Genomic DNA, 230686 nt, shown 5'->3' with positions numbered 1-230686 from the left:
TGGTGGCCGGCGCCCGGACCGCCCTCGGGCGTGCCACGGAGGCGAGCGGGGTGCTCGTACACGCCGTCAGGGCCAGGGCGGCCAGCACGGCCAGGACGATGAGGGCGACCGGGCGCGGCGGACCCGGGGTGATCGGGCGGGGAGGGTGGAGCGGCAAAAAGAACTCCCGTCGTCGGGGCCATCATGACGGGTGCGCGGTACCCTCCGGCACCCACCCGGGCCTTCCGCACGGCCGCGGATGAGAGAGAATGAAGGCTCTGCCAGGGTGGGTTGTCCGAGTTGGGCCAGTTTGGCGATCGATGGAGAATCGAGGCCGCCAACTCGGCTGGAATGCAGAGGGGATTCAGTGGGCGACGAGGTCGAGATGGACGGCAAGGAGGGCAGGCTCCTCGCCGGCCGTTACCGGCTCGCCGATGTTCTCGGCCGAGGCGGTATGGGCACCGTCTGGCGGGCCGGCGACGAGGTCCTGGGGCGCACGGTCGCGGTCAAGGAACTGCGCTTTCCCGGCGGGATCGAGGAGGACGAGAAGCGTCGTCTGATCACCCGCACGCTGCGCGAGGCCAAGGCGATCGCCCGGATCCGCAACAACGCCGCGGTGACGGTCTACGACGTGGTCGACGAGGACGACCGGCCGTGGATCGTGATGGAGCTGGTCGAGGGCCGCTCGCTGGCCGAGGTCATCCGCGACGACGGTCCGCTCACCCCGCGCCGCGCCGCCGAGGTCGGCTACGCGGTGCTCGACGTCCTGCGCGCCGCCCACGGCCAGGGCATCCTGCACCGCGACGTGAAGCCGTCGAACGTGCTGATCTCCGACGACGGCCGGGTCGTGCTCACCGACTTCGGCATCGCCCAGGTCGAGGGCGACCCCTCGGTGACGTCGACCGGCATGCTCGTCGGCGCGCCCTCGTACATCTCGCCGGAGCGGGCCCGCGGCCAGAAGCCGGGCCCGCCCGCCGACCTGTGGTCGCTCGGCGGGCTGCTGTACGCCTGTGTCGAGGGCGTGCCCCCGTACGACAAGGGCTCGGCGATCGCCACCCTCACCGCCGTGATGACCGAGCCGGTCGAGCCGCCCAAGAGCGCCGGGCCGCTGGAGGACGTCATCTACGGCCTGTTGGTGAAGGACCCGGAGGGCCGGCTGGACGAGGCGGCGGCGCGGGCGCTGCTGCACGAGGTCATCCACGCCCCGGAGCCCAAGCCGGAGCCCCCGATGGACGCGACGCGGGCGATGGCGCTGCCCACCGCGCCGCCGGAGCGGTCGGGCGGTGCCAGGCCCGCCAGGCCCGCCCAGGACACCGCCAAGCCCCGGACGCCGAAGAAGCCCAAGGCGAAGCCGACGGCCTCCGCGGCCTCCGGGGCGAGCACGGCAGGTGCGGCAGGTGTGGCCACCACGGCCACCGGTACCGGTGCGGCCGCCGGGGCCGACCGGACGGCGCCGGGCGCGTCGAAGGCGGCGCGCACGGACGGCGGTTCGGTGAAGCCGGCGCCGGCGCGGGAGCCCGCCAAGAAGAGCGCCGCGGCGCGACCGGCCGCGAGCAAGGCCGCGGCGGACGGCTCCCCGACCCGCGCCGGGTTCGACGCGGACGCCGCCAAGGATCGGGTGCGCGCGGCCCTGACGTCCGTGCGGAACGCCGCCGCGGCGGCCCGGTCCGACTCCAGACCCGGCGACCGCGACGGCCGTCCCGCCCCGCCGCGCGCCTCGGTGACCGACGTCGTGCCGCGCCGGACGCTGATCATCGCGGCGGCCGTGGTGGTCGTCGTCCTCGGGACGCTGCTGGCACTGCTGTTCAGCAGCGGCGACAACAGCAACTCCGCCTCCGGCAAGGCCGGCAAGGGCACGGACGCGAGCCGGGCCGCGAGCCGGTCGGCCGACGCGAGCCGTGATCCGGCCACGGACGGCGCCGGCACGCCTGGCGGGGCGAAGTCGGGCGGCACCCCGGGCGGCGGCACCCCGGGCGGCGGCAAGGGCGGCACGCAGGGTGCCGGCGGCGCCGGCGGCGGCGAGGGCGGGAAGAAGGGCGGGGCGGCGATCCCGGACGGCTTCGCGCAGGTCACCAACGGCGGGTTCCACTTCGCCATGGTGATGCCCAAGGGGTTCAAGCAGACCGATACGGCCGGGCAGAACTCCGGCGCCATATACAGCGCCGACGGCGGCTTCCCGCGCATCCAGGTCGACTACAACGACTCGCCCGGCAAGGACGCCGCGGCGTCCTGGCGCGGCCTGGAGCCCGACGTGGCCGGCTCCAGCGACGACTACCACCTGCTGGGCATCAAGGCCATCGGCTGGCGCGGCTACCCGACCGTCGCGGACTGGGCGTTCACCCGCCGTCAGGGCGGCGAGGACGTGCGGGTGCTCAACCGCGGCTTCCGCGCCGACGACCACCACGGCTACGCCATCATGATCACCTGCAAGGCGGACGGCTGGGACGACGAGGAGTGCCGCGAACTGCGGGACACCGCCTTCCGGACCTTCGCGATCAAGGACTGACCCGACGCGGGCGGTGGGCCGGCCCGTCGGGGCCGGACCGCCCGCTCCCCGGCGTCCGCGGACGGACACGGCGCGCGTCGCGGTCCGACGGGCTCAACTGTCGGTGCTGCCCCGTATCGTGAGAAGTCCACAGTCGTACGCATCCGCCCCGGGCGGGCGCGGCGCACGCTGAGGGGAGGCGCGTCGTGGACGAGTACGCGGGGAGAGTGCTCGCCGAGCGCTACCGCCTGCCGGCGCGGCCGTTCGGCGACGATCCCGGCCCCGCGGCGGACGCCCCCGGCGCCCCCTACGACGCCTCCTGCCCCGACCAGTTCGGCGAGACCCGGGCCTTCGACACCTACAGCGGGCAGGAAGTGCTGATCCGTCAGGTGCCGCTGCCGGAGGTGGTGGACGCGGAGCTGCTGGCGGCGGACGGATCCGGTATGCCGGCCGGTTCCGGCGCGGACGGACATCCGGCGCACGGGCGTGCGCAGGATGGTTTCGCCAGTGGCGGCCGGACGGCGGCGGTCCGCGGCCGGGCGGCCACCCAGGGCGCCGACCGCAGCCCCCGGGACCCGGTCGTCCAGCACGCCCTCCAGGCCGCGACGGCCGCCGCCCAACTGCCCGACCACCCCCTGCTCGACCAGGTCTTCGACGTCTTCGCGCAGGACGGCAGCCTGTGGATCGTCGGCGAACTCCTCCCCGCCCGCCCGCTGTCCGCGCTGCTCGCCGCGCGGGCGCTGAGCCCGCACCGCGCCGCGGAGATCGCCGTCGATCTGCTCACCGCCCTGCGCGCCCTGCACGCGCACGGCTGGCTGCACCGCAACATCACCGCCCGCACGGTCCTGGTCTGCGACGACGGCCGGGCGATCCTGACGGGGCTGGCGGTGGGCGCGGCCCAGGAGGCGCTGTGCGGGTACGACCCGGTGCCCGAGGAGCCGGCGGACCAGGCGCCCGGTGGCGCGGGGCCGACCGGGCTCGCCGCCGAGCGGGCCCGGCAGGCGCGGCTCCAGGTGGTCGGCGCGGTCACCGAGCGCTGGGCGCCGGAGCAGGCAGGGCCGGCGGACGGGAGCGCGGCGCCGGTGGGTCCGGCGGCGGATCTGTGGGCGGTGGGCGCGCTGCTGTTCCGCGCGGTGCAGGGCCATCCGCCGTATCCGGAGGAGAGCGCCGCGGAGTTGGTGCGGTGGGTGCGGGCGCAGCCGCCGGCCGAGGCCGCGGAGGGCGGGGCGCTGCGGCCCGTCATCGGGGCGCTGCTGTGCCAGGACCCGGCCGGGCGGCCGGCGGCCGAGGAGCTGCGCGACCGGCTGCGGGCGCTGGTGCGGACGGCGCCGGAGCCGGATCTGGGCCGCCGGACGGTGGCCCTGCCTGCGCTGGCGGGGCCGGCCGATCCGCGGCGGCTGCCGATCCTCCGCCGGCGGGGCGAACTGGTCCGCCGGGGGCGGCCGAAGAGGCTCCGCGCCCGTCCGCGGTCCGTGCCCGCGGGCCGGGCGGCGGGCGCGCCTCCGCCGCGCTCGGCCGAGCCCGCGGCGTTCCGGCCGGCCAGGTCCGCGCGCTCCGCCGGGCGTCCGTCCGGTGCCGGGCAGGAGCCGTCGGAGCTGTTGGGGCACGTCGGGGTGGGGCCCGTGCCACCGCGACCGCGGGCCGGTCGGGGGCCGCGCAGCCTGGGCCGGGTGCTGCTCACCGTGATCCTGCTGCTGATGGTGGCCGGGATCGCCTACGCCGTGATGTTCCTGCCGAAGTCCGGGGCGGACGCGGCGGGCGGGCCGTCGGGCGGGGGCCTCACGGGCACCTCGGGCGTGACGCCCGGCAACAGCCCGGCCGTCCCGCCCGGCCGGGACGGCGACGACGGCAGGGGCACCGGCCGCGCGCCGGGCACCGGTGCGCCGCGGACCACCGCCTCCGGGGGCGTCGCCGCCGGCTTCGCCCTGCGCACCGACCCCGCGGGATTCCAGATCGCGGTGCGCGAGGGCTGGCAGCGCGGCGCCGGGGCGGACCGCGGCCAGGTGCGCTACACGGGCGGCGACTACGAGCTGCTGGTGGTGCCCGGCCGCGACACCACCGCGCGGTTCGGCCCCGATCCGATGGCCTACCAGCAGGACAAGGAGCCCGAGTTGGCGGCGTTCCGCGCCTCCGGCTGGTCGTCGGTCTCCGGGCTGCGGCGGATAGACGTCGGGCAGACGGCGATGGCCGAGGGCGCCTTCACCTGGAAGGACGGCAGCGGTCGCCAGGTCTACGCCCGCAACCTCGCGATGATCCGCGACGGCCGCTACCACTGCGTCCTGGTCATCGGCCCGGACACCGGCCGCACCGAGGTGGACCGCCTGTACACCCAGGCCAGCAGCTCGTACCGGCCCGGCTAGCCGCGTCCGCGGGGTGGCCGGCGGGCCGGGAGCCGCCGGGCCCGCCGGACGGGCGCCCCGCCCGGTGCCCGTCCCCGGTCGTGTCACGCACCTCCGCCGTCGCCTCCGAACCGCTCCCGCAGCTCCTGTTTGAGCACCTTGCGCAGGGTCGCCCCGCGCGGCAGGGCGGGCAGCACCTCCAGCCGCTCCGGCAGCTTGTGGCGGGCGAGTCCCTGGGCGAGCAGCCGCGCGGTGACCGCGTCGAGCGTCAACGCGTCCGCGCCCGGCGGCTGTTCGACCACCGCGCAGACCAGCTCCCCGCGCTCGGGGTCCGGCAGTCCGACGACCGCGGCGTCCGCGATGTCCGGATGGCGGTAGAGGAGGTCCTCTATCTCCCGGGCCGAGATGTTCTCGCCCTTGCGGATGATGATGTCCTTGAGGCGGCCGGTGATGACGAGGTGGCCGGTGGGGGTGAGGTGGCCGAGGTCGCCGGTGCGCAGGAAGCCGTCGGCGTCGAACGGAGCCGGTTCGTCCAGGTAGCCGCGGCAGACGGCCGGGCCGCGCAGCAGGATCTCCCCGCTCCCCGGCGCGATCCGGACCTCCATCCCGGCCGGCGGCCGGCCGTCGGTGGTGGCCAGCAGGTCGGCGCTGTCGTGCGGATCGCCCATGGTGACCATCGGGGCCTCGGTGAGCGCGTAGCCGTGGGTGAGTTGGCAGCCCAGTTCGGCCACCACCTCGTGGTACAGCGCGGGCGGTTTGGGCGCGCCGCCCCCGGCGAGCAGCCGCAGCGACGGCAGCAGTCGGCGGCCCGGCGGGAGGGCGCGCTGGGCGGCGAGGAAGAGGGAGTAGAAGGCGGTGGAGCCGCCGGCCAGGGTGACCCGGTGGCGGCGGTAGGGGGCGAGCGCGGCGGGCAGTGCGAAGTGCTCCAGCAGGACGGCGGGGATGCCGTGGACGAGCAGCATGACGGTGTAGTCGGGTCCGGCGACATGGGAGTAGGGGAAGGCCATCGAGCCGACGTCGTCCGGTCCCAGGCGCAGCGCGGCGGCCAGCCAGCCGCCGGCGGTGCGCAGGCTGCGGTCGGTGTGCAGGACGCCGCGAGGGGCGGCCGTGGTGCCCGAGGTCCAGTAGATCCAGCGGGGTTCGTCGGGGTCGGTGGGCGGTGCGGGGAGGGTGGTCGGGTCGCCGTCCGGCAGGGTGTCGTACGCCTCGACGACGGTCGGCGGGGCGGGCAGTTCCGCGGCCAGGCGGCGCGCCATCGCGGTGTGGTCGACGCCGCGCCGGACGCCGGGCACGACGACGAAGGCGGCGCGGGTGCGGCGCAGCACCTGGCCCACCTCGTGCTCGCGGTAGAGCGGCAGGACCGGGCTCTGCACCGCGCCGAGCCGCGCCAGGGCCAGGCTGACCAGCACCGTTTCGATCCGGGTGGGCAGTTGCCAGACCACCCGGCTGCCGGCGCGGACGCCGCGCGCGGACAGCCCGGCGGCGACCCGTTCGGCGCGCTCGCGCAGCTCCCCGAAGCTGATCCGGCGCTCGTCCCGGGGGCTTTCCGCGCCCTGGACGAGGGCGGTGGCGTCGGGCGTCCGGGCGGCTCGCCAGACGACGAGGTCCCACAGGGTGCTGCCGGTCATGCGGATCCCCTCCGCTCCATCTACTGACGATCCGCCAGGAAGGGCTCCGAGGTTAGGGGGCGGAGCCTTGTCGGTCCAGAGTGTCCACGGCTAGCCTGGAATCTGACGGGGTATCAGTTATCTGCGTGCCCGGCGCATCCGGGTGCGATGCGACCGGCACGGGCGAGGGGGAACGATGGCGAACCCGACCGAGCCGCCGCGCGGCACCAGCGTCCAGGACCCCGCGCGCGGGCCCGCCGCCCGCCGCGGGGCCCGCCTCCCGGCGCACCGGGACCGCTGATGGACCTCGCCTACACCGAAGAGGAGGAAGCCTTCCGGGCCCGGCTGCGGAGCTGGCTCGCCGAGGTGCTGCCCAAGCTGCCGCCGCCGCCCGCCGCCACCGACTGGCCCGGCCGACGGGCCCACGACGCGGCCTGGCAGCGGATGCTCCACGACGCCGGGTACGCCGGGCTGCACTGGCCGGCCGACGCCGGCGGCCAGGGCGCCACCCCCACCCAGCACCTGATCTTCCTGGAGGAGGCCGAGCGGGCCGGCGCCCCCTACGTCGGCGCCAACTTCGTCGGGCTGCTGCACGCCGGCCCGACGATCGCCGCGGAGGGCACCGCCGCCCAGCGCGCCCGCTGGCTGCCGCCGATCCTGCGCGGCGAGGAGATCTGGTGCCAGGGCTTCAGCGAACCGGACGCCGGCTCGGATCTGGCCGCGCTGCGTACCCGGGCGGTCCGGGACGGCGACGACTACGTCGTGACCGGCAGCAAGATCTGGACCTCGCACGCCGAGGTCGCCGACTGGTGCGAACTGCTCGTCCGCACCGACCCGGAGGCCCCCCGGCACCGCGGCATCAGCTGGCTGGCGATGCCGATGGACGCCCCCGGGGTGACCGTCCGGCCGCTGCGCACACTGGCCGGCTCCACCGAGTTCGCCGAACTGTTCCTCGACGAGGTCCGGATACCGGTCGGGAACCGCGTCGGGGCCGAGGACGACGGCTGGCGGGTGACGATGGTGACGCTCTCCTACGAGCGCGGCACCGCCTTCGTCGGCGAGGTGGTGGCCTGCCGCCGGCTGCTCGCCGAGCTCGCCCGCACCGCCCGCGCCGACGGCCGCTGGGACGACCCCGTGCTGCGCCGCCGACTGGGCCGGCTGAACGCCGAGTTCGCCGCGCTGTGGCGGCTGACCCAGTGGAACGTCAGCGAGGCGCAGGGGGCCGGCGGCGTCCCCGGCGCCGGCGGCTCGGTCTTCAAGCTGCGCTACTCGCACGCCCGCCAGGAGCTCTACGACGCGGCGGCCGAGGTGCTCGGCGGACGGGCGCTGGACGCCGACCACCCGTGGGTCGCCGGCCGGCTCTCCGCCCTCGCGTACACCATCGCCGCGGGCACCTCGCAGATCCAGCGGAACATCGTCGCCGAGCGGATCCTCGGCCTGCCGAAGGGGCGGTGAGCGGCCGGTGGACTTCCAACTCACCGCGGACCAGCGGGCGTTGCGGGACGGTACCCGGGAACTGCTCGCCCGCCGCTTCGGCCGGGACCGGCTGCGTGCCGCCGTCGACGCCCCGGCGCTGGACCGCGGGCTGTGGCGGGAGCTGGCCGACGCCGGCTTCTTCGCCCTGCGGCTCCCGGAGGCGGACGGCGGCGTCGGGCTGGGGCTGCCGGAGGCCGTCCTGGTCTTCGAGGAGGCCGGCCGGGCGCTGCTGCCGGGCCCGCTGGTGGCGGGGCAGCTGCTGGCCGGGGCGGTGGACGGGGTGGCGACTGGTGAGCGGATCGTCGCGCTGTGTGATGGCGCGACCGATCCGGCGCTGTGGGAGCACCCGGCCGACTGCGACGCGTTGATCTTCCTGGACGGGGATGCGCCGGCGCACGCGGCCCGGGCGTACCGGAGTGCACCCGCCGACGTCGCCCGCGCCCCCTTCGCCTCCGTGGACCCCCTCACCCCGCTCGCCCGCGTCACCGGCCCTGCGTGCACCGTCCCGCAGCCCGGCCTGGACGTGCCCCGGCTGCGCCGCGAGGCGGCCCTGCTGACCGCGGCCCAGCAGCTGGGCAGTGCGGCCCGGACGGTCGAGATGGCGGTCGCGTACGCCCGGCAGCGCACCCAGTTCGGCGCGCCGATCGGCTCCTTCCAGGCCGTCAAGCATCTGTGCGCCGGGATGCTGGTCCGCGCCGAGCTGGCCCGGGCCGCGGTCTACGCGGCGGCGGTGACCGAGGACGCCCTGGACGTCGTGGGCGCCAAGCTGTTGGCGGACGAGGCCGCGGTGCGCAACGCCCGGGACTGCCTCCAGGTGTACGGCGGGATGGGCTTCACCTGGGAGGCCGATGTCCATCTGCACCTCAAACGGGCCTGGCTGCGGGCCGAGTGGTGGGGCGGCGCGCGGGAGGCGGAGGAGCGCCTGGCGGACGCGCTGGCGGGGTGAGGGGGTGCGCCGGCGTCCGCGGACGCGTACGGAGCGTGCTGGCCGCGCCGTCGATGTCAGACTCTGGCAACCCGTGTGCGAAATGTCGGGTCCCTCACGCATAAGTGGTCACGGAGGGTCGATATCGGGTTGTGTCCTAGGCGTGACTCGTCACAGGGGGGAGTCGGCGCTGTGCTCGGGTACGCTCCGTGGGGTGCGAGTGGTTCTGTGGCGCAAATGTCACGGTGCCGTCGGAAGGACGGCTCCGGGGCATCGACTGCGCGCCGCTCGCCTCGGGCGAGGCCCCGATGACCCCCCATGTTCGACTCCCCGCGCTGTGCGTCGCACAGTATGCCGCACGCATACTCCCTTGCGCTGGAATATGCCCGAAGCGGTTGTTGCGGTGACTGAACGTCAACCATGCTGTGCTTCGCCGGAGTCACGCACCGTGACTCCGTGGAGGCGCGAGGCGATGTTTCCGCCGGTTCGGATGGTGTGAGCGGTGCAGGTGCTTCAGGTGCAGTTGGAAGTGCGGCCCGACCCCGCGGAAGTGGGGCGGGCCCGGCGGTGGGCCAGGTCGAGGCTCGCGGGGTCGGGCATAGGGGCGGACGAACCGCTCGCCGAGACGCTGATCCTGCTGATCTCCGAGCTGGTCACCAATGCGGTGGTGCACACCGGTTCGGCGGCCCGGCTACGGATGTGCTTCTCCGGGACGGGCGCCGTGGTGGGCACCGTACGGGTCGAAGTGGTGGACGTCAGCGCCCGCCCGCCGCGCCCCCGGCACGCGGACGGCGAGGACACCAACGGTCGCGGTCTGGAGCTGGTCGACGGCCTCGCGGACCGCTGGGGCTGGCAGCGGGAGGGGGCCGGCAAGCGGATCTGGTGCGAAGTGGACCGCGGGCAGCCGCTGCTGATGGCGGCCGGTGCGGACCTGGGGGCATATGACCCTGCTTGCGCCGTAACGAGCGTCACCACAAACCGGTCGTAAATCGCTGAATCGGTTCGCCTGACGCGGAATTAGTCCAGACCAGGTGTTGACGTGGCGTTCCCTGGTGATCACTCTTGGGGAAGCGATGCGCCGTGAGGGGACGGCAAGGGCGTGCCGGGTCGACGACCCGCGGCCTTGTCGAGTGCGGATCGCGGCCCGGAGCCAGGTGGCGGCCCGCGGTGCCGTGCTCGGGGCGCGCAGCGCGCGCCGCCGCCTGGCCGGTCCGGGGTCGCCCGCGCGCCGGGGGCGCGGCGTCGCACCTCACAGGACGGCCACCGGTGCGACCGGACTGCCGGTGCCGCCGACGAACGGCTCGGCCACCGCGGACAGCAGGAAGGCGGAGCGGCTCTCCTGCGCGCAGGCCGCCGACAGCTCCTCCAGATTCCAGTTCTGGCCCTGGAACATGCCCATCTCCACCAGGTGGAGGGCGTGCACCGGCATCCACAGGCCCTCGATCTCCGGCGGGAAGATCTCGAAGGTCAGGGTGTCGTTGGCGACCGCGGCGACCTCGCGGGCGTGGAACCACTCCGGGGTGCGCACCGAGAGCCCGGGCGAGGGGAACGCGTACGCCTCCCGGTCGCCGGCCAGGTAGTGCCGCAACTGCCCGGTCCGCACCAGGACGATGTCGCCGGACCGGACCGTCGTCCCGGCCAACTCCTCGGCTGCCTCCAGGTCCTCCGGCGTGACCGCGTGCCCGCCCGGCAGGCGGTCGGTGCCGTGGGCCCGGGCCACGTCCAGCAGCACCCCGCGGGAGAGGATCGGGGTGGCCTTCTCGATGCCCAGCGCGGTGGCGCCGCGGTGCGCGGTGACGGTGTCGGCGGGCCGCCCGTTGTAGAGCCGCCCGGAGTGCGAGACATGGGTCAGGCCGTCCCAGTGGGTGGCGGCCTGCAGGCCCATGGTGACGGTGTCGTCGGAGGTGGCGACGCTGCCCGGGCCGAAGATCTCGTGGTTGATCGCGACCATGGTGTGCAGCGGATTGACCCGTCCCGGGATCGCGCCGGTCTGCACGCCGTCCTGGCGGAGCGGCAGCGCCAGCGGGATGCGGCGGCCGGTGCGGACGGTCGCGGCGGCCGCGCGCACCACGTCCGGGGTGATCAGGTTCAGGGTGCCGAGCTCGTCGTCCGGGCCCCAGCGGCCCCAGTTGTTCACGCGCCGGGCGATGTCGTGGAACTCCTGGGGCAGGGGCATGGGCGCTCCTCGGGGCGGGTGGTGGGTGACGGGTGGGGCCGGTGGGGACGGCCGCCCTCGTCCGGGTGCGGGTTCGAGCCGTGCGTCCGGGGTTGTGTCCGGGGTCTTGTGCTCGTACCGCGTCTGCTCAAAAATCTAACGGGCCGTCAGAAACCGTGGGAAGGGGCGCGGCATGGGGAACTTCTTGGCCGGCAAGGTGGTCGCCGTCACGGGGGCCGGCCGCGGCATCGGGCGGGCCGTCGCCCTGGCGGCCGCCGCCGAGGGCGCGAAGGTGGTGGTCAACGACTACGGCGTCTCCATCGAGGGCGGCGAGCCCCGTAGCGAGGTGGCACAGGCGGTGGTCAAGGAGATCGAGGCGGCGGGCGGTACCGCCACGGCCGTCGCCGACGACGTCTCCACGATGGCCGGCGGCCAGCGGATCGTGGACACCGCGCTGGCCGAGTACGGGCGCATCGACGGCGTGGTGTGCGTGGCCGGCATCCTGCGCGAGCGGATGCTCTTCAACATGTCCGAGGAGGAGTGGGACCCGGTCGTCGCCACCCACCTCAAGGGCACCTTCACGGTCTTCCGGGCCGCCGCGGCGGTGATGCGCAGGCAGAAGTCCGGCACGCTGATCGGCTTCACCAGCGGCAACCACCAGGGCAGCGTCGCCCAGGCCAACTACGCCTCGGCCAAGGGCGGGATCATCTCGCTGGTGCGCAGCGCGGCGCTGGGCCTGCACAAGTACGGGGTGACCGCGAACGCGGTGGCACCGGTCGCCCGGACGCGGATGTCGGCCAATGTGCCGATGGAACTGAAGGAGATCGGCGAACCGGAGGACGTGGCGGCGTTCGTCGTCTACCTGCTGAGCGAACGGGCCCGGGCCGACGGGGTCACCGGCCAGGTCTACACCGTGGCCGGGCCGAAGATCGCGGTGTGGGCCCAGCCGACGGAACTGCGTACCGTCCACGCCGAGCAGCGGTGCGCGGACGCCGACGGGGGGCGGTGGTGGACGCCGGAGCGCGTCGCCGAGGCGATCGCCGGGCCGGTCGGCACGGACCCCATGCCGATGCTGGCGCAGCTGACGGAGATGGCGCGGGCCGCGAAGGCCGCGGAGCGGCCGAATGCCTAAGCGGTAACCCTTGGCCCCACGTTGTCGGTCGTCCCGCCGTGGGGTGCGCCTTGTGCGCCTGCGGCGCGGGGCCGCTGCGCGGGGCTGTCGGGTGCGGTGACGGGCCGGAGGGGCAGGGGGTTGGTGGGGGTGCGCCTGGGAGGGCGGGTGTCGGTATGGAGTTCTCGTTGGAGGACGAGTCGTTCCGGATGGCGGTTCGGGAGTGGCTTGCGGCTCATCTCGTCGGGGAGTTCGCCGCGTTGGGGGCGCGGGGCGGGCCCGGGAGCGAGCACGTGGGGGCGGGCGTGCGGCGGGCCTGGGAGCGGGAGTTGGGGGGTGGAGGTTGGATCGGGCTGGGGTGGGACCGGGCGCACGGGGGGTACGGGAACCGGGCCGGGTCGCTGACGCAGCAGGTGGTGTGGGCCGAGGAGTACGCGCGGGCCGGCGCGCCGGGGCGGGTGGGGCACATCGGGGAGAACCTGCTGGCGCCGACGCTGCTCGCGTACGGGGACCAGGTGCAGCGGAGGCGGTTCCTGCCGGCCGTGGCGCGCGGCGAGGAGCTGTGGTGCCAGGGCTACAGCGAGCCGGAGGCCGGGTCGGACCTGGCCGGCCTGCGGACGGTGGCGGTACGGGACGGGGCCGGGTACCGGATCAGCGGGCAGAAGGTGTGGACCTCGCTGGCCGGGGAGGCCGACTGGTGCTTCGTGCTGGCGCGGACGGATCCGGCCGAACGGCGGCACCGGGGGCTGTCGTTCCTGCTGGTGCCGATGGATCAGCCGGGGCGGATCGAGGTGCGGCCGATCCGCCAGATGTCGGGGACCGCGGAGTTCAACGAGGTGTTCTTCGACGGGGCGGTGGCGCGGGCCGACCATGTGGTGGGCGGCGCGGGCGCCGGCTGGCGGGTGGCGATGGGGCTGCTGGCCCTGGAGCGCGGGGTGTCGACGCTCGTCCAGCAGATCGGGTTCGCGCGGGAGCTGGCGGAGGTGGTCGGCGCGGCGGTCCGCGGCGGCGCGGTCCGCGATCCGGTGCTGCGCGAGCACCTCGTGCGCCAGTGGGCGGAGTTGAAGGTCATGCGGTGGAACGCGCTGCGGACCCTGGGCGCCGCCGGAGGCGTCGAGGGAGCGCCGAGCGTGGCGAAACTGCTGTGGGGCGGGTGGCACCAGCGACTCGGGGAGCTGGTGATGCGGGTGCGCGGCGCGGCGGCGACCGTGGGGCCGGTGGACTGGTCCCCGGAGGCGCCGTACGAACTCGACGCGCTGCAAAGACTTTTCCTGTTCACCCGGGCCGACACGATCTACGGCGGCTCGGACGAGATCCAGCGCAACATCATCGCCGAGCGGGTGCTCGGCCTGCCCAGAGTGGAGCGGGGAATGCCCAGTGCGGAGCGGGGAATGCCCGGAGCGGAGCGGGGAATGCCTGGAGCGGAGCGGGAATGAAGGGTGTCATATTCGACGGTGAGCAGGCCCGGGTCGTGGACGATCTCCAGGTGCGGGATCCGGGGCCGGGCGAGGTGCTGGTGGGGATCCGGGCGGCCGGGTTGTGCCACAGCGATCTGTCGGTGATCGACGGGACGATTCCGTTTCCGGTGCCGGTGGTGCTGGGGCACGAGGGCGCGGGGGTGGTCGAGGCCGTCGGGGCGGGAGTGAGCCATGTGGTGCCCGGTGACCACGTGGCGCTGTCGACGCTGGCGAACTGCGGGGCGTGCGCGGAGTGCGACCGGGGGCGGCCGACGATGTGCCGCAAGGCGATCGGGATGCCGGCGAAGCCGTTCCGGCGCGGTGGCACGGAGCTGTTCAACTTCGCCTCGAACTCGGCGTTCGCGGAGCGTACGGTCGTCAAGGCGGTGCAGGCGGTCAAGATCCCGAAGGAGATCCCGCTGACCTCGGCCGCGCTGATCGGGTGCGGGGTGCTGACCGGTGTGGGCGCGGTGCTGAACCGCGCCCGGGTGGACCGCGGCGACTCGGTGGTGGTGATCGGGGCCGGCGGGATCGGCCTCAACGTGCTCCAGGGCGCACGGATCGCGGGGGCGTCGGTGATCGTGGCGGTGGACGCCAATCCCGCGAAGGAGGCGGCGGCGCGGCAGTTCGGGGCCACCCACTTCGTGGACGCGTCGGCGGTGCCGGACACCGTCAAGGCGGTGAAGGAGATCCTGCCGACCGGCGCCGACCACACCTTCGAGTGCGTGGGCAGCACTCGGCTGATCCGGCAGGCGATCGACACGCTTGACCGGCACGGCCAGGCGGTGCTGCTCGGGGTGCCGCCGGCCACCGCCGAGGCGTCCTTCCTCGTCTCCTCGCTGTATCTGGACAAGTCCATCCTCGGTTGCCGCTACGGCTCCTCCCGCCCCCAACGGGACATCGCCCTCTACGCCCGGCTCTACCGCGAAGGGCGGCTGCTGCTGGACGAGTTGGTGACCGCGACGTACGGGGTGGCGGACTTCGCCAAGGCGGCGGACGACGCCCACCACGGGCGGGTGGCGCGGGCGGTCCTGCGCTTCGGGGAGTAGGGCGGCCTGTGGCCCGCCCGAACCGCCCGGGCGGGCGCTCCTTCAGGAGGTGAACCGCCCGAACGCCCCCCGGTGGAAGAGGAGCGGGCCGTGGGCCGCGGCGGTCGGGTCGGTGCCCAGGGCCTCGACGCGGCCGACGACGATGAGGTGGTCGCCGCCGGTGTGGACGGCGTGGATCGTGCAGTCGATCCAGGCGGGCACGTCCGCGAGCCGGGGCGAGCCGGTGACCGGGGCCGGGGTGTGGGGGACGCCGGCGAACTTGTCGGCGCCGCTGACGGCGAACGCGCGGCACAGGTCGCCCTGCGCGGCGCCGAGGACGTTGACGCAGAAGACGCCGGCCCGCGCCAGGCGTGGCCAGGTCGTCGAGGTGCGGCCCACCATGAACGCCACCAGCGGCGGGTCCAGGGAGAGGGAGGCGAAGGACTGGCAGGCGAAGCCCGCCGGGCCCGTCTCGGCGGAGGCCGTGATGATCGTGACGCCGCTGGCGAAGTGGCCCAGGACGGAGCGGAATTCAGTCGGATCCAAGGGGGCGCGTTCGTCTTCGCGTACGGCGCGCAATGGAGGGCGCGCGCCGACGGAGTGGGCGTGCGGGGCCGGCGGCGCGGCGGCGGTAGGGAGCCCGACGGAGCGGAGGTAGCGGATGGCGGTGGCTGCCATTCCGGCGTGTCCCATCATGCTGGTGATTGAATCTGATGGAGCGTCAGATGGGAAGGGGTGGGAGCCACTCACAAGGGTGGTTTGGCGCGGAAGGCCGGGCCGGATCATGGTGGTTGGGGGGAGATTGGGGCCGCGTTCCTGATTGGTCGCCGAGCGCACGGGTACCTTCCACCTCGGCCGCGCCGTAGCCAAGCACGGGGGAGTGTTCCGGTACATGGCCGATGCGACATCGCCGACCTCGTGGTCGGCCGCTGGTTCCCAGGGGGCCCGACCCGGTGGGCCCGGCAGTCCGTCCCCACCCTCGGGCCGGTCCGGTTCCTCCGGGCCACCGGGCCCCGGGGGCACCGCGTCGGCGGCGTTCGACGAGCTCTTCTGCGGGCTGCTGCCGCGGCTCTACCGGCGGGCGGTGATGCTGGCCGGGACCCGGCAGTCGGCGGAGGACGTGGTGCACGAGGCGTATCTCAAGCTCGCCGCCCGCCCCCAGCGCCTCCTGGCGCACCCGGAGCCGTATGCCTACGCCTTCACCGCCGTCCTCAGCGTCGCCCGGGACGCCTACCGCAAGGAGCGGCGGCAGGTGCTGGTGGAGGAAGTGGACGAGTGGGGCGCGGCCGGGGCCGGCACGGGGCCGGGGGCCGGCGGCGGATCCGGCGAGTGGGACGGCGGGATGGCGCGACGGCATGCGGAGCTGGAGGCGGTGCGGCTGCTGGGCCGGCTGTCGCACCGGCAGGCGGGGATCGTGATCCTGGTGGACCTGGACGGGTACACGATCGACCAGGCCGCGAAGATCATGAAGGTGCATCGCGGCACCGCCGCCCGCCATCGGGCCCGGGCCCTGGACAGGCTGCGCGCGTACCTCGTTGAATCGGAGCACGGGCAGGCCGGGAGGTGAGCGGCACGGTGGGCGCGGGGCCACGGGACGGCGCGGGCGGGCACGGCGAGGTCGAGGCGCTGCTGCGGGCGAAGCTGCGGGCGGCCGACGAGGAGATCGAGACGCCCGGCGGCCTGTGGGAGCGGGTCAGGGAGCCCGCGGCGGACGGCCGGGCGACGGCCCCGGCGCCGTGGGGCGGTGCCGCCGTGGCCTGGCTGTCGCGACGGCGCCCGTATGCCGTGGTGCTGGGCGTCGCGGCAGCAGTGGCGGTGGTGGTGCTGGGCGTCTGGTGGGTGCTGCTGCGGCCGGGCGCGGTGGACGTCAGACCGGCCGGGCCGCCGCGGACGGTGCCGCTCACGGTCTACAACAGCGAGGCCGCCTGCCGGGCGCCGCACACCCTGGAGTGCGCGCTGCGGCTGGCCAAGGACCCGCACCGGCCGTACGCGGCGCGCGGGAACACCGCGGGGCGGGTCTGGCACGGGGAGGTGCTGGCGGCCCAATGCGTGGTGACGGACGGGCAACTGATCCGGGACGAAGAGGGGATCACCTCCAGCCGGTGGTACCGGGTGCGCACCGGTGAGGGCGCACAGGGGTGGCTGCCGGGGGTGCGGACCCGTAATACCCGGGAGGTCCCGGAGTGCCCGGCGGAGGGCGGATGAGCCGCCCGTGGTGAACGGGCGGGAGGCGGCGGCACGCGCCTCTGAGGGCGGCGGCCCCCCCGGTCACCTCCCCTGGTACGTGGGACGGCGGCGCGCCACGAAGGACGCGACGCCTTCCCGGGCGTCCGCCGTCGTCATATTGATCTCCTGGGCGGTGGCCTCGGCCGCGAAGGCCGCGCCGCGGTCGCCGTCCAGAGAAGCGTTGACCAGCGCTTTGGTGAGGGCGAGGGCGCGGGTGGGGCCGACGGCGAGGCGCTCGGCCCACTCCCGGGCGACCTTGGCCAACTCCCCGTCCGGGACGACCCGGTTGACCAGCCCCAGCCGCGCGGCCTCGGCGGCCGGCACGGCGTCGCCGAAGAACATCAGCTCCTTGGCGCGCTGCGGGCCGATCAGCCGCGGCAGCAGATAGGCGCCGCCGCCGTCCGGTACCAGGCCGCGGCGCACGAACACCTCGATGAAGCGGGCCGATTCGGCGGCCAGCACCAGGTCGCAGGCGAACGCGAGGTGTGCGCCGATCCCGGCGGCGGTGCCGTTGACGGCGGCGATCACCGGTTTCTCGCAGTCCAGCACGGCGGCGATGAACCGCTGGGCGCCGCCGCGGATCATCCGCGCGACATCGCCCGCGACCCGGTCGCCGACGGTCGGCGCGCCGCGCAGGTCGGCGCCGGAGCAGAATCCCTTGCCGGTCGCGGTGAGCAGCACGGCGCGCACGTCGGGGTCGGCGGAGGCGTCGGCGAGCAGGCCGATGAGGCGTTCGCGCATGTCCCAGGTGAGGGCGTTGAGGGCGTCGGGACGGTTGAGGGTGAGCTGGGCGACGCCGTTGTCAGTGGCGTGCAGTATCAAGGAGTCGACGGGTTCGGTGAGTTCGGTGAGATCGGCGGGTCCGGCGGGTCCGGCCGGTCCGGCGGTTCGAGAGGGGTCGTCGGAGGAGGGGCGGGGGGACGGTGCGGTCGTCATGGCGGAGCGGCTCCAGGGGAGTGGGCGGAGGGGAGAGTCGGCACGGTGGCCGGCGGTCAGTGGCAGATCGCCAGGGCGTCCAGTGCCACCGCGCCCTGCCCGCGCTCCAGGACGATAAGCGGGTTGATGTCCAACTCGGCCAGTTCGCTGTCGAGTTCCAGGGCCATCCGCTGCACCCGCAGTACGGTCTCCACCAGGGCGTCGGTGTCCGCGGGCGGCATTCCGCGGACGCCTTCGAGGAGGGCGTGGCCGCGCAGCTCGCGCAGCATGGCGCGGGCGTGCGCCTCCCCGAAGGGCGGCACGCCCACCGCGATGTCCCGGAGGACCTCCACGAGCACCCCGCCGAGTCCGACGGTGACGGTCGGCCCGAAGAGCGGGTCGGGGGTGACGCCGACGACCATCTCGACGCCCCGTTCGATCATCTGGCAGACGAGGACGCCGTCCAGCGGCAGATCCTCGTAGCGCGCGATCTCGGTCAGCTCCCGATAGGCGTCACGGACCTGGCTGGCCGAGGTCAGTCCGACCTTGACGAGGCCGAGTTCGGTCTTGTGGGCCAGCTCGGGGCCGGAGCCCTTCAGCACCACCGGGTAGCCGACCAGGCTCGCCGCTCGGACGGCCGCCGCCGCGCTGGTCACCAGCTGCTCCCGCGGTACGCGGATGCCGTAGGCGCGCAGCAGCTGCTTCGCCGCGTGCTCGCTGAGCTGCCGTCCGGGGCGCAGCAGGGCCTGGGCCTTGCGGGCCGAGGGCGAGAGCGTGCGGGGGGCGTCGTCGAAGGGGGAGCGGTAGTGGGCGGTGAAGCGGTGGTGGTCCAGATAGGCGCGGACGGCGGTGATGCAGTTGGCGAAGGTGCGGAAGGTCGCCACCCGGGAGGAGCCGAGGAGGGTGTGGCGGTAGGCGTCCTCGGTGCCGACCGGCGAGCCCCAGACGACGCACACCAGCTTGTCCGACTGTTCCGCCGCGTCCACGAGGTCCTGTGCCAGTTTGTCGCTCATGGGCGGGAAGGGGCCGGTGATCGGGCAGATCAGGACGCCGACGGACGGGTCGGCGAGGAGCGCGTCGATGATCTTGCGGCCGCGCCAGTCGCCGACCGGGTGCCCGCCGTTGTCGATCGGGTTGGCGACGTTGAGGTAGCCCGGTATCCACTGGTGGAGCTCGGTCTGTTTGGCGTCGGACAGGGTGGGCAGGGTCAGGCCCGCGGCGGTCGCCAGGTCGGCGAAGTGCGCGCCGGTGCCGCCGGAGATCGAATAGACCGCGACGCCCTCGGCGGTGGGTTTCCTGGCCCGTGCCAGCAGTGCCGCGGTGTCCTGGAGCTCGTCGAGGCCGTCCACCCGGATCACGCCGTACTGCCGCATCGCGGCGTCCACCACCTCGTCCGCGCCGGTGAGCTTGCCGGTGTGCGAGGCGGCGGTCCGGGCGCCGGTCTCGGTGCGGCCGACCTTGACGACGACCACCGGCACCTTGTTGCGGGCGGCGCGGTCGGCGGCGAGCAGGAAGCTGCGGCCGTCCTTGAGCCCTTCCACATACGCGGCGATCGCGCCGACCTCGGGACGGGTGGCGAAGTAGGAGAGGAAGTCGGCGGTCTCCAGGTCGGCCTCGTTGCCGGTCGGGGCCCAGTGCGAGAGGCGGATGCCCAGCTCCTGGAGGGTGAAGACCGGCCGGCCCTGGTGGCCCGACTGGGTGATCAGGGCGATGGCCGGGCCGTCGAGGTCGTCGCGGAACCTCTCGAAGGCGTTGAGGTTGGTGTTGGGCCCGAGCAGCCGCAGGCCGGAGCGGGCGACGGCGTCGGCCAGCCGGGCCTGGGCGGCGGCGCCGTCCTCGCCGGTCTCGGCGAAGCCGGAGGCGAAGGCCACCGCGAACTTCACCTTGGCCTCGGCCAGTTGCCCGATGACCGGCAGCGGGTCGCCGACCAGCAGCACCGCGAGGTCGACGGTCTCCGGCAGCTCGCCGACACCGGCGTGACACGGCAGGCCGAAGACCCGCTCGCGTCCGGGGTTGACCGGGTGGAGCCGGGCGCCGACCCGTTCCGCCCAGGCGATCAGCTGCCGGGTGATGCCGGTGTTGGGCCGGCCCTCGCTGTCCGAGGCGCCGATCACCGCCACCGACTCGGGCCGGAAGAAACGGTCCAGGTCCGGTACGGGCGCGTGCAGCGGGCGACCGCTGACGTCCTGGTCGGCGACGACCGGGCCGGCCGCGGTGCCCGGGCCGCCGGCACCGTCGGCGCCGGGGTCGCTGATGCCGTGGACGGTGTGGGGTGGGTGCTCCCCGCAGGCCACGACGCGGGCCGGCCGGGAGTGCGTGGTGAGGGTGCCGTGAGTCGATCCAAGCATCGCAGACGCCCGCTCCTGTGTGACGGCTCTCGTGGACTGCGCGCCCTACCGCGCTCAGCAGTAGCTGACGCATAGTCAGATTACTGAACTGACGTCATGTCAGGAATGGGTGTGCGCGGTAAAGCTTCACGGCGGCGGGCGGCGGGCGGCGGGCGGCGGGCCGTAGGGGCGGGGCGTCCGCCCTCTTGCGCCCGCGCCGCCGATGAGCTGAACTGACGTACCGTCAGAGAGTGGCGGGGCGTCGATGGGGGTGTCGTACGGATGGCGGTGCGGGAGGCGGCGCAGGCCGGGGGCGCGGAGCGGGGCCGGGGCGCGGCGGGGCGCGCGGCGGTGCGGTTCGATCTGCCGGAGGTGGACGCCTTCACCCGGCCGTACTGGGCGGCGGCGGCCGAAGGGCGGCTGCTGCTGCGCCGGTGCCGGGCCGAGGGGTGCGGCGCGGCGCACCACTATCCGCGCGAGTTCTGCCCGCGCTGCTGGAGCGAGGACGTCGTCTGGGAGCCGGCCACCGGCCGCGCCACCCTCTACACCTGGTCCGTCGTGCACCGCAACGACCTCCCGCCCTTCGGCGACCGCGTCCCCTACGTCGCGGCGGTCGTCGAACTCGCCGAAGGGCCCCGGATGATGACCGAGGTGACGGACTGCGCGGAGTCGGACCTGCGGATCGGGATGTCGCTCGCGGTGCACTTCCGCACCGGGTCGGCGGAGCGGGCCGGCGGTGGTCCGGCGGTGGACGGCGAGGGCGCCGGGTACGCGATAGCGGTGTTCCGGCCGGTCTGAAGGTCCCGGGCGCCGCCGATAAATAGGGTGGCGGCCCGGGGCGTGCGCACGGGAGGCTCTCCCGGTGTTGATCCGAGAAGCGAACGCGGCCGACTGGCCCGCTGTCTGGCCCTTCTTCCGGTCCGTCGTGCGGGCCGGCGAGACCTACTCCTACCCTCTGGACATCGACGAGCCGGCGGCCCGCGCGCTCTGGATGCTCGCACCGCCCGGCCGTACGGTCGTCGCCGTCGACGACTCCGGGACGGTGCTCGGCTCGGCCAAGATGAACCCCAACCAGATGGGCAACGCCGCCCACATCGCCAGTGCCAGCTTCATGGTGGACCCGCGGCACCGCCAGCGCGGCACCGGGCGGGCCCTGGGCGAGCACGCGCTGGCCTGGGCGCGCGCCGAGGGCTATCGCGGGATGCAGTTCAACGCCGTGGTGGAGGGCAACACTGGCGCGGTCGCCCTCTGGCGGTCCCTCGGCTTCCAGATCATGACCACCATCCCCGAGGGCTTCCACCACCCCACCCGGGGATACGTGGGGCTGCACATCATGTACCAGCGGCTGTAGGCATGGCCGGTGGCCGATGGCCGTCCGGCCGTGCGTCCTCCGCCTTTACGGCCAGAGCAGTTCCCGCTCCCAATCACCCTCGGTGCAGCGGTAGTTGAGACGTACGTGCTGGCGTCGGTGCGGGTCGCCCTGGAAGAACTCGACCTCCTCGGCGCGCAGCACGTACAGCGTCCAGCTCGGGACCGGCGCATCCGGTTCGCGCCGGGCGCGCTCCCAGGCGGCGTCCGCGGCGCGCGCCAGTTCGGCGGCCGAGCCGAGCACCTCGCTCTGGTGGCCCACCAGGGCGGCGGCCAGCGCGCCCGTGGAGCGGTGGTGCAGATCGGCCGCGCTCTCCTCCGGGCCCGCGGCGGTCACCGTGCCCCGGACCCGCACCTGACGGCCGACCGCCGCCCAGTAGAAGACCAGCGCGGCCCGCGGTCGGGCGGCCAGCTCGCGGCCCTTGCGGCTGCCGCGGTGCGTGCCGAAGCGCCAGCCGCGTTCGTCCGCGTCGTGCAGCATCACGATGCGCACGGACGGGTCGCCGGCCGCGTCCGCGGTGGCCAGGGACATGGTGTGCGGCTCGGGAACGCCGGCCTCGGCGGCCTCCCGCAGCCACTGCCGGAAGAGCGGCAGCGGCTCGGCGGGTGCCTGCTCAGGGGCGAAGGAGGGCAGTTCGCCCGGCCAGACCCGCAGGCCGCGCAGCACCTTGCGGAAGGCGTGCGCCTCGGCGTCGGCGGGCCCGGCGGCCCCGGCGAGGTCCGCGGCCTCGGCTTCGGTGCCGGCGGCTTCGATGCCGGGTTCCGGGGTGCTTCCGGCGGTGCGGTGATCCGTGTGATCGGGCATGTCGGGCAGCGTACGCGCGGGTCCGGGGCGCGGACCGGAGGTCGCGGCGGGACGGACGGCGGCACCGCGCGCCGCCGGCGCCGGGTAGTCCTTGAGCGTGATCGCCTGCGCCGCCCGCTGCACCTCCTCGGCGATCTTCTTCGCCACGGCGTCCTTCCAGGGCATGTACGGCAGCATCCGGAGCATCAGCATCCGCAGCCGGATCTGCCACCGGGACGTCACGGTCGTCTCCCGGGCGAACTTCTCCGCCAGCGCGTGGTTCGCCGCGACATAGCCCCGCATCTCCGCCTCGTAGCGCGCGAACGCCGCCGTCGGATCGCCGTCGGCCGCCGCCAGCTCCCCGGCCAGGACGTACGCGCCGACCAGTGCCATGCCCGTGCCCTGCCCCGAGGCGGGCGAGGCGCAGTGCGCGGCGTCGCCGAGCAGCACCACCCGGCCGCGGGACCAGCGGTCCATCTCGATCAGCTGCATGCCGTCGAAGGGGAAGTCGTCGGCCTCGGGGGCCGCTTCGAGCAGTCGGGGGATCTGCCACCCGTCGCCCGCGAACGCCCGTTCCAGGAGGGCGCGTTGGTGGCCGGTGTCGCGGTGGTCGTAGGCGAGGCGCGGGGAGCGGAAGGCCGGCATCCCCTTGGTCGTGGGGTCGCCGGCCGAGCGGTAGACGCAGGTCAGCTTCCCGGGCAGCGCGTGGTACAGCTCCTCGCGGTCCAGGCCGAGTGCGTTCGGCACGGAGAACGCCGAGATGTACGCGCCGAGGTGGCGCAGATACCGCTCCTCGGGGCCGAACGCCAGCCGCCGGACCGTCGAGTCGGTGCGGCCGCCGAAGATCTCGGCCGGGAGGGCGGCGATCCGCTTTTCGTCGCCGTCCACGTAGGCGCCGGTCCGCATGCCGGTACCGAGGCGCCGTCGCTTCGAGGCAGTGGCAGTGGCAGTGGCAGCGGCACGGGTGCTGGTGCTCCTGGACCGGTGGCGCCCGCCCGACTGTACAAGCGTCTATGACGAGCGTATGAATCGGTGGGAGAGCGCGACGGCCGCCTCCGGGGCGACCATCGGGAGCAGCGGATCGCCCTCCTCGTCGCCCGCTTCACGTGAGCCGCCCCGACCCTCGCCTGACGGGCCGCGGGTCCGTAGAGCTCCGCTGGTCCGCTACCCCGCCCCCAGCACCACCGTCCCCGACGAGCAGAACCAGCCGCCGGTGCCGGAGGCGATGGCCAGTTGCGGCAGGGCGCCGCCCGGCTTGCGGACCTGGCGGCCCGGGCCGGCCTCGCCGCGGAGTTGGCGGACCGCCTCGACCAGCAGGAACAGTCCCCGCATGCCGGGGTGGCAGGCGGCCAGTCCGCCGCCGTCGGTGTTGACCGGGAGTTCGCCGTCCCGCAGCAGCCGCCCCTGCTCGACGAAGGAGCCGCCCTCCCCCTTGGCGCAGAAGCCCAGGTCCTCCAGCGTCACCAGGGTCATGTAGGTGAAGGCGTCGTAGATCTCGGCGAGGTCGATCTCGGCGGGGCGGACGCCGGCGCGCTGGAAGGCGAGCCGGCCGGAGACGGCGGCGGGGGAGACGGTGAAGTCGTCCCACTCCGACATCGTGGTGTGCGAGACGGCGGTCCCCGAACCGAGCACCCAGACCGGGCGTTTGGCGAGGTCGGGCACGTGGTCCTCGGCGACGAGCAGCACCGCGCAGCCGCCGTCGGAGCGGATGCAGCAGTGCAGCTTGGTGAACGGGTCGGCGATCATCGGCCCGGACAGCACCTCGTCCACGGTGATCGGCTCGCGGTACATGGCGTCCGGGTTGCCGGCCGCGTTGGCGCGCGCCTGGACGGCTACCTGGGCCAGCTGTTCCAGGGTGGTCCCGTACTGGTGCTGATGGCGGCGCGCGGCCATGGCGTACTTGGCGATCAGGCTGTGCCCGTAGGGGACTTCGAACTGGAGCGGGCCGCGGGCGCCGAAGGAGAGGTTGGCGGTGCGGCGCTTGGCCTTGATGTCGGCGCGGGCGGTGGAGCCGTAGACCAGGAGGACGGCGTTCGCGTGCCCGGCCGCGATCGCGTCGGCGGCGTGCGCGGCCATCACCTCCCAGGTGGCTCCGCCGACCGCGGTGGAGTCCACCCAGGTGGGGCGCAGTCCCAGGTATTCCGCGACCTCGACGGGGGCGAGGGTGCCGAGGCCGGCCGAGGCGAAGCCGTCGATCACCGACCGGTCGAGCCCGGAGTCGACGAGGGCCCGGCGGGCGGCCTGGGCGTGCAGGGCGTACGGGGTGGCCTCGTCCACCCGCCCGCAGTCGGAGAGTGCGACTCCGGCGACGGCGACCTTGCGTTGTCCGGCGGGGGTCCCTGACGTCAGCGACATGAAACTGACGGTACATCAGATCCGTTGGGGTGGGCAGGGGGAGTCCCCGGCGCTCCGCACTAGGAAAGTTCGCTCCCCCTCCCTACTATGACGGGCCGTCAGATTCGGACCCCGTCCGGGCGGACGGGTGTCGCCGCACGGCCGGGAGGAGCCCGCCGATGGATGCCGCGTTCACCGAGGAGCAGGACGAGATCCGCCGCACCCTGCGCGCACTGCTGGACAAGCGCTGCGGCCCGGACGAGGTCAGGGCGGCGGTCCGCACCCCGGCGGGCTACGACGAGGCGCTGTGGCGGCAGCTCGCCGAACAGCTCGGACTGCCCGGCCTGGCCCTGCCCGCGGCGTACGGCGGGGCCGGCTGTGACCCCACCGAGCTCGCCCTGGCCTGCGAGGAGACCGGCCGCGCCGTCCTCCCGGCGCCGCTGATCGGCACCGCGGTGCTCGCCGCCCCGCTGATCCTGGCGCTGGGCGGGGAGCGCCGGCGCGCCGAGCTGCTGCCCGCCCTCGCGGCCGGGCGGTCGACCGCCGCGCTCGTCGTGCCGGGCGGGCAACTGGGCACCGCACTGGCGCTGACCGGGCCCAACGACGGCAACTGGGCCGGCGGCGGCCGGGCCGGCGGGATCCAGGCGCGGTGGTCACAGGGGCACGGTGGGGGTGCCCCCGGACGGCGTCCGGGGGAGCTGCCGCCGCAGGGCGCGGGCGAGCCACGGGCCGGCGGCGGCTGGCGCCTCTACGGGGAGGCCGAGCAGGTCCTGGGCGGGCACACCGCGGACGTGCTGGTGGTCGCCGCGCACGCCGGCGGCTTCGCGCGCAGCCGCACCCTGCTCTTCACCGTGCGGGCCAAGGGGCCGGACGGCGCCGAGGCGCCCGGGCTGCTGCGCACCCGGCAGACCGCGATGGACGAGACCCGGCCGCAGGCCCGCATCGAACTCCGGGACGTGGATGCGGAGTTGCTGGGCGAGGACCCCTCGGGGGGCGACGGCGCGACGGACGCGGTGGCCGCGGCGCTGGCCGCCACCGGGGCGACGGCCGCCGCGTGCCTGGCGGCCGAGGCGGTCGGCGCGGCCGACGCGGCGCTGTCCCGTACGGTCGGCTACGTCAAGGAGCGCACCCAGTTCGGCCGGCCGATCGGCTCCTTCCAGGCCGTGCAGCACCGGCTCGCCGACCTGTACGTGGCGGTGCAGGCGGCGTACTACGCGGCCTGGGCGGCGGGCGGCGGGCGCGCCGTCCCCGAGCCCGGGGCGGGCGCGCTGGCGCTGGCGCAGGCGCTGGAGGCGCTGCGCGCGGTGGCCGCCGAGGCGGTGCAGCTGCACGGCGGCATCGGCTTCACCTGGGAGCACGCGGCGCACCTCTACTTCAAACGGGCGGCCTGTGACGAGCTGCTGCTGGGGCCGGTGCACCGGCTGCGGGCCCGGGCGGCCGAGCAGGCCGGGCTGTTCGCGTCCGGGGGCGGGGGCGGGGCCGATGCGGGCGCCCTCGTCGGCCCGGCGGTGCGTGCGGCGGTCGGCGCCTGATGGACGGTCGCGCACGACTGGTGCAGAAGATCTCCTCGACACGGGCGTTCGCACGGGTCGCGCCGCACGTCATCCCCGCGCTGGACCGTGCCGTGCACCGGCTGTCCGGCGGAAGGACGCTGCTCAGCGCCCGGATGCTGCCCGGTGTCGTGCTGACCGCGACCGGTGCCCGCAGCGGGCTGCCGCGGCGCACCCCGCTGGCCTGCATGCCGCAGGACGACGGCGGCTGGCTGCTGATCGGCAGCAACTTCGGCCGCCCCGGGCATCCGGCCTGGACCGGGAACCTGATGAAGAACCCGGAGGCGGAGGTGAGTTGGCGGGGTCGGGACATTCCGGTGCGGGCCCGGTTGTTGACCGGGGAGGAGCGCGAACGGGCCTGGCGGGCGGCGGTTGCGTTCTGGCCGCCGTACGCGGCCTATCAGGCCCGGGTGGAACGGGAGATCCGGCTGTTCCGGTTGGACCGGAGGGACCGATAGGACCGGCACTGACGGTGCGGTGGCCGGCGGTTGCGCACGCGCAGCGGGTGCCGTCGCGGCCCCTGGGGGCGGTCGGCACCCGCTGTGTGTGCGGTACAGCTATGGCAGGACGGACACAGGACGGAGGGCGAACTGTCCCGGAGACGGCGGGACATCGGGGAAGCTCCGGCTTCCCCGGCGGCAGAGTGGAGGCCGAGGCGCGACGCTGCGGCTCAGCGCTCCCGGCTCGGCGGCACCGGCGATGCGGCCGTAGGGCGTACGGCGTTCCCGGTGGCGCGGCGGCCCGACGCGGACTCGTGGGCCGGACGCGGGGAGGCCCGCTACTTGGTGGGCTTCTTGCCGGTGATGCCGAAGTGCACCAGCAGCGCCAGGTTGGGCTTGAGCTCGGCCTGCTTGACGCCCCAGCTCTGGAAGCCCTTCTGGTGGCCGGCGACCGCCGCCAGCATCGCGACGATGGAGCCGGCCATGGCCGCCGCGCTCACGTCCTTGTCGACCTTGTTCTTGGTCTGGAGCTCCTGGATCGACTCCGTAAGGGAGTTGGTGACCGCGTTGAGGATCTTCATGCGGATCTTGTAGAACCGCTTGTCGCCCTCGGCGGCGCCCAGGTCGACGACGCGCAGGATCGCGTCGTGCTTGCGCCAGAAGGAGAGGAAGCCGTCGACCAGTTCCTCGGCGGCCTGCCATCCGGACTTGCCCACCCAGGAACGCTCGGCGACCAGATCGGTCAGGCTTGCGCCCTCTTTCGCCATCTCTTCGGCGATTTCGAGGACCGCGCCTTCCACATCCGGGAAGTACTGATAGAACGTCGCGGGTGAAGTGCCCGCTTTTCGGGCCACATCGATGACTTTGACGTCCCGATAGGGGGACGAACTGAGCATTTCACTGAGGCAGTCGAGAAGCTTTTGCCGCGTCGCCTGTCCGCGGCGGCCGGCAACTCTGCCGTCGACGGTTCGAACTTGTCCTGTCATGCCGTCAGCTTACCGAGGGGTGATCGGAGCGCGATTTGGCTGCCTGCAAATGGGGATCGGGGAGTTCGGGCTGTCAGGCGCCCGTTGCCGCCCTGGTTGCGGGTCGGATCGCGGCCGGAGTCGGGTGCGCGGTCATTGGTCCGATCCAGTGAATGTTGTTATCAACAGCCTGTGGACAACTTTGGTGGACAACGGGTGGGGACGGGGGCTGCGGGCGCCCGTCGGGGACGAGGCGGGAATCCGTCCGCCACGCGCGGTGTCCTGGCCGCGAAATGGCCGTGGGCGGCGCAGAATTGATCCATTGACGCACAGCGGGCCGCGGGGGAAGGCATGCGTACGGATATGGGCGGGGAAATGGAACGATTTCGGCCACGGCGGACCGGTCGTGGGTCCGGGTGCCCACCGGGCGTCGACGGGCCGGCGGAGGCCCCGTCGTCGACCTCTGCGCACGGAATCCGTCCGTCCGGATGGGGCGATGAGCGGCGGAAATTCCGCGCAGGCTGCTCTTAGGCGGCCCGCAACCAGCCGGTAACCCGTCGGCAATCGCCCGTCCCCGGACGTATCGACGCACGTCAGGGCGGGGTGGAATACGCCGGGTAATGGCCTTGTTGCGTATCGCAGGGGGTGAGTCGTGACACGGCCGACAGGCCCCGGGTTCGCAACCGCCGGCCCGGCCAGGAAGAATCAGGGTGCGTACGGCCGTTTCGACAGTCCTTGCCGCAGGCGGGGAGACGCTGCCCGGGGCAGTGGCTCTCGGCGGCTGGTGGCTATTTGAGAGTCTCGTTTTATGCCCCACGGGGAGGTGGCAGGCAAGTGGTGGAGCAGCTGACGCAGCACGATCCCCGGCGGATCGGCCCGTTCGAGGTGCTCGGCCGTCTCGGGGCCGGCGGCATGGGCCTGGTCTATCTGGCGCGGTCGGCGTCCGGCCGGCGCGTGGCGATCAAGACGGTCCGTTCCGAACTCGCCGAGGACCAGCTGTTCCGGGTCCGGTTCACCCGCGAGGTGGAGGCGGCCCGCGCGGTCAGCGGCTTCTACACCGCGGCCGTGGTCGACGCCGACCCGAGGGCCGCGGTGCCCTGGCTGGCGACGGCGTACGTCCCCGCGCCCTCCCTGGAGGAGATAGTCAATGAGTGCGGTCCGCTGCCGGTCCAGGCGGTGCGCTGGCTGGCCGCCGGGATCGCCGAGGCGCTGCAGTCCATCCACGGCGCCGGGCTCGTCCACCGCGACCTGAAGCCGTCGAACGTCCTGGTGGTCGAGGACGGCCCCCGGGTGATCGACTTCGGCATCGCCTCCGGGGTGTCCAACACCCGGCTGACGATGACCAACGTGGCGGTCGGCACCCCGGCCTACATGTCGCCGGAGCAGGCCCGCGACTCCCGCAGCGTCACCGGCGCCAGCGACATCTTCTCGCTCGGCTCCACCCTGGTCTTCGCCGCCACCGGGCACGCGCCGTTCCACGGTGCCAACCCCGTCGAGACGGTCTTCATGCTGCTCCGGGAGGGCCCCGACCTGGCCGGGCTGCCGGACGACCTCCGGCCGCTGATGGATTCCTGTATGCAGATGGAGGCGGCCCACCGGCCGTCCCCGGCCGACCTGCAGTCCCAGCTGGCGCCGCACCTGTTCAGCTCCGGCAGCGACGACAGCGGCACGGCCTCGGCCTGGCTGCCGCCCGGTGCCGTGGCGCTCATCGAGCGGCGGCGCGGCGGCGGCCGGGGTGCCGTCGCCCAGAGCACCCCGCGGCCGGCCGCCGCGCCCCGCGACGCCGGCCGTCAGGAACCCGTGGCCGCGCCGCCGATGCCGCAGGCCCCGCCGCAGCCCGTGCCGCAGCGGGCCGAGGGCGGCCGGCCGGCCGCCGAGGGCTGGCCCGGCCGGATCGGCGCCGGTCCCGGTGCGCACCGTGCCGACCCGCGCGGCGCCCCGGCCCCGGTGGCCGCCGCCACCCCGCCGTCCGCTCCGCCGGCTCCCGAGGGCGCCGGCGGTCCCGTGCGGCTCGGTGGTTCGCACGCCCCGATAGGGCCCGGGCCGCGCGCCGCCGACGCCCCCCAGCAGCGCGCCGCGGCCGCCGCGACGAACTGGGTCCGGCCGCCGGCCGGCGCCCCGGCGGCCGGTGTGCCGCAGCAGGGCGCGCCCACGGGCAGCGGCCAGGGCGAGGCCGCCCCGGCCGCCCCGGTGGAGGCGCCGTCCGCCGAGCCGGGCCGTTGGCGTCCCTGGCGGTTCCGGATGTCGAACGACGTCTGGGGCACCCCGGTGGTCTCCGGCGAGCTGCTCTACGTCACGTCGTTCGAGGTGCACGCCCTCGATGTGGCCAGCGGGCGGCGGAAGTTCAAGACCCGCGATGTCGCCTGGGCGATGGCGGTCGCCGACGGCCGGATCCACGCCTCCGACGGGCCCACCCTCTACGCACTGGACGCCGACGACGGCAGCGAGCGCTGGCGGCTGAGCAGCGAGGGCTGGGTCTATGCGCTGACCGCCGACCGCGGCACCGTCGTCACCAGCACCCGGGGCGGCGGCGTCCAGGCCCGGGACGCCGCCACCGGCGAGCCGCTGTGGGAGCTCACCGGCGCGCAGACCGACTTCGAGAACCCCGACGCCGCGCCCGTGCAGCAGGACGGCACGGTCTACGTCTGGGCCGAGGCCCGGCTGAAGGCGCTGGACGCGCGCACCGGCGCCGAGCGTTGGTCGTACCCGGTGGGCGACGCGGCGTCCTGCGGCGGTGTCCCGGTGCGGCTGCTGCCCGCGCCGGACGGCGTGGTGTACGTGGTCGCCGGCACCCGGGTGCTGGCGCTGGACGCCGCCCGCGGCGACGTGCGCTGGCACTTCGAGGCGCCCGCGGCCTTCCTGAGCCCGCCCGCCTTCGCGCCCGGCCCCGCCGTCACCGGCGGCGGCCTCTACCTCGCCGACTACCTCGGCACGGTCTACGCCCTCGACGCGGTGGACGGCCGGGACCGCTGGCGGATCGCCACCGAGGCCCGCCAGTCTTCCGAGCCGGTGCTGGTCGCGCACGGCGCGGTCCATCTGGGCAGCGGCAAGGCGCTCTACACCCTCGATGCGGTCACCGGCACCCCGCGCTGGCGCTTCCAGGCGGGCGCCGAGGTCGTGGGCTCCCCGGTCGTCGCCGAGGGGCGGGTGCACTTCGGGTCGGCCGACCACTGTCTGTACACCCTCGACGCGATGGGCGGTCAGCTGCGCTGGAAGCTGGCCACCGGCGGGGAGATCACCGGTTCGCCGGTGGCGGTCGGCGGCGTGGTCTACGCCTGCAGCAAGGACCGCTGCGTGTACGCGCTGGACGCCGCCAAGGGGACGGGCCTGGCCCGGCGCCCGTAGGCCGCGGGGCCGTCAGGAGCGCCCTAGGAGCGCCCTAGGGCCGGCCCGGTCCGGTCGGCCCGTGGTCGTTCGGCGGCGGTTGCGGTCCGCCCGGCCAGGTCGGCCGGTCGTCCTGGCCGTGCTCCGGACCCGGCCGCGGCTGGTCCCGGCCCCACTCCACGGGCGGCGTCGGCGTGTGCGGCCCGGTCGGGCCGGGGGCGCCGGGCGCGGGTCCGTACGGTTCCGGGTGCCACTCCTGGGTGGGCGGGGGGCCCGGGTCCCAGGGGGCGGGCGGCGGCCGGTGCGGGGTGTACGAGGACGGGTGCCCGTCGTCGTACGCGTCGCGGTACTCGTCGTATTCGTCCTCGTGCGCGGGTACCCGGCGGGTGCGCCCGCGCATCACCAGGGCGCCCAGGATCAGCAGGGCGCCGCCGCCCAGGGCGTTGGCGACGCCGACGCCCAGCCCGTGCGTGCCGGCGGTGAGTTCGCCCGAGTGCTGGCCCTGGCGGACCATCCACAGGACGGTGAAGCCCAGGACCACCAGCCCGGCGAGGGTGACGAGCAGACGGGAGCGCAGCACCACGCCGACCAGCGTCAGCAGCCCGGCGAAGACCATCGGCAGCACCAGGGAGCCGAAGAGCGTGGCGCCGTTGTCCGTGAGGCCGTTGAAGAGGTCCTCGATCCGGACGTCGCTGCCGTGACGGCCGTCGTACCAGGGACGGAAGGGGCTCCAGACGGCGGCCGTCGCTCCGACGAGGGCGATCAGGGAGCCGAGAACGTTGCGCACCACCGGCGTCGCCTCGCTTCGACTCGTCCTGTCGGCCTCGTGACCGACGCTACGCCTGCCCGTCTGCCCCCGCTAGACATGCTCGGCCGGATGCGGCCCGACTCCGCCGAGGGCCCCGCACGGACCGTCCCCGGCCCTTGCTAGGGTGCCGTGCACGCGTCAACCCTCGGGGTGGCGCGTCTCGGACGCAGCAACGGGGGATGGTCGAAGAACATGGAGCAGCGCACGCGCACGGGCAGGCCCGCCGGAGGCACCGGGGACCGCGTCCGGAAGGGGATCAGGGCGGGCATCGCGACCGGGCTGGCGGCGGTCTCGCTCGCCGCGCTCGCCGGCTGCGCGTTCGGCCGGCCCAAGATCAATGTGCCGCCGCCGGACTGGGCGACGGCGTCGCCCTCCTCCAGTTACGACCCGTACCACCCGACGCCGTCGTACACGCCCAGCTATGACACCTACTCGCCGTCCCCGACGCAGGAGACCTACAGCCCCGACGGGCGGTCCGACGTCCGGGGCAGCGGCTGCGACTTCTCCGCCTCGCTGCGCCAGTTCACGTACACGGTCTCCATCACCAACCCGTCGACGACCAGCACGTTCTCCTACGACATGCGCATCGACTGGATGAAGGACAAGCCGGCCGACGGCTCCTCCTACGGGGAGCACCAGCGCAGCGTCGTGGTGGCGCCCGGTGCCACCGAGACCTACACCGCCAAGTACACGCTGAACCAGTCCTCCTGGCAGGCGTTCTGGTACACCTGCCAGATCACCCGGGCCACCAAGTCCAAGATGTGAATCCTCCCCTCCCTTCAGGGAGGGGATTCCTGGCTCAGGCAGCCTTCCGGGACAGCGCCCCGGAAGGTCTTACGCCTTCGACACCAGCCGGGAGGAGACCAGCATGCGACCTTCTGGTGTGCCTTCGCCCGCAGCTTCTTCGCTTCCCGGTAGCCCTTGGAGGCGGGCTGGCCCTTGGCCGGTTTACGGCGGGCCATCTCCGGTCGTAGCGCGACAGCTTCGCCTTGGCCTGCTTGCCGTGCCCAGGGTGCGGCAGATCGTGGGGGTCGGAGGTGGTGGTCGCGACCTCCTTCACGCCCCAGTCCACCCCGATCGCCGCACCCGTTTCCGGCAGCGGCTCGATGGTGGCGGGGACGACGAAACTGGCATACCAGTGGCCCAGGCTGTCTTGAGAGACACGGGCGCTGGACGCCTCGCCGGGCAGGGTCCTGGACCAGACCACAGTGAGGACGATGCCGCCCGCCAGCTGCAGACGCCCGTCCTTCAAACGGAAGCCGCTCCTTGATGTCGTTGAGTGCCTTGGCGCGGGAGCGGACGAAGTCGCGGATGATCTGCTGCTGCGGCACCGAGGACCCCGCCCGTAACCACGGCGTCATGCGCCGCGCTTCGGTCCGCATCCGATCCAGCTGTGCCGGGCCGCAGGTCCGATTCTCTTGCGGATGGACCTGGTTGTGTTGATGGGTGGCCCGGGACTTGGCCACGCACTCGTTCCACACCCACCGACACCGCCCCCACTCCTCCCGCAACGCCGCGCCGGCGGTGGCCGACACCCGCAGCCGGAACGTGTACCGGGCATGCCCCACCGCCCCGGTCCCTGCCCGTGCCGTCATGCCCTCCCCCCCCCGCGATCACCCCCCCACCAGCGAGCACAGGCACACGCGTAGGGGACCCGGGCCCGGCGGTGCCGCGGCCGGTGGGCGGCGGTCACCTGACGGGCGGCGGGGCGGTCCCGGTGCCCCGGGGGCGGGCGGTGAACAGCGCGGCCTGGCGGTCCGGCGGCAGGTTGCCGAGCGCGATCAGCTGCGGGGCGTGCGCCAGCGCCTGCGCCCGGGTCGCCTCCTGGGCGGCCCACAGGGCGCGGACGGTGCCCTGGACGGCCTCGGTGGGCTGCGCGGCCAGGACCGCGGCGCGGCGCAGCGCGGTCTCGGCCGCGGCGCCGGGCGGGGTCAGCTCGGAGACCAGTCCGATGTCGTGGGCGCGCCGGGCGCCGAGCCGCTCCGCGGTGCCCATCAGGGCGAGCCGGGCGCTCTCCCCGTAGGGCATCCGCTGGGCCATGAGGATGGACTCGTAGGCGCTGACCATCCCGTAGGTGGTGTGCGGGTCGAAGAAGGTGGCGTCGTCGGCGGCGATGATGAACTCCGCCTCGCCCAGCAGGTAGAAGGCGCCGCCGCAGGCCATCCCCTCGACCGCGGCGAGCACCGGTTTCCACAGGTCGTTGGCCTTCGGGCCGATCCGGAGCAGCGGGTCGTCGAGGGAGTACGGGGAGGACGGCTGGGGCACGTCGGCGGAGCGGTCGAGGCCGGTGCAGAAGGCGCGTCCGCCGGCGCCGGTGAGCACCGCCGCCCGCACGGTGTCGTCGAAGCGGAACTCCCGCCAGAGGTGGGCGAGTTCGGCGGCGGTGGCCAGGTCGAGGGCGTTGTGGCGGGCGGGGCGGTCCAGGGTGACCAGGGCGACCCCGCCGTCGGTCTCGGTGCGGACCCCGGGGGACGTCACGGCCGCTCCAGGACCCAGCGGGGGACGGTCGGCCCGCCGGGCAGGGCGTGGAAGACCGCCTTCACCGGGGCGCCGATCCGCAGCCGGGCCGGGTCCACGGAGTTCAGGGCGGCGTCGGGGGCGGCGACGAGGTTGCCGACCAGCCGGATCCGCGGGGCCTCGGCGAGCTCCACGATGATCGCGTTGTAGGGGGCCTGGGCGGCGTAGGCGGGCAGCAGCGGCGGGTGCGGCAGGACGTAGGACCAGATCCGGCCGCGGCCGCTCATCCGCTGCCAGTGGGCGGTGAACGACTGGCAGTGCGGGCAGCAGGGGCGCGGCGGGAAGCGCGGTTCGTCGCAGTCGGAGCAGGTCTGCACGCGGAGTTCGCCGCGGGCCGCGTACTCCCAGAACGGCGCCCCGTCGTCGTCGGGGACGGGCAGCAGCAGGTCGGCGCCGGGGTCGGGGGCGGTGTCAGTGGCGGGTGGCAGGCTTGTGTTCATGGCATCACGGACGGTCATGGATTCGGTCCCGGCGGTGGTTCCGCGCGGGGAGCGCTCTGCGCGCATCGCGTATCAACTCCTCAGCAGCAGTGCGGAGGTGGGCACGCCCTCGCCCGCGGTGACGAGGCAGGTGGCGGCGTCCGGGACCTGTGCGGTGCTGGTGCCGCGCAGTTGCCGGACGCCTTCGGTGATGAGGTTGAAGCCGTGCACATACGCCTCGGAGAGGCCGCCGCCACCGGTGTTGAGGGGCAGCCGGCCGCCGATCTCCAGGGCGCCGCCCTCGGTGAAGGCCGCGCCCTCGCCGCGTCCGCAGAAGCCGTAGCCCTCCAGGGAGAGCGGTATCAGCGGGGTGAAGGCGTCGTAGATCTGCGCCACGTCGATGTCCTGCGGGCCCAGGTCGGCGCCCTTCCAGAGGTGGCGGGCGGCGGTCCAGGCCGGGCCGGTGAGCGGGTCGTCGTTCCAGTAGTTGACCATGCCGTGGTGTTGGGCGGGCAGGCCCTGCGCGGCGGCGTGGACGTAGACGGGGCGCCGGCGGCAGTCGCGGGCGCGCTCGGCGGAGACCACGACGCAGGCCAGTGCGCCGTCGGTCTCCAGGCAGTTGTCGAAGAGGCAGAGCGGCTCGCTGATCCAGCGGGCGGTCATGTACATCTCGCGGGTCAGCGGGCGGTCGTACATCATCGCGGCCGGGTTCTGGTTGGCGCGGTTGCGGCAGGCGAGGGCGACGTTGAAGAAGTGGTCGCGGGTGGCGCCGTACTCATGCATGTAGCGCCGGGCCAGCATGCCGATCTCGTCGGCGGGGCGGAGCAGGCCGAAGGGCCGGGTCCACTGTGCCGGGGTGGGCAGTTGGACGCGGGTGTTGGTCCACGGCCGTGGTCCGGAGCCGCGCTTGCGGGACCGCCAGGCGACGCCGACGCTCGCCTGCCCGGTGGCGATCGCGGCGGCCAGGTGTGCCACCGTCGCGCAGGAACCGCCGCCGCCGTAGCCGGCCTTGGAGAAGTGCGTGACGTCGCCGGCGCCGATGGACTTGGCGATCTCGACCTCGTCGGTCTCCTCCATCGTGTACGAGGCGAAGGCGTCCACCTCGGAGGGGGCGATGCCGGCGTCGTCCAGGGCCGCGACGATCGCCCGGCAGGCCAAGCGCTTCTCGGATTCCGGAAGGCGTTTGGCAAAAGGGGTCTGTCCGATGCCGACGATCGCCGTAGCGTCCTTGAGGGTCGCCCCCATCGCCACCTCCGTGGTCGGTCGTCACTGCTGACAGCGGAGGAGGGTACCGCTAATCTGACGGACAGTCAGCTAGTGCGGTGCGGGGTATTTGCCAGGAGCGGGAGGCAGTGCGATGGGCGAACAGCTCGATGCGCGGGCGGACTTGGCGTACGGCTCGCTGGGTCATCTGGTGCGTGCGGCCGCCACGCGGTACGGCCCCCGGGAGGCCGTCGTCGAGGGCCGCACCCGGGTGTCCTACGCCGAGCTGGGCGCACGGGTGGAGCGGGCCGCCGCGGCCTGCATCGCCGCCGGGGTCGCCCCCGGCGACCGGGTCGCGGTCTGGGCGCCCAACACCCTCGACTGGATCGTCTCCGCCCTCGGCGCGGTGACCTCCGGCGCGATCCTCGTCCCGGTCAACACCCGCTTCAAGGGCGCCGAGGCGGCCGGCGTCCTGCGCCGCACCCGCGCCAAGATCCTCTTCGTCACCGGCACCTTCCTCGGCACGTCCTACGTCGCCTCGCTGCGCCGTGCCGCCGAGCAGGGCGACGGCCGCGGCCCGCTGCCCGGACTGCCGCACCTGGAACGGGTCGTGGTGCTCGCCGACGACGCCCCCGCCGACTTCACCACCTGGCGCGCCTTCCTGGCCGGCGGCGCGGCGGTGCCGCCCGCCACGGTCCGCGCCCGGGCCGACGCCCTCGGCCCCGACGACCCCTCGGACATCATCTTCACCTCCGGCACCACCGGCCACCCCAAGGGCGCCGTGATCACCCACGGCCAGACCCTGCGCGCCTACGCCGTCTGGAGCGCCCTGGCCGGCCTGGAGGAGGGCGACCGCTACCTCATCGTCAACCCCTTCTTCCACACCTTCGGCTACAAGGCCGGCATCGTCGCCTGCCTGCTGCGCGGCGCCACGATGGTCCCGCAGCCGGTCTTCAGCGTGGAGACCGCGCTCGCCAATATCGCCGCCGAGGCGATCTCCGTCCTCCCCGGCCCGCCCACCCTCCACCAGCAGCTCCTGGACCACCCCGACCGCGCCGCGCACGACCTCTCGGCGCTGCGCCTGGTCGTCACCGGCGCCGCCGTCGTCCCGCTGGAGCTGGTGGAGCGGCTGCGCGGCGAGCTGAAGGTGGCCACCGTCCTGACGGCCTACGGCCTGTCGGAGAGCACCGGCGTGGTCACCATGTGCCGCCGCGGCGACCCGCCCGAGGTGATCGCGGCGACGTCCGGCCGCGCCATACCGGACACCGAGGTCCGGGTCGTGGACCCCGCCGGCCGCCCGCAGCCGCCCGGCGCGCCCGGCGAGGTCCTGGTACGCGGCTACCACGTGATGTCCGGCTACTTCGAGGACCCGGCCGCCACCGCCCGCGCGATCACCCCCGACGGCTGGCTGCGCACCGGCGACGTCGGCGTCCTCGACCGGGCCGGCAACCTCCGCATCACCGACCGCATCAAGGACATGTACATCGTCGGCGGCTTCAACGCCTATCCCGCCGAGATAGAGCAACTCCTCGTCCGCCACCCGGACATCACCGAGGTCGCGGTCATCGGCATCCCCGACCGCCGCCTCGGCGAGGTCGGCAAGGCGTACGCGGTCCGCCGCCCCGGCTCCCGGGTCACCGCCGACGACCTGATCGCCTGGTCCCGCCGCGAGATGGCGAACTACAAGGTGCCCCGGGAGGTGGAGTTCGTCGCCGGACTGCCGCGCAACGCCAGCGGCAAGGTGGTCAAGGGACGGCTGCGGCACGGCGGTCCGCGCGCCGAGCGGGACGGGGCGCGCTGACGGCGCAACGGGATCGCCACCGGCGCGGCACCGTGCGCAGCGCCTCACCGTGCGACGTGGCCGCCGGTGACCCCGGTCCGCTCCGCCAGCGCCCGCATCCGGTCCGCGAACCCGCCGTCCGCCGACCCGAACCACACCCCGAGGTCCGCCGCGCCCGCCGCCTCCCAGTCCGCGACCTCGGCGGCCACGTCCGCCACCGTGCGGTCCGGGCCGTCCCAGCCGATCCGGCTGCCGGCCGTCACCCGGGTCCCCCGCTCCGCGGCCCGCCGGGCCAACTCCGCCGCCCGCCGCGCGAACTGCCCGGGGGTGAGCCCCACCCCCTGCCAGTGGCCGCCGAACTCCGCGGCGCGCCGCAGCGCCGCGTCCGAGTTCCCGCCGATCAGGAACGGCACCGGCTCCTGCGGCACCGGTTCGAACACCGCCCGGCCGTCGAAGGCCACCTGCCCGTCCCCGTAGGGCCCGCCCGCCCCCGTGTGCAGGTGCCGTACCAGCCGCAGCGTCCGGTCCGTCCGCGCACCCCGGTCGCCGAAGCCGACGCCGGCCGCGGCGAACTCGTACGGCTGCCAGCCCACGCCGACGCCCAGCACGAACCGGCCGCCGCTCAGCCGCGCCAGCGTCGCCGACTGCCGGGCCAGCAGCAGCGGTTCGCGCAGCGGCGCGATCAGCACCGACGTCCCCAGCGTGATCCGCTCGGTCGCGGCCGCCAGGTAGGCGAGCGTGGTCAACGCCTCGTACACCCCGCCGTAGCCCTCCGGCGGACGCCCGTACGGGCCCGGCGGCAGCAGGTGGTCCGGCAGCCAGACCCCCGCGTACCCCAGCTCCTCGGCCTCCCGGGCCAGCCGCACCAGCTGCTGGGCGGGCATCGTGCCGGCTTCGGACGGCAGGACGACGTGCAGCCGCATCCGGTCCGGCCGCCCGGCGGCCGTGCCGGGGACGGCGGGGTGCGCGGTGGGGTGCTGCGTGGTGACGGCGTCGCTCATGGGGGCCTCCGCTCCCGAAACGGGTGACTCGCTCGGACACCCCCGTTCCTAAGCCCTGACACGGGTGTGAGGGTCAAGGGCCGGGACGCCGGGCGCCGTTCACCGGGCGCTGCTCACCGCGCGTCCGTAGCGCTCCCGCAGCGCCGTCTTCAGCACCTTGTTCAGCGGCCCGCCGCGTGGCAGCACCTCGACGATCTCCAGCTGCTCCGGCAGCTTCTGCGTCATCAGCCCGGCGGCCCGCAGATGCGTGGTGAGGTCGGCCAGGGTGAGCCGGGGCGCCTCCGCATCGTCCGCCGCCCCGGCGAGCGTGACCACCGCGCAGACCCGCTCCCCCCGCTCCCGGTCCGGCAGCCCGATCACCGCCGCCTCCGCCACCGCCGGATGGGTGTGCACCAGCTCCTCGATCTCCTGGGCGGAGATGTTCTCGCCCTTCCTGATGATGATGTCCTTCAGCCGCCCGGTCAGTACCAGATGCCCGTCGGCGCGCAGGTGCCCCAGATCGCCGGTCCGGAACCAGCCGTCCGCGGTGAACGCCTGGGCCGTCAGGGCGGGATCGGTGTACCGCCGGAACACCATCGGCCCCGAGACCGTCACCTCGCCGGTCCCACCGGTCGCCGCCGCGCTCCCGTCCGCCCGGACGATCCGCACCCGCGCGCCCGCCACCGGCCTGCCGACCGTGTGCGCCAGCTGTTCGTCCGTGTCGTACGGCGTCCCCATCGCGATCATCGGACACTCGGTCATGCCGTAGCCGTGCACGATCGCGCAGCCCAACTCGCGCCCGGCCGCCCGGTACAGCTCGGGCGGCAGCGGCGCGCCACCGCCGGACAGCAGACGCAGCGAGGGGATCAGCCGGCCGGCGTCCGGCGCGGCCGCCCGGCGGCGCCGCGACGCGTCATGGAACGCCTGGTAGAAGGCGGTGCTGCCGCCCGCCATGGTCACCCCGTGGCGGCGGTAGACCTCGGCCGCCCGGTCCGCGTCGAACGCCTCCAGCACGACCGCCGGAAACCCGCTGACCAGCATGGCGATGACGTAGTCCGGCCCGGCGATGTGCGCGTACGGGAAGGCGATCGAGCCGATGTCGCCGGCCGACATGCCGAGCGCGGTGGCCAGCCCCACCCCGCCCGCGATCAGCGAGGCGTCGGTGTGCTCGACGCCCTTGGGCACGGAGGTCGTCCCGGACGTGTAGTAGACCCAGCGCGTGCCGTCGTCGTCCCCTTCCGGGGCCGTCGGCAACCCGCCCGGTTCCCCGTCCGGCAACCCCTCCGCCAACGGGACCACCCGTACGTCGGCGCGTTCCCCGACCGCGTCGCGCACCATCGCCGTGAAGTCGAACCCCCGCCACACCCCGGGCACGAGGACGAACTCCGCCGCCGACTCCGCCAGCACGAACCCGACCTCCCGGGCCCGGTGCAGCGGGATCACCGGGGTCTGCACGGCCCCGAGCCGGGCCAGCGCCAGCGACGCGATCACCGTGTCGATGCGCGTCGGCAGCTGCCACATCACCCGCGTCCCGGCCCCGATCCCCAACTCCCGGAACCCGGCCGCCGCGCGCAGCGCCGCGTCCCGCACCTCGCCGAAGGTCACGGCCCGCCCGCCGTCCCCGTCGAAGAACATCGGCGCACCCCCGGAGGCCCGCGCCCGGTACTCGACCAGGTCCCACAACGTGCGTATACGAGCGTCTTCGAACACGGCGCGCCTCCTGGGGTGGATGGGCGGGTGCGGCGTGACTGTAGCAGCAGAACTGACGGCTCGTCAGGTAATGGTGTGTGCCGGCTGCGTGCGCACGCTCGTCAGGGGCCGCGCCGAGCGTTTCGGAATGAAAACGTCCGGCCGGAAAAGGCGGACGGGGCCAGGCGTCCACCCGGCCCCGTCCGCGATGCCGCGAGCGAAGGATCGTGCTGCGCGTTTCCCGGTCAGGGAATGTGGTTGTCCAGCGGCGCCAGGAGGGCCTGGTCGCCCTGCGGTGCCAGCGGTGCGCGGCTGTCCTGCGGCGCCACGGGCGTGTGACGGTCCAGGGCGCTCACGGAATTCGACGGGCTGGGTATGTGGTTGTCGGCCAGGGCAGGCGCCACGGCGCCGCCCAGCGCGGCCAGTGCAATGGCTGCGACGGCGAGGGACTTCCTCGTGCGGGTCATTCCAACTCCTCAGAAAAAGGGGGTCGTTGCTGTTCCCAGAAACAAACTAGCGCTAAGTGCGGGCAGATGTTCGAGCCTTGTCGTGGAAAGCTGCCGAATATCACAGGTTTTACTTCCCGGGCGAAAACGCCGCAGGGGCCGGTTTTCCGTGGCTTCCCCTCCCAGCCACGGGAAAACGACCCCTGCGATCCCCCGGATTCCCCCGAATTCCCCCGATTTCCTTCGGAGATCCCCCCGGCTCTCCGGTTGTGCTCCCCCGTGCCCCGTTCGTCCGCGGACTACTTGATTCCGCCGACGGGCTGGTGGCTGTCCATGGTGGTGACGTCCTTGTCCTTGTCCTTGGACGGCGACGTCACGGCACTGCCGGCGGGCGCCTCGGCGGTCCCCGCTTCGGTGCCCGCGATGGGCTGGTGACTGTCCATCGGCTTGATGGTGTCGCGGTCCCGGGGCTTCGGGACCTGCGGCGTGACGCCAGGGCCGATGATGGGCTGGTGGCTGTCACGCGGCGCGATGATGGGCTGGTGACTGTCGCGCGGGGCGATGACGTCCCGTTCCCCCGAATTCTGAACTGTGTTCTCGGTGCTCATTGCGATCAACTCCTGATGGGCGCTTGAAGGCTGTCCGGCCGCCCGGCGACTCCCCCGTTGGCCGCCGGACGGACGTGACATGGCCGCTCACGATAACTGTGCGGCCTGGGCACCGAGCCGCTTGCCCCCCGAGGCGGCGGTTCGGTACGGATAAGAGTGGTCCGAGCCGATGAACGATCGATAAACGTCCGCGGCGAGCGGCGAAACGGCTGCTAGACGGCCGTCGCCGGAGCAAGGAGGCCCCGGACCACGTCCCCTTCTGTGGAGCCGAGACGATCGAAGATCGCCAGGGCCTCCTGCCAACATACGTGCGCCCGACCGCTGTGCCCGATCTCGTTGAGCGCGCGGCCGAGCGTGGTCAACGCGCTCGCCCGCCAGGACTCCCCGCTGATGCCCCGCAGCGCGGTCAGCGCCTGCTCGGCGTGGTTGGCGGCGGCGGTGGGGCGACTGGCCGCGAGGTCCACCTCGGCCAGCCTGAAGTTGGTCATGCCCTCCCAGAAACGCTGCCGGCTGTCCTGGAAGATGCCGAGAGCGGCTGCCAGTTGCTCCGAGGCCTCGGACAGCCGACCGGCCTGGGTGTAGGCCAGGGCGAGCGCGTACATGCCATTGGCGAGACGGCGTTTGGCGCCGAGGTCGCGGTAGATCGCGATGCCGTCCTCCGCCAGGCTGATGGCGCTCTCCACCCTTCCGGTGTCCAGGTGTACGCGGGAGAGGTTGCACAGTGCGCTGGCCTCGGACTGCCGGTTCCCGTCGTCGCGGAAGGCCGCCAGGGCCTGCAACAGATATGCCTCGGCGTCCTCGTGGCGGCGCTGCGCGTTGGCGATGATGCCGCGGTCGTTGGGAGCGTAGGAGGAAGAGAACGGGTCACCGGAGGCGAGTCCGAGCAGCATCGCCGACTTGGCGTTGTCGTCGGCGTCCCCCAGCCGTCCCGACAGGGTCCGGACGTACGCGAGCGCCGTGTGGATGCGGGCCTCTGCGTGCGCGTCGCCGACCTCGCGCGCAGCGGCCAGGAGGGTGGTGTTCGCCTGCTCGTACTGGAGGGCGTCGGCGCCCGATTCGGCCAAATCCTTGGTGAGCAACAGCAGGTCGGCGGAGCGCCGCAGCATGGCCGGCGACGTGGACTGTCGCGCGCAGGCGAGCAGGCACCCCGCCTCGCTGAACAGCCACTCCAGTGCCGAGGCCCGGTCCTGGAATTCCAGCCCCGGGTAGTTGGTGCGTTCCATGTGCGCGATCAACCGGTCCCCGGGACGCTCCAGCGCATACATCCGCGAGGCCGTCACCAAGTAGAAGTCCAGCAGCCGCGAGAGTGCCGCGTCCCGCTCGGACGGCGGGTGTTCGTCGCGTTCGGCGCAGGCGCGGGCGTAGAGGCGGACCAGGTCGTGGTAGCGGTAGCGGCCCGGTGCCGCGGACTCCAACAGGGAGGTGTCGACGAGCGATTCGAGGAGTTCCTCGGTGGCCTCCAGGTCCAGGTTGAGCATCGCGGCCGCCGCGGTCAGCGAGATGTCCGGGCCGTCGGCCAGGCCCAGCAGCCGGAAGGCGCGGGCCTGCGCGGGCTCCAGCTGCTTGTAGCCCAGTTCGAAGGTGGCCTTCACGGCCAGGTCGCCGGCGCGGAGTTCGTCCAGCCGGCGGCGCTCGTCGGCGAGCTTGCTGGCGAGGGTGGAGACCGTCCAGGTGCGGCGGGCGGCCAGCCGGGACGCCGCGATGCGGATGGCCAGCGGCAGGAACCCGCAGGCGCCGACGACCGCCATGGCGGCCTGCCGCTCGGAGGTGACGCGCTCCTCGCCGACGATGCGGGTGAAGAGGGTCAGGGCCTCCTCGGGGCTCATCACATCGAGGTCGACCAGGTGGGCGGAGGCCAGGTCGATCATCCGCGACCGGCTGGTGATCAAGGCCGCGCACCCCGCCGTACCGGGCAGCAGGGGCCGGACCTGGGCGGCGTCCCGGGCGTTGTCCAGCAGTGCCAGGACGCGCCGTCCGGCGAGTGCGGAGCGGTACAGCGCCGCCCGCTCCTCCAACCCGTCCGGGATGGCGGAGTCCGCGGTGCCCAGGGCGCGCAGGAAGGCGCCGAGCACCGCTTCCGGCTCGGCCGGGTTGTGTCCCGCGCCCTGGAGGTCGACGTAGAGCTGGCCGTCCGGGAAGTGCTCCCGGGCGGTGTGTGCGACGTGCACCGCCAGGGTGGTCTTGCCGACCCCGCCGATGCCGGCCACCGCGGAGACCGCCATCACGCTGCCCTCGGCCGTGGCCAGCTGGTCGCTGAGCTCGGTGACGAAGGCCGCCCGACCCGTGAAGTCGGCGACCGTGGCGGGAAGCTGACGGGGCCGGACGAAGGCGGCTTCCGGCGAGCCGGGGTCGGCGGTGGCCGGGGCGTCCAGTTCGGCGTCGGCCCGCAGGATGCGCTGGTGGAGTTCGGAGAGCGAGGCGCAGGGGTCCACGCCCAGCTCGTCGGCGAGCAGCCGGCGGGTGTCCGCGTACACGGCGAGCGCCTCGGCCTGTCGGCCGCTGCGGTAGAGGGCCAGCATCAGCAGCTCCCGCAGCCGCTCGCGCAGCGGGTGCGCGGCGGTCAGCGCGGTGAGCTCGGAGACCGCCTCCGCGTGGCAGCCGGTCTCCAGGTCGAGGTCGAGGTGGGCCTCGGTCAACGACAGTTGCCACTCCTGGAGGCGGGCCCGCTGGTTCTCGGCGTACGGGCCGGGGACCCCGGCCAGCGGCTCGCCGTCCCACAGGTGCAGGGCGGCGTCGAGGAGTTCGCGGGCCCGGCCGCGGTCGCCGACGGCCTTGGCCTTCTCGGCCTCGGCGGCGAACTGCTCCGCGGTGTCGTGGTCGAGGTCCAGCGGGTGGCCGTCCACGGGCCGGAGGGCGTACCCGCCGGACTCGCTGACCAGGGCCTCCGCGTCGGCGCCGAGCGCCTTGCGGAGCCGGGAGGCGTATGTCCGCAGTGCGGCCAACGCGGCGTGCGGCGGTTCGTCGCCCCACAGGGCGTCGACGAGCTCGGGCGCGGTGGCGGTCCGGCCGCCGCGCAGCAGCAGCGCCGCGAGCAGGGCGCGCTGCTGCGGGGAACCCGCCGCCAGCGGCGTCTCGCCGCGCCAGGCCCGCACGGGACCGAGCACGGTGAAGCGGAGCCGCTCCCGCACCTGTCCCGGACCGTCGTCCATGGTGTCCCCCTGCCGTGTCCCGTCCGTCCGCGCTGTCATGGTCGTCCGTGCGTTTGCGCTGTGCGCAACGGTCAGTCTGCCTTGTCGCGGCCCTCTACGTCAGTAGGGGTCCGGAGCGTGCACAAAGCCTCCCCGTGCGGTGTGGCGGAGGTGGTGCCGCGCCCCGCAGGCTCCGTGGAGGGGAGCCCTCCGTTCCTTCCCGTCGACCGTGTCCGGGTGGCCGGCCGGCATGTTCGCCCTGCTCCACGCGGTGTTCCGGCCCGCTCGCCACCCGTTCCCGTGCTCTGCCGGTCCGTTCGTCCGCCGCCCTTCTTGTGCACCGGCCACACACCGTGGCCCCTCTACCCGGGTCTTCGGGCAACATCCCCGACTGGCTGGTTTGTTTCTGCCGGCGGACCGGTACCGGCCGTCCGACCCGCCCGCCCACATGCACCGGGGGCCGGCGGCTCTCCTCCCTCCCTTCCTCCCCTCCCCGCGTCCAGTCGGCCCGTCACCTCCCGCCCGCATTACTGACGGACCGTCAGATCAGCGCTACCGTACCGCCCATGGAGACCAAGCGGCTTACGGAACCAAGGCAAGACGAGGAACCCGAGGAGACCAAGGGGTCCGCGGGGGCCTTCCCCCGGATCATCTCGGTCGACGACCACACCGTGGAGCCCCCGACCGTCTGGCGGGACCGCCTCCCGTCGAAGTACCACGACACCGGCCCCCGCATCGTCCGCGCGCCGCTGAAGGAAATGACCTTCGTGGGCGGCAGGTTCGCTCCCACGATGGGCGCCCCCGGTGACGACGGCCCGATAGCCGACTGGTGGGTCTACGAGGACCTGCGGCGCCCGCTGACCCGTCTGGACACCGCCGTCGGCTACTCCCGCGACGAGATCAGGCTGGAGGGCATCACCTACGAGCAGATGCGCCCCGGCTCCTACAGCGTCCCCGAACGCCTGGCCGACATGGACGTCAACCACGTCCAGTCCGCCCTCTGCTTCCCCACCTTCCCCCGCTTCTGCGGTCAGACCTTCACCGAGGCCAAGGACCGCGAACTGGGTCTGCTCGGGGTGCGCGCCTACAACGACTGGATGGTCGAGGAGTGGTGCGGCCCGCGGGCCGGCGGCCGGCTGATCCCGCTGACCCTCGTGCCCCTCTGGGACGCGGAGCTGGCCGCCGAGGAGGTGCGCCGCAACGCGGCCCGCGGCGTCCGTGCCGTCTGCTTCAGCGAGATCCCGCCCCACCTGGGGCTGCCCAGCGTCCACACCGACTACTGGGACCCGTTCCTGCGGGCCTGTGACGAGACCGGCACGGTCGTCGCCATGCACATCGGCTCGTCCTCGAAGATGCCGTCCACCTCGGCCGACGCGCCGCCCGCCGTCGGCTCCACGATCACCTTCGCCAACTGCTGCTTCTCGATGACCGACTGGCTGATGAGCGGCAAGTTCGACCGCTTCCCGGACCTGAAGATCATGTACGCCGAGGGGCAGATCGGTTGGATCCCCTACATCCTGGAGCGTGCGGACGTCGTCTGGGAGGAGAACCGCGCCTGGGGCGGCGTCGCCGACAGGGTGCTCCGTCCACCGTCCGAGCTCTTCGCCGGCCATGTCTACGGCTGCTTCTTCGACGATGCCTTCGGGCTGAAGAACCTCGACGCCATCGGCGTGGGCAACGTCCTCTACGAGACCGACTACCCGCACTCGGACTCCACCTGGCCCAAGTCGCGGCAGGTCGCCGAGGTCCAGATGTCCCACCTCGCCCCCGACGTCGTCGAGCGCATCGTCCGCGGCAACGCGATCGAACTGCTGGGGCTGACGGGGGAGGGGCTCTGGGGGCCGTCGGCACCGGCGAGCTGATCCCCGGCTGCGCGACGCCCCGTGTCCCCGGCGGTGTGTCGCCTCGTGTCCCCGGCGGCGTGGCGTCTGGTGGATGCTTACGGCCCTTGTGTGATGGGACGTCTGCCCTCACCATGACCGCACCACTCGATAGGTGACGAACCGTCAGGTAGGGAGGTGGGAGCGGTCATGGTGCAGGTTTTGCCGCAGGGGCGGTTGGCGTACGGGATGCAGCTTCCGGTGCAGGCGCGGAGCACGCTCTTCGCGGAGGGGTGGGAGGCGTCGGCCGGGCCGGAGGACCTGGTGGCGGTGGCGCGGGCGGCGGACCGGGCCGGGTTCGCGTACGTCGCCTGCTGTGAGCATGTGGCGATACCGCGGCGGCTGGCCGGGGCGATGGGGACCGCGTGGTACGACCCGGTGGCCACCCTCTCCTACCTGGCCGCCGCCACGGAACGGGTGCGGTTGCTGAGCCATGTGGCGGTGGTCGGGCTGCGGCATCCGCTGCTCGGCGCCAAGCAGTACGCGACGCTGGACCGGCTGTCCGGGGGGCGGCTGATCCTCGGGGTCGGTGCCGGGCACGTGCGGGAGGAGTTCGAGGCGGTCGGGGTGGACTTCGCGCGCCGGGGGGCGGTACTGGACGAGACGATCGACGCGTTGAAGGTGGCGTTGGGGGAGGAGGAGTTCCCGGAGTTCAAGGGGGAGCACTTCGCGTTCGAGGGGCTGGGGCAGGCGCCGCGGCCGGTGCAGAAGCCCCGCCCGCCGGTGTGGGTGGGGGGCTCGTCCCCGGCGGCGGTGCGGCGGGCCGCGGTGCGGGGGGACGGCTGGCTGCCGCAGGGGGACCGGCGGGATCAGCTGCCGCGGCAGATCGCGACGCTGCGCAGGCTCCGGGCGGAGGCCGGGGTGGTCGAGCCGATCGAGGTCGGGGCGATCGCGGAGCCGGTGTATGTGGGCGAGCCAGGGTGGGACGTGGGGCGGCGGACGCTGACCGGGACGCCGGAGCGGATCGCCGGGTCGCTGCGCGAGTACGCGGCGATGGGGGTGCGGCAGATCCAGGTGCGGTTCCGCAGCCGCAGCCGCGCGGAACTGGTCGCGCAGATCGCGGCCTTCGGGGCCGACGTCGGGCCGTTGCTGAACGACTGAGCGGCTGGGTGACTGGACGGCTGAGCGGCTGAGCGGCTGAGCGGCTGGGCGGCGGCCGGACGCGCGGGTGTGCGCGGGGGCCGCCCTTCGTATCGACATCGCGGGAGCGCGGGCATGGGCAAGCTCGACGGCAGGGTCATCGTCATCACCGGGGCGGCGCGCGGCCAGGGGGAGCAGGAGGCGCGGCTCTTCGCGGCGGAGGGGGCGCGGGTGGTGCTCGGGGATGTGCTGGAGGAACAGGGGAAGGCGCTGGCCGCGGAACTGGGCCCGGAGCGGGCCCGGTTCGTGCCGCTGGACGTGGCGGAGGAGGGGGACTGGGCGGCGCTCGTCGAGGCCGCCGAGGAGGCGTTCGGGAAGATCGACGGGCTGGTGAACAACGCGGGGATCCTGCGGTTCAACGCGCTGGTGGACACCCCGTTGGAGGAGTTCCAGCAGGTGCTGTCGGTCAACCAGACCGGGTGTTTCCTGGGGATCCGGGCGGTGGCGCCCCGGATCGCGGCGGCCGGCGGCGGGACGATCGTCAACACCGCCTCGTACGCGGGGCTGACCGGGATGGCGTTCGTCGGGGCGTACGCCGCCACCAAGCACGCGGTGGTGGGGCTGACCCGGGTGGCGGCGCTGGAGTTGGCGGCCCAGGGGATACGGGTGAACGCGGTGTGCCCGGGGGCGGTGGACACGCCGATGACCAATCCGGCCGCGCTGGATCCGTCGGCGGACCCGCAGGAGGCCGCGCGGGCGGTGGACGAGCTGTACCGGAAGCTGGTGCCGCTGGGGCGGATCGGACGGCCGGAGGAGGTGGCCCGGCTGGCGCTGTTCCTGTCGGGGGAGGACTCGTCGTACATCACGGGGCAGCCGTTCGTGATCGACGGGGGGTGGCTGGCGGGGGTGAGCCCGTTCTGAGCCTGCCGGGCGGTGCCCGTCAAGGCCCCAACTGATGAGGCGTCAGGTTTGCCGGTTGCGGGTATTGACGGGCCCCGGTGCCGCTGGAACAGTCGGGACAATCAATCTGACGGTACGTCAGAAACAGCCGCAGCAGCGGATAAGGGACGGTGAACCCCCTTGGAATTCGGGCTCTTTGTGCAGGGCTATGTGCCCGCCGCGCGTGCCCAGGCCGACCCGGAGGCCGAGCACCACGCACTGATGGAGGAGACCGAGTACGTCATCCAGGCGGACAAGTCCGGCTTCAAATACGCCTGGGCCTCCGAGCACCACTTCCTGGAGGAGTACTCCCACCTCTCCGCCAACGACGTCTACCTCGGCTACCTCGCGCACGCGACCGAACGGATCCACCTCGGCTCGGGCATCTTCAACCCGCTCGCCCCGGTCAACCACCCGGTGAAGGTCGCCGAGAAGGTCGCCATGCTCGACCACCTCTCCGCCGGACGGTTCGAATTCGGCTCCGGCCGGGGCGCCGGCAGCCACGAGATCCTGGGGTTCCTGCCGGGCATCACCGACATGAACCACACCAAGGAGATCTGGGAAGAGACCATCGCGGAATTCCCCAAGATGTGGCTCCAGGACGAGTACCAGGGGTTCCGGGGCAAGCACTGGCAGCTGCCGCCCCGCAAGGTCCTGCCCAAGCCGTACGGGAGGTCGCACCCGGCGATGTGGTACGCGGCCGGGTCGCCGTCCTCGTACGCCATGGCCGGCAAGAAGGGACTGGGCGTCCTCGGCTTCAGCGTCCAGAAGGTCGCCGACATGGAGTGGGTCGTCGACTCCTACAAGAACGCGGTCAAGGACGCCGAACCGGTCGGCGACTTCGTCAACGACAACGTCATGGTGACCTCCACCGCCATCTGCGCCGAGACGCACCACAAGGCCGTCCAGATCGCGGTCGGCGGCGGACTCAACTACCTCCAGTCGCTGCTCTTCCGCTACCACGACACCTTCCCGCGGCCCGACGGCATCCCGCAGTGGCCCGAACTGCTCCCGGAGTACACCGAGGAGATCATCGAGCTGCTGATCGCCGAGGAGCTGATGATCTGCGGCGACCCCGACGAGGTGCTGCGGCAGTGCAAGCGCTGGGAACAGGCCGGCGCCGACCAGCTCTCCTTCGGACTGCCGATCGGGGTGTCCTACGAGGACACCGTCAACACCATCAAGCTCATCGGCGAGCACGTCATCCCGAAGATCGACACCGACCCGGTGCACCGGACCACCCGCTTCCGGCAGGCGGCGGGAACCACGGCCGGCTGAACCCGCCCCGCCCCGCGCGCCACCCGCCCGTCCCGCACGCGCCCCGCACCCGAGAGAGGACGCACGCCATGCTCGACCACCTCATCCAGGCCGCGACCGTTGTGGACGGCACGGGCGCGCCCGCCTTCGTGGCCGACGTCGGCATCCGGGACGGGCGGATCGCCGTGATCGCCGAACCCGGCACCGTCACCGAGGAGGCCGGCACGAGCGAGGACGCCCACGGACTGGTCCTCGCCCCCGGCTTCATCGACCCGCACACCCACTACGACGCCCAACTCTTCTGGGACCCCTACGCCACCCCGTCCCTCAACCACGGCGTGACCACCGTCGCCGGCGGCAACTGCGGCTTCACCCTCGCCCCCCTCCACCCCGACCGGCCCGAGGACGCCGACTACACCCGGCGGATGATGAGCAAGGTCGAGGGCATGTCGCTGGTCGCGCTCGAACAGGGCGCACCCTGGAACTGGCACACCTTCGGCGAATACCTCGACGCCCTGGAGGGCCGCATCGCGGTCAACGCCGGCTTCATGGTGGGGCACTGCGCACTCCGCCGCCACGCGATGGGCCCGGACGCGATCGGCGGAGCGCCCACCGACGCCCAACTCGACGCGATGCTCCGGCTGTTCCACGACGCGATGGACGCCGGAGCCTGGGGACTGTCCACCACCCAGTCCGCCACCCACTCCGACGGCGACGGCAAACCCGTCGCCTCCCGGCACGCCCGCCCCGACGAACTGCTCGCGCTCTCCCGCGCCGTCGCCGAACACGAGGGAACCCAACTGGAGGCGATCGTCGCCGGCTGCCTGGACCGGTTCGACGACGACGAGATCGACCTGCTCGTCGCGATGTCCGCGGCGGCCGGCCGCCCACTGAACTGGAACGTGCTCACCATCGACGCCGCGGTCCCCGAACGCGTGCCCCGCCAACTCGTCGCCAGCGAACGGGCCCGCCGGGCCGGCGGCCGCATCGTGGCACTGACCATGCCGATCCTCACCCCGATGAACATGTCGCTGGGCACCTTCTGCGCCCTCAACCTCATCCCCGGCTGGGGTGGGATCCTCGGCCTCCCGGTGCCCGAGCGGATCGCCCGGCTCCGCGACGCCGACGTCCGCGCCGAGATGCTGCGCCGCGCGCACAGCAAGGAAGCCGGCGTCTTCCGGCGGCTCACCGACTTCGCCCGATACGTCATCGGGGACACCTACTCCGCCGCCAACAAGGGGCTGACCGGTCGGGTGGTGCGGGACATCGCCGCCGAGCGCGGCCAGGACCCCTTCCACTGCCTGGTCGAGATCTGCGCCGACGACCAACTCCGCACCGTGCTCTGGCCGATGCCGACCGACAACGACCCGGACAGCTGGGACTTGCGCCGGCAGACCTGGCAGCACGAGGACGTCCTGCTCGGCGGCTCCGACGCCGGCGCGCACCTGGACCGGATGTGCGGAGCCCCGTACACCACCCGCTTCCTCGGCGACTGCCTGCGCGGACGCAGGCTCGTCGGACTGGAACAGGCGGTGCGGATGCTGACCGACGACCCGGCCCGGCTGTTCGGACTGCGCGAAAGGGGCCGGATCACCGAGGGCCACCACGCCGACCTGGTGCTCTTCGACCCCGAGCGGATCGACGCGGGGGCCGCGACGCTGGTGCACGACCTGCCCGGGGACAGCCCGCGGCTGGACTCCCGCGCGATCGGAGTGGTCAGCGTACGGGTCAACGGGGTGGAGACCATCCGGGACGACGTGGTGACCGGCGCGGTGCCCGGGACCGTACTGCGGTCGGGGCGGGACACGAGGACGGTGAGCACCAGGTGAGCACGGACGCGCGCACGACCGGGACGGCGGAAGCGCGGCTGTTCATCGGCGGGGAGTGGGTGGAACCCGAGGGCGGGTACTACGACGTGATCAACCCGGCCACCGAGGAGGTCGTCGCGCCCGCCCCGGAGGCGAGCCCGGCGCAGGTGGCGGCGGCCGTGGACGCGGCCCGGGACGCCTTCGACGGCTGGTCGCGGACCGCGCCCGAGGAGCGCGCGGCCGTCCTGGACCGCGCGGCGCGGGTGATCCGCCGCGAGTTCGCCGGCTACGCGGAGCTGGCGCAGGCCGAGAGCGGCGCGACGACCGGGACGGCGCGCGCCCTCCAGGTCGGGGTGTCCGCGGCCCGGTTCGAGCGGTATGCCCGCGGCGCACTGGAACCGGTGGAGACCGCGGTGCCGCCGCAGATCAACGCGGCGGGGCCGATGGGGGGCGGGGGCGTCTTCGGGGCGGTCGCGGTGCGCCGCCCGGTGGGCGTCGTCACCTGCATCACCTCGTACAACAACCCGTGGGCCAACCCGGCGGGCAAGGTCGCGCCGGCACTGGCGATGGGCAACACGGTGGTGGTCAAGCCGGCCCCGCAGGACCCGCTGTCGGTGTACCGGATGGCCGAGGCGCTGGCCGAGGCCGGGGCCCCGCCCGGGGTGGTCAACGTCGTCAGCGGGGCGCGGCCGGAGGTCGGCGAGGCGGCGGTGGCCGCCGAGGGCGTGGACATGGTCAGCTTCACCGGCTCCACCGCGGTCGGCCGACGGATCGCCGAGGAGTGCGGCCGCGGGATGAAGCGACAGCTGATGGAGCTGGGCGGCAAGGGCGCGGCACTGGTCTTCGACGACGCCGACCTGGCGTCCGCGGTGTCCGGGATCGGCACCACCTTCTCCTTCTACAGTGGCCAGATCTGCACCGCGCCGACCCGGGTACTGGCCCAGCGCGGGATCTACGAGCGCCTGGTGGCCGGTCTGGCGCGGTACGCGCAACAGCTGACCGTCGGCGACCCGCGGGATCCGGCCACGGTCGTCGGCCCGGTGATCTCCGCCGCGCACCGGGACCGCATCGAGGCGTACACGGCGCTGGCGGTGAAGGAGGGCGCGCGGCTGGTCACCGGGGGCGAGCGGCCGGGGCCGGAGCGCGGCTTCTATGTGGCGCCGACGCTCTTCGCGGACTGCACCAACGCGATGCGGGCGGTCCGCGAGGAGGTCTTCGGGCCGGTGGTGACGGTGGTCCCCTTCGACGACGAGGAGGAGGGCATCGCGCTGGCCAACGACAGCGACTACGGGCTGCTGGACTACGTCTGGTCCGGTGATGTGGCCCGCGCCTTCCGGGTGGCGGGCCGGCTGCGGGCCGGCGGGGTCGGCGTCAACACCGTCGGGCGGAACATGGAGGCGCCGTTCGGCGGCTTCAAGCGCAGCGGCGTCGGGCGCGACGTCGGCTCGTACGCGCTGCACGCGTACAGCGAACTCCAGGCGATCGTCTGGCCGGGGTGAGGGTTCCTTCCGGGGCCGCGGCCGGGGGAGGAGGCGCGGTGCGGACGGTGGTGGGGCTCGGGTGACGGCCCGGTGGCTTGAATGTGATGTTCGAAATTCGGACGGGAAAATTTAGAACCGGGGCAAAACGGTCGGTGCTGCGGTTCTCGCAATGCGGAAGGCTTCAGCTGCGCCCGTGAAGTCCAAGGTTCAACTCAACTTCTTCTTGCGAATGGATGCATGGGGCGGCAGATCTTCCTGTGGAGTGAAGTCGGGTGGACCGGAGGGCGATCTTCCGGATGCGGAAACAGCAGCACTTAACGTCCTGTTCATGGTTCAGGTAGACCCCCGGCCCCAGACCGGCGACACGGTAACGAGCGTCGCCGCTACCGCCAGTAGCCCCCGCGGCGGCGCCGGCGACACCCGGAGCAAGGGCCTCAGCGGCAACTCCGTCGGCCTGCTCGGCAGCGCGGTCATCGGCATCTCCACCGTCGCGCCCGTCTACTGCCTCACCTCCACGCTCGGCCCCACCGTCGGCGAGGTCGGCGTGCAGATGCCCGCCGTCTTCCTGGCCGGGTTCCTGCCGATGCTGCTGGTCGCCTTCGCCTACCGCGAGCTGAACAAGGCCGTCCCCGACTGCGGCACCTCCTTCACCTGGACCGTCAAGGCATTCGGGCCGCGGGTCGGCTGGATGTGCGGCTGGGGCCTGGTGATCGCCACGATCATCGTGCTCTCCAACCTCGCCGGCGTCGCCACCTCGTTCTTCTACCTCCTGCTCGGCGAACTCACCGGCTCGCCCACCGTCGCGGCCCTGGACCACAACCGGATCGCCCACGTCCTGACCTGCCTGGCCTTCATCGCCGTCGCCACCGCCATCAGCTACCGCGGAATGACCGCCACCAAGGGCGTCCAGTACACCCTCGTCGGCCTCCAACTCGCCGTCCTCGCCGTCTTCGTGGCGATGGCCGTGACCAAGGCGCGCTCCGGAGACCTCACCGGCTCCCTGCACTTCTCCTGGAGCTGGCTCGACCCCTTCGCGGTCAAGTCCTTCTCCTCCTTCACTGCCGGACTCTCCCTCTCGATCTTCATGTTCTGGGGCTGGGACACCTGCCTGACGGTGAACGAGGAGACCGCCGGCAGCGAGAAGACGCCCGGCCGCGCCGCCCTGCTCGCGATGCTCGTACTGATCGGCTCCTACCTGCTCACCGCCGTGGGCTCCCAGATGTTCGCCGGCGTCGGCGGCAGGGGCCTCGGCCTCGGCAACCCGCACACCACCGACAACGTCTTCGCCGCCCTCGCCGACCCCGTCATGGGCACCGTGTTCGGCGTCCTGCTCTTCGTCGCGGTCCTCGCCTCGGCCGCGGCCAGCCTGCAGACCACCTTCATCCCCGTCGCCAGGACCGTCCTGGCGATGAGCACGTACGAGGCACTGCCGGCCTCCTTCGCCACGATCCACCCGCGCTTCCGCTCCCCGGGCCGGGCCACCATCGCCGCCGGCGCCGCCACCGGCGTCTTCTACGCCGTGATGAGCTTCATCAGCGAGAACGTGCTGATCGACACCATCTACGCGCTGGGCCTCATGATCTGCTTCTACTACTCGATCACGGCCTTCGCCTGCGCCTGGTTCTTCCGCCGCGAGCTGCGCAACTCCGTTCGCGACCTCTTCCTCAAGGGCGTCTTCCCGCTGCTGGGCGGACTGCTGCTGGCGTCGGTCTTCGCCAAGACGCTGCTCGACATGCGGAACCCCGCATACGGATCGGGCAGTTCGGTCCTCGGCATCGGCTCGGTGTTCCTCATCGGCGTCGGCCTGCTCCTCCTCGGCGTCGTGCTCATGCTGGCCATGCAACGCCGCAACCCGGCCTTCTTCCGCGGCGAGATCCTCACCCGGGCCACGCCGGCACTGGTGGTCGAGGACTAATCGAACCCGGCTCATTCCCAAGGTCAGCTCATCGACGGCCGTTCGATCACCTCCGTCCCAGGAAGACCGGGTTCGTGAGTGCCGCCATCGGGCCCGGGAGATCCGTAGTCGAGGACGGGTGGCGGATTTCGGCGCGTAGGTAGGCGGCGTTGTCGGGGGTGGTCCGCCAGGTGATCGTGCCCGCGCCGGAGGGCGGCAGCGGGGCGGTGTGGCGGCGGCCCTGGTCGGTGACGAAGGAGACCGCGCAGCCCGGTACGCCGGAGACCGTCAGCCGGGCGGTGACCGCGGTCGTCCCGGGCACGGCCAGCCGCTCGCCGATCCCGGCGTGTTCGCCGCGCTCTCCCGAGACGGTGAGCGCAAGGTCGATCCCGGAGGATTCGGCGATCCAGACCCGGCCCGCCCGGATGCCGTCCTGGAGGGCGCGGCGCGAGAGGTCGTCGGCCAGCACGACCGTCTGCGGGAGGCCGACCACATCCGGATCGCGGTGCGCGTCGCTGTGCCCGACCGCGGGCAACCAGGCGCCGCCGCCCCGGGCGTGGGCGACCAGGGTGTTGTCCCACTCGGCGAGGGTGATCTCGTCGTCCGGGCCGTAGGGGCCGTTCCACACCTCGACCGCGTCCGCGTCGTTCAGCCCGAACTTCCAGTTGCAGCCGACGCAGGTGGCGTGCGGATGCGCCGGGATGACCAGGCCGCCGGCCCGGTGGATGGCGCGGGCGTAGCGGCCGAAGGCGTTGTCCCGCGCGCGGTAGCGCCAGTCGATGAAGACTTCGGGATCGGTGCCCATCGCCACCACGTGCCCATTGCGGGTGGTGACCTCCTCGCCGGTCAGGATCAGCAGGTCGTCGCCCCACAGCCCCTCCCAGGCGCGGTGGGCGGCGGTGGTGTTGTGCTCGGTGGTGGTGATGAAGTCCAGCCCGGCGGCCCGGGCCAGCGCCGCGATCTGGGCCGGGGTGCGCTTGCCGTCCGAATAGACGGAGTGCAGGTGGTTGTCCCCGCGGTACCAGGCCCGGCCGCGGCCCCGGGCCCGCTCCGGCGGGTGGACGGGCGTCGGGGTCGTCCCTGGGGGGCCGTGCCGCAGAGTGACGGTGACCTCGTAGTCCAGGCCCTGCGGGGCGACGGTGTACGGGCCGAGGGCGATGTGCCACGTGCCGGCGTTGACGGGACCCGGGAGGTAGCCCGGGGTGGCGTCGTCGGCGCGCAGGAAGAACTCCGTCCGCGCCCCGCCGGACCAGCCGCGGAAGCCCGCGCCGCCCAACTCCGTGCCGCGCTCGTCGAAGATGCCGATGTCGCAGGCGTTCCCCGCGGTGCCCTCGGGCACGGTCGGCTTGTCGTAGCGGTAGGCGACCGCGATCTCCCGTACGCCGTGCGGGACGTCCACCGGCAGATAGACGAAGTCCGGCGCGCCGACGGGCAGATGGCCGGTGACCGTCCGGGTCTGCTCGGCCGACCCGCCGCCGGCGGGCCCGGTGGCCGGTGCCGCCTCGGCGAAGCTGACCCGGCCGAGCGTCAGTGCGCCCGCCGCGCCGGCCGCCGCCGACAGTTTCAGCACCTCGCGTCGTTCCATTTCCGTCCCCCTGTCGTCGAGCTTCCTTCCCGCCGCGGCCGGTCCGCCGCGGAACGCGGTGCGTGCGCGCGCCGGCCGTCCGCCGCGTGCCGCCCTCGTGTCGTCGCCCCGCGTCGTTCCGCGGTGTGAAAACTGTTCTACGCGCGTGTGACACGCGGCAAAAGCCCTGTGGATAACTCGTCGACGGTGCGGCAACATGCGGTCACTCCAACCGCCCGACCGCCCCCAACGCCCGACGCGGAGGTACGCCAGCATGCGGATCGCGACCACGATCTTCCTGACCGACGAGACGATCCGGCCGGTCCGGCTGGCCCACGAGCTGGAACAGCGCGGATTCGACGGGCTGTATCTGCCCGAGCACACCCACATCCCCGTCTCCCGGGACACCCCGGCCCCCATGGGCGAGCCGCTGCCCCGTGAATACGGCCGCACCCTCGACCCGTTCGTGGCCCTCGGCCAGGCCGCCGCGGTCACCGAGCGGCTGCGCCTGGGTACCGGGATCACCCTCGTCGCCCAGCACGACCCGATCGACCTCGCCAAGCAGGTCGCGACGCTGGACCACCTCTCCGACGGTCGGCTCACCCTCGGCGTCGGCTATGGCTGGAACGTCGAGGAGGCCGCCGACCACGGGGTGCAGTGGTCGACCCGGCGGGCGCTGGTCCGCGACCGGCTGGCGCTGATGCGCGCCCTGTGGGCCGACGAACCCACCGCCTACGAGGGCGCGTTCGGTTCCGTGCGGGCCTCCTTCGCCCACCCCAAGCCGGCCGGTGGCGCGCCGCGCATCCTGCTGGGCGGCGCGGCCGGCCCCAAGCTCCTGGCGGAGATCGCGGCCGCCGCGGACGGCTGGCTGCCCGTCGGCGGCCGCGGCCTGTCGGAGGCCCTCCCGGCCCTGCGGCGCGCCTGGCAGGACGCCGGGCGCGCGGGCGAGCCGGAGGTGGTGCCGTACGCGGTCCGCCCCACGCCCGGCAAGCTGGCGCACTACCAGGAACTGGGGCTGCCGGAGGTGGTCCTCCAGTTGCCGTCGGCCGGCGAGGCGGAGATCCTGCGCACCCTGGACGACTTCGCGCAGTATCTGTGAGGGGCGCGCCCCGTCCACTCACCGTGAGCCGCGGCCACCCCGGGTAAGCACAGCACGGGGCCATCCCGATAGGCCCCGACCCCGACTCTGTCCCCGACCCTGATCCACCGGACCGCCCTAGGACCATCGGCGTACGGCGCGCCCCGCAGGGGCGGTACCGCAGACCGATCCGGCCCGGTGCCGCCGGGCGTAACGTCGTGGGTGAAGGCACTACGGACCGCTTCCTTGAGGGAGTTCCGTCGAGCTCTCGGAGACCTAGGAGACGCCATGCCCAGCCTCGACCACACGATCGTGCACAGCAAGGACCGTTTCGCCTCTGCCCGTTTCCTCGCGGACCTGATGGACGCCCCCGAACCCAAGGCGTTCGGCCCGTTCGCGGCGCTCAAACTGGACAACGGGGTGACCCTCGATTTCGCGGAGCACGTCGCCGGCGGCCGGGAGTTCGTCGCCACGCACTACGCGTTCCTGGTGACGGAGGAGGAGTTCGACGGGATCTTCTCCCGCATACAGAAGCGCGATCTGCCCTACTGGGCCGACCCGCTGCACTCCAAGCCGCAGCAGATCAACCACCACGACGGCGGGCGGGGCCTGTATGTCGACGACCCCGACGGCCACAGCATGGAGTTCCTGACCCGGACCTACTCCGAGGAACTGCTGACCTCCCTCTGACCGCGCCGCCGACAGCTGCGCACGCCCGACCGGTTCGGCTCGCCCGGGCCGGTTGGCCGGCGTGTCCGTGGGTGGCCGCCAGGTGGTGCCCGCGGGCGGCCACCGGGTGGTGTCCCGGAGGCGCCGCGAACCCTCCGGAGGAAACCTCCGTTTCACGTGACCAGCGGCACATCACCGGCTCCGTCTCCGGCGTCCGAGTTGTCGGTGGGCGCTCGTATGCTCGGAGGCATGACTTCCAGCGCGCAGGGATCTGACCAGGGGCCCGACCGGGGATCTGACCAGGCATCGGGCCGGGGCGCCCAGAGCGGGGCGGCCCCGCGGCCGACCGCCAACGCGATGCGCCGGGCGCTCAAGCGGGCCCGGGACGGCGTGGCGCTGGACGTGACCGAGGCCGCGGTGCTCCTCCAGGCGCGCGGCGAGGACCTCACGGACCTGTGCGCCTCGGCGGCCCGGGTGCGCGACGCGGGCCTGGAGGCCGCCGGTCGCCCCGGCGTCATCACGTACTCCAAGAGCGTCTTCATCCCCCTGACGCGCCTGTGCCGCGACAAGTGCCACTACTGCACCTTCGCCACCGTCCCCGGCAAGCTCCGCCGGGCCGGCCACGGGATGTTCATGTCGCCGGACGAGGTGCTGGCCATCGCCCGTCGCGGTGCCGAACTCGGCTGCAAGGAAGCCCTGATCACGCTCGGCGACAAGCCCGAGGAGCGGTGGCCCGAGGCGCGCGAGTGGCTGGAGGCCGAAGGGTACGACGACACCATCGCCTACGTCCGCGCCATCGCGATCCGCATCCTGGAGGAGACCGGGCTGCTGCCCCACCTCAATCCCGGCGTGATGTCCTGGACGGACTTCCAGCGGCTCAAGCCGGTCGCCCCGTCGATGGGCATGATGCTGGAGACCACCGCCGAGCGCCTGTGGAGCGAGCCCGGCGCCCCGCACTACGGTTCGCCCGACAAGGAGCCCGCCGTCCGACTGCGCGTCCTGGAGGACGCCGGGCGCAGCTCCGTGCCGTTCACCAGCGGCCTGCTGATCGGCATCGGGGAGACCTACGAGGAGCGCGCCGAATCGCTGTTCGCGCTGCGCCGGATCTCCCGTGCCTACCACGGCATCCAGGAACTGATCCTGCAGAACTTCCGCGCCAAGCCGGACACCGCGATGCGCGGGATGCCCGACGCCGAGTTGGACGAACTGGTCGCCACCGTGGCCGTCGCCCGGCACATCATGGGCCCGTCCGCCTGCCTCCAGGCGCCGCCCAACCTGGTGGACGGGGAGTACGGCCGGCTGATCCGGGCCGGCATCGACGACTGGGGCGGCGTCTCCCCGCTCACCCCGGACCACGTCAACCCCGAGCGCCCCTGGCCCCAGATCGACGCGCTCGCCGAGAAGTCCAGCGCCGAGGGCTTCCGCCTGCGCGAACGCCTCGCGGTCTACCCGGAGTTCGTCCAGCGCGGCGAGCCCTGGCTGGACCCGCGGCTGCGGCCGCACGTCACCGCCCTCGCCGACCCGGAGACCGGGCTGGCCCGGGAGGACGCCGTGGTGGCGGGCCTCCCCTGGCAGGAGCCCGACGAGGGCTTCGTCTCCTCCGGGCGCACGGACCTGCACCGCACCATCGACACCGAGGGCCGCACGGCCGACCGCCGGGACGACTTCGACGAGGTCTACGGCGACTGGGAGGCGCTGCGCGAGGCCGCCGCGCCCGGCATGGTGCCCTCCCGCCTCGACGCCGACGTCCGCCAGGCCCTCTCGCAGGCCGCCGACGACCCGACCGGGCTCACCGACGACGAGGCGCTCGCCCTGCTGCACGCCGACGGTCCGGCGCTGGACGCGCTCTGCCGGATCGCCGACGACCTGCGCCGCGCCACGGTAGGTGACGACGTCACCTACATCGTCACCAGGAACATCAACTTCACCAACGTCTGCTACACCGGCTGCCGCTTCTGCGCCTTCGCCCAGCGCCGCACGGACGCCGACGCCTACACCCTCTCCCTCTCCCAGGTCGCCGACCGCGCCCAACAGGCGTGGGAGGTGGGCGCGGTGGAAGTCTGCATGCAGGGCGGCATCCACCCCGACCTGCCCGGCACGGCGTACTTCGACATCGCCCGCGCCGTGAAGGAGCGGGTCCCGGGCATGCACGTGCACGCCTTCTCGCCGATGGAGGTGGTCAACGGGGCGACCCGCACCGGCCTGTCCATCCGGGAGTGGCTGTCCGAGGCCAAGGCCGCCGGTCTGGACAGCATCCCCGGTACCGCCGCCGAGATCCTCGACGACGAGGTCCGCTGGGTCCTCACCAAGGGCAAACTCCCCACCGCCACCTGGGTCGAGGTCATCAAGACCGCCCACGAGCTGGGCATCCGCTCCTCGTCGACGATGATGTACGGCCATGTGGACCAGCCCCGCCACTGGCTCGGCCATCTCCGGCTGCTGGCGCAGATCCAGCAGTCCGCGGAGTCCAAGGGTGTGGAGGGCTTCACCGAGTTCGTCACCCTGCCCTTCATCCACACCAACGCCCCCGTCTACCTCGCCGGCATCGCCCGCCCCGGCCCCACCACCCGCGACAACCGCGCGGTGACGGCGATGGCCCGGATCCTGCTCCACCCGCACATCACCAACATCCAGACCAGTTGGGTGAAGCTGGGCACCGAGGGTGCCGCGGAGATGCTGCGCTCCGGCGCCAACGACCTCGGCGGCACCCTGATGGAGGAGACCATCTCCCGTATGGCAGGTTCGAGTTACGGCTCCTACCGCTCCATCCAGGACCTGATCGGCATCGCCGAGCTCGCCGGCCGCCCGGCCCGCCCCCGGACGACGACCTACGCCGACGTCCCCGAGGAGCGCCAGGCCGCCGCACTGGCCTCGGACGGCCACCTGCCGGAGCTGCTGCCCGTCGTGGAGTAGCGGCGGCGGGCCCGGATCCGGCCGGGCGGGGGAGTCGCACCCCGCCCGGCCGCCCCACGGCTCATTCCCCGCTGTGCTCCGCCTCGTGCTGGAGGATGCACTGCTGCCACTGCGACAGTGCCTCCGCGCGGTCCCCGCCGGCGTCCTGGGCGGCGACGATCAGGGCATCCGCGGCCATCGCGGCCAGTCGCACCGCGACATGGCACACATCGCGCTGGGGGAGCGGCCGAAGGAGTTCCACCGCGCCGTCGCTGTCGCCGGACAGAGCCGAGGCGACGACGGCCATGGTGGTGCGATCCCACTCGTACTCGGACATGGTGAGAGCATGCCCAGCGGACGGCACGGCCATCATCGAACGCCCGGTCGGAGAAGAAACCCGCCAGAGGCCGTGCCGGCCGCCGCCAGGCCGATGGCGGCGTTCCGCATCCCGGCGGTGACCGGTCTCCCGGGGAGGGACGGGCGGTGGGCCGTCTCTTTTGTCACATCACGATACGGACCTGATGCAAACCCGGCCCAGTTTCGAACATTCTCGGTCGATACAGTGCTGCGCCAGGGGCGTCCGCCAGGCCCCGGGACCGTCGAGGCCGAGCGGAGCGAGGTGTGGACATGAGCGCAGCGGCAGGCGGCGCCGCCATCTGGGGCCGCGCCGAACAGCAGGACTTCCGCAGCCGGGTGCGCGGCTGCCTGCTGGGCGGCGCGATCGGCGACGCGCTCGGCGCGGCCGTCGAGTTCGACTCGCTGGACGCGATCCGCGAGGCGCACGGCCAGGACGGCGTGACCACCCTGGTGCCCGCCTTCGGGCGTCGTGGCGCGGTCACCGACGACACCCAGATGACGCTCTTCACCGTGGACGGCCTGATCCGCGCCCAGGTCCGCCGCGACACCGGCGCCTGGCACCCGCCCACCGACCTGCACCGCGCCTACCTCCGCTGGGCCGCCACCCAACGCGACTGGGGCCCCGACGAGCGCAAGGAGGAGGACGGCTGGCTCGCCCGAGAGGAGTGGCTCTACGCCCGCCGGGCCCCCGGACGGGCCTGCCTGAGCGGCCTCGGCGACGAGGTGATGGGCACCCTCGACCAGCCGAAGAACCCGGACTCCAAGGGCTGCGGCGCGGTGATGCGCTCCGCGCCGTTCGGCCTGCTCGTCGGCTGGGAGCCGCAACTGGTCTTCCAGCTCGCCGTCGAGTGCGCCGCGCAGACCCACGGCCACCCCACCGGCTACCTCGCGGCCGGCGCGTTCGCCGTGATCAGCCATGCCCTGGCGCGCGGCGAGCACCTCGACGGCGCCGTGCAGAAGTCCCTGGCCCACCTCGCCACCCGCCCGGACCACGAGGAGACCACCGACGCCCTCAAGCGCGCGCTGGGCGCCGTCCGGCAGGGCATGCCGACCCCCGCCCGGGTCGAGTCGCTGGGCGAGGGCTGGACCGCCGAGGAGGCCCTGTCCATCGGCGTGTACTGCGCCCTGGTCGCCGAGGACGTCCGGCACGGCCTGCTGCTCGCCGTCAACCACGGCGGCGACAGCGACTCCACCGGCTCCATCTGCGGCAACCTCCTGGGCACCCTGCACGGCGAGACCGCGCTCCCCCCGGACTGGCTGGTGGAAGTGGAGGGCCGCCCCACCATCCTCCAACTCGCCGACGACTTCGCCATGGAGATGACCCAGGGCCCCGCCCTCCACGGGCCCGCGGGCTCCGCCCCCGGTTGGCTGGCCCGCTACCCGCGCGCCTGAGGGGCGGCCCCGCCCGTCACCGCCCGCCCGGTACCGCCGTCTCCCGGGCCGCCCCCGCCCCCTCGTCCCCGCCGTTGATCCGGGCCAGCAGCGCGTCCCGCTCGGCGCTCGGCTCCGGCCGCACCAGACCGAGCACGCAGAACAGCACCAGCGAGGTCGCCACCGGCGCCACGATCCGGATCTGCAGCGGGACGTCGGCCAGCCCGTAGTCGGTCAGCCAGAAGGCGAACAGGCCGGCCGCCCAGGACACCAGCGCCGCCACCGGCCCCGACCTGCGGAACGCCGGCACCATCCCCAGCAGGAACGGGATGGACACCGGCCCGACCAGCCCGGCCACCCACGTGATGACGACGGTGATGACGCCCTTGAACGCCGGCGAGTCCACCTGCGTGGCGATCGCCATCGACAGCGCAAGGAAACACACCGTCGACAGCCGCGCCGCCAGCAGCCCGGCCCGATGCGGCCACGCCCGGGCCCGGGCCGACACCGCCGGCGCGATGTCCCGGGTGAAGACCGCGGCGACGGCATTGGCGTCCGAGGAGCACATGGCCATCGTGTGCGAGAAGAACCCGACCACGACGAGCCCCAACAGGCCGTGCGGCAACAGCCGTTCGGCCAGCAGCGCATAGGCGTCCGAGGCGTCCGGCCGCCCGCTCGTCACCAGGAGCGGCGCCGCCCACATCGGGAAGAAGAGGACGGCCGGCCAGACCAGCCACAGCCCCGCCGACAGCAGCGCCGACCGGCGCGCCGACCGGGCGTCGCGGGTGGCCATGTAGCGCTGGGCCTGGTTCCACATCCCGCCGCTGTACTCGAAGGTCTTGATGAAGAGGTAGGCCAGCAGGAAGGTCACGGTGTACGGGCCGGCGGTCGGCTGGGCGTGCCCGTCCGGCAGGCGGTCCCAGACCGTCCACAGCCCGCTGACGCCGCCCAGCGCGCGCACCGCCGTCACCAGCATGGCGCCCCCGGCCAGCAGCTGGATGACGAACTGCCCGAGCTCGGTCAGGGCGTCCGCCCACAGCCCGCCGACCGTGCAGTAGACACCGGTGATCGCCCCCGTGACGAGGATGCCCTGGTCGAGCGGGATGCCGGTGAAGACCGACAACAGGGTCGCGATCGCCGCCCACTTGGCCCCCACGTCCACGATCTTCAGCAGCACGCCCGACCAGGCCAGCGCCTGCTGCGTGCGCAGGTCGTAGCGGCTCTTGAGGTACTCCAGCGGCGAGGCGACCCCGAGCCGGGACCGCAGGCGGTTGAGCCGGCCGGCGAACAGACGGGCCCCGATGGCGATCCCGACGGCGATAGGGAAGGCCCAGGTCACGTAGGAGGTGATGCCGTACTGGTAGGCGATGCCCGCGTAACCGGTGAACATCACCGCGCTGTAGCCGGACATGTGGTGCGAGATGCCGGACAGCCACCACGGCATCCGGCCCCCGGCGGTGAAGAAGTCGCCGACGTCCGCGACCCGCCGGTGCGACCACACCCCGATCGCGACCATCACGCCGAAGTAGCCGATGAGCACGGCCCAGTCGAGACTGTTCATGCCCCCTCCAGGGGTCCGCCTTGTGAACGATCCAGCTGTGGAATCACTTCGCCGTGATGCGGTCCTGCGGTGCCAAGCACCCGCTCGGCAGCGGGAGACTCCCGGGATTGAAGCGTTCGGCGCGTGCGCCGGTCAAGGGTCATGACGGTCATGCATATGAACTCGGGTCACCGGGAGGAACTTTGGTCCGGGCTCTCCCCGCTCCCGCGGAGGGCGTGGGGCGGCGCGGCGGACAAGCGAAAACGGCCGTACGGGTACGGGACCCGCACGGCCGGTGCGCCGGACCGCGCCGCCGCTCGCCCGCTACCGCATCAGCTCGCCCGCGTTCACCAGCAGCGACTGCCCCGTGATGGCCCGCGCGCGGTCCGAGGCGAGGAAGACCGCCGCCTCCGCCACGTCCGCGTCCGTCGCCAGCTCCGGCAGCGCCATCCGCCCGGTGAGCCGCCGCAGCACCTCGGCCTCCGGCACCCCCTCGGTCCGCGCCGTGTGCCGGACGTACCCCGCCACCGGCGGGCCCCACATCCAGCCCGGCTGCACGGTGTTGACCCGGATCCGGTCCGGCCCCAGCTCCCGCGCCAGCGAGTACATCGCCGACACCAGCCCGCCCTTGGACGCCGCGTACGCCGCCTGCCGCACCTGCGAGGGCGCGGCCACCGACGACTGGGTGCCGATCATCACCACCGAGCCGCCGCCGCGCGCCGTCATCGCCGGCAGACAGGCGCGGGTCATCCGCATCGTGCCGAAGAGATTGACGTCCACCACTCGCTGCCAGGCGTCGAAGTCCGCGTCCCGCAGGCCGCCGAAGTGGCCGTCCAGCGCGGCGACATGGATCACCGCGTCGATCCCGCCGAACCGCTCCACGGCCAGCCCGGCCAGCGCCGCGCACTGCGCCTCGTCGGCGATGTCGGTCACCCGCCAGGCCGTCCGCTCGCCCGCGGCGTCGATCCGGCCCGCCGTCGCCGCGAGGTTCGCCTCCGTGCGCGCGCCGAGCACCACCCGCGCGCCGTCCCGTGCGCAGGCCGCCGCGACCTGGTGCCCCAGCCCGGCGCCGACGCCGGAGACGATGACGGTCCTGTCGCGCAGCAGCATGCGGCACCCTCCTGCCGTCCGGGACGACCAAAACCTGACAGAGTGTCAGGTCGGTGGTGGGTGGTCAGGGTAGGCGCGGCGGACGAGGAAGGGAAGGCTGGCGCGCACAAGGGGGCGCCGGCCCCGCGCCTCACTCCCAGGGCGATGTCTCGGACGCCTCGAAGCAGTACTTGACCCACGAGCGCGAGCGGTTGGGGTTGGTCGTGGGCACCGCGCAGAACCGCACCCGGAAGGTGTCGCCCACCGACGCCATCGGCGTGAACACATCGTGGTTGGAGGCGATGAAGGCGCTGCGGGACGAACCGCCCGTCACGCTCACCGTCACCGAGTCCCCGACCGCCCCCGCCACGATCCGCGCCCAGACGGCGCCGCAGCGCTTGCTGTACCGCAGGTGCAGGCGGACCGGGTTGCCCACCGCCGGCTCGAAGGTCGCCGCCTCCACCCCGCACCCGGTGGACTGCGGGTCCTTGCCCTCGCAGCCCGCCCCCGGGCAACGGGGCGGCGGGTCCTGGTAGAGCTTGGGCAACTGGTCGACGGCGAACGTGGCGAGCGCGCCCACGACGGAGGTCGCCACGCCCACCACCAGGGCGTGCCGGGCATGCGCGCGCAGCCAGCGCCCGGCGCCGCGCAGCCGCCAGCCGACATCGCGCAGCCGGGCCCGCAGACGCCGGGGGAAAGAGGGGGACGGGGGAGTCGGGGGATCCGCCGGATCCCGCACATCGGGGCCACTGGTCATCCGGCCTCCTGGGAGGTCCTGGTCCATGTGCCCGCGGGGCGCGCCCCGGGGCAGATGCCGTGGACCTTCCAGTGTCCGGCAGGGCCGGGCCCGAGGGAAGCGGAATTTCCGCCGCGGACGGGTCCGTTGGCCAGCCGTCCGGCTTACCCGGCCCGCCGCGCCGCCGCGATCCCCGCACGCAGCCGCTGCAGCCCCTCGCCGATCTCCGCCGGCCCATGGGTCACGAACGACAGCCGGATCGCCGCCGGGTCCGGCCGCCCGGCGAAGAACGGCGCCCCCGGCACGTACGCCACGTCATGCCGCACCACCTCCGGCAGCAGCGCGGTCGCGTCGTACCCCGCCGGCAGCGTCGCCCACACGAACATCCCGCCCGCCGGGCGGTTCCAGCGTGAGCCCTCGGGGAGCGCCGCGGACAGCCCGGCCAGCAGGGCGTCCCGCCGCTCCCGATAGGCGCCGCGGACCCGCGCCAGGTGCGCGTCCAGGTCGCAGGCCGTCAAGTACCGTGCGGCGGCGGCCTGATCGACGGTCGAGGTGTGCAGGTCGGCGGCCTGCTTGGCGATGACACAGGCCCGCCGCAACCCGGCCGGCGCCCGCAGCGTGCCCAGCCGCAGCCCCGGCGCCATCACCTTGGAGAACGAGCCCAGCAGCACCGTCCGGTCCTCGGCCCCGGGGAACGACGCGACCCAGCGCTGTGGCTCCCCCTCGAAGCGCAGCTCGCCGTACGGGTCGTCCTCGGCGATCCACAGCCCGCGCCGGGCGGCGACCTCGGCGACCGCGGCCCGCCGCTCCGCGCTCAGCGTGCGACCGGTGGGGTTCTGGAACGTCGGGATGACGTAGAGCAGTTTGGGGTTCTCGCGGGCGGCGACCTCGTCCAGCGCCGCCGGGTCCAGCCCCTCGTCGTCGGTCGGCACCGCCACCACCCGGGCGCCCGCGAGGGAGAAGATCTGCAGCGCCGCCAGATAGCAGGGGTCCTCGACCAGCACCACGTCGCCCGGCTCCAGCAGCGCCGTGGCCAGCAGCGTCAGCCCCTGCTGGGAGCCGGTGGTGATCAGCAGGTCGTCGGCGTCGGTGGCCAGCCCGCGGGCCGTGGTACGCGCCGCGACGGCCGCCCGCAGCGCCGGGTCGCCCTCACTGGTGGAGTACTGCAGGACCCGCTGCGGCGCCTGCGCCAGCACCTCCCGGAAGGCCGCGGATATCCCCTCGGCGTCGAAGAGTTCGGGCGCCGGCAGCCCACCGGCGAACGAGATCACCTCGGGCCGGGCGGTCAGCGCCAGGATGTCGCGTACGGGCGAGCTGCCGGTCCGGGCCGCCCGCGCGGCGAGCGCGGGGACGGGTGCGGTGGCAAGGGGCGGGGCCTGGTCCGACATGGTAGCTCCAATCGCTCGTGCGCTGCGTTAACCATCGTTAGCTGCAGACGCCAGGCAGCTTAAACAGTTTTCGGCCAGCCGTGCAGGGGCGTTCGCATACTGGGCCGCCTTTCCGGGATCCGCCCCGCCCCCACCCCTCTCCGCATCTGACGCGACGTCAGCTAGAGCTGTCCGTCGTGACGACCGACGCGCCCCCCGAGCAGGAAGCCGCACCCCGCACGCCACCGCCGCCACCCCCACCGCCGACGAACTCGCCGCCGCCGGCCTGGGCCGCGTCGAGCCGGTGGCCCCTCCATCCCGACCATCCCCGGTACGGACCACTACGTAGCCGAACTCCGCTGACCGGCGCAGCCGATGACCGCCCGCCGCGGTCCCCGACATCCGTCGTCCTGCGGACATGGCCGAGCCCCCTCGGCCGGGACGGCGATCCAGTCGAGAGGGCTCGTATCCGCGCTGGTGTCACACGGACGGTAGTCGGTGACGGCTCAGATCAGGACAGGTCGAACGCGCCCGCGGCGACGTCCGACACGAAGCTGCTCCAGGAAGAGTTGTCGAACGTCAGGCGCGCACCCTCGGGGTCCTTGGAGTCGCGCACCGCGATGGCCGCAGAGGCCGGCACGGCGATCTCCACGCAGGCGTTGGCACCGGAGTACGAGGACTTGGTCCAGGAGAACGCTGAATTGGGCTGAACGGCCATGGTGACTTCACCTTACTCTGAGTTACCGCGGATTCGGTGAGAACGACGCTACGCGCCAACATCACCGGCCGTAGAGGGTCGTTCACTCGTCCGAATGGCGTATTCCGCGATCTCTTTTCAGGCACGGTGGCTCAGGTGTACCGTGCGACCCCGTTCATCGGAATTCAACATTCCGCGTCGTCTGTGCTGTCTGTGCTGTCTGCGCCGTCCGCGCCGGCAACCCGAGCCCTCGTCCTCAACTCATGGCGTCCGCATGCCGTTTCGCGGCCTCGGCGATGAACTCGCGGCTCGCCTCCGCGCTCAATGCCTGCGCCCGCAGATGCTCGTACATGATGGTGTATTTGTGCACATCGTTGGTTTTCTCCAGATAGAGATCGCTGGTGACCCCCTCGATGTAGACCACGCTGGAATCCGCGGCGTCGTCGAATTCCAGGATCGAGAACGTCCCCGACATCCCGGCGTGCGCACCGGCGCCGTAGGGCAACACCTGCACCGTCACATGCGGCAGCTTGCTCAGCTCGGCGAGGTGCTCCAACTGCTCGCGCATGATCAGGTGGCTGCCGACCACCCGGCGCAGTGCGCTCTCGTCCAGCACGACCCACAGGCGCAGCGGACGCTCCCCGTCCTGAACCCGCTCCTGGCGCCGCATCCGCACCTGGATGCGTTTGTCCAGGTCCTCCGACGCCAGCTCCGGGATGGTGCCGGGAATCACCGCCTCGGCGTAGCCGGGCGTCTGGAGCAGACCGGGCACCAGCAGGGATTCGTACGTCCGCAGCGACGCGGCCTCGGTCTCCAGGCCGATGTAGACGCTGTACGGAATGTCGCCGAAGGCGTGCCACCAGCCTTGCTGGCGCGAATCCTTGGCCATCTGCATCAGCGAATCCACTATCCGGCGGTCCTCGACCTCGTAGACCCCGCACAGGTCGCGGACGTCGCGCTGGCTGATGCTGCGGCGGCCGTTCTCCAGTCGGCTGATCTTCGACTGGGAGACCAGCAGCCGCTCGGCCACCTGCTCCGCCGTCAGGCCCTTGTCCTCCCGGAGCCTGCGCAGCTCCTGGCCCAATCGACGGCGCCTGACGGTCGGGTTGACGTTGGACGCCACGGTACGCGCACCTCCGGCTCCGCACTGCTGTCATTTCCTCTTGAGCAGACTGCCACCTTCCGTGGACACCGCGCAGTCAAATGAACACAGAAGGCGAGCGCACATGCGCACGGGGTGGCGGGCCGCGCCGTCGTCCGAACGGCTCGGCCCGCCACCCCGCGCCTCTTACTGCGGCTCCCGAACGGGTCCGGGAAGGGGTGGTGCGTGGCGCTGGCGGGTGCGCCCGGATGTGCGGGGGCGCGGCCCTGGTGGTGCGGTGGTGCGTGACGGCGTCCGGTCCGCGTGTCGCGGCGCCGGTGGCCTCAGTGGGCGCCGACTCGGGCCATGCTGCCGTGCCCGTGTCGCCGCGACTGGCCGGGTACGCCGGCCGCGTCGGTCGTCGAACGGGCCGTCTTGCGGGCCCCCGGGCCGTTGCCCGGTGCCGAGCCCCGCCGCGGCTGCGCCGCGACGCCGTTCTGCACGTCCATGACGGCGTGTGCGACCAGCCCGCCCATCGGGTCGTGGCGGATCAGATCCCGGAGCCGGGAGCGCGATGACCGCCCCTCGTTCCCGGGGTAGAGGTGCTTGCCGAGGCCGACCGCGTGGGCCAGCGCGGCGAGCGCCGCGGTCCGCGGGTCCGGTGGGACGCCGGTGCGGATCGCGTTGTCGAGCCGGGCCCTGATCTCCCGGCTGATGGCCGTCTCCGTCGCCTGGTAGCGCGTCGTCGGCAGCACCCCGCACATCTGGCCGGCCACGGCATGCACCATGCCGCACCGTTCGAGATGGGTGAGGTACGTCTGGCGCAGCCCCAGTCGGGGCCCGCCGATCCAGTGGACCGCGCGCACCGGACTGCCGCGACGGCGCAGCAGTTCGAGCGCGGAGTCCAGAGTCGGATCTCCTGTCGGCCGTGCCATCACCACGGCGATACGATCCCCGTCTGGGGCTATCCGTCCTGCCAGGGCCAGCTCTACTAGCTGGGCCCCGGCCAGGCCGAGGTCGAGCGACTGCGGCTGCGCTGTGGTGCCCGTGGCCGGGTCCAAAGCCAGCAGCAGAAGCTCCTCCGGAATTGTTCTGCGGCTCCTGCCCATCCAAGCCTCCCCGCGTGGATGAATGACAGGGTGACCCCTCTCACATTCATCTGTCGAGGGTGCCTGGGGGGTTCGGTAGGGAACCGGTAGGTATGTCGTTCTCGTCTAGCGGGTCGGCGACGTCTTCCGAGAGGCGCGGCCGGGACCGGTTCGCGTGGCAGTGGAAAGCGGCAGTTCGGACACAGGACACTTGGGAACACTGGTTCCGTTCGGTACCAGCTGGCACCAGGCAGGGCAGTGCGACGTAGTGAAGGAGACATCGGTGGCGGGCGAGTCCCCCGACAAGTCGGACAAGAAGTCGGGCAAGGAGCAGTCGTCGGGGGAGACGGCGCGCACCGAACGGGACCCGCGGCTGGCGGTCCTCCGCGAGGAGCGGGGGGAACGGGACGGCGCGGGGGAGTCCGGGAAGAACTCCGGCAAGGACTCCGGGAAGAGTTCGGCGGAGGGCTCCGGAAAGGGCTCCGAGAAGGCTTCCGAGGAGAGTTCTGCGGAGGGCTCCGAGAAGGACTCCGCGGAGGATGCCGGTAAGGGGTCCGAGAAGGGCGCCGAGGGGGCGCCGAAGGAGGCTTCCGACGAGCAGGCGTCCGGCGAGGCCGACGGGGCCAAGGTCGCGAAGGAGCCCGTGAAGGCGCCTGAGGCGGCCCAGGAGGCCGCGAAGGGCATTGTCGAGGGGCAAGGGCAGGGCAAGGACGGCGAAGGCCGCCTGCGGGCCGATGCGCCGGCGGACGCGAAGGCCGGAGCGGCCGACGGGGCGAACGCCGCGGTGAAGGAGTCCGGGAAGGGCTCCGAGAAGGGCTCCGGGGAGGGTTCGGCTGCGGGCGCCTCCGACGCTGACGCCGCCTCCGACGTCGACGCCGCTTCCGACGACAAGGCCGTCGATCAGGCGACTGCCGTCTTCAAGACGGTCACGCCGAAGAAGGCCGACGCGAAGAAGGCCGAGGCCGAGAAGGGCGACGCGGAGACGGCGAAGGCGGACGCGGGGAAGGGCGCGGGCGCCGAGGACGCGCCGGCCGATGACGCGACGCGGGTGTTTGCCGTAGCGAAGGCCAAGAAGTCGGCGGAGTCCGGCGAGGGGGCCGCGGAGGGCCCCGTCGACCAGGCCACCGCCGTCTTCAAGCTCGGCAAGGACGCCGGTAAGGACGCCGACAAGGGCGCCGTTGCCAAGGACGCCGACGCGAAGGCGAAGGACGTTGCCAAGGGCAAGGACGCGGCGAAGGACGCCGCGAAGGGCGTTGCCGACGCCGATGAGCGGGACGCCGAGCGGACCAGCCAGTTCGTGGCGCTGAAGTCGGCGGACGATGGCTCGGCGGGGCGGTCGATCGGCAAGACCGCACCCAAGGCCCCGCTGGGCAAGCCGGGCAGCACCCCGGGCGCGGACCCGAAGGACCAGGACCAGAAGAAGGGGCCGGCGAAGGACGGGGGAGCGGCGGACGGCGCCGCCAAGGGCGAGGCGCCGGGCAGTGCGCCGACGAAGGCCCCCGAGAAGGCCGCCGGGAAGGCTCCCGAAAAGGCCGCTGAGAAGGCTGCCGAGAAGGCCGCGGGCAAGGCACCCGGTGCGATGCCGGCCGCCGCGCCGGCCGCGTCCGACCGGAAGCCCGACGCCGGTGCCTCCGGAGCGCCCGGTACGTCCGCGGCCGAGGTCGAATCCGAGCGGACCCGTCAGCAGCCGCTGCCGCCGCTCGACCTGCTGGCGAAGCTCACCAACACCCCGCCGCCGCCCGAGACCACGCTGCGCACCGTCGTCCGGCGGTTCAAGATCTGGACGCCGCTGGCGGTGCTGCTGGTGGTCGTCTTCGCGGTCGTCCAGGCGGTGCGGCCGCTGCCCGACCCGACGCTGACCGTGGGCGACGCCAAGTCGTCGTACACCTTCGAGGGCGGCCAGCTCTCCGTCCCGTGGCCCGCCAAGGGGCAGGCGGCGGTGAAGGTCGTCGGTTCCGGCTCCGTGGGGACGTTCGGCGAGGAGAAGCCCGTTCCGACCGCGAGCGTCGCCAAGATCATGACGGCCTATGTGATCCTCCGGGACCACCCCCTGAAGGACAAGTACGACAAGGGCCCGCAGATCGAGGTCGACGCCAAGACGGTGGAGCAGGGCAACTCCGAGAGCGAGTCGCGCATCAAGGGGCTCACGGCGGGTCAGAAGTTCAGCGAGCAGGACATGCTCAAGATGCTGATGATCCCGTCCGGCAACAACATCGCCCGGTTGCTGGCCCGTTGGGACAGCCAGTCCGGCTCCGAGGCGGCGTTCGTCAAGAAGATGAACGACGCCGCCAAGGCACTCGGCATGAAGAACACCACCTACACCGACCCCAGCGGCTTGGACGCCAAGACCGTCAGCACCGCGGTCGACCAGCTCAAGCTGGCCGAGGCGGTCATGAAGTTCGACGCCTTCCGGCCGATAGTCGCCCTGCCCAACGCCGACATCCCGGGTCTGCCGGAGCGGATCAACAACAACAACGACCGTCTGATCGTGGCCGGGCTGAGCGTCAAGGGCATCAAGACCGGCTCCAGCACGGCGGCCGGCGGCACGCTGTCGTGGGCGGCGTACAAGACGGTGGACGGCACGGACCGGCTGATCCTGGGCACGATGATGGACCAGCACTTCAACGGTCTGGACCCCAATGGCGCCAACAGCCTGACGATGGTTCAGGACAACAGCAAGAAGGTGATCGAGGCGGTGCGCAACGCCCTGACCTCGGCCACCGCGGTGAAGAAGGGCCAGGTCGTCGGCTATGTGGACGACGGCCTGGGCGGCCAGACCCCGGTCGTGGCCACCAAGGACCTGACGGCGATCGGCGTCCCCGGCCAGAAGCTGGGGCTGCAGGTCGGTGCCGGTGGCAAGACCGTCCCGCACGTGGCCAAGGCCGGGACCGTGGTCGGCGAGCTGATCGTCGGCACCGGGGCGGAGGCCCAGCGGGTGCCGGTGGCCCTCCAGAAGGACCTGGTCGAACCCACCTTCGGGGCGAAGCTGACGCGACTGGGCTGAGATGACGGCATGACGGCCGGACCGCCGGGAGGATGGCTAGCATCCCTCCGGAGGTCCGGCCGTTTCGCCTGTTCGCCCGGCGGCCGTCCGGCCGCGCTGCCCCCCGAGGTGACCGGAGCCCGCCATCGACGCGTCGCAAGCGCCGCAGCCGCACCAGCCGTCGCAGCCGCACCCGGCGACCCGGGCATTACCGTCGTCCGCCGGAGCCGGGGCGGCCCTCGCGTTCCCGCCGCACCCCTCCGCTGCCGCCGCCGGGTTCCTCGCCGCCGCCCGCCCGGCACGGGCCGCGCGGAGCGCGGTGGTGCTGGGGCCCGCGGGGCTGATGCTGTTCCTGGGCGCGTGGGGGATCCGCCGCCAGGACGCCGTCTGGCGGGACGAGGCGGTCACCTACGACATGGCGCACCGCGGCCTGCCCGACCTGGGGGCGACGCTGCTGCACGTCGACTGCGTGCACGGCCTGTACTACGCGCTGATGCACTGCTGGTTCGCCGTCTACGACGTCACCCTCGGCGACGCCCTCGGCGCGGTGATCGGCCTGCGGCTGCCGTCCGTCGCGGCCATGACCGCCGCCGCGGCCGGGGTGGCCCTGCTGGGGCAGCGCCTGGTCGGCCGGCGCGCCGGGCTGTGCTCGGGGCTGACCTTCGCGCTGGTCCCGGTCGTCCAGCGCTACGCGCAGGAGGGCCGCTCGTACGCGGCGGTCTGCGCGCTGGTCGTCTGGGCGTCGTACCTGCTGGTCCTGGCCGTGTCCCGGCCGTGCCGCGCGCGGTGGCTGGGCTACACCGGGCTGATGCTGTGCGCCTGTCTGCTGCACGAGTTCGCGGCACTGGCGCTGCCCGCGCACGGCGCCGCCGTGGTCCTGGCCCGGCTGCCCCGCCGCGACCGGCGGTCCTGGACGTGCGCGGCCGGCGCCGTCCTGGTGCTGCTCGCCCCCGTCGCCGTCTTCAGCACCCGCCAGTCGGCGCAGATCAGCTGGCTCATGTGGCCGGACCCGGTGCAGCTCCTCACCTTCGCCCTGCTCGCCGCGCTCGGCGCGCTCTGCGCCCGCGTCCCGGTGCTCTCCCGCGGCCCGATCGGCCTGCGTGCCCTCGGCCTCCCGCTGCTGCTCCTCCCCACGGCCCTGCTGCTGCTCCTGTCGAACGTCGAGCCCGCCTACGTGGACCGCTACGTCCTCTACTACGTCGTCGGCTTCGCGCTGCTCGCCGGCGCCGCGCTGGCCCGACTGCTGCGGCCGGCCGGCGCGGCGGGCGGGACCCGCGGCCGGCGGCTGCGGTGGCCGGCCGCGGTGGCGCTGGCGCTGGCCGCGCTGCTACCCGTGGATGTCCACCTGCGCAGCCCGGACAGCCGGGACGACGACGTGACCGCGATCGCGCAGGCCGTCCGCCGGATGTCCGAGCCGGGCGACGGGCTGCTCTTCACGCCGTCCCGCCGCCGGATCTGGCGCGCGACCCGGCCGCACGACTTCCGGGGACTGCGCGATCTGGCCCTGGAGCGGAGCCCGGTGGCGTCCCACAGCCTCTACGGGACGGAGGTGTCGGGCGACGAGATCCGCGACCGGATGCTGACCAGTCGTCGGATCGTGGTCGCCGGCGATCCGGCCGGGCAGCCGCTCGACACCAGCGACCAGGAGCTGGCCAAACGGGCCACGCTGCGTTCGGCGTTCGCGGTCTGCCGCAGCGCGGCGGTGCCCGGGGCGCGGATCACCCTCTACGCGCGGGTGGGCCACCCCGGGGGCGGGGACCGCTGCTGAGCCCGCGGGCCCCGGCCGGCCCGACCGCGGGAGTTGCCGCCCGTCACACCAGCCCCGCCGCCTCCTCGTCGAGCCCCAGCAGCTCCCGCAGGGCGGTGGTGCCCTCCGGGGTGAGGCGGACCGCCCGCCCGGTCCCGATCCGGCGGATCCAGCGCCGTTCCAGCAGTCGTTCGCACAGCCGCGCGCCGGCCGTGCCGGCGAGGTGCTGACGGCGCTCGGTCCAGTCCAGGCAGCCCCGGGCCTGCGGGCGGCGGCCGGCGCGCAGCGCGTCGGACGGGATCCCCAGCGCGCCCTCGAACCACTCCCGGCCGGTGTCGGTGAGCGCGAAACCGCCGTCCTGGTCCAGCAGGCCGCGGACGGCCATGGCGTCGGTGAGGGCGACGCCGAGCCGCCCGGCCAGGTGGTCGTAACAGGTGCGGCCGCGGGCCAGCGCCGCCGACGCGGTGGCCGCCCGCAGTCCGCGCGGTGCCGTTGCCGGCGGGTCGAGGTGGGCGGTCACCGACTCCAGCAGCTCGGCGACGCGCGGCCCGGCGAGCTGGACGTAGCGGTGCCGGCCCTGCCGCCGCTCGACGAGCAGCCCGCCGTCGATCAGCCGGGACAGGTGCTCGCTGGCCGTCGAGGGCGCCACCCGCGCGTAGGCGGCGAGTTCGCCGGCCGTCCAGGCCCGCCCGTCGAGCAGCGCCAGGCAGAACGCGGCCCGGGTGCGGTCCGCCAGCAGCGCGGCCAACCGGGACAGCTCATGGCTGTGGTCGGGGGCCACCGGGGGCCCCGGCCGCGCCGACGCCGTCCCGGCCGCCGCCCGCCGCCCGGGATCCCACCCCCGGGGCTCCGCACGTTCCGGTGCGGCGGCCGGTGCCCGTTCCGATGTCCGCTTCGCCGACGTCATGGCTCCATTGTCCGCCGCGACACTTCGGCCACCACCGATACGTCATCGCCCTACGGTGCCCGCATGACCAGTGACCCGCACCAGCACAGGGACGCCACGCCGCGGCCGGTCCCGCACCCCGCCGCCTCCCGCACTCCGGACGACGCCGTCTCCGCCGTCTTTCATGAGTTCCGGGCCCTGCACCACGCCCCCGGCCGTCCGCTGCTGCTCCCCAACGCCTGGGACAGCGCCTCGGCCGTCGCCCTCGCCAACGCCGGACACCCCGCGATCGGCACCACGAGCCTGGGCGTCGCCGCCGCGCACGGCTACCCGGACGGCGAGGGCCGCCCCGAGGTCCGGGCCGCCACCCTCGCCCTGGCGCGCCGGCTCGCGGGCCGGCTGCCCTGCCCGTACACCGTCGACATCGAGGGCGGATTCGGCGGCGGGCCCGGCCATGTCGCCGACCTGGCGGCCGAGTTGGCGCGCCACGGCGCGGCGGGGATCAACCTGGAGGACGGGCTGCCCGGCGGCGGAGGGCTGCAGGACCCCTCCCACCAGGCCGAGTTGATCGCGGCGGTGAAGGAGCGCACCCCGGGCCTCTTCGTCAACGCCCGGATCGACACCCACTGGCTGGTGGACAGTCCGCCGCCGCTGTCGGAGGCGCTCGCCCGCGCGGAGGTCTATGTGGCCGCCGGCGCGGACGGCGTCTTCGTACCGGGCGTCACCGCCGACGCGGACATCACGGTGCTCGTCCGCGCCGTCGCCGCACCGCTGAACATCCTCTTCGCGCCCGGCCGGCACACCGTCCGCCGGCTGGCCGACCTCGGCGTGCGCCGCATCAGCACCGGCTCGCTGCTGTTCCGTACGGCCCTGGGGGCGGCCTGCGCGGCGGCGGACGCGATCCGGGCCGGCGCGGCGTCAGGGGGTGGCACGGGGGAGTCGCCGGCGGACGGCGGCGGTGCGTCGCCCGGGTACGGCATCGGCGGGGGGCCGGTGTACGGGGAAGTACCGGCCTACGGAGAGGTGCAGCACCTGGCCGGGGGAGGAGGCGACCGGTCCGTCGGCGACGACGGGGCCTAGGCGGCCGGTGCGACCGGTGTGGTCGGTGCGACCGGTGTGGTCGGTGCGGCCGGTGTGGTCAGTGCGGCCGGTGTGGTCAGTGCGCCCGCTCCGCGGACTCCTGCCGGCGGCGCTGCAGCGCGATGCCCACGCCGACCGCGCCCAGCGCGGCGGCGCCACCGATGAGGCCCGCCTTCGGCAGGTGCTCGGCCTTCTCCGCGAGCCCGGCCAGCCCCTCGTCGGGGAGGATGATCGACGTCCGGCTCTCCGTCGGGGCCATGGTGTCGGCGGCGAATGCGGCGCCCGAGGGGAGCAGCATGACGGCCAGCGCACCGGTCGCGACGGTGGCGGAACGGATCACGGAGCGGTGCGGACCACGCATGGAGACTCCTCGACGGGGGCGGCCGGCGGCTGCCCGGGGATGCGGTACGTGAGAGCACGCTACGGAGGGTCGATAACGGTGATCCGTAGGTTGTGTAACAGTCAGCCCCACCTCTCCGGACAGTCGTGTGACGGAGCCGCCGGACTGCCGCACGGACCGGTCGTACGGACCGGTCGTACGGACCGGTCGTACGGGTGCGTCGCCCTCGGCCTTCGCCCCCGCCCGCCGCCCGCCGCCCGGGCCACCGTCCCGCCCGGGCCCCGTCCGGCCCGCCACCCGGCCCAACCATCCGCGCACACCGCCGGAACGGCCGTCCCGAAGATTCCCGAGCCCCCCGCCTTGGGTAACTTGGTCAGGCTATGTCCCTATTTCGACCCATCGTTCGCCCCGCCTCCCGTCCCGCGCTCCGTCCCGCAGGACGCGCGCCGGCCGCCCGCCCGCGCACCCCGGCGCCCGTCCCGCGTGCCTTCGCCGCGCCGCTCGCGCTGGCCCTCGCGCTCCTCCCCCCGGCCCTCCTCGCCGGGTGCGCCAGCCCCGAGGGCCTCAAGGACGAGGGCCGGGCCCGCCGGGTGAACGCGCCGCTGGCCCTCTGGCCGCAGCACTCGCCCGCCCCGCTGCGCGAGAACGAGAACCCGGCCGCCCTCAAGCCGCTCCCCGCCCTCCCCCGCATCCCCAGCGGCACCATGGCCGACGTCGACCCGCTGACCGTCCTCGACGCGGACTTCACCTCCTCCGGCGGCACCCCGCCCCGCCCCGACTCCGTGCGCCGCCCGGAGCTGCACGACCTCACCGACGACGGCAAGCCCGACCTGATCGCCGTCGTCGACCTCGACCGCCGCACCAGCGAGCTGCGCGTCTACGCCGTCCGGCACGCGGTGGTCACCAGGATCCTCGCCCTGCGCGGCGTACTGGCCGGCGTCGAGCTCGCGGCCGGTCACCTCGCGATCCGCGAACCCACCAAGGACCCGCGCTATGTCAGCGTCACCGACTACGTCTGGGACGGCCGCTCCATGGGCCTGTGGGACCTCACCCTCGACGTGGCCCGCAAGGGCCAGCCCTCCTCGCCGGCCCCCGCACCGCTCCCCGCCCCCGCCGTCGGCTTCGCCGGGAATCCCCCGTGAGGCGCCCCCGCCCCGCCGTCTCCCTGCGCTGGAAGATCTCGCTGACCGTGACGGCGGTGTGCTGCGCGGTCGCCGCCGTCCTCGGCGTGCTCGTCCACAACGCGGTGGCCCGCCAGACCGTCGGCCAGGTCCGCAAGGAGACCCGCGCCGACCTCGACACCGCCCTGGACCTCTTCGAGTACGGCACCTCGCGCGAAGGCATCAACTCCGTCCTTGACCCGCCCGAACTCCCCGATGCGCTAAGGAAGTTGGTGCGCAAGGGACGGCGCGGCAGCATGGTCGGCAGCTATCGCGGACGGCCCGTCATGTGGGCGGCGGCGCCCGCCGGCGACCAGATCATGGCCGTCTGGTCGCCCTACGGGAACACCCGCTGGACCCTGGACAAGTTCGACACCGCGATCTGGGGCTCGGCCGTGCTCGCCGCCGCGGCCGTCGCGGCGGCCGGCCTCTTCCTGGCCCGGCACATCAGCCGCCGGCTGACCAGCACAGCGGCCGTCGCCCGCCGGATCAGCGCCGGGGACCTGGACGCCAGGGTCGGCGAAACCGCAGGTCGAAGCCCGCGCGGCGGGCGCGCGGCACAGGACGAGCTGGCCGCCGTGGCAGCCGCCCTGGACTCCATGGCCGCCACCCTCCAGAGCCGCCTCCAGGCCGAGCAGCGCTTCACCGCCGATGTGGCCCACGAACTGCGCACCCCGCTCACCGGCATCCTCGCCTCCGCCGCCCTCCTCCCGGAGGGCCGCCCCAAGGAGATGATCAACGACCGGCTGCGCGCCCTGCACCGGCTCACCGAGGACCTGCTGGAGATCTCCCGACTGGACTGCGGCATCGAACACGCCGACCTCGCCGCCTACGAACTGGGCCCGCTGGTGCTGCGCTCCGTACGCGCCACCGGCCTCGAAGCCGACGTGCGGATCCGCGCCGACACGGTCGTCGAGACCGACCGGCGCCGCCTGGACCGCATCCTCGCCAACCTCGTCCTCAACGCCCACCGGCACGGCCGGCCCCCGGTCACCGTCACCGTCGACGCCCCGCCCGGCGGCACCCCCACCATCGAGGTCCGCGACCACGGCCCCGGCTATCCCGACGAACTGCTGCACCACGGCCCGCAGCGCTTCCGCACCGACGCCCCCGGCCGGGGCAGGGGGCACGGCCTGGGTCTGACCATCGCCGTCGGACAGGCCGCCGTCCTCGGCACCGACCTGCACTTCGGCAACGCCCCCGACGGCGGCGCCCGCGCCGTCCTGACCTTCCCGCCCCAGCCCCCGCCGGACACGCCCTAGCCGCGGGCCGCCGGCGCCGCCCCTCACCAGTCGATGTCGTCCGGCGGCTCCGGCAGCACCTCGTCCTCCTCGACTCCCGCCGCTGCCGCTGCCGCCGCTGCCCCGGCCGTCCCCGACGCCCGCGCGATCGTCCCCTCGTCCGTGCCCTCGTCCGCCGTGCCGCCTCCGGTCAGCACCTCCAGAATCGGCTCCCCGTACTTGGCGAGCTTGTTCTCGCCGACTCCGCTGATCGTGCCCAGCTCGGCGATGCTCGTCGGCCGCGTCACCGCGATCTCCCGCAGCGTCGCGTCATGGAAGATCACATACGCGGGAACGCCCTGCTCCTTGGCCGTACGCCCGCGCCAGCCGCGCAGCGCCTCGAAGACCGGCAGCGCCTCCTCCGGCAGGTCCACCGGCGCCCGCTTGCCCTTGGCCTTCGCCTTGGCCGCCCGCGCCGGCTTCTCCGGCTCCCGCCGCATCGGCACCTCGCGCTGGCCGCGCAGCACCTCACCGCTCTTCTCGGTGAGCACCAGCGTCCCGTAGTCGCCCTCCACGGCCAGCAGTGCCTGGGCGAGCAACTGCCGCACCACGCCCCGCCATTCGGCCTCGCGCAGGTCCTCGCCGATGCCGAAGACGCTCAGCGCGTCATGATCGAACTGGATGACCTTGGCGGTCTTCCGCCCGAGCAGGATGTCGATGAGCTGGCCCGCCCCGAACTTCTGCCCCCGCTCGCGCTTGAGCCGCACGACCGTCGACAGCAGCTTCTGCGCCGGCACCGTCCCGTCCCAGGTCTCCGGCGGCGTGAGGCACGTGTCGCAGTTGCCGCACGGGGTGCTCTCCTGGCCGAAGTACGCCAGCAGCCGCACCCGCCGGCACGCCACCGTCTCGCACAGTGCCAGCATCGCGTCCAGGTGGGCGGACAGGCGGCGCCGGTGCGCGTCGTCCCCCTCCGACCCGTCGATCATCTTCCGCTGCTGCACCACGTCCTGCAGCCCGTACGCCAGCCAGGCCGTGGACGGCTGGCCGTCCCGCCCCGCGCGCCCGGTCTCCTGGTAGTACCCCTCCACCGACTTCGGCAGGTCCAGATGGGCCACGAACCGCACGTCGGGCTTGTCGATGCCCATCCCGAACGCGATGGTGGCGACGACGACCACGCCGTCCTCCCGCAGGAACCGCGCCTGGTTCTCCGCGCGCACCCGGGCGTCCAGCCCCGCGTGGTACGGCACCGCGTCGATCCCGTTGTCCACCAGGAACTGCGCGGTCTTCTCGACCGAGGCCCGGGACAGGCAGTACACGATCCCGGCGTCCCCGGAGTGCTCCCCGCGGAGCAGGTCCAGCAGCTGCCGCTTGGGCTCGCTCTTGGCCGCGATCCGGTACTGGATGTTGGGCCGGTCGAAGCTGGCCACGAAGTGCCGGGCCTCGTCCAGCCGCAGTCGGGAGGTGATCTCGGTGTGCGTGGCCTGCGTCGCCGTCGCGGTCAGCGCGATCCGCGGCACGTCCGGCCAGCGGTCGTGCAGCATCGACAGTGCCAGATAGTCCGGCCGGAAGTCGTGGCCCCACTGCGCCACACAGTGCGCCTCGTCGATGGCGAACAGCGAGATCTTCCCGCGGTCCAGCAGCTGCACCGTCTGCTCGACCCGCAGCCGCTCCGGCGCCAGATACAGCAGATCCAGCTCCCCGGCCAGGAACTCGGCCTCGACCAGCCGCCGCTCCTCGAAGTCCTGCGTCGAATTGAGGAACCCGGCCCGCACCCCCAGCGCCCGCAGCGCATCGACCTGGTCCTGCATCAACGCGATCAGCGGCGAGATCACCACCCCGACGCCCGGCCGCACCAGCGACGGGATCTGGTAGCACAGCGACTTCCCGCCGCCGGTGGGCATCAGGACGACCGCGTCCCCGCCCCCGATCACATGCTCGATGATCTCCTGCTGATCCCCGCGGAACGCGTCATACCCGAACACCCGGCGCAGCACCTGCACCGCCTCGCCCGCCAGGGCACCTTCCGCCGCCACGTCCACGTCCACGATCACTCCCACGTCGGCCCAACCACCCCGAAAGCCTACGAGCTCCACCCCACCCCTCGCAGACCCTGTGGATAACTCCACCCCCGCCGGTCGCCGCCGACGTCGACATCGGGGGGGAGAGAGAAGGGAGGGGAGTCAGTCGAGCCGGGGCACGATGCGCAGCGCGCGGTAGTCGTACCCGTCCTGCTGGAAGCCGGGGGCTTCCCATGCGAGCTCGACCCGCTGCCCGGCCGACAGCGTGCGGAACCCGCTCGTCTCGATGTCCGAGAAGTGCCCGAAGCACCCGCCCGGAGTCTCAGCAGAGTCGAGCACCCCCCACCCCTCCTCCTCGTACCACTCACGCACAGTCGCATTCACCATGGCCGGAACCCTAGAACTCCGCCCCCCGGCCGCGCAGTTCCCTTCCATCAACGATCAACGCCCCTGAACGCCAAGAGGCCACCCAGGAACCGTCCTGGGTGGCCTCTTCACCGGTGCCCCCGGCAGGATTCGAACCTGCGACACCCGCTTTAGGAGAGCGGTGCTCTATCCCCTGAGCTACGGAGGCGGGGCTGATCGGGATGATCCGATCCGGCGACAAGCGTAGCGGATGGCGGGTGGGGGGCGGGTGGGTGTGGGGAAGGTGGGGCGTGTGCCGGGGGCGGGTCAGCCGAGGTGCCAGCTGAGGGTGCCGTCGGCGGCGGTGAGGGCGGCGAGGAGGAGCAGGTCGGCGGTGCCGAGGGCGAGGCCCAGGAGTGCGCGGCCGCGGCGGGTGGTGCCGCGGGTGAGCGCGAGGGTGCCGAGGGCCAGTGCGCAGGGGCCCAGGACGATGTTGAGGACCAGGGTGCCGAGGAGGCCGAGGACGAAGGAGGCGATGGCCATGCCGTCCGCCTGCGGGCGGGACGGGGCGGCGGACTTCGCCGCGGTCGCCGGGGTGGTCGCGGTGGCCGGGGTGGTGGTGAGGCTGGTCATCGGGCGGTCCCCTCGGTGTGGTGGCGGCGTTCGCGCAGGTAGAAGACGAGCAGCCAGGCGGTGATGACCGCGGCGGCGACGAGGGTGACCGGGACGGGGAGGTGCGCCGCGGTGCCCAGCGCGATCCCCATCAGGAGGAGGGCTGCGACGAGGAAGAGCATGGTCTGCCTTTCCGGGGCCGGTTCCGGTGCGGGGCCCGGTGCGGGTCCGTGGCGGAGTGCGGCCGAAGAGATTTGAGAGGACAGTTGTTCACTGACTTCTTCAGTGTACGGCTGCCGGTGGGTGGATCGGTTCGGAGAACGGTTGTTTACTGGATGACATGAGTCACAGTGTGGGCGGAGTCCGTCAGGCGCAGAAGCAGAAAACCCGTCAGGCGCTGCTGGACGCGGCCCTCGGGCTGCTGGAGGAGCAGAGCCTGAGCAGCCTGGGGTTGCGCGAGGTGACCCGGGTGGTGGGCATCGCCCCGACCGCGTTCTACCGGCACTTTCGGGATCTGGGAGAGCTGGGCGTCGCGCTCGTCGAGGAGGCGCTGGGCAGCCTGCATGCGATGGTGCGCGCGATCCTCGCCGAGCAGGACGCGGCGGAGGAGCGGATAGACCGCACGGTCGCGGTCGTCGAGCGGCATGTGCGCGAACACCCCGCGCACGTGCGGTTCGTGGCGCGCGAGCGGCGCGGCGGGGTGCGGGCCGTGCGGCACGCCATCGCCGGGGAGCTGGACCGGTTCGCGGCGGAGGTCGCCGAGGCGCTCAAGTCGCAGCCGGTGTCGGGCGGTTGGCGGGACGAGGACGTCCGGATGCTGGCCGAGCTGTACGTCGACCGGCTGGTGACCACCGCCGGGGAACTGCTCGATGCCCAGGAGGAGGGCGACGAGGGGGCGGTCGAACGGGTGGTGTGGCGCGCCCGCCGCCAGCTGCGGTTGATCAGCATCGGGCGCCGGCACTGGGAGGAGGAGGGCGCCTGAGGCGGGGTGGTGCGGGCGCGGGGCCTGGGCCGCGGGCGGTCAGGCGTGCGCCGGGGTGGTGCGGACGCGGTAGGTGCCGTCGGTGTTCTCGGTGAGAACGGTGACGGTGACGCCGCTCACCCGGTCGGTGAAGGAGTCGCCGGGGCGGAAGGTGGCGTCGGTCAGGTCCGCGTCGACGTAGCGGGCGTCGCTGTAGCAGCCGTTGCTGTGCGGGGTGCCGTCGACGACGCGGATGGGGGCGCGGCCACTGGGGACGTTGGTGACCACGTGGTAGACGAGGATGCCGGGGCGGCAGACGATCGGGTCCAGGAGGCCGCTGGCCCGGGCCTCGACCACGAAGGCGGCGTGCGGACCGGTCGGGATGACGACGATCTTGGTGCCGCCAGGGGTGGAGATCGGCGTGAGGACGTGCTCGGTGGGGGCACCGCCGGGCGGTGTGCAGTGCACCTGGCCGGGGGTGAGCCAGCCCATCTTCCACTTGTGCCAGCCGAGGAAGTCGTTGGTCGGCCCCCAGTCCTCGTCCATCGGGTCCCAGTGGCCCACCGGGGTCGATGCGTTGGGCTCGTCCGTGTAGTAGAGGTCGGGTAGGCCGAAGGAGTGCGCGTTCTCGTGGTTGAGGACCCGGAAGGCGCTCAGGCCCGATTGCCGGCTCCAGATGAAGGAGACGTTCTGGAACTCCGCCCCGCGGCCGGTCTTCAGCCCCAGCTCGCTGCCGCTGAAGGTGACCGACAGGACGGAGCGGGTCGCCGACGGGCCCGCGTTGGGGGACGCGATGACGTTCACGACGTCGTAGTTGCGGAAGTCCACGAGCGGGTCCACGGCGTGCACGATTTCCCGGGACAGGGCGTAGTAGCCCTGGTTCGAGTGCGGGTCGAAGGTGGCGCCGCGGGTGATGCCGTACGCCGCCAGTGGGTGTGACATGCGGATCCAGCGGAAGAGCGGCTTGGGGACGTACGTCAGCCTGCCGTACGAACTGGTGCGGAAGTAGTCGGTCACGGCCGGGAAGAACTCGGCGAAGCGGGCCATGGGGGAGAGGCCGGCGGGGGCGTCCGGGAAGTCCACGAAGAGGGTGAGGGCCCGCACGGTGCCGAAGGCGTGCGCGAAGCCGGCGGGGGTGGGCGCCGCCTCGGAGACGTCCTCGGTGATGCCGGAGAGCGCGCAGGGTCCGCTGGGGCGTGCGCCGGCCGGCGGGCGGGGCACGGGGGGCACCGGGGCGGAGCCCCCCGCGGAGGCGTTCGCGGTGGCCGTCGCGGTGGTCTTTGAGGTCGCCGTGGCGGTGCCGACGGCTCCGATGGGGGGCGGCAGGGGCTTGACGCCGGGCGGCGGCGGTACGGGAGCGACGATCGGGGGCGGTGGGGCAGCGGTGGCGTCGGGCGGCGTGGTCAAGGCGGTGGCGGCGGCCACGCAGGCGGCGGTCGCGGCCAGGGCGGCGCAGATCTTGTGTGTCAGGGTGCGCATGGCTCGGCCTGGAGCTTGCGGGCGCCGGTGGTGTGGTTCATTGGGCGCGTGCCTTCTGCCTCATGTTGTTCAGCGTGCGGCGGGGGATGGTCGCCCGCGCGTGGGGGTGCGTCAAATGGAGGCGTGGTGTAGTGCGGAGGGATGGCGCCCCGGCATGCGCCGGCCCCGGGCGCGGCCGCCGCGGTCGACGCGCCCCGCGCCCGCGTGGGCCACGTCACACCCCGGACGGGAAATATCCGGGGAGCGGATCCCCGTTTAGCTCGGTGTTGGACGAAGCGGGGAGTGGTTCCCCGGTTCCGTGGATGCGGGAGAAAGCCGAAGGGAGTGCGCCGACGTGACCGGAGTGGGGCGTGTGCAGACTGCACCACCGCGGCTGCGGGCCGATGCGGTGCGCAACCGGGAGCGGATCATCGCCGCCGCGCGGGAGACGATGGTCGAGTTCGGGGCCGAGGCACCGTTCGACGAAATCGCTCGACGCGCGGGTGTCGGCAATGCGACGCTCTACCGTCACTTCACGGATCGCCGGGATTTGATCCACCACGTCACGCTCTCCGTCATGTCCCGTATCGCGGACCGTGCGGAGTGCGCCCTCGTGGAGGAGTCCGATGCCTTCGAAGCGCTGAGGCGCTTCGTCCACGATGCGGTGGAGGAGCGGATCGGGGCGCTGTGCCCGCTGCTCTCCGACGGCGTCGACCCGGCCCACCCCGATCTGCTCGCCGCGCGTGAGCGCCTGGACGCGGCCGTGGCCGCCGTCATGGGTGCCGCGCGTGACAGCGGCCAGCTGCGCACCGACATCGCCGTCGGTGACCTGATGGTCGCGCTCACCCAGCTCACCCGCCCGTTGCCGGGCAGTGGCTGTATGGACTTCGACAGGTTCGTGCACCGGCATCTGCAGCTGTTCCTGGACGGCCTGCAGACCCCCGCCCGGTCCGAACTGCCCGGTTCCGCCGTCACCTTGGAGGACCTGAGGCGCCGCTGACCGCGAGCCGCGGCGGCCGGTGAGGGGAGGGCCACGGTCCGCCCCGCACGTCGGGACGATGCCTCGGCTCCGGCCCCCTCCGTCGGTCTTCTCCTTGAGTCCTCCTCGTCGGCCCTCTCTTTCCCCCCTCCCCTTATCTCCTTCCACTCGTCCCCTTCAGCCCCTTCAGCCCTTTCCACCCCCTCCGCCTCTCCGCCCTTCCGTTTTCTCCGTCCGCTGAGTCTTCTCCGTCGCCTTCGGCCTCCTCCGAGGCGCTCGGGTGCCGGGCGTCGTGCGACGCCACGCGCTCCTCACGGGTGCCGGGATTTCCGCTTCCGTCCGTTCAGCTCCAGAACCTCTGCCACGTTCCGTTACGCACCACTAGGTGGACCTCCCCATGTCTGAAACCGCCGCGCACGTCGATCCACGGCGCTGGAAAGCGCTGATATTCATCGCCCTCGCGCAACTGATGGTCGTCCTCGACTCGACGATCGTGAACATCGCGCTGCCCTCCGCCCAGAAGGCCCTGGACATCAGCGACGCCAACCGCCAGTGGGTCATCACGGCCTACGCGTTGGCGTTCGGCGGACTGCTGCTCTTCGGTGGCCGGATCGCCGACCTCTGGGGCCGGCGCCGGACCTTCGTCATCGGCCTGATCGGCTTCGCGGTGGCCTCCGCGCTCGGCGGGGCAGCGGTCAACGAAGGGATGCTGCTGGGCGCGCGGGCGCTCCAGGGCGTCTTCGGCGCGCTGCTGGCGCCCTCCGCGCTGTCACTGCTGGCGGTCACCTTCACGGAGGCCCGGGAGCGCGCCAAGGCGTTCGGCATCTTCGGTGCGATCGCCGGTGGCGGTGGCGCGGTCGGGCTGATCCTCGGCGGCGTGCTGACCGAGTACATGAACTGGCGCTGGACGTTCTTCGTCAACATCCCGTTCGCCGTGATCGCCGCGACCGGTGCGGCGCTGGTCATTCGCGAGCCCGCCGAGGGCCGCAACCCCTCCCGCCTGGACGTGCCCGGTGTCGTCCTGGCGACGCTCGGCCTGGTCTCGCTGGTCTACGGGTTCACCCGGGCCGAGTCCGACGGCTGGCTGGCCGGTGTGACGCTGGGGCTGTTCGCCGCGGCGGCCGTGCTGCTGCTGACGTTCGTCCTGGTCGAGTCCAAGGTGGCGGCGCCGCTGCTGCCGCTGCGGGTGATCGCCGAACGGAACCGCGCGGGCGTCTACGCGTCGCTGGGCCTGGCCGTGATCGGCATGTTCGGTCTCTTCCTGTTCCTGACCTACTACCTGCAGGTCGTGAAGGGATACACGCCGGTGATGACCGGTCTGGCCTTCCTTCCGATGGTCGCGGGCATGATCACCGGCTCCACGCAGATCGGCGCCCGGCTGATGACCCGCGTCCCGCCGCGGCTGCTGATGGCGCCCGGCTTCACGGTCGCCGCGCTCGGCATGGTGGTGCTGAGCCAGATCGACCTGAGCACGTCCTACCCGGCGCTGATCCTGCCCGGCTTCGTCCTGATGGGCCTGGGGATGGGTACGGCGTTCATGCCGGCCATGTCGCTGGCCACGCACGGGGTCCAGCCGCGGGACGCGGGCGTCGCCTCCGCGATGGTCAACACCTCGCAGCAGGTCGGCGGCGCGATCGGCACCGCCCTGCTGAACACCATCGCGGCCAGCGCCACCACCGCGTACGCCACCTCGCACGCGGCCGGCGCGCGCTCGGCGGACCTGCTCAAGCTCCAGTCGATGGTGCACGGCTACACCTCCGCCATCTGGTGGGCGGTGGGCATCCTGGCCCTGGCGGCGGTGATCGCCTTCACGCTCATCAACACCGGGCGACCGGGCGGCGGTTCGCCGGCGGCCTCGTCGGAGGACGGCGCGGGCGCGAACGCCGGCGCCGGCGCCGAGGACGAGGCGCAGATTCCGGTGATGGTGCACTGACGCTGCGCTGGCGGTGCGTTGACGCTGTGCTGACGGCGCACTGAGTCGACCGTGGGGGTGCTGCGCGCCCTGAGGTTGTGGGGGCGGGCGGGGCGCAGGGGGCGTGGGGGCCGGGGCTGGCGAGCCGCGTGCGCCCGCGCCCCCGTGCGTGTGCCCCGCTCTCTGCCGGCCCCCGCGCCTCCTGGCCGCCCTGTACTGCGGAAACACCCGGACGCGTGGCGATGCGTCGGCCTCCCTTCGCCCCGCTGAGGTCAGCGGAGCCAGGGGAGGTCGGCGCCCTGCGGTTGGAGGCCGTCGGCGATCATGCAGCAGATCTCGTCGAGTTGGCCGATCTGCTCCGGGGTGAGGCGGTCGAAGATCGCGGCCCGGACGGCGTTGACGTGCCCGGGCGCGGCCTTCTCCAGGACCCGCAGCCCCTCGTCGGTGAGGTAGGCGTTCTGGCCCCGCTTGTCGGACGCGCAGTTCTCGCGCCGGACCCAGCCGTTCTTCTCCAGGCGGGCGACGGCATGGGAGAGACGGGACCGGGTGATCTTGGCGTTCTGGGCCAGCTCGGTCATCCGCATGCGTCGTCGCGGCGCACGGGAGAGCTGGACGAGCAGGCCGTAATAGACGTGCGGCATCCCGGCGTCGCGCTGAAGCTGGCGGTCGAGGTGGTCCTCCAGGAGCGTGGTGGCGTGGAGGTATGCCTGCCAGGCGTGCTGCTCCTCGTCGTCGAGCCAGCGCGGCTCGGTCGCGGGTTCGTTGCTCATGCCATCCACTCTCTCACCGCTTCGAGAGTTATTGAATATTTAACAATAAAGCTTCGGCCGATAGCGGCCCTCCGGCTGGGGTTGCATCCCTGGTCGGCGGGCCTTCGGCGGGCGGGGGATCCGGGTGCGGCGGTCCGGATCGGGCGCAAGACGGCGCTGCGCGGGGTAGCGGGCATCGTCGCGGGGCGTCGGCTAACGCCAGTCTGCCGCCATGGCGGCTTCATGTCGGCAATGTCGGCATTATTTCTCCGCATTTCTCCGCCGGATCTGTCGGATTCGTCTGAGGGGAGGGCTGATCACTCCCCGGCGCTGATCAGCCCTCCCGGTCCTCAGTCCTCGCCCGGCGTGATCAGTTCCAGGGAGCGGAGCGCGGACCGCAGTGCGCGGTCGTCGCCGTCCGCCGCCCAGCAGGCCACGTCGAGGGCGGTGTCGGTCAGCTTGATCGCGTGCGCGTCGCCGTGCGCAGCGGCCCGCTCGAAGACCTCCTCCGGGGTGAGCGCCCCGGCCGTGAGCGTCGGCAGCGGCTCGTCGGGGCTGTAGACGGAGGTGAGCGCGGCGCTCGCCGTCCAGGCCGCCGCGAGCGAGGGCGCCCACAGCTCACGGGGGAGTGCCGGGAGGGTGCGCAGGACGGCGTTCGGGGCGGTGGCCGCGTGGACCAGCAGGACCGCGTCGCCGTGGCCGTAGTCGAGGTAGCGGTGGGTGGCGGCCCGCACCAGTGCGGTCAGCTGCTCGCGCGCCTCGTCGGGATTCCGCGGCGCGCGCAGCGACGCGGCCGCGGCCGGCCATCCCTGCGTGTCGGGCAGCTGGGCCAGCCCGGCGACGACCGACGTCCGCTGGTCGGCGACGTGCGGGAGGGCGGCCAGCGCGTCGTCGGGCGCGAGGGTGCCGCTGGGGCGCGCCGACACCGGCAGGGTGGTGTGCCGGGCCGCCCAGTAGCCGAGCGCGTGCGCCAACTCGGCGATCCGCGGCGCCTCTTCACCCTGCTCCAGCAGGGTGCGCACGGCGTGGCCCACCCGGATCACCGGGTGGGTGGCGGCGCCCGCGATGCCGGGCAGCAGACGGGGCCACCACGCGGCGAGCACCTCGCGCCAGGGGCGTTCGGCGACCTGGCGGGTCAGGTACCCGGTCCAGTCGGTGACCCGGCGCGGATCGCCCAGCGCCTCCTGCCAGTTGGCGTCGGTGAGGGTCGTCCGTGCGGTCGGTGCGTCCTCCAGGCGGGTGGTGTAGTCGTCGAGCCAGCGGTGGACGGTGCGCGCCTGACCGTGCCGGATCAGGGCCTCCACGGCCATCGGGCCGTGGTTGCTGAGGAATCCGTTGAACTCCGGGCCGGTGGCGTGGAGACGTTCCAGGGCTTCGTCGAGTGTGCCGCTCGTCGTATCCATGGCCCGAGGCTAGGTACGCGCTCCGGCGCCGGGTAACGGGCCGCGGGCGGATCCTCAACTGGACCGTGGGACTAAGGCGTTGGTCGTACGGCGGTGGTGGGATGCGGGGAGAGAGGCGGGGATCGCTCACCAGGAGAGCGGGGGCGGGGGCGCGGGCGCACTGGTTCGGGAATCTCGACAGAGGGTGTCGGGTATAGGCGGGAACCTTGCCGGCATGACGAGCGAGCACGGGCGACGGGCCGGGAGCGACGGGCGACGGGCCGGGGGTGACCGGCGACGGGTCGCGGGCGGGGCGACGAACGGGGGCGGCGGGGCCAGTTGGGCGGCCGTGGAGGCGGCGGTGCCGGAGTTCGCCGCGGTGGTGCGGGAGCGGTTCGGGGCGTATCGGCATCACGTCCTGGCCACGCTGCGCGCGGACGGTGCGCCGCGGCTGACGGGCCTGGAGGCGGACTTCCGTCGAGGAGAGCTGTGGCTGGGCATGATGACGGGCTCGCGCAAGGTGCTGGACCTGCGTCGGGACCCCCGTTTCGCGCTGCACGCCAACCCCGGCGGCGGGACGGACCTGGCCGGTGGTGACGTGCGGGTCGCCGGGCGGGCGGTGGAGGTGGCCGACCCCGGGCTGAAGGCGCGGTACGCGGCGGCGGTCAAGCCGCCGGAGCCGTTCCACCTCTTCCGGGCGCGGTTGACGGAGGTGGTGCGGACGTCCGTGGAGCCGCCGTTCATGAAGCTGGAGATCTGGCGGCCGGACCGACCGCTGCGGACGCTGCGGCGGACGTCGGAGGACCCGGAACTGCTGGAGGGCCCGGAGCGGCCGACTTCGGAGGGACCCGGGGGCTTCGAGGCTCCGTAGGTCTTCGGGCGGGCTGCGGGGCGGGCGTGCGGTGGCGGCGGAGGGGAACCTCCCGCCGCCACCGGGCAGTTGTGTCCGTCCCGGGTGTCTCGCCGCGGTGTGCGAGGCCGGTGCCCCCCTCAGTGCGCGGTGTGGGGCAGGTGCAGCCGGCTCGTGTGCGGGGGGTGCGGGCGGTGCAGGCCGTGCGGCTCGCGTTCGCGGTGGGTGCGGAAGACGTAGAGCGAGACGACGAACATCACGGCGAACATGACCAGGCCCCAGCCCGTCGATTTGAGGACCGAGGGCGTGCTGCCGCCGAGGGAGTAGAGCCAGCCCATCGACGCGCCGAAGAGCGCGCCGTAGGCCAGGGCCCGGGTCTCGGTGATCATGGTCGACTGGAAGTGCACCAGCGTCACGCCCAGTATTCCGGTGACCACCGCCGCGATCAGCCCGAGGAGCGCGGCCTGGCCGCCCTTGGCCCCGTTGGTGTGGTCCATCCAGATCGTGTAGCAGCCGAAGCAGATCGCCGCGATGACCGCGAGCGCCACGGGGGTCGGGATGCGGCGGCCCGTCGCCTCCGGGGCGGACCGCTCCGCGAGGCCGGAGAGCGTCGCGCCGTGTTCCGGTTCGACGGTGCCGTGGGAGCGGGCGGCGCGGGCCTCGGGCAGCCCGTCTCCACCGGCGTGCGGGTCGCCGTGCGCGTGCTGGTCCATGACGGGCTCCTCTCGTGCGGCCTCTTCCTCGCTGTCGTTCTCGTCCGGCTCTTCCGGTTCCTTCGCGCTCTTCCTGTCCAGGCGACACCCCGGGGTGGGCGGCGTCAACCGGAGCGGCCCGAGATCACCCGTCGGCGCTACCGCAGATCCTTCTGGTACCAGGCGACGTCCCAGTAGCGACCGAATTTCCGGCCCACCTCCGTGAACGTGCCGATCGGGCGGAAACCGAAGCGGGCGTGCAGCCGGCCGGACGCCTCGTTGGGCTGGGTGATCCCGGCGTACGCGCGGTGCACGTCCTCGTCGGCCAGCGCGGCGAAGAGCGCCGTGTACAGGAGCGTGCCGACGCCCCGGCCGGCGGCGTCCGGCGCGCAGTAGACCGTCGTCTCCACCGAGGTGGCGTACGCGCCCTTGGGGCGGAAGGCGCTGCTGGTCGCGTAGCCGAGGAGGCCGCCGTCGCCACCCTGCGCAACCAGAAGGCGGTACGGGCCGTCTTTGGGGTGGGAGAGCAACCACGGGCGACGTTGGGCAGGGCTGAGGGGGGCCGTGTCGAATGTGATGGCCGTCTCACGGATGTAGTGGTTGTAAAGATCCGTAAGGGCCGTGAGGTCCGTCTCGGCGCCCGCTCTGACCTGCACGTCCCCGTACTCGGGTGGCATCTGTCCTCCTTGGTGACGGCGCAGGGTACTGCATGATCAGAAAAATTGAAGAGCGGCTTGGGAATTCTGTCCGGATTCCAGCCGTTGTTTCCTTCGGACGGGTCAGCCGGTCGGCCACAGGTGGTCCACGGATCGACGACCCGCCCCACTGTCCAGCGACCGACTCAGCGCAAAGGGAGCACCCGCATGGCAACCCGTGCCGTCGCCCGTCGTCAGGCCAGCACCACCGGCTCTGGCGTGGCCAACAGCGTTCGCGCAGCAGGCGGAGACATCGCCGACCGCGACCTGGTCGGCATGTACCTCGACGAGATCGCGCGCACGCCGCTGCTCGACGCCGCCAAGGAGGTGGAGCTGTCCCAGACGATCGAGGCGGGTGTCTACGCCCAGCAGATCCTGGACGGCGAGCTCACCGACGGCAACGCCGCCGGCGCCAACCGTGCGGAGCTCGAAGCGCTGGCCGCCGAGGGCGACCGGGCCAAGGACGTCTTCATCCGGTCCAACCTCCGCCTGGTCGTCGCCGTGGCCCGTCGCTACCCGCGCTCCGGCCTCCCCCTGCTGGATCTGATCCAGGAGGGCAACGCCGGCCTGGTGCGCGCCGTCGAGAAGTTCGACTACGCCAAGGGCTTCAAGTTCTCGACGTATGCGACGTGGTGGATCCGCCAGGCCATCACCCGCTCCATCGCCGACCAGTCGCGCACGATCCGGCTCCCCGTCCACCTCGTCGAGGAGCTCGGCCGGATCCGCCGGGTGCAGCGCGAGTTCAACCGCGAGAACGGCCGCGACCCGGAGCCGGAGGAGGTCGCCGGCGAGCTGGGTTCCACCGCCTCCCGGGTCACCGACGTCCTGGACTGGGCCCGCGACCCGGTCAGTCTGAACATGTCGGTGGACGACGACGGCGACACCCAGTTCGGCGACCTGCTGGAGGACACCTCCGCCGCCTCGCCCGAGCAGTCCGTGCTCACGCTGCTGCGCAGCGAGGAGTTGGAGGACCTGATCGACCGCCTCGACCAGCGCACCGCCTCGATCATCAAGGCGCGCTACGGCATCGAGGACGGCCGCGAGCGCACGCTGACGGAGGTCGGCAAGCAGCACGGCCTGACCCGTGAGCGGATCCGCCAGATCGAGAAGCACGCGCTGCTGGAGTTGAAGCGGATGGCGCGCGACACCGGGTTCGACGCGGCGGCCTGAGCCGCGTCCGCCTGCCCGGGGCGGAGCGCGTGGAGTGGAGTGCGCGGTGCGGAGTGCGCGGTGCGGAGTGCGCCGGCGCGCGGGGGTGCGTGCCGTGAGCGCGCGGTGAGGTGATGAGGGGCGAGCCCCGATGCCGTAGTGGCGTCGGGGCTCCTTTGTGTCCGGTGTCCCGGCCGGGAGGGCCCGAAGGCCCGGTTGGTCGGTGGATCTCCGTGCCGAGTCATGCCCGTTTGGGTCCGGTTAGATGTCCGTATCTGTTTACCTGGCGGGATGCTGGGCGTAGCATCCCGGTGAAACCACAGGTTCGGGCATGAAATGGACGCAGACGCAGATGTACGCACCCGAGCGCCAGCAGGAGATCCTGCGGCTCGCCCGTGAGAGCGGGCGGGTCGACGTGCTCTCCCTGGCCGAGGAGTTCCGGGTCACCGCCGAGACCGTGCGACGCGACTTGAAGGCGCTGGACCGCGCCGGCCTGCTGCGCCGGGTGCACGGCGGCGCCATCCCGGCCGGCCGGCTGGACTTCGAGCCGGACCTCGCCGAGCGGGACGCCGTCGCCGCCGACGAGAAGCAGCGCATCGCCCGGGCCGCGCTCGCCGAGCTGCCCGGCGGCGACGGCCGCGGCAGCGTGATCCTCGACGCCGGCACCACCGCCGCCCGGCTCGCCGCCGAGATCCCGCTGGAGGCCGAGCTGACCGTGGTCACCCACGGCCTGCCGGTCGCCGCGCGGCTGGCCGACCACCCCGGCCTCACCCTCCACCTCGTCGGCGGCCGGATCCGGCACCGCACGCGGGCCGCCGTCGACGACTGGGCGCTGCGGGCCTACCGCGAGATCAACGCCGACGTGGTCTTCCTGGCGACCAACGGCTTCTCCCTCGACGGCGGGCTGACCACCCCCGACCTCGCCGAGGCCGCGGTGAAGCGGGCGCTGATCGCCGCCGCCCGCCGGGTGGTGCTGCTCGCCGACTCCGCCAAGTTCGAGCAGCAGCACTTCGCCCGCTTCGGTGACCTGTCGGACGTGGACCTGCTGATCACCGACACCGGGCTGCGCCCCGAGGACGCCCTCGCCATCGAACGCGCCGGCACCGAAGTGATCCGCGCATGACGCCGCCCACCGCGACCGTCGGCGCCCGCCCGGGCACCCCCGTCGGCGCTCCCGTTCGCACCCCCGTCGACGCCTCTGTCGGCTCTCCCGCAGGCACCCCCACGCCCCTCACCGCCGGACCGGTACGCCCATGATCATCCTCACCGTCACCCCCAACCCCAGCCTGGACCGCACCTACGAGATCCCCGCGCTGGAGCGCGGTGCCGTGCTGCGGGCCACCGGCGACCGGATCGACCCCGGTGGCAAGGGCGTCAACGTCTCCCGCGCGCTCGCCGCCGCCGGCCACCGCACCCTCGCCGTCCTGCCGCTGGGCGGCCCCGCGGGCGCGGCGCTGGCCGGGTTGCTGACGGCCGAGGGCATCGACGTGGCGGGCGTCCCGGTGGCCGGGCAGACCCGCTCCAACATCGCCGTCGCCGAGCCCGACGGCACCCTCACGAAGATCAACGCGGCCGGCCCGGAACTGACCGCCGAGGAGTCCGCGGCACTGCTGACCGCGGTCGGCGAGCGCTCCGCGGGCGCCGACTGGATCGCCTGCTGCGGCAGCCTGCCGCGCGGCCTGGCGCCCGAGTGGTACGCCGAACTCGTCGCCCGGGCCCACCACGGGGGCGCCCGGATCGCGTTGGACACCTCCGGCCCGGCGCTGACCGCGGCGCTCCGCGAACGCCCCGACATCGTCAAACCCAACGCCGAGGAGCTGGCCCAGGCCGTCGGCCGCCCCCTGACGACCGTCGGCGACGCGGTCCGGGCCGCCGAGGAACTCCGCTCCCGGGGCGCCCGGGCCGTCCTGGCCTCTCTGGGCGCCGACGGGCAGCTCCTGGTCGACGCCGACGGCGCCCACTTCGCCAGCGCCCCGGTCGCCGCCGTGCGCAGCAACGTCGGCGCCGGGGACGCCTCGCTCGCCGGGTTCCTCGCCGCGGGCGGCACGGGCGTCCCGGCGCTGGCGGCGGCGGTGGCGCACGGCGCCGCGGCCGTGCAGCTGCCCGGCAGCCTGATGCCGACGCCGTCCGACCTGGCCCCCGAGCGGGTCACGGTGGCCGCCGGGGTGCCGCTCGGCCGGGCCCTGACGGAGCCGGTGCCCGATTCCCCCGCACCCCGTCCCCACCGCCCGCACGGCGGTACCGCGCGCAAGGGAGCCCGCGATGAGTGAGTTGATCACTGCGGACCTGGTCGACCTCGACCTGTCCGCCGCAACGAAGGATGCCGCCGCCCGCTCGCTGGCGGAACGGATGGCCGCCGCCGGCCGTGTCACCGACCTGGAGGGCTTCCTCGCCGACGTGGCCGCCCGCGAAGCCCAGATGCCCACCGGCCTGGACGGCGGCATCGGGATCCCGCACTGCCGCAGCGCGCATGTGACGGAGCCGACGCTGGCCTTCGGGCGCAGCGCGGCCGGCATCGACTTCGGCGCCGCGGACGGCCCGGCCGACCTGGTCTTCCTGATCGCGGCCCCGACGGGCGGCGACGCGGACCACCTGTCGATCCTGTCGTCGCTCGCGCGGCAGTTGATGGACGAGGCGTTCACCGGCGCGCTGCGGTCGGCGTCCGAGCCGGCGCGCGCGGCGGCGCTCATCCGCGGCGAAGAACCGGAGCCGAAGCCGGAGCCGGAGCCGGAGCCGAAGCCCGAGTCGGAGCCGGACGCCTCCCGGCCCTCGGACGTCCCCGAGGCCGAACCCGCGACCCCCGAACCCGCAGCCCCCGAACCCGCGACCCCCGAACCCGCGCCCTCCACACCCGCACCGTCCGCCCCGTTCCGGGTCGTCGCCGTCACCTCCTGCCCCACCGGCATCGCGCACACCTACATGGCCGCCGAGTCGCTGGCGAAGGCCGCACGGGCGGCCGGCGTCGAACTCACCGTGGAGACCCAGGGATCGGCCGGCTTCCAGCGCCTGGACCCGCAGCTGATCGCCGCCGCCGACGGCGTGATCCTCGCGCACGACGTCGAGGTGCGGGACCGGGAGCGGTTCGCCGGCAAGCCCGTCGTCGACGTCGGGGTGAAGGCCGGCATCAACCGCCCCGCCGAACTCCTCGCCGAACTGCGGGAGAAGGCCGCCCACGGCGGGACCGCCGACGCACCGGCGCGCCCCACCGTCCCCACCGCCCCCATGGACCGGGGCGCCGAGGCCACCGACGGCTACGCCACCCGGCTCCGCACCTGGCTGATGACCGGCGTCAGCTACATGGTGCCGTTCGTCGCCGCGGGCGGCCTGCTGATCGCCCTCGCCTTCGCGATCGGCGGCTACACCGTCGACAAGGCGCCGTCGGTCGCCGACCACTTCGTGTGGGCCGAGTCGGCCAGCTGGGCGGCGCTGCTCTTCCAGGTCGGCGGTACCGCCTTCGGCTTCCTCGTCCCGGTCCTGGCCGGCTTCATCGCCTACGGCATGGCGGACCGGCCCGGACTGGTCCCCGGCTTCGTCGGCGGCGCGATCGCACTCACCGTCAACGCCGGCTTCCTGGGCGGGCTGATCGCCGGTCTGTTGGCCGGCGCGGTGGTACGGGCGATCCAACGGCTCGGCGTGCCGCCGGTGCTGCGCGGCATCATGCCGGTCGTGGTGATCCCGCTTCTCTCCTCGGCGGTGGTCGGCTTCCTGATGTTCCTGGTGGTCGGCAAGCCGATCGCCGCCCTCCAGAAGGCCCTCACCGGCTGGCTGACCGGTCTCTCCGGCGCCAACGCCGTCATCCTCGGCGTGCTGCTGGGCCTGATGATGTGCTTCGACCTGGGCGGTCCGCTCAACAAGGTCGCCTACGCCTTCGCGGTCGGCGGCCTGGCCAACCCCAACCCCGGCAGCCTGAAGGTGATGGCCGCGGTGATGGCGGCCGGCATGGTCCCGCCGCTGGCGATGGCGCTGGCCACGACCGTGCGGGGCCGCCTCTTCACCCGCGCCGAGCGGGAGAACGGCAAGGCCGCCTGGGTGCTCGGCGCGTCCTTCATCACCGAGGGCGCCATTCCGTTCGCCGCCGCCGACCCGTTGCGGGTGATCCCCTCCGCGATGGCCGGCGGCGCGGTCACCGGCGGGCTGTCGATGGCCTTCGGCTGCACCCTCCGCGCTCCGCACGGCGGCGTCTTCGTCGTCCCGCTGATCGGCCAGCCGCTGCTGTACCTCCTGGCCGTCGCCGCCGGCACCGTCGTCAGCGCCGCCCTGGTCGTCCTCCTCAAGCAGTTCCGGTCCCGGCCGGCGCGGATATCGGACGCGGAGACGGCGGCGGCCACCGACGCCCCGCACCCCGAGGTGGGTACGCACCGCGAGGTAACCACGCACTAAATAGTGGGTACTTGTCCGGAACCGTGCCCCCGCCAAGACTGATCGACAAGCAATCAGTGAGAACGAGGCGGGAGCACGGTTCCGTTATGTCGGTGGACGATTCTGTGGGTAATGCGGCGGGCAATGCGGCGAGTAATGCGGCAGGCAATGTGGTGGGCCAGGTGGAGGGAAATGCGGCGGGAAATGCGGCGGGAAATGCGGCGGGGAACGCGGCCGGTGCGGCGGCTCGGCGGAACGTCGCGGTCCTGGGCCTGGGAGACATGGGAACGGCCCTGGCGGCGGCTCTCCTGGCGGCCGGCCATCGGGTGACGGTGTGGAACCGCACGGCCCGTAAAGCCGACGGGCTGGTGGAGAAGGGCGCCCGGCGCGCGGCGTCCCCCGCCGAGGCGATCGGCGCGAGCGACATCGTGATCGTCTGCATCCTGGACTACGCGGACATCGCGCCGCTGCTCTCCGACGACGGGGCCGACGCGGCGCTGAAGGGCCGGGTCGTGGTCAATGTGACCAATGGTTCGCCGGCCGAGGCCCGGGAGCTGGCCGAGCGGGTCGCCGGGCTCGGCGCGGACTATCTCGACGGCGGCATCATGGCCGTGCCGGACATCATCGGACAGCCGCAGGCCGTTGTGCTCTACAGCGGTGCGAAGGACGCCTTCGAGGCGCATCGCGAGGTGCTCGACGCTTTCGCCGGCAGTGTTTATCTGGGCGCGGACCCGGGGTCGGCCCCGCTCAACGACCTCGCGCTGCTGAGCGGAATGTACGGCATGTTCGGCGGATTTCTGCACGCGGCCGGCCTGGTGCGCTCGGCCGGCGGAAACGTCACCGCATTCACCACCGAACTCCTGATCCCGTGGCTGCGGGCGATGGCCGACAGCCAATTGCCGGCGATGGCCGCACAGGTGGACTCGGGGGATTACGGTGCCACCGGCTCCAATCTCGCCATGCAGGTCTCGCACGACGCCATCGGCGACGTCAGCCGGGCGCAGGGCGTCAGTACGGACCTGTTCGCCCCGCTGTGGGAGCTGATGAAGCGGCGGGTGGCGGACGGCCACGGCGCGGAGAGCGTCGGGGGCGTGGTGGAACTGGTGCACCCCCGGGAGCCGCGGGCCTGACCCCGCCCCCGTAGCCGACGAGGCGGTGACCGCCCCTCCTGCAAGGGGACGGTCACCGCCTCGTGCGCTTCAGCTGCTGCTGCGGCCGGTCGTCAGGACGAGCTGCCCGCCGTCCACTCCGACCACGACATGTTCCAGCCGTTGAGGCCGTTGTCGGGCTTGACGGTCTTGTCCGGGGAGTTCTTCACGACCACCACGTCGCCGATCAGCGAGTTGTTGTAGAACCACTTGGCCTGGGTGTCGCCGCCGCCGCCCTTGTTGTCCTGCAGGCCGACGCAGCCGTGGCTGGTGCCGGTGCGGCCGAAGATCGACGAGCTGCCCCAGTAGTTGCCGTGTATGAAGGTGCCGGACGACGACAGCCGCATGGCGTGCGGCACGTCCTTGATGTCGTACTCGCCGCCGAAGCCGACCGTCGAGCCGTCCATCCGGGTCTGCTCGAACTTCTCCGAGATCACCATCTGGCCGTTGTAGGTCGGGTGGTCGGGGCTGCCGCCGGAGATCGGGATGGTCTTGATGACCTTCCCGTCCTGCTTGACGGTCATGGTCTGGGTGTTCATGTCGACCGTGGAGACCTGCGAGCGCCCGATGGTGAAGGTCACCGTCTTGGACTGCACGCCGGTGATGCCCGGGCCGCCCTTCACCCCGTCCAGGTCGATCTTCATGGTGACCTTGGAGCCGGCCTTCCAGTACTCCTCCGGCCGGAAGTCCAGCCGCTGGTTGCCGAACCAGTGGCCGACGACCTGCTGGCCGCTGCTGGAGGTCACCGTGATGTGGGACCGGACGTCCTTCTGGTTGGCGATCGGCTTGTCGAAGTTGAACGACACCGGCATGCCGACGCCGACGGTCTTGCCGTTGTCGGGCGTGAACGAGCCGATGAAGCTGTTGGCCGACGAGACCGTGGAGAAGGTCGCGTTCTCGGTCGCCGGACGGCCCTTGGCGTCCTTGGCGTTCGCCACGAGCTTGTACTTGGTGCCGCGGTCCAGCTGCGCTCCGGGCTTCCACGAGGAGCCGTCCGACGATATGGCGCCGGAGACGTCCTTGCCGGTGTCGACGGCGGTGAGCTTCACGTCCGTCAACTTGCCGCCGGTGACGCTCACCCCGGTGTCGTTGATGCTGGCGTCGGTGGCGCCGTCCTTCGAGGTGACCTTGATCTTGGCGTCGGAGGCGTCCTTGGCCGCCGCGGCGTCCGCCCCGGCCTGGCCGTTCTTGCCGTCACCCTGGCCGCCCGCCTCGGCGTCGCCACCGCAGGCCGTCAGCGACAGCGCACCCGCGGCGAGCAGGGCGGTGAGGGCGAGGACGCGCTGCGTCCGGCGGGTGCGTCGGGGCGCGGCGGAATCCCGCAGCTCGGTCTGAAGCGGCTGGTGGGCGGTGCGGGACTGGGCGGGCGCGGGGTTGTCCGGCGATGTCACGAGCTGCTCCATACAGGGGTGTTGTGATTCCGTGCTGGTAAACAGCACCTACGGGCGGATTTGGTTGCGGGTACGACCACGTTGTGACGAAGGTCACATCCGCGGTGGTACGGGTCGGTCGCCCGGCCCTGATAGCCAGGTTCGCAGTGCTGTGCCGTCTTCGTCCAGGCGGGGTGGCGCAGTGGGTTGCGCCACCGGCGTGTCCGACAGGCGCAGGGGGCTGGCGACTTGGGGCGTCCGCCCCTCGCCGACCGGGACGACCGGTTCCAGCCCCAGCCGCCCGGCCAACTCCAGCGCCTCGGAGACGGTGTTGACCGGCCCGCACGGCACGGACGCCGCCGTCAGTCGCTCCGTCCAGCCCCGCGGGGTGTCGGCGGCCAGTCGATCTTCCAGTGCTTTGACCAGGTCTGTGCGGTTTTGCACCCGATCCTGGTTCCGTCGGAACCGTATGTCCTCCGCCAGCTCCGGCGCCCCCAGCGCCCCTGCCAGCGCCCGGAACTGACGATCGTTGCCCACCGCCAGGGCCAGCAGCCCACCCCGGCAGGCCAACGTCTCGTACGGGGCGATGCTCGGGTGCCGATTGCCCATCGGCCCCGGATCCCGCCCGGTCGCCAGCTGCCCGGACACCTGGTTCACCAGCGCCCCCAGCAGCGACGAGAGCAGATTGACCTCCACCGCCTGCCCGGCACCCGTCCGGTCGCGGTGCCGCAGCGCCGCCAGGATCCCGGTGACGGCGTCCTTGGCCGTCAACACGTCCACCAGCGCCACCCCCGCCTTCAACGGCGTCCCGCCCGGCTCGCCGGTGACGCTCATCAGCCCGCCCACCGCCTGTACGACGAAGTCGTAACCCGGCAGCGCGGCGCCCGCGCCCGAACCGAAACCGGTGATCGTGCAGTGCACCAGCCCTGGGTTCGCGGCCCGCGTCGCGACCGGGTCGAGCCCGTACTTCGCCAGCGAACCGGGCCGGAAGTTCTCGATCAGGACGTCCGCCCGCCGCGCCAGCTCACGGGCCGCCGCCGCGTCCCCGGGGTCCCCCAGATCCAGCGCCAGCCCGCGCTTGGAGCGGTTGGCGGCGTCGAAGTACGCGGCGGTGCCGTCGGCGGTGAACGGCGGCCCCCACGCGCGGGTGTCGTCCCCCGAGCCCGGCCGCTCGACCTTGATGACCTCGGCACCGAGGTCGGCGAGCGTGGCGGCGGCCAGCGGGCCGGCCAGGACGCGGCTGAAGTCGGCCACGAGCACGCCGTCGAGAGCGCGCGGGGCGGTCCGGTGCTGCGGCTCGGGCACGGGTGTACTCCTCACGTCGCGGACGGGACGCCGTCATCGTTCGCGACGGCGCGCACCGGAGGGAAGCCGCCGAGGTGTCCAACGGGAGAGGCGGCAGTGCGCCGGTGCGGCCGGTGGTGCACCGGCGAAGGCCCCTCGCGGCGGCTCCGCAAGACGGCCGTCGCCCACACGTGTGGTGTCGGGAATACGGGGAAATGTCATAGGAGATGTGTCACTTCGGGATGTACGGCCCAAGATCCCCTGTTGGAAGTCCTGACGTGTGGTGTCTACTGGGCCTAGCCCAGCGCCCACTTGTTCGGGAGGAACAGCATGCTCCCCTCCGTTTCGATTCTCCAGCAGATCGGTCTCGGCGTTCTGCTGGTCATCGTCGTCCTTTGGGCAGTCGGCCTGATCAGACTGACCCGCCGCGGGCACCACGGCACGGCCACCCCCTTCCGGCGGCGACCACAGCGGGCCCGGATCCGACTCGACGCGGTCCCGCGCCAAACCGGACCCGGCGGCCCCGCCTCGGAGAGCGTCGACCTCACCCCCGCCGAGCGGCAGGCGTTCGACGACCTCGTGCGGCAGCTCTCCAGCCGTAGTTGAGCCGCCGTCAGCCGGACGGCGCACCGCCCCGCGGGCCCGCCGCGTCAGTGCACGGGCCCCAACTTCAGCAGCGCCAGCGCCGCCAGCATCTGGACCGACACCGCGGCCGCCGACTTGTGGGTCGGCAGATGGTGCTGACCACGTATGAGCAGCACCGCGAGGAAGTAACCGAACCCCCACGTCGTCCAGGTGGCGGCCTGGACGAACGTGGAACTCGCCGGCAGCCACGCCGCGATGATCAACCGCGGCAGGTCCGTCACCCAGAAGATCACCACGAACAGGCTCGCGGTCGGCGCGAAACGCCCGTTGCCGCCGAGGGTGCGCGCTATCGCGTGGGTGACCGCCCCCAGCCCCAAACTGGCCAGCAGCACCCCCGCCTCGGCCATCCCCGCCAACTGCAGCGCCGCCGTAGGACCGGCCGTCCACTGCGCCCGGAACGCGTCCACCGACACGATCCCGATCCCGCCGCTGATCAAGCACAGCAGCACCGCCGCACTCCACGCGCTGCGGTCCCGCGCCTCGTCGAAGACGTCCACCGGCCGGTACCAGAGTCCGAATATCAGCCGGTGCCACCACAGCCGCTGACGCCTTATCGGCTCTCTGGGGGCTGACGCGGGCTCAGGAGGCGCCGGCTGCAGCAAGGTGGGAGGCGGAGGCGGCGGCTCCGCACCCGGCGGCGCGGCGGCGCGCCGGCCGGGCCGTGACGGGGGCGGGGTGGGGGGAGGCGATGCGGACATACGGCCGTTTCTACCACCGGCCGCCCCGGCACGACGCGCGGGCACCGGGCGGGACATGCCCCCGGCCGCGCCACCCGGATGAGACGCTCGACCGGTGACGCTTCAGACACCGGAGCACGACGAGGCACACAGCGGCGCGCTCGGCAGCCGCCTCAACTGGCTGCGGGCGGCCGTCCTCGGGGCCAACGACGGGGTCGTCTCCACCGCCGGCCTCGTCGTCGGCGTCGCCGGCGCCACCGACTCGCGCAGCACCCTGCTGACGGCCGGACTCGCCGGACTGCTGGCCGGATCGATGTCCATGGCCGCCGGAGAATACGTCTCGGTCTCCACCCAGCGCGACTCCGAAAAGGCCGCACTGGCCCTGGAGAAGCGCGAACTGGCCACCGAACCGCAGGCCGAACTCCAGGAGCTGACCGAACTCCTGGAGGGCAAGGGCCTCAGCCGCGCGCTGGCCCAGGAGGTCGCCGAGCAACTGACCGAGCACGACGCCCTGCGCGCCCACGCCGAGGTGGAACTGGGGATCGACCCCGACGAGCTCACCAACCCCTGGCACGCCGCGGCCGCCAGCTTCCTCGCCTTCACCGTGGGCGCGCTGCTGCCCCTCCTGGCGATCGTGCTCCCGGCGGCGGGCCAGCGCCTCTGGATCACCGTGGTCGCCGTACTGGCGGCCCTGGCCCTCTGCGGCTGGACCAGCGCCCGTCTGGGCACGGCCCCACCGGGCCCGGCGATGCTGCGCAACGTCACCGGGGGCGCACTGGCCATGGCCGTCACCTATGTGGCGGGCACGCTCCTCGGCGCGGTGGGCGCCTGACGGCATGCCGCGCCCCCCCCGGACGCCCGGCCCGGGCTCCGGCTACTCGCCCGGCCCGTACAGGTCCGTGTACGACGGGAAGACGCCACCGGGACCGTCCACCGAGGTGGCGGCGCGCGCGGCCTTGACGATGGCCCGGGTCAGGACGGCGGCGCCGGTGTCGAAGATCTCGTTGAGGGCGCCGGCTTCCAGGTGGACCCCGAAGACGGGGTCGGCCAGGGCCTCGGCGCTGGCGAGCGGGCGCGCGCCGGTGGCCAGCGCGAAGATCGCGTCACCGTCGTTGAGCAGGTGGACGGGGCGCAGTGCGCGGGCCAGGCCGTCGTGGGCGGTGCCGGCGAGCTTCTGGGCCTGGGCGCGGGTGAGCGCGGCGTCGGTGGCCACCACCGCCAGGACGGTGTTCAGCGGTGGACGGACCGAGGAGGCCATCCGGGCCGCGGAGGTCTCCCGGGCCTCCGCCAGGCGGTGGCGGGCGGCCGCGTGGACCTCGGCGGAGGGCAGCGGGCCGGACGCGCCGTAGAGGGCGCCGGTGTGCGGGTCGGCGAAGGAGCCCGCGGCGTTGACGGCGGTCAGCGCGGCGACGGTTATGCCGGAGGGCAGGACCGCGCTGGCGGTGCCGATGCCGCCCTTGAAGCCGCCGGCGGTCGCGCCGGTGCCGGCGCCGGTGTTGCCCTGGGGGACGGGCGCGCCGGGGGCCGTCCGGGCGGCGGCCGCCACGGCCTCGCGCCCCAGGGCGGCGTCCGGACGGGCCTGCCAGTTGCCACCGCGGCCCAGGTCGAAGAGGGCGGCGGCGGGGACGACGGGGACGACCTGGGCCGGGTCGGGCCCGACCCGGAAGCCGCGGCCCTGTTCCTCCAGCCAGTGGACGACACCGGACGCCGCGTCAAGTCCGAAGGCGGAGCCGCCGGTCAGCACGACGGCCTCGATGCGCTGTACGAGGTTGCGGGGGTCGAGGGCGTCGGTCTCCCGGGTGCCCGGGCCGCCGCCGCGCACGTCGACCGCCGCGACGGCGCCGCCTTCGGGGGCGAGGACGACGGTGGTGCCGGTGAGCCAGCCGTCACCGATGCGTTGGGCGTGCCCCACCTGCAGGCCGGGGACGTCGGTCAGGGCGTCGTGCGGGCCCGGAGGGTGGGGGGCGTCCTCGCCCCCCGGGTGCCGCTGGTGCTGCCGCGCGTCAGTCATGGCGCCATGCGTACCACGCGGACCCCGCCCGGCGGCAGGGTCGGAGGTCAGTGGCCGGCCGGGCCCATCACGACCACCGGGTGGAGGTTCGGGTCGAGGGCGCGCAGCAGTTCGCGCATCACCTGGGGCTTGAGGCTGACGCAGCCCTGGGTGGGGCCGTCGTGGTCGACGTGCAGCCAGACGCCGCCGCCCTTGTCGTCGCCGAGGGGCCGCTGGCCGTCCAACGGGGAGGTGCCCGGGACGCGGTTGTAGTTGATGGCGATGACGTAGTCGAAGGCGCCGGCCAGCGGCTCGCCCTCGACGCCGGTGCCATGGGCGACGAAGCTGCTGTTGTGGTCGTAGGGGAGCTTGGTGCCGCCGGGCGCGGGCAGCCGGCCGCCGGCGTCGGTGAGGGTGTAGACGCCTTCGGGGGAGCGCAGGTCGCCGTAGTGGTGCTGGGCGGTCCACCCGTGGGCGGCGTTGTGTGCGGCCCAGCTGGGGCCGGCCTCCCAGAGGTCGGAGCCCTCCGCGCGGGTGTAGAGGACGACCCGGGACTCGTACGAGTCGGAGTCCTTGCCGGTGACGACCAGGACCTGGCGGGCGTTGGCCGGTATGCGCTTTCGGGCGGCGTCGCTGAGGTCGGGGATGGCCCGCAGGCCGCGGGCCGCCTCCTGCGCCGCCTGGTGGGGCGCGGGGGTGTTCGGGCCGGAGACCGTCCGGGTCGCACCGCTCTTGGCGTCCGGCCGGCCGCTGTGGTCGTCGCCCGAGGCCGGCCAGGCCCACAGGGCGGTGCCGACCAGCGTGGAGAGCGCGAGGCCGCCGACGGCCTTGCTGCGCCGGGACAGTCTCCTGCGCGCACGGGACTGAGCGTGGCGGGCTGCCATGTCTGGCGTCTCCTCAGGTACGGACGGGCGGACGGCCCATGGTCGCTGCCAGGGGCGCAGAGCCCCCGGGCATAAAAAGGGCAATCTGCACCCTACCGCGTTCCGGCGAAGCCGCTTCCGCGGGCTGTGGTGAACGGTAGAGGGCATGAGGATGACGCCGCACGCCGGGTGAACCTTTGATAGGGGAATGCGTCGGTTGATGCTGCACGCGCGCTATGGGACCTGCCGTGGGGCCCGCGGCGAGGTCGCCCAAACTTGGCCGGAATGTGCCCCAAGTCCAGTCTGTGTGCTGCCAGTTGACGGGGATTCGCGGCGACGCCGCACGGACCTTTTCGGCCCCTCGGTAGGCACCCCGCCGGCCGGCCGGGGAGGGCGCGCGTACGGCCGTTCGGCACGCTTACGGGGGACGGCACGCGGGCCGGCCACCGCTCACACCCGTAACCGGGATGGGCCGACCGGCGGGCGCTACTCCTCCTCCAGAGCGGTGCCCTGGCGGGCCGTCAGGGTGACGCCCACGGCGACCGTCGCGGCGGCCACCAGGCCCGCCACCGGAACCGCCGCCGGCCCGGCGAACGTACCGGCCAGGATCAACCCGGCGGACACCGGCAGCACCAGTTGCTGGGCCGGTCCGCGCTTCTGGTGGCGGGAGTGGATCAGCCACACCGTGAACATGTAGAGCGCGCCCGGCACCGTGACGCAGGCCGCGGCCGCGTACGCCGGAAGGTGCGCCCGGCCGGACGACTGCTCCACCGCGATCTCGATCCCCGCGCCGATCGCCGCGGCCGAGCAGAACACCAGGTAGTGGCCGTAGCCCCACAGGAACGCCTGGCGGTTGGAGCGGAGGTGGAGGTGGATGGGGACCGCGAAGTAGATCCAGTACGCGGCGAAGACCAGCAGGAGGCCGCCGGCCGCGATCGGCAGCAGCGTGCCGAGGTCGTGGTGCTCGTCGAGTGCCGACTGCACCGCAACGGTCGCCGCGGAGACCGTCTCGCCCAGCACGATGATGGTGAACAGGCCGTAGCGCTCGGCGATGTGATGCGGATGCCAGCTGGTCTGCCGGGGGAGTTCGGCGATCACCGGAACCGACAGTTCCAGCGCGCCCATCACCAGGAACACCCACGGGGCGTCGCCCGGCGGCAGGAACAGCAGCGCCAGCCAGCCGACCTGGCAGAGGGTCACCCCGAGGGCGTAGCGAAGGGCGGTACTCCGTTCGGCGCCCCGCGTACCGTGGGCGGCGCGCAGCCACTGGCTGACCAGCGCCAGCCGCATCACCAGGTAGCCGAACCAGACGACGCGGAAGTCGCCGGCGCCGAACGCCCGCGGTACCCCGGCGGCCAGGATGAGGACGCCGGAGATCTGGACGAGGGTCACCACCCGGTACAGCGCGTCGTCGGTGTCGTACGCCGAGGAGAACCAGCTGAAGTTGAGCCACGCCAACCAGATGGCGAAGAACAGCATCAGATAGCCGACGATGCCGTGGCCCGGATGGCCCTCGGCGAGGGCGTGCACCAGTTGGCGACCCGCCTGGGCGATCGCCACGACGAAGCAGAGGTCGAAGAACAGCTCCAGTGGGGTGGCGGCGCGGTGCGCCTCCTCACGACTGCGCGCACGCATCAGAACCGGCACGTTGCCCCAGCCCCTCTCGTCGACCGCTGGTGGGTGGCACTCAGTAGAGCGCGGGGGCGGGGGCAACGGGGGCGAGCGGGGCGCGGCGTGTCGTGGGCGGGCGGACCCTAGTCGGCGACCGCCTCGACGATCGAGGGGAAGCCCGTGCTGGGCAGTACCCGGGTCAGGCGGAAACCGGTGGCCGACAGCAGCGCGGCGAATTCGTCCGCGTTCCGCTCCCGGCCGTCCAGGACCGCCAGCATGGCGACGTCCATGGTCTTGCCGAAGTGCGGTGCGTTCCCCGGCGGCAGGACGCAGTCGATGACCAGGAGACGGCGGCCGGCCGCCATCGCGGCGCGGCAGCTGTGCAGGATGCGGCGGCAGGCGTCGTCCGGCCAGTCGTGCAGGACGTGTTTGAGGACGTAGACGTCGCCGCCCTCGGGGACCGCCGCGAAGAAGTCGCCCTCCTGGGTGCGCCAGCGGCCCTTCAGGTCGTCGGTGTCCAGGAGGTGGTGGGACAGCGGCGGCGCCAGGTCGAAGAGGACGCCGGTCGCCTGCGGGCGGCGGCGGAGCACCGCGCGCAACAGGCCGCCCCGCCCGCCGCCGACGTCGACGACGGTGCCGGTCTCGGGGAACGGATAGGCGGCGGCCACCGCCTCGTCCACCGAGGCGGTCAAGGAGGCCATGCCGTCGTCGAAGAGCGCCCGCTTGGCCGGATCCGACGCCAGATGGGCGAAGAGCGGCGCACCGAAGAGCCGTTCGAAGGCCGCGTCGCCGTGCCGCACCGTCTCCGGCAGACCGGCGGAGGTCCGCAGGAACAGCTCGTCGGTGAGCATCATGACCGCGGGGTGCAGCGAGTCGGGCACGTCGGTGCGCAGCTGCCGGGCGGCCGGTGTCAGCTGGTACGCGCCCGAGGCGTCCTCGCGGAAGATGCCGCGGGCGGCGAGATAGCGCAGGACACGGCGCAGGTGCGGGGCGTGGGTGTCGGTGGCGGCGGCCAGTTGTTCGGGGGTGCGCGGGCCCGCGGTGAGGCGGTCGGCGATGCGGTAGTGGGCGGCGGTGCGCAGCGCGGCGGAGAAGAGGTGGCCCATGGCCTGGTCCATGAGGTGGGTCGCGAGCTCGCCGGGCTCGTCCGCCGGTCGGGTGGGTGAAGTGGCCAACGTCAGCCTCCGGTCGTCGGCTTGGGCAGACCTGCGCCACGTCGCAGGCACGGTGATCCACGGTTGCAGGCGGGGGCGGTGGTGTCACGGGGGGAGGGGCGGCGACCCGCTGCGTACCGGCCAGGAGGGCGGCCCGGCGGGCGCGGACGAAACCGGGCGCGAAGGGGCGCGGAACGCGCCCGGAGCCGGGCGCGGAGCCGGCGGCGGAACCGGGCGCGCCGAGGGGCAGACGGCGGCGCCCTCGCATGGTCGAATGCGCGTATGAGCGACAGTGACATCCCCGTCCCCTCGTCCGTCCTGGAACCGCTCGACGCCCGCCTCGCGGACCTCGTGGCGCTCTACGAAGACCTGCACCGCCACCCCGAACTGGCCTTCCAGGAGACCCGTACGGCCGCGGAGGCGGCCCACCGGCTGACCGCGTACGGCTACGACGTCACGACCGGCATCGGCGTCACCGGCGTCACCGGGGTGCTGCGCAACGGCCCGGGCCCCGTGGTCCTGCTGCGGGCCGACATGGACGCGCTGCCGGTCAGCGAGAACTCCGGGGTGCCGTACGCCTCCACCGTCCCGGGCCGGATGCACGCCTGCGGGCACGATGTCCACGTCACGTGCCTGCTGGGCGCCGCGGACCTGCTCGCCGCGGGGCGCGACCGCTGGTCGGGAACGCTGGTGGTGCTGTTCCAGCCGGCCGAGGAGGCCGGTAACGGCGCCCGCGCCATGCTCGACGACGGCCTCTACAGCAAGGAGTTGGTGCCCACGCCCGATGTGGTGCTGGCGCAGCACGTCGCCCCGTTCGGCGCGGGGCTGATCGCGTACTGCCCGGGCGCCTGCATGGCCGCCGCGGACAGCCTGGAGATCACCTTCCACGGGACCGGCGGCCACGGGTCGCGGCCGGAGACGACGGTGGACCCGATCCTGATGGCGTCGGCGTTCGTGCAGCGGGTGCAGTCGGTGGTCTCGCGGGAGATCGCCGCGAAGGAGCGGGCGGTGGTCACGGTCGGCGCGTTCCACGCCGGGGACACCGCCAATGTGATCCCGGACCGGGCCGTCGTACGGCTCAGCGTCCGCAGCTTCGACCCGAACGTGCGGACCGCCGTGCTGGCCGCCGTCGACCGGATCGCGCGGGCCGAGGCGGCGGCGTCCGACGCGCCGCAGGAGCCGGAGGTGAAGATCATCGACTCCTTCCCGGTGACGGTCAACGACACGGCGGTGCTGACCGGCGTCAACGAGGACTTCACCCGGTTCTTCGGCGAGCAGCGGGTGTTCGCGTACGAGCCGGCGACCGGCAGCGAGGACGCGGGACTCCTGGCGAGCGCCGCGGAGGCGCCCCTGTACTACTGGTGGTTGGGCGGCTGGGACCCGGACGAGTTCCGCGCCGCGCTGGCCGCCGGGCGGCTGGCCCAGGACATCCCCTCCAACCACTCGCCGCGGTTCGTGCCGGTCGCGCGGCCGACGCTCGCCACGGGCGTGCAGGCGCTGACGGTCGCGGCGCTGAGCCGGCTGGGAGGGAAGTAGCGGGGAGCGGGCAGGGCGTCGACGGGGCGCGGCGGGGCGGTTCCGGGGCCGGTGGCCCGGCCGGTACCCGGCGGCCGTCCGGGCCCTTTGACCTTGTCCCTGGGGGAAGGCCCAGCATCGGTGGGGCCGGGCGCGGTGCCCGGCACGAGGAGGGCGGACGCCGGCCGCCGATGACGGAGCGCGGCGGAGCCTGCGGTGAACGGGGACAGGACGGGATGGAAGCAGTGGACGGGGCGGGCGGGGAACTGCTGACGATCGGGGCGTTCGCACGGGCGTCCCGGCTCTCGCCGAAGGCGCTGCGCCTGTATGACGAGCTCGGTCTGCTGACCCCCGTCCACGTCGACCCCTTGAGCGGCTACCGCCATTACGCCCCGGCCCAGCTGGAGCGCGCCCGGCTGGTCGCCTGGCTGCGCCGGCTCGGCATGCCGCTGGCCCGCATCCGTGAGGTGTGCGAGCTGGCGCCGGGCGCCGCGGCCGGGGCGGTCGCGGCGTACTGGGCGCAGGTCGAGGCCGACGTCGCGGCCCGCCGGGACCTGGCCGCCTTCCTCGTGGACCAGTTGGAACGGAAGGACACCGTGATGACCGAACCCACCGACCCCACGGCCCCGTTGGCGATGCGCTGCGCCGCCCTGACGGATCAGGGACTGGTGCGCGCCGTCCAACAGGACGCGGCCTACGCCGGCCCGCGTCTGCTGGCGGTGGCCGACGGCTACGGCCCCGGTGGGGCCCCGGCCGCCACCGCCGTCATCGAGGCGCTGAAGGCCCTGGAGGACGTGGACCTGACCTCGGCCGACCTGCTGGCCGTCCTGGAGGAGGCGGCCCTGCACGCCCACCGTGCCGCGCGGTCGGCCGGCGAGGAGACCGGCAGCACCCTGACCGCCCTGCTGCGCTCCGGTTCCCGGCTCGGGCTGCTGCACATCGGGGACTCGCGGGCGTACGTCCTGCGGGACTCCGGGCTCTTCCGCATCACCCACGACCACAGCCTGGTGCAGTCCCTCATCGACGAGGGCCGGCTCACGCCCGAGGAGGCGCCGTCGCACCCGCAGCGCGCGCAACTCCTGCGCTCGCTGGGCGGCGGCGCCGACTTCGCCCCGGACCTGCAACTGCTGGAGGTCCGCCCCGGCGAGCGCTATCTGCTCTGCACCGACGGCCTGGCCGGTGTCGTCCCGCCCGAGGCGATCCAGGAGGCCCTCGCCGGCGCGGCCACCCCGCAGCAGGCCGTCGCCGAGCTGGTCCGGCGCACCCACGAGGCGGGCGCGCCGGACAACGTGGGGTGCGTGGTGGCGGATGTGGTGGAGGGGGACGTGGCGGCGTAGCCGGGGCGGGGCGGGGCGGGGCGGGGCGGGACGCGGGTTACCGCCCTCGCCCGCCCCTCCACCGCCCGTACGCCCGTCCCTACGCCCGTCCCCGCACCCGCTCCTACGCCCGTCCCTTCAACATCCCCTGGAAGTAGAGCTGCGGCAGGCCGTAGCGCTTGAGGAACCACATGTCGGTGCGTTCCCGGGTGGTGTCGAGGAACGGGAACGAGGGGGCGGGGCGGAGGTCGTAGTCGAACTCGGCGAGCAGCATCTTGTGCCGTGCCGTGACGAGGGGGCAGGAGGTGTAGCCGTCGTAGCGGGCGGTGGCGGGGCGCCCGCGGAGGCCGGCGAGGAGGTTGGTGACGAGCACCGGGGCCTGCTTGCGCACGGCGGCACCCGTCTTGGACGTCGGGAGGTGCGCCACGTCCCCCAGGGCGAACACCTCGGGGAAATCAGGGTTCTGGAGGGTGTGCGGGTCCGTCTTGACGTACCCGTGGGGGGAGCCCGGGTCGGCCAGCGGGCCCCCGGCGAGCCACCGCGGGGCGCGCTGCGGCGGTACCGCGTGCAGCAGGTCGTAGTGGACGGTCTCGGCGCGGCCGGTGGCATGGTCGGTGAGGACGGCCGCGCGCTCCGGGCCGTCCAGACGGGTCAGTTCGGTCTGGAGGCGCACCTCTATGCCGTAGCGGCGGGCGGTCTGCTCCAGGGCCCGGGCGAAGACCGGCACCTTGAAGAGGGTGGGTTCCGGGAGGGCGAGAATCGTGCGGATGTTGCCCAGGACGCCGCGCTTGCGCCAGTGGTCGGCGGCCAGGTACGCGATCTTCTGCGGCGCCCCGCCGCACTTGACCGGCCCGGACGGCATGGTGAACACGGCCGTACCGCTCCGCATCCGGCGGATCAACTCCCAGGTGTACGGCGCGAGATCGGCCCGGTAGTTGCTGCTCACCCCGTCGTGCCCGACGGCCGACGCCAGCCCCGGCACGCCGTCCCAGTCGAGGCTCAGGCCGGGCGCCAGCACCAGCCGCCCGTAGGAGAACACCCGGCCGGTGGCGGTGCTGACCGTACGGGCCACCGGGTCGACGGCGGTGGCGCGCTCGCGCAGCCAGCGCACGCCGGGCGGGATCACCTCGGCCTCGGGGCGCAGCGCGGCCCGCAGCGGCGCCTGGCCGCCGCCGACCAGGGTCCACAGCGGCTGGTACCAGTGCGTCTCGGCGGGCTCCAGCAGGGCGATGTCACGGAGGCCGGCACGGCGTAACCGGGCGGCGACGGTGATGCCCGCGGTGCCGCCGCCGACGATCAGGATCTGGTGGTGGACGGGGGCGGGGGCGGCGCTGGGCGCGGATTCCGCGTCGGTTGCGGGCCGGGTCATGCGGTTCTCCTGACTCCTGGGCGGGATAGGGACGTTACGGGTGTTATGGGCGATGGGGGATGGGCGATAGACGGCAAGCGATACGAAAGTTGTCGGGGGTGTTCCCGGTGGTCAGAGGCTGGGCAGTGTGGTGGCCGCCATGGCCAGGGCCAGGACGGTGACGAGGGCGGCGAAGGAGGTGGTGAGGGTCTGCGGGCGCAGCTGGCCGGCCAGGCGGTTGCCGAGGCCGCTGCCGGCCGCGGCACAGGCCGCGAGGGTGGCCAGCAGGGGCCAGTCCAGGGACCCGGTGCCGGCCCGGGTGGCCAGCGCGGCACCGGAGTTGATCAGTATCACCAGCAGCGAGGTGCCGACGGCGACCGGCATCTCCAGGCCGAGGACGAGGGTGAGGGCCGGTACGACGACGAAGCCGCCGCCCACCCCGAAGAAGCCGGTCAGCAGCCCCACCGCGGAGGCGGTCACGACGGTACGGAGCGGCCGGGTGCGGTGGGAGCCGGCCCCGGAGCCGCGGGAGGCACACGCGGCCGTGCGCCGCCCTGAGGACGTGCGCACCGCGTCCCATAAGGACACCGCCCACGTCGCCCGCTCCTGTGGCCTCTTTGACCTCTCTGGCCCCTTTGACCTCTCCAGCTCCGCTGGCCCTACCGGCCCCGCTGCCGTCGCTGTCCCTGCTGCCGCCACGGCCCCCGTCTCCTCCGCAGCGGCCCGTCGACCGTCGCGGTTGCCACGGTTGCCGCGCATCACCATCCCCACCGCCACCACCAGCATCAGCCCCGAGAACGCCGCCATCAGGACACCGGGGTTCACGGACGCGCTCCAACGGGAGCCGGTGAAGCTGCCCGCCGTTCCCAGGGCGCCGAACGCCGCGCCCGCGACCCAGCGGACCCGGCCCGCACGGGCGTGGCAGACCAGACCGCTGACCGCGCCGACCGCGACGACCACCAGGGCCCCCGCCGTCGCCGCGTGCGGGGACTGCCCCAGCAGATAGACCAGCGCCGGCACCGCCAGCACCGAACCGCCGCCGCCGAGCGCACCCAGCAGCAGCCCGATCAGCAGCCCGCAGGGCAGCGCTGTCACGGCTATGAGAACGGACACGGCGGGCCGGCTACGCGGACGGCGCCGCGGCGCGCGGCGCGAGGGCGACCGCCCGGCTGACATCGGACCACTCGGCGACGAACGCGAAGCGGTCGCCGCGGACCACCGTCTCGCGCCACTCCACCGGCCGCTCCCCGGCCCGCCCGACCCGTTCGATGGCGAACGCCGCCTCCCGGTCGGCCAGTCCGAGCAACCACGCCTGCCGGATGTCCGGCAGGAACGGAGCGATCCGCTCCCGCCCGCCGTTCACCTTCACCCCGCAGCGCCGGGACAGCTCGCCATAGAGGGAGGTGTGTCCGAAATCGGTCGCCAGCAGGGGCTCGGCGAGGTCCGCCGGGAGATACGCGGTGTCGTGGGCGAGCGGTTCGCCGTCCGCGAGCCGCAGCCGTTCCAGGACGACCAGGGGTGCGTCCGGGACCAGCCCCAGGTGGCCGGCGGCCGTCGCGTCGGCGGTCCGCTCCAGCCGCAACACCTCGCTGCGCTGCTCCACGCCCTGGGCCTCCAGATCGCGGAAGAGGCTGTAGAGGGAGCCGAGCGGCTGCTGTATGCGACGGGCGTCGAGGCGGCTGGCGCGCCCGCGCTCGGCGATCACCAGGCCGTCGGCGCGCAGTTTGCGCAGCGCCTCCCGGACGGTGTGCCGGCTGACCTCGTACTCGCCCGTCAGCCGGTGCTCGGCCGGGAACTCCTCGGTGAACGCCCCGGCTTCCATCCTGCGGCGCAGATCGGCCAGCAGCTGCGCCCACAGGGGCAGCGGGTTGCCGCGGTCCAACGGGCGTGGCCCGTAAGGGGCGTGGTCGCCGTCGGCGCCGTGCGGGCTCATCCGGCCGTGCACGCCCGGTGGTTCGGGCTGGGGCGGCATCATGTCGGTCCTCTCGTCCGTCGTCCGGCCTGCGGGGGGGGGGGCTCAGCTTGTCCCCTGCCGGCCGGGTACTTAATGTACGTACATCCGTGCATCCGCACAACGGAGCGATATGCACGGTGCATTCAGCCGCCCACGCTCCCAGCCCGAGCGGGCCGACCCGCCGCTCACGGGCGCCGCGCACCCCTGGAGGCCCGACCGTGCACTTCGCGCAGTACTACCTCGACTGCCTGTCCCAGGCGTCGTATCTGATCGGCGATCAGAGAACCGGACGCGCCGTTCTCGTCGACCCGCGCCGCGACATCGACGAGTACCTGGCCGACGCCGAAGCGGCCGGCCTGCGCATCGAACTCGTCATCGAGACCCACGTTCACGCCGACTTCCTCTCCGGGCACCTGGAGACGGCCCGGGCCACCGGAGCCGAGATCGCCTTCGGCGCCGCCGCCGAAACCGGCTTCCCGATACGGCGGTTACACGACGGCGAACGCATCTGCCTGGGCGCCGATCCGGAAACGCGCCCCGGGGCGGAGTCCGGGGTGACCCTCACGGTCCTCGCCACCCCCGGCCACACCCTGGAATCCCTCTGCCTGGTCGTCCGGGAGAACCCCGACGACGAGCCGTTCGGCGTGCTGACCGGCGACACCCTCTTCATCGGCGACGTCGGCCGCCCCGATCTGCTCTCCGCCGCCGGACACTCCCCGCAGGACATGGCCGCGCGCCTCTACCGTTCCCTGCACACCAAACTGCTGCCCCTCCCGGACGCGACCCGGATCTTCCCCGCCCACGGCGCCGGTTCGGCCTGCGGTCGCAGCATCTCCACCGAGACCAGCTCCACCCTCGGCGACCAGCGCCGCCTCAACTACGCGCTCCAGCCCATGACACAGGACGCCTTCGTCCGACTGGTCACCGCCGAACAGCCCGCCACCCCCGGCTACTTCGCGCACGACGCGGCCCTCAACCGCGACGGCCACCCCCTACGGGACCCGGCCCCGCCCGCCGCGCTCACCCTGGACGAGGCGCTCGCCGCCCGCGACGACGACGGCGCCGCCCTGCTCGACTGCCGCCCGGCCGCCGACTACGCCCGCGCCCACCTCGCCGGCTCCCTGAACGCCGGACTGGACACCCGGTTCGCGGAGTACGCCGGCAGCGTGGTGGCCCCCGGCACCCCGATCGTCCTCCTCGCCGCCCCCGGAACGGAGCACGAGGCCCGCCTCCGCCTCGGCCGCATCGGCTACGACCGGGTCCTCGGCCATCTCCCCGACCCCGCCGGCGTCCTGGCGGGCGCTCCCGAACTCACCCGCCGCAGCAACCGCCTGCACGTCTCGGACCTGCTCGCGCGCCTGCCGCTGGACCCCGTGGCCGGCGCCCAGCTGATCGACGTCCGCAATCCGGCCGAGTACGCGACGGGCGCGCTGCCCGGCGCCCGCAACATCCCGCTGGCCGCCCTGCTCGACCGGCTCGACGAACTGGACCCCACCCGCCCGGTGATCCTCTACTGCCGCAGCGGCAACCGTTCGGTGGTCGCCGCGGCGCTCCTGGAGGCCCACGGCTTCGCCGAGGTGAGCGACGTGTCCGGCGGATACACCGCGTACGCCGAGGCCGCCTGACCCCGGGGGAGGGCTCCCGGCCCTCCCCCCCCCCGGCGAGCACCGCCCCGAGGGCCGGGGCTCGCCGCGCCCAACGGCCGTGCGGGGGAATCCCGTTCACCGGAGCCACGGACCAGGCGTCGGCGACCCGCCTCCCACAGATGCGCCTGCGGAGATGCAGAAATGCAGGCGTATCCGTGGAAGGTGCGGAGGGGAGGGATGAAGTGCACCGGACCGGGGCAGGAAGAGGCGGGAGCGTGCCGCGCTACCGTGCGGAGTGCGAGAAGAGGCCGGTCACCGGCCCCGCGGAGCCGAACGGAGCCGAGACGGCCGTACAGCGGACGTTCAGCGAACGTTGATCGCCGCTCTCCATGCTGATGCGCATGTTGCGCAGTGTGATCTCAGAGCATGCAGAGGACGACCGGGACGTGCAAGGGCCCGACGCGTCGCAGATCGCCCTTACCTGGAGCGGAGAGCCGGGCCGCTTAGAAGAGCTGACGCACGGCATGCTCCTGGATCAGGCCGCACGGGCGGCGGCGGCGCTCATCCGCCTCGGGGTGCGGGCCGGCGACCGGGTCGCGGTGCACCTGCCGCTGGTGCCCGAGTCGGTGATCGCCACCCTCGCCTGCGGCAGACTGGACGCGATACGCACCACGCTGCCGGTGTCGCTGACCATCCCCGAACTCGCCGCGCGCCTACGGGAGTCGGGAGCCCGGGTGCTGATCACGGCGGACGCGGCGTTCTGGGACGGGTCCGTGCGGCCGGTGAAGCCGGTCCTGGACCATGCGCTGGCGCGGAGCGCCGCCGTCGACGCGAGCCGCCTGCCGCACACCGTGCTGGTGGTGAACCGCTGCTCGCGCCCGGTCTCCTGGAAGCCCGGCCGCGACCGGTGGTGGCACGAGGAGCTCGCCGAGGACTGACCTGACCCCCGCGCGCACCACTCCGCTGCACCACCCGACGGGCCGTGTGCCGCGGGCGCTCCTAGCGTGGGCCTTCCCGCCCCCTACGGAAGCCAGGTAGCCATGTCGCACCGCAACGCCCGTGGCCATCACCCCCACCCGCACCCCCTGCCGCTCCCCGGTTCCGAGCGCGGGCGGCCGGTCGGGCGGGGGCGCGCCGAGCACGGACCGCCCACCCGCCCGCACGCTGCGCACCGTCCCCACCCGATACCGACCCACGAGAACGGCGGCCGGGGTTCCTAGCTATAGCCAGGGCCTGTCCGGCGGATCAGGGTCGGACACGGTGCGCCGCTCGGGCCGTGCGGTCCCGCCCGTACCCTGAAGGGGTGAGCACCACCTCTCCGTCGCAGCCCGAGCCCGAGCCGACCGCCCGGGGCAGTCGGGACACCCCCGCCGCCCAGGACGCGTCCCCGGCGCCCGCGGCCGCCGCGGCCCTGATCTTCGACGACCCGCTGAGCCAGCAGTCCGCGGACGACTCCGACCGCGGTTGGGGCGAGCGGCCGACCGCCGCGGGCAGCGCCGCCGACCTGGCCCGCTTCCTCGACGAAAAGCCGCCCCACCACCTCTGAGCGAGGCGACGGGGCGGCGAGGGCCGGCCGGAGCGCCCGCTACTGCTGGGTCTTCTGCGTGATGATGGCCGCCGCGGCCGCCCCGGGAGCGGTCGAGGTGCCGTTGCGCTGGGCGATCAGGGCGTCCCGGATCTCGGTGAGCAGTTCGATCTCCGTCGGGGCCGCCGGAGCGTCCTCGACCGGCTTCTTGGCGTCCTGACGGGCCTTCCACTTGTTCATCGGCAGGATCATGAGGAAGTAGACGACGCCCGCGGTGATCAGGAAGGTCAGCGCCGCGCTGAGCACCGAGCCCCACAGGACGTAGATGCCGTCCACGTACAGGCCGGTCTTCTTGTCCACCGAGCAGGTGCTGAGGCAGGTCTGGTAGTTGTCGAGGTTCTGCGAGCCGAAGGCGCCGACGATCGGGTTGATGACGCCCTTGACGACCGCGTTGACGATGCTCGTGAACGCCGCACCGACGACGACCGCCACCGCGAGTTCGATGACGTTGCCGCGCATCAGGAAGTCCTTGAACCCCTGGAGGACGCTCTTGTTCTCGCTCACCTGACAGCCTCTTTCCACGCTTGCTCTGGACGGTGCACCGACAATCGGCACCGCAACTTACGGCAGGGCGGGGCGCGGGTGTCCAATCACGCAACACGAACCGGCGATCGACCAGAGCGTCAGTGCGGATAGCCGGTCGGGAGCGACGGACCGGGGGGACCGGGCCGTGCCGAGGCCGGATCGCAGGAGGCGGAGGTGAGGCCGGACGGGATCGGGGAGCCGCCGGGGAACGACGGACCCGGCCGCTCGGCGGAGTCCTCGCGGCGGTGATGGGTGCGGCGGTGCCGATAACGGCATCGGTATCGGTGGTGCGGGCGCGCCCTCGTGACGGGCGCGTGGCAGGTGCCCCGCCACTCGGAGAAGTCTCGCGGCCCGGAGCGGGAGACGCCACTCGATCTTGACGCGTACCCGGCATCGTCATCGCTCCCCGCACCCTGCCGCGGCGGGGTGGGCGACGGGGGCGGACGCGGTGCGGGCGGGGCCGTGCGTCAGGCCGGTGGCCAGTGCTGCGGCGGTCGTTGCCAGTGCGGCGGCGAGCAGGAGCTGCCGTCCCGCACCGCGCCATCGGGCGCGGACGCCGCCCGGGCGGACGGGGACGAAGTGGGGCACTTCACACCGCGGGGGTGCGGGAAGGGACGGGGTCGGGGTGGGGAAGGGCATGGTCGTCACCGCCTGTCGGTGCGGAAAGCGGGACCGGCGTTCGGACCCGGCGATCACCACCGTCCCGCACTTCGCCGCGACCCGCTCCGGCCTGTGGACGGCCCCACGGTTGTGGACAACTCCGTCACCCGGTAGCGGGGCGACAGTCGCCGCCCCGCCCCGACGAAGGCCGGCCCCGCCCCTGCGGAGGCCGCCCCCGGCCGCTACGGCAGGTCTATCCCCAGATCCCACCCCTGGTGCGCGTCCGTGCACAGGCAGGCGCGTTCGGTGGTGGCGGGCAGCGCGGCGACGGTGTCGAAGAGGGCCTCGCGCAGCCGGCTGATGTTCTCGCCGAAGACCTTGAGGACCTCCTCGTGGGAGACGCCCTCACCGGTCTCGGTGCCCGCGTCCAGGTCGGTGACCAGGGTCAGCGAGGTGTAGCACAGGCTCAGCTCGCGGGCCAGGACGGCCTCGGGGTGACCGGTCATGCCGACCACCGACCAGCCCTGGGCGGCGTGCCAGCGCGACTCGGCACGGGTGGAGAAGCGCGGGCCCTCGATCACCACGAGGGTGCCGCCGTCGACCGGCTCCCAGTCCCGGCCGCGGGCGGCGGCGAGGGCGGCCTGGCGGCCGGCGGGGCAGTACGGGTCGGCGAAGGTCAGGTGGACGACGTTGGGAACGCTGCCGTCCGGGCGCGGTACGCCGTCGAAGTACGACTGGACGCGGGACTTGGTGCGGTCCACGAGCTGATCGGGGACGAGCAGGGTGCCGGGGCCGTACTCGGGTCGCAGCCCGCCCACCGCGCACGGCCCGAGGACCTGCCGCACGCCGACGGAGCGCAGCGCCCAGAGGTTGGCGCGGTAGTTGATGCGGTGCGGCGGCAGGTGATGCCCGCGGCCGTGCCGGGGCAGGAACGCGACCGAACGGCCGGCGATCTCGCCGAGGAACAGGGAATCACTGGGGCGCCCGTAGGGGGTGTCCACAGTGATCTCGGTCACGTCGTCCAGGAAGGAGTAGAACCCCGACCCGCCGATAACGCCAATCTCCGCGTCAGCCATGCGGTCACACTATCGGGGCGCGACGGCGGCCCGTCGGTGACCCGGTGGATCTGCTGCGGGCCGGGGAACGCAGCGGGCCCCGCCGCTCCCTGGTGGGGAGTGGCGGGGCCCGGAGGTCCGGTGGCCGGTGCCGCTGTGCGGCCGACCGTCGGCGCAGGTCAGGCGGCGGAGCCGGTGCTCGCCGAGGCCGTCGACTTGCTGTCCGAGGACGAAGCGGACGACGTCGAGGACGAGGAGGACGCCGAGGACGAGGACGTCGAGGAGGTGGAGCCGCTCGACGACGTGGAGCTGCTGGCAGGGCTGCTGCTGGACGACGAGCCGCGGCTGTCGTTGCGGTAGAAGCCGGAGCCCTTGAAGACGATGCCGACCGCCGAGAACACCTTCTTGAGGCGTCCGTTGCAGCTGGGGCACTCGGTGAGCGCGTCGTCGGTGAACTTCTGCACGGCCTCAAGGCCCTCGCCGCACGCGGTGCACTGGTACTGGTAGGTCGGCACTTGACTTCCTCCTGGCACTCTCACTCATTGAGTGCTAACGACGCTCCATCTTGCAGTATTCCGGCGCATCAGTCCACCGTGAACGCTGCACGGTGACGGACTCCACGCCCGGCCCCGGACCCGGTTCCGCGCCCGTTCAGGCGCGGCTCAGCTCGCGTTCCCGCTCGTCGGCGACGGTCCCCGCGGGGGCCTCGGCGCCGGTGTCGGCGGCAGCCGCCGACCCGGTGACCACCTTCGAGGGCCGGGGCGCCAGGTAGGCCCGCAGGGAGAGCAGCACCACCAGGGCCAGCGCCGTGCCGGCCAGCGGCACCAGGAAGCCGGAGCTCGGGCCGAAGCGGTCCGCCAGCTGGCCGGCGGCGGTGGCCGCGGCCGCCTGACCCAGCGCCACCGCGCCGGTCAGCCAGGTGAACGCCTCGGTCCGGGCGGTGGCCGGGACCAGGGACTCGACGAGGGTGTAGCCGGTGATCAGCGCCGGGGCGATGCACAGGCCGACGACCAGGCCGACGGCGCCCAGCAGCGGCACCGCGGTCACCGCCCACAGCGGGGTGGTGGCCAGCGCCAGCAGCCCGTAGGCGACCAGCAGCCGGCGGCGCGGGCCGACCTTCCAGGCGATCGTGCCGCAGGCGATGCCGGCGAGCATGTTGCCGCCCGCGAAGATCCCGTAGAGGACGCCGTTGATGCCGGGTTGTCCGATGTGCTCGGTGAGCGCGGTCAGCGAGACCTGCATGCCGCCGAAGACCGAGCCGATGCCGAGGAACGCCACGATCAGCACCCGCACACCGGGGACGGACAGCGCCGAGACGCGCGGCTGGTCGTCCGACGAGCCGCGGTGGACGGGCGGCTGGGTGCGCCGCTGGGAGGCGAAGAGCAGACCGCCGGCCAGCGTCAGCACGGCCTCGGCGACCAGGCCGGCGGCCGGGTGGACGCCGGTGCACAGCGCGGTCGCCAGCACCGGGCCGACGACGAAGGTGAACTCGTCGGTCACCGACTCGAAGGCGGCGGCGGTGGGCATCAGCGGGCTGCCGCCCAGCTTCGTCGCCCAGCGGGCCCGCACCATCGGGCCGACCTGCGGCGTCGAGGCGCCCGTGGGGACGGCGACGGCGAGCAGCGCCCACAGGGGGGCGTGGGCGAGGGCCAGGGCGATCAGGGCGGAGACGCCGGCGACGTGCACCAGGATGCCGGGGATCAGCACCGTGCGCTGCCCGAACCGGTCGGCGAGCTTGCCGCTCTGCGGGGCGAACAGCGCCATCGAGACACCGGTGGCGGCGGAGACCGCGCCGGCGGTGCCGTAGGAGCCGGTGGTGGACTGGACGAGCAGGACGATGCCGATCGTCAGCATCGCGAACGGCTGCCGGGCCAGAAAGCCGGGCAACACAAAGGTCCATGCGCCGGGCGTGCGCAACAGTTGACCGTAACCGGGACGGGAGTCCTTGACCGCGGATGCCACGGCCGGGCCTTTCTGCCGCCTGGTAGCGCTGCCCCGCGAGGTCGTCACGGGTACGCGCCGAGAGCTGTCCTCTCGCGCAGGACCGAGTGATACCGCGTGGTCCACACCCGGGAAAGGTGGCTGCGTGTGGCAGGGGACCGCGGCCGCCGAGCGGTCGCGCCAGCTCTGCGTCAGGCAGAGTTGGTTCGTGATCCGTACAAATTTCCCTCTCGATTGTACAGGCCGGATGCAATGAAGCCCTGGGATTAACCAGGGCTTCACGCAGTTTTCCTTGGTATCTCTGGAGAGATAGCGCACATTCGGCGTCCGGCCGGGCAAGCCGGGCGGGCCGGGGCCCGCCGTCTCACCCCACCTCGCGCCGCCGGCCGCGCTTCTCCTGGGGCTGCTGCGGTGCGCCGGCCCCCAGCCAGCCGGCCAGCTTGCCGCCCTGGGACACCGCCTGCAGCCGCCGCTCGGCCGCGTCCCGCACCGGGTCGGTGGCCACCACCAGCAGCTCGTCGCCGCGCCGCAGCACCGTCGTCGGGGAGGGCACGAAACTGGTGCCGTCCCGGACGACGAGGGTGACCGCGGCGCCCGCCGGCATCCGCAGCTCGCCGACCTCCACGCCGTGCATCAGGGAGGTGGGGCCTATGGACGTGGACAGCAGATGGCCGCGCAGCCGCTCCAGCGGGGCCGACTCGATGCCCAGGTCGGCGGGCTCCTCGCCCTCGCCGAGCCGCAGCCGTCGGGCCAGCCACGGCAGCGTCGGACCCTGGATCAGGGTGTAGACCACGACCAGGACGAAGACGATGTTGAAGACCGTCTCGCTGCCGGGGACGTCGCCCACCATCGGGATGGTGGCCAGCACGATCGGCACCGCGCCGCGCAACCCGGCCCAGGACAGCAGGGTCTTCTCCTGCCACGGCACCCGGAAGGGCAGCAGCGAGGAGAAGACGGACAGCGGGCGGGCGACCAGCGTCAGGATCATGCCGATGAGCAGCGCGGGCACGATGTCGTCGAGCAGGTTGTGCGGGGTGACCAGCAGACCCAGCAGGACGAACATGCCGATCTGGCCGATCCAACCGACGCCCTCGGCGAAACCGCGGGTGGCCGGGGCGTGTGGCAGCTTGGCGTTGCCGAGGATGACCGCGGCCAGGTAGACGGCGAGGAAGCCGGAACCGTGCGCCAGCGCGCCGGCCGCGTAGGCGGAGACCGCGATGGCCATCACCGCGATCGGGTAGAGGCCGGAGGCGGGCAGTGCCACGTGCCGCATGCCGTACGAGCCGATCCAGCCGATGGCCAGGCCGATGGCGGCGCCGATCGCCAGCTCCAGCGCTATCTCGCCGAGCAGGACGTACCAGTGTTCGGTGGGTCCCGCGGCGGAGAAGGCCACGACGAGGATGACCACCGGGGCGTCGTTGAAGCCGGACTCGGCTTCCAGGACACCCGTCAGACGGGCCGGCAGGGGCACGCTGCGCAGCACGGAGAAGACGGCCGCGGCGTCCGTGGACGAGACCACCGCGCCGATCAGCAGCGCCTGGCGCCATTCGAGTCCGGCGAGGTAGTGCGCGCCGGCCGCGGTGACCCCCACGCTCACCGCGACGCCGACCGTCGAGAGCATCGCGGCTTGGGGCAGGGCTGGTTTGATCTCCTTCCACTTGGTGCCCAGGCCGCCCTCGGCGAGGATCACCACCAGGGCGGCATAGCCGAGGAGTTGGGTCAGTTCGGCGTTGTCGAAGATGACGCCGCCGATGCCGTCCTGCCCCATCGCGATGCCTATCCCCAGGTAGATGAGCAGGCTGGGGAGCCCGCTGCGCGAGGAGAGCCGTACCGCGGCGACTGCGACGAGCAGTACGAGCGAGCAGATCAGCAGGAGTTCGTTGAGGTGTTCGACAGTCAGGAGCTGATCCTTCCTCGCGCCTCAGTCGGTGTGGGCTGGTTGTCCTTACCGTATCTAGTTACTGACTCTAACAATTTACCATTGCTTGAAAGTTTAATGTGCCCGGCGCTGACTCCGCGTAGGGGTCCTCAAACCGGTGCGCCTATGGTTGCTCCAGCACTCCCACCCTGCCCCTCGAAGGACAGAGATGCCCGCCAACAAGTCCGGTCCAGCCCCCAAAAAGAAGAAGGGGCGGCGCGGCCGCCTCGTCGCGCTCACGGTCGTGCTGCTGCTTGTGGCGGGCATCGGCTTCGGCGCGTACTGGGGGGTCAGTACCGTTCGCGCCTCCTTCCCGGAGACCACGGGGTCGCTCAAACTCCCGGGCCTGACCGACCCGGTGGACGTCGTCCGTGACGCCAACGGCATCCCGCAGATCTACGCCGACACCGACGAGGACCTCTTCCGCGCCCAGGGCTACGTCCAGGCCCAGGACCGTTTCTGGGAGATGGACGTCCGCCGCCACATGACGGCCGGCCGGCTCTCCGAGATGTTCGGCGCGAGCCAGGTCAAGAGCGACGAGTTCCTGCGCACCCTCGGCTGGCACCAGGTGGCGCAGAAGGAATACGACACCAAGCTCTCGGCCACCGCGAAGAAATACCTCCAGGCGTACTCCGCCGGTGTCAACGCCTATCTCAAGGACCACCAGGGCTCCGAGCTCTCCCTGGAGTACGCCGCGCTCGGCTTCACCAACGACTACAAGCCCGAGCCCTGGACCCCGGTCGACTCGGTGGCGTGGCTCAAGGCGATGGCCTGGGACCTGCGCGGCAACATGAAGGACGAGATCGACCGGTCCCTGATGACCAGCCGGTTCACCCCGCAGCAGATCGCGCAGCTCTACCCGGAGTACCCGTACCAGCGGAACCGGCCGATCGTCGACGGGGGCAGCGTCGACCCGGCCACCAAGGAGTTCGACCCCAAGGGCACCAGCACCGGCGGCACCGGGACGGGCGGCACCGGCACCGGTGGCACCACCACCGGCACGGGCGGCACCGGCACCGGTGGCACGGGCGCGGGGGCCGGCACCCGGTCCACCCGCGGCGCCACCACCGGGATCCAGACGCAGCTGTCCTCGCTGTCGAAGACCCTCGAACAGGTCCCGGCGCTGCTCGGCCCCAACGGCAACGGCATCGGCTCCAACTCCTGGGTCGTCTCCGGGGACCACACCACCACCGGCAAGCCGTTGCTCGCCAACGACCCGCACCTGGCACCGCAGATGCCCTCGCTCTGGTACCAGATGGGCCTGCACTGCCGCACCACCGGCCCCAAGTGCAACTACGACGTGGCCGGCTTCACCTTCTCCGGGATGCCCGGCGTCGTCATCGGCCACAACCAGGACATCTCCTGGGGCATGACCAACCTGGGCGCCGACGTCACCGACCTCTACCTGGAGAAGATCAACGCCGACGGCTACCTCTACGACGGCAAGCAGCAGCCGTTCCTCACCCGCCAGGAGACCATCAAGGTCGCCGGCGGCGAGAGCCGCAAGATCACCGTCCGGTCCACCAACAACGGCCCGATCATCTCCGACCGCGACGACGAGCTGGCCGGGGTCGGCAAGGACGCCCCGGTCGCCGACGGCGCCCCCGACCGCGGCGACGGTTACGCCGTCTCGCTGCGCTGGACCGCGCTGACCCCCGGCAAGTCCATGGACGCCATCTTCGAGCTCGACCGCGCCAAGGACTGGACCGGCTTCCGCAAGGCCGCGGCCGGCTTCGAGGTCCCCTCGCAGAACCTCATCTACGCCGACACCAAGGGCAACATCGGCTACCAGGCCCCCGGACAGATCCCGGTCCGCGGCAAGGGCGACGGCACCTACCCGGCGCCCGGCTGGGACCCCGCCTACCAGTGGAAGGGCTACGTCCCGCAGAGCGCCCTGCCGTACGAGTACAACCCCAAGCGCGGCTTCATCGTCACCGCCAACCAGGCCATCGTCAACGAGAAGTACCCGTACCTGATCACCAAGGACTGGGGCTACGGCGCCCGAAGCCAGCGGATCAGCGACCTGATCGAGTCCAAGATCAAGGACGGCGGCAAGGTCTCCACCGACGACATGCAGTCCTTCCAGAAGGACAACAGCAGCGAGATCGCCCGCCTGCTGACGCCCTACCTGACGAAGATCGACATCCAGGACAAGTACGTCCGCGACGCCCAGCAGCTGCTCAACGGCTGGGACTTCACCCAGGAGCCCGACTCCGCCGCGGCCGCCTACTTCAACGCCGTCTGGCGCAACACCCTCAAGCTCGCCTTCGGCAACAAGATGCCCAAGGAGCTGCGCGTCGAGGGCCAGTGCCTCTACGTCCGCCCGGCCAGCGACACCGGCCCGGCCGACGACCAGAACAAGCTGGTCCGCGAGTGCGGCCAGCGGGCCGGCGACACCGCCCAGCCCGACGGCGGCGACCGCTGGTACGAGGTCGTCCGGAACATCCTCGACGACCCGAACAACGCCTGGTGGAAGACCGAGGACCGGCCCGGCCACCCCGGCCTGAAGAACCGCGACCAGCTCCTCGCCCAGGCCATGAAGGACGCCCGCTACGAGCTGACCTCCAAGCTCGGCAAGAACATCGACAACTGGGCCTGGGGCCGCCTGCACCAGATGGACCTCAAGAACCAGACCCTCGGCAAGGAGGGGCCGGGCTTCCTCCAGGACCTGCTCAACCGCGGGCCCTGGAACCTCGGCGGCGGCGAGGCCGCGGTCAACGCCACCGGCTGGAACGCCGCCGGCGGCTACAAGGTGACCTGGGTCCCGTCCATGCGGATGGTGGTCAACCTCGCCGACCTCGACAAGTCCCGCTGGATCAACCTCACCGGCGCCTCCGGGCACGCCTACCACGCCCACTACTACGACCAGACCGACAAGTGGGCCAAGGGCGAGCTGCTGCCCTGGGCGTTCAGCGAGGACGCCGTGAAGAAGGCCGGGCAGGACACCCTGACCCTGTCGCCGTAACGGGCGGCGGAAGCACACCGCGTCGGGCGGGCCGGACTTCTCCGGTCCGCCCGACGGCGTTTCACGTGAAACACCGCCGCCGCCCCGCGGGCCGAGCGGTCAGTGCCGGAAGCGGTGCACCCCCGACGGCGTCACCGCGGCGTGCACCCGGCGGTCGTGCGGCTCGGCCGGGACCGCGTCCACCACCTCGTCGTCGTAGACCAGCACCACCAGCGACGTCCGTCCCCCGGCCCGCTCCAGCCGGGCCAGCACCCGGTCGTACGAGCCGCCGCCGCGGCCCAGCCGCAGTCCCGTCCGGTCCACGGCCAGCCCCGGCAGCAGCACCACATCCGCCTGGGTGACGGCCTCCGGCATCAGCCGCGGCCCGTCCGGCTCGTGCAGCCCCCAGCCCGCCGGGACCAGGTGGTCGGGCCCTTCGTATACCGCCCAGTCCAGGTCGTTGTCCGGCAGCAGTACCGGCAGCAGCACCCGCACCCCGGCCGCCCGCAGCCCGTCGATCAGCGCCCGGGTGTCCGGTTCGCCGCCGATCGACACATACGCGGCGACGGTCGGCGGGCTGTCCGCGGACACCGCCCGCAGCTCGTCCAGCTCCCGCACCCGGCGGGCCAGCGCGGCGCCCCGGGCCGCGACGACATCGGCCGGCAACGCCCTCCTCACCTCCAGGAGATCCCGCCGCAACCTGCGCTTTTCCTCGTGCTCAACGCTCACCGTGGGCCTCGCTCGGGCTCTCATGATCTCTTAACCGGACGCTCATCATCGGTCCGTCCGGTCCGGTTAGGGTGTCGCGCATGACCCCATCGCATGCACGGATCAGCAAGGCTGTCATCCCGGCAGCAGGGCTCGGCACCCGGTTCCTGCCGGCGACCAAGGCCACGCCCAAGGAAATGCTGCCGGTCGTCGACAAGCCCGCCATCCAGTACGTGGTGGAGGAGGCAGCCGCGGCCGGACTCTCCGACGTCCTCATGGTGACCGGTCGGAACAAGCGTCCCCTGGAGGACCACTTCGACCGCAACTACGAGCTCGAAGAAGCCCTGCACCGCAAGGGCGACGGGTCCCGGCTCGCCAAGGTCCTGGAATCCAGCGATCTGGCCACCATCCACTACGTCCGCCAGGGCAACCCCAAGGGCCTGGGCCACGCCGTGCTGTGTGCCGCACCGCACGTCGGCGACCAGCCGTTCGCGGTCCTGCTGGGCGACGACCTCATCGACCCCCGCGACCCCCTGCTGCGCCGGATGATAGAGGTCCGCGAGGAGCACGGCGGCTCGGTCGTCGCCCTGATGGAGGTCGATCCCGCCAACATCCACCTCTACGGCTGCGCGGCCGCCGCCCCCACCGGCGACGACGACGTGGTCACCGTCTCCGACCTGGTCGAGAAGCCCGAGCCGGCCGAGGCGCCCAGCAACCTCGCCATCATCGGCCGCTACATCCTCGACCCGGCCGTCTTCGAGGTGCTGCGCAAGACCGACCCCGGCCGCGGCGGCGAGATCCAGCTCACCGACGCCCTCCAGGTGCTGGCCGCCCACCCCGAGCTGGGCGGGCCGGTGCACGGCGTGGTCTTCAAGGGCCGCCGCTATGACACCGGCGACCGCGGAGACTATCTGCGTGCCATTGTCAGACTGGCATGCGAACGTGAGGACCTGGGGCCCGACTTCCGGGCCTGGCTGCGCAGTTACGTCACCGAGGAGATGTAGGACGTTGAACGGCTCCACCGACCGGACCTCCCACCCTGACCGCGTCTGGTCGGTGGCCGAACATCTCGACGACGTGCTGGCGAGGCTCCGCCCGCCGGTCCCGGTCACCCGGCAACTCCTCGACGCCCAGGGCTGCGTCCTCGCCGAGGACCTCACCGTCCCGTTGCCGCTGCCGCCGTTCGACAACAGCTCCATGGACGGCTACGCGGTGCGCGCCGCCGACGTCGCGGCCGCCACCGAGGCGTCCCCGGCCCCCCTCACCGTCATCGGCGACGTCGCCGCCGGCAGCGGTGAACTCCCCACCGTCGGGCCCGGCCAGGCCGCCCGCATCATGACCGGCGCCCCGGTGCCGCCCGGCGCCGACGCGGTGGTCCCCGTCGAGTGGACCGACGGCGGCACCGGCCAGGGCCCGGCCGCCACGATGCGCGCCCACAGCGCCGCCCCGCAGGACGCGGGCGGCGAGGTCCGGGTGCACCGCCCGGCCGCGGCCGGCGCCCACATCCGCCGGGCCGGCGGCGACGCGCAGGCCGGCGACCCGGCCCTGTCCGCCGGCACCGTCCTCGGCCCCACCCAGCTCGGCCTGCTCGCCGCCCTCGGCCTGGACACCGTCACGGTCCACCGTCGCCCCCGGGTCGTGGTGCTCTCCACCGGCAGCGAACTGGTCCCGCCCGGCGAGCCGTTGGGCCCCGGCCAGATCCACGACTCCAACAGCTTCCAGCTCACCGCCGCCGCCCGCGAGGCCGGCGCCCTCGCCTACCGCGTCGGCGCCGTCGCCGACGACGCGAAGACCCTGCGCGCCGCCCTGGAGGACCAGTACGCGCGCGCCGACGTCCTGGTCACCAGCGGCGGCGTCAGCGTCGGCGCGTACGACGTCGTCAAGGAGACCCTGGCCGACCTCTCCAGCGACGAGGGCCGGGTCGAGTTCCGCAAGCTCGCCATGCAGCCCGGCAAGCCCCAGGGCTTCGGCCTGATCGGCCCCGACCGCATCCCGCTGCTCGCCCTGCCCGGCAATCCGGTCAGCTCCTACGTCTCCTTCGAACTGTTCGTCCGCCCCGTCATCCGCACGCTGATGGGCCACCCCGAGGTGCACCGCCGCACCGCCCGCGCCCGCGTCACCGAGCCGCTCGGCTCCTCGCCCCGCGGCCGGCGGCAGTTCCTCCGCGGCTCCTACGACCCGGTGGCCGGCACGGTCACCCCCGTCGGCGGCAGCGGCTCCCACCTCATCAAGGCGATGGCGCACGCCGACGCCCTGATCGTCGTCCCCGAGGACGCCACCGAGGTCCCCGCGGACGCCACCGTGGAGGTCATCCCGCTCGGACACCGCTGACGCCCACCGGGAGCAGCGGTGGCGGGGACGGCCCGTAGCGGAGGCCCTCCGGGGCCGGGGGTACGGTGTCGTCCCACAGGCGGCAGTATGGAGCGGGAGAACGATGAGCAGCGGCCAGCAACACCTCACCCATCTCGACGCGGCCGGCGCGGCCCGCATGGTCGACGTCTCCGGCAAGGACGTCACCGCCCGGACCGCCCGCGCCCGCGGCCGTGTGCTGGTCGCACCGCGCGTCGTCGAGCTGCTGCGCGGTGAGGGAGTCCCCAAGGGCGACGCCCTTTCCACCGCCCGCATCGCCGGCATCATGGGCGCCAAGCGCACCCCCGAACTGATCCCGCTGTGCCACCCGCTCGCGGTCTCCGGCGTCACGGTCGACCTCGCCGTCACCGACGAGGCCGTCGAGATCACCGCCACCGTCAAGACCACCGACCGCACCGGCGTCGAGATGGAGGCCCTGACCGCCGTTTCGGTCGCCGCGCTCACCGTCGTCGACATGGTCAAGGCGGTCGACAAGGCCGCGGTGATCTCCGACGTCCGGGTCGAGGAGAAGACCGGCGGCAAGTCCGGCGACTGGAGCCGGTCGTGAGCCCCGCCCGCGCCCTGGTCGTCACGGCCTCCAACCGCGCCGCCGCCGGCGTCTACGAGGACAGGGGCGGCCCGCTGCTCGTCGAGGGCCTGACCGCCATGGGCTTCGCGGTCGACGGCCCGCGGGTGGTCCCCGACGGCGACCCGGTGGAGGCCGCCCTGCGCGACGCCGTCGCCGCCGGCTACGACGTGGTGCTGACCACCGGCGGCACGGGCATCTCGCCCACCGACCGCACCCCCGAGGCCACCCGCAGGGTCCTCGACCACGAGGTCCCCGGCATCCCCGAGGCGATCCGCGCCGCCGGCCGCGCCAAGGTCCCCACCGCCGCCCTCTCCCGCGGCCTGGCGGGCGTCGCCGGTCGTACCCTGATCGTCAACCTCCCCGGCTCGACCGGTGGGGTGCGCGACGGCCTGGCCGTCCTCGCCGACCTCCTCCCGCACGCCGTCGACCAGATCCGCGGCGGCGACCACCCCAGACCTTCCGGGAGCCCCAGCTGAACACGCCCTGGCCGGTGGTTCTGACGGACGGAGAGATCTCCCTCCGCCCCATAAGGCTGCGCGACCAACGCCCCTGGCGGGAGGTCAACCGCCGCAACCGCGACTGGCTGCGCCCCTGGGAGGCGACCGTCCCGCCGGCCCCGCCCGGTGTCCCGGTGCCGCACCGCCCCACCTTCCGGCAGATGGTGCGCCATCTGCGGGCCGAGGCGCACGCCGGCCGGATGCTGCCGTTCGTCGTCGAATACCGCGGCCGGCTCGTCGGCCAACTCACCGTCGCGGGTATCACCTGGGGCTCGATGTGCTCGGGCCATATCGGTTACTGGGTCGACCAGGAAGTCGCCGGCCGGGGCGTCATGCCGACCGCGGTGGCGCTCGCCGTCGACCACTGTTTCCGCACCGTCGGACTGCACCGCATCGAGGTCTGCATTCGGCCGGAAAACATCCCCAGCCGTCGCGTCGTGGAGAAACTCGGCTTCCGCGAGGAGGGCATCCGCCCCCGCTACCTCCACATCGACGGCGCCTGGCGCGACCACGCGGTTTTCGCGCTGACCGCGGAGGAAGTGCCGGAAGGACTTCTCAGCCGCTGGCGGAGCCGGCGACCCGGAGCGCCCGGCCGCTCCGACGCACCCCACAAATGAAAAGCCTGTTCGAATTACAGCGCTGTCGTCCCCGCATTCACCGCAACTCCATCGCAACAATCACAAAAAAAGTTCGAGATATCAGCCAGATCGTGCGACACACCGGCCCAATTGGCGGATGGCCCCACGCAAACCCCTCTACCGTGTGAGTTGTGAGAAGCAGCGGCCTCATCTACGCAGTCATCGTCGGGGCCTGGGCCGCCTATTTGGTGCCGATGTGGCTCCGTAGGCAGGACGAGCTCAACGAGGCCCGTCCCACCGAGCGCTTCAGCACGGCCATCCGGCTCCTGTCCGGGCGTGCGGCCATGCAGCGCCGCTACGACAAGGAGCATGGCGCGCGCCCCGCCGACGATGCCGGCGACGAGCAGGAACCGGACGCCCTGGACGACCCGGCCGGCGACCGGTCCTTCGGCGATCCCGCACCGGCCCCGGCGCTCCCCGACGACACCCCCACCCGGGCCCACGGCGCCCCGCTGCGCCCCTCGCTCGCCGAGCGCACCAAGCGCGCCAAGGTCCTGGCCCGTCGCCGGCGCACCATCACCATGCTGTTCGTCGCCTTCACCGCCGGCGCCATCGCCGCGGCCGTGGGCGGCCTCCCCTTCTTCTGGGCCCCCGCCCTCCCCGCCGTGCTCCTGACCGCCTACATCGTCTATCTGCGTGCCCAGGAGCGCCGCCGCTTCACCTTCACCATGGACCAGCGCAAGGCGGAGGCGGCAGCGCGACGACTGCGGGAGGGCAGACCCCGCCCTCACCAGGCGGCCGACCAGCCGCCCGCCGCCGACCACCAGCCCGCCGCCCACGCTGATGCCGTGGAGGCCGCCCCCGAGCCGCCCCGCCCGGCGGCGCCCCCGCACACCGCCGGCGCTCGCGCCCTCGTCGAGGAGACCGACCACGCCGAGTGGGTCGACCAGCAGCGCGAGCGGGAGCGCCCCCGCCCGGCCGCCGGCAGCTGGGAGCCCGTCCCGGTCCCGCTGCCCACCTACGTCACCGCCCCGGTCGCCCCGCGCGCCACCAGCCACGTCGATCTCGACGCCGACGACGCCTGGAGCTCCGCCCGCTCCAGCTCCGTCCCCGAGCGCCCGCAGCCCAGCCCCTCGCAGGACCGCCCCACCCACCCGGGCCGCCGCGCCCGCGGCCGGACGCCGCTCTTCGACCAGTACGAGGACGAGGACCGCCCGCGCGCGGCGAACGAGTGACGGACCTCCCACTGACCAGCACCGGAAGCGATTTCCGAGCACGGCGAACGGGATGCTAGAGTTTCACTCGTCGCAAGGGCCTGTGGCGCAGCTGGTAGCGCACCTCGTTCGCAACGAGGGGGTCAGGGGTTCGAGTCCCCTCAGGTCCACCGTGCGAAAGAGCCCCTGTCGGAGAGATCCGGCGGGGGCTCTTTGGTGTCGTGCGGCGGCGAAGTGCCGCAACTGCCGTGGCGTCGGCGATCTTGCTGTGGTGAAGGGGCCGGAGCGTGATCCGGGGGTGGGTGTCGGGCGCCGCCGGCGGCGGGCCGCACGTGTGGCGGGTGGCGTGGGGGCGGATGCGTCGGACGTCTGGCTTGTCCGTCCGAGCGGCGAACTCCCGCTTGGTGAGCCGCGGTTCGGGCGGCGCGGCATGGCCGGTGGTGAGCGCGGAGCCGGAGCCGGCTGGCGTATCCTCCCCGCTGCCCTGACCAGCGCATACTCGGCAGGCTAAGGTCTCCGGCGAGACCCGGGGGCAAGAAGAGGCAGGAACAGGCCGGAGCGGTTCGTGGAGTTGACCAGAATGCGTCGCACCTTGCTCGTCGTCCTCGGTGCGGTGCTCACCTTGGGCGGGTGCACGTCCGGGACGGCCGACCAGGCCGACCGGGGCAACAAGGCTGACAAGGTTGGCAAGGTCGGTGGTGCGGCCGGGGATCCGGCTGCTCCCGCGGCGGGTCCGGCGGCGGTCCTGATGATGGACGACATCACCGCGGTGTTCGAGAACGGTGCCACCGTTCCGCAGTACGGCTACATCACCGATCTGCACGACGGCTGTGGCTACACGGCGGGGTGGGTCGGGTTCTGCAGCCAGAGCGGCGACATGCTCGGGCTGGTCAAGTCGTACAACGCCGCCGCACCCCACAACGTGCTCGCGAAGTACACATCCGTCCTTCAGCGACTGGCCGACTCGGGGAGCGAGGACACCGGCGCGCTGGGCGGGGCGTTCGTGCGCGACTGGAAGAAGGCCGCCGTGGACCCGACCTTCCGGAGGCTGCAGATCCGGGTGGGACACGACACGTACCTCGCCCCGGCCATGAAGCTGGGCGCGCGGGAGGGGGTCAGGAGCCAACTGGGTCTGGAGAACCTCTTCGACACCGCCCTGATGATGGGCCAGGGTGCGGACGACTGCGACGGCATGGTGAAGATCGCCCAGGAGACCGACGAGGCGCTCGGGGGAAACCCGGCCTCGGGGGTGAACGAGGCGCAGTGGCTGGCCCGGTTCAACGCCGTCCGCCAGAAGCACATGAAGCACCCCTGCACCCCCGACCGTCAGAACGACTGGCCGCAGGCGGTCGACCGGTCGCAGGCCCTGCAGGAGCTCGCGGACCGCGGCGCGTGGGATCTGAAAGGCCCGCTGACCGTGAGCGCCGACTTCAGAAGGACCATCAACAGGCCGCAGGACTGACCCACTTCGCGCCACCGGCCGCGCCGAGTCGGGCATCGGCTTTGCTCACTTTTTTCGCGGGCTTAACTGCCCCTGTACCGCGCGTATAAATTCGGCCACTAGTGTCCGGATCTTGTGCAGACCATTCCGGAGGGCCAGGCGCCCGCCGGGGACGAAGTGATGCCTGACGCGTCCACGTCTCCCGATGTTCCCTCTCAGGGGCCTACCGCGGCTGGATCCCCGGCCGGGACCACCGGTGACACGCTGCGGCTGAGTGGCAAACCGATCCGGCGCCTCACTCCCAAACCCATTTTCGTCGACGCGTCGGGAGGCCGCCGCAGACGGCTGCGCCTCCTGGTGGCCGCGTTGGTGGCGCCGGCGGTGGCCTACGTCGCCCTGCTCGTCAGCACCCTCCTGGGTGGCCCGACCCTGCCGGCGCTGCTGCCGCACCCCATGCGGCCGAAGCCGGGCGCGAGCGCCGTCGCCGCGCCCAAGGCGCCCCGGCCCCGGACGTCCCCGACGGCCGTGGCCACCGTCAAGCGGCATCGGAGCCCGGGCCGGGGAACGACGGTGTCCAAGGCCGTCGGCGGCGCGTCCGCCAAGGTCAAGTCGCGCTCGACGGCGAAACCGTCGCCGAGCCCGAAACCGTCCCCGGGGCCGAAGCGGTCCCCGAGCCCCAAGCCGTCCCCGCACCCGAAGCGGACCCCGACCGCGCCGCCCCCCGTCCTGCCCACCCACGGCGCATTCTGACGCGCTCGGCGATCCGTCAGGAACCGCTCCGGCCCCCGGGCCGCGCCTGCGGTGCCCCACCGACTCCTCGCGGCGCCGCGCGGCCCTTCCTCGGCACCTCCCCGGCAGGCCGACCCGTTCCAGAACTCGCCACCCATCCAGAAATCACCGATGTGACCACTTCTCCACAGCGTGGCCCTACCGCCCGCGAAACGCCGGTGCGCACCCATTGGGTGCTGCTGGTGACCATGGTGCTGACCCTCACCCTCACGCTGCTCATCGAGGGCTACACGCAGCACATGTTCGGCTTCCATGACGACGGTGGGAACCCTCCGCAGGGTCCTGTCGACCAGGTGCCGACCTCGGTCGAGAACGGCGGGCCGGTGATCTCGGCAGGCGGAGCCAAACCGGTCTCGCTCACGCCGCCCGCGCACACCGTGGTGCTCACCTTCGACGACGGCCCGGACCCGACCTGGACCCCCAAGGTCCTGGCGGCGCTGGAGCGGCACCACGTGCCCGCGACCTTCTTCCTCGTGGGCACCGGCGTGACCGCACAACCCGACCTGGTCGCGCGGATGGCGAAGGACCACGACGAACTCGGCCTGCACAGCTTCACCCACCCCTATCTGCCCAGCCTGCCCGGCTGGCAGCGCACGATGGAGATGCGCGAGGACCAGCTCGCGGTGGCCGGCGCCGCGGGTGTCACCAGCAACCTCTTCCGCCCGCCGTACTCGTCCGGCGCCGACGCGGTGGGCAACGCCGACTGGGCCACGATGCGACAGCTCGGCAAGCTGGGCTACCTGACCGTGCTGGTCACCCAGGACAGCGAGGACTGGCAGAAGCCGGGCGTGCAGAAGATCGTCCGCAACGCCACCCCGCCCGGGTCCACCGGCCAGGTGATCCTCTTCCACGACGCCGGCGGTGACCGCGCACAGACCGTGGCCGCGCTGGACACGCTGATCCCGCGCCTGAAGGCGCGCGGCTACCGCTTCCAGACGGTCAGCCAGGCGTTCCACCTCGCCGACGCCAACCTGCCGTCCTCCACCGGCGAGCACCTGCTCGGCGTCGGGCTGCTGTGGCTGCTCAAGGGGGCGGTCTGGGGTCTCGACGCACTCGACGTCCTGCTGCTCGTCGCCGGACTGCTGGGCATCCTGCGCGCGGTGATCTCCATGATCGCCGCGGCCAGGCACCGGAGGGAGGCCAGGAAGGAGTGGGGAGCGCCGGTCACCGAACCGGTGTCGGTGATCGTGCCGGCCTACAACGAGTCGGCCGGTATCGAGGCGACCGTCCGGTCCCTGGTCGCCTCCGACCACCCGGTCGAGATCATCGTCGTGGACGACGGCTCCAGCGACGGCACCGCCGACATCGTCGAGGCGCTCGGCCTGCCGGGCGTACGGGTGATCCGCCAGCAGAACGCGGGCAAGCCCGCCGCGCTCAACACGGGGATCGCCGCCGCTTCGCACGAGATCGTGGTGATGATGGACGGCGACACGGTCTTCGAGCCGGACGCGGTCCGCCATCTGGTGCAGCCGTTCGCCGATCCGCGGATCGGAGCGGTCTCCGGCAACGCCAAGGTCGTCAACCGGCGTGGTCTGCTGGGACGTTGGCAGCACATCGAGTACGTCGTCGGCTTCAACCTGGACCGGCGGCTCTTCGACCTGGCCCGGTGCATGCCCACGGTGCCGGGCGCGATCGGCGCCTGGCGCCGGGCCGCGCTGGTGCGGGTCGGCGGTGTCTCCGAGGCGACGCTCGCCGAGGACACCGACCTCACCATGGCGATCTGGCGCGACGGCTGGCGCGTGGTCTACGAGGAGAAGGCCATCGCCTGGACCGAGGCTCCCGCTTCCCTCGGCGCCCTGTGGCGGCAGCGCTACCGCTGGTGCTACGGGACCCTGCAGGCGATGTGGAAGCACCGCGGCGCCGCCCGCCAGAGCGGGGCCGCCGGCACGTTCGGCCGTCGCGGGCTGCTCTTCCTGCTGCTCTTCCAGGTGCTGCTGCCGTTGCTGGCACCCTTGGTCGACGTGCTGAGCGTGTACGGGCTGATCTTCCTCGACCCCGTCCACGTACTGCTGCTGTGGTGCTCGTTCCTGCTCGTCCAGGTCCTCACCGGCGTCTATGCGTTCCGGCTCGACGGCGAACGGCTCGGGCCGCTGTGGAGCCTGCCGTTCCAGCAGTTCGTCTACCGCCAGTTGATGTACCTCGTGGTGGTCCAGTCGGTGGCCACGGCCCTGTCCGGCAGCCGCCTGCGCTGGCAGCGCATGGAGCGCTACGGCTCCCACCAGGAACCGCCGCTGTCACCGGCGTCGGGGGCGCGGGGCTGACGGGGCCCCGTCGTGCGGTGCCGCGGCGTGCCGTCGGGCGAGGATCAGCCGGGGAGCGTGCGGGCGGCCAGGTCGCGCCAGTCGGCCCGGGTGCCTTCCTGCGTCGCCCCGGTGAACCGGGCGGCGCCGAGGTGGCGCCGTGCGGCCTGTTCGATGCGGGCCACATCCGGTTGGGAGCGGTCCGGCAGGCCGCGCACGCGGGCGCTCGCCGCCAGCAGCCGCGCGGCCTGCTCGTACTGCTCGTCGCGCAGCGCCAGATCCGCGGTTCCGACGAGCGCCCGGGCGATCAGGGGCGCGTGCCCCGCCTCGGACGCCGCCCGGAAGGCCGCGATGCGGTGTGTGCGGGCCTCGTCGTGGTCCGTGGCGAGGTAGCCCAGGAGGTCCTGGAGTATCGCGCGGACGATCGCGCGCCCGGCGTCGTCGCCCAACATCGCCGTCGCGATGTCGAGTTGGCGGTGCGCCTGCGCGGCGTCGCCGTTCCAGCGTGCGAGTTCCGCCTTCGCCAGGGCCAGCTCGGCCAGCACGTTCGGCCAGGCGGCGCGTTCCGCGTACCGCTCCGCCTCGGCCATCGCGGCCGCGCTCGACTCCGCATCGCCCAACAGCCAGTACAACTGGGCCTGCAGCGACCGCATCCGTACGGCGTCCTCGATGGCACCGACCTCGGTGACGACCGCGACGGCCTGTTCGTAGTGGGCGCACGCGCCGGCGAAGTCGCCGCGGACGGCCAGGCGTTCCGCCAGTTCGGTCTGGGCGAACGCGATTCCCCACCGCTCGCCGAGCGCGCGGAACTCGGTGAGCGCGGTCTGGAGATGGGCGTCGGCGTCCCGGCCGGCGTGGCCGAGCATGATCCGCGTCTTGCCGAGGTGCAGCCGGGCCATGGCGCACACCCAGGGGTCCTCGTGGGCGAGCAGCGGTTCGAGCGCCGGCAGGAACGCGTCCGGCGCGTGCAGCATGCGTTCCAGGGGGACGACGAACTCCAGCGCCGGGTGCCGGCTCCGCACCCCCCGGCTGATCGCGTAGGCCCGGTGGATCCACTCGGCCGCGCGGTACTGGTCGCTCTGCTGCCCGGAGGTCACGAACTGCACGACGAAGGCGTACACGAGCGCCCGGATCTCGTCGGGCACCTCGCCGGGCAGGGCGACCGCCGCCATGATCAGCTCGTTGCCCTCGGCCTTGTGCCCGCCGAGCCACCAGTACCAGCCGGCGGCGGCGGCGAGCCGCATCGCCCCCTCCGCGTCGCCGGCCGCGAGCGCACCGCGCATCGCGGCGCCGATGTTGTCGTGCTCGGCCGTGAGCGCGGCAAGCCATTCCAACTGGCCGGCGCGGCGCAGGTGCGGCTCCGCGGCGGCGGCGAGTTCGGTGAAGCACGCGAGGTGCGCACGGCGGGTCGGATCCGATTCCCCCGCCTCCGCGAGGCGCTGCTCGGCGTACTCCTTGACCGTGCCGAGCATCCGGTAGCGCGGCGCCCGGTCGCCCTCGGCGAGCACCAGGGATTTCTCGGTCAGCGCGGTCAGCAGATCGAGCACCTGGCCCGTTCCGACCGCGCCGCCCGCGCAGACCCGCTCGGCCGCTTCCAGGCTCGCGCCCCCGGAGAACACCGAGAGTCTGCGCAGCACCGTCCGTTCGGCGTCGGTGAGCAGTTCCCAGCTCCAGTCGATCACCGCGCGCAGTGTCCGGTGCCGTGGCAGGGCGGTGCGGCTGCCGCCGGTCAGCAGGCGGAACCGGTCGTCGAGCCGATGGGCGAGCTGGTCGAGGGAGAGGGTGCGCGACCTGGCCGCGGCGAGTTCGATCGCCAGCGGCATGCCGTCCAGCGCCCGGCAGATGCGCGCCATGGTCGACAGGGTGCGGGCGTCCGCCACGAGGTCCTTGCGCACCGCGCCGGCCCGGCTCCGCAGCAGCCGGACGGCCGGGGAGGACGCGATCTCGTCGGGGCCGGCGTCCTTGGCGGGGAGGGCCAACGGCGCGACCGGCCACAGTGCCTCGCCGATGATGCCGAGGGGTTCCCGGCTCGTCGCGAGGATCCTCAGCCGCCGGCACTCCCCGAGCATCCGGTGGGCGAACACCGCCGCGGACTCGATCAGGTGCTCGCAGTTGTCCAGGATCAGCAACATCGCCCGGTCACGGACCGCGGCGACGGCCCGGTCCGTGGGCCCCGCGTCCGGCGGCGCCTCGCCGAGCAGCGCGTCCCGCAGGCCGAGCGCGGCGAGCGTCGCGTGTGCCACGTCGCCGTCCGCGGCGACGGCCGCGAGCTCCACCAGCCAGGCCCCGTCCGGCAGGTCGTCGAGCAGGGTGCGCGCGGTTTCCGTGGCGAGTCTGGTCTTTCCGGAGCCGCCCGGCCCGATCAGGGTGGTGAGCCGGTGCTCGGCGGTGAGTTCGCGGACCGCGGCGACATCGGCGTCCTTGCCGACGAAGCTGGTCAGCTCGGCGCGCACATTGGTCCTGCGGTGCTCCGCCGGGCGGCCCAACTCGCCCCGCAGCAGCGCGACATGGACGGCGGACAGCTCCGGTGAGGGGTCGACGCCGAGCGTGTGGGCCAGAGTCTCCCTGGTGCGCTGGTACACGAGCAGCGCCTCGGTGTCGCGACCGGTCGCGACGAGGGCCCGCATCAACGCGGCGACCAGCCGTTCCCGGACCGGGTGCGCGGCCACCAGGTCGGTCAGCTCCGTGACCAGTTCCCTGCCGCGGCCGAGGCCGATCTCCGCGTCGAACCGATCCTCCATGGCCGTCAGGCGCAGCCCGTCGAGCCGGGTGACGGCCGCGTCGAACGCCGCGCTGTCCTGCAGACCGACGTCCTGCAGGGCCGCACCGCGCCACAGTGCGAGGGCCTCGCGCAGCCACCGCGGATCGTCGTCGTCGCGGGCCTGGCCGACGAGGCGTTCGAACCGCAGGGCGTCGACGGCGTCGGGTGCCACCGTCAGCCGGTAGCCGTTCGGCCGCCCCTCGACGGACTTCTCCGGCAGTACCTTCCGCAGCCGGGAAACCAGGCGCTGCAAGGCGTTTGTCGCGTCGGCGGGCGGGCGCTCACCCCAGATCCAGTCGATGAGCGTCGCCTTCGGGACGAGGTGACCTGCTTCGAGCGCGAGGGCGATCAGCAGCCCGCGCAGCCGGGCGCCGGGCACGTCGGTGAGGACGCCGTCCGCCGTGCGCACCTCGAAGGGCCCCAGTATCCCGATCTGCACCCGGCTGATTTTGCCATGGGCGAGGGGCGCGACCCTGGCAGTTCGACGCGGCGGAGACCGTTGCCGGGCAAGGGTTTTCGGGACGCCGGCCCGGGGCGCGATCCGCTGCCGGGAGCCGGGCCGTCCCCGGGCGCGGCCGGTGTCAGAGCCGTGTCAGCGGGGTGTCAGGGGCGTCGGCGATCGTGACCGCACGAGCTGCCACGAAAGGACATCCGATGAGCGAAACGGTTCGCATCCCGCACGGTCTCCCCACGGAGCGCGATGCGGGCCCCTTCGACCCGCCCCGCGACCTCACCCGGCTGCGCGAAGGCCGCCCGGTCAGTCCCCTGGTCTTCCCCGACGGCCACGAGGGCTGGCTCGTCACCGGCTACGACGCGGTCCGCCGGCTCATGGCCGACACCCGCTTCAGCTCCCGCCAGGACATCGGTGTGCTGCACCTGCCGTACGAGACCCCCGGCATGCCCGCCATGACCGAACCGTCCCCGCAGGTGCCGGGCCTGTTCGTCGCCATGGACCCGCCGGACCACACCCGGCTGCGGCGCAAGCTCACCGGCGCCTTCACCGTCCGGCGCATGAAACAACTCGAAGCGCACATCGGCGACATCGTCGAGCGGCAGCTGGACGAGATGGCGCGGCTCGCCCCGCCGGTCGACCTGGTCAAGGAGTTCGCGCTGCCGGTGCCCTCGCTGGTGATCTGCGAACTGCTCGGCGTCCCCTACGAGGACCGCGAGACCTTCCAGGCCAACTCCGCCCAGATCCTGGTCAAGGACCAGTCGCTCGACGAGAAGATGGCCGCGTACGACGCGCTGACCACGTACCTCGCCCAACTGGTCACCCGCAAGCGGGCCGAGCCCGGCGAGGACATCCTGTCCGACCTGGCCAGCGACGACGACCTCGCCGTCGAGGAACTGGTCGGCATCGCCTTCCTGCTGCTGCTCGCGGGCCACGAGACCACCGCCAACATGCTGGCACTGGGCACCTTCGCGCTCCTGGAGCACCCCGAGCAACTGGCCGCGCTGCGCGCCGAACCGGATCTGCTGCCCGACGCCGTCGAGGAACTCCTTCGCCACCTGTCCGTCGCCGACATCTTCTACCGCTACGCCACGGAGGACATCGAGCTCGCCGGCGAGACCATCGGCAAGGGATCGACCGTCGTCGTCGCGTTGTCGGCCGCCAACCGCGACCCCCGGCGCTTCGACGACCCCGACACCCTGGACGTCCACCGCAGGGCCCGCGGTCATCTCTCCTTCGGGCACGGCGTCCACCAGTGCCTCGGCCAGCAGCTGGCCCGGGTCGAGATGCGTGCCGGGTTCGGCGGGCTGCTGCGCCGCTTCCCGACCCTCGAACTCGCCGTCCCCGCCGGCGAGGTGAAGCTCAGGACCGACATGAGCATCTACGGCGTCCACGCGCTGCCGGTCACCTGGGCGGAGCCGGCCCGGTAGAGCCGTCGGCCGCGCGCTGAAGCCCCCGCCGGGGACGTCCGGCGGGGGCTTTCCCGTGTGCGGGGGGCGAGGGTCAGTGCGCGAGGCGGTCGAGGGCGGCCAGGGCGGCGGTGGCGCCGTCCTCGGCGGCGAGGTGTCCGGCGGCGGCCCGGGCCCGGGTGCGCAGGGCCAAGGTGGTGGTGGCCTCGGTGAGGGCGGCGGCGAGGCGGGCCACCGCGTCGTCGAGGGAGAGCTTCGTGGCGAGGACGGGGAAGGGGAGGGCGGCGGTGGCGGTGCCCAGGGCGGCCAGGCGGGCGGCCCAGAAGGGCTGGTCGGCGGTGAACGGGACGGGGACCGACGGGATCCCGGCGCGCAGCGCCGCGGCCGAGGTGCCGGCGCCGCAGTGGTGCACGGCCGCGGCGACGCGCGGGAAGAGGAGGGCGTGCGGGACCGGGGTGGGGACGGTGAGGATGTCGTCGCCCGGGGAGTCGGCGGCGGTCAGGGCGGCGTTGCCGGACAGCAGGACGCCGCGGAGGCCGGCGCGGCGCAGGGCGCGGACGGCGAGGGCGCTCAGCCGCTCGGCGTCGTCGGCGGCCATGCTGCCGAAGCCGAGGGAGACCGGCGGCGGGCCGGCGTTGAGGAAGTCCTCCAGGGCGGGCGGGAGTTGGGCGTCCGGGGCGTGGTGGGGCCACCAGTAACCGGTGACGTCCAGGCCGGGGCGCCAGTCGGCGGGGCGGGGCACCAGCAGTTCGCTGAAGCCGTGCAGGACGGGCCAGTCGGCGGCCTCGACGCGGCGGCGGACCGTCGCCGGGGTGGCCGGCGGCAGGCCCAGCCGGGTGCGCAGGGCACGGGCGGCGCCGGTGTAGAGGCGGTCGACGACGCGGACGGAGAAGCGGCCGGCGGTGCGGTTGCCCCAACCTCCCAGCTGCCGGCCGCCGCTGACGACGGGGGAGAAGGCGCGGGTCGGCGCGGTGGGCACGAGGTAGGCGCCGACGGACGGGATGCCCAGCGCCTCGGCGAGGTGCCAGCCGAGCGGGGCCGTGGTGGTGGTCAGCAGGAGCAGCTCGGTGTCCGGGGCGACGGCGTCGGCCATGCCGGTGCCGAGCTGTTCGACGAAGGCGGCGGCGCGGCGCAACAGGGCGCGGCGGCCGGTGGGGGTGCCGGCGGTGTCCGGCTCCCCGGGGTCGGCGGCGCGGGGGTCGGCGGGGAGGCTGCGGAAGTCCAGGCCGGCGGCGCGGACCAGCGGGGCGTGGCCGTCGTGGGTGGCGAGGGCGACCTGGTGGCCGGCGGCCCGGAGGCGGGCGCCGAGGCCGGTGTACGGGGCGATGTCGCCGTAGGAGCCGGCGGCGGCGATGAGGATGTTCATGGGATCGGCCTCGGGTCAGGGGCGGTGGTGCCGGTCGTCCGGCTCGGCGGTGGGTGCCGGGGGCGACTGGCGGACCGCGTTGGCGTGGACGGCGGTGCGCAGGTACGGGGCGAGGCCCGGGCGCTGTTCGGTGGGCGGGACGAGCAGGGCGAAGGCGCGCGGATCGGCGGCGAAGTCGTCGGCGATCCGGCCGTGCATGTCGGTGGGGCAGGGCGTGAACCACCGGGTGAGGTGGCGGCGGTGCTCCTCGGCGAGGTCCATGGCGCGCTCGCCGTCGGCCGGCTCGCCGGCGTCGAAGGCGGCGGTCAGCCGGGCCCGCCAGTCGGCGGCCTCGGCCATGATCTGCGCCCAGTCGTCCTTGGAGTGCGCGGCGGCCCGGGCCATCGAGCGGCGGTAGCCGTCGCTGTTGTGCCACTTGCGCTCCGCGTCGGTGGCGTACGTCAGGTCGAAGGCGATCTCGCCGAAGACCTCGAAGCGCTCCTGAGGGGTCAGCCGGACGCCGGTCTGCTGGACCTCCATGGCCTGCTCGGCGACCTCGACCAGGCGCTGCAGCCGGTGGATCTCCTCGGTGAGGCGGCGGTGCCGGGCACGGAGCTGGTCGAGGAGTTGGCCTTGGGGGCACCTCCCCGCGTTAGCCGGGGGAGGGTCCGCCAGGATCGTGGCGATCTCGTCGAGCGGGAAGCCGAGCTCCCGGTAGAAGAGGATCTGCTGGAGCCGGGCGAGGTCGGCGTCGCTGTAGAGGCGGTAGCCGGCGGGGCTGCGGTCGCTGGGGCGGAGCAGGCCGGTCCTGTCGTAGTGGTGCAGGGTACGGACGGTGACCCCGGCGAAGGCGGAGACCTGGCCTACCGGGTATCCCATGGGAGTGCGCCTTTCGGTGGTGGCGGGTGGGGCGTGGTGCGCGGCGGACCGGCGCCGGGCGCCGTGTGCCGCTGGTCAAGGGTGGGGCCTGACGTGACGTGAGGGTCAAGGGCGGGCGGCGGGGGCGGTGCGGCGGCGACGGCGATCATGGACGCACGTCGGATTGCGGGCGACCCCGTTACATTTGTCGGGAAACAGGTATCCGCTCTTGTGTGCGCATCCTGTACATCCTTGTGCACACAGGGCACATCTGCTGCGCTGGGTGCAACCGTTGCACCTGGTGAGCCAGCCGTCCGCCCGTCCGCCCGCAGCCCGAGGAATCCGTGAGCGCAGCGAACACCACCGCCCGAGCCGCCTGGGGCGCCGGTGCCGTGCTGCTCGCGGCGCTGCTCGCCGTGGTGCTCGGCGGGTGCGGCGGGCCGGCGCCGCTGCTGCGGGACGAGGGCCCGGCGGTCGCGCCGACCACCCGCACCGGGCCGGTCTACGTGGCGGACACCGTCGGGCGCCCGCTGCAGCGCCCGAGCGCCCTCCCGCTCGGCGACTCCGCGCGGCTGATCGGGCTGCGCTGGGAGTCGTGGGGCGGCCCGACCGCGGTGGCCGGCGGCAGGCTCGTCGGCGACTGGTGTGCGCCGGAGTGCGTCCGCACGCCCTACCGGGCAAAGGTCACGCTGAGCGGGCTGCAGCGGCAGGAAGGGTTCGCGTACTACTCCAGCGCCGGTGTGGTCGCGCCCGAGGTGCACGGCGAGAAGGCCGCCGAGCTGGGGCGGGTGAGTCTGCACCTTCCCGACGTCCAGTAGTCCGGCCGCCCCGGGTGCCGGGGCGCGGGGCTGTCCGGGACGGAGTGCACATGCCGGGGACGAGTCGAGCGACGAGAGGAACGGAGAGGGGAACGGATGGGGCTGCGCGCCAAGATCGGTATCGCGATCTCCGCCACCGCTGCGGTGGTCGCGGTCCTCGTCGGCGTGCTCGTCCACCACCACACCGTCAACGCCCAGCTCGACCTCGCCGGGCACAGCCTCGCCAGCCGGCTCCAGACCACCGTCCAGGACCGGGCGGCCGGGGTCGACACCGGGCGGGGGATGATCAATCCGAAGGACCTGCCGGGCCCGCTGAAGACGCTGGTCGAGCGCGGCCGACGGGGCGTCTATCTGGAGCAGGGCGGCCGCACGCCGTATCTGTGGGCGGCGACCAAGGTGGGCCCGGACATCGTCGCGCTGAAACGCACCTACGACCGGGAGCAGCGGACCGTCGAGGCGCTGGACCGGATCCTGTGGGTGGCCGGGGTCGCCGGCACGGCGCTGGGCTGCGTGGTCGGGCTGCTGGTCGCGCACCGGCTCGGGCGGCGGCTGACCGCCTCGGCGGCGACCGCCCAGCGGATCGCCGAGGGCGATCTGGGCGCGCGTCTGCCGCGGACCGGGAACGACGAGATCGCGCAGCTCACCGCGGCGGTGAACACCATGGCGGAGACCCTGGCCGGGCGGCTGCGGGCGGAGCGCGACGTCACCGCGAACATCGCCCACGAGCTGCGGACCCCGGTCGCCGGGCTGGTCGCCGCCGCCGGGCTGCTGCCGTCGTCCCGGCCCGCCGCGATGGTCCGGGAGCGGGCCGAGCGGGTGCGCGGGCTGATGGAGGACGTGCTGGAGGTGGCCCGGCTGGACGCCCGCACGGAGGAGGCGGACCGGGAGGTGCGGCCGCTGGGGGAGCTGGTGCGGCGCGCGGTCGTGGCGTCCGGGCAGCCGGGCGGGCCCGGGAGCGGGTCGGCCGGCGCGGACCGGCTGCCCGGCGACCCGCGGCCGGTGGACGGGGCGATACGGGTGCGGGTGCTGGCGGACGGGCTGGTGGAGACCGATCCGCGGCGGGTCGAGCGGATCCTGGTCAATCTGATCAGCAACGCCCGGCGGCACGGCAGGGCGCCGGTGACCGTGGAGGTCGAGGGCGGGGTCATACGGGTGCGGGACACCGGGCCCGGCTTCCCGGCGGCGCTGCTGGCGCACGGCCCGCAGCGGTTCCGGACCAGCGGTGGCCTGGGCGGGTCGGGGCTGGGCCTGGGGCTCACCATCGCCGCGGGGCAGGCGCGGGTGCTCGGGGCCGGGCTGTGCTTCGCCAATCCGCCCGGGGGCGGGGCGCAGGCCACCGTCGACCTGCGGGGGGCGCTGTGCCCGAACGGGGCAGACGGGCACGATGCACCCGAGGAGACGGAGAGTCCCGCTGGGGCGGACGGTCCTGGTGAGGTGAACGGCCCCGCTGGGGCGGACGGCGTGCACGGGCCGCGAGAGGGTGCGGGGGAGACCGGGGGCCAGGGCGGGCGGTGAGCCGGCGCGGCCCGCCGCCCCGGACCCGGCGCGACTCACCCCTCCGCGAAGCGGTCCTCCAGGACGGAGTTCAACAGCGCCCGGACGTCCTCGCGGTCCAGGCCCTCGGCCCGGGCACGGTCCATCCAGGCGCGCAGCTCCTCGCGCAGGACGGCGTCGGCGGCCGAGTCGGGGCGGGCCAGGGTGCGGCTGACGAACGTGCCGAGGCCGGGCCGCGGCTCGACCAGGCCCTCGCGCTCCAGCTCGCGGTACGCCTTGAGCGTGGTGTTCGGGTTGACCTTGGTGCTGGCGGCGACCTGCGCGGCGGTCGGCAGCCGGTCGCCCTCCACCAGGATGCCCAGCCGCAGCGCCTGCTGGACCTGCTGGACGATCTGGAGGTAGGTGGCGACGCCGCTGCGGCGGTCGATCCGGAATTCGACGGCGCTCACCACCTCTCTGCCTCTGTGCGCGGTGCGTCGCGGCCGGCCGGTGTGCCGGGGCCGCGCCGGCCGACCGCTCGATGATCGGGCCGGCCGCGGCGGGTGTCAAAGCGCCTCCCGGTCGGCGCCGGGCGGCCGTTCAGAGCGGCCGCCTGCGGGCCCGCCACACCACGAACGCCAGCACCAGGGCGGTCAGCGCCAGCAGCGCGGCCGTGCCGAGCCACTGCATTCCGGCCATCTGGTCGTAGGAGAAGTACTCGGTGACGCGGTTGACGATGCCCAGTTTGGCCCGGCAGGCGTCGGGGTGGGCGTCGTGGACGCAGGTGCTGAAGCCGAAGAGCCGGCCGTCGGCGGTGGCCACCCAGTCGTCGATCCGGACCGCGTCGGAGGCGAGGTCCGGGCCGTTGCCGTTGTACGGGTAGGCGATGCTGCGCGCCGTGCCCAGCAGCGTCCGCACCTTCTCGCCCCAGACCAGGCTGACCGCCGCCGAAGTGAAGGCGGTGACCAGCATCGCCGGCACCACCCGCTTGATCAGCTTTCCGAGGGCGACGCCGACGGCGGTGAGGAAGAGGGTCTTGGCGACCAGGATCGGGCCGGTGACGTCGAACGGGCCGCTGCTGAGCCAGTCGCCCCCCACGGCCAGGGAGTGGGCCGGCGTCCAGAGCCACTGGAAGACCACCGACAGCAGGGTGGTGCACACCACCACGACCGTCAGCGGCAGGGCGAGCGTGGCGGCGAGCCAGCGACCGCGGCCCACGGACTGGGTGGTGACCAGCCGGAGGGTGCCGCGCTCCAACTCGGCGGAGATCAGCGGGGCGCCCAGGAACACCGCGACGATCACCGGCACCAGCTGGAGGAACTGGATGTCGCTGCTGAACGCCGAGCCGAACCGGCTTCGGAAGTCCTCCTGGAGGGCCTCGGCGCCGGTGTCCTTGCCGCCGAGGAAGCCCATCAGCCCGATCCGCTGGTACGAGAAGAGCGCGCAGGCGGCGAGGGTGACCAGGATGCCGGTGAGCAGCGCGGCGCGGTGCCGGCGCCAGACCAGCCAGAGGGTGCCGCGCAGCGGTCCGGAGGCGATGCCGCTGCCCGTTCCGGCCTCGTGGGTCGTGGTGGCGGTGCTCATGCCGCGGTCTCCTTCCGGGCCTCGTCCATGATCAGGGCGGGTGCGTCGGGGGAGCGCATGCAGGCCAGCAGGATCTCCTCCAGGCTCGGCGTCATGGCGTCCCAGGGGGCGTCGGGGGCGGCCTCCGGGCGGTCGGCGAGCGGTCCGTCGGTCCGGATCATCGCGCTGAACTGCCGCCCGCTGACCCGGGATTCGACGAGGGTGTGCCGCTCGGCCAGCTCCTTGGGGACCCGGCCGTCGATCGCCCGCCCGGTCACCAGGGTGTGCGCGGGCACCAGCGCGTCGGTCGGGCCGGCCATCCGCAGCCGGCCGCCGGCAAGGACGAGGAGGTGGTCGCACATCTCCTCCACCTCGGACAGCATGTGGGACGACATCAGGACGGTGGTGCCGTGCTCGGCGGCCTCGGCCAGCAGCAGCCCGGACAGCTCGTCCCGGGCCAGCGGGTCCAGGTCGGACATCGGCTCGTCGAGCAGCAGCAGCTCGGGGCGCTTGCCGAAGGCGAGCGCGAAGGCGACGCGGGTGCGCTGGCCGCCGGAGAGGGTGCCGACCCGGGCGGCCAGCGGCACGTCGCCGGAGCGGACGATGCGCTCGGCCAGCGCCTGGTCCCAGCGCGGGTTCAGCTCGCGGCCGAGCCGGAGCGTCTCGGCGACCGTGAAGCGCGGATAGAGCGGCTTGTCCTGGGCGAGGTAGGCGACGCGGGTCAGCACGGTGGGGTCGTCGACCGGGACGCCGCCCAGCTTCAGCGTGCCGGTGGACGGCTGGATCAGGCGGGCCGCGATGCCCAGGAAGGTGCTCTTGCCGGCGCCGTTGGGGCCGACCATCGCGCAGACACGTCCGGCGGGGAGCCGGAAGGAACATTCCTGGAGCGCCCACCGCCGGCGGTACCGCTTCCACAGGTTGTCGGCCTCGATCGCCCAGGGGCCCGGGGTCGAGTCGCGCACGCTGCATCCCCCCTTTAGCTAGTTAATTAGTGGAATGAGTATGGAGAGAGGCCAGGGACCTGTCAAAGCGGGAAGGAGTGACGGCGGCCCGCGGGGCCGGCAAAAGGGGTTCCGCGCTCGGGCCTACGGCCGGGCTACTCGGCCCCGACCAGCGGCTTTCCCATACAGCGGCTGGACTCGTAGGTCCGGTAGTAGCCGAACTTCTCGACCATCGCATAGCCGCTGGAGGCGTAGAGGGAGAGCGCCTCGGGCTGCTCGGTGCCGGTCTCCAGCACCATCCGGGTGCGGCCCGCGGCCCGGGCGTCCGCTTCGAGCGCGGCCAGGATTCGCCGGGCCAGGCCGCGGCCGCGGGCGTGCGGCACCACGAACATCCGCTTGATCTCGGCGTCGCCGGTGGCGTACCCCTTGGCGGTGTCCTCCTGGACCCGCCAGCCGCCGGTGGCCAACGGCACACCGTCCTCGTAGGCGATCAGGTACAGCCCCAGCGGCGGGACGAACATCCCCGGTTCCAGCCGCGTCAGATCGCCGTCGCCGTAACGCCGGGCGTACTCCTGCTGGACCTCTTCGTCGAGCCGGACCGCGTCGGGGTGGTCGTAGCGGACGGGGCGTATCTCCATTTCAGGAAGCGTACGGAAGCGGCCGGTGGAACGGGAGGGTGGGGCGGCCCCGACGGGACTGGGGAGGTGCCGCCCCCGGTCGGACGCCCTTCACTTGCCGACGGTGTTGTGGCACCCCAGGTTGGGAAGCAGGCCGGTGGACTGGGCGCCGCTGCCGACCCCGATCTCGCCGAGGGCGTCGACGGGGATGACCTGCGTGAGGCACAAACTGGACTGCTTGACCCCGAGCAGGCCGCTGTCGGCGTGGGAGGTGCCGGTGGCGAGGAGGCCGACGCCGCCCAGGATGGCGGCGGCCGTGGCGGCCTTGCGAAGCGTGTGCATGTCATCTCCAAGGGGGTGCGGTGATGCGCTCTGAAGCCCGGTGACTTCACAGAGTGACGAAAGGCTAATCGGAGGAGTCCCGTGATCGCCCGGTGACGCGCCGACGCGCCCGGACCCCCGCCCGTCTCGCCGCAAGCGCGGTGGGCCCGGCCGGCGGATGCCGGGTTAGGGTGCCGGGATGCTGACCGTGACCACTGTGAACGTGAACGGGCTGCGGGCCGCGGCCAAGAAGGGCTTCGTGCCGTGGCTGGCCGGGACCGACGCCGATGTGCTGTGCCTCCAGGAGGTACGGGCCGAGACCGCCCAGCTGCCGGTCGAGGTGCGGGAGCCGGACGGCTGGCACGTCGTGCACGCGCCGGCCGCCGCCAAGGGCCGGGCCGGCGTCTCGCTCTACACCCGGCGGGAGCCGGAGCGGGTGCGGGTCGGCTTCGGGTCGGCGGAGTTCGACGACAGCGGGCGGTACGTGGAGGTCGATCTCCCCGGCGTGACGGTGGCCAGCCTCTATCTGCCGTCCGGCGAGGTGGGCACCGAGCGGCAGGACGAGAAGGAACGGTTCATGGCGGAGTTCCTGCCGTACCTCGTCGGGCTGCGCGAGCGGGCCGCGGCGGACGGCCGCGAGGTGGTCGTCTGCGGCGACTGGAACATCGCCCACCAGGAGGCCGACCTGAAGAACTGGAAGGCCAACCAGAAGAAGTCCGGTTTCCTGCCGGAGGAGCGGGACTGGCTGTCCGCCGTGCTGGACGAGGCCCGGGGCGGCTACGTGGACGTCGTCCGCGGGCTGCACCCCGACACCGAGGGGCCGTACTCGTGGTGGTCCTACCGCGGGCGGGCCTTCGACAACGACGCGGGCTGGCGGATCGACTACCACCTGGCCACCGCCGGGCTGGCGGCCCGCGCCGTCAAGGCGTACGTGGAGCGGGCGGCGGCGTACGACCAGCGCTGGAGCGACCATGCGCCGGTCACGGTGACCTTCGACGTGTAGTGGGCGGGTGCCCCACCGAGGTGAGCGCGGGGCGATCTGCGGGTTCGTCTGGTTGTGGGGCGACGGAGGCGTGGTTCGCGAAGCGGATCGGCGCGCGTTGTATTCACCGCCTTGCGTGACCTCCGTCAAGCCTGACCGTTACCTCGGTGTGACCATCGAAAAGTGCGTTACTGCCCCTTTTGCGGCCGCCGTCATCCTGGCCGCCAGCGTGGGAATGGCTTCCTCCGCATCTGCGGACGCCGGCCCCAAGGCCCCGAACTTCAGGATGCATACAACGCCTTCAGCGCCCTACGGCACGGTCCTCAGCCGCATTGGCGTCAACGAACGTCGGTCTCCCAGCACCGACTCCGCCATCACCGGGGGCCTCGGATACGGCGCTCTGGTCGGCTTGCGCTGCATGGCCAAAGCCCAGGAAGTCGAAGGCAACAGGTTCTGGTTCCGACTCCGTGACCGGCATGCGTGGGTCCCGGCCCGGTACGTCAAGATCACCGGCCACGCCGAGTGGTGCCAGGAGGCGGGCGGCGGCACCTCCAGCAAGGACGAGGCGGGCGACGCCTCCGGCAAGGGTGCCGAAGACGCCTTCGGTAAGGGTGCTGACGGCACCTCCGGCAAGGGTGCTGAAGACGCCTTCGGCAAGGGCGCCGAAGACGCCTTCGGCAAGGGCGCCGAAGACGCCTTCGGTAAGGGCGCCGACGGCACCTCCGGCAAGGGTGCTGAAGACGCCTTCGGTAAGGGTGCTGACGGCACCTCTGGCAAGGGCGCCGACGGCACCTCTGGCAAGGGTGCTGAAGACGCCTCTGGTAAGGGTGCTGACGGCACCTCTGGCAAGGGTGCTGAAGACGCCTCTGGTAAGGGTGCTGACGGCACCTCTGGTAAGGGTGCTGACGCCACCTCCGGCAAGGGCGCTGAAGACGCCTCCGGCAAGGGCGCCGACGGCACCTCCGGCAAGCGTGCCGCCGACAGACGGGCTTCAGGTGATGAGTCGGAGGTCGCCTACCGAGGGGGACCGTGATCGTGTGTGCAACCGGTTCGATGCGGTGGCGGATCGACTACCACCTGGCCACCGCCGGGCTGGCGGCCCGCGCCGTCAAGGCGTACGTGGAGCGGGCGGCGGCGTATGACCAGCGCTGGAGCAACCATGCGCCGGTGACGGTGGTGTACGAGGCGTAGTCACCTACTGCGCCCGCTGCGCCTACTGCGCCCGCTGCGCCGCCTGCGTCTACTCCGGCCGTTCCGCGCGTTGTGCCGGCTTCGGTCCGGTGTTCCGGTCGCCGCCCAGCAGGCTCTCCAGTTCCGCGCGGATGCGGCGGTCCATGGCCATGGAGAGCTCGGCCTCGACGACGCCCTTGGCGAGTGGGCGGAGGTTCTCGACGGCCTCGGTGGCCCGGGGGAGGTCCCGGAGCGTGGGGACGAGGTGGCTGCGTATGAGGGTGGTGAAGAGGTCGGCGAGGGCGTCGGCGTGGGCGCGGACCCTGCCGCCGGCCTCCAGCACCGCGGCGAGCGGGATGCCCTGGGCGATGAGGTTGGTGGAGGCGTCCAGGAGGCGGCGGCTGATGTGCACGAACTCGTCGCCGTCCACGGCCAGATAGCCCAGGGCGAGCGAGGCCGTGAGGTTCTCCGGGGTGATCTCGCCGCTGAAGTGGTCGGCCAGCTCCTCGGGGGTGAGGCGGACCGGGGTCTCCTCGGACCAGGGGGTTAGCAGCGGGCTGGGGAGGCCGAGCAGTTCGCCGACGTCGCGGCCGGTCTCGAAGGCGGTGAGCAGCTCGGCGATCCCGCCGAGGGTGTGGCCGCGCTCCAGGAGGGCGGCGATGGTGCGCAGGCGGGCGAGGTGGTGCTCGTCGTACCAGGCGATCCGGCCCTCCCGGCGGGGCGGCGGGAGGAGCTTGCGCTCGCGGTAGAAGCGCAGGGTGCGGACGGTGATGCCGGCCTCCCGGGCCAGGTCGGCCATGCGGAACTCACGTTCCTTCAGGGGGCCTTCGGGAGGCGTGGGGGTGCCGCCCCCTCGCTCGGCGCGGGTGCTCGCGGGCCGGGGGTGGTCCTGTGGGGTCGGTGCTGCCGCCTGGTCTGCCACGGGGTCAGCCTATGCGGGGCGGCGCGAGGGGCGTCCCGTATGACCGGAGGTAACTTCCCGTCGCCCGACCCCTACCGCTCGGTACGCAACTGCCCTACGCTCCAACCGTGCCAACCATGCCAGTGATTGCTGGCACGGTTTGGGGGCGGTGAAGCATCGACTCGGGAGGTGGCGGCGGCATGGCCGACGACGGGCAGCGGCATGTGCGGGTGGCGGTGATCGGATCGGGGTTCGGCGGCCTGGGGGCCGCCGTACGGCTGCGGCGTGCGGGGATCACCGACTTCGTGATCCTGGAGCGGGCGGACTCGGTGGGCGGAACCTGGCGGGACAACAGTTATCCGGGGTGCGCCTGCGACGTGCCCTCGCACCTGTACTCGTTCTCGTTCGCCCCCAATCCGCAGTGGCCGCGCAACTTCAGCGGGCAGCCGCACATCCGGGCGTACCTGGAGCGGGTGACGGACACCTTCGGACTGCGACCGCACCTCCGCTTCAACTCCGAGGTGCGTGCGATGCGTTGGAGCGGCGAGGAGCTGCGGTGGGAGATCGACACCGCAGCGGGGTCGCTCACCGCCGACGTGGTGGTGTCGGCCACCGGGCCGCTCTCCGACCCGCAGATCCCTGACGTCCCGGGGCTGGCGGACTTCCCCGGCAAGGTCTTCCACTCGGCGCGCTGGGACCACGACTACGACCTGCGGGGCAAGCGGGTCGCCATGGTGGGCACCGGGGCCTCGGCGATCCAGATCGTGCCGGCGATCCAGCCGGAGGTCGACAGGCTGACGGTGTTCCAGCGGACGCCGCCGTGGGTGATGCCGCGGGCCGACCGGCGGATCACCGCGGCGGAGCGCTGGCTGCACACCAAGGTGCCGGCCACCCGCCAGCTGCGCCGCCAACTCCTGTGGGGCATCCGGGAGTTGCAGGTCGGTGCGTTCACCAAGCGGCCGGGCGAGCTGGGGCTGATCGAGTCCCTCGGCAAGGCGCACATGCGCAAGACGATCAAGGACCCGGCGCTGCAGGCCCGGCTGACGCCCGACTACCGCATCGGCTGCAAGCGGATCCTGCTGTCCAACGCCTGGTACCCGGCGCTGGCCCGGCCCAACGTGGACGTGGTGACCTCCGGGCTGCGCGAGATCCGCGGCAACGTCCTGGTCGCGACGGACGGCAGCGAGGCCGAGGTGGACGCCGTCATCTTCGGGACCGGCTTCCACGTCACGGACATGCCGATCGCGCAGCGGGTCACCGGGGCGCGCGGCACCACCCTGGCGGAGGAGTGGAAGGACGGCATGGCCGCGCTGCGCGGCACCAGCGCGGCCGGCTTCCCCAACTTCCTCACCATCATCGGGCCCAACACCGGCCTGGGGAACAGCTCGATGATCCTGATGATCGAGGCGCAGCTGAACTACCTCGTCGACTTCATGCGCCAGCTGGACGTCCTCGGCGACCGGATCGCGCTGGACGCCCGGCAGTCCGCGGTCGACGGATGGACCCGCACCATCCAGGAACGGATGCAGCGCACGGTGTGGAACACCGGCGGCTGCGACAGCTGGTACCTGGACGCCAGCGGGCGGAACACCACCGCCTGGCCGGGCACCACCTCGGAGTTCCGCCGGGCGACCCGGCAGGTGGACCTCGCCGAGTACCGGGTGCTCCGACCGGCGCAGCGGCAACCGGACGACGAGCCGCCCCCCGCCGCCGCCGGCGGCCGGGCGACCGCCGAGGAGGTGGCGGCATGAAGCGGCCGGCACACGCCACCCGGGGACGCTACGCCCCGCCGGTGCCCCGAAGGGCGCTGGAGGTCACCTCCGCCGACGGGTCGCGGCTGTACGCAGAGGTCCACGGGCCCGAGGGCGCCCCGGCGGTGGTCCTGTCGCACGGCTGGACCTGCTCGACCGCGTTCTGGGCGCCGGTCGTCCGGGAGCTGGCCGACACCCACAAGGTGGTGGTCTACGACCAGCGGGGGCACGGGCGCAGCCCGGCCGTCCCGCCCGCCGGCTACAGCACCCGCGCGCTCGCCGACGACCTGGTCGCCGTCCTGGAACAGAGCCTGGCCCCCGGTGAGCGGGCCGTCGTCGGCGGGCACTCCATGGGCGGGATGACGATCATGGCCGCCGCCGAGCGGCCCGAGTTGCGCGCCCGGACCGCGGCCGCCCTGCTGTGCAGCACCGGCTGCGCCGACCTGGCCGCCGAGTCCCGGGTGTTCCCGCTGCCCTCACCCGGCGGTCGCCGCCTGGCGCACCGCCTGCTGCTGGGCTCGCGCGCCCCGCTCGGGCCGGTCTCCCCGGTCGCCAAGTGGGCCCTGCGCTACGCCACGATGGGCGGCGGGTCGAGCGCCGAGCAGATCGAGGCGTGCGCGCGGATCGTGCACGCCTGCCCGATCGACGTCCGGGCCCGCTGGGGCATGGTGCTCTACCACCTCCAACTCACCCGCAGCGTCAGCCAGTTGGAGGTGCCGACCGCGGTCCTGGCGGGGACCGAGGACCGGCTCACCCCGTTCGTGCACGCCCGGCGGCTGGCCTCCGTCCTCCCGCAGTGCGAAGGACTGACCGAGCTGCCCGGGCTCGGCCACATGACCCCCGTCGAGGCCCCCGACGCGGTCGCCGGGCGGCTGCGGGAACTCGTCCGCGACCATCTGGCCGCCACCCCGTCCTCCCGGGACGAGCGGCCGGCGGGGCGGCAGAAGAAGGAGAAGGCGGCATGAACGCAAGCAAGCTCGACGGGCAGGTCGTGGTCGTCACCGGCGCGGCGCGCGGGGTCGGGGCGCTGCTGGCGCGCAAGCTCTCGGCGCGCGGGGCGACCCTGGCACTGATCGGTCTGGAACCCGACGAACTGCGCGAGGTCGCGGCCTCGTTGCACGGCCCGGCCCACCACTGGCACGCCGACGTCACCGACCACGAGGCGATGGCCCGGGTGGCCAAGGAGGTCAAACTCCGCTTCGGGAAGGTCGACGTGGTGGTCGCCAACGCCGGGGTGGCGACCGGCGGTCCGCTGGTGGACTCCGACCCGGTGGCCTGGCGGCGGGTCATCGAGGTCAACCTGATCGGCGGCGCGGTCACCGGGCGGGCGTTCCTGCCGGTGCTGATGGAATCCCGCGGCTACTTCCTGCAGATCGCCTCGCTCGCGGCGATCACGCCGGCGCCGATGATGAGCGCGTACTGCGCCTCCAAGTCGGGCGTGGAGGCGTTCGCGCACAGCCTGCGCGCCGAGGTCGGCTACAAGGGCGTCCGGGTCGGCGTCGGGTACCTGAGCTGGACCGACACCGACATGGTGCGGGGTGCCGACCGGGAGGACCTGATGCGGGAGCTGCGCGCCCGGCTGCCCTGGCCGGCCAACAAGACCTATCCGCTGGGCCCGGCGGTGGACCGGCTGGTGGCCGGCATCGAGCGCCGCTCCGCGCACGTCTACGCGCAGTGGTGGCTGCGCGGGATGCAGTCGGTGCGCGGCTATCTGCCGTCGCTCATCGGGACGGTGGGGCAGCGCGAGATGCGGCGGTTCGAGGGCCGGCTCGACGGGTTCCGGCCCGGGCTGGTCGGCGCGGGCGGCGAGGCGGACGAGAGGGCCCGGGTGAGCGGGTAGTAGCGGGTAGCGGGGCCGGGGGCGGGGTGGGATCGGGCCCGGAAGCCGGCCACGGAGAGTGCTCGATTGTGATCGAAATGCGACGAATGTCGGTTCGTGTCACGCTGGTCGAGCCCGATCCCCAACACCCCCACAGGAGTGAACAGCATGGGCATCGAAGACCAGTTCAAGGACAAGGCGCAGCAGCTCAAGGACGAGGCCAAGCGGCGGGCCCAACAGGGCCAGGAGCGCGGCAAGCAGCAGTCCCAGGAGCGCGGCAAGCAGGGCCAGGAGCGGGGTCAGCAGGCCCGCGAGCGCGGCCAGCAGGCGCTGGACGACGCGGAGGACCGCTACCAGAGCTGACGCGACGACGTCCGTCCGTGCGTGACGGGCGTCCGACGTCCTGAACGAGGGTCGTTCGTCCTCGTGGAGAGGCGCATCCGGATCCGGATGCGCCCCTCCGTCGTGCGCACCTTCGTGCCGGCGTCAACGTTTGGTCAGTTGGTGCCGCGCGGCGGGAGCGGTGGGCGCCGCCGGTCCGGGACGTCCGAGAGGTTCGGCGGGTCCGCCGCGGGATGCCGCTCCAGGAGTTCCAGCGCGGTGCGCACCGCGACGCCGAGCTGCGGGTGCCGGCCCTCCGCCCAGTGCAGCGGCGAGCGCAGCGCCTCGATGTCCACCTCGACGCCGTGGTTCTCCACCCCCCAGCCGTAGAGGTGGAACCACGCGGCGTTCATCGGCACGGTGATCTGGGTGCCGTCGGCGAGCCGGTGCCGGCCGGTCATGCCGACCACCCCGCCCCACGTCCGGGTGCCGACCACCGGCCCGATGCCCTGCAGTTTGAACGCCGCGGTGATCATGTCGCCGTCGGACGAGGTCATCTCGTCGGCGAGGGCGACCACCGGGCCGCGCGGCGCGTTGCTGGTGTACGACACCGGCTCGGCGTCCCGGGTCAGGTCCCAGCCCATGATGGTCCGGGTCAGCTTCTCGATGACCAGCTCGGAGATGTTGCCGCCGGCGTTGCCGCGGACGTCCACGATCAGCGCGGGCATCGCGACCTCCCGCCGCAGATCGCGGTTGAACTGCGCCCAGCCCGAGCCGCCCATGTCCGGGATGTGGAGATAGCCGCACCGGCCGTCGCTCAACTCCCGCACCACGGCGCGCCGTTTGGCCACCCAGTCCTGGTAGCGCAGCGGCCGCTCGTCCACCAGCGGGACCACCGCGACCCGCCGGGCGTGGCCGTTGCCGTTGCCGTCGCCCTCCCCTTCCGGCGGGGAGAACGTCAGCTCCACGGTCGTGCCGCCGGCCGCGGCCAGCAGCGGGTACGGGCCGGCCACCGGGTCCACCGGGCGCCCGTCGACGTGGGTGAGTGCGCTGCCCTCGCGGATGCCCGTGCCGGCCAGCGGCGAGCGGGCCTTGGAGTCCGAGGACTCGCCGGGCAGGATCCGTCGGACCGCCCAACGGCCGTCCCGACGCACGAAGTTGGCGCCGAGCAGGCCGATCGGACGCTGGTAGTGCGGCGGCCCCTCGTTGCGCCGGGCGCCGGTGACATAGGCGTGCGAGGTGCCCAGCTCGCCCAGTACCTCGCGCAGCAGGTCGGCGAACTCGTCGGGGCTGGCGACCCGTTCGAGCAGCGGCCGGTACTGCGTCAGCACCTCCTCCCAGTCGATCCCGCACAGCTTCGGGTCCCAGAAGTACGCCCGGACGATCCGGCCGGCCTCCTCGAACGCCTGCCGCCACTCCGCCCCGGGATCGACGTCGTGCAGGATCCGCCGCAGGTCCAGATAGACCGTGGAGTCGCTGTCCGCCGGCTCGGTCGCGGGCACCGCGCGCAGCTCGCCCTCGTCGTTGACGACCAGCCGGGTGCCGTCGCCGCTGAGCGCGAACCCGTCCAGGGAGCTGCTGAGTTCGGTGCGCCGCGCCTTGACCAGGTCGAAGTGCTCCAGGGTGGGCCGGCCCGAGGTGTCGGCCGGGTTGGCGAAGGTCTCGCCCAGCGCCCCGGAGATCGGCCAGCGCAGCCACACCAGCCCACCGCCGCCGACCGGTTGCAGCGAGGAGTACTTCGAGGCGGCGACCGGGAACGGCGTGACGCGGTTGGCCAGCCCCTCGACCTCCACCAGCACCGGCCCCTCCCCGGACGGCGGAGGGTTCTCGTCCGGGTCGAGCCCGCCGGCCGCCGGCCGCCCCTCCGGGGACAGCGCGAACGGGGACGGCGTCGCCGACGACAGCGGGACGAGATAGGGACGGCAGCCCAGCGGGAACGACAGATCGCCGGTGTGCACGTCGTAGACCGGGTCGAAGCCGCGCCAGGACAGGAACGCGAGGTAGCGGCCGTCCCGGGTGAACACCGGCTGTTCGTCCTCGAAGCGGCCGTTGGTGACGTCCACGACGTGCCCGTCGGACAGCCGGGCCATGCTGATCTTGCGCAGCGAACGGCCGATGCCCGGGTGCGACCAGGTCAGCCAGCGGGAGTCGGGGGAGAAGGCCAGGTCGCGGACCGGACCGTTGGCGGACCGGGTCAGCTCGGTGACCGGTTCGGCCGGGCCGCTCCCCGGCTCCTCCGGCGCGCCGGTCTCCACCAGCAACAGCCGCCCGTCGTGGGTGGCCACCGCCAGCCGCTCGCCGTCCGGCGCGGGGACCAGCTCGTGCACCCGGCCCAGCGCCCCGGCCGCCAGCCGGCGCGGCGTGCCCGGCCCGCTGGCCCGCGGCAGATTGGCGATCTCGACGGCGTCCTCGCCCTCGGCGTCCGTCACATACGCGATCCGCCCGGTGGCGCCCAGCATCACCGGCAGCCGGACCCGTACGCCCGGGGTGTCGTGGATCGTGCGGGCCGGGCCGTCGCGGTGGGTGAGCCAGTACAGGCTGCCGCGGACCCCGACCGCGCTGGCCCGCCCGGTGGTGTCCACCGCCAGCCCGGTGACGTGCGAGGCGGCCGGGACCTGGTAGCCGCGGCGGCCGGCCCGCGGGCCGCCCAGCCGCACCGCGAGCTTCCGCGGCACCGCGTCCGGGCCCAGGTCGTCGATCAGCCAGAGGTCGCCGGCGCACTGGTAGACGATCCGGGAACCGTCGGTCGAGGCGTGCCGGGCGTAGAAGTCGGGATGGTCGCTGTGCCGGCGCAGATCGGTGCCGTCCGGCAGGCAGGAGTAGACGTTGCCGACGCCCTCGTGGTCGGAGAGGAAGGCGATCCGGCCGCCGGTGAACATCACCGAGTCCAGGTGCCCGCACAGATCCGGCAGCAGCCGCGTGCCGTGCAGCCACATCCGGCCCATCGCCCCGCCCCGATAGCGCTTCCAGGAAGCCGGCTCGTGCGGCGGCTTGCCGCTGAGCAGCAGGGTGCGGCGCTCCCCGTCGACGTCGGCCAGCGCGATGTGCGCGACCGGCCCCCAGGGCAGCTGCCCGCCCGGGCTGCCGTCGGTGGGCAGGCTGTACGCCCAGGAGTAGTACGAGAACGGCTGGCCGTGCGAGGACACCGCGAGGATCTGCGCCTGGCCCTCGTGGTCCGGCGGCGTCCAGCCGCAGACCCGGGCGTCGGTGCTGCCCCAGTACGTCAGCCGCCGGGCCGGGCCGCCCGCCACCGGCACGAGGTGGATCTCCGGGTCGAGGCTGCGCCAGCTGGTGAAGGCGATCCGGGTGCCGTCGGGGGAGAACCGCGGGTGCCCGACCCGGGTCCGGTCCACGGTCAGCCGCCAGGCCCGGCCCGGCTCCTCGCCGTCCGGCGCGAGCGGCGCCAGCCACAGGTCGTCCTCGGCGGCGAAGCAGAGCAGGTCGCCGTGGAGGTGCGGATACCGCAGATACGCCTCGGGTGCATCGCTCACGCCCCCATGGTTTCGGCGCCGCGGGTGGGCGGCAACTCGGCCTGGCCGGACGGCCCCGCTCCGCTCACCCGTACCTCATCCGCGAACGGAAACGGTCACGTCCGGCCGGTGACGAACGGCAGCGACGCGTACCGGCGCACGTACGAGCCGCCCGCGAAGGCCAGGTGCTGCGGCCCGTCGCGGGTGAGGTCCAGCCGGTCGGCGTCCGGGCCGAACGCGCGCGGGTCGCGGTTGGCGGCCCCGTACAGCAGCAGCACCTTGCGGCCGGCCGGGACGGTGCGGCCGTGCAGGGTGGTGTCGGCGGTGACGGTGCGGGCCAGGCACTGCACCGGGGAGGTCAGCCGGAGCAACTCCTCGACGGCCGCCGGCAGCCGGGCCGGGGTGTCCAGCAGGGTGCGGCGCTGGCCCGGGCCGCGTACATCTCCCACGGGGCGCGCCAGCTCTCCGCGGAGCACGGGGCGAACCCGGCGGGGGAGCGGGCCACCAGAGTCAATGGCGACGCGGGGGTGGACGGGCGCGCGCGGGCGGCGGGCGGCACGTCCCGCGCCGGTCCCGCATTGCGGGCGCTCTTGCAACTTACTTGCAGGACCCACATCATCGTCGGGTCGCAGAGACAGCAGCGAAAGAAGCCTGAAGATGCACGTGCCCGACGGATTCATCAACGCGCCGGTGTCGGCGGCGGCCGGTGCGGTCGCCGCCGCCGCGGTGGCGGTCAGCCTGCGCGGCGCCCGGCGCGAGCTGGCGGGTGCCGGGGCGGGCGGCGGCACCGGAGCGGAGCGCACCGCCCCGCTCGCCGGGCTGGTCGCCGCGTTCATCTTCGCCGTGCAGATGCTGAACTTCCCGGTCGCGGCCGGGACCAGCGGACACCTGCTCGGCGGCGCCCTCGCGGCGATACTCGTCGGCCCGTACACCGGGGTGCTGTGCGTGTCCGTGGTGCTGCTGATGCAGGGCGTGCTGTTCGCCGACGGCGGGCTGACCGCGCTCGGGATCAACATCTCCGACATGGCGCTGACCACCACCGTCGTCGCCTACGGCGTCTTCCGGCTGCTGGTGAAGGTGCTGCCGCGCACCCGCCGCTCGGTCACCGTCGCCTCGTTCGTCGCCGCCCTGCTCTCGGTGCCCGCCGCCGCGGTCTGCTTCACCGCCCTCTACGCACTGGGCGGCACCACCGACGTGCCGATCGGCAAGGTCTTCACCGCCATGGTCGGTGTGCACGTCCTGATCGGCATCGGCGAGGCGGTGATCACCGCGCTCACCGTCGGCGCCGTGATCGCCGTCCGCCCCGACCTGGTCCACGGCGCCCGCGGCCTGACCCGCCCGCTGGAGCTGCGCGCCTCCCCGCTGGCCGCCGCCCCGGCCGCCGCGCCGGACCGGCCCGCCGCCGACCAGCCGGCGCCCGTGCCCGCCGCCCCTCGCCGCTCGGCCCGTCGGCTCTGGCTGGCCGGCCTCGCCGCCGCCCTGCTGTGCGCCGGCGGCCTGAGCTACTACGCCTCCAGCAGCCCCGACGGCCTGGAGAAGGTCGCCCACGACAAGGGCCTGGACACCAGGACCGAGCAGCACGCCACCGCCGACTCCCCGCTCGCCGACTACAGCGTCAAGGACATCGCGAACCCGCGGCTGGCCGGCGGCCTCGCCGGCGTCATCGGGGTCGCCGCCACCCTCGCCGTCGGCACCGGCGTCTTCGTCGTGCTGCGCCGCCGCAAGGCGGCCGCCGCCGACGCCGCCCCGGCAGTCGACGCCCCCGCCCCCGCCCCCGCAGAGCAGGGCTGACATGGGCGCAGGCCACACCCACAAGCTCTACCGGGACGGCGCCTCCCCGGTCCACGCGCTCCCGGCGCACTGCAAGCTCGCCGCGGTCTTCTGCTTCGTGCTGATCGTCGTCGCCACCCCGCGCACCGCCGTCTGGGCGTTCGCGCTCCACGCGGTGCTGCTGGCGGCGGTCGCCGCGACCGCCCGGGTCCCGGCCGGCTTCCTGCTCAAGCGGCTGCTGATCGAGGTGCCGTTCGTGGCGTTCGCGGTCCTGATGCCGTTCGTCGCCGAGGGCCCGCGGACCCACGTCCTCGGACTGGACCTGAGCGTGAGCGGCCTGTGGGGCGCCTGGAACATCCTCGCCAAGGGGACGCTCGGCGTCGCCGCCTCCGTCCTGCTGGCCGCCACCACCGAACTGCGGCAGCTGCTGCTCGGCCTGCAGCGGCTGAAGATGCCGCCGCTGCTCGTCCAGATCGCCTCGTTCATGATCCGCTACGGCGATGTGATCACCGACGAGATGCGCCGGATGCGGATCGCCCGCCTCTCCCGCGGCTTCGAGGCCCGCGGCGTCCGCCACTGGGGTGTGCTCGCCAAGTCCGCCGGCGCCCTGTTCATCCGCTCCTACGAGCGCGGTGAACGCGTCCACCTCGCCATGGTCAGCCGCGGCTACACCGGCACCATGCCCCTCCTCGACGCCACCACCGCCACCCGCACCCAATGGACCCGCGCCGCCGCTCTCCCGCTCGCCGCGCTGGCCGTCTGCCTCCTGGGATGGACCCTGTGAGTACCACCGCCCCCGCCCCCTCGCTCGCCGTCGCCGGCCTCGCCTACGCCTACCCCGACGGCCACCAGGCCCTCTTCGGCGTCGACCTGACCCTGCGGCGCGGCGAACGGGTCGCCCTGCTCGGCCCCAACGGCGCCGGCAAGACCACCCTCGTGCTGCACCTCAACGGCATCCTCGAAGCCGGCGCGGGCTCGGTCACCGTCGCCGGCCTGCCGGTCGCCAAAGCACACCTCGCCGAGATCCGGCGCCGGGTCGGCATCGTCTTCCAGGACCCCGACGACCAGCTGTTCATGCCGACCGTCCGGGAGGACGTCGCCTTCGGCCCGGCCGCCGCCGGGCTGCGCGGCGCCGAACTCGACGCCCGGGTCACCGAGGCGCTGGACCGGGTCGGCATGACCGCCTTCGCCGACCGCCCGCCGCACCACCTCTCCTTCGGCCAGCGCCGCCGGGTGGCGGTGGCGACCGTCCTCGCGATGCGCCCCGAGATCCTCGTCCTGGACGAGCCGTCCTCCAACCTCGACCCGGCCTCCCGCCGCGAACTCGCCGACATCCTGCGGTCGTTGGACGTCACCGTCCTGATGGTCACCCACGACCTGCCGTACGCCTTGGAGCTGTGCCCGCGGTCCGTGGTGCTCTCCGGCGGCGTGATCGTCGCCGACGGCACCACCCAGGAGCTGCTCTGCGACGAGGAGCTGATGCGCGGCCACCGGCTGGAGCTGCCGTTCGGCTTCGACCCGCGCTCGGTGACCCTCCCCGGCTGACCCGCCCCGCCCCATCCCGCCGCCGCACGGCCCGATGTGAGGAACACCACGCCCCCGCCCCCTGGCGGTCCCCCTGGTCATGAGCATGGATCCCGGCGTTGCACCATTGATGGGTCATCGAACGCGTCGGAAGAGTGGGAAGCGAGTCAGTGGTGGACGTCCAGGGCACGGTGGAGGACGGCTACGAGCCGGTCCGGGACGCCTTCGCAGCCAACTTCGCCGAGCGCGGCGAGCGCGGCGCGGCGGTCGCCGTCTACCGGGACGGCCGCAAGGTCGTGGACCTCCGGGCCGGCACCAAGGACGGCGACGCCGACCCCGACGACGCCACGGCCGCCCCCTGGGAGCCCGGCACCGCCCAGGTCGTCCGCTCCGCCACCAAGGGCATCGCCGCCACCGTCCCGCTCCTGCTGCACCAGCGCGGCCAGCTCGACCTGGACGCCCCGGTCGGCACGTACTGGCCCGAGTTCAAGGCCGCCGGCAAGGACCGCGTCCTGGTCCGCCACCTGCTCGCGCACCGCGCCGGCCTGCCGGCCCTGGACACCCCGCTCACCCCCGCCCAGGCCATCGACGGCGTCAGCGGCCCGGCCGCGGTGGCCGCCCAGGCCCCCGCCTGGACACCCGGCACCGACCACGGCTACCACGCCCAGACCTACAGCTGGCTGCTGGGCGAACTGGTGCTGCGGGTCACCGGCCGTACCCTCGGCGCCTGGGTCGCCGAGGAGATATCCCGGCCGCTCGACCTCGACCTGTGGATCGGCCTCCCGGACGAGGCCCGCCCCCGCGTCGGCCGCCTCGCACCCGTCGAGCCGCCGCCCCGCCCCGCATCCGCCGGCCTGCGGGTCCGCCCCAAGAGGTCGGTCGCCGACGCCTACGCCGACCCGGACTCCCTCACCAGCCGCGCCTTCGCCGCGATCTCCCCGGCCCCCGACGAGAACGACGACGCCTACCGCGCAGCCGAACTCCCCGCCTCCGCCGGCATCGCCACCGCCCCCGCGCTGGCCCGCGCCTACGCCGCACTGATCGGCCCGGTCGACGACCACCCGCGGCTCTTCGCGCCGGCCACCCTGACCCTCGCCCGCACCGAGGAGTCCGCAGGGCCCGACCGCACCCTGCTCGTCAACACCCGCTTCGGCCTGGGCTTCATGCTGCACGGCCCGGCCTCCCCGCTGCTCGGCCCCGGCTCTTTCGGCCACCCCGGCCGCGGCGGCGCGCTCGCCTTCGCCGACCCGGAGAGCGGGATCGCCTTCGGCTACGTCACCAACGGCATGCAGCGGAACGTGACCGCGGACCCGCGGGCGCAGGCACTGGTCCGTGCGCTGGCCGCCGTGGACGGCTGATTCTTCCCACGGTGCGGTTGGCGCCGGGCCGCTCCCCACGTTGTCGGGTTTCCCGCCGTGCCGGTTGCGGTGTTCTCCGCCTTCGGCGGGTGGGGTGTGTGGGGCGGGGCCCCGCGTGGTGCGTGGTGGCGGGTCCGGGGGCTCCGGGGCGGGTTGTCGGACTGCTGCGCGTTACGTCCGACAACCCGCCCCTGCGCCCCCGGACCCTCCCGTGCGTTGTGGGACCCCGCCCCGGTGGGGGTGAGGGACGGACCCGGGCCCGTCGCAGAAGTGCGGGTGGGTGGGTAGGTAGCGGGCCATGAGGCGATTCGAGGGATATCGGGTACTGATCACGGCGGCCGGGCGGGGCATCGGCGAGGCCACCGCCCGGCGGCTGGCCGACGAGGGCGCTCGGGTGCTGCTCACCGACATCGACGAGGCGCGTGCCGAGCGGGCGGCCGACGCCCTCCGCGCGGCCGGCGGCGTCGCCGAGGCGCGGGCCTGCGACGTCGGCGACCGGGCCGCGGTGGAGGCGGCCGTCGCCCACGCCGTGGCGCGCTTCGGCGGCCTGGACACCCTGGTCAACAACGCCTTCGGCTGCCACCCCGACCCCCCGCTCTTCGAGGACACCCCCGACGGGGAATGGGCCGCCGACCTCGACCTCACCCTGAGCGGCGCCATGCGCTGCGCCCGGGCCGCCCTGCCGCACCTGGCCGCCGCCGGCGGTCGCGGCTCGATCGTCAACATCGGCTCGGTCAACGGCATCCAGGACTTCGGCAACCACGCCTACAGCGCCGCCAAGGCGGGCCTGGCCAGCCTGACCCGCACGCTCTCCGGCCACGCCGCGCCCCGCGGCGTCCGCGTCAACCTGGTCGCACCGGGCACCGTCGACACTCCCAACTGGGCAGGCCGAGAGGAGCGCCTTGAGCGGGCGGCTGCCGCCTACCCGCTGGGCCGGGTCGGCCGCCCCGAGGACATCGCCGCGGCCGTCGCCTACCTCGCCTCCCCCGACGCCTCCTGGGTCACCGGCATCACCCTCCCCGTCGACGGCGGCATCCTGGTCGCCAACGCCGAACTGCGCCACGCCCTGCACGGCACATGAGAATCCCCCACCGGGGCGGGGTCCAGCCCCCGGACCCGCCACCACGCACCACGCGGGGCCCCGCCCCACACACCCCACCCGCCGAAGGCGGAACAACAGGCACCCGCACGGCGGGAAGCCCGACAACGTGGGAAGAGCCGGCCGCTTCCGCGGCCGTCAGCCGGCCAGCATCAGCCCGATCCCCACCACCATCACCCCCGCCGCCGCCAGCCTCGGCAGGCCGAACCGCTCCTTGAAGAAGAGCGTCCCTATGGCGGCCCCGACGATGATCGACGACTCGCGGAGCGCCGCGATGGGGGCGAGCGGCGCACGGGTCTGCGCCCACAGCACCAGCCCGTAGGCGATGACCGACAGCAGCCCGCCGGCCAGGCCGCGCAGTGCGACGGGGCGCAGCTCGGCGGCGAGCCGGCCGCGTCGGGTGGCCAGCGCGTAGGCCGGGATGACCAGCCCTTCGAGGATCATCAGCCAGGCGATGTAGCCCAGCGAGGTCTCCGAGGCGCGGACGCCCAGGCCGTCGACGGTGGTGTACGCGGCGATGGACAAGCCGGTGGCGAGCGCCGCGGCTATCGCCGGCCAGTGCGGGCGGACACGGTCCCCCATTGCCTTAAAGGCATGGGAGGTGCCCCCACCCCGGATGCCCCAGACCGCCAGGCCCACCAGCCCCGCGGACGCCAGGGCCACGCCGGCCAGCGCCCAGCCGTCCGGTACCTCGTGCACGAAGACCGCGGCGAGCACGGTGACGACCAGCGGCGCGGTGCCCCGGGCGATCGGATACATCTGCCCGAAGTCGCCCAGGCGGAACGACTGCATCAGCAGCCCTTGGTAGACGATGTGCAGCACCGAGGAGGCCAGCAGGTACGGCCAGGCGCCGGCCGCCGGCAGCGGGGTGAAGCAGGCCAGGACCGCGCCGCAGACCGCGCCGCCGCCACCGACCAGGGTGAAGGCCAGCAGTTGGTCGCGTATGCCGTGGGCGAGGGCGTTCCAGCTGGCGTGGGTGACGGCGGCCAGCAGCACCGCCGCGACGACCAGTGGCGTCACGAGGTCTGCTCGCGCACGCCGACCACCCGGCCGCCGGCGTGGGCGATCAGGGTCTGCGGGTCGAGCGGGAAGACGAGGGCGGTGAGGGCCTCGGCGAAGCGGGGGTGGGGTTGGGCGGCAGGGGCGGTCTCGGTACCGGAATCGCTCATGGCCCGCACGCTAGCGAAAGCTGTACGGGCCATGCGAACGACTTCCGGCCGGTGGACACCCCGTGTGAAGGGACGCCCGCGGGCCCTTAGTTGGCGGTCAGGATGGCGCGGACCAACGGGCCCGCGTTGGTGCCGCCGTGACCACTGGCCGGGACGACCGCGGCGGCCGCCAGGTCGTCGCGGTAGGCGGCGAACCAGGCGTTCGGCTTGTCCTGGTTGTCGACCTCGGCGGAGCCGGTCTTGGCGCCGATGTCGCCGCTGATCCCCTGCATCGCCTCGGCGCCCGTCCCGGAGGTCGCGGTCAGCTTCATCAGCGCCTTGAGGTTGGACGCGGTGTCCGGCTTCATGGTGCGGGCGGCCTTGGCGAACGTCCGGTTGTCCAGCGACGCGGCGACGATGTACGGCTGGCGGAACGAGCCGGACTGGGCGGTGGCGGCGATCGAGGCGACGTTCAGCGGGTTCATCCGGACCCCGCCCTGACCGATCAGCGAGGCCGCCATCTGGGCGTCGTGCTGGACGGGGACGGTGCCGTCGAAGGTGGGGATGCCGGTCGCCCAGTTCAGCCCGATGCCGAAGACGTCCCGGGCCTCGTTGGTCAGGTCGTCGTCGCCGAGGTCCTTGGCGTGCCCGATGAAGGCGTTGTTGCAGGACGCCGCGAAGCTCTGCGCGAAGGTGCCGTCCGGGATCTCGGACTTGTTGAGGTTCTGGAACTTCCAGCCGCCGACCGTGACGAACTTCGGGCACGGGTCCTTCTTGTCCGGTGCCGTCAGCCCCTTGTCCATCAGCATCGCGGCGGTGACGATCTTCATCGTCGAGCCGGGCGCCAGCGACCCCTGGGCGGCGAGGTTGAAGCCGTTCGCGGGGGAGTTGGCGAGCGCCAGGATCTCGCCGGTGCTGGGCTTGACGGCCGCGGCGGACGCCGACTTCTTGCCCTTGACCGCGTTCTCGGCCGCGGCCTGGAGCTTGGCGTCCAGCGTCGTGTGCAGCGTGCCGGGGGTGCCCTGGGAGAGCACCTTCAGGGTCTTGTCGGGCTGCTGCTTGTTGCTGTCGGCGGTCTTGGCGCGGTGGATGTAGAGCTCCACGCCGGGCTTGCCGTTGGTCTTGTTGCCGTACTTGGTGCGCAGGCTGTCCAGCACCGCGGCGAGCGTCGGGTGGTCCTTGGCGGTCAGCTCGACGCCGTTGCGGTCCACCGCCTTGATCGGCGGCGCCTCGGCCTCCCCGGTGCGCAGCTCGTCGCCCTTGGCCAGGCCGGGGTAGAGCGTCGACGGCTGCCAGGCGACCTGCGGCTTCCCGGTGGCCTTGGCGCGCTGGAGCGTCAACGCGCTGTCGTACGAGAAGGGGGTCTTGACGGACTTGTAGGCGATGTCGGTGTTGGCCGTGTACGGCACCTTGGAGCCGGCCGGGGTGCCCGGCTTCAGCGTCACCTTGGAGAACTTCGCCTGCTGGGCGAAGGAGGTGAGCGCGCTGCGGGCGGCGCCCGGGTCGTCGGTCAGCGCGGCGGCCTTGTCGATGTCGCCGGACTGCCAGGCCGTCAGGAACATCTGTGTGGTGGTGTTCACCTCTTTGGCGGTCAGCGGGCCGGTGGGCACCGTGGGGCCGCCGTCGCCGGACTTGGCATCCGCCGCCCTGACCGCCTGCGGTGCCGACCCGTCCGAGCCGCCGAACAGCGTGAAGCCGCCGACGACTCCGGCCACCAGGGCCACCGAACCGCCGATCAGTCCGTATTTCACCTCGCGGCGCATGCCACCGATCCCCTCCCAGGAGCTTGAGTCCTTGAGTACGCACCCAAGAACGCCCATCGCACTCTAAGGGACACGGGCAAGCGGTGAGTCTCGATCGGGGCACGGTCCGGTGACGCGCTGTCCAACTGTCGTCACAGGTTCGTCACAGGGGTCAGGTCGGGGCCTCGCGGGGGTCCGCGCTAGACCCAGCTGTCGAACCACATCCGGTTGTGCCAGGCGCTCTTGGGGATGGGCAGACCCGTATATAGGGGATAGAAGTAGACGAAATTCCACACGATCAGCAGAACCAGGACGCCGGCGCCGACCGCGCCGATGGTGCGGCGCCGCTCACTGGCCCGCGGCGGCCCGATGATCGCGCCGATCATCATCGCCAGCGCCAGACACAGGAACGGGACGAAGACCACCGCGTAGAAGAGGAAGATGGTCCGCTCCTGGTAGAGGAACCACGGCAGGTAGCCGGCGGCGACGCCGCAGGCGATCGCCCCGGCCCGCCAGTCCCGCCGGAACAGCCACCGCCACAGCACGTAGAGCAGTGCGAAGCAGGCCGCCCACCACAGCAGCGGGGTGCCCAGCGCCAGTACCTCGCGGGCGCAGCCCTCGGCGGCGGTGCAGCCGTCCTGTCCGGCCTTGGGGTCCTCGTAGAAGTACGAGACCGGGCGGCCCAGCACCAGCCAGCTCCACGGGTTGGACATGTAGGTGTGCGGGGTGGTCAGTCCGGTGTGGAAGGCGTAGACCTCGGTCTGGTAGTGCCACAGGCTGCGCAGCCAGTCCGGCAGCCAGGTGAAGGAGCTGTTCCGGCCTTCGGGCGAGGTGGCCCAGTCGCGGTAGTAGCCGCCCTTGGTGGCGATCCAGCCGCTCCAGGACGCCAGGTAGGTGGCGAGCGCCACCACGACGGTGGAGACGAAGGCGGGCAGCGCGTCGCGCCACAGCGCCGCCCGGAACGGGTGCCGGGCGCCGGCGGTGCGCCGCGCCCCCATGTCCCACAGCACCGACATCAGCGCGAACGCCGCCAGGAAGTACAGGCCGTTCCACTTCGTCGCCGCCGACAGGCCCAGGCACAGTCCGGCCGCGATCCGCCACGGGCGCCAGCCCAGCCGCAGTCGGCCGCCGACCTCCGCGTCGGGTCGGGCCAGCCCCTCGGGGTTCGTGGGCAGTGCCGCCGCCAGCCGGGCCCGGGTGCGGTCCCGGTCCACCAGCAGGCAGCCGAAGCCGGCCAGCACCCAGAACATCACGATCAGGTCGAGCAGCGCGGTGCGGCTCATCACGAAGTGCAGGCCGTCCACCGCCAGCAGCCCGCCGGCCAGGCAGCCCAGCGCCGTCGAGCGCAGCAGCCGCCGCCCGATCCGGCAGACCAGCAGCACCGACAGGGTGCCCAGCAGCGCGGTCATGAACCGCCAGCCGAAGGGGTTCATCCCGAACGCCCACTCGCCCAGCGCGATCAGCCACTTGCCCATCGGCGGATGCACGACGTACGAGTGCTCCGGCGAGAGCAGGATCTGTGGGGGATGGGCCAGCAGGGCGTCGTTGGCGTTCTTCGCCCAGGTGCCCTCGTAGCCGTACTGGAGCAGCGACCAGGCGTCCTTGGGGTAGTACGTCTCGTCGAATATCACCTTGCGCGGGCTGCCGAGGTTCCAGAACGTCAGCACGCCCGCGAACAGCGTCACCAGCAGCGGCCCGAGCCAGCCCGACCAGCGTGCCAGCCGCAGTGCGAGCTGCGGGCCGGCGCCGAGCAGCGCCCACACCCGCCCGTCCGGCTCGGGGAACGGCGCCACCAGCCGCGTCCGGACGTCGGCGCCGGGACGGGCGACGTATCCGAACCGGCGCAGTCGCCGCTGCCACACGGGGGGCCGGTCGGTCGGCTCCGGGGTGCGCAGGGTGGCCGCGTGCGTCGCGGTGGTGTCACTTCTCACCCGGCCCATCGTAGGGAAGCGGCCTGTGCGGCGGGGGTCCGCGGCGCCGGCCGGTGGCGCGCGTCACCGGCACGGGCCCGATCGGGGAGCGGCGCGGGGCTGGGAGGATGGGAGGGTGACTGGAACGCTGGTACTTGCAGGGACGCCCATCGGCGAGGTCGCGGACGCCCCGCCGCGACTCGCCGCCGAGCTGGCCGCCGCCGATGTGATCGCCGCCGAGGACACCCGGCGGCTGCGCCGGCTCACCCAGGCGCTGGAGGTGCAGCCGACCGGCCGGATCGTGTCGTACTTCGAGGGCAACGAGGCGGCCCGGACGCCCGAGTTGGCGGACGCGCTGTCCGGCGGTGCGCGGGTGCTGCTGGTCACCGACGCCGGGATGCCGTCGGTCTCCGACCCCGGCTACCGGCTGGTGGCGGCGGCCGTCGAGCGCGGCATCAAGGTCACCGCGGTCCCCGGCCCGAGCGCGGTGCTCACCGCGCTCGCGGTGTCCGGGCTGCCGGTGGACCGGTTCTGCTTCGAGGGCTTCCTGCCCCGCAAGGCGGGGGAGCGGCTCTCCCGGCTCCGCGAGGTCGGCGGGGAGCGGCGCACCCTGGTCTACTTCGAGGCGCCGCACCGCCTGGACGACACGCTCGCCGCGATGGCCGAGGTCTTCGGCGCGGACCGCCGGGCCGCGGTCTGCCGGGAGCTGACCAAGACCTACGAGGAGGTCCGGCGGGGCGGGCTGAGCGAGTTGGCGGCGTGGGCCGCCGAGGGCGTCCGTGGGGAGATCACGATCGTCGTCGAGGGGGCGCCGGAGAGCGGGCCGGCGGAGCTGGACGCCGCGGAGCTGGTGCGCCGGGTGCGGGTCCGCGAGGAGGCCGGGGAGCGTCGCAAGGAGGCGATCGCGGCGGTGGCGGCGGAGGCCGGGCTGCCCAAGCGGGAGGTCTTCGACGCGGTGGTGGCGGCGAAGAACGCCGAGCGGGATGCCGCCGGGACGTCGTGATCGGGCGGCCGGCCCGGTGCACCCCGCCGGGCCCCGCTGTGCCCCGCTGAGCGCGACCGCGCTCGGGAGAGCGTAAAAGCCCAGGCCACAGCCCTGAACCGACCCACAGGAAGGTAAATGGCCGGCATCGAAGGTAAAGCGATTCACCCCCTTGCGGTCCGTTTTTCCTACGACCTGCCAAATCTGGGCCAATAGGTAGCAGCTCGGCTGCGCTCCGGCCGCGAAAGGCGTTCCCTGGGAACCGGGACGTCCGGTCCCCGGAGAGCTTGTCCAGAGGACAAGAGGAGCGCACATGAGCGACATCACGAAGACCACCGCCGGCATCCCCGGTGCGGCCCCTGCAAGCCCCCTCCCGCCCCGCCCCCGACCGTCCGAGCCCGCCGCCCGCGAGGCGTACGCGTTCTGCTGCATGGGCTGCGGCCACGGCTGGGAGCAGGCGTACGAGATCGAGCACCAGGTGGATGCCAAGGGCGTCACGCACGCCGTCTACTTCGCGGACGGCGAGCGGGTCCCATCCCCCCTGACCCGTCCGACGTGCCTCAACTGCGGCGGCCACGTTGTCCGCATCATGCGCTCCGGCCAGGTCTCGATGGTCTCCGACGCGATCGCGAACATGCACCAGCGCCCGCATCACCGGAAGAACTCCCACCAGGGCGCGGACGGCGACCCCGCCGCCGAGTCGGGACGGCACCACTGGCACCTCTCCGACCTGCTGCACCCCTTCCAGCACCACCGCAAGTGAGGCGGCGGCCGCGGTCCTCGTAGGATCGCGGCCATGGCCAAGCAGGACAAAGACACCCCGCCGCCGCTGCCCGAACCGCTCCGGGTTCCGGTCGCGGACTCGCACACCCACCTGGACATGCAGGGGACCACCGTCGAGGAGGCCCTGGCCACGGCCGCGTCGGTCGGCGTGACCACCCTCGTCCAGGTCGGCTGCGACCTGAACGGCTCCCGCTGGGCGGCGGACACCGCCGCCGCCCACGAGGCCATCCACGCCACCGTCGCCCTGCACCCCAACGAGGCGCCCCGGATCGTCCTCGGCGATCCCGACGGTTGGTCGCGGCAGGGGGCCAGGGAGCCGGGCGGCGACGCCGCGCTGGACGCCGCCCTCGCCGAGATCGACGCGCTCGCCGCCCGCCCCGAGGTCCGCGGCGTCGGCGAGACCGGCCTGGACCACTTCCGCACCGGCCCCGAGGGCATGGCCGCCCAGGAGCGGTCCTTCCGCGCCCACATCGAGATCGCCAAGCGGCACGGCAAGGCCCTGGTCATCCACGACCGCGAGGCCCACGACGACGTGCTGCGCATCCTGCGCGAGGAGGGTGCGCCCGACCGGGTCGTCTTCCACTGCTACTCCGGCGACGCCGCGATGGCCGAGGTCTGCGCCGCGGCCGGCTACTTCATGTCCTTCGCCGGCAACGTCACCTTCAAGAACGCCCAGCCGCTGCGCGACGCCCTCGCGATCGCCCCGCCGGAACTGCTGCTCGTCGAGACCGACGCGCCCTTCCTCACCCCCGCGCCGTACCGCGGACGGGCCAACGCGCCCTACCTCATCCCGCTCACCCTGCGGGCCATGGCCGACGTCAAGGGCATGACGGAGGACGCGCTGGCCTCGGCCGTCGCCGCCAACACCGCCCGCGCGTTCGACTACTGACGGCCGCCGCACCGCGCCCGGCGGACCCGCCCCGCCGTGGCGCGAGTTCGCCCTCGCCGCCCGCCCTCCGCTACATTCCGCGGTTGAGCGGTTACCGGACGACCCGTGGCAGGTGCAGCGTGACTCCTTCGCCCAGTGGCCACCGAGCCGGGCGCGGCCGGGGCCGCCGCCGGCGCACCCGCGAGAGGCCCGAACAACTGCGTCGGCTGGTGCCCCGGGCCCTGGTCGTCGCCTTCCTCGCCGGCGGCACCACGGCCTTCGTCGCGCACGACAAGGCCGTCAAGCTCAGCGTCGACGGCGACCCCCACACGCTGCACACCTTCGCCGACGACGTCGACGAACTCCTCGCCGACCAGAACCTCGCGATCGGCGACCACGACATCGTCGCCCCCGCCCCCGGCTCCGACCTCACCAGCGGCGACGAGGTCGTGGTCCGCCACGGCCGGCCGGTCATGCTCACCCTCGACGGGGAGCGCCGCCAGGTGTGGACCACCGCCGACACCGTCGCCGGTGCGCTGCACCAGCTCGGCGTCCGCGCCGAGGGCGCCTACCTCTCCACCGCCCGCTCCCAGCCCATCGGCCGGCACGGCCTGGAACTGCACGTCCGCACCGAGCGCTCCCTGGTCTTCGTCGCCGACGGCCGCGAGTACCGGGTCCGCACCAACGCCGCCACCGTCCGCGAGGCCCTCGCCGAGGCTGGGCTGGCGCTGCGCGACCACGACACCACCTCGGTGCCGCCGGACAGCTTCCCCCGTGAGGACCAGACCGTCTCGGTGCTGCGGATCACCGGCACCACCGAGGTCCGCGAGGAGACCATCCCGTTCCGCACCGTCAAGCGGCCCGACCCGCAGCTGACCGTCGGCACCGAGGCCGTGGTCCGCCCCGGCGTCCCCGGCCTGCGGCGGGTCACCTACCGCCTGGACACCGTCAACGGCGTGCGCCGCAAGCCCCGCAAGGTCGCGACCGAGACGGTCCAGGCGCCGCGCCCGCAGATCGTCCACGTCGGCACCCGGGCGCTGCCCACCTCCGTCCGCGGCGCCGACGACCTCGCCTGGGGCGCACTGGCCGCGTGCGAGGCCGGCGGCCGGCCGGACGCGGTCGACGCCTCCGGCACCTACGGCGGGCTCTACCAGTTCGACGTCGGCACCTGGCGCCGGCTCGGCGGCAGCGGTCGCCCCCAGGACGCACCCGCCGAGGAGCAGACCTACCGGGCCAAGAAGCTCTACGTCACCCGGGGCGCGAGCCCCTGGCCGGCCTGCGGCCGTAAGCTTCACGGGTGAGCGACCGCAAGACCACTGACGAAATCGGCCCGCTGCTGGGCCCCGCCGATGTCCGGGAACTGGCCGCAGCGCTGGGCGTACGCCCCACCAAGCAGCGCGGCCAGAACTTCGTCATCGACGCCAACACCGTCCGCCGGATCGTCCGGACCGCGCAGGTCCGCCCCGACGACGTGGTCGTCGAGGTCGGCCCCGGCCTGGGCTCGCTGACCCTGGCGCTGCTGGAGGCCGCCGACCGGGTCACCGCTGTCGAGATCGACGACGTGCTCGCCGCGGCGCTGCCCGGCACCGTCGCCGCCCGGCTGCCCGAGCGCGCCGACCGCTTCACCCTGGTGCACAGCGACGCCCTGCACATCACCGAACTCCCCGGCCCGGCGCCCACCGCGTTGGTCGCCAACCTCCCGTACAACGTCGCCGTCCCGGTCCTCCTCCACATGCTGGAGCGGTTCCCGACCATCGAGCGGACCCTGGTCATGGTCCAGGCCGAGGTCGCCGACCGGCTCGCCGCCGGGCCCGGCAACAAGGTCTACGGCGTCCCGTCGGTCAAGGCCAACTGGTACGCCGAGGTCAAGCGGGCCGGTGCGATCGGCCGCAACGTCTTCTGGCCCGCCCCGAACGTCGAGTCCGGCCTGGTCTCCCTCGTCCGCCGCGCCGAACCGCTCCCGTCCCGGGTCTCCCGCGAAGAGGTCTTCGCCGTCGTCGACGCGGCCTTCGCCCAGCGCCGCAAGACCCTGCGGGCCGCCCTCGCCGGCTGGGCGGGCTCGGCCTCGGCGGCCGAGGCGGCCCTGGTCGCGGCCGGCGTCTCGCCGCAGGCCCGCGGCGAGTCGCTGACCATCGAGTCGTTCATCGCCATCGCCGAGAACAAGGTTCCGGCCGCCGACGCCACCGACCAGGAGCCCACCCGATGAGCCGCCCCGACAGCACCGGCGCCCCCGGCACCACCGTCCGGGTGCCCGCCAAGGTCAACGTCCAGCTCGCCGTCGGCGGGCGCCGCCCCGACGGCTTCCACGACCTGGCCAACGTCTTCCTGGCCGTCGGCCTGTACGACGAGGTCACCGCCACCCCCGCGGACGCCCTGACGCTCACCTGCACCGGCCCGGACGCCGACCAGGTCCCGCTGGACGACACCAACCTCGCGGCCCGCGCGGCCCGCGCGCTGGCCGCCCGCCACGGCCTGGACCCCGCCGTCCACCTGCACATCGCCAAGGACATCCCGGTCGCCGGCGGCATGGCCGGTGGCAGCGCGGACGCCGCCGGCGCCCTGCTGGCCTGCGACACCCTGTGGGGCACCGGCGCCACCCAGGACGAACTGCTCGCCATCTGCGCCGAGTTGGGCAGCGACGTACCGTTCAGCCTGGTCGGCGGCGCGGCGCTCGGCCGCGGCCGGGGCGAGTTGCTGGAGCCGCTGCCCGTCGGCGGCACCTTCCACTGGGTCTTCGCGGTCGCCGACGGCGGCCTGTCCACCCCCGCCGTCTACAAGGAGTGCGACCGCCTCCGCGACGCCTCCGGCACCGGCGCGACCACCGCCGACATCCCCGACCCCGAGCCGTCCCCGGCCCTCCTGGACGCGCTGCGCACCGGCGACCCGGCCGCCCTCGCCGCGGCCCTGGACAACGACCTCCAGGCGGCGGCGCTCGCGCTGCGCCCGTCGCTGGCCGCCACCCTCACCGCCGGCACCGAGGCCGGGGCGCTGGCCGCCCTGGTCTCCGGCTCCGGCCCGACCACGGCGTTCCTGGTGGCCGACGCCGACCAGGCCGACCGGGTCGCCGCCGCCCTGCGGGCCTCGGGCACCTGCCGCACGGCCCGCACCGCCGCCGGTCCGGTACCGGGCGCGACGGTCGTCGCCGACGGCTGACGCGACGCGACGGTCGTCACCAACGGCCGGCTCCTGAACGGCCATTCGGCACCCCCGAGCCGTTCGGGCCGTGTTGCCGTGTTGCCGTGTCCGATCCGCGTCCCTGCCGTGTCCGCCACCCGGCAACCGCTCGCCATGCCGTTCGAGTCTGATCTTGCATGACGGGTTCGAGAGCGGGCATCCGGCGACGGCGCGCGACCACGGCCGTGGCGGCCGCACTGGTGATGGCGCTCGGCGGGGCGGTGACGTCCTGCGGCGCGAAGGGCTCCGAGCGGACGGACAAGTCTTCCCAGAGGGCGAAGTTGGCGTTCAAGGACGCGCTGCACACGCACTACCTCCGGGCGTTCGACAAGTCGGAACGGGAGCAAATAGCCGACTCTTCCGAACCGTTCTACGTCAACTTGGAGGCGAGCGGCCTTTCCCCGGACACGGGGGCCGGTGACTGCCAGGAACGTCAAGGTGACCGTCGAGCTGTCCGCCGCGAAGGCGGTGAGGTTCGACACCACGAAGGGGCAGGCGACGCTGCGCAGGCAGTACAGCAACTGCCGTTACGACAAGGCCGACGCGCCGACGAAGGCGGTCTGTGCGTTCCCCGGGCCGCTGCCCGCCGGAGCGGCGTACGAGACCGACCGGCCGTTCACGGCCGCGGTCGCCGAGACCGGAAGACAGGGCCTGATCACCTACACCGTGTATCCCGCGCCCAACACACCGGCCGATGCACAGCTGCCCGACTCGGCCCCGCGGGGATCCGGTGCGCCGCTCGGGCTCCGCACGGTCGACGGCAGCCTCTTCACCACGTACGGCCGGGAGTCGGCCCACGGTGGAGTGCGGTTCCTCACCACCCGGACCCAGGATCGGCAGGTCAACGGGTTCAACCTCAAGGGCCAGGTGGGCCAGACGAACGACATCAGCGTGATGGACGTGAACGGCTACTTCGAGGGTGACACGTACCTGACCCTGCCCGAGGGCGTCAGCCTGGGATGGCACCCATCGGGCGAAGGGCACGAAACGCTCTACTGCGGCTACGTCGACCAGAAGAACCGGAAGGTGCTGTGCCCGGCACCTCTGACCGACCCCGCCATACTGCGGTTCCGCATCGACAAACGGGTCGAGGGCGCACAGGGCACGATCTCCGTGAAACCCGATCCGGAGCACCCGGACGCGGACCTGACGAACAACACCGCCCCGATCACGATGGAGTACGTCGACTGACGGCCCGGCGCGGGCGCGGCGTCACGGGTACCGCGGCAGGCCGTCCGCCAGCCTCCATGAGGCTGGATCGGCAGTCGCGGCACAGTCCCGGTTGCGGCGCGCGGAAGGCGCGTTCGCAGCCGTCGCAGGTCTGGAGGGGGTCCGGGCGCGGAGGCGCCGGTGTGCTGGCTGGGAGCGGCGGCGGCAGCGACGCCGTGAGGCGGTGGGCGAGCAAGGCCGCCGGACTGCGGAGGTCGGGCGGCAGATCGGCCGCGAGGGTGCGGCGTACGGCATCAGGCGGTGCCTCGCGTTCGAGCCAGGCGCTCACGGCCGGGGCGAGGCGTGCCACGTCCGCCTCGGAGAGCAGCAGGCGCGGATCGTCGCGCCGCAGCTCCACGAGTATGCGGTGGGCCAGGCGCGTCCCGTCCGGGCTGGGGCGACGCGGCGCGGGAAGCGGTGCACGTGCCGGTTTCGGTGCCGGTTCGGGTTTCGGCGTCGACCGTGGCGTCGGCTTCGCCTCGTGTTCCCGTTCCGGCCTCGCGGCCCGTTGGGCGGGGCGGGCCACGGGGCAGGGGGCTGCGCCCGGCTGGTTGTACGAGACCGTGCGCGTCACCACCCGCCCGCTCGGCAGTCGCTCCCGCGTGCGCTTCAGGTACCCAGCCGCCTCCAACTCTCGCAGCGCGGAGGCGATCCGTGCCTCGCTCTCGGGGAAGCGGGCGGCCAGGCACTTGATGCCGATGCGGGCCCCGGCGGGCAGCGACTGGATGTGCAGGGCGAGCCCGATCGCCACGAGCGTCAGTCCACGGTGCTGGGCGAGGTGGTTGCCCACCACTGTGAAGTGGCTGGTGTGACGGGAGTTGGCGTGAATGACGCCGGACGAGGGAGTCGGCGCGGGAACGCGGGACACGGGGCGCGAGGGCGCGCTAGGGTTCTTGAGAGCCATTGGGAAGGTTTCGGCTTCCTAGTTGGTCAGGCCCTCGTTCGGGATTGCCGTCCCGGCCGGGGGCCGAAGCATGTGTGCGGTGGTGCACGTGTCGCGGCGAGCATATGCCGCTCAACCCTCCTCAAATCCAGCTGAGTTGGCCCAAGTCACCCGTGTGGGTGGCGTGGGTGACGGGGAGGTCGGAGGGGTTGGGATAGGTCCTTTCCCCGGTCTTTGAGCCTTTACGTCGTGCCGGGCCGCGACGTGGCCCACCGGGTCGAGGGAACGTACGATCCGGTGGCGCCCGAGTGAGCCACCCACATGTGCGCATTACGGCGGATTGCCCACGCGGCGGCGCCGTGCGCGCATAGCGTGCCGAGGAATCGCTTTGTACCGGGCAACGAGCAAGCAGCGGTGGTGAGTTATGCCCCCTCGCAAGGACGCAGACCCCTCAGCCAGTGTCCCGTGCTTCTACGGCGCCGAGATGCGCTTCCTACGGGAACAGGCCGGCCTCACGCTCGAACAGCTGGCGGAGGGCAGCTATCGCGGCATCTCGCTGCTCAGCCAGATCGAACGCGGCGAGCGCAGCATGCCGCTGGATCTGGCCCTCCACGTGGACAAGAAGCTCAACACGAACGGATTCTTCGAGCGTCGCTGCGAAGCGGCGGCGAAGGCCCGCCGGGCCGGTCACGCGGAGTACTTCGCAGACGCGCTGGAGATGGAGCAGCGGGCCGAGACCATTGAGGAGTGGGCGCCGATGCTCGTCCCGGGCCTGCTGCAGACGCCGGACTACACGCGGGCGGTTGTGCGGGCTGCTATGCCGAGGGTGACGGACGATGAGGTCGAGGAGAAGGTGACGGCCAGGATGTCCCGGGCTGTGATCTTCGACGCGGAAGCACCCCCGAAGTTCTGGGTGATCCTGAGCGAGTCACTGGTTCGTCGTCCAGCCCTCCAAGGCGAGCAGATGGCGGAACTGCTGGAGCACATTGCGAGGGTGGTAAGGACCACACACTCGATTCTGCAGCTCCTTCCGGAATACGACGGACTGGGGCCGTTCGCGATGGGGATGGCCAAGTTCATGACGTTTGCGGATGCACCACCAGTGCTGTACGTCGAGAGCCTGCACAGCGGCCAACTCATCGACTATCCGCCGCTCGTGAAGCAGTACCGCGAGTCGTACGATCTGCTCAGGGCCGCCGCACTGTCGCCCGCGGCGTCTCTGTCCGTGATCGAGACAGCGGCAGGGGACTACCGAAATGGCAAGCAGAGCGCTCGACTTGAGTAACGCTTCGTGGCGTAAGAGCAGCTACAGCAACGGCACCGGCGGGGACTGCGTCGAGGTCGCCGACGGCCTCCCCGGCGTCGTCCCCGTCCGGGACAGCAAGGATCCGCAGGGGCCCGCGCTGGTCTTCTCCGCCGCCAGGTGGTCGTCGTTCGTGTCGGCCCTCAAGGGCGACGCCTAGAGCTCGTCGATGGCGGTCAGGTCGATGTCGATGGGGTAGGGCTTGTCGACCTTGATCCGGTCGCGGTGGACGCCCATGTGCACGTACGCCCTGGTCATCGCGTCGAGCTCATAGACGTGGATGACGGGCCTGCCGTCGCCTCCGTCGCACTCGACGCGCCAGAAATTCGGGATCCCGGCGGCGGCGTACTTCCACGGCTTGGTCGTGCGATCGCGGGATTCGGAGTCCGGGGAGACGACCTCGACGGCGAGGAGCACGTCCCTGCCCCGGAAGCTCATCTGGTTCAGCCCGGTGACCGCTGCTGCCCGGATCACGCTCAGATCAGGCTCGGGGCCGTTGCGCCTGTCGAGGATGACGGTCATGTCGTGACTGACCTTGACCTCGGCCGGCCGACTCGAACGCAGGCCGCTCATCAGCAGGTCGACCGCGGTGCAGTGGAAATTGTTCTGCGGGGCCGCGAAGACCAGGCTCCCGTCGATCAAATCCGTGTGCCGCGGGAGATCCGGCAGTGTGAACAGGTGGTCCACCGTGTACCCGTTCAGCGGGGGCCTCGGCCAGTGTCGTTCCATGGGTGGGATTCTTCGGCCTGCTCGTCCAACAGGGCGGCCGTATCGCCGTGGGTCATCACAAAGGGTGACCGCCCCTGCGTGTGGCCCCCAGGCAGCCACCCCCGAAGCCTCCCGCCCCGTGGCGACTACTCTTGGAGACCGACCGATCCCCGATCGGGGATGCACAGACCAGGAGTGAGATGGCCGCCAACCTCGTCAATCTGGAAGCCGTCGACAAGGTGTACGGGACCCGTGCGCTGCTCGACGGTGTCTCCCTCGGTGTCAACGAGGGCGACCGGATCGGCGTCGTGGGTCGGAATGGCGACGGCAAGACCACGCTGATTCGGATCCTCGCCAAGCTGGAGTCCGCCGACACCGGTCGGGTCACGCACGCCGGTGACCTGCGGTTGGGCGTGCTGACCCAGCACGATTCGCTGGACCCGGCCGCCACCATCCGGCACGAGGTGATCGGTGATCTCGCCGATCACGAGTGGGCCGGCAACGCCAAGATCCGGGACGTGCTGACCGGGCTGTTCGGGGATCTGCACCTGCCGGGGTTCACGCAGGGCCTGGACACCGTCATCGGGCCGCTGTCCGGTGGTGAGCGGCGGCGGATCGCGCTGGCCAAGCTGCTGATCGCCGAGCAGGACCTGATCGTGCTGGACGAGCCGACCAACCACCTCGACGTGGAGGGGATCTCCTGGCTCGCCCGGCATCTGGCGGCGCGGCGCTCCGCGCTCGTCGTCGTCACCCACGACCGGTGGTTCCTGGACCAGGTCGCGACGCGGATGTGGGACGTCCAGCGCGGCGCCGTCCACGAGTACGAGGGCGGCTACTCCGACTACGTCTTCGCGCGGGCCGAGCGGGAGCGGATCGCCGCCTCCGAGGAGGCCAAGCGGCAGAACCTGATGCGCAAGGAGCTGGCCTGGCTGCGGCGCGGCGCCCCGGCGCGGACCAGCAAGCCGCGGTTCCGGATCGAGGCGGCCAACGAGCTGATCGCGGACGTGCCGCCGCCGCGGGACAACGCCGAACTGATGAAGTTCGCCAGCTCGCGGCTGGGCAAGACGGTCTTCGAGCTGGAGGGCGTGACCGTCCAGGCCGGGCCGAAGGTGCTGCTCAAGCACCTGACGTGGCAGCTGGGCCCGGGTGACCGGATCGGTCTGGTCGGCGTCAACGGCGCGGGCAAGACCTCGCTGCTGCGGACGCTGGAGGCCGCCGCCCGTAGTGGGGGCGAGCAGCAGCCGGCGGCCGGCAAGGTCGTGGTCGGCAAGACCGTCAAGCTCGCCTACCTCTCGCAGGAGGTCGCCGAGCTCAACCCCGCGCTGCGGGTGCTGGAGGCCGTCCAGCAGGTCCGTGACCGGGTCGACCTCGGCAAGGGCCGGGAGATGACGGCGGGGCAGCTGTGCGAGAAGTTCGGGTTCACGAAGGAGAAGCAGTGGACGCCGGTCGGGGACCTCTCCGGCGGTGAGCGGCGGCGGTTGCAGATCCTGCGGCTGCTGATGGACGAGCCGAACGTGCTGTTCCTGGACGAGCCGACCAACGACCTCGACATCGAGACCCTGACGCAGCTGGAGGACCTGCTCGACGGCTGGCCCGGCTCGATGATCGTCATCAGCCACGACCGGTACTTCGTGGAGCGCACGACGGACCGGGTGTTCGCGCTGCTGGGCGACGCGGCGCTGCGGATGCTGCCGCGCGGCCTGGACGAGTACCTGGAGCGCCGGCAGAAGGTGATCGAGGCGGCGACACCGGCGCCCGCGCAGCCGGCCGCCGCGGCGCCCAAGAAGCCGGCCGCCGTCAACCGCGCGGCGCAGAAGGAGCTCCAGCGGATCGAGCGCCAACTGGACAAGATCGGGGAGAAGGAGGCGTCGCTGCACGCGCAGATGGCCGAGCACGCCACCGACTTCGAGAAGATCGCCGGACTGGATGCGCAGCTGCGCGAACTGGGCGGGCAGCGCGAGGAGTTGGAGCTGCGCTGGCTGGAGCTGGCCGAGGACGCGTAGGCCCGTGCCGGCCACCGGTCCGGGGTCCGGGAAAGGGGCGGCAATCGGCCCCGATGGGACGGGATTCCCGCGTTCCGGTGGTCTTCTCCCCCCTAAGGGGCGCGCATCGGCGGCCGAGCGTGTAGCTTCCCGGGAACACACGGAGCGAGACTGGGCAGTCGGGGAGTTGAGGGGGTCCGCTCGATGGGCGTGCGGCTCATGGTCGTCGACGATCACCGCTTGCTCGCCGAGGCGCTCGCCTCGGCCCTGAAACTGCGGGGGCACCGGGTCCTGGCGGCCGCCGCGCCCAGCGCCGGGGCCGCGGAACTGGTGGTGAGCCGGTCGCCGGAGGTGTGTCTGCTGGGCACCGCGGGGCCGGCCGAGCCAGGTGTCTTCGACCCGGTCGTCCGGATCAAGAAGGAACGGCCGCAGATCGCGGTGGTGGTGCTCGGGCCGGTGCCCAGCCCGCGCGGGATCGCCGCCGCCTTCGCCGCCGGGGCCTCCGGTTACGTCCGCAACGACGAGCGCATCGAGGGCGTCGAGCGGGCGATGCTCAAGGCGCGGGCGGGCGAGGCGGCAGTCGCCCCGCAACTGCTCCAGCAGGCGTTCGGGGAGTTGCTGCACCCCGCCGCCCAGCCCGACGACGAGGGGGCGCGGCTGCTCCAGCTCCTCACCCCGCGCGAGGTGGAGGTGCTGGTCCGGGTCGCGGAGGGCGAGGACACCCGGGTGATCGCGGCCGGCATGGCGATCGCGCCGAGCACCGCCCGCACCCACGTCCAGCGGGTGCTGATGAAGCTGGAGGTGGGCTCCCGGTTGGAGGCGGCCGCGCTGGCCGCCCGGACCGGCCTGCTGGAGCGCGTCCAGCGGTCCCGGTCGGGCCAGGGCCCGTCGGGCGGGTCGGGGCCGGACCGGGCCCAGGGTCTGGCCTAGGACCGGGCGCCGGGCTCCTCCGGCAGGTCCTGTGCGGCGGGCGGGACGGTGGGCCGCAGCTTCAGCCACACCAGGAAGAACAGGCCGAGCGCGAGCATGCCCAGGCCGGTCCAGAGGTTGATGTTGATGTTCTGGGCCTTGCGCAGGTCGGCGTCGGAGGCGGTGAGCCCGGCGATCGTGACCATCACGCCGTAGACGACGAACAGGCCGCCGATGATGCGCCGGACGTCGAAGAGCCGGGCCGCGGTGGCCGACGTGCGCTCCAACTCGCTCACTTCGTTGTGCAGTTCGGACATGGCGGGGTCTCCGGTCAAGGTGAGTCAGAGCGAGTAGGGCAGGTAGCAGAGTGCGGCGAGGGCGACGGCGCCCCAGCCGAGCAGCGCGGGCTTGCGGTACCAGGCGTCGTCGCCCTCGGAAGGCGGCTCCTCCAGGCCCGGCGCCGTGGTTCCCCACACCAGCCCGGCCAGCTCGGCCTCCGGCTTGGGCTCGGTGAAGAGCGTGACGACGACCATGACGAGCGCGCCCGCGACGAAGCCGACGATCGCGGAGACGAAGTTGGCGCCCTGGTCGGTGGGGATGGCGATGATGCCCTGCTTGTAGATCCAGAAGTAGTTGAGCATCGCGGCGGTGGTGCCGGCGAGCAGGCCCCAGACACCGGACTTCACCGAGGCCCGCTTCCAGAACATGCCGATGATGAAGACCACGAACATCGGCACGTTGAAGAAGGAGAACAGGGTCTGGAGGTAACCCATGATGTTGGAGAACGACGAGGCGATGAAGGCGGTGCCGATCGAGGCCAGCACGCCGATCGCGGTGATCAGCCGGCCGAAGCGCAGGTAGTACCCGTCGGGCCGGCCCGGCTTCACGTACTTGGCCCAGATGTCGTACGTGAAGACGGTGTTGAAGGACGAGACGTTGGCGGCCATGCCGGCCATGAAGGCGGCGAGCAGGCCGGTGACGGCGATGCCCAGCACGCCGTTGGGCAGCAGCTCCTGCATCAGGTAGGGGATCGCGTCGTTGTACTGCAGGCCGCCCGGGGCGCCGATCTTCGGGACGAGGACGGCGGCGACCAGGCCCGGGATCATCACCAGGAAGACGATGAACATCTTCGGGAAGGCGGCGATGAGGGGGGTGCGCCGGGCGGCGGAGAGGTTCTTCGCGGACAGTGCGCGCTGCACCTCGGCGAAGTTGGTGGTCCAGTAGCCGAAGGAGAGCACGAAGCCCAGGCCGAGGATGATCGTCAGCCAGTTGGCGCCCAGCGGGTTGGCCTGGCCGATGCCCGTACCGCCCCAGGCCGTCAGGAAGTTGGGGCCGTGCGACGAGGTGAGCGAGTGGGTCAGGCCGCCCCAGCCGCCGACCCGCTTGAGGCCGAGGACGACCAGCGGGATGAGCGCGGCGAGGATCACGAAGAACTGCAGCACCTCGTTGTAGATCGCCGAGGAGAGGCCGCCGACGGTGATGTAGGCGAGGACGAAGAGCCCGGCGACGACGATGGCCACCCACTGCGGCCAGCCGAGCAGCGCCTCGACGACGATCGACAGGGCGTAGAGGTTGACGCCCGCGATCAGGACGGCGGCGAAGGCGAAGAGTACCGAGCTGAGCAGGTGCGCGGACCTGTCGAAGCGCTGGAGCAGGAACTCCGGTACGGAGCGGACCTTCGAGCGGTAGTAGAAGGGCATCATGACCAGGCCGAGGAAGACCATGGCCGGGATGGCACCGATCCAGTACCAGTGGACGACCGCGACGCCGTACTGCGCGCCGGTGGCCGCCATCCCGAGGATCTCGGTGGCGCCGAGGTTGGCGGCGACGAAGGCGAGCCCGGTGACCCAGGCGGGCAGCGACCGCCCGGACAGGAAGAAGTCCAGGCTCGTCTTCACGCTGCGTCGGGCGGCGAAGCCGATGCCGAGGACGACGACGAAATAGATGGCCAAGATCGCGTAGTCGAGCCCGTTGGTCGGGAGACGTAGCCCGTCGGCCAGAGTGATCATGGGCCCTCTTTCCGGGGAGTACTGCCTTGTCGGGGGCGCAGCGGTGTGCGCGAAGCGAACGCACAAAAACGTACGCACAGTCGTCCGAAAACTGAATAGTTTTGTTTGATTCAGTTGTTGGATCATGGGCGATGGTTTTGGAATGTGTCGCTGTTTATCCGCTATGGCCGTTATGCGGGATCGAGGGGCCGTGCCGTGAACCCAGCGGGGCGATCACGACCGCGCGTTGACGGCGCTGTTCGATTGTGCTTCATTGTGTTTGTTTGTGTTTGGGTGGTGTGGCCGCCATGGTGAGGAGCTCCCGGTGAAGAAGACGACGACCCGGCTCGCGGACGGCCGGGAGCTGATCTACTACGACGCGTCCGACGACACCGTCCGCACCGCCACCGACCCCCGCCCCCTCGACCCGGTCGCCACCGCCGCCGAGGTCCGTGCCGACCCGCTGCTCGGCGACGCCGTCGCGATCGCCTCCCACCGCCAGGGCCGCACCTACCACCCGCCGGCCGACGAGTGCCCGCTGTGCCCCTCGCGCGAGGGCCGGCACACCGAGATCCCCGCCGACGCCTACGACGTCGCCGTCTTCGAGAACCGCTTCCCCTCCCTGGCCGGCGACCACGGCCGCTGCGAGGTGGTCTGCTTCACCCCCGACCACGACGCCTCGTTCGCCGACCTCACCGAGGACCAGGCCGCACTCGTCCTCGACGCCTGGACCGACCGCACCGCCGACCTCTCCCGGCGCCCCGGCGTCGCCCAGGTCTTCTGCTTCGAGAACCGCGGCGCCGAGATCGGCGTCACCCTCGGCCACCCGCACGGCCAGATCTACGCCTACCCCTTCGTCACCCCGCGCACCGAGCGGATGCTGGCCTCGCTCGCCGCGCACCGCGAGGCCACCGGCCGCAACCTCTTCGACGACGTCGTCGCCCGCGAACGCGCCGACGGACGCCGGGTCGTCCTCGACGGCGACCACTGGGTCGCCTTCGTCCCGTACGCCGCGCACTGGCCCTACGAGGTGCACCTCTACCCCAGGCGCCGGGTCCCCGACCTGCTCGCCCTCGACGAGCCCGCCCGCACAGAGTTCCCACAGATCTACCTGGAAGTCTTGCGGCGGTTCGACCGGATCTTCGGCCCGGAAGCGCCCCCGACGCCGTACATCTCCGCCTGGCACCAGGCGCCCGTACACGCCGCGGACCGCTCCCAATTCGCCCTCCACCTAGAGCTCTTCACCGTCCGCAGGACTTCCGGCAAGCTGAAGTTCCTCGCGGGTTCCGAGTCCGGCATGAACGTGTTCATCAACGACGTGCCGCCGGAGATCGCGGCCGACCGACTGCGAGAGGTAGCGAGCAAGCCATGAGCAAGTACCTGGTGACGGGCGGAGCGGGCTACGTGGGCAGCGTGGTGGCCCAGCGCCTGCTGGAGGCCGGACACACCGTCACGGTCCTCGACAACCTCAGCACCGGCTTCCGCGCCGCCGTCCCGGCCGGCGCCGCGTTCGTCGAGGGCGATATCCACGACGCCGCCCGCTGGCTCGACGCCTCCTACGACGCGGTCCTGCACTTCGCCGCGTTCTCCCAGGTCGGTGAGTCCGTGGCCAAGCCCGAGAAGTACTGGCAGAACAACGTCGGCGGCAGCATGGCGCTGCTCGCCGCGATGCGCACCGCCGGCGTGCGCACCCTCGTCTTCTCCTCCACCGCCGCGACCTACGGCGAGCCGGTCGACACCCCGATCACCGAGACCGACCCGACCGCCCCCACCTCGCCCTACGGCGCCAGCAAGCTCGCCGTCGACCACATGATCGGCGGCGAGGCCGCCGCGCACGGCCTGGCCGCCGTCTCCCTGCGCTACTTCAACGTCGCCGGCGCCTACCGCGGCTGCGGCGAGCGCCACGACCCCGAGTCGCACCTCATCCCGCTGGTCCTCCAGGTCGCCCAGGGCCGCCGTGAGGCGATCTCCGTCTACGGCGACGACTACCCGACCCCCGACGGCACCTGCGTGCGCGACTACATCCACGTCGCCGACCTCGCCGAGGCCCACCTCCTCGCCCTCAAGGCGGCCCACCCGGGCCAACACCTCATCTGCAACCTCGGCAACGGCAACGGCTTCTCGGTCCGCGAGGTGATCGAGACCGTCCGCAAGGTCACCGGCCACCCCGTCCCCGAGGTCGCCGCCCCGCGCCGCCCCGGCGACCCGGCCGTCCTGGTCGCCTCCGCACGGACCGCCACCGACCGCCTCGGCTGGCGCCCCACCCGCACCGACCTGGCCGGAATCGTCGCCGACGCCTGGGAGTTCGCGCAGGCCATCGCCGACCCGGCACATTCCGACCCGGAAAATTCCAGCCCGTCCGGCGTTTGAGGACCGGGGTCCGGGGCGGAGCCCCGAGCCGACCGCACGAAGGAACCCACGTGACAGACACGGCGCACGGCGCACGGCAAACGGCGGCGGCCTTCCGCGCCGTGTACGGGGCGGAGCCCACCGGCATCTGGGCGGCCCCCGGTCGGGTCAACCTGATCGGTGAACACACCGACTACAACGACGGCTTCGTGATGCCGCTGGCCCTCCCGCACACCACCCTCGCCGCCGCAGCACCCCGCACCGACGGGGTGCTGCGGCTGCACTCCGCAGGCGCCGACGGCGGCGTCGTCGAGCTGCGCCTCGACGAGCTCCGCCCGCCGTCCGCCGGGGCCGGCTGGGCCGCCTACCCGGCGGGCGTGGCCTGGGCGATGCGGGCGGCCGGACTGCCGGTCGGCGGCGCCGACCTGCACTACACCAGCACCGTTCCGCTCGGCGCCGGCCTCTCCTCGTCGGCCGCCCTGGAGGTCGCCACCGCGCTCGCCCTCGACGACCTGCACGGCCTGGGGCTGCCCCGCGAGGAGCTGGCCCGGCTCGCCCAGCGCGCCGAGAACGCCTTCGTCGGCGTGCCCTGCGGGATCATGGACCAGACCGCCGCCGCCTGCTGCACCGCCGGCCACGCCCTCTTCCTCGACACCCGCGACCTCACCCGCCGCCACGTTCCGTTCGATTTGGCGGCGGAGGGGCTGTGCCTCCTCGTCGTCGACACCCGCGTCCGCCACCAACTGGGCGACGGCGCATACGCGGAGCGGCGCGCCGGATGCGAACGCGGCGCGCGGGCGCTCGGCGTGCGTGCGCTGCGCGACGTCCCGTACGCGCATCTGTCCGCGGCCCTGGACACGCTCGCCGGCGACCCGGTCGTCCAGGGACTGGTCCGTCACATCGTCACCGAGAACCACCGGGTGGAACAGACCGTCGCCCACCTCGACGCCGGTCACCCCCGTGCCATCGGCCCCCTGCTCACCGCCGGACACGCCTCCCTCCGCGACGACTTCAAGATCTCCTGCGCCGAACTCGACCTCGCCGTCGACACCGCCCGCGCCGCCGGCGCGCTCGGCGCCCGGATGACCGGTGGCGGCTTCGGCGGCTCCGCCCTCGTCCTCGTCGACGAGGACGCCGCACCGGCCGTCACCGAGGCGCTGTACGCGGCGTTCGCCGCCGCCGGCCACACCGCCCCGCGGATCTTCCCGGCCGTCCCCGGCCCCGGCGCCCACCGCCTGGCGGTGTAGGCCCCCGTCAACCTCCCGCCTGCCGCCGCGCGCCCCCGCCACTTTCGTCAATCACCTTCCCCCGCCGCACCCCGTCCGTACGCTGTCACCAGCGCCGGTGGGGGCCGGTGCCGACCAGGGGGCGAGACCGTGGGGGGCACGCCCGGGGCGGGTGGCCGGGGGCCGCGGCGTCAGCCGTGCGGTGAGGCGATCTTCAAACCGGGCGCCGTGCCCGCTATGGTCCGTTCACCGAGACAGGGGGTCTCTGTGCAACGAATCCGGGTTCTGGTGGTCGACGACCACCGCATCTTCGCCGAATCCCTGGCGGCCGCGCTGGCCGCGGAGGTGGACGTGGACGTCGCCGCGGCGGGCAGCGCCCCGGCGGCGCTGCGCACACTGGACCGGGCCGCCTCCGACGGCCGCCGCTTCGATGTCCTGCTCGCCGACGCCGACCTGGCCGCGCCGCTGCTCGCGGTGCCCGCCCAGGGGCCCGCCCGCGACGGCGCGCCCCGTGAGAGCCCGCCCCGCGGCGGCCCGACGGACGGCATCGCGCTCGTCTCCGGCCTGCGCACCAGCCACCCGTACCTGCGGACCGTGGTCCTCGCCGACCGCGACGACCCGCGCCGGGCCGCCGCCGCCCTCCAGGCCGGCGCCTCCGGCTGGGTCGCCAAGGACTCCTCGCTCTCCCGGCTGCTGGCCGTCATCCGCGGCGTCCTGCGCGACGAGACGCATCTGCCGCCCGCCCTGCTCACCGGCGTCCTGCGGGAGCTGACCGCGGCCCGCAAGCACCGCACCGAGAGCGAACGGCTGGTGGAGTCGCTGACCCCGCGCGAACGCGAGGTGCTGCGCTGCATGGTCGCGGGGCTGGGCCGCAAGGCGGTCGCCGAGCGGCTCTTCCTCTCCCCGCACACCGTCCGCACCCACATGCAGAACGTGCTGGGCAAGCTCGGCGTGCACTCCACCCTCGCCGCGGTCGCCCTGGCGCGCCGGGCCGGCGTCGGCCCCGCCGAGCTCGAAGGGGCCGCGGCGGGCCCGCTCACCGTGCCCTGACCCCGGGCCCCGGCCCGACGGCCCGGACGGATCACCCCGCGGCGCCCCCACCGCCCTCCGGGCCCGGACCGGTCAGCACGGCCACGCCCCGGGCGGCCAGCTCCACCCGCGTCACCGTCGCCGCCCGGGGCGACAGAGCGTCCCGCAGCGGCTCCGGCAGCGGCACCTCCACCGCCCGGCACCCGTGGTTGAGCAGGAACACATACCGGCCCCCGGCGCCCTCCCGCACCGTCGCCTGCACACCCGCCGGCAGCCCCGGCAGCACCGGCGCCACCCCCGCCGCGGCCCGCACGTCGTCCAACAGGGCCCGCAGCAGCGCCGGTTCGAGCCGGGTGCCCAGGTACCAGGCCGTGCCCCGCCCGTAGTCGTGCCGGGTCACCGCGGGCCGCCCGGCCAGTTCCCCGTCCAGGAACCGCGCCACCACCTCCGCGCCCGCCGGCACGATCTCCTCCGACCACAGGTCGGCCCGCCCGCCGTGGCCTCCCGCACCCCCCACCGCCACCGACGCCCCCTCCGCCAGCGGCCAGAACTCCGCCACCCGCAGCCCCAGCAGTTCCCGCAGCGGGCCCGGATAGCCCCCGGGGTGGACCCGGTCGCACGCGTCGACGATCCCCGAGAAGAACGACACCACCAGGTGGCCGCCGCCGCGGACGTACGCCGCCAGCCGCGCCGCGTGGTCGGCCGTCAGCAGGTACAGGTTGGGCACCACCACCATCGGGTACGGCGTGAGGTCCCGGTCCGGCGGCACCACGTCGCACGCCACCCCCGCCTCGAACAGCGGGCGGTAGTGCGCCAGCGCGCTGTGCGAGTGGTCCAGCGCGGTGGACGGCCGGGAGTCCAGCTCCAGGGCCCACCAGCTCTGCCAGTCCGCCAGCAGCGCCACCGACGCCCGCGACCGGGTCCCCTCGATTCCCGGCACCGCCGCCAACTCCCGCCCCAGCTCGCACACCTCACGGAAGATCCGGGTGTCCGTCCCGCCGTGCGGCAGCATCGCCGAGTGGAACTTCTCCGCCCCGCCCCTCGACTGCCGCCACTGGAAGAACAGCACCGCGTCCGCGCCCTGCGCCACCGCCTGCCAGCTCCACAGCCGCATCGCGCCGGGCGGCTTGGGCCCGTTGCGGGGCCGCCAGTTGACCGCGCCGGCCGCCTGCTCCAGCAGCAGCCACGGCTGCCCGCCGCGCGCCGACCGCATCAGGTCGAAGACGTAACCCGCCCGGACGTGGTCGTCCGGCACGTGCGGGTCCTGGTAGAAGTCCAGCGCCACCACGTCCATCGACGGCGCCCAGCCGAACGCGTCCACCGGTTTGTGCTGCGGCATCAGATTGGTGGTCACCGGCACCCCCGGCGTCAGCCGGTCGAGCACCGCCCGCTCGGCCAGATAGCAGTCCTTCAGCGCCTGGTCGCCGAACCGCAGATAGTCCAGCTGCTGCGCCGGATTGGCGAACGTCGGCGCGGTCCGCGGCGGCAGCACCTCCGCGAAGTCCCCGTACGCCTGCGACCAGAACGACGTCGACCAGGCGTCGTTGAGCGCCGCCACGGTCCCGTAGCGCTCCCGTAGCCAGCGCCGGAAGTCCTGCGCCGACACCTCGCAGAAGCACTGCCGGGTGTGGCACCCGTACTCGTTGCCCACATGCCACATGGCCAGCGCCGGATGGTCGGCGTACCGGGTCGCCAACTGCTCCACCAGCCGCACCGCGTGCGCCCGGAACACCGGGCTGGACGGGCAGAAGTGCTGCCGCGCGCCCGGCCAGCGGCGCTGCCCGTCCGGCCCCTCCGGCAGGATCTCCGGGTGCGCCCGGCTCAACCACGGCGGCGGCGACGCGGTCATGGTCGCCAGACACACCTCGATCCCGGCGCCCGCCAGCCCGTCCAGCACCCGGTCGAACCACCCGAAGTCCCATTCCCCCGGCCGGGGTTCGACCTTCGCCCAGGAGAAGATCCCGGCCGTGACCATGGTGACGTGGGCCGCCTTCATCAGCTCCAGGTCCTGCGCCCACACCTCCTCCGGCCACTGCTCGGGGTTGTAGTCGCCGCCGAATCGGATGCCCATCGGACCTCCTGGCTCGCATACGGGATTCCGGCGCCGGGCGGCCCTGGGGCACACCGCGGCGCCACGTCACGGGCGCCGCCCGCCACGACCGCCCGCGGAGCGCCGCCCCCTTCAGGTCTGCCTCACGAGGAGTTCTTGTACACGCTCCAGCCGCCGTCCACGACCAGGCTCGCCCCCGTCACGAACGACGCCTCCTCGGACAGCAGGAACGCGATGGCCGCCGCGACCTCCTCGGGCCGCCCCAGCCGCCGGGCCGCCGTCTCCGCCGCGCTGGCCCGCCGCTGCTCCTCGTCGATGCCGTCCCACGCGGCGGTCAGCACCGGCCCCGGCAGCACGCAGTTGACCCGCACCTCGGGCCCGTACTCCACCGCCAACTGCCGCCCCAGCCCGGTCAGGCCCGCCTTGGACGCCGCGTACGCAGGCCGTCCCGGCAGCCCCACCAGCGCGTGCACCGACGATGTGAGCACCACCGCGCCGCCGCGCTCCCGCAGGTCCGCCAGCACCGCCCGCACGCCCAGGAACGCCCCGGTCAGATTCACCGCCAACTGCCGGTCCCAGTCCGCCGGAGAGGTCTGGTCGGCCGGTGCCATGTGCGGCAGGTAGGCGTTGCTGACCAGGCCGTCCACCGGCCCGTAGCGGGTGTGTGCCGCGGCGACGGCCCGCCGCCAGTCGTCCTCGCCGGCCACGTCGCAGTGCTCGTAGGAGGCCCGTCCGCCGGCCGCCCGGATGCGCCGTGCGGTGCGTTCCCCGCGGGCGTCGTCGATGTCCAGCAGCAGCACCGCGGCGCCCTCGGCCGCCAACCGGTCCGCGGTCGCCGCTCCGATGCCGCCGGCGGCCCCGGTCACCAGCACCGTCCGCCCCGCGAACCGCCGCCTCCGTCTGCCCGCGCCGCCGTAGTACGGACCTACTGGCGCCCCGTCCGTCCCCTGCTGGCTCATGCCATGATCCAAGCCCACCCCGGGCCGGCCCGGCAAGAGGACGCCGGTCGCGTGGACCTATGGCCTTATGGCCCTATGGCCTTAACTCGGCACGTTGTCAAACGGTCCGGTCAACCGACGCAGCAGACCGGCCAATTCGTGGCGCTGCGCGCGCGACAGCTCGGCCAGGATGGCGCGCTCCTGCGTCAGCAGCCCGGCCAGCGACTCGTCGGCCTTGTCACGGCCGTTGGCCGTCAGGCGGACCAGCACGCCGCGCCGGTCGCTGGGGTCCGGCAGCCGCTCCACCAACTCCTTCTTGGCGAGCCGGTCGATGCGGTTGGTCATCGTGCCGGAGGTGACCAGGGTCTGGGTGAGCAGTGCGCCGGGGGAGAGTTGGTAGGGCGCGCCGGCGCGCCGCAGCGCGGTCAGCACGTCGAACTCCCAGGGCTCCAGGCCGACCTCGGCGAACGCGAGACGGCGGGCCCGGTCGAGGTGCCTGGCCAGCCTGGAGACACGACTGAGGACCTCCAGCGGCTCCACGTCGAGGTCCGGGCGCTCGCGGCGCCATGCTGCGACCAGTCGATCGACCTCGTCCTCCATGGCGATCAGTGTAAAGGGTCTGTCGACGTAAAGTCTCTTGATGGCAAGTATCTCGACGTCGAGATATATTTTGCTGGACTACTGGGCATCGTGGCCGCGAGCCCGGAATCCATCCGAGATGGCCAGAACTCGATCGAACGGCGTTCGGATCGATGTACCGCAAACCCGTGCCGGCCCTGTACGAGCAAAGGGGTTATCGAACATGCACGACGTACCGACCTGGGATCCGCAGCAGTATCTCCACCACTCCGGTCACCGCACCCGGCCCTTCCACGACCTCCTCGCCCGGATACCACAACTTCCCCGCCCCGGCCGCCCCGCCCGGATCGCCGATCTCGGCTGCGGCCCCGGCAATGTCACCGTCCAGCTCGCCGACCGCTGGCCGGACGCGCACATCACCGGCTTCGACAACTCTCCCGAAATGCTCAAGGAGGCCGAGTCCTACGCCGGCCCGACCCCCGGCGGCGGCCACCTCGACTTCGCCCCCGCCGACGCCGCCACCTGGACCCCCGAAGAGCCCTACGACCTGATCGTCTCCAACGCGGCCCTGCAATGGGTCCCCAACCACCCGGATTCCTTCGCCCGCTGGATCGACGCCCTCACCCCCGGCGGCACCTTCGCCTTCCAGGTCCCGGGCAACTTCACCTCGCCCAGCCACGCCCTCCTGGGCGAACTGTGCGACTCGCCCCAGTGGCGCGACCGGCTGGACCGGCACGGCCGCCGCTTCGTCCACATCCTCGGACCCGCCGACTACCTGCAGCGCCTGACCGACCTCGGCTGCTCCACCGACGTGTGGGAGACCACCTACGTCCAACTGCTCCAGGGCGACGACCCGGTCCTCGACTGGGTCAAGGGCACGGCCCTGCGCCCCGTCCTCACCGCCCTCGAAGACGATCCGGAGGCCCGCGACGCCTTCCTCGCCGAATACCGCGACGCCCTGCGCCGCGCCTACCCGACCGGCCGCCACGGCACGGTCTTCCCGTTCCGTCGCATCTTCGCCGTAGCCCAGAAGACCACCCGCTGACCGGACGCTCCGCAATGAGCACCGGCCTCGACCACATCCAGCTCGCCGCCGGCCTGGGGAGGCAGGAGAAGGCTGCTGGTTCGAGGCCGGCGCGGATCTGCGCGGTGCCCTGCGCGCCGTACGGCGCGGCCCCTCGACGGGGCGACCTCAGTTCTTGCGGTGCCCTATCAGCCGCGGCTTGGGCTCCAGATTCCCCAGCCCGTGCCACGCCAGGTTCACCAGATGCGCCGCCACCTCCGCCTTCTTCGGCTTGCGGGTGTCCACCCACCACTGGCCGGTCAGGGCCACCATGCCGACCAGGGCCTGCGCGTACAGCGGCGCCAGCTTCGGATCGAAGCCGCGGGCCTTGAACTCCAGGCCCAGGATGTCCTCGACCTGCGTGGCGATATCGCTGATCAGCGACGCGAAGGTGCCCGTCGACTGGGCGACGGGGGAGTCGCGGACGAGGATCCGGAAGCCGTCGGTGAACGTCTCGATGTAGTCGAGCAGCGCGAACGCCGCCTGTTCGAGGAGCTCCCGCGGATGCCCCGCGGTCAGCGCGCCGGTCACCATGTCCAGCAGCTGCCGCATCTCGCGGTCCACGACCACCGCGTACAGCCCCTCCTTGCCGCCGAAGTGCTCGTAGACCACCGGCTTGGAGACCCCGGCCTTCGCCGCGATCTCCTCCACCGACGTGCCCTCGTAGCCGCGCTCGGCGAAGAGCGTGCGGCCGATGTCCAGCAACTGCTCACGGCGCTCCGCGCCGGTCATCCGCACCCGCCGGGCCCGCCGGCCCCCCGAGGACGCGGACCCGGAGGACCCGGAGGACTTTCCCTTGCTGCCGTTGTTCGCACTGCTGTCGATCGCCACTCGTCAATCATGCCCCCAGCGGGGCCCTCTCCTCGCCCCGGGCGCCGTCCTGGCGGCGGGCGTCGAGCCGGGCCGCGCTGGGCCACCGCACGTCGTACGCCCATCCCGCCAGCTCGCACCAGCGGATCAGCCGGGCGCTGGAGTCCAGCTGCCCCTTCAGCACGCCGTGCCGGGCGCAGGTCGGGTCGGCGTGGTGCAGGTTGTGCCAGGACTCGCCGCAGGACAGGACCGCGAGCCACCAGACGTTGCCGGAGCGGTCGCGGGACTTGAAGGGGCGCTTGCCGACCGCGTGGCAGATGGAGTTGATCGACCACGTGACGTGGTGCAGCAGCGCCACCCGGACCAGGGAACCCCAGAAGAACGCGGTCAGCGCGCCCTGCCAGGACCATGTCACCAGCCCGCCGACCAGCGGCGGGATCAGCAGCGACACCGTCGTCCACAGGACGAACTGGCGGGAGACCGTGCGGATCGCCGGGTCCTTGATCAGATCCGGTGCGTACTTGTGCTGCGGCGTCTGCTCCTCGTCGAACATCCAGCCGACGTGTGCCCACCACAGGCCCTTCATCAGGGCCGGGACCGTCTCGCCGTACCGCCACGGCGAGTGCGGATCACCCTCCGCGTCGGAGAACTTGTGGTGCTTGCGGTGATCGGCGACCCAGCGGACCAGCGGCCCCTCCACCGCCATCGACCCCATGATCGCCAGCGCGATCCGCAGCGGACGCTTCGCCTTGAAGGCGCCGTGCGTGAAGTAGCGGTGGAAGCCGATGGTGATGCCGTGACAGCCGATGTAGTACATCGCGGTCATCAGCCCGAGGTCCAGCCAGCTCACGCCCCAGCCCCAGGCCAGCGGTACCGCGGCGAGCAGGGCCAGGAACGGCACGGTGATGAACAACAGCAGGGTGATCTGTTCCAGCGATCTGCGCTGCTCGCCGCCCAGCGTCGCGGACGGCAGGGCGGAGGCGGCAGAAGAACCGGCGGGAGTGTCGAGCGGCATGGGTGACTCTTCCACGGCTTTCGGACCAGCGGTCATGTGGTGTCCCTCGTCGGGGCTCGGGGGCACGGCTACGGCCTACGGGACCGTAACCTACGGTTTCGTAAGTATGGCAGCGACGCCGCTCCGAGCAAGGCCGTGACAGGCCCCGCACCCGTCCTCCCGGGCCCGGTGCCCACCCTGCGGACGGTGTGATTCCCCCCGGACGGGGACACCTATCCTGGGGACGTCGGACAGCGCGGTCCGCCACCCGCCCAGACGTGCTCAATGACTGCACCATCCCTGCAAGGAGCCGCACCTGTGAGCAGTGCCGACAACACCCCCGCCGAGCTCGCCGCCCCCGGAACTCCCCAGGGCACCAGGGGTGACAACGGTGCCCTGCGCGCCGACATCCGCCGCCTCGGCGACCTCCTCGGCGAGACCCTCGTCCGGCAGGAAGGTCAGGACCTCCTCGACCTCGTCGAACAGGTCCGCGCCCTGACCCGCACCGACGGCGAGGCCGCCGCCCGGCTCCTCGGCGAGACCGACCTGGCCACCGCCGCCAAGCTGGTCCGCGCCTTCTCCACCTACTTCCACCTGGCCAACGTCACCGAGCAGGTCCACCGCGGTCGCGAGCTTCGCGCCCGGCGCGCCGCCGAGGGCAGCATCCTCGCCCGCACCGCCGACATGCTCAAGGACGCCGACCCCGAGCACCTGCGGGAGACCGCCGGCAACCTCGGCGTCCGCCCGGTCTTCACCGCCCACCCCACCGAGGCCGCCCGTCGCTCCGTCCTCACCAAGCTCCGCAAGATCGCCGAGCTGCTGGACCGCATCGACGCCGCCGACCGCCGCCGGGTGGATCTCCGCCTCGCCGAGAACATCGACCTCATCTGGCAGACCGACGAGCTGCGGGTGGCCCGCCCCGAGCCCACCGACGAGGCCCGGAACGCCATCTACTACCTCGACGAGCTCGGCCGCGGCGCGGTCGGCGACGTCCTGGAGGACCTCGCCGCCGAACTCGCGCGCGCCGGCACCGAGCTGCCCGCCGGCACCCGCCCGCTGACCTTCGGCACCTGGATCGGCGGCGACCGCGACGGCAACCCCAACGTCACCCCCCAGGTCACCTGGGACGTCCTGATCCTCCAGCACGAGCACGGCATCACCGACGCCCTGGAGCACGTCGACGAACTCCGCGGCGCCCTCTCCAACTCCATCCGCAACTGCGGCGCCACCGACGAACTCCTGACCTCCCTCCAGCGGGACCTCGACCTCCTCCCCGAGATCAGCCCCCGCTACAAGCGCCTCAACAGCGAAGAGCCCTACCGCCTCAAGGCCACCTGCATCCGCCAGAAGCTCCTCAACACCCGCGAGCGGCTGGCCAGCGACACCCCCCACGTCCCCGGCCGCGACTACCTCGGCACCAGCGAACTCCTCGACGACCTCACCCTGATCCAGACCTCGCTGCGCGCCCACCGCGGCGGCCTGATCGCCGACGGCCGCCTGGAGCGCACCCTGCGCACCATCGGCGCGTTCGGCCTCCAGCTCGCCACCATGGACGTCCGCGAGCACGCCGACGCCCATCACCACGCCCTCGGCCAGCTCTTCGACCGCCTCGGCGAGGAGTCCTGGCGCTACGTGGACATGCCGCGCGACTACCGCCGCAAGCTCCTCGCGAAGGAGCTCCGCTCCCGCCGGCCGCTCGCCCCCACCCCGCCGCCCCTCGACGAGGCCGGCGCCAAGACCCTCGGCGTCTTCCGCACCATCCGCCAGGCCAAGAAGACCTTCGGCCCCGAGGTCATCGAGTCCTACATCATCTCGATGTGCCAGGGCTCCGACGACGTCTTCGCCGCCGCCGTCCTCGCCCGCGAGGCCGGCCTGATCGACCTGCACGCCGGCTGGGCCAAGATCGGCATCGTCCCGCTGCTGGAGACCACCGACGAGCTGAAGATCGCCGACCAGCTCCTCGACGACATGCTCTCCGACCCCTCCTACCGCCGCCTGGTCGCCCTGCGCGGCGACGTCCAGGAGGTCATGCTCGGCTACTCCGACTCCTCCAAGTTCGGCGGCATCACCACCAGCCAGTGGGAGATCCACCGCGCCCAGCGGCTGCTCCGCGACGTCGCCCACCGGCACGGCGTCCGGCTGCGGCTCTTCCACGGCCGCGGCGGCACCGTCGGCCGCGGCGGCGGCCCCTCCCACGACGCGATCCTCGCCCAGCCCTACGGCACCCTCGAAGGCGAGATCAAGGTCACCGAGCAGGGCGAGGTCATCTCCGACAAGTACCTCGTACCGTCGCTCGCCCGGGAGAACCTGGAACTGACGGTCGCCGCGACCCTCCAGGCGTCCGCGCTGCACACCGCCCCCCGCCAGTCCGACGAGGCCCTGGCCCGCTGGGACGCCGCGATGGAGACCGTCTCCGAAGCCGCCCACGGCGCCTACCGCCGGCTCGTCGAAGACCCCGACCTGCCCGCCTACTTCTTCGCCTCCACCCCCGTCGACCAGCTCGCCGAACTCCACCTCGGCTCCCGCCCGTCCCGCCGTCCCGACTCCGGCGCCGGCCTCGACGGACTGCGCGCCATCCCGTGGGTCTTCGGCTGGACCCAGTCCCGGCAGATCGTCCCCGGCTGGTTCGGCGTCGGCACCGGCCTCAAGGCCGCCCGCGAGGCCGGCCTGGACACCGTCCTCGACGAGATGCACGAGCACTGGCACTTCTTCCGCAACTTCCTGTCCAACGTCGAGATGACGCTGGCCAAGACCGACCTGCGGATCGCCCAGCACTACGTCGACACCCTCGTCCCGGACGAGCTCCGGCACGTCTTCGACGTCATCAAGGCCGAGCACGAGCTGACCGTCGCCGAGGTGCTGCGCATCACCGGCGAGGCCGAACTCCTCGACTCCAACCCGGTGCTCAAGCAGACCTTCCACGTCCGCGACGCCTACCTGGACCCGATCTCCTACCTCCAGGTCACCCTCCTCAAGCGCCAGCGCGACGCCGCCGCGGCCGAGGAGCAGCCCGACCCGCTGCTCTCCCGCGCCCTCCTCCTCACCGTCAACGGCGTCGCCGCCGGCCTCCGCAACACCGGCTGACCGCCCCCGCCCCGTACGACGGCGGGCCCGCCCGGAGAAACCTCCGGACGGGCCCGCCGTCGTACGTCGGGGCGCCGCTCACGAGTTGTAGGTGCTCTGCGCCCGCTCCAGACCCTCCACGACCAACGCCTCCACCGCGTCCGCCGCCCGGTCCACGAAGTACCCGAGCTCCTTGCGCTCGGTCGACGAGAAGTCCTTCAACACGAAGTCCGCCACCTGCATCCGCCCCGGCGGCCGGCCGATCCCGAACCGCACCCGGTGGTACTCCGCGCCCAACGACTTCGTGATCGACTTCAGTCCGTTGTGCCCGTTGTCGCCGCCGCCCAGCTTCAACCGCAGCGCGCCGTAGTCGATGTCCAACTCGTCATGCACCACGACGATGTTGGCCACCGGCACCTTGAAGAAGTCCCGCAGCGCGGTCGTCGGCCCGCCCGACACGTTCATGAACGACGACGGCTTGGCCACCACCACCCGACGGTTCAACGGGCCCGGCGGACCGATGCGCCCCTCCACCACCTGGGCCCGCGCCTTGTGGGCCTTGAAACGGCCCCCCATCCGCTCCGCCAGCAGATCCGCCACCATGAACCCCACATTGTGGCGGTTGCCGGCGTACTCCGGGCCCGGATTGCCGAGCCCCACGATGAGCCAGGGGCTCGCCGCATCGGTCATGTCCACGTCTCCTCAAAAACGACCCAACCGCCGCCCCGGCGCCGTCCGGCGCCGCGACAGCGGTTGGGAAGAAACTACCGCGAGAGGGCTCAGCCCTCGGCGCCCTCGCCCTCGGCGGCCTCGGCCGGGGCCTCCGCCTGCGCGGCGACGACCTGCAGCACCGGGGTGTCGCCCTCGACGGTCAGCGACGCGCCGGCCGGCAGCTCGATGTCCTTGGCGAGCACGGTGTGACCGGCGTCCAGGCCCGCGATCGACACGGTGACGGACTCGGGGATGTGGGTCGCCTCGGCCTCGACCGGCAGCGTGTTGAGCAGGTGCTCCAGCAGGTTGCCGCCGGGGGCCAGCTCGCCCTCGGTCTGGATCGGCAGCTCGACGGAAACCTTCTCGCCCTTCTTGACGGCCAGGAAGTCGACGTGGACCAGGAAGCGACGGATCGCCTCGCGCTGCACGGCCTTCGGGATCACCAGCTCGTCGGTGCCCTCGCCCTCAAGGCGGATCAGCGCGTTCGGGGTCTTCAGGGCCATCATCAGCGCGTGGCTGTCGACCGCCACGTGCTTCGGCTCCGCGCCGTGGCCGTAGACGACCGCGGGAATCTTCGCCTCGCGGCGCAGGCGGCGCGCGGCGCCCTTACCGAAGTCGTTCCGGGCCTCAGCGGCGAGCTTGATCTCGGCCATGTCGCACTCCTCGTATCTGGAAGAAATCTCTGCGGGGCGTCACCCGGCCCACGACAGACCTGCTACGAAGAGCGCGTCGATAACGGACCACCGCCATGAGAAGGCGGCCTCCCTCGCCGAGCAACTCGATGAGTCTACCCGGCCAGGAAGGCCGCCCCAAAGTCGATCTAGCCGGCCACCGCCGGCCGCCGGCTCACTGCTCGTCGAACAGGCTCGTCACCGAGCCGTCCTCGAACACCTCGCGGATCGCCCGCGCGACCGTCGGCGCCATCGACAGCACCGTGATCTTGTCCAGCTCCAGCTCCGAAGGCGTCGGCAGCGTGTTGGTGAACACGAACTCGCTGACCTTGGAGTTCTTCAGCCGGTCCGCGGCCGGGCCGGACAGCACGCCGTGCGTCGCCGTCACGATCACGTCGGCCGCGCCGTTGGCGTACAGCGCCTCGGCCGCCGCGCAGATCGTGCCACCGGTGTCGATCATGTCGTCGACCAGGACGCAGACCCGGCCCTTGACGTCACCGACGACCTCGTGGACGGTGACCTGGTTCGCCACGTCCTTGTCCCGGCGCTTGTGGACGATCGCCAGCGGCGCACCCAGCCGGTCGCACCAGCGGTCCGCCACCCGCACCCGACCCGCGTCCGGCGAAACCACCGTCAGCTTGTCGCGGTCCACCTTCGCGCCCACGTAGTCGGCCAGCACCGGCAGCGCGAAGAGGTGGTCCACCGGGCCGTCGAAGAAGCCCATGATCTGGTCCGTGTGCAGGTCCACGGTGACGATGCGGTCCGCGCCCGCGGTCTTCATCAGGTCCGCGATCAGCCGCGCCGAGATCGGCTCGCGCCCACGGTGCTTCTTGTCCTGGCGCGCGTACCCGTAGAACGGCACGACCACGGTGATGCTCCGGGCCGAGGCCCGCTTCAGCGCATCGAGCATGATCAGCTGTTCCATGATCCACTTGTTGATCGGAGCCGTGTGGCTCTGGATCAGGAAGCAGTCCGCGCCGCGCGCCGACTCCTGGTAGCGGACGTAGATCTCGCCGTTGGCGAAGTCGAAAGCCTTCGTCGGGACCAGGCCCACACCCAGCTGGTGCGCGACCTCCTCGGCAAGCTCGGGGTGGGCGCGGCCGGAGAAGAGCATCAGCTTCTTCTCGCCGGTCGTCTTGATCCCGGTCACAGCAAATCTCCTTGCATCACAGTTTGCGTGCGCTCATCACGGTACGCCCCGCACGGCGTACCCGTCGGCACAGTCACCGCTCGCCCTCGGGCTTCCGGTCAGACCCCTGACCCGACTCCGATTCCTGACGAGCGGACGAAGCGGCCTGCGCGGCGGCGCTCCCGGGCCGCTTGCGCGCGACCCAGCCCTCGATGTTGCGCTGCTGGCCACGCGCGACCGCCAGCGAACCCGGGGGCACATCCTTGGTGATGACCGAACCGGCCGCGGTGTACGCGCCGTCCCCGATCGTGACGGGCGCCACGAACATGTTGTCCGAGCCCGTCTTGCAGTGCGAACCGACCGTCGTGTGGTGCTTGGCCTCGCCGTCGTAGTTCACGAACACGCTCGCCGCACCGATGTTGGTGTACTCGCCGATCGTCGCATCCCCGACGTACGACAGGTGCGGCACCTTGGTGCCCTCGCCGATCTGCGAGTTCTTCATCTCGACGAACGTGCCGGCCTTCGACTTCAGCCCCAGGACCGCGCCCGGACGCAGATACGCGTACGGGCCAACCGTCGCCTCCGGCCCGACCTGTGCGCCGTCCGCCACCGTGAACGACACCGTCGCCCCGGCGCCCACGGCCGTGTCCTTGAGCCGGGACTGCGGCCCCACCTCGGCGCCCGACGCCAGATGTGTGGAGCCCAGCAGCTGGGTCCCCGGGTGCACCGTCGCGTCCTGCTCGAACGTCACCGACACATCGACCCACGTGGAGGCCGGATCGACCACCGTCACGCCGGCCAGCATCGCCTGCTCCAGCAGCCGCGCGTTCAGCAGCCGCCGCGCCTGGGCCAGTTGCACGCGGTTGTTGATCCCGAGGATCTCCCGGTGGTCGGCCGCCACCGCGGCACCCACCCGGTGTCCGGCCTCGCGCACGATGCCCAGCACGTCCGTCAGGTACTCCTCGCCCTGACTGTTGTCCGTGCGCACCTTGCCCAGCGCGTCGACCAGCAGGCGCCCGTCGAACGCGAACACCCCGGAGTTGATCTCCCGGATCGCCCGCTGGTCCTCGGTCGCGTCCTTGTGCTCGACGATCTCGGTCACCGCGCCGGACGCCGGGTCCCGCGCGATCCGCCCGTAGCCCGTCGCGTCCGGCACCTCGGCCGACAGCACGGTCACGGCGTTGCCGTCCGCGGCGTGCGTCTCGCTGAGCCTGCGCAGCGTCTCGCCGGTCAGCAGCGGGGTGTCGCCGCACACCACGACGACGGTGCCGTCCAGCGTGATGCCGTCGCCGCTCAGCTCCTCCAGCGCGGTGCGGACGGCGTGGCCGGTGCCGTTCTGCTCGTACTGCACGGCGGTGCGTGCGGTGGGGTCGATGGCGGCGAGGTGTTCCCGCACCTGCTCGCGGGCGTGGCCGACGACCACGACGAGGTGCTCGGGGTCCAGCTCACGGGATGCGGCGACGACGTGGCCGACGAGGGATCGGCCGCAGATCGCGTGCAGGACCTTGGGGGTCGTCGACTTCATGCGGGTTCCCTCACCCGCTGCGAGAACGACGACGGCGGCCGGGCGGTTGGCGCTCACGGGATGCCCTTCGGCTTCTTGGCTACTTCGGGTGGTGGTCATCCGAAGGATACCGGGGCGTTTTACGGAGGAAACGAGGGCGGGTCCCGACCGGCTGGTCAGGACCCGTGCAGTGCTGCGCTCCCCCGCCAGGACTCGAACCCGGACTTAAGGTACCAAAAACCTCAGTGCTGCCGATTACACCACAGGGGAGTGTGAAGACAGCCAAACCGGACATTCCGTCAGGCTGGCCGCTCGACACCCAACACTATGCCGTACCACCCGCCTTCGATGCGACGGTATGGATCACCACCGCGCGAATCTCGGGCCGCGCAACGACCGACGGGCCGTCGACACGGGAGATTCCACGGCCCCGCGATGACGGATGGTGAGGGTCGGTGACGGGCCGGAGGCGGGCCGGGAGCGGGCCCGGGAAAGCCCGGCCGGCGCCCGTACGCTGGTCGGTATGACCGCAACGGGGGCAAGTGAGAACGTGGCCGCACGAGGGGGGCCGGGGGGCGGTCCCTGGTGGTGGGCGCGGCGGCGCAGCGCAGTGTTGGACGTGCTGCTGGCGCTGGCGTCCACGGTCGAGTGCATGGCGGAGGGGATCCCCTTCGCGCACACCTCGGGGATGCCGGTGGCCGTCGGGGTGCTGCTCGGCCTGGTGGCCGGGCCGGTGCTGCTGGTGCGCCGCCGCTGGCCGGTCGTGGTGGTGCTCACGTCGATCGCGGTGATCCCCGCGGAGATGGGCGCGCTGCTGAGCATCGTCGGCCTCTACACCCTCGCGGCGTCGCACGTGCCGCGGCGGATCATCGGGCTGCTGGCCGGGATGACGGCGGCCGGCACGGTGGTGTCGACGTTCTTCAGCATGCGCCACGACGTCACGGTGCAGCCGGAGTTCCATCCGCCGGCGTGGTTCGTGGTCGTGATGGCGCTGGCGGTCGGGCTGGTGCTGACCGCCCCGCCGGTGCTGTGGGGCCTGTACGTCGGCGCGCGGCGGCGACTGGTGGAGAGCCTGCGGGAGCGGGCGGACGGCCTGGAGCGGGAGCTGTCGCTGCTGGCGGACCGGGCCGAGGAGCGGGCGGAGTGGGCCCGCAACGAGGAGCGGACCCGGATCGCGCGGGAGATGCACGACGTGGTCGCCCACCGGGTGAGCCTGATGGTGGTGCATGCCGCGGCGTTGCAGGCGGTGGCGTTGAAGGACCCGGAGAAGGCGTCGCGGAACGCCGCCCTGGTGGGGGACATGGGGCGGCAGGCGCTGACCGAGCTGCGGGAGATGCTCGGGGTGCTGCGCACCGCGGAGGGTGCGGTGGGGCGCGGGGCGGCGGGTTCGGACGAGCCGGAGCGGTTGGCGGCGGTGGCCTCGCGGGTGTCGCGGCAGGCGGCCGGGAACGCCGCGCCGGCGTCGGCGGAGTCGGCCGCGGGAGCGGGCCCGGCCGGTGCGCCGGCGGGCGCCGCGGAGCCCGCGGGGGACGGGCCGTGGCTGGTGGAACTGGGCGAACTGGTCGAGCAGTCCCGGGCCGCCGGGATGGCGGTGGAACTCTCGGTGCAGGGCGACGAGGGGGAGTCGGTCACGGCGGACGACGCCGGGCCGCGCTATGCGGCGCGGGTGGAGCAGGCCGTCTACCGGGTCGTGCAGGAGGCGCTGACCAACGTGCACAAGCACGCGCCGGGGGCCCGGGCGCGGGTGCGGCTGGCGCTCCGGGTCGGCGAGGTGGCGGTGCAGGTGGAGAACGGCCCGTCGGAGCGCGGGGCGACCGACGCCGGGCTGCCGAGCGGTGGGAACGGCCTGCTGGGGATGCGGGAGAGGGTCACCGCGCTGGGCGGCGCGTTCGTCTCCGGGCCGACGGACGCGGGGGGCTTCCGGGTGTCCGCGGTGGTGCCGGTGGCGGCCGCGGCCTGAGACCGGTGACGCGGCGTCGCGCGTCGCGTCAGTCGGCGGAGACGGTGAGGCGGCTCGGGCGGGTGCCCAGGATGAGGGTGCCGAGCGCCTGGTCGAGGTCGGGGCCGAGGTACCAGTCGCCGGTGTGGTCGAGGCTGTAGACCCGGCCCTCGGTGTCGATGGCGAGCGTGGCCTGGGGGTGGGTGATGCCCCGGGTGGCCTTGGTGTCGGGGAGCTGCTCCTGGCCGAGGGGGGCGATCTCGGTGCCCAGCGCGCGGCCGAGGTCGCCGAGGGTGCGGGCGAGGTGCAGGCCGAGGAGCGGGTCGATGACGAACGGCGTGGGGGCGATGTGCCGGCCGGGGCCGGGGCCGGCGATCCGCAGGCCGCCGAATTCGGCCCAGGCTTCGACGGCGGCGGGGAAGACCGTGTGGCGGTGGCCGGCCGGGGAGGCGTGGGTGCGGAGGGTGTCGGCCCAGTGCTCGGCCTGCTGTATGTCCCAGCGGCCCGGTTGCCAGCCGGCGTCGTGCAGGGCGATGTCGACGGCGGCGGGGAAGCGGGTGGATCCGGGCCCGTCGTGGGCGGGGGTGGTCGGCATGGTGGCGATCAGCTCCCTTGGGGCGTCGTCGCCCCGATGGGCATGACGCCGAAGTGGGCGAGGAGGGCGTCGCAGGAGCGGCAGGGCGGTGCGTAGCTGCCGTGCTGGGGGTCGCCGTCCTCGCGGATGTGGCGTGCGGTGATCTTGGAGTGTTTCAGGGAGCGGCGGGCTTCGCCGTTGGTGAGGGGTTTGCGGGAGGCGCGCTTGCCGCGGTTGGCCTCGACCGCGGTGAGGTGCCGGGAGAGCAGGACGGCTTCGGGACATCGGCCGGTGAAGCGGTCGCGCTGCGCGGTGGGCAGGGTGTCCAGGAAGTCCTGGACCAGCGGGTGGAGGGCGGGGGGCTGTTCCGCCTTGCTCGCCGTGCAGGTGAGGGTTTGACCGCGTACCGACAGGGCGGCGCCGATGGTGGGGAGGATGCCGTCGCGGCGGTGGCGGAGAGCGGGGGCGCGGTCGGCGTCCGCGGTGCCGCTCCAGCCGATGCGGGGGTCTCCGCTGGCGCGGGGGTCGCCAGCGGTGGACGTGTGGTGTGCGGTGGTGCTCATGGTGGTGCTTCCCTCCCTGCAATCCCCCCGGTTGCGGAGGTCAGATTGCCAAATGTGCTGGGTGTTGCGGTAGTCGGGCGCGCTGTCGGGGATGTCACTGAGGTGTGACGGTTCGTCGGTTGTCCGGTAACGGGGCTGGTGGGCGGCGTGTGCCCGGGTGGCGGCGGGGGCCGCGGGGCGGGGGGTGACGCGGGAGTGTCGTGGGGCTGACGAGCACCGTGCGCGCGCTGCCGTCGTGCCGCGCCGCGGCGCGGTCGGGACGGCGTGGACGGGCGAGGGCCGGACCGGCAACGGGGGCGATGGGAGGGTGTTGCGGCACCGCATAGGCTGTGCCCCAAAGCCAGCTTCAGCCAGGGGGCAACCGCGATGACGACAGGTCGGCAAGGGCTGGAGGCGCATTCCGGCCTCCATGCCGCAGGACGTCCCGTGCCACCGAACTCGGCCTATGCCGGGCAGGTCGTACATTTCCCCGATCCGGTGCGTGCCGCGCGGTATCCGGCCGGGGTGCGGATGGACGCGGACGGTTTCCCGGACTTCTCGTCGTACGCCAGGGCGGCGGCGGAGATCGCCGAGCCGCCGGAGGGCTTCGGCGTCGACGAGCTGCGGCTGACGGACTTCGTCTCGGCGAACGCGGCGCTGCACGCGCAGGGGCACGAGCTGTGGATAGACGTGCCGTCGGTGGCCACGCCGCACGGCTGGACCTGGCACCACGTGGCGGGGACCCGGCGGATGGAACTGATCCCGGTCGAGGTGAAGGCGCTGCTGCGGCACCACGCGGGGCTGGCGACGGCGGCGGTGGCGCACGACAAGCGCGGGACGCGCCCGCTGCAGGAGACCCGCCCGGTGCACTTCGGGCTGCCGCGGCGGGAGCTGGCGGTGAGCGAGGAGCAGGTGGCGCAGGCCGAGGAGGCGCTGGGCTACCGGCTGCCGGGCGCGTACCGGGCGTTCCTGAAGGCGGCCGGCGGATGCGCGCCGGTGGGGGCGGCGCTCGACGCGGAGCTGGGGCTCCTGGTCGACCAGCCGTTCTTCACGGTGCGCGACGACGCCGCGGTCAACGACCTCGTCTATGTGAACAAGTGCCTGCGCGATCACTTCACCAAGGACTACCTGGGCGTGGTCTTCGTACAGGGCGGGGTGATAGCGGTGAAGGTGCGCGGCGAGGCGCTGGGGTCGGTGTGGTTCTGCCCGTACGACGACGCCCGCGATCAGGACGGGTGGTCGGTGCAGGAGCGGGTGGAGCGGCTGATGTTGCCGTGTGGTGCGGATTTCGATGACTTCCTGCTGCGGCTGGCGGGCAACCCGCCGGAGCTGGAGACGGTGGCGAACCTGATGGTGGACGGCGGCTTCGCCTACGCCGTGCCGGTGGAGGGCTGATCGCGGTGGTGACGTTCGCGCAGGCGCAGGAGCGCGCGGAGCAGTGGGTCAACGGCGAGGCGCCGTCGGAGTTCCACCGCGAGGTGCGGGTGCGCGAGTTCGCGCTGGGCTTCGTGGCCTGGGCCGAGGACCGCGAGGGCGGACCGGCCGGCGAGGGCGGCCGGAGCCGGCTGGTGATCGCCCGCGACAGCGGCGAGACGACGCTGTGGCCGGGGCTGCCGGTGGGCGAGGTGATCCGCCGTTTCGAGGAGGAGTACGGCGCGCCGACGGACGGCGGGTACGGGGCCGCGGAGCCGCCGCAGCGGATCGACCTGGAGGCCACCTCGTTCCTGCTGACGCCGCCGGAGTGGTTGCAGGAGGCGGCCGACGCGATGGGGCTCGGAGGCCGGAAGGGGACGGACGGCAGGGGCGGGTCCGCAGGTGACTCCGCCGCCGGGCCCGCTGCCGGACCCGCGGCCGGTTCCGCCGGAGACTCCGCCGCCGGGCCGGCGCCCGTCGGGGCCGATCCGGCTCCGGTCCCTGATCCGGCTCCGGTCTCCGCCGCCGGTTCCGGTGCGGCCGACGACACGCCGTGGGCCGCCGCGGACACCACCGCGGGCGGGGCCGGCGAGGACCGTTCGGTGGCGCCGCCGCAGACGGTGTTCGCGCCGCCGCTCGCCGGATCCGACGACGAGGACACCCCGGCGACGCCGCGGGTGCGGCCCGACGCCAAGACCGAACTGCTCCAGGGCGGCAGCCAGTTGCCGCGCACCCGGATCTCGCCCGCGCTGCCGCCGCCGGTCGCCGACGTGCCCGGCCAGTCGGGCGCGGGCGGCCCCGTGGGGCTGCCGCCGATGCCGCCCGCGCCGCCGGTGATGCCGCCCGCGCCGCCCGCCGCACCGCCGGCGGCGCCCGCACCGGTCGCGGCGTCGGCCGGGCTGCGCGACCTGCCGCCGCCCACCGGGGTGCCGATCGCGGACGTGCCGCCGCCGCCCGGTGTGGTGCCGCCGGCCCCGCCGTCCGGAGGCGGCCCCGGCGGGGGCGGGCACGCCGCGGCGACGATGCTCGCGGGCGGACCCTCGCTGCCCGGCAACGCCGGCGGCCCGCCGCCGCCCCCCGGCGCGCCCGGGATCCCCGGCGCGGGCCGGGACGGCGGCCGGCCGGACCCGGAGTCGGTCGCGGCCGTGGATGGGGGGCCCTCCCGTGCCGTTGAGGCTACGGGGGAGCAGAAGGCGGACGCGCGCCCCGGGGACGGCCCGGCGCCCACGGGCCCGGGTGCGTCCGGCACGCCGGCCGGCGGTTATGTGCCGACCCAGCTGGTGTCCCAACTGGACGCCTCCGAACTGGACTTGAGCGCCGTGGACGGGCCCGGTGGGGGCCCCGGCGGTGCGGCCGGTGCGCAACAGCCCGGCGGCGGCCCGGGGGGCCCCGGTGCGGCGGGCGGGGTGCACGCCGCCGCCACGATGTTCGCGGACGGTGCGGCCCTCCAGGCCGCGGCGCCCGGTCCGGGCGGAGCCGTCGGTGGTCCCGGCGGGCCCGGTGCCCCCGGCGGTCCGGGCCTGCCCCCGCCGCCGCCCCCCGGTCCGCTCGGTGCGCCCAAGCCCCCCGGGGCGCCGGGCAAGCCCGGTGCGCCCGCGGGCGGCCACGGCCCCGGCGGCCAGGACGGGCCGCCCCCGCCTCCGCCGCCCGCCCCGCCGGGTGGTGCGGGTGCCACGGGCGGGGTGCACGCCGCCGCCACGATGCTCGCGGGCGGTGCCGCGCTGCCCGGTGGTCCCGGCATGCCGCCGGCCGCCGGTCCGGGCATGCCGCCGGCTCCGCCGATGGCCCCGCCGGCGCAGCCCGGCCCGCCGCCGGGTCCGCCCGGTGTGCCGGCTCCCGGCGTGCCGGGCCCCGGCGGTCCGGGCGCCCCCGGTGCGTACGGCTACCCGCAGGCGCCCAGTGGTCAGCCGACCGTGGGCCCCGGCTACATGGCCGTGCTGAGCTATCGCGCGCCGGACGGCAGCGAGCAGAAGATCGTGCGCCGCTCGGCGCCCGGCACCCCGCATCCGGAGTGGCAACTGCTGCACGAGCTGCGGGCGATGAACGTGCCGCCGCAGCAGGTGGTGGAGCTGCACACCGAGCTGGAGTGCTGCGAGCTGCCCGGCGGCTACTGCGCCCGGATGGTGCGGGAGACCTGGCCGCAGGTGCGGATCAGCCACACCGCCGCGTACGGCAGGGACCATGCGTCGCGCCAGCAGGGCGTACGTCATCTGATCGAGCATCAGGGCGAGTTGCACCAGGTCGCCGACGGGCCGGCGCGGCCTGCGCCGGTGCGGGCGCCGCTGCCGCACCCCTCGCAGGTGCAGCCGGTGCCCCCGGTGCCGCCGCAGGCGATCGGGCAGGAGCTGGAGCAGGCGTTCGGGCCGCAGGGGATCTTCCGCTTCGACCAGCGGGCGGTCTCCCGGCAGGGCGTGCCGGACGTCGTCGCGCAGACGCTGGTGTGGGCCGGACTGCCGGTCGACTTCGGGCCGTTCTTCTGGGCGCAGGCGCAGCCGGGGCGTCCGGTGCCTACGCTGGCGGAGCTGGCGGCGGAGCGGCGGGTACAGCCGGCGCCGGACGCGGGTTCGTATCTGGTGATGGGCAACGACTTCGGCCGTCAGCTGTGCGTCCAGTACGGGACCGCCAACATCGTGGCCGTCCCGTTGGAGGCCGGGCCCGGTGGGCAGGCCGTCGCGCCGCAGTTCGTGAACACCGGGCTGCCGGAGTTCGTGCGGTGCCTGGCGATGCTGGGGCGGATGTGGCGCCTGCGGTACGGGCTGACGCCCGAGCAGGCCGGCCGCTGGACGGTGGACTTCCAGGCGCAGCTGGTGGCGTTGGACCCGCCGGCGCTGGGGTCGCCGGAGACATGGTGGTCGGTGCTGCTGGAACAGATGTGGGACGGGTTGTTGTAGGCGTCCCGGGCCGGGGGCGCGGCGGTTTCTGATGCCGCCGGGCCCCCGGAGCCGGTGAAGTGCCCGCCATGGCGGCGGGGGGTGGTGCGACCGCCCCCCGCCGTCGCCGTGTCCGCCGTCTCGGTGACGGACCACCGTGCGGCGCGTCCCCGTGCGGTCGCCCGGCCGGGTGCGGGGCGACGCCTCCCCGGCGTCGCCCGATCGCTCCCGCCGCGCCCGGTGGGGCAGCCCTTTCCGATGCCCCGTGCGCGGACGGAACCGGCCGCGACCCGGCCCCGACGGCCGCCGTCCGGTGCCGCGGCAACGTGGGGTGCGGGCAAACCCCTCGCGCGGGCGAAGATCCAATTCAGGCTTCTGGTGGCAAATGACGCATCCTTGTGGGAAGGAATGGGCGGAGTGTCGTGATGGAGCCGCTTCGGGCCGATCCAGAAAGATGTGCGCGGGACTGTGCGGAGGCTTGCGGGTTCGCGCGACTGCTGTGCGCAGCGGAGAGGGGCTTGAGGGATGAGTACTTCGGTTTCGCCTCACGGGTTCGAGACCGTACGGGGGCGTGGCTATCGGCCGGAGGACGTGGACCGGCGCGTCGAGGGGCTCTCGATCGACCGTGACTCCTGCTGGGAGCGGGCCGCCCGGCTGACCGTCCTGTGCCACGAGATGGAAGCCGAACTCGCGGAACTGCGCGCCTACGTGGCGCAGCTGCCGGAGCAGACCTACGAGTCCCTCGGCCAGCAGGCCCGGTCGATCCTGACGACGGCGGAGTCCGAGTCGGCGCGGCTGCGGTCCGAGGCGGAGTCGGCCGCGGAGCAGCTGCACGACGACGCGGCCGAGTACGCGCAGAAGCTGCGGGGCGCGGCGGACGAGGCGGCGCAGCGGCTGCGCGCGGAGGCGGCGGAGGACGCGCGGCGTACGGACAAGGCGGCGGTCGACGAGGCCGGCGAGCTGGTGGCGGAGGCCGCCCAGGAGGCCGAGGAGCTGCGGGCGGAGGCGGCGGAGGAGCTGGCGGAGACCCGGCGGCGGTCCGGGAAGATGCGCAAGGACCAGGAGGCCCGGCACACCGAGGAGTGGGACTCCCTGGAGCGGGAACTGGCGCGCCTGGAGACCGAGATGGACCAGCGGGTCGCCGAGCTGGACGCGCACGGGGAAGCGGTGATGGCCGAGCGGCGGCGACTGACCGCGGAGGTCGAGGAGTCCGCGCGGCACCGGCTGGAGGACGCCGAGGCGCGGGCGGCGGAGCTGCTGGCGCAGGGCAGGGTCGAGGCGGAGCGGATCGAGCGGGCCACCGAGCGGGTCGTGCGGGAGCACGACGAGGCCCGGGAGGAGGTCCGCATCCACATGACGCATGTGCGCAACAGCCTGGCGGCGCTGACCGGGAAGGACCCGGCGGAGTTCTCCGGGGCCGGCTCCGGGGCCCCCGCGGGTGCCGGTACGGGCGCCGTCGAGGGCGCCGGCGCGGAACGGGACCCGGACAGCGAGGAGACCGTGGAGACGGGCCTGCCCCGGGGCGAGCGGGGCGGCCCGGGACGGAGCTAGGGCCTGTCGTCTGTCATCCGGTCGAAGGGGCGTCGGCACCGTCGTTGGTGCCGACGCCCTCGTTCGTCGTGGTGTCGGCGGTGGTGACCGTGCGGGCCTCGGCGTGGACGGGGAAGCGCCGCGGGGCGAGCACGAGGACGCTGAGGAAGGCGAGGGCGGCGGCTGCTGCGGCGCCCAGGTAGACGTGTTCGACGGTGGTGTCGACGGCGCGGCGGAGGTAGTCGGCGGTGCGGGTGGTGAGCGTCCCGGCGTGCTGGAGGGCGCGGGAGACGGCGTCGAGGTCGTGCGGGAGGCCGGCGCGGATGGCCGCCGGGGCGTGGGTGAGGCGGTCGTTGAGGGTGACGTTGGCGATGGCGCCGAAGAGGGCCGCGCCGAGGGACTGGCCGACCTGGCGGCAGAAGAGGATGGAGGCGGTGGCGGTGCCGCGTTCGGCGTAGCCGACGGAGGACTGGACGCCGATGATCAGCGGGAGTTGGAAGAGGCCGAGGGCGGCACCGAGGGCGAGCATCAGCAGGGCGGGCTGCCAGGCGGCGCCGGGGTAGGGGAGCAGGGGGAAGGCGAGCAGGACGAGGGCGGCGGCGCCGATGCCCAGGAGGGCGCAGTTGCGGATGCCGATGCGGTTGTAGACGCGGCTGCTGAGGGCGGCGGATATCGGCCAGCTCAGCGTCATGACGGAGAGCACGAAGCCGGCGGCGATCGGGCCGAGGCCGAGGACGGCCTGGGCGTAGGTGGGCAGGAAGACGGTCGGCGCGACCATCAGCAGGCCCAGGGCGCCCAGGGCGAGGTTGACGGCGGAGATGGTGCGGCGGCGCCAGACCCAGCCGGGGATGATCGGTTCGGCGGCGCGGCGTTCGATCAGCACGGTGGCCACGGCGGCCAGGGCGCTGCCGGCGAGCAGCAGCAGGGACGGGGCGGAGAGCCAGGGCCAGGCGGTGCCGCCCTGGACGAGGGCGGTGAGCAGCAGGCCGCCGGCGGCGAAGACGGCGAGCGCGCCGGGCCAGTCGACGCGGGCGCGGCGCCCGGCGGCCGGCCGGTCGCGGCGGGCGTCGTGGAAGTGCCGGAGGATCAGCCACAGGGCGAGGGTGCCGACGGGCAGGTTGACCAGGAAGATCCAGCGCCAGTCGCCGTAGCTGGTGAGCAGGCCGCCCAGTGCGGGGCCGGCGACCGCGGAGGCGGCCCAGACGCTGGAGAGCTTGGACTGGATCTTGGGGCGTTCCTTCATCGGGTAGAGGTCGGCGGCGATGGTCTGGACGGTGCCTTGGAGGGCGCCGCCGCCCAGGCCCTGGAGGATCCGGAAGGCGATCAGCGAGCCCATGTCCCAGGCGCCGGCGCAGGCCAGGGAGCCGAGGAGGAACAGGGCGATGCCGGTGAGCAGGATCGGCTTGCGGCCGTAGGTGTCGGAGAGCTTGCCGTAGACGGGGAGGGTGACGGTGACGGCGAGGAGGTAGCCGGAGAAGAGCCAGGAGAAGACGGCGAAGCCGCCGAGGTCGCCGACGATCTGGGGGACGGCGGTGGCGATGATCGTCGAGTCGAGGGCGGCCAGGGCCATGCCGAGCATGAGCGCGGCGACGACCGGGCCGCGCCGGGAGGCGGCCGGGCCGTCCGGTGGCTGGTTCCCGGTACCGTTCCGGTCCGCGCCGTGACTGCCCTGGGTGGTGCGGCTCACCGTGGCCCCCTCCTGCCGTGTGGCGGCGTGGCCGACCGTGACGCGTATACGTGTAGTCGGCACGATTCCGTGCACACCCTTGCACGCGCGGTGGCCGGGCGGAACGGGGTTTCTCGCAGCGTGGGACGGCGGCGGGCGGACGACGGGACTTTGCGGACGGACCGTAGGGGCGGTCGGTTGTCGGTGGTCCGGCGTAAGGTGGTCAACCCCGGTCCGTTTGCGCCCGTCGGCGCTGTCGAGGGGGCGTCGGACCGGTCGCGTTGTTCGCCTCGCTGGGACGGAACCTTTTCATGAGCCTGAGTGGTCTGCTCGACGCCGTCGTACGGGACCCGGCGCTCGCCGAAGCGGTCAAGGCCGCGGCCGACGGGCACCGGCCGCATGTCGATCTGGTCGGGCCGCCGGCCGCCCGCCCGTTCGCGGTGGCGGCGCTGGCCCGGCAGGCCAGCCGCCCGGTGCTGGCGGTGACCGCCACCGGCCGGGAGGCCGAGGACCTGGCCGCCGCGCTGCGGTCGCTGGTGCCGGCCGGCGAGGAGAACTCCGTCGTGGAGTTCCCGTCCTGGGAGACGCTGCCGCACGAGCGCCTCTCGCCGCGGTCGGACACCGTCGGCCGGCGCCTGGCGGTGCTGCGCCGGCTGGCCCACCCCAGCGCCGACGACCCGACGGCCGGCCCGGTGTCGGTCGTCGTCGCACCGATCCGCTCCGTGCTCCAGCCGCAGGTCAAGGGGCTGGGCGAGCTGGAGCCGGTGAGTCTGCGGACAGGCCAGGCGGCCGATCTCGAAGAGGTCGTCGACGGCCTGGCGGCGGCCGCGTACGCGCGCGTCGAACTCGTCGAGAAGCGCGGCGAGTTCGCGGTCCGCGGCGGCATCCTGGACGTCTTCCCGCCCACCGAGGAGCACCCGCTGCGGGTGGAGTTCTGGGGCGACGATGTCGAGGAGATCCGGTACTTCAAGGTCGCCGACCAGCGCTCCCTGGAGGTGGCCGAGCACGGGCTGTGGGCGCCGCCCTGCCGTGAGCTGCTGCTCACCGACGAGGTGCGGGCGCGGGCCGCGGAGCTCGCCGAGCAGCACCCGGAGCTGGGCGAGCTGCTGGGGAAGATCGCCGAGGGGATCGCCGTCGAGGGCATGGAGTCCCTGGCGCCGGTGCTGGTCGACGACATGGAGCTGCTGCTGGACGTGCTGCCGAAGGGCAGCATGGCGGTGGTCTGCGACCCTGAGCGGGTGCGGACCCGGGCGGCGGACCTGGTGGCGACGAGCCAGGAGTTCCTCCAGGCGTCCTGGGCGGCAACCGCCGGCGGCGGAGCGGCCCCGATCGACGTGGGCGCGGCGTCCCTGTGGGGCATCGCGGACGTCCGGGACCGGGCCCGTGAGCTGGGCATGATGTGGTGGTCGGTGTCACCGTTCGCGGCCGACGAGGAAGAGGCCGACGGGGACACCCTCAAGCTGGGGATGCACGCCCCGGAGACGTACCGCGGGGACACCCAGCGGGCGCTGGCCGACACCAAGGGGTGGCTGGCGGACGGCTGGCGCACGGTGTTCGTCACCGAGGGCCACGGCCCGGCGGCCCGCACGGTCGAGGTGCTGGGCGGCGAGGGCATCGCCGCCCGCCTGGAGGCCGACCTCGGCGCGATCGCGCCGTCCGTCGTGCACGTGGCCTGCGGCTCGATCGACAACGGCTTCGTCGACCCCGGCCTGAAGATCGCGGTGCTGACGGAGACGGACCTGTCCGGGCAGAAGGCCGCGGGCAAGGACGCGGCCCGGATGCCGGCCCGCCGCCGCAAGCAGATCGACCCGCTGACCCTTCAGGCCGGCGACTTCATCGTCCACGAACAGCACGGTGTGGGCCGGTACATCGAGATGGTGCAGCGCACGGTCCAGGGCGCCACCCGCGAGTATCTGCTGGTGGAGTACGCGCCGGCCAAGCGCGGCCAGCCCGGCGACCGGCTGTACATCCCCACCGACCAGCTGGAGCAGGTCACCAAGTACGTGGGCGGCGAGGCGCCGACGCTGCACCGGCTCGGCGGCGCGGACTGGACGAAGACCAAGGCGCGCGCCAAGAAGGCCGTCAAGGAGATCGCCGCCGACCTGATCAAGCTGTACTCGGCCCGGATGGCGGCGCCCGGCCACGCCTTCGGCACGGACACCCCCTGGCAGCGCGAGCTGGAGGACGCCTTCCCGTACGCGGAGACGCCCGACCAGCTCACCACGATCGCCGAGGTCAAGGAGGACATGGAGAAGTCGGTCCCGATGGACCGGCTGATCTGCGGCGACGTCGGCTACGGCAAGACCGAGATCGCGGTCCGCGCCGCCTTCAAGGCCGTCCAGGACGGCAAGCAGGTGGCGGTGCTGGTGCCGACGACCCTGCTCGTCCAGCAGCACTACGGCACCTTCAGCGAGCGCTACGGCCAATTCCCCGTCAACGTCCGGGCGCTGTCCCGGTTCCAGACGGACGCCGAGGCCAAGGCGGTCCTGGAGGGACTGCGGGAGGGCTCGGTCGACATCGTCATCGGCACCCACCGCCTCTTCTCCTCCGAGACCAAGTTCAAGGACCTCGGCCTGGTCATCGTCGACGAGGAGCAGCGCTTCGGCGTCGAGCACAAGGAGCAGCTGAAGAAGCTCCGCGCCAACGTCGACGTCCTGACGATGTCCGCGACGCCGATCCCCCGGACCCTCGAAATGGCGGTCACCGGCATCCGGGAGATGTCGACGATCACCACGCCGCCCGAGGAGCGGCACCCGGTGCTGACCTTCGTCGGCCCCTACGAGCAGAAGCAGATCGGCGCCGCCATCCGCCGTGAACTCCTGCGCGAGGGCCAGGTCTTCTACATCCACAACCGCGTCGAGTCCATCGACCGCGCGGCGGCCCGGCTCCGGGAGATCGTGCCCGAGGCGCGCGTCCAGACCGCCCACGGGCAGATGGGCGAGTCGCAACTGGAGCAGGTCGTGGTCGACTTCTGGGAGAAGAAGTTCGACGTCCTGGTCTCCACCACGATCGTGGAGTCCGGCATCGACATCTCCAACGCCAACACCCTGATCGTCGAGCGCGGCGACAACTTCGGCCTCTCGCAGCTGCACCAGCTGCGCGGCCGCGTCGGCCGTGGCCGCGAGCGCGGCTACGCCTACTTCCTCTACCCGCCGGAGAAGCCGCTCACCGAGACCGCGCACGAACGCCTCGCCACCATCGCCCAGCACACCGAGATGGGCGCGGGCATGTACGTGGCCATGAAGGACCTGGAGATCCGCGGCGCGGGCAACCTCCTCGGCGGCGAGCAGTCCGGCCACATCGCCGGCGTCGGCTTCGACCTGTACGTCAGGATGGTCGGCGAGGCGGTGGCCGACTACCGGGCGTCCCTGGAGGGCGGCGTGGAGGAGCCCCCGCTGGAGGTCAAGATCGAACTCCCGGTGGACGCGCACGTCCCGCACGACTACGCGCCGGGCGAGCGGCTGCGTCTCCAGGCGTACCGGGCGATCGCCTCGGCCAACACCGAGGAGGACATCGCCGCGGTCCGCGAGGAGATCACCGACCGCTACGGCAAGCTCCCCGAGCCGGTGGAGAACCTCCTCCTGGTCGCCGGCCTGCGGATGCTCGCCCGCTCCTGCGGCGTCTCCGACATCACCCTCCAGGGCTCCAACATCCGCTTCGGCCCGGTGGAGTTGCGGGAGTCCCAGGAGCTCCGCCTCAAGCGGCTGCACCCGCGCACGGTCCTCAAGCCGGCCACCCGCCAGATCCTGGTACCCCGCCCGACGACCGGCCGCATCGGCGGCAAGCCGCTGGTGGGGCGCGAGTTGCTCGCCTGGGTCGGCGAGTTCCTCACGACGATCTTGAGCTGACGTCGCGGGGGTTTCCGCGGGGTTTGTTGGGGCGGGGGCGCTGTTGCTTGTGGTGGGTTTCGGGGGCCTGTGGGGCGGGCCTGCGGGGGTGGTTGTCGGACGTAAAGCGCAGCAGTCCGACAACCACCCCCGCAGGCCCGCCCCACAGGCCCCCTTCCGTATGCCGTGCGGCTCCCGCCCGGTGGGGGTGGAGGACTTCAGGGCCGTCGTGGTGACCCGGAAGCCAGAAGCGCGGGTCGAGCGTGAGCACCCCCGACCTCCCTCCTTCCCACAGGGGGCGGGGGCCGGCGCGGACGACGACGGCGGGGAGGGTGTGGGGCTTTCGGGGTGGGTGCGCGGACGTAAAGCGCAGCAGTCCGCGCACCCACCCCGAAAGCCCCACACCCGGCACCCACCACGCACACACCAGCACCGGCGGCCCCGCCCCGACAACCCCTCCGCCGAAGGCGGAACCCCCACCACGGCGGGACAGCCGACATCGTGGGGACGACCCGCCGTCAGGCGGTACGGCGCAGCACCACCACATCATCCGCCGCACCCAGCACGACATACCTGGCCCGGCCGTGCCGGGCCTCCGCGTCGGCCAGGGCCTGTTCGGGCGTGCGCCCGTCATGGAGCTGCGCCGCGACGTAGCCGGGCGCCAGCCCACCCGTGTCGCCGGTCCAGAAGACGCGGGTGCGGCCGGTGAGGCGGCTGAGCGGGCGGACGTCGGACTCGACCGTCGCGCCGTCGGGTATGCGGTCGAGCAGCCGCTCGACGGCTGCCACCTGTGGCGGCGTGCGGTAGGTGTCGGCCTCGGTCAGGCGGGCCAGCGGCAGGGTGGTGGTCAGCGTGAGGGCGGCGGCCAGGACGGCGGCGGGCAGGTGGTGGGCGTAGGAGCGCAGCCAGGGCCGGGCGGAGGCCAGCGCGCGCGGCAGCGCGTCGATCAGGGCGAGGAAGACGACCGGCATCAGGACGGCGCTGTAGTGCCAGTCGGTGCCCCAGTAGTGCGGGTCGTGGGAGAGGAAGCGCCAGCCGAGGGTGGGTGCGGCCACCAGCAGGAGCGGGGAGCGCAGGGCGAGCAGGCCGGTGGTGGGCAGCAGGGTCCACAGCAGGGTGCGCAGGGCGACGTCGATCGGGAGGCCGGGGGCGGTGTCGCCGTGGCCACCGATCTTGCTCCAATAGTCGTAGGAGCCGGAGCCGTTGAAGGCGGGTATCAGCAGGCCGAGAGTGACGGCGGTGGCGGTGATGCCGAACGCGACCAGGGCGATCGGCAGCGGACCGGCGCGCCGGGTGCGGATCAGCGAGAGCGCCCCGATGGCGGCGGCGGTGACGCCGAGGTCCTCCTTGACCAGGACGAGCGGCGCGGCCCAGCAGACGGCGGTGTTCCAGCGGCCGCGCAGCGCCGCTTCGAGGGCGAAGGCGATCAGCGGCACCGCGAAGGCTATTTCGTGGAAGTCGAAGTCGACGGCCCGCTGTAGGCCCCAGGACAGGCCGTAGGCGAGGCCGAGGGCCAGCCCGCGCCGGCGGCCCAGGTGACGGGCGGCGGCGCGGGTGACGGGTATCGCGGACAGCGCGAACAGCGCGGCCTGCGCGGTGAGCAGGGTCAGCGGCGAGGGGAAGAGCCGGTAGAGCGGGGCGAGCAACACCAGGACGGGGCTGAAGTGGTCGCCGAGGATGTTGGTGCCGGGGCCCTTGAGGTCGACGATCGGCGCCCGGAGGTGGGCGTAACCGCGGACCGCCTGCTCGAAGATGCCCAGGTCCCAGGAGATCGTGGACAGGGTGCGGTAGCGCCAGTACGAGAGCACGGCGAACGCGAGGAAGAAGAACCCGGCGGTCCAGTACGGGTCGAGGCGCGGGGCGCGGAGCGCGGCGAAGCGGGACGGTGCCGGCGCGGCGGTGGGCCCGGGCGCGGGGTCGGTGGCGGTGTCGGGGGAGCGCCCGGTGCGGCCGTCCGGCGTCGTTGCTGCGGCCGTGTCCATGGGCGTCCTCACTCTCGATTTCCGAAAAGATATCCGAATCGGGGTGTGGCAGGTCCGGCGTCGGCCGGCTCGGCCCGCCTCCTTGTTCACTTGTCCCGCAACCCTGTTGCCACGCTCCTGGATTGGATGCCCCACGTGATACGGACACTGTCCGCCCGCTCCCGCCCCGCCGCCCCGCGCCGTTCGTCGCGCGCCTCGGCTGTGGTCGGCGCCGCCGCCCTGGCCGCGTTGCTGACCGTCACCGGCTGTTCCGGTCATGGCAGTCGGGGCGGCGGTTCGGACGCGGGGGCGGGCCCGTCGGCTCCCGCGGACGGCGGCGGGCGGTCGGGGGCGCCGGGCAGTGCCCTGCGCACGCTTGACTCCCTGGCCGTCAAGCGCCAGGGGACGAAGGACGGTTACGCCCGGGACCGCTTCGGTTCGGCCTGGGCGGACACCGACGGCAACGGCTGCGGCACCCGCGACGACATCCTCAAGCGGGATCTGCGCGGCACCGCGTACCGGGACGCGAAGAGTTGCGTGGTGGTGTCCGGGAACCTGCCGAAGGACCCGTACACGGGGAAGTCGCTGCGCTATCAGCGCGGTCGCAGCACCGTCGACATCGACCACGTGGTGGCGCTGTCGGACGCCTGGCAGACCGGCGCGCGGCAGTGGCCGGCCCGCAAGCGGGTGGCGTTGGCGAACGATCCGCTGAACCTGATCGCGGTGGAGGCGTCCGCCAACCGCAGCAAGAGCGACGGGGACGCGGCGGACTGGCTGCCCCCGTACGCCGGTTACCGCTGCACGTACGTCGCGCGCCAGGTGGCGGTGAAGAAGAAGTACGGGCTGTGGGTGACCCGGGCAGAGAAGGACGCGATGGCGAAGGTGCTCAACTCCTGCCCGCGCCAGGCGCTGCCGGGCGGGGGGACGCCGACCGAGGCGCCGGCGCGCTTCACGGCGAAGTAGCCGCGCGCCGCGCGGGAACGGCCCCGGCCCGGATCGCGGGGTGTGCGATCCGGGCCGGGGCCGTCGTGCGGGGATTCCGGGGCGGCGCCGGCACCGGGTGCCGGGCCGCGCGGCGTCAGCTGGTCGGCAGCTTCCAGTAGACGCCCTGCATGTCGATGTCCGGGGCGACCTCGACGTCGAGCGCCTTGGCGGCGGGCGGGGCGTCGAAGGCGACGTCCACGGTGGCGGTGGCGCCCGGGGCGATGGAGCCGTCGAAGCCGATGCCGATCTTGCCGTCGATGATCTGCTCCGCCTTGCGGCCCTCGGCGCCGGTCTTGGCCTTGATCTGGGTCAGGGCGGGGTTGAAGGCGGCCTTGCCCTTGTTCTTCATCTGCACGGTGACCTTGTACGCCTTGTTGCCCGCGGTGTGGCCGGAGGCGATGTCGCCGACCGTGTACGGGGCGACCTTGAGGACGGTCACCTCAAGGCCCTTGTCGGGGTAGGTCGCGGTGTCGCCCGGCCCGTAGGTCTTGTTGCCCTTGCTGCCGTCCTTGGGCTGCGCCTGCGAGCCGTTGACCTGCTTGTTGATCTCGTCGACGGCCTTGTTCACGGCGAGCACGGTGACGATGATCCCGATGATCGCCAGGATCATCGCGAGGCCGCCGAGGATCGTGCCGGTGATCGCCACGCCCTTGTTGGTGGCCTGGCCCTTCTTGACCCGGCTCAGGCCGACGAAGCCGAAGATCAGCGACAGCAGACCGAGCGGCCCGGCCAGCCAGAACAGGACCATCGGGATGCCGCTGAGGGCACCGATGATGCCGAGGATCAGGGCGGTGATGCCGAGGCCGTTGCGGGCCGCCTGGTGGTGGCCGGGGGTCGGCATGCCGGGCGCCCCCTCCGGGACGGGCTGGTACTGCATCTGCTGGGACATGCGAAGGGGCCCCTTCCGGGCGCTGGAATCGTTCCGTCGAATCGGTGGGTCAATAACAGCAGAGGCTGTGAACCGAGTCAACACGAGCATGCGAAACGCCGATGTTCACGCCGTGAAGAGGTTCATCTGTAGTGCGTGGGTATGCTCATCGACACAGAGGTCACACAAGGTCACGGGGTCATCGGGACAGGAGCTACACAGGTGCCGGAGAAGGCGACGGACGACAGCGCGGGCAGCGGCGACGTCACGGCAGCGCGGTGGGTGTCCCCCCGGACGAAGTCGGGGGGAGCTTCCCCTCGGGGCGGCGGCGACCGCCCGACCGAGGTGACCGCCGCCGGCATCGCCCGGCTCGCCGGCGTCGGCCGGGCCGCGGTCAGCAACTGGCGGCGCCGCCACGCCGACTTCCCCAAGCCCGTCGGCGGCACCGAGACCAGCCCCGCCTTCGCCCTCCGCGACGTCGAGCAATGGCTCCGCGACCAGGGCAAGATCGCCGAGGTCCCGGCCCGCGAACGGGTCTGGCAACAACTCGTCGGCCACCCCGCCGGGGCCGCCGCCGCGCTCCGCCAGGCCGGCGCCGTCCTGCTGCTGGTCCAGGAGCGACCGGCCGCCTGGCGGCAGCTGCGCGCCGCCGCCGACGACGCCGAACTGACCGGCGTACTGCCCGCGATGCTGGAATCCGTCCTCACCGGCCGACTCGGCCCCGAGCATCCGGTGCGCGGCCTGACCCGCGCCGCCCTCGCCCCCTCCGCCGCCCTGGTCCGCGCCGCCGGCGACCTCGCCACCGCCGACGGCGCCGCCGCGGCCTACGACTTCCTGCTCGGCCGCCACCTGGACGCCAACCCCCGCCAGTACACCCTCACCCCGCCCGGCCCGGCCGCCCTGATGGCCGAACTCGCCGCATCGGCCGGCCCGTTCGGCACCGTCCTCGACCCGGCCTGCGGGGCCGGCGGACTCCTCGCCGCGGCCCGTACCGCAGACGCCGCCCCGCTCGCCCTGCACGGCCAGGAGAGCGACCCCGACCTCGCCGCGCTCACCGCGCTCCGGCTCGCCCTGGAGGCCCCCGGCGCGGACGTCCGGGTCCGGGCCGCCGACACCCTGCGCGCCGACGCCTTCCCGCAGCTCGCCGCCGACGCCGTCCTCGTCCACCCGCCGTTCAACGAACGCAACTGGGGCCACGACGAACTCGCCTACGACCCCCGCTGGGAGTACGGCCTCCCGGCCCGCAACGAATCCGAGCTGGCCTGGGTCCAGCACGCGCTGGCCCGGCTGCGGCCCGGCGGCACCGCCGTCCTCCTCATGCCGCCCGCCGCCGCCTCCCGCCGCTCCGGCCGCCGGATCCGCGCCGACCTGCTGCGCCGCGGCGCCCTGCGCGCGGTGATCGCGCTGCCCGCCGGCGCCGCCCCGCCCAACAACATCCCGCTGCACCTGTGGGTGCTGCGCAAGCCCGGCGGCTCCCCGGCCGTCCCGCACCTGCTCGTCGTCGACACCGCCGCGTCCGCCGGCCGCGACAAGTTCGACTGGCAGACCGTGCGGGCCACCGCCGTGGACGCCTGGCGGGACTTCGACCGCGACGGCGGGATCGAGGAAGTTCCCGGCGTGTGCCGCTCCCTGGCCGCCATCGACCTCCTCGGCGACGACGTCGACCTGGCCCCCGCCCGGCACCTGCCGCCGCCCGCCGCGGCCGGCGGTCCCGCCGAACTCGCCCGCGTCCACGACCGCCTCACCGCGACCCTGGCCCGCACCGCCGAACTCGCCCCGCACCCCGGCACGGACACCGCCGCCGCCCAGCCGCCCGCCGGCCGCTGGCCGCTGACCACCGTCGGCGAACTCGCCCGCTCCGGCGCCCTCGTCCTGCGCGCCGGCGGCCCCGGCACCGCCGGGGCCGGTGGGGGAGCCCCCGCGGTCCTCACCGACCACGACGTCATCGGCGGCCTCGCCCCCTCCGGGACCCTCCCCGAGACCCCCACCGGCGCCTCACCCGAGGAACCCGTCCTCGTCCAGGAGGGCGACGTGGTCGTCCCGGTGCTCGGCGGCGGTGCCACCGCCCGGGTCGTCGACGAGGCCACCGCCGGCGCCGCCCTCGGCCGCAACCTCACCCTGCTGCGCCCCGACACCGCCGCCCTCGACCCGTGGTTCCTGGCCGGCTTCCTCCGCGGCACCGCCAACAACCGCCAGGCCAGCAGCTACGCCTCCACCGCCACCCGGCTCGACGTCCGCCGCCTCCAGCTGCCCCGGCTCCCGCTCGTCGAACAGCGCCGCTACAGCCGCCGGTTCGCCGACCTGGCCGCCTTCGAAAGCGCCCTGCGGCTCGCCTCCCGACTCGGCGAGCAGCTGGTCCAGGGACTCCACGACGGACTGACGGACGGATCGGTCGATCCGGACTGAGCGGCGGAACCGGGCGGCGGACGGACCACCCCGGGGCGCGGACGGAGCCCTCAGGGCCGGCGGATCAACCGGGGCAATCCCTACAACCCTCCACGCGCGCGCAGCGTCGTATATACGCTCGCAAGCACGTGTGCGCACCGGCGGAGCCGCAGCGCACACGGCCACCGAGGGGGTACCGCCCTGTTCGAGGGAGACCCGGCCCGGCCCCGGCCACGAACGATCCGTCAGGAGCAGTTGATGTACGGCCCCGTCCCGTCCCCGCCGCCGCACCGTCCCCCGGGACGCGGGACGGTCCTCACACTGCGGGTGGCCTTCGTGGCCGCCACGGTGCTCAGCCTGGGCTTCCTGGCCTGGGCCGCGATGCTGCGGGCCGCGATCGTGCTGCGCCGGCCGCTGGGCTGGTGGCTCTTCGCCGCCGACCTGGCGCTGTTCGTCGGCACCTGTGTGCTGATCGTCAGCTTCCCGGAGACGGACTGGCGCACCAACGTGGGCGTCGGCCTCCTGCTGCTCCAGATCGCCGCGGTCGTGGCGTACTACCTCGTCGTCGACCTGCGCGCCGAGCAGACGCGCGCCGTGGGCCCGGTCCCGGCGGCGTACCCGGTCGGGGCGTTCCCGCACCCCTACGCCCCGCCGGCGCCCGGCCACCCCCACGTGCCGCCGCACCCGTCCCTGCACGTCCAGGAGACCCAGCCCTTCCCCTCGTACGCCACGACCGGCACCGTCCGGCCCCCGATGCCCCCGCCCGTCGCTCCCCACGCGCCCGAGCACCGCCCGCCGCCGCCCCAGCGCATCGACCAGGTCCGCGCCGAACTCGACGAACTCAGCGACTACCTCCGCAAGGAGGGCCGGTGAACGGGCGGGTCATCGCCGACCGCTACGAACTCTCCGTCCTGCTCGGCCAGGGCGGCATGGGCCAGGTCTGGATCGGCTACGACCGCCGCCTGGACCGCCGGGTCGGCGTCAAGCTGCTCCGCCCCGACCGGGTCGCCGGCACCCCCGACGGCGAGGAGATGCGCCGCCGCTTCGTCCGCGAGTGCCGGGTCACCGCGCAGGTCGACCACCCCGGACTGGTCACCGTCCACGACGCCGGCAGCGACGACGAGGACCTCTACCTCGTCATGCAGTACGTCGACGGCGCCGACCTCTCCGACCACCTCGCCGAGCACGACCCCTACCCCTGGCCGTGGGCGGTCTCCGTCGCCGCCCAACTGTGCGCCGTGCTGGCCGCGGTGCACGCGGTGCCGATCGTCCACCGGGACCTCAAGCCCCGCAACGTCATGATCCGGCCGGACGGCTCGCTGATCGTCCTGGACCTGGGCATCGCCTCCGCCCTGGACACCGACACCACCCGCCTCACGCACACCGGCTCGCCCATCGGCAGCCCGGCCTACATGGCGCCCGAACAGGCCATGGGCGGCGCCGTCGGCCCGTACACCGACCTCTACGCCCTCGGGGTGCTCCTGCACGAACTCCTCAGCGGCGAGGTCCCGTTCGCCGGCTCCACCGCACTCGGCGTCCTGCACCGCCACCTCCACGAGGAGCCGGTGCCGGTCCGTCGGCTCCGCCCCGACGTCCCCGAGGCGCTCGAAACGCTCGTCCTGCACCTGCTCCGCAAGGACCCCCGGGCCCGCCCCGCCGACGCCCAGGAGGTCTACGCGGCCCTCGCCCCCCTCCTGCCCACGTCTGCAGCGGGCCCGCACCCCCCGCCGGCCCCCATGGACCCCACCCGCCCGTTCCGCCAGCCGCACGCCCCCTGGCCACTGCGCCCGGCCGGCTCCGCACCGACCCCGACCGCGCTGGCCGTCCCGCGCGTCCCCGAGCCCGCCCACCCGTCGCCGGCGCCGCCGCGCGGCGGCACGTCCCACCCGGCCGCGGCCCCCGCCCGGGCCGTCCAGGACCCGCGCGCCTCCCTCGCCGGCAACGCCCCCTGGAGCTCCCTGGGCTCCCCGGCGGCGCCCCGCCCCGCGGCCGACCCGCGCACCTCCGCCTCCGGCGGGCCGGACGTCGCCGCCGCCGTCGACGAGGTCAAACTCCTCCTCGACCAGGGCCGCATCACCCGCGCCGTGGACATCCTCGGCGGCATCCTCCCGGCCGCCGCCGAGCGCCACGGCGCGCACTCCCCGGTCGTCCGCACCCTCCGCAAGCAGTACGCGGCCACCCTCATGGACGACGGCCAGTACCGCCGCGCGCTGCCCGAACTCCGCATCCTGGCCGAGGAGTACGGCAAGGAGTCCGGCGCCGGCGCCACCCGCCAGGCCCTCCAGTTCCACCACGACGCCGCCCAGTGCCTGGAACAACTCGGCGAGGTCGCACAGGCCCTGGAGGAGTACCGCGCCCTCCTCCCGTACTTCGAGCACTACGCCGACGACCCCGTCCGCCCCCTGGAGATCCGCCGCTCCATCGGCCATCTGCTGCTGGCCCAGGGCGAACACGGCGCCGCCAAGGAGACCCTCTCCCGCCTCCTGTACGACGCCGAGCGGCTGCACGGCCCGCACCACGCCTTCCCCACGGAGGTCCGCCGGACCCTGTACTGGCTGGGGCAGATGCAGGGGTGATGCCCGGGCGGAGCCGCGCCGCCACGGCGCCGCGGTGCGCCGGCCGGGCGGGCCGGGTGTGTCCGCCGGAACCGACCCCCGCGCGGCTCGTTGGCCGAAGCAGTGGCCTGTGCCACGCCGACTCCCTAGCATCGATCACTCAGGAAAAGGTCGTAGCTAGGTCGCAACAAGGTCGTCATTCCGTACGAGGTAGTCACTCCGTCGCACGATCCGATCTGCCGGGAGGCCATGTGTTCCGCCGTAGGACAGCGCTCTCCGTTTCCGCCGCCGCTCTGCTGGCCGCGACCCCGTTGCTCGCCGCCTGCGGCACCGACACCCACCCCGGTGCCGCCGCCGTCGTCGACGGCAAGCGGATCACCGTCGCCCAGCTCCAGGCCCGGGTGAAGGACGTCCGCGCCGCCCAGGCCACGTCCCCGCAGGGCAAGCAGCTGATCATGAACACCGGCCGGCTCAACCTCTCCACCCTCAACGGCATGATCTTCGACGAGGTGCTGGCCCGCGCCGCCCGGGACGCCGGGGTCACCGTCACCCGCGCCGACATCCAGGACGCCCGGGCCACGGCCGAGGAACGGGCCGGCGGCGCCGCCCGGCTCCGGACGATGTGGCTCCAGCAGGGCATCGCCCCCGACCAGATCGACCAAGTGGTCCGCAACCAGCTCCTGATCGACGGCCTCGCCAAGCACCTGCGCGCCGACCGCGGCCGGCCCGACGGCCAGCGCAGGCTCGTCGACGCGCTCGCCAAGACCTCCCGCGCGATGAGCGTCGACGTCAATCCGCGCTACGGCACGTGGGACGACCAGCAGGTGATCCTCGGTGAGACCAAGGTCCCGTGGATCGTGCCGGCCACCACCCACCAGGAGCAGGTCTAACGCCCGGCCCCTCGGGGCGGGCGGGGGCGGCACGCGGGCGGCCGGGGCACTGGCCGGGGGACTCCCGGTCACTGTCAGTGGCGTGCGTTACGTTCGTTCATGTGAACGCTGACGCCGCTGACGCCACCCCCGCCGCTGCCGGTACCGGCGCCGACCCCGCCCGCCCCGAGGGCGCCGGCACCGGCCGCCTGGTCCTGCTCACGACCAGCCACCGGGTCGCCCCCGGCCTGCTGTCCTGGCCCGCCTGGCAGACCCTGCGCGCCGCCGACCGCGTCCTGTGCGCCGACCCCGACCACCCCCAGCTGCCCTACCTCCGCGAGGCCGGCATCGCGGTGGAGACCGCCGCCCCCACCGCCCGCGAACTGGTCGACTACTGCTCCCCCGTAGCCTCAACGGCACGGGAGGTGCCCCCATCGGATGCCCTTACCGCCGTCGTCCTCACCTCCGCCGAGGGTGAGAGCGCCCTCACCGACGGCCTGGCCCGGCTGGCCGGCTCCGGCCGCGAGACCATGCCCGACCTGGAGCTGCTGCCCGGCTCCTACGACCTCCCCGGCGCCCGCCTGCTCGACCTCGTCCAGGTCATGGACCAGATCCGCGCCGAGTGCCCCTGGAGCAGCATCCGCACCCACCGCGACCTCGCCAAGTACGGCATCGAGGAGGCGTACGAGCTGGTCGAGGCCATCGAGGAGGGCGACCGCGAGGCGCTCCGCGAGGAACTGGGCGATGTCCTCCTCCAAGTGGTCTTCCACTCCCGCATCGCTCAGGACGACCCCGACGCCCCGTTCTCGGTCGACGACGTGGCCGGCACCCTCGTCGAGAAACTGCTCCACCGCCACCCGCACGTCTTCGGCGACGAGCTCGCCGAGACCCCCGAGGACGTCAAGGCCCACTGGCTCCGCACCAAGGCCGAGGAGAAGCAGCGCGACTCGGTCACCGAGGGCATCCCGCTGGCCCAGCCCGGCCTCGCGCTGGCCGCCAAGCTCGCCTCCCGGGTCCGCACGGCCGGCCTCGACGTCCCCCTCCCGTCGGGTGCCGGCATCGGCTACGAGCTCCTCTCCCTGGCCGTCCGCGCCGAGTCCGAGGGCGTGGACCCGGAGGCCGCCCTGAGGGCAGCGGCCCGTGCTTACCGCGATGCGGTGGTGGCGGCCGAGGGGAGTGGTACTTAGTACCGTTGGGGGACTGGGAGTTGAGGGGGAGGGGCCTGGGTGGACGAGGAGTTGGTGGAGCGGGCGGCGAGAGTGATCGGCCGCGCGGCGGGCACCCAGGCATGGGATGACGTCCGGGGGCGCCTGGTGGAGATGTGCCGCCGCGTGCAGGACGACGACGCCACGTTGCTCCCCGAGATGCCGCACGGGCCGGATGCCGACGCCCCGGAGCTCCTGCCCTCGTGGTGGTACTTCCTGTACGAACTGCTGGAGCATGCCCCTGGGGCGGAAACCGAACTCCGCTCCCTCGTCGACGAGTTGTCGGAGCCCGCACCCGCCATGCCTCACAGCTCCAACGGGGCCCCCGCCGCCGTCCGCAACATCGTCTCCGGCGGCACCACCCTCGGCCCCGTGATCCAGGCGAACGCCATCAGCGGCATCACCATCACGGCTGCCGGCTTCCCCGGCGCCCTCCCCGACCCGGAGAGCTGGCCCACGGCCGCGGACCTGGACCCGATCGCCTTCGGGGTGCGCCCCACCCACCGTGTTCGTCTGCACCCGCCCCTCCCTCCCTACGTCCTCCGCGACCGCGATCACGACCTCGACGCGGCGCTGGGACGGGCGCGCGAGGGCGGCGGGCTGGTGCTGCTGCTCGGCGAGCCGTTCACCGGCAAGTCGCGCACGGCGCTGGCGGCGATGGCCAGGGGACCGGCCGGCCGCCGGGTGTTCGCCCCGCCCCGCGGCACGGACCTGCGCGGCCTGCCCGCCCTGTTGCAAGGCCGCCCGGAGCGCTACCTCATCTGGCTCGACGACCTCGACGAACACCTCGGCGAGGGCGGACTGGAGCCGCGCCTGCTGGCCCAGTTGGCGGCCCTGAAGGTCGTCGTGGTCGCCACCATGCGGGAGGACGTCTACGACGCCTGCCGCGCCCAGCCCGGTGGCCGGGTCCTCGACGTGGCCCAGATCGTCGAACTGGCGCGGGAGTGGAGCCCGGCGGAGCGGGAGCGGCTGGCGGGGGAGGCCGCACGCACCGGAGATCCGCGCCTGATAGGTGCCGTCTCGTCCAGTGGGCCGGAGGGCGTTGCCGCGTACCTCGCCCTGAGCCCCCTCCTCTGGGACGAGTGGTGGCGCGCCCGCCGCGCCGATCGCCACCCGCGCGGCCACGCCCTGGTCCGCGCCGCGCTCGACCTCGCCCGCTGTGGCCTCACCGGCCGGCTTCCCATGGACCTGCTCCTCAAGGTCCACGAGGGGTACGCGGACGTGACCGGCATGGAGCGGGAGTCGGCCGACGACGCCCGCGCGTGGGCGGTGGGGCGACGGTACGGGCTGTTGCGACTGCTGGACCGGGTCACGGGGGACACCTGGAGGGCCGCGCCGATCCTCGTCGAGGCGACGGGCCGGCACGAGGAACTGCCGGACGTCCCCGGTCCGGTGTGGGGCTGCGCCCTGGAGGTGGCCCGCACGGACGGGGCGTACGACTACGCCGAGATCGCGGCAAGGGCACGAGTCGCCTTCCAGCGTGCCGCCGACGCCGGGGACACCTCCGCCCTCCACAACCTTGGCCTGCTCGCCGATTCGCTGGGGGAGGGGGACGAAGCCGAGCGCTGGTTCCGGCGGGCGGCCGAGGCCGGGGAGCCGCAGTCGGCGGGCCGGCTCGGCCGGATGCTCGCCGAGCGTGGCGAGGGCAAGTCGGCCGAGCCCTTCCTGGAGACCGCCGCGGAAGCGGGGGACACCGAGGCGGCGACGTTGCTGGGGAAGCTGCTGCGGAAGCGGGCGGCACGTTGGCTGAAGGCGGGGATGGAGGGCGGAAGCGGGGAGGCCGCGCATCTGTTCGGCGACCTGCAACTGGGCAGGGGAG

General features: G+C 73.3%; 190 protein-coding genes, 3 tRNA genes and 3 pseudogenes (2 of these 196 running past the window's edge). 104 read left to right on the top strand and 92 right to left on the bottom strand.

Going from position 1 to position 230686, the window contains the following annotated elements; translation table 11 throughout:
- Nucleotides 1-157, bottom strand: partial view of a serine hydrolase domain-containing protein gene (locus tag JNO44_RS19980; RefSeq protein ID WP_205365540.1) — the 5' portion only. The gene continues 1109 nt to the left of window position 1, outside the view; only the first 157 of its 1266 coding nucleotides appear in the window; it begins with the start codon at nucleotides 155-157; its stop codon lies off the left edge, out of view.
- Nucleotides 158-346: 189 nt separating this feature from the next.
- Between JNO44_RS19980 and JNO44_RS19975 the strand changes: the two genes are divergently transcribed.
- Together JNO44_RS19975 and JNO44_RS19970 are read left to right on the top strand one after the other, a co-directional pair.
- Nucleotides 347-2485, top strand: coding sequence for a serine/threonine-protein kinase (locus JNO44_RS19975; RefSeq protein ID WP_240167595.1), 2139 nt, complete (start codon nucleotides 347-349; stop codon nucleotides 2483-2485).
- A 185-nt stretch (nucleotides 2486-2670) separates the two neighbouring features.
- Nucleotides 2671-4824, top strand: coding sequence for a protein kinase (locus tag JNO44_RS19970; RefSeq protein ID WP_205365538.1), 2154 nt, complete (start codon nucleotides 2671-2673; stop codon nucleotides 4822-4824).
- 83 nt (nucleotides 4825-4907) lie between these two features.
- On the opposite strand, the gene JNO44_RS19965 is transcribed toward JNO44_RS19970, so the two are convergent.
- Nucleotides 4908-6431 carry a class I adenylate-forming enzyme family protein gene (locus JNO44_RS19965; RefSeq protein ID WP_205365537.1) on the bottom strand — a complete coding sequence of 508 codons (1524 nt, stop codon included), beginning with the start codon at nucleotides 6429-6431 and terminating at the stop codon, nucleotides 4908-4910.
- A 279-nt stretch (nucleotides 6432-6710) separates the two neighbouring features.
- Here JNO44_RS19965 and JNO44_RS19960 point away from each other — a divergent pair, with 279 nt between their 5' ends.
- The 3 genes from JNO44_RS19960 (at nucleotide 6711) to JNO44_RS19950 (ending at nucleotide 9799) form a co-directional block, all read left to right on the top strand.
- The gene (locus JNO44_RS19960; protein ID WP_205365536.1) at nucleotides 6711-7865 is read left to right on the top strand and encodes an acyl-CoA dehydrogenase family protein; all 1155 of its coding nucleotides are present in this window, start codon (nucleotides 6711-6713) and stop codon (nucleotides 7863-7865) included.
- 7 nt (nucleotides 7866-7872) lie between these two features.
- Complete coding sequence (locus tag JNO44_RS19955; RefSeq protein WP_205365535.1) at nucleotides 7873-8832, top strand: acyl-CoA dehydrogenase family protein; 960 nt, start codon at nucleotides 7873-7875, stop codon at nucleotides 8830-8832.
- A 481-nt stretch (nucleotides 8833-9313) separates the two neighbouring features.
- Nucleotides 9314-9799, top strand: a complete 486-nt coding sequence (locus JNO44_RS19950) for an ATP-binding protein (RefSeq protein WP_067350095.1) — start codon at nucleotides 9314-9316, stop codon at nucleotides 9797-9799.
- Nucleotides 9800-10060: 261 nt separating this feature from the next.
- Here the strand turns inward: JNO44_RS19950 and JNO44_RS19945 are convergent, their stop codons facing one another.
- Nucleotides 10061-10987, bottom strand: a complete 927-nt coding sequence (locus JNO44_RS19945; RefSeq protein ID WP_205365534.1) for a cyclase family protein — start codon at nucleotides 10985-10987, stop codon at nucleotides 10061-10063.
- Between the two features lie 172 nt (nucleotides 10988-11159).
- Here JNO44_RS19945 and JNO44_RS19940 point away from each other — a divergent pair, with 172 nt between their 5' ends.
- The 3 genes from JNO44_RS19940 to JNO44_RS19930 all read left to right on the top strand — a co-directional run bounded on the left by JNO44_RS19940 (nucleotide 11160) and on the right by JNO44_RS19930 (nucleotide 14583).
- Complete coding sequence (locus JNO44_RS19940) at nucleotides 11160-12098, top strand: SDR family NAD(P)-dependent oxidoreductase (RefSeq protein WP_205365533.1); 939 nt, start codon at nucleotides 11160-11162, stop codon at nucleotides 12096-12098.
- A 155-nt stretch (nucleotides 12099-12253) separates the two neighbouring features.
- The gene (locus JNO44_RS19935) at nucleotides 12254-13513 is read left to right on the top strand and encodes an acyl-CoA dehydrogenase family protein (protein WP_205365532.1); all 1260 of its coding nucleotides are present in this window, start codon (nucleotides 12254-12256) and stop codon (nucleotides 13511-13513) included.
- The gene (locus tag JNO44_RS19930; RefSeq protein WP_205365531.1) at nucleotides 13510-14583 is read left to right on the top strand and encodes a Zn-dependent alcohol dehydrogenase; all 1074 of its coding nucleotides are present in this window, start codon (nucleotides 13510-13512) and stop codon (nucleotides 14581-14583) included. The genes JNO44_RS19935 and JNO44_RS19930 overlap by 4 nt, the downstream gene beginning before the upstream one ends.
- Nucleotides 14584-14625: 42 nt before the next feature.
- On the opposite strand, the gene JNO44_RS19925 is transcribed toward JNO44_RS19930, so the two are convergent.
- Nucleotides 14626-15240, bottom strand: coding sequence for a flavin reductase family protein (locus tag JNO44_RS19925; RefSeq protein WP_205365530.1), 615 nt, complete (start codon nucleotides 15238-15240; stop codon nucleotides 14626-14628).
- Between the two features lie 214 nt (nucleotides 15241-15454).
- On the opposite strand from JNO44_RS19925, the gene JNO44_RS19920 reads away from it, so the two are divergent.
- Nucleotides 15455-16129: an RNA polymerase sigma factor gene (locus JNO44_RS19920; RefSeq protein WP_205365529.1), complete on the top strand. Its 675-nt coding sequence runs from the start codon at nucleotides 15455-15457 to the stop codon at nucleotides 16127-16129.
- 8 nt (nucleotides 16130-16137) lie between these two features.
- On the top strand, nucleotides 16138-16767 hold the full coding sequence (locus JNO44_RS19915; protein WP_240167594.1) for a hypothetical protein: 630 nt from the start codon (nucleotides 16138-16140) through the stop codon (nucleotides 16765-16767).
- A gap of 63 nt (nucleotides 16768-16830) precedes the next feature.
- Here JNO44_RS19915 and JNO44_RS19910 read toward each other — a convergent pair whose 3' ends face one another.
- Nucleotides 16831-17724 carry an enoyl-CoA hydratase/isomerase family protein gene (locus JNO44_RS19910; RefSeq protein ID WP_205365527.1) on the bottom strand — a complete coding sequence of 298 codons (894 nt, stop codon included), beginning with the start codon at nucleotides 17722-17724 and terminating at the stop codon, nucleotides 16831-16833.
- A gap of 56 nt (nucleotides 17725-17780) precedes the next feature.
- Nucleotides 17781-20051 (bottom strand): acetate--CoA ligase family protein, encoded by a 2271-nt coding sequence (locus JNO44_RS19905; protein ID WP_205365526.1) that lies wholly within the window; start codon nucleotides 20049-20051, stop codon nucleotides 17781-17783.
- A gap of 261 nt (nucleotides 20052-20312) precedes the next feature.
- Between JNO44_RS19905 and JNO44_RS19900 the strand changes: the two genes are divergently transcribed.
- Both JNO44_RS19900 and JNO44_RS19895 read left to right on the top strand, forming a co-directional pair.
- Nucleotides 20313-20828, top strand: coding sequence for a Zn-ribbon domain-containing OB-fold protein (locus JNO44_RS19900; protein ID WP_205365525.1), 516 nt, complete (start codon nucleotides 20313-20315; stop codon nucleotides 20826-20828).
- A gap of 64 nt (nucleotides 20829-20892) precedes the next feature.
- Nucleotides 20893-21381, top strand: a complete 489-nt coding sequence (locus JNO44_RS19895; RefSeq protein WP_205365524.1) for a GNAT family N-acetyltransferase — start codon at nucleotides 20893-20895, stop codon at nucleotides 21379-21381.
- Between the two features lie 45 nt (nucleotides 21382-21426).
- Here the strand turns inward: JNO44_RS19895 and JNO44_RS19890 are convergent, their stop codons facing one another.
- The 3 genes and pseudogenes from JNO44_RS19890 to JNO44_RS19880 all read right to left on the bottom strand — a co-directional run bounded on the left by JNO44_RS19890 (nucleotide 21427) and on the right by JNO44_RS19880 (nucleotide 24537).
- Nucleotides 21427-22203 (bottom strand): pyridoxine/pyridoxamine 5'-phosphate oxidase, encoded by a 777-nt coding sequence (locus JNO44_RS19890; RefSeq protein ID WP_205370101.1) that lies wholly within the window; start codon nucleotides 22201-22203, stop codon nucleotides 21427-21429.
- Between the two features lie 333 nt (nucleotides 22204-22536).
- A pseudogene (locus JNO44_RS44465) lies at nucleotides 22537-22659 on the bottom strand (FAD-dependent monooxygenase); the annotation flags it as partial.
- A 687-nt stretch (nucleotides 22660-23346) separates the two neighbouring features.
- Entirely contained in the window at nucleotides 23347-24537 is a 1191-nt protein-coding gene (locus JNO44_RS19880; RefSeq protein WP_205365523.1) for a thiolase C-terminal domain-containing protein, read from the bottom strand.
- A 158-nt stretch (nucleotides 24538-24695) separates the two neighbouring features.
- Here JNO44_RS19880 and JNO44_RS19875 point away from each other — a divergent pair, with 158 nt between their 5' ends.
- Together JNO44_RS19875 and JNO44_RS19870 are read left to right on the top strand one after the other, a co-directional pair.
- A complete protein-coding gene (locus tag JNO44_RS19875) occupies nucleotides 24696-26048 on the top strand; it encodes an acyl-CoA dehydrogenase family protein (RefSeq protein WP_205365522.1) in 1353 nt (450 codons plus the stop codon).
- A complete protein-coding gene (locus tag JNO44_RS19870) occupies nucleotides 26048-26524 on the top strand; it encodes a nitroreductase family deazaflavin-dependent oxidoreductase (RefSeq protein ID WP_205365521.1) in 477 nt (158 codons plus the stop codon). The genes JNO44_RS19875 and JNO44_RS19870 overlap by 1 nt, the downstream gene beginning before the upstream one ends.
- 320 nt (nucleotides 26525-26844) lie before the next feature.
- Here the strand turns inward: JNO44_RS19870 and JNO44_RS19865 are convergent, their stop codons facing one another.
- Entirely contained in the window at nucleotides 26845-27492 is a 648-nt protein-coding gene (locus JNO44_RS19865; RefSeq protein ID WP_205365520.1) for a TetR family transcriptional regulator, read from the bottom strand.
- Nucleotides 27493-28305: 813 nt separating this feature from the next.
- Between JNO44_RS19865 and afsK the strand changes: the two genes are divergently transcribed.
- Nucleotides 28306-30816: a protein serine/threonine kinase AfsK gene (gene afsK / locus JNO44_RS19860; protein WP_205365519.1), complete on the top strand. Its 2511-nt coding sequence runs from the start codon at nucleotides 28306-28308 to the stop codon at nucleotides 30814-30816.
- 34 nt (nucleotides 30817-30850) lie between these two features.
- Here afsK and JNO44_RS19855 read toward each other — a convergent pair whose 3' ends face one another.
- Nucleotides 30851-31585, bottom strand: coding sequence for a hypothetical protein (locus JNO44_RS19855; RefSeq protein ID WP_240167593.1), 735 nt, complete (start codon nucleotides 31583-31585; stop codon nucleotides 30851-30853).
- A gap of 210 nt (nucleotides 31586-31795) precedes the next feature.
- On the opposite strand from JNO44_RS19855, the gene JNO44_RS19850 reads away from it, so the two are divergent.
- On the top strand, nucleotides 31796-32368 hold the full coding sequence (locus JNO44_RS19850; protein ID WP_073442813.1) for a hypothetical protein: 573 nt from the start codon (nucleotides 31796-31798) through the stop codon (nucleotides 32366-32368).
- A gap of 104 nt (nucleotides 32369-32472) precedes the next feature.
- On the opposite strand, the pseudogene JNO44_RS43525 reads toward JNO44_RS19850, so the two are convergent.
- The 4 genes and pseudogenes from JNO44_RS43525 to JNO44_RS19835 form a co-directional block, all read right to left on the bottom strand.
- A pseudogene (locus JNO44_RS43525) lies at nucleotides 32473-33198 on the bottom strand (RNA-guided endonuclease InsQ/TnpB family protein); the annotation flags it as partial.
- 94 nt (nucleotides 33199-33292) lie between these two features.
- Complete coding sequence (locus JNO44_RS19845) at nucleotides 33293-34081, bottom strand: enoyl-CoA hydratase/isomerase family protein (RefSeq protein WP_205365518.1); 789 nt, start codon at nucleotides 34079-34081, stop codon at nucleotides 33293-33295.
- Nucleotides 34078-34560 carry a Zn-ribbon domain-containing OB-fold protein gene (locus tag JNO44_RS19840; protein ID WP_205365517.1) on the bottom strand — a complete coding sequence of 161 codons (483 nt, stop codon included), beginning with the start codon at nucleotides 34558-34560 and terminating at the stop codon, nucleotides 34078-34080. Before JNO44_RS19840 ends, JNO44_RS19845 begins: the two co-directional genes overlap by 4 nt.
- Nucleotides 34561-34632: 72 nt before the next feature.
- Nucleotides 34633-35784 carry a lipid-transfer protein gene (locus tag JNO44_RS19835; RefSeq protein WP_205365516.1) on the bottom strand — a complete coding sequence of 384 codons (1152 nt, stop codon included), beginning with the start codon at nucleotides 35782-35784 and terminating at the stop codon, nucleotides 34633-34635.
- A gap of 112 nt (nucleotides 35785-35896) precedes the next feature.
- On the opposite strand from JNO44_RS19835, the gene JNO44_RS19830 reads away from it, so the two are divergent.
- Entirely contained in the window at nucleotides 35897-37543 is a 1647-nt protein-coding gene (locus JNO44_RS19830) for a FadD3 family acyl-CoA ligase (protein WP_205365515.1), read from the top strand.
- Between the two features lie 44 nt (nucleotides 37544-37587).
- Here JNO44_RS19830 and JNO44_RS19825 read toward each other — a convergent pair whose 3' ends face one another.
- The 5 genes from JNO44_RS19825 to afsR form a co-directional block, all read right to left on the bottom strand.
- Entirely contained in the window at nucleotides 37588-38523 is a 936-nt protein-coding gene (locus JNO44_RS19825; RefSeq protein WP_205365514.1) for a TIGR03619 family F420-dependent LLM class oxidoreductase, read from the bottom strand.
- A 99-nt stretch (nucleotides 38524-38622) separates the two neighbouring features.
- Nucleotides 38623-40212, bottom strand: a complete 1590-nt coding sequence (locus tag JNO44_RS19820) for a class I adenylate-forming enzyme family protein (RefSeq protein WP_205365513.1) — start codon at nucleotides 40210-40212, stop codon at nucleotides 38623-38625.
- A gap of 224 nt (nucleotides 40213-40436) precedes the next feature.
- Nucleotides 40437-40658, bottom strand: a complete 222-nt coding sequence (locus JNO44_RS19815) for a hypothetical protein (RefSeq protein ID WP_205365512.1) — start codon at nucleotides 40656-40658, stop codon at nucleotides 40437-40439.
- A gap of 278 nt (nucleotides 40659-40936) precedes the next feature.
- Entirely contained in the window at nucleotides 40937-41245 is a 309-nt protein-coding gene (locus JNO44_RS19810) for a hypothetical protein (RefSeq protein WP_205365511.1), read from the bottom strand.
- Nucleotides 41246-41457: 212 nt separating this feature from the next.
- The gene (afsR, locus tag JNO44_RS19805; RefSeq protein WP_205365510.1) at nucleotides 41458-44394 is read right to left on the bottom strand and encodes an SARP-family global regulator AfsR; all 2937 of its coding nucleotides are present in this window, start codon (nucleotides 44392-44394) and stop codon (nucleotides 41458-41460) included.
- A gap of 545 nt (nucleotides 44395-44939) precedes the next feature.
- On the opposite strand from afsR, the gene JNO44_RS19800 reads away from it, so the two are divergent.
- The 7 genes from JNO44_RS19800 to JNO44_RS19770 all read left to right on the top strand — a co-directional run bounded on the left by JNO44_RS19800 (nucleotide 44940) and on the right by JNO44_RS19770 (nucleotide 54733).
- On the top strand, nucleotides 44940-46235 hold the full coding sequence (locus tag JNO44_RS19800) for an amidohydrolase family protein (RefSeq protein WP_235093588.1): 1296 nt from the start codon (nucleotides 44940-44942) through the stop codon (nucleotides 46233-46235).
- A gap of 168 nt (nucleotides 46236-46403) precedes the next feature.
- Nucleotides 46404-47354, top strand: coding sequence for a TIGR03619 family F420-dependent LLM class oxidoreductase (locus tag JNO44_RS19795; RefSeq protein ID WP_205365509.1), 951 nt, complete (start codon nucleotides 46404-46406; stop codon nucleotides 47352-47354).
- 114 nt (nucleotides 47355-47468) lie between these two features.
- A complete protein-coding gene (locus JNO44_RS19790) occupies nucleotides 47469-48254 on the top strand; it encodes an SDR family NAD(P)-dependent oxidoreductase (RefSeq protein ID WP_205365508.1) in 786 nt (261 codons plus the stop codon).
- A 159-nt stretch (nucleotides 48255-48413) separates the two neighbouring features.
- Nucleotides 48414-49550, top strand: coding sequence for an LLM class flavin-dependent oxidoreductase (locus JNO44_RS19785; RefSeq protein WP_205365507.1), 1137 nt, complete (start codon nucleotides 48414-48416; stop codon nucleotides 49548-49550).
- Nucleotides 49551-49618: 68 nt separating this feature from the next.
- The gene (locus JNO44_RS19780) at nucleotides 49619-51358 is read left to right on the top strand and encodes an N-acyl-D-amino-acid deacylase family protein (RefSeq protein ID WP_205365506.1); all 1740 of its coding nucleotides are present in this window, start codon (nucleotides 49619-49621) and stop codon (nucleotides 51356-51358) included.
- On the top strand, nucleotides 51355-52836 hold the full coding sequence (locus tag JNO44_RS19775) for an aldehyde dehydrogenase family protein (protein ID WP_205365505.1): 1482 nt from the start codon (nucleotides 51355-51357) through the stop codon (nucleotides 52834-52836). Before JNO44_RS19780 ends, JNO44_RS19775 begins: the two co-directional genes overlap by 4 nt.
- 310 nt (nucleotides 52837-53146) lie before the next feature.
- Nucleotides 53147-54733: an APC family permease gene (locus JNO44_RS19770; protein WP_205365504.1), complete on the top strand. Its 1587-nt coding sequence runs from the start codon at nucleotides 53147-53149 to the stop codon at nucleotides 54731-54733.
- A 46-nt stretch (nucleotides 54734-54779) separates the two neighbouring features.
- On the opposite strand, the gene JNO44_RS19765 is transcribed toward JNO44_RS19770, so the two are convergent.
- Complete coding sequence (locus JNO44_RS19765; RefSeq protein ID WP_205365503.1) at nucleotides 54780-56297, bottom strand: CehA/McbA family metallohydrolase; 1518 nt, start codon at nucleotides 56295-56297, stop codon at nucleotides 54780-54782.
- Between the two features lie 253 nt (nucleotides 56298-56550).
- Between JNO44_RS19765 and JNO44_RS19760 the strand changes: the two genes are divergently transcribed.
- From JNO44_RS19760 to JNO44_RS19750, 3 genes are all read left to right on the top strand, one after another.
- On the top strand, nucleotides 56551-57375 hold the full coding sequence (locus tag JNO44_RS19760; protein ID WP_205365502.1) for a TIGR03619 family F420-dependent LLM class oxidoreductase: 825 nt from the start codon (nucleotides 56551-56553) through the stop codon (nucleotides 57373-57375).
- A 267-nt stretch (nucleotides 57376-57642) separates the two neighbouring features.
- Nucleotides 57643-58044, top strand: a complete 402-nt coding sequence (locus JNO44_RS19755) for a VOC family protein (RefSeq protein WP_102924366.1) — start codon at nucleotides 57643-57645, stop codon at nucleotides 58042-58044.
- 228 nt (nucleotides 58045-58272) lie between these two features.
- Nucleotides 58273-60936: a bifunctional FO biosynthesis protein CofGH gene (locus JNO44_RS19750; protein ID WP_205365501.1), complete on the top strand. Its 2664-nt coding sequence runs from the start codon at nucleotides 58273-58275 to the stop codon at nucleotides 60934-60936.
- A 61-nt stretch (nucleotides 60937-60997) separates the two neighbouring features.
- Here JNO44_RS19750 and JNO44_RS19745 read toward each other — a convergent pair whose 3' ends face one another.
- Nucleotides 60998-61252: a hypothetical protein gene (locus JNO44_RS19745; RefSeq protein ID WP_039635538.1), complete on the bottom strand. Its 255-nt coding sequence runs from the start codon at nucleotides 61250-61252 to the stop codon at nucleotides 60998-61000.
- 290 nt (nucleotides 61253-61542) lie between these two features.
- Between JNO44_RS19745 and JNO44_RS19740 the strand changes: the two genes are divergently transcribed.
- Nucleotides 61543-62664 (top strand): ADP-ribosylglycohydrolase family protein, encoded by a 1122-nt coding sequence (locus JNO44_RS19740; protein ID WP_205365500.1) that lies wholly within the window; start codon nucleotides 61543-61545, stop codon nucleotides 62662-62664.
- A gap of 16 nt (nucleotides 62665-62680) precedes the next feature.
- Here the strand turns inward: JNO44_RS19740 and JNO44_RS19735 are convergent, their stop codons facing one another.
- From JNO44_RS19735 to JNO44_RS19705, 7 genes are all read right to left on the bottom strand, one after another.
- Nucleotides 62681-64204: a sodium:solute symporter family protein gene (locus JNO44_RS19735; RefSeq protein ID WP_205365499.1), complete on the bottom strand. Its 1524-nt coding sequence runs from the start codon at nucleotides 64202-64204 to the stop codon at nucleotides 62681-62683.
- A 303-nt stretch (nucleotides 64205-64507) separates the two neighbouring features.
- A complete protein-coding gene (locus JNO44_RS19730) occupies nucleotides 64508-65293 on the bottom strand; it encodes an SDR family oxidoreductase (protein WP_205365498.1) in 786 nt (261 codons plus the stop codon).
- Nucleotides 65294-65423: 130 nt separating this feature from the next.
- Nucleotides 65424-66029, bottom strand: coding sequence for a DUF2690 domain-containing protein (locus tag JNO44_RS19725; protein WP_205365497.1), 606 nt, complete (start codon nucleotides 66027-66029; stop codon nucleotides 65424-65426).
- Between the two features lie 143 nt (nucleotides 66030-66172).
- Complete coding sequence (locus tag JNO44_RS19720) at nucleotides 66173-67396, bottom strand: aminotransferase-like domain-containing protein (protein ID WP_205365496.1); 1224 nt, start codon at nucleotides 67394-67396, stop codon at nucleotides 66173-66175.
- 490 nt (nucleotides 67397-67886) lie between these two features.
- A complete protein-coding gene (locus JNO44_RS19715; RefSeq protein WP_205365495.1) occupies nucleotides 67887-68093 on the bottom strand; it encodes a DUF397 domain-containing protein in 207 nt (68 codons plus the stop codon).
- Nucleotides 68094-68328: 235 nt separating this feature from the next.
- Nucleotides 68329-69195, bottom strand: coding sequence for a helix-turn-helix domain-containing protein (locus JNO44_RS19710; protein WP_039635548.1), 867 nt, complete (start codon nucleotides 69193-69195; stop codon nucleotides 68329-68331).
- 302 nt (nucleotides 69196-69497) lie between these two features.
- Nucleotides 69498-70262, bottom strand: coding sequence for a GOLPH3/VPS74 family protein (locus JNO44_RS19705; protein ID WP_067350192.1), 765 nt, complete (start codon nucleotides 70260-70262; stop codon nucleotides 69498-69500).
- A gap of 262 nt (nucleotides 70263-70524) precedes the next feature.
- Between JNO44_RS19705 and JNO44_RS19700 the strand changes: the two genes are divergently transcribed.
- Together JNO44_RS19700 and JNO44_RS19695 are read left to right on the top strand one after the other, a co-directional pair.
- On the top strand, nucleotides 70525-73245 hold the full coding sequence (locus JNO44_RS19700; protein ID WP_205365494.1) for a D-alanyl-D-alanine carboxypeptidase family protein: 2721 nt from the start codon (nucleotides 70525-70527) through the stop codon (nucleotides 73243-73245).
- 298 nt (nucleotides 73246-73543) lie between these two features.
- Nucleotides 73544-74992 (top strand): glycosyltransferase family 39 protein, encoded by a 1449-nt coding sequence (locus JNO44_RS19695; RefSeq protein ID WP_205365493.1) that lies wholly within the window; start codon nucleotides 73544-73546, stop codon nucleotides 74990-74992.
- Nucleotides 74993-75035: 43 nt separating this feature from the next.
- Here JNO44_RS19695 and JNO44_RS19690 read toward each other — a convergent pair whose 3' ends face one another.
- Entirely contained in the window at nucleotides 75036-75878 is an 843-nt protein-coding gene (locus JNO44_RS19690) for an ArsR/SmtB family transcription factor (RefSeq protein WP_205365492.1), read from the bottom strand.
- 63 nt (nucleotides 75879-75941) lie between these two features.
- On the opposite strand from JNO44_RS19690, the gene JNO44_RS19685 reads away from it, so the two are divergent.
- The gene (locus tag JNO44_RS19685) at nucleotides 75942-76937 is read left to right on the top strand and encodes an isocitrate lyase/PEP mutase family protein (protein ID WP_205365491.1); all 996 of its coding nucleotides are present in this window, start codon (nucleotides 75942-75944) and stop codon (nucleotides 76935-76937) included.
- Nucleotides 76938-77013: 76 nt separating this feature from the next.
- Here the strand turns inward: JNO44_RS19685 and JNO44_RS19680 are convergent, their stop codons facing one another.
- Entirely contained in the window at nucleotides 77014-77298 is a 285-nt protein-coding gene (locus JNO44_RS19680; RefSeq protein WP_205365490.1) for a hypothetical protein, read from the bottom strand.
- 359 nt (nucleotides 77299-77657) lie between these two features.
- Between JNO44_RS19680 and JNO44_RS19675 the strand changes: the two genes are divergently transcribed.
- Together JNO44_RS19675 and JNO44_RS19670 are read left to right on the top strand one after the other, a co-directional pair.
- Nucleotides 77658-78419 carry a hypothetical protein gene (locus JNO44_RS19675; RefSeq protein WP_235093576.1) on the top strand — a complete coding sequence of 254 codons (762 nt, stop codon included), beginning with the start codon at nucleotides 77658-77660 and terminating at the stop codon, nucleotides 78417-78419.
- Entirely contained in the window at nucleotides 78416-79699 is a 1284-nt protein-coding gene (locus JNO44_RS19670) for a sensor histidine kinase (RefSeq protein ID WP_205365489.1), read from the top strand. Before JNO44_RS19675 ends, JNO44_RS19670 begins: the two co-directional genes overlap by 4 nt.
- A gap of 23 nt (nucleotides 79700-79722) precedes the next feature.
- Here JNO44_RS19670 and recQ read toward each other — a convergent pair whose 3' ends face one another.
- The 5 genes from recQ to JNO44_RS19645 form a co-directional block, all read right to left on the bottom strand.
- On the bottom strand, nucleotides 79723-81714 hold the full coding sequence (gene recQ / locus JNO44_RS19665; protein ID WP_205365488.1) for a DNA helicase RecQ: 1992 nt from the start codon (nucleotides 81712-81714) through the stop codon (nucleotides 79723-79725).
- A gap of 123 nt (nucleotides 81715-81837) precedes the next feature.
- Nucleotides 81838-82062: a cold-shock protein gene (locus JNO44_RS19660; protein ID WP_205365487.1), complete on the bottom strand. Its 225-nt coding sequence runs from the start codon at nucleotides 82060-82062 to the stop codon at nucleotides 81838-81840.
- Between the two features lie 114 nt (nucleotides 82063-82176).
- Nucleotides 82177-82249, bottom strand: a tRNA-Arg gene (locus JNO44_RS19655).
- Nucleotides 82250-82347: 98 nt separating this feature from the next.
- Nucleotides 82348-82653 carry a hypothetical protein gene (locus JNO44_RS19650; RefSeq protein ID WP_205365486.1) on the bottom strand — a complete coding sequence of 102 codons (306 nt, stop codon included), beginning with the start codon at nucleotides 82651-82653 and terminating at the stop codon, nucleotides 82348-82350.
- Nucleotides 82650-82814, bottom strand: a complete 165-nt coding sequence (locus JNO44_RS19645) for a small hydrophobic membrane protein (RefSeq protein WP_039635563.1) — start codon at nucleotides 82812-82814, stop codon at nucleotides 82650-82652. Before JNO44_RS19645 ends, JNO44_RS19650 begins: the two co-directional genes overlap by 4 nt.
- A 158-nt stretch (nucleotides 82815-82972) precedes the next feature.
- Between JNO44_RS19645 and JNO44_RS19640 the strand changes: the two genes are divergently transcribed.
- A complete protein-coding gene (locus JNO44_RS19640) occupies nucleotides 82973-83614 on the top strand; it encodes a TetR family transcriptional regulator (RefSeq protein WP_039635565.1) in 642 nt (213 codons plus the stop codon).
- Nucleotides 83615-83653: 39 nt separating this feature from the next.
- On the opposite strand, the gene JNO44_RS19635 is transcribed toward JNO44_RS19640, so the two are convergent.
- The gene (locus JNO44_RS19635) at nucleotides 83654-85072 is read right to left on the bottom strand and encodes a M6 family metalloprotease domain-containing protein (RefSeq protein ID WP_205365485.1); all 1419 of its coding nucleotides are present in this window, start codon (nucleotides 85070-85072) and stop codon (nucleotides 83654-83656) included.
- A 352-nt stretch (nucleotides 85073-85424) separates the two neighbouring features.
- Between JNO44_RS19635 and JNO44_RS19630 the strand changes: the two genes are divergently transcribed.
- Nucleotides 85425-86051: a TetR/AcrR family transcriptional regulator gene (locus JNO44_RS19630; RefSeq protein ID WP_235093572.1), complete on the top strand. Its 627-nt coding sequence runs from the start codon at nucleotides 85425-85427 to the stop codon at nucleotides 86049-86051.
- Between the two features lie 376 nt (nucleotides 86052-86427).
- Nucleotides 86428-87963 carry an MFS transporter gene (locus JNO44_RS19625; RefSeq protein WP_205365484.1) on the top strand — a complete coding sequence of 512 codons (1536 nt, stop codon included), beginning with the start codon at nucleotides 86428-86430 and terminating at the stop codon, nucleotides 87961-87963.
- A gap of 251 nt (nucleotides 87964-88214) precedes the next feature.
- Here the strand turns inward: JNO44_RS19625 and JNO44_RS19620 are convergent, their stop codons facing one another.
- Together JNO44_RS19620 and JNO44_RS19615 are read right to left on the bottom strand one after the other, a co-directional pair.
- A complete protein-coding gene (locus JNO44_RS19620) occupies nucleotides 88215-88712 on the bottom strand; it encodes a MarR family winged helix-turn-helix transcriptional regulator (RefSeq protein ID WP_039635569.1) in 498 nt (165 codons plus the stop codon).
- 329 nt (nucleotides 88713-89041) lie between these two features.
- On the bottom strand, nucleotides 89042-90094 hold the full coding sequence (locus JNO44_RS19615) for a questin oxidase family protein (RefSeq protein WP_205365483.1): 1053 nt from the start codon (nucleotides 90092-90094) through the stop codon (nucleotides 89042-89044).
- A 328-nt stretch (nucleotides 90095-90422) separates the two neighbouring features.
- On the opposite strand from JNO44_RS19615, the gene JNO44_RS19610 reads away from it, so the two are divergent.
- Complete coding sequence (locus JNO44_RS19610) at nucleotides 90423-90944, top strand: pyridoxamine 5'-phosphate oxidase family protein (RefSeq protein ID WP_235096023.1); 522 nt, start codon at nucleotides 90423-90425, stop codon at nucleotides 90942-90944.
- Nucleotides 90945-91063: 119 nt separating this feature from the next.
- Here JNO44_RS19610 and JNO44_RS19605 read toward each other — a convergent pair whose 3' ends face one another.
- A complete protein-coding gene (locus JNO44_RS19605; protein WP_205365481.1) occupies nucleotides 91064-91636 on the bottom strand; it encodes a hypothetical protein in 573 nt (190 codons plus the stop codon).
- A gap of 137 nt (nucleotides 91637-91773) precedes the next feature.
- Nucleotides 91774-92292, bottom strand: coding sequence for a GNAT family N-acetyltransferase (locus tag JNO44_RS19600; RefSeq protein ID WP_205365480.1), 519 nt, complete (start codon nucleotides 92290-92292; stop codon nucleotides 91774-91776).
- Nucleotides 92293-92478: 186 nt separating this feature from the next.
- Between JNO44_RS19600 and JNO44_RS19595 the strand changes: the two genes are divergently transcribed.
- From JNO44_RS19595 to JNO44_RS19575, 5 genes are all read left to right on the top strand, one after another.
- Entirely contained in the window at nucleotides 92479-93480 is a 1002-nt protein-coding gene (locus tag JNO44_RS19595; protein WP_205365479.1) for a sigma-70 family RNA polymerase sigma factor, read from the top strand.
- A gap of 331 nt (nucleotides 93481-93811) precedes the next feature.
- Nucleotides 93812-94582, top strand: coding sequence for a DeoR/GlpR family DNA-binding transcription regulator (locus JNO44_RS19590; RefSeq protein ID WP_205370088.1), 771 nt, complete (start codon nucleotides 93812-93814; stop codon nucleotides 94580-94582).
- A gap of 133 nt (nucleotides 94583-94715) precedes the next feature.
- Complete coding sequence (gene pfkB, locus JNO44_RS19585; protein WP_240167980.1) at nucleotides 94716-95729, top strand: 1-phosphofructokinase; 1014 nt, start codon at nucleotides 94716-94718, stop codon at nucleotides 95727-95729.
- Nucleotides 95722-97839, top strand: coding sequence for a PTS fructose transporter subunit IIABC (locus JNO44_RS19580; RefSeq protein WP_205365477.1), 2118 nt, complete (start codon nucleotides 95722-95724; stop codon nucleotides 97837-97839). Before pfkB ends, JNO44_RS19580 begins: the two co-directional genes overlap by 8 nt.
- A gap of 161 nt (nucleotides 97840-98000) precedes the next feature.
- Nucleotides 98001-98948 carry an NAD(P)-dependent oxidoreductase gene (locus JNO44_RS19575; protein ID WP_275695808.1) on the top strand — a complete coding sequence of 316 codons (948 nt, stop codon included), beginning with the start codon at nucleotides 98001-98003 and terminating at the stop codon, nucleotides 98946-98948.
- Between the two features lie 92 nt (nucleotides 98949-99040).
- Here the strand turns inward: JNO44_RS19575 and JNO44_RS19570 are convergent, their stop codons facing one another.
- Together JNO44_RS19570 and JNO44_RS19565 are read right to left on the bottom strand one after the other, a co-directional pair.
- Nucleotides 99041-100369 (bottom strand): L,D-transpeptidase, encoded by a 1329-nt coding sequence (locus JNO44_RS19570; RefSeq protein WP_205365475.1) that lies wholly within the window; start codon nucleotides 100367-100369, stop codon nucleotides 99041-99043.
- An 81-nt stretch (nucleotides 100370-100450) separates the two neighbouring features.
- Nucleotides 100451-101641 (bottom strand): CaiB/BaiF CoA transferase family protein, encoded by a 1191-nt coding sequence (locus JNO44_RS19565; protein ID WP_205365474.1) that lies wholly within the window; start codon nucleotides 101639-101641, stop codon nucleotides 100451-100453.
- 309 nt (nucleotides 101642-101950) lie between these two features.
- Here JNO44_RS19565 and JNO44_RS19560 point away from each other — a divergent pair, with 309 nt between their 5' ends.
- Nucleotides 101951-102226 (top strand): hypothetical protein, encoded by a 276-nt coding sequence (locus JNO44_RS19560; RefSeq protein ID WP_205365473.1) that lies wholly within the window; start codon nucleotides 101951-101953, stop codon nucleotides 102224-102226.
- Nucleotides 102227-102270: 44 nt separating this feature from the next.
- On the opposite strand, the gene JNO44_RS19555 is transcribed toward JNO44_RS19560, so the two are convergent.
- Nucleotides 102271-102867, bottom strand: a complete 597-nt coding sequence (locus JNO44_RS19555; protein WP_275695758.1) for a Yip1 family protein — start codon at nucleotides 102865-102867, stop codon at nucleotides 102271-102273.
- 190 nt (nucleotides 102868-103057) lie between these two features.
- On the opposite strand from JNO44_RS19555, the gene JNO44_RS19550 reads away from it, so the two are divergent.
- A complete protein-coding gene (locus JNO44_RS19550; RefSeq protein WP_205365472.1) occupies nucleotides 103058-103774 on the top strand; it encodes a VIT1/CCC1 transporter family protein in 717 nt (238 codons plus the stop codon).
- Between the two features lie 42 nt (nucleotides 103775-103816).
- On the opposite strand, the gene JNO44_RS19545 is transcribed toward JNO44_RS19550, so the two are convergent.
- The 4 genes from JNO44_RS19545 to JNO44_RS19530 all read right to left on the bottom strand — a co-directional run bounded on the left by JNO44_RS19545 (nucleotide 103817) and on the right by JNO44_RS19530 (nucleotide 108581).
- On the bottom strand, nucleotides 103817-104953 hold the full coding sequence (locus JNO44_RS19545) for a P1 family peptidase (RefSeq protein ID WP_205365471.1): 1137 nt from the start codon (nucleotides 104951-104953) through the stop codon (nucleotides 103817-103819).
- Nucleotides 104954-105000: 47 nt separating this feature from the next.
- Nucleotides 105001-105816 carry a L,D-transpeptidase family protein gene (locus tag JNO44_RS19540; RefSeq protein WP_073442897.1) on the bottom strand — a complete coding sequence of 272 codons (816 nt, stop codon included), beginning with the start codon at nucleotides 105814-105816 and terminating at the stop codon, nucleotides 105001-105003.
- Between the two features lie 465 nt (nucleotides 105817-106281).
- Complete coding sequence (locus JNO44_RS19535) at nucleotides 106282-107430, bottom strand: low temperature requirement protein A (RefSeq protein ID WP_205365470.1); 1149 nt, start codon at nucleotides 107428-107430, stop codon at nucleotides 106282-106284.
- 119 nt (nucleotides 107431-107549) lie between these two features.
- Entirely contained in the window at nucleotides 107550-108581 is a 1032-nt protein-coding gene (locus JNO44_RS19530) for a methyltransferase (RefSeq protein WP_205365469.1), read from the bottom strand.
- Between the two features lie 261 nt (nucleotides 108582-108842).
- Here JNO44_RS19530 and JNO44_RS19525 point away from each other — a divergent pair, with 261 nt between their 5' ends.
- Nucleotides 108843-110096, top strand: coding sequence for an amidohydrolase (locus tag JNO44_RS19525; RefSeq protein ID WP_205365468.1), 1254 nt, complete (start codon nucleotides 108843-108845; stop codon nucleotides 110094-110096).
- 215 nt (nucleotides 110097-110311) lie between these two features.
- Nucleotides 110312-111412 (top strand): MerR family transcriptional regulator, encoded by a 1101-nt coding sequence (locus JNO44_RS19520; protein ID WP_205365467.1) that lies wholly within the window; start codon nucleotides 110312-110314, stop codon nucleotides 111410-111412.
- A 103-nt stretch (nucleotides 111413-111515) separates the two neighbouring features.
- On the opposite strand, the gene JNO44_RS19515 is transcribed toward JNO44_RS19520, so the two are convergent.
- From JNO44_RS19515 to JNO44_RS19505, 3 genes are all read right to left on the bottom strand, one after another.
- Nucleotides 111516-112760, bottom strand: a complete 1245-nt coding sequence (locus JNO44_RS19515; RefSeq protein WP_205365466.1) for an NAD(P)/FAD-dependent oxidoreductase — start codon at nucleotides 112758-112760, stop codon at nucleotides 111516-111518.
- A gap of 111 nt (nucleotides 112761-112871) precedes the next feature.
- The gene (locus JNO44_RS19510; RefSeq protein WP_240167590.1) at nucleotides 112872-113852 is read right to left on the bottom strand and encodes a sulfite exporter TauE/SafE family protein; all 981 of its coding nucleotides are present in this window, start codon (nucleotides 113850-113852) and stop codon (nucleotides 112872-112874) included.
- 10 nt (nucleotides 113853-113862) lie between these two features.
- The gene (locus tag JNO44_RS19505) at nucleotides 113863-114714 is read right to left on the bottom strand and encodes a GntR family transcriptional regulator (RefSeq protein ID WP_240167589.1); all 852 of its coding nucleotides are present in this window, start codon (nucleotides 114712-114714) and stop codon (nucleotides 113863-113865) included.
- A 197-nt stretch (nucleotides 114715-114911) separates the two neighbouring features.
- On the opposite strand from JNO44_RS19505, the gene JNO44_RS19500 reads away from it, so the two are divergent.
- The 3 genes from JNO44_RS19500 to JNO44_RS19490 all read left to right on the top strand — a co-directional run bounded on the left by JNO44_RS19500 (nucleotide 114912) and on the right by JNO44_RS19490 (nucleotide 117825).
- Entirely contained in the window at nucleotides 114912-116318 is a 1407-nt protein-coding gene (locus tag JNO44_RS19500; protein ID WP_205365465.1) for an MBL fold metallo-hydrolase, read from the top strand.
- Between the two features lie 407 nt (nucleotides 116319-116725).
- Nucleotides 116726-117217 (top strand): AMP-binding protein, encoded by a 492-nt coding sequence (locus tag JNO44_RS19495; RefSeq protein WP_275695807.1) that lies wholly within the window; start codon nucleotides 116726-116728, stop codon nucleotides 117215-117217.
- A gap of 365 nt (nucleotides 117218-117582) precedes the next feature.
- Nucleotides 117583-117825 (top strand): hypothetical protein, encoded by a 243-nt coding sequence (locus JNO44_RS19490; protein ID WP_205365463.1) that lies wholly within the window; start codon nucleotides 117583-117585, stop codon nucleotides 117823-117825.
- Nucleotides 117826-117864: 39 nt separating this feature from the next.
- On the opposite strand, the gene mscL is transcribed toward JNO44_RS19490, so the two are convergent.
- The 6 genes from mscL to JNO44_RS19460 all read right to left on the bottom strand — a co-directional run bounded on the left by mscL (nucleotide 117865) and on the right by JNO44_RS19460 (nucleotide 123885).
- Nucleotides 117865-118368, bottom strand: coding sequence for a large conductance mechanosensitive channel protein MscL (gene mscL, locus JNO44_RS19485; RefSeq protein ID WP_205365462.1), 504 nt, complete (start codon nucleotides 118366-118368; stop codon nucleotides 117865-117867).
- Nucleotides 118369-118785: 417 nt separating this feature from the next.
- Nucleotides 118786-119037: a hypothetical protein gene (locus tag JNO44_RS19480; protein ID WP_205365461.1), complete on the bottom strand. Its 252-nt coding sequence runs from the start codon at nucleotides 119035-119037 to the stop codon at nucleotides 118786-118788.
- 194 nt (nucleotides 119038-119231) lie between these two features.
- Nucleotides 119232-120065, bottom strand: coding sequence for an S-methyl-5'-thioadenosine phosphorylase (locus JNO44_RS19475; protein WP_205365460.1), 834 nt, complete (start codon nucleotides 120063-120065; stop codon nucleotides 119232-119234).
- Nucleotides 120066-120223: 158 nt separating this feature from the next.
- Complete coding sequence (locus JNO44_RS19470; protein ID WP_102924341.1) at nucleotides 120224-120559, bottom strand: FmdB family zinc ribbon protein; 336 nt, start codon at nucleotides 120557-120559, stop codon at nucleotides 120224-120226.
- 136 nt (nucleotides 120560-120695) lie between these two features.
- Nucleotides 120696-122006: an MFS transporter gene (locus JNO44_RS19465; protein ID WP_205365459.1), complete on the bottom strand. Its 1311-nt coding sequence runs from the start codon at nucleotides 122004-122006 to the stop codon at nucleotides 120696-120698.
- 343 nt (nucleotides 122007-122349) lie between these two features.
- Nucleotides 122350-123885 (bottom strand): potassium/proton antiporter, encoded by a 1536-nt coding sequence (locus JNO44_RS19460; protein ID WP_205370081.1) that lies wholly within the window; start codon nucleotides 123883-123885, stop codon nucleotides 122350-122352.
- A 187-nt stretch (nucleotides 123886-124072) separates the two neighbouring features.
- On the opposite strand from JNO44_RS19460, the gene JNO44_RS19455 reads away from it, so the two are divergent.
- Nucleotides 124073-126868 (top strand): penicillin acylase family protein, encoded by a 2796-nt coding sequence (locus JNO44_RS19455; RefSeq protein ID WP_205365458.1) that lies wholly within the window; start codon nucleotides 124073-124075, stop codon nucleotides 126866-126868.
- Between the two features lie 99 nt (nucleotides 126869-126967).
- Here JNO44_RS19455 and JNO44_RS19450 read toward each other — a convergent pair whose 3' ends face one another.
- Entirely contained in the window at nucleotides 126968-127546 is a 579-nt protein-coding gene (locus JNO44_RS19450) for a 5-formyltetrahydrofolate cyclo-ligase (RefSeq protein WP_205370079.1), read from the bottom strand.
- Nucleotides 127547-127656: 110 nt separating this feature from the next.
- Here JNO44_RS19450 and galU point away from each other — a divergent pair, with 110 nt between their 5' ends.
- From galU to JNO44_RS19400, 10 genes are all read left to right on the top strand, one after another.
- Entirely contained in the window at nucleotides 127657-128559 is a 903-nt protein-coding gene (gene galU / locus JNO44_RS19445) for a UTP--glucose-1-phosphate uridylyltransferase GalU (RefSeq protein WP_205365457.1), read from the top strand.
- A gap of 4 nt (nucleotides 128560-128563) precedes the next feature.
- The gene (gene glp, locus JNO44_RS19440; RefSeq protein WP_205365456.1) at nucleotides 128564-129886 is read left to right on the top strand and encodes a molybdotransferase-like divisome protein Glp; all 1323 of its coding nucleotides are present in this window, start codon (nucleotides 128564-128566) and stop codon (nucleotides 129884-129886) included.
- 103 nt (nucleotides 129887-129989) lie between these two features.
- Nucleotides 129990-130472, top strand: a complete 483-nt coding sequence (gene moaC / locus JNO44_RS19435; RefSeq protein ID WP_039635630.1) for a cyclic pyranopterin monophosphate synthase MoaC — start codon at nucleotides 129990-129992, stop codon at nucleotides 130470-130472.
- Nucleotides 130469-130969, top strand: coding sequence for a MogA/MoaB family molybdenum cofactor biosynthesis protein (locus JNO44_RS19430; protein ID WP_205365455.1), 501 nt, complete (start codon nucleotides 130469-130471; stop codon nucleotides 130967-130969). Before moaC ends, JNO44_RS19430 begins: the two co-directional genes overlap by 4 nt.
- A 14-nt stretch (nucleotides 130970-130983) precedes the next feature.
- Complete coding sequence (locus JNO44_RS19425) at nucleotides 130984-131607, top strand: GNAT family N-acetyltransferase (protein ID WP_420882664.1); 624 nt, start codon at nucleotides 130984-130986, stop codon at nucleotides 131605-131607.
- A gap of 152 nt (nucleotides 131608-131759) precedes the next feature.
- Complete coding sequence (sepX, locus tag JNO44_RS19420; RefSeq protein ID WP_205365454.1) at nucleotides 131760-132803, top strand: divisome protein SepX/GlpR; 1044 nt, start codon at nucleotides 131760-131762, stop codon at nucleotides 132801-132803.
- A 76-nt stretch (nucleotides 132804-132879) separates the two neighbouring features.
- A tRNA-Ala gene (locus tag JNO44_RS19415) sits at nucleotides 132880-132952 on the top strand.
- Between the two features lie 410 nt (nucleotides 132953-133362).
- Nucleotides 133363-134244, top strand: a complete 882-nt coding sequence (locus tag JNO44_RS19410) for a chitosanase (RefSeq protein WP_205365453.1) — start codon at nucleotides 133363-133365, stop codon at nucleotides 134242-134244.
- A 336-nt stretch (nucleotides 134245-134580) separates the two neighbouring features.
- Nucleotides 134581-134973, top strand: coding sequence for a hypothetical protein (locus JNO44_RS19405; RefSeq protein WP_205365452.1), 393 nt, complete (start codon nucleotides 134581-134583; stop codon nucleotides 134971-134973).
- Between the two features lie 197 nt (nucleotides 134974-135170).
- Nucleotides 135171-137273: a bifunctional polysaccharide deacetylase/glycosyltransferase family 2 protein gene (locus JNO44_RS19400; protein WP_205365451.1), complete on the top strand. Its 2103-nt coding sequence runs from the start codon at nucleotides 135171-135173 to the stop codon at nucleotides 137271-137273.
- 44 nt (nucleotides 137274-137317) lie between these two features.
- Here JNO44_RS19400 and JNO44_RS19395 read toward each other — a convergent pair whose 3' ends face one another.
- The gene (locus JNO44_RS19395; protein WP_205365450.1) at nucleotides 137318-140452 is read right to left on the bottom strand and encodes an ATP-binding protein; all 3135 of its coding nucleotides are present in this window, start codon (nucleotides 140450-140452) and stop codon (nucleotides 137318-137320) included.
- Between the two features lie 215 nt (nucleotides 140453-140667).
- On the opposite strand from JNO44_RS19395, the gene JNO44_RS19390 reads away from it, so the two are divergent.
- On the top strand, nucleotides 140668-141894 hold the full coding sequence (locus tag JNO44_RS19390; protein WP_205365449.1) for a cytochrome P450: 1227 nt from the start codon (nucleotides 140668-140670) through the stop codon (nucleotides 141892-141894).
- 73 nt (nucleotides 141895-141967) lie between these two features.
- Here JNO44_RS19390 and JNO44_RS19385 read toward each other — a convergent pair whose 3' ends face one another.
- Nucleotides 141968-143239 (bottom strand): glycosyltransferase, encoded by a 1272-nt coding sequence (locus JNO44_RS19385; protein WP_205365448.1) that lies wholly within the window; start codon nucleotides 143237-143239, stop codon nucleotides 141968-141970.
- A gap of 15 nt (nucleotides 143240-143254) precedes the next feature.
- Nucleotides 143255-144097 carry a MerR family transcriptional regulator gene (locus tag JNO44_RS19380; protein ID WP_205365447.1) on the bottom strand — a complete coding sequence of 281 codons (843 nt, stop codon included), beginning with the start codon at nucleotides 144095-144097 and terminating at the stop codon, nucleotides 143255-143257.
- A 323-nt stretch (nucleotides 144098-144420) separates the two neighbouring features.
- On the opposite strand from JNO44_RS19380, the gene JNO44_RS19375 reads away from it, so the two are divergent.
- Both JNO44_RS19375 and JNO44_RS19370 read left to right on the top strand, forming a co-directional pair.
- Nucleotides 144421-144894 carry a hypothetical protein gene (locus JNO44_RS19375; protein WP_205365446.1) on the top strand — a complete coding sequence of 158 codons (474 nt, stop codon included), beginning with the start codon at nucleotides 144421-144423 and terminating at the stop codon, nucleotides 144892-144894.
- Between the two features lie 96 nt (nucleotides 144895-144990).
- A complete protein-coding gene (locus JNO44_RS19370) occupies nucleotides 144991-146409 on the top strand; it encodes a sensor histidine kinase (RefSeq protein ID WP_205365445.1) in 1419 nt (472 codons plus the stop codon).
- Between the two features lie 35 nt (nucleotides 146410-146444).
- Here the strand turns inward: JNO44_RS19370 and JNO44_RS19365 are convergent, their stop codons facing one another.
- The 5 genes from JNO44_RS19365 to JNO44_RS19345 all read right to left on the bottom strand — a co-directional run bounded on the left by JNO44_RS19365 (nucleotide 146445) and on the right by JNO44_RS19345 (nucleotide 149830).
- Nucleotides 146445-146840 (bottom strand): GntR family transcriptional regulator, encoded by a 396-nt coding sequence (locus tag JNO44_RS19365; RefSeq protein ID WP_067350462.1) that lies wholly within the window; start codon nucleotides 146838-146840, stop codon nucleotides 146445-146447.
- Between the two features lie 127 nt (nucleotides 146841-146967).
- Complete coding sequence (locus tag JNO44_RS19360; RefSeq protein WP_205365444.1) at nucleotides 146968-147951, bottom strand: ABC transporter permease; 984 nt, start codon at nucleotides 147949-147951, stop codon at nucleotides 146968-146970.
- Nucleotides 147948-148892 (bottom strand): ABC transporter ATP-binding protein, encoded by a 945-nt coding sequence (locus JNO44_RS19355; RefSeq protein WP_205365443.1) that lies wholly within the window; start codon nucleotides 148890-148892, stop codon nucleotides 147948-147950. Before JNO44_RS19355 ends, JNO44_RS19360 begins: the two co-directional genes overlap by 4 nt.
- Nucleotides 148893-149026: 134 nt before the next feature.
- On the bottom strand, nucleotides 149027-149509 hold the full coding sequence (locus JNO44_RS19350) for a GNAT family N-acetyltransferase (protein ID WP_205365442.1): 483 nt from the start codon (nucleotides 149507-149509) through the stop codon (nucleotides 149027-149029).
- 90 nt (nucleotides 149510-149599) lie between these two features.
- A complete protein-coding gene (locus JNO44_RS19345; protein WP_205365441.1) occupies nucleotides 149600-149830 on the bottom strand; it encodes a hypothetical protein in 231 nt (76 codons plus the stop codon).
- 178 nt (nucleotides 149831-150008) lie between these two features.
- Between JNO44_RS19345 and JNO44_RS19340 the strand changes: the two genes are divergently transcribed.
- The 3 genes and pseudogenes from JNO44_RS19340 to JNO44_RS19330 all read left to right on the top strand — a co-directional run.
- Entirely contained in the window at nucleotides 150009-150812 is an 804-nt protein-coding gene (locus JNO44_RS19340) for an exodeoxyribonuclease III (protein WP_205365440.1), read from the top strand.
- Between the two features lie 115 nt (nucleotides 150813-150927).
- Nucleotides 150928-151824, top strand: coding sequence for an ICP22 family protein (locus JNO44_RS19335; protein ID WP_205365439.1), 897 nt, complete (start codon nucleotides 150928-150930; stop codon nucleotides 151822-151824).
- Nucleotides 151825-151850: 26 nt separating this feature from the next.
- Nucleotides 151851-151982: pseudogene (locus JNO44_RS19330) on the top strand (exodeoxyribonuclease III); the annotation flags it as partial.
- Nucleotides 151983-152031: 49 nt separating this feature from the next.
- On the opposite strand, the gene JNO44_RS19325 reads toward JNO44_RS19330, so the two are convergent.
- Nucleotides 152032-152883, bottom strand: coding sequence for a MerR family transcriptional regulator (locus tag JNO44_RS19325; RefSeq protein ID WP_420882663.1), 852 nt, complete (start codon nucleotides 152881-152883; stop codon nucleotides 152032-152034).
- A gap of 179 nt (nucleotides 152884-153062) precedes the next feature.
- On the opposite strand from JNO44_RS19325, the gene JNO44_RS19320 reads away from it, so the two are divergent.
- The 4 genes from JNO44_RS19320 (at nucleotide 153063) to JNO44_RS19305 (ending at nucleotide 156795) form a co-directional block, all read left to right on the top strand.
- On the top strand, nucleotides 153063-154613 hold the full coding sequence (locus JNO44_RS19320; protein ID WP_205365438.1) for a flavin-containing monooxygenase: 1551 nt from the start codon (nucleotides 153063-153065) through the stop codon (nucleotides 154611-154613).
- Nucleotides 154610-155578 carry an alpha/beta fold hydrolase gene (locus JNO44_RS19315; protein WP_205365437.1) on the top strand — a complete coding sequence of 323 codons (969 nt, stop codon included), beginning with the start codon at nucleotides 154610-154612 and terminating at the stop codon, nucleotides 155576-155578. The genes JNO44_RS19320 and JNO44_RS19315 overlap by 4 nt, the downstream gene beginning before the upstream one ends.
- A complete protein-coding gene (locus JNO44_RS19310) occupies nucleotides 155575-156453 on the top strand; it encodes an SDR family oxidoreductase (RefSeq protein ID WP_205365436.1) in 879 nt (292 codons plus the stop codon). The genes JNO44_RS19315 and JNO44_RS19310 overlap by 4 nt, the downstream gene beginning before the upstream one ends.
- 147 nt (nucleotides 156454-156600) lie before the next feature.
- Nucleotides 156601-156795, top strand: a complete 195-nt coding sequence (locus JNO44_RS19305; protein ID WP_205365435.1) for a hypothetical protein — start codon at nucleotides 156601-156603, stop codon at nucleotides 156793-156795.
- A 134-nt stretch (nucleotides 156796-156929) separates the two neighbouring features.
- On the opposite strand, the gene JNO44_RS19300 is transcribed toward JNO44_RS19305, so the two are convergent.
- On the bottom strand, nucleotides 156930-160244 hold the full coding sequence (locus tag JNO44_RS19300; protein ID WP_205365434.1) for a S41 family peptidase: 3315 nt from the start codon (nucleotides 160242-160244) through the stop codon (nucleotides 156930-156932).
- Between the two features lie 95 nt (nucleotides 160245-160339).
- Nucleotides 160340-160672, bottom strand: a complete 333-nt coding sequence (locus tag JNO44_RS19295; protein ID WP_275695757.1) for a cytochrome P450 — start codon at nucleotides 160670-160672, stop codon at nucleotides 160340-160342.
- 208 nt (nucleotides 160673-160880) lie between these two features.
- Between JNO44_RS19295 and JNO44_RS19290 the strand changes: the two genes are divergently transcribed.
- The 5 genes from JNO44_RS19290 (at nucleotide 160881) to JNO44_RS19270 (ending at nucleotide 165956) form a co-directional block, all read left to right on the top strand.
- A complete protein-coding gene (locus JNO44_RS19290) occupies nucleotides 160881-162014 on the top strand; it encodes an energy-coupling factor ABC transporter permease (protein ID WP_205365433.1) in 1134 nt (377 codons plus the stop codon).
- Between the two features lies 1 nt (nucleotide 162015).
- Nucleotides 162016-162777, top strand: a complete 762-nt coding sequence (gene cbiQ / locus JNO44_RS19285) for a cobalt ECF transporter T component CbiQ (RefSeq protein WP_205365432.1) — start codon at nucleotides 162016-162018, stop codon at nucleotides 162775-162777.
- A complete protein-coding gene (locus JNO44_RS19280; protein ID WP_073442978.1) occupies nucleotides 162765-163538 on the top strand; it encodes an energy-coupling factor ABC transporter ATP-binding protein in 774 nt (257 codons plus the stop codon). Before cbiQ ends, JNO44_RS19280 begins: the two co-directional genes overlap by 13 nt.
- A 149-nt stretch (nucleotides 163539-163687) precedes the next feature.
- The gene (locus JNO44_RS19275) at nucleotides 163688-164875 is read left to right on the top strand and encodes a serine hydrolase domain-containing protein (protein ID WP_205370067.1); all 1188 of its coding nucleotides are present in this window, start codon (nucleotides 163688-163690) and stop codon (nucleotides 164873-164875) included.
- 298 nt (nucleotides 164876-165173) lie between these two features.
- Entirely contained in the window at nucleotides 165174-165956 is a 783-nt protein-coding gene (locus JNO44_RS19270) for an SDR family NAD(P)-dependent oxidoreductase (RefSeq protein WP_205365431.1), read from the top strand.
- Between the two features lie 156 nt (nucleotides 165957-166112).
- Here JNO44_RS19270 and JNO44_RS19265 read toward each other — a convergent pair whose 3' ends face one another.
- From JNO44_RS19265 to JNO44_RS19250, 4 genes are all read right to left on the bottom strand, one after another.
- Complete coding sequence (locus tag JNO44_RS19265; protein ID WP_205365430.1) at nucleotides 166113-166994, bottom strand: DMT family transporter; 882 nt, start codon at nucleotides 166992-166994, stop codon at nucleotides 166113-166115.
- Entirely contained in the window at nucleotides 166991-167143 is a 153-nt protein-coding gene (locus JNO44_RS19260) for a hypothetical protein (RefSeq protein ID WP_205365429.1), read from the bottom strand. Before JNO44_RS19260 ends, JNO44_RS19265 begins: the two co-directional genes overlap by 4 nt.
- Before the next feature lie 86 nt (nucleotides 167144-167229).
- Nucleotides 167230-168885 carry a penicillin-binding transpeptidase domain-containing protein gene (locus tag JNO44_RS19255; protein WP_205365428.1) on the bottom strand — a complete coding sequence of 552 codons (1656 nt, stop codon included), beginning with the start codon at nucleotides 168883-168885 and terminating at the stop codon, nucleotides 167230-167232.
- A gap of 179 nt (nucleotides 168886-169064) precedes the next feature.
- A complete protein-coding gene (locus tag JNO44_RS19250; protein ID WP_205365427.1) occupies nucleotides 169065-170804 on the bottom strand; it encodes a dolichyl-phosphate-mannose--protein mannosyltransferase in 1740 nt (579 codons plus the stop codon).
- Nucleotides 170805-170910: 106 nt separating this feature from the next.
- Between JNO44_RS19250 and rsmI the strand changes: the two genes are divergently transcribed.
- From rsmI to JNO44_RS19215, 7 genes are all read left to right on the top strand, one after another.
- Nucleotides 170911-171777, top strand: coding sequence for a 16S rRNA (cytidine(1402)-2'-O)-methyltransferase (gene rsmI, locus JNO44_RS19245; RefSeq protein ID WP_205365426.1), 867 nt, complete (start codon nucleotides 170911-170913; stop codon nucleotides 171775-171777).
- Between the two features lie 292 nt (nucleotides 171778-172069).
- The gene (locus tag JNO44_RS19240; protein WP_205365425.1) at nucleotides 172070-172519 is read left to right on the top strand and encodes a hypothetical protein; all 450 of its coding nucleotides are present in this window, start codon (nucleotides 172070-172072) and stop codon (nucleotides 172517-172519) included.
- Nucleotides 172520-172552: 33 nt separating this feature from the next.
- Nucleotides 172553-173428, top strand: a complete 876-nt coding sequence (locus tag JNO44_RS19235; RefSeq protein WP_205365424.1) for a TatD family hydrolase — start codon at nucleotides 172553-172555, stop codon at nucleotides 173426-173428.
- Between the two features lie 119 nt (nucleotides 173429-173547).
- The gene (locus tag JNO44_RS19230; RefSeq protein ID WP_205365423.1) at nucleotides 173548-174708 is read left to right on the top strand and encodes a resuscitation-promoting factor; all 1161 of its coding nucleotides are present in this window, start codon (nucleotides 173548-173550) and stop codon (nucleotides 174706-174708) included.
- Nucleotides 174705-175613 (top strand): 16S rRNA (adenine(1518)-N(6)/adenine(1519)-N(6))-dimethyltransferase RsmA, encoded by a 909-nt coding sequence (gene rsmA / locus JNO44_RS19225; RefSeq protein WP_205365422.1) that lies wholly within the window; start codon nucleotides 174705-174707, stop codon nucleotides 175611-175613. The genes JNO44_RS19230 and rsmA overlap by 4 nt, the downstream gene beginning before the upstream one ends.
- Nucleotides 175610-176560 carry a 4-(cytidine 5'-diphospho)-2-C-methyl-D-erythritol kinase gene (locus JNO44_RS19220; protein ID WP_205365421.1) on the top strand — a complete coding sequence of 317 codons (951 nt, stop codon included), beginning with the start codon at nucleotides 175610-175612 and terminating at the stop codon, nucleotides 176558-176560. The genes rsmA and JNO44_RS19220 overlap by 4 nt, the downstream gene beginning before the upstream one ends.
- A 438-nt stretch (nucleotides 176561-176998) precedes the next feature.
- Entirely contained in the window at nucleotides 176999-177772 is a 774-nt protein-coding gene (locus JNO44_RS19215) for a hypothetical protein (protein WP_240167587.1), read from the top strand.
- Here the strand turns inward: JNO44_RS19215 and JNO44_RS19210 are convergent.
- On the bottom strand, nucleotides 177750-178694 hold the full coding sequence (locus JNO44_RS19210; protein WP_240167586.1) for a helix-turn-helix domain-containing protein: 945 nt from the start codon (nucleotides 178692-178694) through the stop codon (nucleotides 177750-177752). The genes JNO44_RS19215 and JNO44_RS19210 overlap by 23 nt on opposite strands.
- 403 nt (nucleotides 178695-179097) lie before the next feature.
- On the opposite strand from JNO44_RS19210, the gene JNO44_RS19205 reads away from it, so the two are divergent.
- Both JNO44_RS19205 and JNO44_RS19200 read left to right on the top strand, forming a co-directional pair.
- Nucleotides 179098-179958 carry a helix-turn-helix domain-containing protein gene (locus JNO44_RS19205; protein WP_205365420.1) on the top strand — a complete coding sequence of 287 codons (861 nt, stop codon included), beginning with the start codon at nucleotides 179098-179100 and terminating at the stop codon, nucleotides 179956-179958.
- The gene (locus tag JNO44_RS19200) at nucleotides 179930-180136 is read left to right on the top strand and encodes a DUF397 domain-containing protein (RefSeq protein ID WP_205365419.1); all 207 of its coding nucleotides are present in this window, start codon (nucleotides 179930-179932) and stop codon (nucleotides 180134-180136) included. The genes JNO44_RS19205 and JNO44_RS19200 overlap by 29 nt, the downstream gene beginning before the upstream one ends.
- On the opposite strand, the gene JNO44_RS19195 is transcribed toward JNO44_RS19200, so the two are convergent.
- Nucleotides 180133-180705, bottom strand: coding sequence for a Uma2 family endonuclease (locus tag JNO44_RS19195; protein WP_205365418.1), 573 nt, complete (start codon nucleotides 180703-180705; stop codon nucleotides 180133-180135). The genes JNO44_RS19200 and JNO44_RS19195 overlap by 4 nt on opposite strands.
- 179 nt (nucleotides 180706-180884) lie before the next feature.
- On the opposite strand from JNO44_RS19195, the gene JNO44_RS19190 reads away from it, so the two are divergent.
- Nucleotides 180885-182687, top strand: a complete 1803-nt coding sequence (locus tag JNO44_RS19190; protein WP_205365417.1) for an ABC-F family ATP-binding cassette domain-containing protein — start codon at nucleotides 180885-180887, stop codon at nucleotides 182685-182687.
- 183 nt (nucleotides 182688-182870) lie between these two features.
- Nucleotides 182871-183596: a response regulator transcription factor gene (locus JNO44_RS19185; RefSeq protein WP_205365416.1), complete on the top strand. Its 726-nt coding sequence runs from the start codon at nucleotides 182871-182873 to the stop codon at nucleotides 183594-183596.
- Here the strand turns inward: JNO44_RS19185 and JNO44_RS19180 are convergent.
- Both JNO44_RS19180 and JNO44_RS19175 read right to left on the bottom strand, forming a co-directional pair.
- A complete protein-coding gene (locus JNO44_RS19180; protein WP_205365415.1) occupies nucleotides 183593-183892 on the bottom strand; it encodes a hypothetical protein in 300 nt (99 codons plus the stop codon). The genes JNO44_RS19185 and JNO44_RS19180 overlap by 4 nt on opposite strands.
- A gap of 24 nt (nucleotides 183893-183916) precedes the next feature.
- A complete protein-coding gene (locus JNO44_RS19175) occupies nucleotides 183917-185584 on the bottom strand; it encodes a sodium:solute symporter family protein (RefSeq protein WP_205365414.1) in 1668 nt (555 codons plus the stop codon).
- Nucleotides 185585-185888: 304 nt separating this feature from the next.
- On the opposite strand from JNO44_RS19175, the gene galT reads away from it, so the two are divergent.
- The 4 genes from galT (at nucleotide 185889) to JNO44_RS19155 (ending at nucleotide 190188) form a co-directional block, all read left to right on the top strand.
- On the top strand, nucleotides 185889-186935 hold the full coding sequence (gene galT, locus JNO44_RS19170; protein ID WP_205365413.1) for a galactose-1-phosphate uridylyltransferase: 1047 nt from the start codon (nucleotides 185889-185891) through the stop codon (nucleotides 186933-186935).
- Nucleotides 186932-187933: a UDP-glucose 4-epimerase GalE gene (gene galE / locus JNO44_RS19165; protein WP_205365412.1), complete on the top strand. Its 1002-nt coding sequence runs from the start codon at nucleotides 186932-186934 to the stop codon at nucleotides 187931-187933. Before galT ends, galE begins: the two co-directional genes overlap by 4 nt.
- Nucleotides 187934-187983: 50 nt before the next feature.
- Entirely contained in the window at nucleotides 187984-189159 is a 1176-nt protein-coding gene (gene galK, locus JNO44_RS19160) for a galactokinase (protein WP_205365411.1), read from the top strand.
- Between the two features lie 246 nt (nucleotides 189160-189405).
- Entirely contained in the window at nucleotides 189406-190188 is a 783-nt protein-coding gene (locus JNO44_RS19155) for a response regulator transcription factor (protein ID WP_039635722.1), read from the top strand.
- Between the two features lie 31 nt (nucleotides 190189-190219).
- Here the strand turns inward: JNO44_RS19155 and JNO44_RS19150 are convergent, their stop codons facing one another.
- The 3 genes from JNO44_RS19150 to JNO44_RS19140 form a co-directional block, all read right to left on the bottom strand.
- Entirely contained in the window at nucleotides 190220-192238 is a 2019-nt protein-coding gene (locus tag JNO44_RS19150) for a beta-galactosidase (RefSeq protein ID WP_205365409.1), read from the bottom strand.
- A gap of 122 nt (nucleotides 192239-192360) precedes the next feature.
- Entirely contained in the window at nucleotides 192361-193176 is an 816-nt protein-coding gene (locus JNO44_RS19145; RefSeq protein ID WP_235093527.1) for an SDR family NAD(P)-dependent oxidoreductase, read from the bottom strand.
- A gap of 81 nt (nucleotides 193177-193257) precedes the next feature.
- Nucleotides 193258-193755 carry a MarR family winged helix-turn-helix transcriptional regulator gene (locus JNO44_RS19140; RefSeq protein WP_039635727.1) on the bottom strand — a complete coding sequence of 166 codons (498 nt, stop codon included), beginning with the start codon at nucleotides 193753-193755 and terminating at the stop codon, nucleotides 193258-193260.
- 202 nt (nucleotides 193756-193957) lie between these two features.
- Between JNO44_RS19140 and JNO44_RS19135 the strand changes: the two genes are divergently transcribed.
- Nucleotides 193958-194779: a trans-aconitate 2-methyltransferase gene (locus tag JNO44_RS19135; protein WP_205365408.1), complete on the top strand. Its 822-nt coding sequence runs from the start codon at nucleotides 193958-193960 to the stop codon at nucleotides 194777-194779.
- 147 nt (nucleotides 194780-194926) lie between these two features.
- On the opposite strand, the gene JNO44_RS19130 is transcribed toward JNO44_RS19135, so the two are convergent.
- Nucleotides 194927-195535: a TetR family transcriptional regulator gene (locus JNO44_RS19130; protein ID WP_372516471.1), complete on the bottom strand. Its 609-nt coding sequence runs from the start codon at nucleotides 195533-195535 to the stop codon at nucleotides 194927-194929.
- Nucleotides 195536-195635: 100 nt separating this feature from the next.
- On the bottom strand, nucleotides 195636-196658 hold the full coding sequence (locus JNO44_RS19125) for an acyl-CoA desaturase (protein ID WP_205365407.1): 1023 nt from the start codon (nucleotides 196656-196658) through the stop codon (nucleotides 195636-195638).
- A 261-nt stretch (nucleotides 196659-196919) separates the two neighbouring features.
- Here JNO44_RS19125 and ppc point away from each other — a divergent pair, with 261 nt between their 5' ends.
- A complete protein-coding gene (gene ppc / locus JNO44_RS19120) occupies nucleotides 196920-199685 on the top strand; it encodes a phosphoenolpyruvate carboxylase (RefSeq protein ID WP_205365406.1) in 2766 nt (921 codons plus the stop codon).
- Nucleotides 199686-199763: 78 nt separating this feature from the next.
- Here the strand turns inward: ppc and pth are convergent, their stop codons facing one another.
- From pth to JNO44_RS19095, 5 genes are all read right to left on the bottom strand, one after another.
- A complete protein-coding gene (gene pth, locus JNO44_RS19115; protein ID WP_073443033.1) occupies nucleotides 199764-200354 on the bottom strand; it encodes an aminoacyl-tRNA hydrolase in 591 nt (196 codons plus the stop codon).
- Nucleotides 200355-200443: 89 nt separating this feature from the next.
- A complete protein-coding gene (locus JNO44_RS19110; RefSeq protein ID WP_205365405.1) occupies nucleotides 200444-201028 on the bottom strand; it encodes a 50S ribosomal protein L25/general stress protein Ctc in 585 nt (194 codons plus the stop codon).
- Between the two features lie 193 nt (nucleotides 201029-201221).
- A complete protein-coding gene (locus JNO44_RS19105; protein ID WP_073443037.1) occupies nucleotides 201222-202196 on the bottom strand; it encodes a ribose-phosphate diphosphokinase in 975 nt (324 codons plus the stop codon).
- A 73-nt stretch (nucleotides 202197-202269) separates the two neighbouring features.
- The gene (gene glmU, locus JNO44_RS19100; RefSeq protein WP_205365404.1) at nucleotides 202270-203757 is read right to left on the bottom strand and encodes a bifunctional UDP-N-acetylglucosamine diphosphorylase/glucosamine-1-phosphate N-acetyltransferase GlmU; all 1488 of its coding nucleotides are present in this window, start codon (nucleotides 203755-203757) and stop codon (nucleotides 202270-202272) included.
- 120 nt (nucleotides 203758-203877) lie between these two features.
- Nucleotides 203878-203949 (bottom strand) — tRNA-Gln (locus JNO44_RS19095).
- A 253-nt stretch (nucleotides 203950-204202) separates the two neighbouring features.
- On the opposite strand from JNO44_RS19095, the gene JNO44_RS19090 reads away from it, so the two are divergent.
- Nucleotides 204203-205639 carry a sensor histidine kinase gene (locus tag JNO44_RS19090; RefSeq protein ID WP_205365403.1) on the top strand — a complete coding sequence of 479 codons (1437 nt, stop codon included), beginning with the start codon at nucleotides 204203-204205 and terminating at the stop codon, nucleotides 205637-205639.
- Nucleotides 205640-205667: 28 nt separating this feature from the next.
- On the opposite strand, the gene JNO44_RS19085 is transcribed toward JNO44_RS19090, so the two are convergent.
- Nucleotides 205668-206213, bottom strand: coding sequence for an SUKH-3 domain-containing protein (locus JNO44_RS19085; protein ID WP_205365402.1), 546 nt, complete (start codon nucleotides 206211-206213; stop codon nucleotides 205668-205670).
- Between the two features lie 8 nt (nucleotides 206214-206221).
- Complete coding sequence (locus JNO44_RS19080; protein ID WP_205365401.1) at nucleotides 206222-206755, bottom strand: YwqJ-related putative deaminase; 534 nt, start codon at nucleotides 206753-206755, stop codon at nucleotides 206222-206224.
- 366 nt (nucleotides 206756-207121) lie between these two features.
- Here JNO44_RS19080 and JNO44_RS19075 point away from each other — a divergent pair, with 366 nt between their 5' ends.
- From JNO44_RS19075 to JNO44_RS19065, 3 genes are all read left to right on the top strand, one after another.
- A complete protein-coding gene (locus tag JNO44_RS19075; RefSeq protein WP_205365400.1) occupies nucleotides 207122-208129 on the top strand; it encodes an HNH endonuclease in 1008 nt (335 codons plus the stop codon).
- 5 nt (nucleotides 208130-208134) lie between these two features.
- Nucleotides 208135-211038: an SUKH-4 family immunity protein gene (locus JNO44_RS19070; protein WP_205365399.1), complete on the top strand. Its 2904-nt coding sequence runs from the start codon at nucleotides 208135-208137 to the stop codon at nucleotides 211036-211038.
- Nucleotides 211039-211542: 504 nt separating this feature from the next.
- Nucleotides 211543-212568: a coiled-coil domain-containing protein gene (locus JNO44_RS19065; protein WP_420882662.1), complete on the top strand. Its 1026-nt coding sequence runs from the start codon at nucleotides 211543-211545 to the stop codon at nucleotides 212566-212568.
- Nucleotides 212569-212581: 13 nt separating this feature from the next.
- On the opposite strand, the gene JNO44_RS19060 is transcribed toward JNO44_RS19065, so the two are convergent.
- Nucleotides 212582-214234 carry an MFS transporter gene (locus JNO44_RS19060; RefSeq protein WP_420882661.1) on the bottom strand — a complete coding sequence of 551 codons (1653 nt, stop codon included), beginning with the start codon at nucleotides 214232-214234 and terminating at the stop codon, nucleotides 212582-212584.
- A 290-nt stretch (nucleotides 214235-214524) separates the two neighbouring features.
- Between JNO44_RS19060 and mfd the strand changes: the two genes are divergently transcribed.
- Nucleotides 214525-218061 carry a transcription-repair coupling factor gene (gene mfd, locus JNO44_RS19055; RefSeq protein WP_205365398.1) on the top strand — a complete coding sequence of 1179 codons (3537 nt, stop codon included), beginning with the start codon at nucleotides 214525-214527 and terminating at the stop codon, nucleotides 218059-218061.
- A gap of 497 nt (nucleotides 218062-218558) precedes the next feature.
- Here mfd and JNO44_RS19050 read toward each other — a convergent pair whose 3' ends face one another.
- The gene (locus JNO44_RS19050) at nucleotides 218559-220022 is read right to left on the bottom strand and encodes a DUF2079 domain-containing protein (protein ID WP_205365397.1); all 1464 of its coding nucleotides are present in this window, start codon (nucleotides 220020-220022) and stop codon (nucleotides 218559-218561) included.
- 126 nt (nucleotides 220023-220148) lie between these two features.
- Here JNO44_RS19050 and JNO44_RS19045 point away from each other — a divergent pair, with 126 nt between their 5' ends.
- Nucleotides 220149-220964 (top strand): HNH endonuclease family protein, encoded by an 816-nt coding sequence (locus JNO44_RS19045; RefSeq protein WP_420882660.1) that lies wholly within the window; start codon nucleotides 220149-220151, stop codon nucleotides 220962-220964.
- A 115-nt stretch (nucleotides 220965-221079) separates the two neighbouring features.
- Here the strand turns inward: JNO44_RS19045 and JNO44_RS19040 are convergent, their stop codons facing one another.
- Nucleotides 221080-221874: a DUF4190 domain-containing protein gene (locus JNO44_RS19040; RefSeq protein WP_205365396.1), complete on the bottom strand. Its 795-nt coding sequence runs from the start codon at nucleotides 221872-221874 to the stop codon at nucleotides 221080-221082.
- Between the two features lie 324 nt (nucleotides 221875-222198).
- Here JNO44_RS19040 and JNO44_RS19035 point away from each other — a divergent pair, with 324 nt between their 5' ends.
- The 6 genes from JNO44_RS19035 to JNO44_RS19010 form a co-directional block, all read left to right on the top strand.
- Nucleotides 222199-224259, top strand: coding sequence for an N-6 DNA methylase (locus tag JNO44_RS19035; RefSeq protein ID WP_240167977.1), 2061 nt, complete (start codon nucleotides 222199-222201; stop codon nucleotides 224257-224259).
- Between the two features lie 237 nt (nucleotides 224260-224496).
- Entirely contained in the window at nucleotides 224497-225111 is a 615-nt protein-coding gene (locus tag JNO44_RS19030; protein ID WP_205365394.1) for a hypothetical protein, read from the top strand.
- Nucleotides 225108-226814: a serine/threonine-protein kinase gene (locus tag JNO44_RS19025; RefSeq protein WP_205365393.1), complete on the top strand. Its 1707-nt coding sequence runs from the start codon at nucleotides 225108-225110 to the stop codon at nucleotides 226812-226814. Before JNO44_RS19030 ends, JNO44_RS19025 begins: the two co-directional genes overlap by 4 nt.
- Nucleotides 226815-227044: 230 nt before the next feature.
- Nucleotides 227045-227683: a SurA N-terminal domain-containing protein gene (locus JNO44_RS19020; RefSeq protein ID WP_205365392.1), complete on the top strand. Its 639-nt coding sequence runs from the start codon at nucleotides 227045-227047 to the stop codon at nucleotides 227681-227683.
- Nucleotides 227684-227784: 101 nt separating this feature from the next.
- Nucleotides 227785-228849, top strand: coding sequence for a nucleoside triphosphate pyrophosphohydrolase (locus tag JNO44_RS19015; protein ID WP_205365391.1), 1065 nt, complete (start codon nucleotides 227785-227787; stop codon nucleotides 228847-228849).
- A gap of 39 nt (nucleotides 228850-228888) precedes the next feature.
- Nucleotides 228889-230686, top strand: partial view of a tetratricopeptide repeat protein gene (locus JNO44_RS19010; RefSeq protein WP_275695756.1) — the 5' portion only. The gene runs 497 nt beyond the window's last position; the window shows 1798 of its 2295 coding nt (coding positions 1-1798); it begins with the start codon at nucleotides 228889-228891; its stop codon lies beyond the right edge, outside the window.

The organism is Streptomyces noursei, from assembly GCF_016917755.1.
Taxonomy (GTDB): Bacteria; Actinomycetota; Actinomycetes; order Streptomycetales; family Streptomycetaceae; genus Streptomyces; species Streptomyces yunnanensis.
Note: the sequence above shows the minus strand (reverse complement) of the source record. Positions and strands in the feature narration are given on the sequence as shown.

Coding starts and splice junctions, on each gene's coding strand:
- JNO44_RS19965 (WP_205365537.1), bottom strand. CDS start 6,431: ATGACCGGCAGCACCCTGTGGGACCTCGTCGTCTGGCGAGCCGCCCGG.
- JNO44_RS19960 (WP_205365536.1), top strand. CDS start 6,711: ATGGACCTCGCCTACACCGAAGAGGAGGAAGCCTTCCGGGCCCGGCTG.
- JNO44_RS19945 (WP_205365534.1), bottom strand. CDS start 10,987: ATGCCCCTGCCCCAGGAGTTCCACGACATCGCCCGGCGCGTGAACAAC.
- JNO44_RS19940 (WP_205365533.1), top strand. CDS start 11,160: ATGGGGAACTTCTTGGCCGGCAAGGTGGTCGCCGTCACGGGGGCCGGC.
- JNO44_RS19935 (WP_205365532.1), top strand. CDS start 12,254: ATGGAGTTCTCGTTGGAGGACGAGTCGTTCCGGATGGCGGTTCGGGAG.
- JNO44_RS19930 (WP_205365531.1), top strand. CDS start 13,510: ATGAAGGGTGTCATATTCGACGGTGAGCAGGCCCGGGTCGTGGACGAT.
- JNO44_RS19925 (WP_205365530.1), bottom strand. CDS start 15,240: ATGGCAGCCACCGCCATCCGCTACCTCCGCTCCGTCGGGCTCCCTACC.
- JNO44_RS19920 (WP_205365529.1), top strand. CDS start 15,455: ATGGCCGATGCGACATCGCCGACCTCGTGGTCGGCCGCTGGTTCCCAG.
- JNO44_RS19910 (WP_205365527.1), bottom strand. CDS start 17,724: ATGACGACCGCACCGTCCCCCCGCCCCTCCTCCGACGACCCCTCTCGA.
- JNO44_RS19905 (WP_205365526.1), bottom strand. CDS start 20,051: ATGCTTGGATCGACTCACGGCACCCTCACCACGCACTCCCGGCCGGCC.
- JNO44_RS19900 (WP_205365525.1), top strand. CDS start 20,313: ATGGCGGTGCGGGAGGCGGCGCAGGCCGGGGGCGCGGAGCGGGGCCGG.
- JNO44_RS19890 (WP_205370101.1), bottom strand. CDS start 22,203: ATGCCCGATCACACGGATCACCGCACCGCCGGAAGCACCCCGGAACCC.
- JNO44_RS19880 (WP_205365523.1), bottom strand. CDS start 24,537: ATGTCGCTGACGTCAGGGACCCCCGCCGGACAACGCAAGGTCGCCGTC.
- JNO44_RS19875 (WP_205365522.1), top strand. CDS start 24,696: ATGGATGCCGCGTTCACCGAGGAGCAGGACGAGATCCGCCGCACCCTG.
- JNO44_RS19870 (WP_205365521.1), top strand. CDS start 26,048: ATGGACGGTCGCGCACGACTGGTGCAGAAGATCTCCTCGACACGGGCG.
- JNO44_RS19865 (WP_205365520.1), bottom strand. CDS start 27,492: ATGACAGGACAAGTTCGAACCGTCGACGGCAGAGTTGCCGGCCGCCGC.
- JNO44_RS19850 (WP_073442813.1), top strand. CDS start 31,796: ATGGAGCAGCGCACGCGCACGGGCAGGCCCGCCGGAGGCACCGGGGAC.
- JNO44_RS19840 (WP_205365517.1), bottom strand. CDS start 34,560: ATGAACACAAGCCTGCCACCCGCCACTGACACCGCCCCCGACCCCGGC.
- JNO44_RS19835 (WP_205365516.1), bottom strand. CDS start 35,784: ATGGGGGCGACCCTCAAGGACGCTACGGCGATCGTCGGCATCGGACAG.
- JNO44_RS19830 (WP_205365515.1), top strand. CDS start 35,897: ATGGGCGAACAGCTCGATGCGCGGGCGGACTTGGCGTACGGCTCGCTG.
- JNO44_RS19825 (WP_205365514.1), bottom strand. CDS start 38,523: ATGAGCGACGCCGTCACCACGCAGCACCCCACCGCGCACCCCGCCGTC.
- JNO44_RS19815 (WP_205365512.1), bottom strand. CDS start 40,658: ATGACCCGCACGAGGAAGTCCCTCGCCGTCGCAGCCATTGCACTGGCC.
- JNO44_RS19810 (WP_205365511.1), bottom strand. CDS start 41,245: ATGAGCACCGAGAACACAGTTCAGAATTCGGGGGAACGGGACGTCATC.
- afsR (WP_205365510.1), bottom strand. CDS start 44,394: ATGGACGACGGTCCGGGACAGGTGCGGGAGCGGCTCCGCTTCACCGTG.
- JNO44_RS19800 (WP_235093588.1), top strand. CDS start 44,940: ATGGAGACCAAGCGGCTTACGGAACCAAGGCAAGACGAGGAACCCGAG.
- JNO44_RS19795 (WP_205365509.1), top strand. CDS start 46,404: ATGGTGCAGGTTTTGCCGCAGGGGCGGTTGGCGTACGGGATGCAGCTT.
- JNO44_RS19790 (WP_205365508.1), top strand. CDS start 47,469: ATGGGCAAGCTCGACGGCAGGGTCATCGTCATCACCGGGGCGGCGCGC.
- JNO44_RS19780 (WP_205365506.1), top strand. CDS start 49,619: ATGCTCGACCACCTCATCCAGGCCGCGACCGTTGTGGACGGCACGGGC.
- JNO44_RS19770 (WP_205365504.1), top strand. CDS start 53,147: ATGGTTCAGGTAGACCCCCGGCCCCAGACCGGCGACACGGTAACGAGC.
- JNO44_RS19765 (WP_205365503.1), bottom strand. CDS start 56,297: ATGGAACGACGCGAGGTGCTGAAACTGTCGGCGGCGGCCGGCGCGGCG.
- JNO44_RS19760 (WP_205365502.1), top strand. CDS start 56,551: ATGCGGATCGCGACCACGATCTTCCTGACCGACGAGACGATCCGGCCG.
- JNO44_RS19755 (WP_102924366.1), top strand. CDS start 57,643: ATGCCCAGCCTCGACCACACGATCGTGCACAGCAAGGACCGTTTCGCC.
- JNO44_RS19750 (WP_205365501.1), top strand. CDS start 58,273: ATGACTTCCAGCGCGCAGGGATCTGACCAGGGGCCCGACCGGGGATCT.
- JNO44_RS19745 (WP_039635538.1), bottom strand. CDS start 61,252: ATGTCCGAGTACGAGTGGGATCGCACCACCATGGCCGTCGTCGCCTCG.
- JNO44_RS19740 (WP_205365500.1), top strand. CDS start 61,543: ATGAGCGCAGCGGCAGGCGGCGCCGCCATCTGGGGCCGCGCCGAACAG.
- JNO44_RS19735 (WP_205365499.1), bottom strand. CDS start 64,204: ATGAACAGTCTCGACTGGGCCGTGCTCATCGGCTACTTCGGCGTGATG.
- JNO44_RS19730 (WP_205365498.1), bottom strand. CDS start 65,293: ATGCTGCTGCGCGACAGGACCGTCATCGTCTCCGGCGTCGGCGCCGGG.
- JNO44_RS19725 (WP_205365497.1), bottom strand. CDS start 66,029: ATGACCAGTGGCCCCGATGTGCGGGATCCGGCGGATCCCCCGACTCCC.
- JNO44_RS19720 (WP_205365496.1), bottom strand. CDS start 67,396: ATGTCGGACCAGGCCCCGCCCCTTGCCACCGCACCCGTCCCCGCGCTC.
- JNO44_RS19715 (WP_205365495.1), bottom strand. CDS start 68,093: ATGGCCGTTCAGCCCAATTCAGCGTTCTCCTGGACCAAGTCCTCGTAC.
- JNO44_RS19705 (WP_067350192.1), bottom strand. CDS start 70,262: ATGGGCAGGAGCCGCAGAACAATTCCGGAGGAGCTTCTGCTGCTGGCT.
- JNO44_RS19690 (WP_205365492.1), bottom strand. CDS start 75,878: ATGACGTCGGCGAAGCGGACATCGGAACGGGCACCGGCCGCCGCACCG.
- JNO44_RS19685 (WP_205365491.1), top strand. CDS start 75,942: ATGACCAGTGACCCGCACCAGCACAGGGACGCCACGCCGCGGCCGGTC.
- JNO44_RS19680 (WP_205365490.1), bottom strand. CDS start 77,298: ATGCGTGGTCCGCACCGCTCCGTGATCCGTTCCGCCACCGTCGCGACC.
- JNO44_RS19675 (WP_235093576.1), top strand. CDS start 77,658: ATGTCCCTATTTCGACCCATCGTTCGCCCCGCCTCCCGTCCCGCGCTC.
- JNO44_RS19660 (WP_205365487.1), bottom strand. CDS start 82,062: ATGGTGAATGCGACTGTGCGTGAGTGGTACGAGGAGGAGGGGTGGGGG.
- JNO44_RS19650 (WP_205365486.1), bottom strand. CDS start 82,653: ATGACCAGCCTCACCACCACCCCGGCCACCGCGACCACCCCGGCGACC.
- JNO44_RS19645 (WP_039635563.1), bottom strand. CDS start 82,814: ATGCTCTTCCTCGTCGCAGCCCTCCTCCTGATGGGGATCGCGCTGGGC.
- JNO44_RS19640 (WP_039635565.1), top strand. CDS start 82,973: ATGAGTCACAGTGTGGGCGGAGTCCGTCAGGCGCAGAAGCAGAAAACC.
- JNO44_RS19635 (WP_205365485.1), bottom strand. CDS start 85,072: ATGCGCACCCTGACACACAAGATCTGCGCCGCCCTGGCCGCGACCGCC.
- JNO44_RS19625 (WP_205365484.1), top strand. CDS start 86,428: ATGTCTGAAACCGCCGCGCACGTCGATCCACGGCGCTGGAAAGCGCTG.
- JNO44_RS19620 (WP_039635569.1), bottom strand. CDS start 88,712: ATGAGCAACGAACCCGCGACCGAGCCGCGCTGGCTCGACGACGAGGAG.
- JNO44_RS19615 (WP_205365483.1), bottom strand. CDS start 90,094: ATGGATACGACGAGCGGCACACTCGACGAAGCCCTGGAACGTCTCCAC.
- JNO44_RS19605 (WP_205365481.1), bottom strand. CDS start 91,636: ATGGACCAGCACGCGCACGGCGACCCGCACGCCGGTGGAGACGGGCTG.
- JNO44_RS19600 (WP_205365480.1), bottom strand. CDS start 92,292: ATGCCACCCGAGTACGGGGACGTGCAGGTCAGAGCGGGCGCCGAGACG.
- JNO44_RS19595 (WP_205365479.1), top strand. CDS start 92,479: ATGGCAACCCGTGCCGTCGCCCGTCGTCAGGCCAGCACCACCGGCTCT.
- JNO44_RS19590 (WP_205370088.1), top strand. CDS start 93,812: ATGTACGCACCCGAGCGCCAGCAGGAGATCCTGCGGCTCGCCCGTGAG.
- JNO44_RS19580 (WP_205365477.1), top strand. CDS start 95,722: ATGAGTGAGTTGATCACTGCGGACCTGGTCGACCTCGACCTGTCCGCC.
- JNO44_RS19570 (WP_205365475.1), bottom strand. CDS start 100,369: ATGGAGCAGCTCGTGACATCGCCGGACAACCCCGCGCCCGCCCAGTCC.
- JNO44_RS19560 (WP_205365473.1), top strand. CDS start 101,951: ATGCTCCCCTCCGTTTCGATTCTCCAGCAGATCGGTCTCGGCGTTCTG.
- JNO44_RS19545 (WP_205365471.1), bottom strand. CDS start 104,953: ATGACTGACGCGCGGCAGCACCAGCGGCACCCGGGGGGCGAGGACGCC.
- JNO44_RS19540 (WP_073442897.1), bottom strand. CDS start 105,816: ATGGCAGCCCGCCACGCTCAGTCCCGTGCGCGCAGGAGACTGTCCCGG.
- JNO44_RS19535 (WP_205365470.1), bottom strand. CDS start 107,430: ATGCGTGCGCGCAGTCGTGAGGAGGCGCACCGCGCCGCCACCCCACTG.
- JNO44_RS19525 (WP_205365468.1), top strand. CDS start 108,843: ATGAGCGACAGTGACATCCCCGTCCCCTCGTCCGTCCTGGAACCGCTC.
- JNO44_RS19520 (WP_205365467.1), top strand. CDS start 110,312: ATGGAAGCAGTGGACGGGGCGGGCGGGGAACTGCTGACGATCGGGGCG.
- JNO44_RS19515 (WP_205365466.1), bottom strand. CDS start 112,760: ATGACCCGGCCCGCAACCGACGCGGAATCCGCGCCCAGCGCCGCCCCC.
- JNO44_RS19505 (WP_240167589.1), bottom strand. CDS start 114,714: ATGATGCCGCCCCAGCCCGAACCACCGGGCGTGCACGGCCGGATGAGC.
- JNO44_RS19475 (WP_205365460.1), bottom strand. CDS start 120,065: ATGGCTGACGCGGAGATTGGCGTTATCGGCGGGTCGGGGTTCTACTCC.
- JNO44_RS19455 (WP_205365458.1), top strand. CDS start 124,073: ATGCCCGCCAACAAGTCCGGTCCAGCCCCCAAAAAGAAGAAGGGGCGG.
- galU (WP_205365457.1), top strand. CDS start 127,657: ATGACCCCATCGCATGCACGGATCAGCAAGGCTGTCATCCCGGCAGCA.
- moaC (WP_039635630.1), top strand. CDS start 129,990: ATGAGCAGCGGCCAGCAACACCTCACCCATCTCGACGCGGCCGGCGCG.
- JNO44_RS19410 (WP_205365453.1), top strand. CDS start 133,363: ATGCGTCGCACCTTGCTCGTCGTCCTCGGTGCGGTGCTCACCTTGGGC.
- JNO44_RS19390 (WP_205365449.1), top strand. CDS start 140,668: ATGAGCGAAACGGTTCGCATCCCGCACGGTCTCCCCACGGAGCGCGAT.
- JNO44_RS19385 (WP_205365448.1), bottom strand. CDS start 143,239: ATGAACATCCTCATCGCCGCCGCCGGCTCCTACGGCGACATCGCCCCG.
- JNO44_RS19380 (WP_205365447.1), bottom strand. CDS start 144,097: ATGGGATACCCGGTAGGCCAGGTCTCCGCCTTCGCCGGGGTCACCGTC.
- JNO44_RS19370 (WP_205365445.1), top strand. CDS start 144,991: ATGGGGCTGCGCGCCAAGATCGGTATCGCGATCTCCGCCACCGCTGCG.
- JNO44_RS19360 (WP_205365444.1), bottom strand. CDS start 147,951: ATGAGCACCGCCACCACGACCCACGAGGCCGGAACGGGCAGCGGCATC.
- JNO44_RS19350 (WP_205365442.1), bottom strand. CDS start 149,509: ATGGAGATACGCCCCGTCCGCTACGACCACCCCGACGCGGTCCGGCTC.
- JNO44_RS19345 (WP_205365441.1), bottom strand. CDS start 149,830: ATGCACACGCTTCGCAAGGCCGCCACGGCCGCCGCCATCCTGGGCGGC.
- JNO44_RS19340 (WP_205365440.1), top strand. CDS start 150,009: ATGCTGACCGTGACCACTGTGAACGTGAACGGGCTGCGGGCCGCGGCC.
- JNO44_RS19320 (WP_205365438.1), top strand. CDS start 153,063: ATGGCCGACGACGGGCAGCGGCATGTGCGGGTGGCGGTGATCGGATCG.
- JNO44_RS19315 (WP_205365437.1), top strand. CDS start 154,610: ATGAAGCGGCCGGCACACGCCACCCGGGGACGCTACGCCCCGCCGGTG.
- JNO44_RS19310 (WP_205365436.1), top strand. CDS start 155,575: ATGAACGCAAGCAAGCTCGACGGGCAGGTCGTGGTCGTCACCGGCGCG.
- JNO44_RS19305 (WP_205365435.1), top strand. CDS start 156,601: ATGGGCATCGAAGACCAGTTCAAGGACAAGGCGCAGCAGCTCAAGGAC.
- JNO44_RS19290 (WP_205365433.1), top strand. CDS start 160,881: ATGCACGTGCCCGACGGATTCATCAACGCGCCGGTGTCGGCGGCGGCC.
- cbiQ (WP_205365432.1), top strand. CDS start 162,016: ATGGGCGCAGGCCACACCCACAAGCTCTACCGGGACGGCGCCTCCCCG.
- JNO44_RS19280 (WP_073442978.1), top strand. CDS start 162,765: ATGGACCCTGTGAGTACCACCGCCCCCGCCCCCTCGCTCGCCGTCGCC.
- JNO44_RS19270 (WP_205365431.1), top strand. CDS start 165,174: ATGAGGCGATTCGAGGGATATCGGGTACTGATCACGGCGGCCGGGCGG.
- JNO44_RS19260 (WP_205365429.1), bottom strand. CDS start 167,143: ATGAGCGATTCCGGTACCGAGACCGCCCCTGCCGCCCAACCCCACCCC.
- JNO44_RS19255 (WP_205365428.1), bottom strand. CDS start 168,885: ATGCGCCGCGAGGTGAAATACGGACTGATCGGCGGTTCGGTGGCCCTG.
- JNO44_RS19250 (WP_205365427.1), bottom strand. CDS start 170,804: ATGGGCCGGGTGAGAAGTGACACCACCGCGACGCACGCGGCCACCCTG.
- JNO44_RS19240 (WP_205365425.1), top strand. CDS start 172,070: ATGAGCGACATCACGAAGACCACCGCCGGCATCCCCGGTGCGGCCCCT.
- JNO44_RS19235 (WP_205365424.1), top strand. CDS start 172,553: ATGGCCAAGCAGGACAAAGACACCCCGCCGCCGCTGCCCGAACCGCTC.
- JNO44_RS19220 (WP_205365421.1), top strand. CDS start 175,610: ATGAGCCGCCCCGACAGCACCGGCGCCCCCGGCACCACCGTCCGGGTG.
- JNO44_RS19210 (WP_240167586.1), bottom strand. CDS start 178,694: ATGGCTCTCAAGAACCCTAGCGCGCCCTCGCGCCCCGTGTCCCGCGTT.
- JNO44_RS19205 (WP_205365420.1), top strand. CDS start 179,098: ATGCCCCCTCGCAAGGACGCAGACCCCTCAGCCAGTGTCCCGTGCTTC.
- JNO44_RS19200 (WP_205365419.1), top strand. CDS start 179,930: ATGGCAAGCAGAGCGCTCGACTTGAGTAACGCTTCGTGGCGTAAGAGC.
- JNO44_RS19195 (WP_205365418.1), bottom strand. CDS start 180,705: ATGGAACGACACTGGCCGAGGCCCCCGCTGAACGGGTACACGGTGGAC.
- JNO44_RS19190 (WP_205365417.1), top strand. CDS start 180,885: ATGGCCGCCAACCTCGTCAATCTGGAAGCCGTCGACAAGGTGTACGGG.
- JNO44_RS19185 (WP_205365416.1), top strand. CDS start 182,871: ATGGGCGTGCGGCTCATGGTCGTCGACGATCACCGCTTGCTCGCCGAG.
- JNO44_RS19180 (WP_205365415.1), bottom strand. CDS start 183,892: ATGTCCGAACTGCACAACGAAGTGAGCGAGTTGGAGCGCACGTCGGCC.
- JNO44_RS19175 (WP_205365414.1), bottom strand. CDS start 185,584: ATGATCACTCTGGCCGACGGGCTACGTCTCCCGACCAACGGGCTCGAC.
- galE (WP_205365412.1), top strand. CDS start 186,932: ATGAGCAAGTACCTGGTGACGGGCGGAGCGGGCTACGTGGGCAGCGTG.
- JNO44_RS19150 (WP_205365409.1), bottom strand. CDS start 192,238: ATGGGCATCCGATTCGGCGGCGACTACAACCCCGAGCAGTGGCCGGAG.
- JNO44_RS19145 (WP_235093527.1), bottom strand. CDS start 193,176: ATGAGCCAGCAGGGGACGGACGGGGCGCCAGTAGGTCCGTACTACGGC.
- JNO44_RS19140 (WP_039635727.1), bottom strand. CDS start 193,755: ATGGAGGACGAGGTCGATCGACTGGTCGCAGCATGGCGCCGCGAGCGC.
- JNO44_RS19135 (WP_205365408.1), top strand. CDS start 193,958: ATGCACGACGTACCGACCTGGGATCCGCAGCAGTATCTCCACCACTCC.
- JNO44_RS19125 (WP_205365407.1), bottom strand. CDS start 196,658: ATGACCGCTGGTCCGAAAGCCGTGGAAGAGTCACCCATGCCGCTCGAC.
- pth (WP_073443033.1), bottom strand. CDS start 200,354: ATGACCGATGCGGCGAGCCCCTGGCTCATCGTGGGGCTCGGCAATCCG.
- JNO44_RS19110 (WP_205365405.1), bottom strand. CDS start 201,028: ATGGCCGAGATCAAGCTCGCCGCTGAGGCCCGGAACGACTTCGGTAAG.
- JNO44_RS19090 (WP_205365403.1), top strand. CDS start 204,203: ATGACCGCAACGGGGGCAAGTGAGAACGTGGCCGCACGAGGGGGGCCG.
- JNO44_RS19085 (WP_205365402.1), bottom strand. CDS start 206,213: ATGCCGACCACCCCCGCCCACGACGGGCCCGGATCCACCCGCTTCCCC.
- JNO44_RS19080 (WP_205365401.1), bottom strand. CDS start 206,755: ATGAGCACCACCGCACACCACACGTCCACCGCTGGCGACCCCCGCGCC.
- JNO44_RS19075 (WP_205365400.1), top strand. CDS start 207,122: ATGACGACAGGTCGGCAAGGGCTGGAGGCGCATTCCGGCCTCCATGCC.
- JNO44_RS19065 (WP_420882662.1), top strand. CDS start 211,543: ATGAGTACTTCGGTTTCGCCTCACGGGTTCGAGACCGTACGGGGGCGT.
- mfd (WP_205365398.1), top strand. CDS start 214,525: ATGAGCCTGAGTGGTCTGCTCGACGCCGTCGTACGGGACCCGGCGCTC.
- JNO44_RS19050 (WP_205365397.1), bottom strand. CDS start 220,022: ATGGACACGGCCGCAGCAACGACGCCGGACGGCCGCACCGGGCGCTCC.
- JNO44_RS19045 (WP_420882660.1), top strand. CDS start 220,149: ATGCCCCACGTGATACGGACACTGTCCGCCCGCTCCCGCCCCGCCGCC.
- JNO44_RS19040 (WP_205365396.1), bottom strand. CDS start 221,874: ATGTCCCAGCAGATGCAGTACCAGCCCGTCCCGGAGGGGGCGCCCGGC.
- JNO44_RS19030 (WP_205365394.1), top strand. CDS start 224,497: ATGTACGGCCCCGTCCCGTCCCCGCCGCCGCACCGTCCCCCGGGACGC.